This is a genomic window from Brevibacillus sp. JNUCC-41 (assembly GCF_014844095.1).
In the GTDB taxonomy this organism is placed as follows: domain Bacteria; phylum Bacillota; class Bacilli; order Bacillales; family DSM-1321; genus Peribacillus; species Peribacillus aracenensis.
Genome location: NZ_CP062163.1, coordinates 4,598,334 through 4,829,019 on the forward strand (window position 1 = coordinate 4,598,334; position 230,686 = coordinate 4,829,019).

Annotated in this window: 205 protein-coding genes, 4 pseudogenes and 2 riboswitches (1 of these 211 running past the window's edge); of the genes and pseudogenes, 38 read left to right on the forward strand and 171 right to left on the reverse strand. The window is 38.5% G+C overall.

The window, feature by feature from the left end; all coding sequences use genetic code 11:
- Positions 1–284: 284 nt before the first annotated feature.
- From JNUCC41_RS22290 to JNUCC41_RS22325, 9 genes are all read right to left on the reverse strand, one after another.
- Positions 285–512, reverse strand: coding sequence for a hypothetical protein (locus JNUCC41_RS22290; RefSeq protein ID WP_192208352.1), 228 nt, complete (start codon positions 510–512; stop codon positions 285–287).
- A gap of 811 nt (positions 513–1,323) precedes the next feature.
- Positions 1,324–2,337 (reverse strand): bifunctional metallophosphatase/5'-nucleotidase, encoded by a 1,014-nt coding sequence (locus JNUCC41_RS22295; RefSeq protein WP_192204890.1) that lies wholly within the window; start codon positions 2,335–2,337, stop codon positions 1,324–1,326.
- A gap of 48 nt (positions 2,338–2,385) precedes the next feature.
- Positions 2,386–2,613, reverse strand: a complete 228-nt coding sequence (gene tatA, locus JNUCC41_RS22300) for a twin-arginine translocase TatA/TatE family subunit (RefSeq protein ID WP_192204891.1) — start codon at positions 2,611–2,613, stop codon at positions 2,386–2,388.
- 57 nt (positions 2,614–2,670) lie between these two features.
- Entirely contained in the window at positions 2,671–4,116 is a 1,446-nt protein-coding gene (locus JNUCC41_RS22305; protein ID WP_192204892.1) for an alkaline phosphatase PhoX, read from the reverse strand.
- Between the two features lie 666 nt (positions 4,117–4,782).
- Entirely contained in the window at positions 4,783–5,466 is a 684-nt protein-coding gene (locus tag JNUCC41_RS22310) for a C40 family peptidase (RefSeq protein WP_192204893.1), read from the reverse strand.
- Between the two features lie 287 nt (positions 5,467–5,753).
- Positions 5,754–6,152 (reverse strand): hypothetical protein, encoded by a 399-nt coding sequence (locus tag JNUCC41_RS22315; protein WP_192204894.1) that lies wholly within the window; start codon positions 6,150–6,152, stop codon positions 5,754–5,756.
- Positions 6,153–6,366: 214 nt separating this feature from the next.
- On the reverse strand, positions 6,367–6,498 hold the full coding sequence (locus JNUCC41_RS26915; protein ID WP_228467419.1) for a DUF6254 family protein: 132 nt from the start codon (positions 6,496–6,498) through the stop codon (positions 6,367–6,369).
- A gap of 112 nt (positions 6,499–6,610) precedes the next feature.
- On the reverse strand, positions 6,611–6,793 hold the full coding sequence (locus tag JNUCC41_RS22320; RefSeq protein WP_192204895.1) for a hypothetical protein: 183 nt from the start codon (positions 6,791–6,793) through the stop codon (positions 6,611–6,613).
- A gap of 321 nt (positions 6,794–7,114) precedes the next feature.
- Positions 7,115–7,345, reverse strand: coding sequence for a hypothetical protein (locus JNUCC41_RS22325; RefSeq protein WP_192204896.1), 231 nt, complete (start codon positions 7,343–7,345; stop codon positions 7,115–7,117).
- Positions 7,346–7,438: 93 nt separating this feature from the next.
- Between JNUCC41_RS22325 and JNUCC41_RS22330 the strand changes: the two genes are divergently transcribed.
- Positions 7,439–8,629: an MFS transporter gene (locus JNUCC41_RS22330; RefSeq protein ID WP_192204897.1), complete on the forward strand. Its 1,191-nt coding sequence runs from the start codon at positions 7,439–7,441 to the stop codon at positions 8,627–8,629.
- 910 nt (positions 8,630–9,539) lie between these two features.
- Here JNUCC41_RS22330 and JNUCC41_RS22335 read toward each other — a convergent pair.
- The 11 genes from JNUCC41_RS22335 to JNUCC41_RS22385 form a co-directional block, all read right to left on the reverse strand.
- Positions 9,540–9,992 carry a YoqH family protein gene (locus JNUCC41_RS22335; RefSeq protein ID WP_192204898.1) on the reverse strand — a complete coding sequence of 151 codons (453 nt, stop codon included), beginning with the start codon at positions 9,990–9,992 and terminating at the stop codon, positions 9,540–9,542.
- Between the two features lie 212 nt (positions 9,993–10,204).
- Entirely contained in the window at positions 10,205–10,591 is a 387-nt protein-coding gene (locus JNUCC41_RS22340) for a DUF192 domain-containing protein (protein ID WP_192204899.1), read from the reverse strand.
- A gap of 1,150 nt (positions 10,592–11,741) precedes the next feature.
- Positions 11,742–13,472 (reverse strand): phospho-sugar mutase, encoded by a 1,731-nt coding sequence (locus tag JNUCC41_RS22345; RefSeq protein ID WP_192204900.1) that lies wholly within the window; start codon positions 13,470–13,472, stop codon positions 11,742–11,744.
- Between the two features lie 585 nt (positions 13,473–14,057).
- The gene (locus JNUCC41_RS22350; protein ID WP_192204901.1) at positions 14,058–15,428 is read right to left on the reverse strand and encodes a glycosyltransferase; all 1,371 of its coding nucleotides are present in this window, start codon (positions 15,426–15,428) and stop codon (positions 14,058–14,060) included.
- Positions 15,397–15,753 carry a hypothetical protein gene (locus JNUCC41_RS22355; RefSeq protein ID WP_192204902.1) on the reverse strand — a complete coding sequence of 119 codons (357 nt, stop codon included), beginning with the start codon at positions 15,751–15,753 and terminating at the stop codon, positions 15,397–15,399. The genes JNUCC41_RS22350 and JNUCC41_RS22355 overlap by 32 nt, the downstream gene beginning before the upstream one ends.
- A 505-nt stretch (positions 15,754–16,258) precedes the next feature.
- Positions 16,259–17,263 carry an NAD-dependent epimerase gene (locus JNUCC41_RS22360; RefSeq protein WP_192204903.1) on the reverse strand — a complete coding sequence of 335 codons (1,005 nt, stop codon included), beginning with the start codon at positions 17,261–17,263 and terminating at the stop codon, positions 16,259–16,261.
- Between the two features lie 407 nt (positions 17,264–17,670).
- Positions 17,671–18,852: a hypothetical protein gene (locus tag JNUCC41_RS22365; protein ID WP_192204904.1), complete on the reverse strand. Its 1,182-nt coding sequence runs from the start codon at positions 18,850–18,852 to the stop codon at positions 17,671–17,673.
- On the reverse strand, positions 18,839–20,350 hold the full coding sequence (locus JNUCC41_RS22370; protein WP_192204905.1) for a glycosyltransferase: 1,512 nt from the start codon (positions 20,348–20,350) through the stop codon (positions 18,839–18,841). The genes JNUCC41_RS22365 and JNUCC41_RS22370 overlap by 14 nt, the downstream gene beginning before the upstream one ends.
- A 325-nt stretch (positions 20,351–20,675) precedes the next feature.
- Complete coding sequence (locus JNUCC41_RS22375) at positions 20,676–21,995, reverse strand: UDP-glucose dehydrogenase family protein (RefSeq protein ID WP_192204906.1); 1,320 nt, start codon at positions 21,993–21,995, stop codon at positions 20,676–20,678.
- A gap of 1 nt (position 21,996) precedes the next feature.
- Complete coding sequence (gene galU, locus JNUCC41_RS22380) at positions 21,997–22,902, reverse strand: UTP--glucose-1-phosphate uridylyltransferase GalU (RefSeq protein ID WP_192204907.1); 906 nt, start codon at positions 22,900–22,902, stop codon at positions 21,997–21,999.
- Between the two features lie 1,821 nt (positions 22,903–24,723).
- Positions 24,724–25,320 carry a serine/threonine protein kinase gene (locus JNUCC41_RS22385; RefSeq protein ID WP_192204908.1) on the reverse strand — a complete coding sequence of 199 codons (597 nt, stop codon included), beginning with the start codon at positions 25,318–25,320 and terminating at the stop codon, positions 24,724–24,726.
- 352 nt (positions 25,321–25,672) lie between these two features.
- On the opposite strand from JNUCC41_RS22385, the gene JNUCC41_RS22390 reads away from it, so the two are divergent.
- From JNUCC41_RS22390 to JNUCC41_RS22405, 4 genes are all read left to right on the forward strand, one after another.
- Positions 25,673–26,146, forward strand: a complete 474-nt coding sequence (locus JNUCC41_RS22390) for an NUDIX hydrolase (protein ID WP_192204909.1) — start codon at positions 25,673–25,675, stop codon at positions 26,144–26,146.
- The gene (locus JNUCC41_RS22395) at positions 26,146–27,234 is read left to right on the forward strand and encodes a glycosyltransferase (protein ID WP_192204910.1); all 1,089 of its coding nucleotides are present in this window, start codon (positions 26,146–26,148) and stop codon (positions 27,232–27,234) included. The genes JNUCC41_RS22390 and JNUCC41_RS22395 overlap by 1 nt, the downstream gene beginning before the upstream one ends.
- A 554-nt stretch (positions 27,235–27,788) precedes the next feature.
- Positions 27,789–28,577: a HipA family kinase gene (locus tag JNUCC41_RS22400; protein WP_192204911.1), complete on the forward strand. Its 789-nt coding sequence runs from the start codon at positions 27,789–27,791 to the stop codon at positions 28,575–28,577.
- A gap of 1,076 nt (positions 28,578–29,653) precedes the next feature.
- The gene (locus tag JNUCC41_RS22405; protein WP_192204912.1) at positions 29,654–30,298 is read left to right on the forward strand and encodes a 2OG-Fe(II) oxygenase; all 645 of its coding nucleotides are present in this window, start codon (positions 29,654–29,656) and stop codon (positions 30,296–30,298) included.
- A gap of 178 nt (positions 30,299–30,476) precedes the next feature.
- Here the strand turns inward: JNUCC41_RS22405 and JNUCC41_RS22410 are convergent, their stop codons facing one another.
- The 8 genes from JNUCC41_RS22410 to JNUCC41_RS22445 all read right to left on the reverse strand — a co-directional run bounded on the left by JNUCC41_RS22410 (position 30,477) and on the right by JNUCC41_RS22445 (position 36,462).
- A complete protein-coding gene (locus JNUCC41_RS22410; protein ID WP_192204913.1) occupies positions 30,477–31,256 on the reverse strand; it encodes a hypothetical protein in 780 nt (259 codons plus the stop codon).
- A gap of 627 nt (positions 31,257–31,883) precedes the next feature.
- Positions 31,884–32,309: a VOC family protein gene (locus tag JNUCC41_RS22415; RefSeq protein ID WP_192204914.1), complete on the reverse strand. Its 426-nt coding sequence runs from the start codon at positions 32,307–32,309 to the stop codon at positions 31,884–31,886.
- Positions 32,310–32,746: 437 nt separating this feature from the next.
- Entirely contained in the window at positions 32,747–33,175 is a 429-nt protein-coding gene (locus JNUCC41_RS22420; RefSeq protein WP_192204915.1) for a DoxX family protein, read from the reverse strand.
- Between the two features lie 69 nt (positions 33,176–33,244).
- Complete coding sequence (locus JNUCC41_RS22425) at positions 33,245–34,099, reverse strand: M56 family metallopeptidase (protein ID WP_192204916.1); 855 nt, start codon at positions 34,097–34,099, stop codon at positions 33,245–33,247.
- Positions 34,099–34,515, reverse strand: a complete 417-nt coding sequence (locus JNUCC41_RS22430; protein ID WP_192204917.1) for a BlaI/MecI/CopY family transcriptional regulator — start codon at positions 34,513–34,515, stop codon at positions 34,099–34,101. The genes JNUCC41_RS22425 and JNUCC41_RS22430 overlap by 1 nt, the downstream gene beginning before the upstream one ends.
- A 248-nt stretch (positions 34,516–34,763) precedes the next feature.
- Complete coding sequence (locus JNUCC41_RS22435) at positions 34,764–35,444, reverse strand: NAD(P)H-binding protein (RefSeq protein ID WP_192204918.1); 681 nt, start codon at positions 35,442–35,444, stop codon at positions 34,764–34,766.
- Between the two features lie 73 nt (positions 35,445–35,517).
- Entirely contained in the window at positions 35,518–36,087 is a 570-nt protein-coding gene (locus JNUCC41_RS22440; protein ID WP_192208288.1) for a histidine phosphatase family protein, read from the reverse strand.
- Between the two features lie 27 nt (positions 36,088–36,114).
- On the reverse strand, positions 36,115–36,462 hold the full coding sequence (locus tag JNUCC41_RS22445) for an avidin-fold protein (RefSeq protein ID WP_370662545.1): 348 nt from the start codon (positions 36,460–36,462) through the stop codon (positions 36,115–36,117).
- Between the two features lie 242 nt (positions 36,463–36,704).
- Between JNUCC41_RS22445 and JNUCC41_RS22450 the strand changes: the two genes are divergently transcribed.
- Positions 36,705–37,226, forward strand: a complete 522-nt coding sequence (locus JNUCC41_RS22450) for a DUF2179 domain-containing protein (protein ID WP_034306915.1) — start codon at positions 36,705–36,707, stop codon at positions 37,224–37,226.
- A gap of 41 nt (positions 37,227–37,267) precedes the next feature.
- Here JNUCC41_RS22450 and JNUCC41_RS22455 read toward each other — a convergent pair whose 3' ends face one another.
- The 27 genes from JNUCC41_RS22455 to pdxS all read right to left on the reverse strand — a co-directional run bounded on the left by JNUCC41_RS22455 (position 37,268) and on the right by pdxS (position 62,971).
- Positions 37,268–37,546 carry an HNH nuclease-like protein HlpB gene (locus tag JNUCC41_RS22455; protein WP_192204919.1) on the reverse strand — a complete coding sequence of 93 codons (279 nt, stop codon included), beginning with the start codon at positions 37,544–37,546 and terminating at the stop codon, positions 37,268–37,270.
- Positions 37,547–37,561: 15 nt separating this feature from the next.
- Positions 37,562–37,966 carry a cytosolic protein gene (locus tag JNUCC41_RS22460; protein ID WP_192204920.1) on the reverse strand — a complete coding sequence of 135 codons (405 nt, stop codon included), beginning with the start codon at positions 37,964–37,966 and terminating at the stop codon, positions 37,562–37,564.
- A 63-nt stretch (positions 37,967–38,029) separates the two neighbouring features.
- On the reverse strand, positions 38,030–38,785 hold the full coding sequence (locus JNUCC41_RS22465) for an exodeoxyribonuclease III (protein WP_192204921.1): 756 nt from the start codon (positions 38,783–38,785) through the stop codon (positions 38,030–38,032).
- 75 nt (positions 38,786–38,860) lie between these two features.
- Positions 38,861–40,366: a cardiolipin synthase gene (gene cls, locus JNUCC41_RS22470; RefSeq protein ID WP_192204922.1), complete on the reverse strand. Its 1,506-nt coding sequence runs from the start codon at positions 40,364–40,366 to the stop codon at positions 38,861–38,863.
- A gap of 129 nt (positions 40,367–40,495) precedes the next feature.
- A complete protein-coding gene (gene glgA / locus JNUCC41_RS22475; RefSeq protein ID WP_192204923.1) occupies positions 40,496–41,932 on the reverse strand; it encodes a glycogen synthase GlgA in 1,437 nt (478 codons plus the stop codon).
- 16 nt (positions 41,933–41,948) lie between these two features.
- On the reverse strand, positions 41,949–43,055 hold the full coding sequence (gene glgD, locus JNUCC41_RS22480; protein ID WP_192204924.1) for a glucose-1-phosphate adenylyltransferase subunit GlgD: 1,107 nt from the start codon (positions 43,053–43,055) through the stop codon (positions 41,949–41,951).
- Positions 43,056–43,072: 17 nt separating this feature from the next.
- Positions 43,073–44,239, reverse strand: coding sequence for a glucose-1-phosphate adenylyltransferase (locus tag JNUCC41_RS22485; RefSeq protein ID WP_286182190.1), 1,167 nt, complete (start codon positions 44,237–44,239; stop codon positions 43,073–43,075).
- Positions 44,239–46,179, reverse strand: coding sequence for a 1,4-alpha-glucan branching protein GlgB (gene glgB / locus JNUCC41_RS22490; protein ID WP_192204925.1), 1,941 nt, complete (start codon positions 46,177–46,179; stop codon positions 44,239–44,241). The genes JNUCC41_RS22485 and glgB overlap by 1 nt, the downstream gene beginning before the upstream one ends.
- 248 nt (positions 46,180–46,427) lie before the next feature.
- Positions 46,428–47,441, reverse strand: coding sequence for a glycoside hydrolase family 15 protein (locus JNUCC41_RS22495; protein ID WP_192204926.1), 1,014 nt, complete (start codon positions 47,439–47,441; stop codon positions 46,428–46,430).
- Positions 47,442–47,768: 327 nt separating this feature from the next.
- Positions 47,769–48,095 (reverse strand): AzlD domain-containing protein, encoded by a 327-nt coding sequence (locus JNUCC41_RS22500; protein ID WP_192204927.1) that lies wholly within the window; start codon positions 48,093–48,095, stop codon positions 47,769–47,771.
- Positions 48,086–48,826, reverse strand: a complete 741-nt coding sequence (locus JNUCC41_RS22505) for an AzlC family ABC transporter permease (protein WP_192204928.1) — start codon at positions 48,824–48,826, stop codon at positions 48,086–48,088. Before JNUCC41_RS22505 ends, JNUCC41_RS22500 begins: the two co-directional genes overlap by 10 nt.
- A 21-nt stretch (positions 48,827–48,847) precedes the next feature.
- Entirely contained in the window at positions 48,848–49,366 is a 519-nt protein-coding gene (locus JNUCC41_RS22510; RefSeq protein ID WP_192204929.1) for a mismatch-specific DNA-glycosylase, read from the reverse strand.
- 1,197 nt (positions 49,367–50,563) lie between these two features.
- Positions 50,564–51,463, reverse strand: a complete 900-nt coding sequence (locus JNUCC41_RS22515; protein WP_192204930.1) for a sulfite exporter TauE/SafE family protein — start codon at positions 51,461–51,463, stop codon at positions 50,564–50,566.
- Between the two features lie 154 nt (positions 51,464–51,617).
- Positions 51,618–52,250: an NAD(P)-binding protein gene (locus tag JNUCC41_RS22520; protein ID WP_192204931.1), complete on the reverse strand. Its 633-nt coding sequence runs from the start codon at positions 52,248–52,250 to the stop codon at positions 51,618–51,620.
- On the reverse strand, positions 52,231–52,992 hold the full coding sequence (locus JNUCC41_RS22525; protein ID WP_192204932.1) for a sirohydrochlorin chelatase: 762 nt from the start codon (positions 52,990–52,992) through the stop codon (positions 52,231–52,233). The genes JNUCC41_RS22520 and JNUCC41_RS22525 overlap by 20 nt, the downstream gene beginning before the upstream one ends.
- Positions 52,992–53,768, reverse strand: coding sequence for a uroporphyrinogen-III C-methyltransferase (cobA, locus tag JNUCC41_RS22530; RefSeq protein ID WP_192204933.1), 777 nt, complete (start codon positions 53,766–53,768; stop codon positions 52,992–52,994). The genes JNUCC41_RS22525 and cobA overlap by 1 nt, the downstream gene beginning before the upstream one ends.
- 19 nt (positions 53,769–53,787) lie before the next feature.
- Entirely contained in the window at positions 53,788–54,003 is a 216-nt protein-coding gene (locus JNUCC41_RS22535) for a DUF3906 family protein (protein ID WP_192204934.1), read from the reverse strand.
- Positions 54,004–54,023: 20 nt separating this feature from the next.
- Positions 54,024–55,649, reverse strand: a complete 1,626-nt coding sequence (locus JNUCC41_RS22540) for a nitrite/sulfite reductase (protein WP_192204935.1) — start codon at positions 55,647–55,649, stop codon at positions 54,024–54,026.
- 16 nt (positions 55,650–55,665) lie between these two features.
- Positions 55,666–56,265, reverse strand: coding sequence for an adenylyl-sulfate kinase (gene cysC / locus JNUCC41_RS22545; protein ID WP_192204936.1), 600 nt, complete (start codon positions 56,263–56,265; stop codon positions 55,666–55,668).
- A 43-nt stretch (positions 56,266–56,308) separates the two neighbouring features.
- Complete coding sequence (gene sat / locus JNUCC41_RS22550; protein ID WP_192204937.1) at positions 56,309–57,457, reverse strand: sulfate adenylyltransferase; 1,149 nt, start codon at positions 57,455–57,457, stop codon at positions 56,309–56,311.
- A gap of 29 nt (positions 57,458–57,486) precedes the next feature.
- On the reverse strand, positions 57,487–58,191 hold the full coding sequence (locus JNUCC41_RS22555; RefSeq protein ID WP_228467693.1) for a phosphoadenylyl-sulfate reductase: 705 nt from the start codon (positions 58,189–58,191) through the stop codon (positions 57,487–57,489).
- 180 nt (positions 58,192–58,371) lie between these two features.
- Positions 58,372–58,515, reverse strand: coding sequence for a YezD family protein (locus JNUCC41_RS22560; RefSeq protein WP_072273036.1), 144 nt, complete (start codon positions 58,513–58,515; stop codon positions 58,372–58,374).
- A 170-nt stretch (positions 58,516–58,685) separates the two neighbouring features.
- Positions 58,686–58,794, reverse strand: a riboswitch (SAM riboswitch).
- A 279-nt stretch (positions 58,795–59,073) separates the two neighbouring features.
- On the reverse strand, positions 59,074–59,607 hold the full coding sequence (gene ssuE / locus JNUCC41_RS22565) for an NADPH-dependent FMN reductase (protein WP_192204939.1): 534 nt from the start codon (positions 59,605–59,607) through the stop codon (positions 59,074–59,076).
- Positions 59,608–59,818: 211 nt separating this feature from the next.
- Positions 59,819–60,406 (reverse strand): TetR/AcrR family transcriptional regulator, encoded by a 588-nt coding sequence (locus tag JNUCC41_RS22570; RefSeq protein WP_192204940.1) that lies wholly within the window; start codon positions 60,404–60,406, stop codon positions 59,819–59,821.
- Between the two features lie 174 nt (positions 60,407–60,580).
- Complete coding sequence (locus JNUCC41_RS22575) at positions 60,581–61,327, reverse strand: SDR family NAD(P)-dependent oxidoreductase (RefSeq protein ID WP_192204941.1); 747 nt, start codon at positions 61,325–61,327, stop codon at positions 60,581–60,583.
- 155 nt (positions 61,328–61,482) lie between these two features.
- Positions 61,483–62,082: a pyridoxal 5'-phosphate synthase glutaminase subunit PdxT gene (pdxT, locus tag JNUCC41_RS22580; RefSeq protein WP_192208291.1), complete on the reverse strand. Its 600-nt coding sequence runs from the start codon at positions 62,080–62,082 to the stop codon at positions 61,483–61,485.
- Position 62,083: 1 nt separating this feature from the next.
- A complete protein-coding gene (gene pdxS / locus JNUCC41_RS22585; RefSeq protein WP_192204942.1) occupies positions 62,084–62,971 on the reverse strand; it encodes a pyridoxal 5'-phosphate synthase lyase subunit PdxS in 888 nt (295 codons plus the stop codon).
- Between the two features lie 134 nt (positions 62,972–63,105).
- Here pdxS and JNUCC41_RS22590 point away from each other — a divergent pair, with 134 nt between their 5' ends.
- Positions 63,106–64,500, forward strand: a complete 1,395-nt coding sequence (locus JNUCC41_RS22590) for a MocR-like pyridoxine biosynthesis transcription factor PdxR (RefSeq protein WP_192204943.1) — start codon at positions 63,106–63,108, stop codon at positions 64,498–64,500.
- Positions 64,501–64,639: 139 nt separating this feature from the next.
- Here the strand turns inward: JNUCC41_RS22590 and JNUCC41_RS22595 are convergent, their stop codons facing one another.
- From JNUCC41_RS22595 to JNUCC41_RS22630, 8 genes are all read right to left on the reverse strand, one after another.
- Positions 64,640–65,998, reverse strand: a complete 1,359-nt coding sequence (locus JNUCC41_RS22595) for an IS1182 family transposase (protein WP_192204944.1) — start codon at positions 65,996–65,998, stop codon at positions 64,640–64,642.
- A 551-nt stretch (positions 65,999–66,549) separates the two neighbouring features.
- Positions 66,550–68,298, reverse strand: a complete 1,749-nt coding sequence (pabB, locus tag JNUCC41_RS22600; RefSeq protein WP_192204945.1) for an aminodeoxychorismate synthase component I — start codon at positions 68,296–68,298, stop codon at positions 66,550–66,552.
- A gap of 92 nt (positions 68,299–68,390) precedes the next feature.
- Positions 68,391–69,413, reverse strand: coding sequence for an LLM class flavin-dependent oxidoreductase (locus JNUCC41_RS22605; RefSeq protein ID WP_192204946.1), 1,023 nt, complete (start codon positions 69,411–69,413; stop codon positions 68,391–68,393).
- Positions 69,414–69,502: 89 nt separating this feature from the next.
- Entirely contained in the window at positions 69,503–70,501 is a 999-nt protein-coding gene (locus JNUCC41_RS22610; RefSeq protein ID WP_192204947.1) for an LLM class flavin-dependent oxidoreductase, read from the reverse strand.
- Between the two features lie 293 nt (positions 70,502–70,794).
- Positions 70,795–73,041: an AAA domain-containing protein gene (locus tag JNUCC41_RS22615; RefSeq protein WP_192204948.1), complete on the reverse strand. Its 2,247-nt coding sequence runs from the start codon at positions 73,039–73,041 to the stop codon at positions 70,795–70,797.
- A 232-nt stretch (positions 73,042–73,273) separates the two neighbouring features.
- The gene (gene pepF, locus JNUCC41_RS22620) at positions 73,274–75,070 is read right to left on the reverse strand and encodes an oligoendopeptidase F (RefSeq protein ID WP_192204949.1); all 1,797 of its coding nucleotides are present in this window, start codon (positions 75,068–75,070) and stop codon (positions 73,274–73,276) included.
- A 117-nt stretch (positions 75,071–75,187) separates the two neighbouring features.
- A complete protein-coding gene (locus JNUCC41_RS22625) occupies positions 75,188–75,814 on the reverse strand; it encodes an FMN-dependent NADH-azoreductase (RefSeq protein WP_192204950.1) in 627 nt (208 codons plus the stop codon).
- 233 nt (positions 75,815–76,047) lie between these two features.
- Entirely contained in the window at positions 76,048–76,782 is a 735-nt protein-coding gene (locus JNUCC41_RS22630; RefSeq protein ID WP_192204951.1) for a YqcI/YcgG family protein, read from the reverse strand.
- 228 nt (positions 76,783–77,010) lie between these two features.
- Here JNUCC41_RS22630 and JNUCC41_RS22635 point away from each other — a divergent pair, with 228 nt between their 5' ends.
- Positions 77,011–77,265: an alpha/beta-type small acid-soluble spore protein gene (locus JNUCC41_RS22635; RefSeq protein ID WP_076369546.1), complete on the forward strand. Its 255-nt coding sequence runs from the start codon at positions 77,011–77,013 to the stop codon at positions 77,263–77,265.
- A 143-nt stretch (positions 77,266–77,408) separates the two neighbouring features.
- Here the strand turns inward: JNUCC41_RS22635 and JNUCC41_RS22640 are convergent, their stop codons facing one another.
- Both JNUCC41_RS22640 and JNUCC41_RS22645 read right to left on the reverse strand, forming a co-directional pair.
- A complete protein-coding gene (locus tag JNUCC41_RS22640) occupies positions 77,409–78,620 on the reverse strand; it encodes an iron-containing alcohol dehydrogenase (protein WP_192204952.1) in 1,212 nt (403 codons plus the stop codon).
- 126 nt (positions 78,621–78,746) lie between these two features.
- Positions 78,747–79,634 (reverse strand): R2-like ligand-binding oxidase, encoded by an 888-nt coding sequence (locus JNUCC41_RS22645; protein WP_192204953.1) that lies wholly within the window; start codon positions 79,632–79,634, stop codon positions 78,747–78,749.
- Between the two features lie 137 nt (positions 79,635–79,771).
- Between JNUCC41_RS22645 and JNUCC41_RS22650 the strand changes: the two genes are divergently transcribed.
- Complete coding sequence (locus tag JNUCC41_RS22650; protein ID WP_192204954.1) at positions 79,772–80,458, forward strand: response regulator transcription factor; 687 nt, start codon at positions 79,772–79,774, stop codon at positions 80,456–80,458.
- 41 nt (positions 80,459–80,499) lie between these two features.
- Here JNUCC41_RS22650 and JNUCC41_RS22655 read toward each other — a convergent pair whose 3' ends face one another.
- Positions 80,500–81,588: a branched-chain amino acid aminotransferase gene (locus JNUCC41_RS22655; RefSeq protein WP_141994439.1), complete on the reverse strand. Its 1,089-nt coding sequence runs from the start codon at positions 81,586–81,588 to the stop codon at positions 80,500–80,502.
- Positions 81,589–82,260: 672 nt separating this feature from the next.
- Between JNUCC41_RS22655 and JNUCC41_RS22660 the strand changes: the two genes are divergently transcribed.
- Entirely contained in the window at positions 82,261–83,529 is a 1,269-nt protein-coding gene (locus JNUCC41_RS22660; protein WP_192204955.1) for an L-lactate MFS transporter, read from the forward strand.
- A 553-nt stretch (positions 83,530–84,082) separates the two neighbouring features.
- Complete coding sequence (locus JNUCC41_RS22665) at positions 84,083–85,150, forward strand: AI-2E family transporter (protein ID WP_192204956.1); 1,068 nt, start codon at positions 84,083–84,085, stop codon at positions 85,148–85,150.
- A gap of 448 nt (positions 85,151–85,598) precedes the next feature.
- On the opposite strand, the gene JNUCC41_RS22670 is transcribed toward JNUCC41_RS22665, so the two are convergent.
- Positions 85,599–86,051: a YueI family protein gene (locus JNUCC41_RS22670; protein WP_228467420.1), complete on the reverse strand. Its 453-nt coding sequence runs from the start codon at positions 86,049–86,051 to the stop codon at positions 85,599–85,601.
- Positions 86,052–86,273: 222 nt separating this feature from the next.
- Between JNUCC41_RS22670 and JNUCC41_RS22675 the strand changes: the two genes are divergently transcribed.
- Positions 86,274–87,017 carry a L,D-transpeptidase family protein gene (locus JNUCC41_RS22675; RefSeq protein ID WP_192204957.1) on the forward strand — a complete coding sequence of 248 codons (744 nt, stop codon included), beginning with the start codon at positions 86,274–86,276 and terminating at the stop codon, positions 87,015–87,017.
- A 393-nt stretch (positions 87,018–87,410) separates the two neighbouring features.
- On the opposite strand, the gene JNUCC41_RS27170 is transcribed toward JNUCC41_RS22675, so the two are convergent.
- From JNUCC41_RS27170 to JNUCC41_RS22725, 11 genes are all read right to left on the reverse strand, one after another.
- A complete protein-coding gene (locus JNUCC41_RS27170; RefSeq protein WP_260398137.1) occupies positions 87,411–87,539 on the reverse strand; it encodes a hypothetical protein in 129 nt (42 codons plus the stop codon).
- Between the two features lie 110 nt (positions 87,540–87,649).
- Positions 87,650–88,099, reverse strand: a complete 450-nt coding sequence (locus JNUCC41_RS22680) for a nucleoside 2-deoxyribosyltransferase (protein ID WP_342615839.1) — start codon at positions 88,097–88,099, stop codon at positions 87,650–87,652.
- A 291-nt stretch (positions 88,100–88,390) separates the two neighbouring features.
- A complete protein-coding gene (locus tag JNUCC41_RS22685) occupies positions 88,391–88,711 on the reverse strand; it encodes a type II toxin-antitoxin system HicB family antitoxin (RefSeq protein ID WP_076369562.1) in 321 nt (106 codons plus the stop codon).
- A 110-nt stretch (positions 88,712–88,821) separates the two neighbouring features.
- Complete coding sequence (locus tag JNUCC41_RS22690; RefSeq protein WP_192204959.1) at positions 88,822–89,103, reverse strand: DUF4190 domain-containing protein; 282 nt, start codon at positions 89,101–89,103, stop codon at positions 88,822–88,824.
- A complete protein-coding gene (locus tag JNUCC41_RS22695) occupies positions 89,085–89,396 on the reverse strand; it encodes a hypothetical protein (RefSeq protein WP_192204960.1) in 312 nt (103 codons plus the stop codon). Before JNUCC41_RS22695 ends, JNUCC41_RS22690 begins: the two co-directional genes overlap by 19 nt.
- Before the next feature lie 55 nt (positions 89,397–89,451).
- Positions 89,452–90,102, reverse strand: a complete 651-nt coding sequence (locus tag JNUCC41_RS22700) for an amino acid ABC transporter permease (RefSeq protein WP_192204961.1) — start codon at positions 90,100–90,102, stop codon at positions 89,452–89,454.
- Positions 90,103–90,116: 14 nt separating this feature from the next.
- Positions 90,117–90,755, reverse strand: a complete 639-nt coding sequence (locus JNUCC41_RS22705; RefSeq protein ID WP_076369568.1) for an amino acid ABC transporter permease — start codon at positions 90,753–90,755, stop codon at positions 90,117–90,119.
- 106 nt (positions 90,756–90,861) lie between these two features.
- Positions 90,862–91,689 (reverse strand): transporter substrate-binding domain-containing protein, encoded by an 828-nt coding sequence (locus tag JNUCC41_RS22710; protein WP_192204962.1) that lies wholly within the window; start codon positions 91,687–91,689, stop codon positions 90,862–90,864.
- A 22-nt stretch (positions 91,690–91,711) separates the two neighbouring features.
- Entirely contained in the window at positions 91,712–92,440 is a 729-nt protein-coding gene (locus tag JNUCC41_RS22715; protein ID WP_192204963.1) for an amino acid ABC transporter ATP-binding protein, read from the reverse strand.
- Positions 92,441–92,882: 442 nt separating this feature from the next.
- A complete protein-coding gene (locus JNUCC41_RS22720; RefSeq protein ID WP_192204964.1) occupies positions 92,883–93,293 on the reverse strand; it encodes a hypothetical protein in 411 nt (136 codons plus the stop codon).
- A gap of 269 nt (positions 93,294–93,562) precedes the next feature.
- Positions 93,563–94,465: an AEC family transporter gene (locus tag JNUCC41_RS22725; protein ID WP_192204965.1), complete on the reverse strand. Its 903-nt coding sequence runs from the start codon at positions 94,463–94,465 to the stop codon at positions 93,563–93,565.
- A gap of 260 nt (positions 94,466–94,725) precedes the next feature.
- On the opposite strand from JNUCC41_RS22725, the gene JNUCC41_RS22730 reads away from it, so the two are divergent.
- The 3 genes from JNUCC41_RS22730 to JNUCC41_RS22740 all read left to right on the forward strand — a co-directional run bounded on the left by JNUCC41_RS22730 (position 94,726) and on the right by JNUCC41_RS22740 (position 98,173).
- Positions 94,726–95,178, forward strand: coding sequence for a nucleoside deaminase (locus JNUCC41_RS22730; RefSeq protein ID WP_192208293.1), 453 nt, complete (start codon positions 94,726–94,728; stop codon positions 95,176–95,178).
- A 32-nt stretch (positions 95,179–95,210) separates the two neighbouring features.
- Positions 95,211–96,968 (forward strand): adenine deaminase, encoded by a 1,758-nt coding sequence (gene ade / locus JNUCC41_RS22735; RefSeq protein ID WP_192204966.1) that lies wholly within the window; start codon positions 95,211–95,213, stop codon positions 96,966–96,968.
- Between the two features lie 146 nt (positions 96,969–97,114).
- The gene (locus JNUCC41_RS22740; protein WP_192204967.1) at positions 97,115–98,173 is read left to right on the forward strand and encodes a lactonase family protein; all 1,059 of its coding nucleotides are present in this window, start codon (positions 97,115–97,117) and stop codon (positions 98,171–98,173) included.
- Between the two features lie 58 nt (positions 98,174–98,231).
- Here JNUCC41_RS22740 and JNUCC41_RS22745 read toward each other — a convergent pair whose 3' ends face one another.
- The 5 genes from JNUCC41_RS22745 to JNUCC41_RS22765 all read right to left on the reverse strand — a co-directional run bounded on the left by JNUCC41_RS22745 (position 98,232) and on the right by JNUCC41_RS22765 (position 103,696).
- On the reverse strand, positions 98,232–99,029 hold the full coding sequence (locus JNUCC41_RS22745; protein WP_192204968.1) for an endonuclease I family protein: 798 nt from the start codon (positions 99,027–99,029) through the stop codon (positions 98,232–98,234).
- Positions 99,030–99,122: 93 nt separating this feature from the next.
- Positions 99,123–99,737: an NUDIX hydrolase gene (locus JNUCC41_RS22750; protein ID WP_192204969.1), complete on the reverse strand. Its 615-nt coding sequence runs from the start codon at positions 99,735–99,737 to the stop codon at positions 99,123–99,125.
- Positions 99,738–100,057: 320 nt separating this feature from the next.
- Positions 100,058–101,398, reverse strand: coding sequence for an aspartate aminotransferase family protein (locus JNUCC41_RS22755; RefSeq protein WP_192204970.1), 1,341 nt, complete (start codon positions 101,396–101,398; stop codon positions 100,058–100,060).
- A 71-nt stretch (positions 101,399–101,469) separates the two neighbouring features.
- Complete coding sequence (locus JNUCC41_RS22760; RefSeq protein ID WP_192204971.1) at positions 101,470–102,927, reverse strand: CoA-acylating methylmalonate-semialdehyde dehydrogenase; 1,458 nt, start codon at positions 102,925–102,927, stop codon at positions 101,470–101,472.
- A gap of 220 nt (positions 102,928–103,147) precedes the next feature.
- Positions 103,148–103,696 (reverse strand): GNAT family N-acetyltransferase, encoded by a 549-nt coding sequence (locus JNUCC41_RS22765; RefSeq protein ID WP_192204972.1) that lies wholly within the window; start codon positions 103,694–103,696, stop codon positions 103,148–103,150.
- Positions 103,697–104,253: 557 nt separating this feature from the next.
- Here JNUCC41_RS22765 and JNUCC41_RS22770 point away from each other — a divergent pair.
- Entirely contained in the window at positions 104,254–104,454 is a 201-nt protein-coding gene (locus JNUCC41_RS22770; protein WP_029714163.1) for a cold-shock protein, read from the forward strand.
- Between the two features lie 219 nt (positions 104,455–104,673).
- Here JNUCC41_RS22770 and JNUCC41_RS22775 read toward each other — a convergent pair whose 3' ends face one another.
- From JNUCC41_RS22775 to JNUCC41_RS22815, 9 genes are all read right to left on the reverse strand, one after another.
- Positions 104,674–105,528 carry a crotonase/enoyl-CoA hydratase family protein gene (locus JNUCC41_RS22775; protein WP_228467421.1) on the reverse strand — a complete coding sequence of 285 codons (855 nt, stop codon included), beginning with the start codon at positions 105,526–105,528 and terminating at the stop codon, positions 104,674–104,676.
- A gap of 205 nt (positions 105,529–105,733) precedes the next feature.
- Complete coding sequence (locus tag JNUCC41_RS22780) at positions 105,734–106,726, reverse strand: ABC transporter ATP-binding protein (protein WP_048679436.1); 993 nt, start codon at positions 106,724–106,726, stop codon at positions 105,734–105,736.
- A 13-nt stretch (positions 106,727–106,739) separates the two neighbouring features.
- A complete protein-coding gene (locus tag JNUCC41_RS22785; protein ID WP_192204973.1) occupies positions 106,740–107,753 on the reverse strand; it encodes an ABC transporter ATP-binding protein in 1,014 nt (337 codons plus the stop codon).
- A gap of 49 nt (positions 107,754–107,802) precedes the next feature.
- Positions 107,803–108,732 (reverse strand): ABC transporter permease, encoded by a 930-nt coding sequence (locus tag JNUCC41_RS22790; protein WP_192204974.1) that lies wholly within the window; start codon positions 108,730–108,732, stop codon positions 107,803–107,805.
- A complete protein-coding gene (locus JNUCC41_RS22795) occupies positions 108,732–109,661 on the reverse strand; it encodes an ABC transporter permease (RefSeq protein WP_063235007.1) in 930 nt (309 codons plus the stop codon). The genes JNUCC41_RS22790 and JNUCC41_RS22795 overlap by 1 nt, the downstream gene beginning before the upstream one ends.
- Before the next feature lie 133 nt (positions 109,662–109,794).
- Complete coding sequence (locus tag JNUCC41_RS22800; RefSeq protein ID WP_228467422.1) at positions 109,795–111,429, reverse strand: peptide ABC transporter substrate-binding protein; 1,635 nt, start codon at positions 111,427–111,429, stop codon at positions 109,795–109,797.
- A 702-nt stretch (positions 111,430–112,131) separates the two neighbouring features.
- Positions 112,132–112,566, reverse strand: coding sequence for a DMT family transporter (locus JNUCC41_RS22805; RefSeq protein WP_192204975.1), 435 nt, complete (start codon positions 112,564–112,566; stop codon positions 112,132–112,134).
- Between the two features lie 173 nt (positions 112,567–112,739).
- Positions 112,740–113,318, reverse strand: coding sequence for a GNAT family N-acetyltransferase (locus tag JNUCC41_RS22810; RefSeq protein ID WP_192204976.1), 579 nt, complete (start codon positions 113,316–113,318; stop codon positions 112,740–112,742).
- Positions 113,319–113,383: 65 nt separating this feature from the next.
- The gene (locus tag JNUCC41_RS22815; protein ID WP_192204977.1) at positions 113,384–114,616 is read right to left on the reverse strand and encodes an NAD(P)/FAD-dependent oxidoreductase; all 1,233 of its coding nucleotides are present in this window, start codon (positions 114,614–114,616) and stop codon (positions 113,384–113,386) included.
- 321 nt (positions 114,617–114,937) lie between these two features.
- On the opposite strand from JNUCC41_RS22815, the gene JNUCC41_RS22820 reads away from it, so the two are divergent.
- From JNUCC41_RS22820 to JNUCC41_RS22830, 3 genes are all read left to right on the forward strand, one after another.
- Positions 114,938–115,564: a CAP domain-containing protein gene (locus tag JNUCC41_RS22820; RefSeq protein ID WP_192204978.1), complete on the forward strand. Its 627-nt coding sequence runs from the start codon at positions 114,938–114,940 to the stop codon at positions 115,562–115,564.
- Between the two features lie 270 nt (positions 115,565–115,834).
- A complete protein-coding gene (locus JNUCC41_RS22825; RefSeq protein WP_192204979.1) occupies positions 115,835–116,716 on the forward strand; it encodes a helix-turn-helix domain-containing protein in 882 nt (293 codons plus the stop codon).
- Positions 116,717–116,902: 186 nt separating this feature from the next.
- A complete protein-coding gene (locus JNUCC41_RS22830) occupies positions 116,903–117,502 on the forward strand; it encodes an exonuclease domain-containing protein (protein ID WP_192204980.1) in 600 nt (199 codons plus the stop codon).
- A 12-nt stretch (positions 117,503–117,514) separates the two neighbouring features.
- Here the strand turns inward: JNUCC41_RS22830 and JNUCC41_RS22835 are convergent, their stop codons facing one another.
- On the reverse strand, positions 117,515–117,769 hold the full coding sequence (locus JNUCC41_RS22835; RefSeq protein ID WP_192204981.1) for a hypothetical protein: 255 nt from the start codon (positions 117,767–117,769) through the stop codon (positions 117,515–117,517).
- Between the two features lie 196 nt (positions 117,770–117,965).
- On the opposite strand from JNUCC41_RS22835, the gene JNUCC41_RS22840 reads away from it, so the two are divergent.
- A complete protein-coding gene (locus JNUCC41_RS22840) occupies positions 117,966–119,324 on the forward strand; it encodes an IS1182 family transposase (RefSeq protein ID WP_192204982.1) in 1,359 nt (452 codons plus the stop codon).
- A gap of 145 nt (positions 119,325–119,469) precedes the next feature.
- On the opposite strand, the gene JNUCC41_RS22845 is transcribed toward JNUCC41_RS22840, so the two are convergent.
- The 8 genes from JNUCC41_RS22845 to JNUCC41_RS22880 all read right to left on the reverse strand — a co-directional run bounded on the left by JNUCC41_RS22845 (position 119,470) and on the right by JNUCC41_RS22880 (position 132,024).
- On the reverse strand, positions 119,470–121,863 hold the full coding sequence (locus tag JNUCC41_RS22845; RefSeq protein ID WP_192204983.1) for a YhgE/Pip domain-containing protein: 2,394 nt from the start codon (positions 121,861–121,863) through the stop codon (positions 119,470–119,472).
- Positions 121,864–122,286: 423 nt separating this feature from the next.
- Positions 122,287–123,285: an NAD(P)H-dependent flavin oxidoreductase gene (locus tag JNUCC41_RS22850; protein ID WP_192204984.1), complete on the reverse strand. Its 999-nt coding sequence runs from the start codon at positions 123,283–123,285 to the stop codon at positions 122,287–122,289.
- 170 nt (positions 123,286–123,455) lie between these two features.
- Positions 123,456–124,199 (reverse strand): Cof-type HAD-IIB family hydrolase, encoded by a 744-nt coding sequence (locus JNUCC41_RS22855; protein ID WP_192204985.1) that lies wholly within the window; start codon positions 124,197–124,199, stop codon positions 123,456–123,458.
- A gap of 177 nt (positions 124,200–124,376) precedes the next feature.
- Positions 124,377–125,372 carry a cation diffusion facilitator family transporter gene (locus JNUCC41_RS22860; protein ID WP_192204986.1) on the reverse strand — a complete coding sequence of 332 codons (996 nt, stop codon included), beginning with the start codon at positions 125,370–125,372 and terminating at the stop codon, positions 124,377–124,379.
- Positions 125,373–125,644: 272 nt separating this feature from the next.
- Positions 125,645–126,397 (reverse strand): hypothetical protein, encoded by a 753-nt coding sequence (locus JNUCC41_RS22865; RefSeq protein ID WP_192204987.1) that lies wholly within the window; start codon positions 126,395–126,397, stop codon positions 125,645–125,647.
- 238 nt (positions 126,398–126,635) lie between these two features.
- A complete protein-coding gene (locus JNUCC41_RS22870; protein WP_228467698.1) occupies positions 126,636–128,054 on the reverse strand; it encodes an amino acid permease in 1,419 nt (472 codons plus the stop codon).
- 739 nt (positions 128,055–128,793) lie between these two features.
- Complete coding sequence (locus JNUCC41_RS22875; RefSeq protein ID WP_192204989.1) at positions 128,794–129,939, reverse strand: histidine kinase N-terminal domain-containing protein; 1,146 nt, start codon at positions 129,937–129,939, stop codon at positions 128,794–128,796.
- A gap of 252 nt (positions 129,940–130,191) precedes the next feature.
- The gene (locus JNUCC41_RS22880; RefSeq protein WP_192204990.1) at positions 130,192–132,024 is read right to left on the reverse strand and encodes a sigma-54-dependent Fis family transcriptional regulator; all 1,833 of its coding nucleotides are present in this window, start codon (positions 132,022–132,024) and stop codon (positions 130,192–130,194) included.
- Positions 132,025–132,526: 502 nt separating this feature from the next.
- Here JNUCC41_RS22880 and JNUCC41_RS22885 point away from each other — a divergent pair.
- Positions 132,527–134,008, forward strand: a complete 1,482-nt coding sequence (locus JNUCC41_RS22885; protein ID WP_192204991.1) for an aldehyde dehydrogenase family protein — start codon at positions 132,527–132,529, stop codon at positions 134,006–134,008.
- Between the two features lie 201 nt (positions 134,009–134,209).
- Here the strand turns inward: JNUCC41_RS22885 and JNUCC41_RS22890 are convergent, their stop codons facing one another.
- From JNUCC41_RS22890 to JNUCC41_RS22905, 4 genes are all read right to left on the reverse strand, one after another.
- A complete protein-coding gene (locus JNUCC41_RS22890; RefSeq protein ID WP_192204992.1) occupies positions 134,210–134,914 on the reverse strand; it encodes a TerC family protein in 705 nt (234 codons plus the stop codon).
- Positions 134,915–135,228: 314 nt separating this feature from the next.
- Positions 135,229–136,716, reverse strand: coding sequence for a tagaturonate reductase (locus JNUCC41_RS22895; protein WP_192204993.1), 1,488 nt, complete (start codon positions 136,714–136,716; stop codon positions 135,229–135,231).
- A gap of 82 nt (positions 136,717–136,798) precedes the next feature.
- Positions 136,799–137,812 carry a zinc-binding alcohol dehydrogenase family protein gene (locus JNUCC41_RS22900; RefSeq protein WP_192204994.1) on the reverse strand — a complete coding sequence of 338 codons (1,014 nt, stop codon included), beginning with the start codon at positions 137,810–137,812 and terminating at the stop codon, positions 136,799–136,801.
- Between the two features lie 45 nt (positions 137,813–137,857).
- The gene (locus JNUCC41_RS22905) at positions 137,858–139,363 is read right to left on the reverse strand and encodes a UxaA family hydrolase (RefSeq protein WP_192204995.1); all 1,506 of its coding nucleotides are present in this window, start codon (positions 139,361–139,363) and stop codon (positions 137,858–137,860) included.
- A 191-nt stretch (positions 139,364–139,554) separates the two neighbouring features.
- Between JNUCC41_RS22905 and JNUCC41_RS22910 the strand changes: the two genes are divergently transcribed.
- The gene (locus JNUCC41_RS22910) at positions 139,555–140,424 is read left to right on the forward strand and encodes an AraC family transcriptional regulator (protein ID WP_192204996.1); all 870 of its coding nucleotides are present in this window, start codon (positions 139,555–139,557) and stop codon (positions 140,422–140,424) included.
- 96 nt (positions 140,425–140,520) lie between these two features.
- On the opposite strand, the gene JNUCC41_RS22915 is transcribed toward JNUCC41_RS22910, so the two are convergent.
- From JNUCC41_RS22915 to JNUCC41_RS22950, 8 genes are all read right to left on the reverse strand, one after another.
- Positions 140,521–141,762, reverse strand: a complete 1,242-nt coding sequence (locus JNUCC41_RS22915; protein ID WP_192204997.1) for an MFS transporter — start codon at positions 141,760–141,762, stop codon at positions 140,521–140,523.
- Between the two features lie 158 nt (positions 141,763–141,920).
- Entirely contained in the window at positions 141,921–142,922 is a 1,002-nt protein-coding gene (locus JNUCC41_RS22920) for a LacI family DNA-binding transcriptional regulator (RefSeq protein ID WP_192204998.1), read from the reverse strand.
- A 185-nt stretch (positions 142,923–143,107) separates the two neighbouring features.
- A complete protein-coding gene (locus JNUCC41_RS22925; RefSeq protein ID WP_192204999.1) occupies positions 143,108–143,944 on the reverse strand; it encodes an SDR family oxidoreductase in 837 nt (278 codons plus the stop codon).
- Positions 143,941–145,017 (reverse strand): mannonate dehydratase, encoded by a 1,077-nt coding sequence (uxuA, locus tag JNUCC41_RS22930; protein ID WP_192205000.1) that lies wholly within the window; start codon positions 145,015–145,017, stop codon positions 143,941–143,943. The genes JNUCC41_RS22925 and uxuA overlap by 4 nt, the downstream gene beginning before the upstream one ends.
- Positions 145,018–145,029: 12 nt before the next feature.
- A complete protein-coding gene (locus tag JNUCC41_RS22935; RefSeq protein WP_192205001.1) occupies positions 145,030–145,650 on the reverse strand; it encodes a bifunctional 2-keto-4-hydroxyglutarate aldolase/2-keto-3-deoxy-6-phosphogluconate aldolase in 621 nt (206 codons plus the stop codon).
- A 13-nt stretch (positions 145,651–145,663) separates the two neighbouring features.
- The gene (locus tag JNUCC41_RS22940; protein WP_192205002.1) at positions 145,664–146,683 is read right to left on the reverse strand and encodes a zinc-binding alcohol dehydrogenase family protein; all 1,020 of its coding nucleotides are present in this window, start codon (positions 146,681–146,683) and stop codon (positions 145,664–145,666) included.
- 8 nt (positions 146,684–146,691) lie between these two features.
- Complete coding sequence (gene allD / locus JNUCC41_RS22945) at positions 146,692–147,702, reverse strand: ureidoglycolate dehydrogenase (RefSeq protein ID WP_192205003.1); 1,011 nt, start codon at positions 147,700–147,702, stop codon at positions 146,692–146,694.
- A gap of 26 nt (positions 147,703–147,728) precedes the next feature.
- The gene (locus JNUCC41_RS22950) at positions 147,729–148,685 is read right to left on the reverse strand and encodes a sugar kinase (RefSeq protein WP_192205004.1); all 957 of its coding nucleotides are present in this window, start codon (positions 148,683–148,685) and stop codon (positions 147,729–147,731) included.
- Between the two features lie 379 nt (positions 148,686–149,064).
- Between JNUCC41_RS22950 and JNUCC41_RS22955 the strand changes: the two genes are divergently transcribed.
- Positions 149,065–149,982, forward strand: a complete 918-nt coding sequence (locus tag JNUCC41_RS22955) for a DMT family transporter (protein ID WP_192205005.1) — start codon at positions 149,065–149,067, stop codon at positions 149,980–149,982.
- Positions 149,983–150,315: 333 nt separating this feature from the next.
- Here the strand turns inward: JNUCC41_RS22955 and JNUCC41_RS22960 are convergent, their stop codons facing one another.
- The 23 genes from JNUCC41_RS22960 to JNUCC41_RS23070 form a co-directional block, all read right to left on the reverse strand.
- Positions 150,316–150,954 (reverse strand): urease accessory protein UreH, encoded by a 639-nt coding sequence (locus JNUCC41_RS22960; RefSeq protein ID WP_192205006.1) that lies wholly within the window; start codon positions 150,952–150,954, stop codon positions 150,316–150,318.
- A complete protein-coding gene (larC, locus tag JNUCC41_RS27175) occupies positions 150,951–151,427 on the reverse strand; it encodes a nickel pincer cofactor biosynthesis protein LarC2 (RefSeq protein ID WP_286182195.1) in 477 nt (158 codons plus the stop codon). Before larC (JNUCC41_RS27175) ends, JNUCC41_RS22960 begins: the two co-directional genes overlap by 4 nt.
- Positions 151,424–152,260, reverse strand: a complete 837-nt coding sequence (larC, locus tag JNUCC41_RS27180) for a nickel pincer cofactor biosynthesis protein LarC (RefSeq protein ID WP_192205007.1) — start codon at positions 152,258–152,260, stop codon at positions 151,424–151,426. The genes larC (JNUCC41_RS27175) and larC (JNUCC41_RS27180) overlap by 4 nt, the downstream gene beginning before the upstream one ends.
- Positions 152,241–153,011: a nickel pincer cofactor biosynthesis protein LarB gene (larB, locus tag JNUCC41_RS22975; protein ID WP_192205008.1), complete on the reverse strand. Its 771-nt coding sequence runs from the start codon at positions 153,009–153,011 to the stop codon at positions 152,241–152,243. The genes larC (JNUCC41_RS27180) and larB overlap by 20 nt, the downstream gene beginning before the upstream one ends.
- Positions 153,008–153,823 carry an ATP-dependent sacrificial sulfur transferase LarE gene (gene larE / locus JNUCC41_RS22980; RefSeq protein ID WP_192205009.1) on the reverse strand — a complete coding sequence of 272 codons (816 nt, stop codon included), beginning with the start codon at positions 153,821–153,823 and terminating at the stop codon, positions 153,008–153,010. The genes larB and larE overlap by 4 nt, the downstream gene beginning before the upstream one ends.
- A gap of 178 nt (positions 153,824–154,001) precedes the next feature.
- A complete protein-coding gene (locus JNUCC41_RS22985; protein WP_192205010.1) occupies positions 154,002–154,634 on the reverse strand; it encodes a bifunctional 4-hydroxy-2-oxoglutarate aldolase/2-dehydro-3-deoxy-phosphogluconate aldolase in 633 nt (210 codons plus the stop codon).
- Between the two features lie 13 nt (positions 154,635–154,647).
- Positions 154,648–155,604, reverse strand: a complete 957-nt coding sequence (locus JNUCC41_RS22990) for a sugar kinase (protein ID WP_192205011.1) — start codon at positions 155,602–155,604, stop codon at positions 154,648–154,650.
- A 21-nt stretch (positions 155,605–155,625) separates the two neighbouring features.
- Positions 155,626–156,489, reverse strand: coding sequence for a fumarylacetoacetate hydrolase family protein (locus tag JNUCC41_RS22995; protein ID WP_192205012.1), 864 nt, complete (start codon positions 156,487–156,489; stop codon positions 155,626–155,628).
- A 15-nt stretch (positions 156,490–156,504) separates the two neighbouring features.
- Positions 156,505–157,464, reverse strand: a complete 960-nt coding sequence (locus JNUCC41_RS23000) for a C-terminal binding protein (RefSeq protein ID WP_192205013.1) — start codon at positions 157,462–157,464, stop codon at positions 156,505–156,507.
- A gap of 66 nt (positions 157,465–157,530) precedes the next feature.
- A complete protein-coding gene (locus JNUCC41_RS23005) occupies positions 157,531–158,478 on the reverse strand; it encodes a U32 family peptidase (protein ID WP_192205014.1) in 948 nt (315 codons plus the stop codon).
- Complete coding sequence (locus JNUCC41_RS23010; protein WP_192205015.1) at positions 158,475–159,386, reverse strand: dihydrodipicolinate synthase family protein; 912 nt, start codon at positions 159,384–159,386, stop codon at positions 158,475–158,477. Before JNUCC41_RS23010 ends, JNUCC41_RS23005 begins: the two co-directional genes overlap by 4 nt.
- Positions 159,387–159,403: 17 nt before the next feature.
- Positions 159,404–160,552: a galactonate dehydratase gene (gene dgoD / locus JNUCC41_RS23015; RefSeq protein ID WP_192205016.1), complete on the reverse strand. Its 1,149-nt coding sequence runs from the start codon at positions 160,550–160,552 to the stop codon at positions 159,404–159,406.
- Between the two features lie 68 nt (positions 160,553–160,620).
- Positions 160,621–162,090: an alpha-ketoglutaric semialdehyde dehydrogenase GucD gene (gene gucD / locus JNUCC41_RS23020; RefSeq protein ID WP_192205017.1), complete on the reverse strand. Its 1,470-nt coding sequence runs from the start codon at positions 162,088–162,090 to the stop codon at positions 160,621–160,623.
- A 22-nt stretch (positions 162,091–162,112) separates the two neighbouring features.
- Positions 162,113–163,270: a UxaA family hydrolase gene (locus tag JNUCC41_RS23025; protein WP_192208297.1), complete on the reverse strand. Its 1,158-nt coding sequence runs from the start codon at positions 163,268–163,270 to the stop codon at positions 162,113–162,115.
- A 4-nt stretch (positions 163,271–163,274) separates the two neighbouring features.
- On the reverse strand, positions 163,275–163,574 hold the full coding sequence (locus JNUCC41_RS23030; RefSeq protein ID WP_192205018.1) for a UxaA family hydrolase: 300 nt from the start codon (positions 163,572–163,574) through the stop codon (positions 163,275–163,277).
- Between the two features lie 10 nt (positions 163,575–163,584).
- Complete coding sequence (locus tag JNUCC41_RS23035) at positions 163,585–164,472, reverse strand: fumarylacetoacetate hydrolase family protein (RefSeq protein WP_192205019.1); 888 nt, start codon at positions 164,470–164,472, stop codon at positions 163,585–163,587.
- Positions 164,473–164,503: 31 nt separating this feature from the next.
- Complete coding sequence (locus JNUCC41_RS23040) at positions 164,504–165,271, reverse strand: IclR family transcriptional regulator (protein WP_192205020.1); 768 nt, start codon at positions 165,269–165,271, stop codon at positions 164,504–164,506.
- A gap of 62 nt (positions 165,272–165,333) precedes the next feature.
- Entirely contained in the window at positions 165,334–167,538 is a 2,205-nt protein-coding gene (locus JNUCC41_RS23045; protein WP_192205021.1) for a dihydroxy-acid dehydratase domain-containing protein, read from the reverse strand.
- 21 nt (positions 167,539–167,559) lie between these two features.
- Entirely contained in the window at positions 167,560–168,828 is a 1,269-nt protein-coding gene (locus JNUCC41_RS23050; protein ID WP_192205022.1) for a nickel pincer cofactor-dependent isomerase, group 22, read from the reverse strand.
- Positions 168,829–168,852: 24 nt separating this feature from the next.
- Entirely contained in the window at positions 168,853–169,899 is a 1,047-nt protein-coding gene (locus JNUCC41_RS23055) for a TRAP transporter substrate-binding protein (protein WP_192205023.1), read from the reverse strand.
- Positions 169,900–169,957: 58 nt separating this feature from the next.
- On the reverse strand, positions 169,958–171,235 hold the full coding sequence (locus JNUCC41_RS23060) for a TRAP transporter large permease (protein ID WP_192205024.1): 1,278 nt from the start codon (positions 171,233–171,235) through the stop codon (positions 169,958–169,960).
- Complete coding sequence (locus JNUCC41_RS23065; protein WP_192205025.1) at positions 171,232–171,804, reverse strand: TRAP transporter small permease; 573 nt, start codon at positions 171,802–171,804, stop codon at positions 171,232–171,234. Before JNUCC41_RS23065 ends, JNUCC41_RS23060 begins: the two co-directional genes overlap by 4 nt.
- Positions 171,805–171,840: 36 nt before the next feature.
- Positions 171,841–172,869: a TRAP transporter substrate-binding protein gene (locus JNUCC41_RS23070; protein WP_228467423.1), complete on the reverse strand. Its 1,029-nt coding sequence runs from the start codon at positions 172,867–172,869 to the stop codon at positions 171,841–171,843.
- A gap of 723 nt (positions 172,870–173,592) precedes the next feature.
- On the opposite strand from JNUCC41_RS23070, the gene JNUCC41_RS23075 reads away from it, so the two are divergent.
- Positions 173,593–175,329 carry a methyl-accepting chemotaxis protein gene (locus JNUCC41_RS23075; RefSeq protein WP_192205026.1) on the forward strand — a complete coding sequence of 579 codons (1,737 nt, stop codon included), beginning with the start codon at positions 173,593–173,595 and terminating at the stop codon, positions 175,327–175,329.
- Between the two features lie 71 nt (positions 175,330–175,400).
- Here the strand turns inward: JNUCC41_RS23075 and JNUCC41_RS27185 are convergent.
- A pseudogene (locus tag JNUCC41_RS27185) lies at positions 175,401–176,114 on the reverse strand (DUF4822 domain-containing protein); the annotation flags it as partial.
- A 662-nt stretch (positions 176,115–176,776) separates the two neighbouring features.
- Complete coding sequence (locus tag JNUCC41_RS23085; RefSeq protein WP_192205027.1) at positions 176,777–179,038, reverse strand: metallophosphoesterase; 2,262 nt, start codon at positions 179,036–179,038, stop codon at positions 176,777–176,779.
- Positions 179,039–179,341: 303 nt separating this feature from the next.
- Here JNUCC41_RS23085 and JNUCC41_RS26935 point away from each other — a divergent pair.
- Both JNUCC41_RS26935 and dapA read left to right on the forward strand, forming a co-directional pair.
- A pseudogene (locus tag JNUCC41_RS26935) lies at positions 179,342–179,657 on the forward strand (MFS transporter); the annotation flags it as partial.
- Positions 179,658–180,051: 394 nt separating this feature from the next.
- Positions 180,052–180,230: riboswitch (Lysine riboswitch) on the forward strand.
- A 134-nt stretch (positions 180,231–180,364) separates the two neighbouring features.
- Entirely contained in the window at positions 180,365–181,261 is an 897-nt protein-coding gene (gene dapA / locus JNUCC41_RS23090) for a 4-hydroxy-tetrahydrodipicolinate synthase (protein WP_192205028.1), read from the forward strand.
- 623 nt (positions 181,262–181,884) lie between these two features.
- On the opposite strand, the gene JNUCC41_RS23095 is transcribed toward dapA, so the two are convergent.
- On the reverse strand, positions 181,885–182,355 hold the full coding sequence (locus tag JNUCC41_RS23095) for an Lrp/AsnC family transcriptional regulator (RefSeq protein WP_192205029.1): 471 nt from the start codon (positions 182,353–182,355) through the stop codon (positions 181,885–181,887).
- A gap of 253 nt (positions 182,356–182,608) precedes the next feature.
- Between JNUCC41_RS23095 and JNUCC41_RS23100 the strand changes: the two genes are divergently transcribed.
- Positions 182,609–183,523 carry a DMT family transporter gene (locus JNUCC41_RS23100; RefSeq protein ID WP_192205030.1) on the forward strand — a complete coding sequence of 305 codons (915 nt, stop codon included), beginning with the start codon at positions 182,609–182,611 and terminating at the stop codon, positions 183,521–183,523.
- A 110-nt stretch (positions 183,524–183,633) separates the two neighbouring features.
- Here JNUCC41_RS23100 and JNUCC41_RS23105 read toward each other — a convergent pair.
- The 5 genes and pseudogenes from JNUCC41_RS23105 to JNUCC41_RS23120 all read right to left on the reverse strand — a co-directional run.
- A pseudogene (locus JNUCC41_RS23105) lies at positions 183,634–183,924 on the reverse strand (DNA alkylation repair protein); the annotation flags it as partial.
- A 284-nt stretch (positions 183,925–184,208) separates the two neighbouring features.
- Complete coding sequence (locus JNUCC41_RS23110) at positions 184,209–184,772, reverse strand: HPP family protein (RefSeq protein WP_228467425.1); 564 nt, start codon at positions 184,770–184,772, stop codon at positions 184,209–184,211.
- A gap of 163 nt (positions 184,773–184,935) precedes the next feature.
- Positions 184,936–185,472 carry a GNAT family N-acetyltransferase gene (locus JNUCC41_RS23115; RefSeq protein WP_192205031.1) on the reverse strand — a complete coding sequence of 179 codons (537 nt, stop codon included), beginning with the start codon at positions 185,470–185,472 and terminating at the stop codon, positions 184,936–184,938.
- 33 nt (positions 185,473–185,505) lie between these two features.
- Positions 185,506–185,819 (reverse strand): annotated as a pseudogene (locus tag JNUCC41_RS26940) (NAD(P)-dependent alcohol dehydrogenase); the annotation flags it as partial.
- Positions 185,820–186,069: 250 nt separating this feature from the next.
- Positions 186,070–186,408, reverse strand: a complete 339-nt coding sequence (locus tag JNUCC41_RS23120; RefSeq protein ID WP_192205032.1) for a DUF1360 domain-containing protein — start codon at positions 186,406–186,408, stop codon at positions 186,070–186,072.
- A 178-nt stretch (positions 186,409–186,586) separates the two neighbouring features.
- Here JNUCC41_RS23120 and JNUCC41_RS23125 point away from each other — a divergent pair, with 178 nt between their 5' ends.
- The 3 genes from JNUCC41_RS23125 (at position 186,587) to JNUCC41_RS23135 (ending at position 188,475) form a co-directional block, all read left to right on the forward strand.
- Positions 186,587–187,717, forward strand: coding sequence for a BMQ_0737 family morphogenetic spore coat protein (locus JNUCC41_RS23125; protein ID WP_192205033.1), 1,131 nt, complete (start codon positions 186,587–186,589; stop codon positions 187,715–187,717).
- Positions 187,718–187,910: 193 nt separating this feature from the next.
- Entirely contained in the window at positions 187,911–188,057 is a 147-nt protein-coding gene (locus JNUCC41_RS23130) for a hypothetical protein (RefSeq protein WP_192205034.1), read from the forward strand.
- Positions 188,041–188,475 (forward strand): M67 family metallopeptidase, encoded by a 435-nt coding sequence (locus tag JNUCC41_RS23135; protein WP_192205035.1) that lies wholly within the window; start codon positions 188,041–188,043, stop codon positions 188,473–188,475. The genes JNUCC41_RS23130 and JNUCC41_RS23135 overlap by 17 nt, the downstream gene beginning before the upstream one ends.
- 104 nt (positions 188,476–188,579) lie before the next feature.
- Here JNUCC41_RS23135 and JNUCC41_RS23140 read toward each other — a convergent pair whose 3' ends face one another.
- Together JNUCC41_RS23140 and JNUCC41_RS23145 are read right to left on the reverse strand one after the other, a co-directional pair.
- Positions 188,580–189,308: a GT-D fold domain-containing protein gene (locus JNUCC41_RS23140; protein ID WP_192205036.1), complete on the reverse strand. Its 729-nt coding sequence runs from the start codon at positions 189,306–189,308 to the stop codon at positions 188,580–188,582.
- Between the two features lie 43 nt (positions 189,309–189,351).
- Positions 189,352–190,593 carry a hypothetical protein gene (locus JNUCC41_RS23145; RefSeq protein ID WP_192205037.1) on the reverse strand — a complete coding sequence of 414 codons (1,242 nt, stop codon included), beginning with the start codon at positions 190,591–190,593 and terminating at the stop codon, positions 189,352–189,354.
- A 595-nt stretch (positions 190,594–191,188) separates the two neighbouring features.
- Here JNUCC41_RS23145 and JNUCC41_RS23150 point away from each other — a divergent pair.
- Positions 191,189–195,739: a coiled-coil domain-containing protein gene (locus tag JNUCC41_RS23150; RefSeq protein ID WP_192205038.1), complete on the forward strand. Its 4,551-nt coding sequence runs from the start codon at positions 191,189–191,191 to the stop codon at positions 195,737–195,739.
- A 166-nt stretch (positions 195,740–195,905) separates the two neighbouring features.
- The gene (locus JNUCC41_RS23155; RefSeq protein WP_428834133.1) at positions 195,906–196,793 is read left to right on the forward strand and encodes a glycosyltransferase family 2 protein; all 888 of its coding nucleotides are present in this window, start codon (positions 195,906–195,908) and stop codon (positions 196,791–196,793) included.
- A 174-nt stretch (positions 196,794–196,967) separates the two neighbouring features.
- Here the strand turns inward: JNUCC41_RS23155 and JNUCC41_RS23160 are convergent, their stop codons facing one another.
- Positions 196,968–197,684: a glycosyltransferase family 2 protein gene (locus JNUCC41_RS23160; protein ID WP_192205040.1), complete on the reverse strand. Its 717-nt coding sequence runs from the start codon at positions 197,682–197,684 to the stop codon at positions 196,968–196,970.
- Positions 197,685–198,031: 347 nt separating this feature from the next.
- Between JNUCC41_RS23160 and JNUCC41_RS27400 the strand changes: the two genes are divergently transcribed.
- Both JNUCC41_RS27400 and JNUCC41_RS23170 read left to right on the forward strand, forming a co-directional pair.
- Entirely contained in the window at positions 198,032–199,837 is a 1,806-nt protein-coding gene (locus tag JNUCC41_RS27400; RefSeq protein WP_192205041.1) for a glycosyltransferase, read from the forward strand.
- A gap of 1,508 nt (positions 199,838–201,345) precedes the next feature.
- Positions 201,346–201,789 (forward strand): hypothetical protein, encoded by a 444-nt coding sequence (locus tag JNUCC41_RS23170; RefSeq protein ID WP_192205042.1) that lies wholly within the window; start codon positions 201,346–201,348, stop codon positions 201,787–201,789.
- Positions 201,790–201,996: 207 nt separating this feature from the next.
- Here the strand turns inward: JNUCC41_RS23170 and wecB (JNUCC41_RS23175) are convergent, their stop codons facing one another.
- The 7 genes from wecB (JNUCC41_RS23175) to JNUCC41_RS23205 all read right to left on the reverse strand — a co-directional run bounded on the left by wecB (JNUCC41_RS23175) (position 201,997) and on the right by JNUCC41_RS23205 (position 210,529).
- On the reverse strand, positions 201,997–203,106 hold the full coding sequence (gene wecB / locus JNUCC41_RS23175; RefSeq protein ID WP_228467427.1) for a non-hydrolyzing UDP-N-acetylglucosamine 2-epimerase: 1,110 nt from the start codon (positions 203,104–203,106) through the stop codon (positions 201,997–201,999).
- Positions 203,103–204,614 (reverse strand): glycosyltransferase family 2 protein, encoded by a 1,512-nt coding sequence (locus tag JNUCC41_RS23180; RefSeq protein ID WP_192205043.1) that lies wholly within the window; start codon positions 204,612–204,614, stop codon positions 203,103–203,105. Before JNUCC41_RS23180 ends, wecB (JNUCC41_RS23175) begins: the two co-directional genes overlap by 4 nt.
- Before the next feature lie 184 nt (positions 204,615–204,798).
- Positions 204,799–205,710: an NAD-dependent epimerase/dehydratase family protein gene (locus JNUCC41_RS23185; RefSeq protein ID WP_228467428.1), complete on the reverse strand. Its 912-nt coding sequence runs from the start codon at positions 205,708–205,710 to the stop codon at positions 204,799–204,801.
- Positions 205,695–206,519 carry a dTDP-4-dehydrorhamnose reductase family protein gene (locus JNUCC41_RS23190; protein ID WP_192205044.1) on the reverse strand — a complete coding sequence of 275 codons (825 nt, stop codon included), beginning with the start codon at positions 206,517–206,519 and terminating at the stop codon, positions 205,695–205,697. Before JNUCC41_RS23190 ends, JNUCC41_RS23185 begins: the two co-directional genes overlap by 16 nt.
- A 1-nt stretch (position 206,520) precedes the next feature.
- Entirely contained in the window at positions 206,521–207,507 is a 987-nt protein-coding gene (locus JNUCC41_RS23195; protein WP_192205045.1) for a polysaccharide biosynthesis protein, read from the reverse strand.
- A complete protein-coding gene (gene wecB / locus JNUCC41_RS23200) occupies positions 207,500–208,591 on the reverse strand; it encodes a non-hydrolyzing UDP-N-acetylglucosamine 2-epimerase (protein WP_192205046.1) in 1,092 nt (363 codons plus the stop codon). Before wecB (JNUCC41_RS23200) ends, JNUCC41_RS23195 begins: the two co-directional genes overlap by 8 nt.
- 219 nt (positions 208,592–208,810) lie before the next feature.
- On the reverse strand, positions 208,811–210,529 hold the full coding sequence (locus JNUCC41_RS23205) for an ABC transporter ATP-binding protein (protein ID WP_192205047.1): 1,719 nt from the start codon (positions 210,527–210,529) through the stop codon (positions 208,811–208,813).
- Positions 210,530–210,748: 219 nt separating this feature from the next.
- On the opposite strand from JNUCC41_RS23205, the gene JNUCC41_RS23210 reads away from it, so the two are divergent.
- Entirely contained in the window at positions 210,749–211,990 is a 1,242-nt protein-coding gene (locus JNUCC41_RS23210) for an MFS transporter (protein ID WP_192205048.1), read from the forward strand.
- Between the two features lie 199 nt (positions 211,991–212,189).
- Here JNUCC41_RS23210 and JNUCC41_RS23215 read toward each other — a convergent pair whose 3' ends face one another.
- The 8 genes from JNUCC41_RS23215 to JNUCC41_RS23250 all read right to left on the reverse strand — a co-directional run bounded on the left by JNUCC41_RS23215 (position 212,190) and on the right by JNUCC41_RS23250 (position 221,479).
- Positions 212,190–213,452 (reverse strand): LysM peptidoglycan-binding domain-containing protein, encoded by a 1,263-nt coding sequence (locus JNUCC41_RS23215; RefSeq protein ID WP_192205049.1) that lies wholly within the window; start codon positions 213,450–213,452, stop codon positions 212,190–212,192.
- A 204-nt stretch (positions 213,453–213,656) separates the two neighbouring features.
- Positions 213,657–214,406 carry a (S)-benzoin forming benzil reductase gene (locus tag JNUCC41_RS23220; protein ID WP_192205050.1) on the reverse strand — a complete coding sequence of 250 codons (750 nt, stop codon included), beginning with the start codon at positions 214,404–214,406 and terminating at the stop codon, positions 213,657–213,659.
- Between the two features lie 377 nt (positions 214,407–214,783).
- Positions 214,784–216,241 (reverse strand): cardiolipin synthase, encoded by a 1,458-nt coding sequence (gene cls / locus JNUCC41_RS23225; RefSeq protein ID WP_192205051.1) that lies wholly within the window; start codon positions 216,239–216,241, stop codon positions 214,784–214,786.
- Positions 216,242–216,473: 232 nt separating this feature from the next.
- Positions 216,474–216,737, reverse strand: coding sequence for a metal-sensitive transcriptional regulator (locus JNUCC41_RS23230; protein ID WP_192205052.1), 264 nt, complete (start codon positions 216,735–216,737; stop codon positions 216,474–216,476).
- A gap of 171 nt (positions 216,738–216,908) precedes the next feature.
- Positions 216,909–217,352 (reverse strand): SRPBCC family protein, encoded by a 444-nt coding sequence (locus JNUCC41_RS23235; RefSeq protein WP_192205053.1) that lies wholly within the window; start codon positions 217,350–217,352, stop codon positions 216,909–216,911.
- Positions 217,353–217,538: 186 nt separating this feature from the next.
- Positions 217,539–218,066 (reverse strand): DUF4309 domain-containing protein, encoded by a 528-nt coding sequence (locus JNUCC41_RS23240; protein WP_228467702.1) that lies wholly within the window; start codon positions 218,064–218,066, stop codon positions 217,539–217,541.
- A gap of 969 nt (positions 218,067–219,035) precedes the next feature.
- On the reverse strand, positions 219,036–220,466 hold the full coding sequence (gene aspA, locus JNUCC41_RS23245) for an aspartate ammonia-lyase (protein ID WP_192205055.1): 1,431 nt from the start codon (positions 220,464–220,466) through the stop codon (positions 219,036–219,038).
- 23 nt (positions 220,467–220,489) lie between these two features.
- A complete protein-coding gene (locus JNUCC41_RS23250) occupies positions 220,490–221,479 on the reverse strand; it encodes an asparaginase (RefSeq protein WP_192205056.1) in 990 nt (329 codons plus the stop codon).
- A 228-nt stretch (positions 221,480–221,707) separates the two neighbouring features.
- Between JNUCC41_RS23250 and JNUCC41_RS23255 the strand changes: the two genes are divergently transcribed.
- Positions 221,708–222,082, forward strand: coding sequence for a helix-turn-helix domain-containing protein (locus JNUCC41_RS23255; protein WP_192205057.1), 375 nt, complete (start codon positions 221,708–221,710; stop codon positions 222,080–222,082).
- A gap of 546 nt (positions 222,083–222,628) precedes the next feature.
- Here the strand turns inward: JNUCC41_RS23255 and JNUCC41_RS23260 are convergent.
- The 5 genes from JNUCC41_RS23260 to JNUCC41_RS23280 all read right to left on the reverse strand — a co-directional run bounded on the left by JNUCC41_RS23260 (position 222,629) and on the right by JNUCC41_RS23280 (position 226,240).
- Positions 222,629–222,796, reverse strand: a complete 168-nt coding sequence (locus JNUCC41_RS23260) for a hypothetical protein (RefSeq protein ID WP_192205058.1) — start codon at positions 222,794–222,796, stop codon at positions 222,629–222,631.
- A 259-nt stretch (positions 222,797–223,055) separates the two neighbouring features.
- Complete coding sequence (locus tag JNUCC41_RS23265) at positions 223,056–223,664, reverse strand: flavin reductase family protein (RefSeq protein ID WP_192205059.1); 609 nt, start codon at positions 223,662–223,664, stop codon at positions 223,056–223,058.
- Positions 223,665–223,682: 18 nt separating this feature from the next.
- Complete coding sequence (locus JNUCC41_RS23270) at positions 223,683–224,291, reverse strand: alpha/beta hydrolase (protein WP_192205060.1); 609 nt, start codon at positions 224,289–224,291, stop codon at positions 223,683–223,685.
- Positions 224,291–225,238, reverse strand: coding sequence for a ring-cleaving dioxygenase (locus JNUCC41_RS23275; RefSeq protein WP_192205061.1), 948 nt, complete (start codon positions 225,236–225,238; stop codon positions 224,291–224,293). Before JNUCC41_RS23275 ends, JNUCC41_RS23270 begins: the two co-directional genes overlap by 1 nt.
- 24 nt (positions 225,239–225,262) lie before the next feature.
- Positions 225,263–226,240, reverse strand: a complete 978-nt coding sequence (locus JNUCC41_RS23280) for a ring-cleaving dioxygenase (protein WP_192205062.1) — start codon at positions 226,238–226,240, stop codon at positions 225,263–225,265.
- Positions 226,241–226,485: 245 nt separating this feature from the next.
- Between JNUCC41_RS23280 and JNUCC41_RS23285 the strand changes: the two genes are divergently transcribed.
- Positions 226,486–227,085 carry a nitroreductase family protein gene (locus tag JNUCC41_RS23285; RefSeq protein WP_192205063.1) on the forward strand — a complete coding sequence of 200 codons (600 nt, stop codon included), beginning with the start codon at positions 226,486–226,488 and terminating at the stop codon, positions 227,083–227,085.
- 182 nt (positions 227,086–227,267) lie between these two features.
- Here JNUCC41_RS23285 and JNUCC41_RS23290 read toward each other — a convergent pair whose 3' ends face one another.
- From JNUCC41_RS23290 to JNUCC41_RS23300, 3 genes are read right to left on the reverse strand one after another with little or no spacing between them, the layout of a single operon-like run.
- Entirely contained in the window at positions 227,268–228,320 is a 1,053-nt protein-coding gene (locus JNUCC41_RS23290; RefSeq protein ID WP_228467429.1) for an alpha/beta fold hydrolase, read from the reverse strand.
- Positions 228,313–228,810: a hypothetical protein gene (locus tag JNUCC41_RS23295; RefSeq protein ID WP_192205064.1), complete on the reverse strand. Its 498-nt coding sequence runs from the start codon at positions 228,808–228,810 to the stop codon at positions 228,313–228,315. Before JNUCC41_RS23295 ends, JNUCC41_RS23290 begins: the two co-directional genes overlap by 8 nt.
- A 24-nt stretch (positions 228,811–228,834) precedes the next feature.
- Positions 228,835–229,596 (reverse strand): SDR family oxidoreductase, encoded by a 762-nt coding sequence (locus tag JNUCC41_RS23300; protein ID WP_192208304.1) that lies wholly within the window; start codon positions 229,594–229,596, stop codon positions 228,835–228,837.
- A gap of 343 nt (positions 229,597–229,939) precedes the next feature.
- On the opposite strand from JNUCC41_RS23300, the gene JNUCC41_RS23305 reads away from it, so the two are divergent.
- Positions 229,940–230,395 (forward strand): OsmC family protein, encoded by a 456-nt coding sequence (locus JNUCC41_RS23305; protein ID WP_192205065.1) that lies wholly within the window; start codon positions 229,940–229,942, stop codon positions 230,393–230,395.
- A 46-nt stretch (positions 230,396–230,441) separates the two neighbouring features.
- Here the strand turns inward: JNUCC41_RS23305 and JNUCC41_RS23310 are convergent, their stop codons facing one another.
- A protein-coding gene (locus tag JNUCC41_RS23310; RefSeq protein WP_192205066.1) for a YkuS family protein crosses the window boundary here: on the reverse strand, positions 230,442–230,686 show its 3' portion. The gene runs 7 nt beyond the window's last position; 245 of the gene's 252 nt are visible here — the last part of the coding sequence; its start codon lies beyond the right edge, outside the window — the gene reads right to left on this strand; its stop codon occupies positions 230,442–230,444.

The following is a 230,686-nucleotide window of genomic DNA, read 5'->3' on the forward strand; positions in this document are numbered from 1 at the left end:
ACTCTGGAGTATATCTCATCCCAGAGTATTTTTTAACGCTGTACTACTTTTTCTTTAAACCGCATCTTTACCTTACCAAGTGTTTAAAAGCAGTAAACTTTTGGAGCAGTAATTTGTAATTCTTTCCCTGTATGTGGGTTTCAAATACGATTTGCTCGGCCATAGATCTCAAATGCACCAAATCTAATCAAATTAGTGCTCATAAAGGGCTCTTGAAAGCTTTCCATGCACCAATTACTGTGATCCGACCGCTATATATATATTCTCTATTCCTTCACAAATTTTTAATCTTGGACTTTTCCATTAATGACAACACACTTCCCATTTGTAGGTTGCTTTATCATCTTTCCATCCTTGATGTATACAGTGTAAGTATTATTGACTTTAGCATCTAATCTTGCTAGGTCTCCCGTTATTGCTATGATATTTTTGACCGCTTCCTTCTTCAGGTTATCCATGACTTTCTTTTTCCATTGTTCCCGTTTGATTTTTTGCTTATTTTCATCAACCATCAGGATCCCATCCTTTTTGTTTGATTTAGGTCTTCTCCGATAATAGTGTATTATATTTTTATCATCTTGTTACCTTTATGCTTTTCCTTATTGGGTTCTTTTTTTACTTTATAACGTAACAAGTAAGTAAATAGGATTTAATTAAAATGCTCACGCTAGTGATATCAAGAAAAGAACACACATAAAAACAGGATGCAACTGAAAGTTGCACCCTGTCTGAAAAAGGGGTTTGCTTCATTTCGAATCAGCATAAATTCTCTGCGATAAACACCTCATCTACAATAGAGTAAATACAGGTATCTGACTAGAGTTTACCATCCAAAGCAACCATCCCCTATATCTTAAAAGTTTTATCAACTTTCAATGCATAATTGACAATTATTGAATGAGTTTTCTGCTTTTACGTGCAAGCGAACCATCTCCTTGCTCGAAACGATTTTTAATGAAGCTTCCAGTAGTTAAGTTAAACGTCTTTAACTGACACCTCATTTACTGTATGATATGAATCACTCGTAAATCACTAGCCCCTTATTCTTTATTTATAATGACCATCAGCGGGCAAAATATTATTGGTTATTTATGGATATCAATAAAATACTCATCGTAGTTTAAGTACAAAAAAAGGAGCGGAATTAAGCTAAACGACTCAGATAAAATCTAAACTAAGTTCGACGTTCTCCGTGGAAAGAGCGGTAATGCGCAAAAAAAGGCTGGCAGTCGTTAGTTTTCACCGACTTTCTGCACAACCTCTTGCATTCATACTGCATAATTAATAAAGAAACGATAAAGCATTATGAAGACTTCATTTGGATTATCGTGCATTCAACTCTGAACGATATTCATCTATGATCTCTTGTATCTCCTTATCGGCTCGGACATTTGTGACGTCGTAGAGGAATCCATCGGATTCAACCAACGTCATTTTCCCGTCTACTACTTCAAAAGTCAAATCCAGGCGTCCCAAATAATGTTCTTGTTCTCCGCCGGCTTGAGTAATGGGCACCATCACCTCTCCATTGAATTCGTATTCGGGCGTTTCGATGACCTTGTGTGTATCTGCGCCGATTACCGCTGAAACTCCTGGAACCTGAGCCAACTTGTGGTCTTCAGTGTTTCCGGCATGCGAAAGGACAATATTAATGTCTGACTTTTCACTCACTTCAGGAAGCAACTCATTCAACGCTTCTACCGGTTCGATGAAATCGAGGTCAGCAACATCATTCCAACCGCGAATTTCCGGCTTCATCGAAGTAAGGCCGATCATGCCGACTTTAACGCCATTGAAAGAAAAACTCTTCCAAGGCTTGACATTCTGAATGTACTTTCCTGTTTCCCTGTCAATGACATTACCAGTAAGGATGGGGAAATTCACGTTGCGGTGATAATTCTTTAACTGTTCATAACGGCTTTCCTGTGTGCCCTCTCCGGCAGGGTAAACGCGGAAGTCGTTGTTTCCGAGAACCATTGCATCATAGTCCAAAGCTTTCAAAAGCGACGTCTCCAACTCTCCTAAACCCGCCTGAAACTCGCCGCGCAAGAAGACATCTCCGCCATCGACCAGAAGCAGATTCTCCTCTTCATTGCGAACATTTTCAATGATGGTGGCATACTTCGCAATTGAATTGTGATGAATGCTTCCATCAACCAGCGTGACGATGTCATCCAAATGACCATGAAAGTCATTCGTCTGGAGAATGGTGAGTTCAAACTTTTCTCCCTCCTTGAGCTTTTCCTCCGCAACTGCTGTTACGGGCTTTCCGACAAAAGCAGCAGCCACCGCCAGCGAAAAGCAGCCCGTCAATAACTTCATTCCCATTTTATTCATCCTATTTCCTCCAAGCAATTACTCTATTAAATTGTAGACAAAAGTTATTTAGTTACCAGTCTTTTCGGTTTTATCAAGTGCGACTAGTTTCGTTTTTTCTTCAGAGTTAGTTTTTACTTCTTTGTCATTGCTGATCAAATCATTTGTTGCTTTTTTAAATTCATTTAAAGTTTTCCCGAAAGCACTTCCGATTTCCGGTAATTTAGAAGGACCAAAAATGATTAACGCAATGACTAGAATGAGAATTAGGCCGGGAATGCCGATACTAGATAACAATCTTCTCACCTCCTAAACCATGATGGTTTGTTCATACTCAAAAAATGAGATGATCACTTATAAAATCGGCATACCATGACGCTCTAAAGCAGCTGCTTCCAATATAGACATACCTTGTTCATCTGCAAATGCAGTAAGTTTATCCGAAACAACAGGAGCAAGACTTGCTGGTGGCAGAGCTTGGTTCATAGCTCGTCTACGGGTAGAATTTCTGCGTGCAAATGGTCCCCAAATCGCAAAGGTGATACCGGGTGTTTGCATATTTACAAAGAAAGTATTTCCATCCGGAGAAAATGTAGGGCCTGCAAATTCAGAACCGTTCATCCTATTTTCAGCGAAAGTATAAATATTTCCTTCAGGAGTCAATCCGACAATACGATCATTACCGCCTCCATCTTCGGCGATCCATAGATCTCCCCAAGGAGTGATTGTAATGTTATCTGGAGCTTCTAAATCATTTTTATCCGTAGACTCATAGAATAGTTCTAAAGTGTTTGTCGCTGGTGTGTAGCGATAAACACGGCCAAGGCGTGCTGAACCTGCACTTGTATCATCGAACCATAAGGTACCTTCAGAAAAATAAGCCCCTTCTAAGCGGCTAAACTGAATACAGCCTTTTTCCTTAGCGTCTTGCTGTGCGATTTCAGGATTTAATTTTTTCCAGACGATCCCGAATTTTTGTCTAGCACTAAATTGACTTGCAGCTGCAGCCGGTAATTCATCAATCGCTGCTGCCTCGAGTGTACCGCCCTTTTGCAGAGAACCTAGTTTTTGACTACGGTCATGTGGTGTAAAACGGTACAAGAAGCTTGGACTTGCGTCTTCCGTTAAATACCAAATCCCTGTTGAAGGGTCAACATGCCCAGCTTCATGAGAGAAATAACCCATATCACGGATCGGTGTTCTTGACATTTCATTTTCAGGATCAAGCGGATTTACTTCAAATACAAAGCCATGTCCCATATCACGGGTTTCTTCCATTGTTAACCAGGTACCCCAGGTCGTAGCTCCACCCGCACAGTTACGGATTGTACCTGAACTTGATACATACTGATCAATGACTTTATTATTTTGTCCAACGATTAATGTGGTTGTGCCGCCCGCAGCACCAGAACTCCAAGGTTTTTTTCCATTTACAGGGTAATCAGAATTTGTCCCATTTTCATGGTTTCTTACAAGTATGGTTGTACCCTTCTCTCCTTTATATGCAGCCATTCCATCATGAGCAGAAGGGACAAGGTCACCATTAGGCATGACATCACCAGTTCCTGAAAGCATTGTGTAATGAAATCCCCTTGGCAGATCAAGAATTCCATTTGGATCCTTTACTAGCGGACCATATCCACCAAAACCGCTTGTTGGATTGCTAGATTCCACTGCAAACCCTTTTGTAGTTCCCGCAAGAGAAAATAACCCAGTTGAACCAAGTGTTAATGCTAAAGTGCTCATTCCGCCAACTTTTAAGAAATTACGTCTGTTTAAACCGCTATTGCTAGATATCATGAACATTACCTCCAAAATTTTTTTTGAGGGATGCTATATTCCTTAAAGCAAACTCTCCCCTCAAAATTAACAAACCTTTTTAAATGTTCTGTTAATTGTTTGTGATTTTATATCTTTGCATGAAAAACAAGCTAAAAGTCACGGTAAATACACAAAAAATGGAGGTTATTACCACATATACAACATGCATAAGGAGGAAATTGATGGTATGGATTCATAGTCGGGAAAATAATGGGGATTTTGTCATAAAAAGATCGATGCAGATTATTAAAGCTTTTTAAAAGTTTGTAAATAATCCAAGATAAAAAACTTGTTAACCCGTTTTTTCTAGTAAATAATTGAAAAGAGAAATCGGTTAAAGTCATGATTAACATTAGAACATAAATCAACAGTTTCATAAGGAATGGGTAGGAGAGACAACTCGTCTTTTTATTTTTCACTTTAAGAGGATAGATCCACCCATGATAACAATGAAAAATCTTATTGAACATTTGGAGGACTTGGTCCACATAACTTGAGGCATAGTATGGGTTTGTGGGGTGTAATGCTAGCAGCCTTATTTGATTGATAAAGTTCACATAGGACTTTCGGTATCATAACCTACTGGTAGAGCAATTTAAAAAAATAAAAGCCAGTCTCAAAAAAAGGACTGGCAACTTTCTCTGATTACATTCTTTTTGCTCCTAAATATCTTTTTTTCCAATAGCTATTATCCATGGAGGTAATGCTAATGCCATTTGATGATGAGCTGTGTATGAATTGATTACCCCCTATATAAATACCAGCATGTGAGGCGCCAGTTTTATAAGTCTCGTAAAAGACCAAATCTCCAGCTTGTAGTTTGGAAACCTTTGTCCCCTTTTTATAAATTTCAGATACCGTTCTTGGTAAAGTGACATCTGCGCTTTTTTCGAAAACGTATTTTAGAAATCCGCTGCAATCAAAACCTTTAGGAGTAGTTCCCCCCCATACATACGGTACATTCAAATGTTTTTTTGCTTCTTTCACTATCGCAGAAGATTTATTGGTTCCTTTATTCACATTAGCTACGGTGGATGTCTGCTTTTTTACACCCAATGCTTTATATGTATTCGGACCTACAATACCATCAGCTTTTAAACCTTTATTTTTTTGGAACTTTACAACTGCACTTTTAGTAACCGTGCCAAAATATGTAGTTGTATTCTTACTCTTAAAATATTCTTTTTTCTTTAATATCTCTTGTAATTGTTTTACTTCGGTATGGGTCATACCACTTTTTAACGTCCGATCGCCCAATGCAGCATTACTAACCAACGGATTTGATAGTAACAATCCTGACACTACAAAAGATGCTATAATTTTTTTCATTTTCTCCCCCGATAAAATCCTTTTTTATTGATTTTACCAGCTTTAAGTGACAAACATATTTACCTAATTTTACATTATGATTACAATTTTATGCATAAAGTGTGCAAAAAATACAAAATATCTAAAATACCCCTAGCATTCTTTTTCTTTCTTATTTTGAATTTGATTATTAATCATACTTTCAAAAGGCCAACAAATGACAGCCTTATTATGTCGCAAACACACTTGTTAGTTGCTTAAGACCTATTGAAAGTTGAAACAAACTATGTAATAAACAAGCACTATCCTTATGGTCTGTACCCGTAGCCAAACCCGAATAAAAAAGTAATAAATAAAAAAATGGCAGCTGATGGAATGAAGCTAACAACGACCAATCCTTTAGCTGTTTTGCTTTGTACACTTCTATACCATTTGTAATAAATAAAAAGGAGAATTACTGCCAAAGGCCAGAAATAATATCCAGCCATCGTGTCAACCCAGCCTGAATTTTTATCCCAATATATATCTGGTACAGGGAGGATATTCTCATATTGTCTATCAATTTTGTTTTTAGTTTTTATAAAGATATAAGAAATTACAGAATAATAAGCTACTATTGTAGCTTTTATCCACCAAAATAAAAACCTATTGGCCATTACTATTAAAAAGATAATTGCCAGCATGATGAACATACTTGTGTATTCCAAAACAAAATCACCTCTAAATCATCTTAACCAATTAATATATCAATTACCATAAAATGTTTTATGGTAACCGCTACGAAGAGATTATGTTTTTTGATAAAGATTACATTTTTAAACTAATTTAGGTAACGACAAAAAGAGGGTACCCCCAAGGCAGTGACCCCACTATTATGTGGGACTCTGCCCCATTGGGCCAGCCTCTCATTGTTAAGCAGTTTTACTTAGTTTCAGATTCATTTTTGCCCATGCCTTCAGCTAATTGTTCAAATGATTTAACCTTACCATGTGGATTCTGCGATTGTTTACGATCTTTCCATTGGCGTTCTTCTTGTCGCTTAGATTGAGTCATCTAAATTGCCCCTTTACATAAAGTTCAGTATACCGTTAGAAGTATGAAAAGCCTCCACCAATTGACTCGTGCAGTCATCACTTATCATGAGGTCGAGTCTGGCAAATATTAATTAATGCATGCCTTTCCACTCACCTTGATTTTTAGATGCTTTTTCTTTCTTTGCTTTATCTTTATGTGCTTGATTAGCGTTTGCACTGCCAAATTCTTGAGAGAATTCTGAATCAGTTTTGCTTGAATTGATTCCTTGTTTATTCTTTTGGTCTGCATCATTTTTCTTTGTTCGTTTTGCCATGGATACCCCTCCTTCTTACCTTTAGTATGAGATCAAAAAGAAGAAATATACCTCGCATTAAAGCTGATAGTAACATGAACCTTTCATGTAATTCGGGTAAAAAACAAGGTGAATAATAAGTTCCGGTTTGGTTATTTTATAAGTTACATACCTAATTCCGTTTTTAAAAGGTGTTTGAAATTAACTTAGCACCAGAATTTCTTGAATTGGATTTACCATTATTGACAATACACTTCACATTTAAATGTTGCTTATCATCCTTCCATCCTTGATGTTGAAAGTGAGTATTATTGACTTTAGCATCAAATCTTGCATGGTCCCCTACCATGGTATTTTTGACAGCTTTCCTCTTCTAATTATCTTTAACTTTCTTTTTCCATTTTCCCGTTTGAGTTTCCTGCTTTTTTCAATAGCCATCAAGATCCTTATGATTTTTCCTTTTAATCCGTTTTGGATTATGTTTTGTACTATTACAAAACAGGTTACGGCAAAATCAGTGAATGATTCAGGTACAAGCCTTTTAGCAAGAAATAATAAACGATTACCAAGCAAGGGTTTTCCTCAAAAATATATTTTATGATATGATAGGTAAATTGTTTATCTTCCCTGTGACACATATACATTCATCTAAGAAAAGAGGTATTTATGCACGACACAGAATTATCCAAGCGACATTGGTTACTCATTTTAACACTTACTTTATTAACATTTGTTCTCGGGACAAGCGAATTTGTTATCATCGGGATCTTAACCGATATTTCCTCGAGTCTAAATATTACAAATGCAAAAGCAGGTACACTCGTTTCTGCGTTTGCCATTACGTTTGCCATTGCGACACCACTCGTGATGTCGGCAACAAGCCATTTTCCAAAACGTAAATGGATGTTGTTTTTGATAGGTTCGTTCATTATCCTGAATGCTTTGTGCGTAATATCGACGAGCTTCATAATGCTGCTTGCTCTTCGGATGATGACTGCGATCGTAACAGGAGTTTTAATTTCACTTGCCATGATTGTTGCAAGTGAAACCATGCCAATCGCGAAACGTGGACTAGCTATATCATTTGTTTTCGGTGGTTTTACTCTTGCAAATGTAATTGGAGTACCAATAGGCACTGTCATCGCTGATTGGTACGACTGGAATGCGACCTTTCTTTTAACGACTTTTCTCGGTGGAATTGCGTTTTTGGCATCTTTCTTGATTTTGCCTACTATGCACATTACATTTCGCAGTTCAATGCGTGAGCAATTTTCTTTGTTAACACACCCACGTATCTTAATGGCTTTTTTCATTCCGTCTCTTGGATTTGGTGCAACGTATGCCGTTTATACGTTTCTTGTTCCAATCCTGAAAGGAATGGAAGCACCAAGCAGTTCAATCAGTCTAATCTTGTTTGGCTACGGATTTATTTCCATTTTCAGCAACATTCTTGCTGGTAAAATTGCCAGCCACAATGCTATCGGACGTCTCCGGTTTGTTTTTCTCGTTCAAGCGATTGTTCTGGTCAGTTTATATTGGACCACAAATAACTTAATCTTGGGATTGGTTAATATTAGCTTAATGTCATTAATGGCCATCCTTTTAACAACATCTACCCAGCTTTATTTGATAGATCTAGCTGGCATTTATCAACCAAAAGCTACAGGACTAGCTGCTTCACTGATGCCAGTAGCAAGCAATGTCGGTATCGCATTTGGTTCTGCATTAGGCGGAGTTGTTTATCATCAGGGAAATTTGATGAATGTTACATTGGTAGGTGGGTTGGTTGCTATCTTTGCAAGTCTTCTAACTTTCCTAAGTCATCGCTTAGACCAAAAACAAAAAAAACTAGCATAAGAGAGAAGTTATCTGCGCCTTGGTATGCATCCTCTGGTACGTGCAATGGCATAATAAACGAGAAATGTTATTGTGGTTTTGAAACAAAGTGGCATCAAATTAAAATTAATACAAAAAATCTTGCTAGAGCATGTTTTGAAAAAGGATTGATTCAAAACATGCTCTTAACCGTATTCGAATGAATGATATTTTTTTATAAAAAAGTTTGATCATTTTCCATTCTTCTTATAGGACCAACCAGCTAATAAGATGTCAATATCTTTCTCTAAAATCTTATTTCCCATATGATCTACTATTTTTGGCCATGCCAATAGCCCTCCAAAACCTTTTCGGAAGGGTTTTTCTATGTGTCAGTTAATCGGGCAAAAGTTCCAGGAACATTTTTTCCTCTTTAAAAGTACGTAAATCCAATGAAGCAAATGATTAATGAGGAAAGTTTTTCCTTCTAATTTTCCTGATCCTTTCATTCTATTAGAATTAATTACCTAATCGAAACCCGCTTAATATTAAATCATCCCTTTTATACGCAAGTTAAAATTTGAGGTATTCCCATCCGAAACATCCTTCAAGGTCGGAATATACGTTTCTATTTTACCTTCCATAAGCGAGAATAACTCTATTCTTTCCGGTAGCTGGCCTTTTCCTCATGTGTATCAACTAAATACTTCTTTATGCTGAATGAGCTGTTTGACCATTCTGCCACTTCAAAAGTTAAGGAAAGTTCGGTTCCAACCCCTTAAGTCCCAACTAGCCTCAAACATGTTTCGGTCGACAATTTACTTTAACGGATTAAGTCTTACGCCTCCGTATGTCCTACCCTGTCTACTGATAAAATAGATTCTATTAAAAAAGGTCAATAAGTAATTTTACTGGTTGACCTTAGAATACGAAAGCACCAGCTGGTCCATAGCTACCTACAGTTTTTGATATTACTACTTAATATACTGGGTCCCAATTTTTCAGTATTTGAATTAGAAAGGCGCACCTGCACTTCTACATTTTCCATTTTCGCTGTAATTTCATCAAATCTTCCAGCCCAAGTTGGACTATCTTTTTCTGCAGTAGGATAAAGCCTGAAACGCCAACTAATTTCCTCTGGTATAAAAGCAAAACCTTCATAGCTATCGTAATTCCCATATGAAGATGGTTCTGGAAGGTGTACTCCAAGAATACTTACATTAGTTCGTGCAAAACTTGGTGGGCGCAACTGCACTTTATAAATTAATGCTGTTCCTTTTGAATTTGTAAGCTTTTTATCAATTGGTTCCAATACCATACTACAAGGCATAGTTGTTGCATTTATTTGAATAGGGGAAATGACAAAAGTTAAGATTATAAATATGCCCAAAACAATTTGTTTCAAACTAACACCTCTTACAATCATTTTGGTTTATTTTACCCTTATTATGATCTAAATATAAATAGTCCTCATTCAAGTAACCTGCCTCTCTAATTGTATAAGAAGAGGAGCCGCTGAGCAGCTTCTGGTAATAAAGTAAAGCAACTTTTTTTATTCACTAACATATGTATCCATTTAAAACTAACCTCACAGAACTAAAGGTGAGGTGATATGATTCAACCAAGCAAAACATAATCCCCTACTTTAATATGGTTCTTTTCAAACCATCCAAGATTCACTTCAATTGCATAATGATATGCTATTTCTGGATCATAGGTAGGGCATATATACTCTTTACAAGGCTCCATATCAAGTATTTTTAGAATTTTCCTAGCTGAGTCAAGAAAAGCAATAGATAAAGGAATTAATGTGTTTTTCATCCAAAACCCACCATATACTTCTTCTGAAAACACAAATAACATCCCTTCATTTTCGGGTAATTTCCCAACAAACATTAAGCCCATTTCTCTTTTTCTTTGAGTATCTGCAACTTGAACGGTTAATCTAGTTTCCTTGTTTCCACTAAGTATTTTTATCATTTTTCTTTTTATTATATTTTTCATATTCACTCACCTTCGAATATTTTTATAAGCAGGAAAGAAATTTAAGGTCTTTAAAAAAGTTCATGAGAATGAAATTTTTTTATTCGAAAAAACGTCTATTCCCTAAAAAGGAAGAATGTTGGAGATAAAACGAATAGAAGATGAAAAAAATAATTAACAATGCACCGTTTCACTTCTAATACTTATTCTATGATTTTAAGTTTTATACGCTGTTTTCAATCATCACAGCAACCATATATAAGCACAGCCGTAGTTTTAGAAACCTTTCATGAACTTTATTAATGCTTTCGAAATGGAATTTTTAGTTGTTAACGCTCGGCACATGAAAGGAGTCCCTGATCTAAAAATAGAAGTCTTGGATGCTGGGTGGATTACTATTAAAATTAAAAAGGTACTTGATCAAATATCAAATTAGGCTCCGTAGAGAGTAAAAAGAGCAATGTGCATCACCACTAGGTAAGAAACTTTAGTAATTTAGGCAAGTCTCCAGGAAGGAACCAGTCGGGGTGGTATGCACGCTTAAAATATATCTTTATAACAATAATATGACAGAGTTAAATATGGGGAGTTTCTTTTGTTGGAATGTCGATTTATGTATGATGTTAAATGTTCTAGTTTCATGTTTTATGACTTCTTCTTTAAAGTTTATTTTCTTATTTGACTTATCTCTTCGGGAATGGTCTCACCAAGAGCGCAAATAAGGAACCTTTTTAAAAACCCTCCCCATTTAGCACCTTTCATAAGGCCCATCCTAGGGCCTGTACAACTGTACTACGTAACGTCATACGGTATCAGCAAGGCTACTAAATAGGGGGATTTGGAAAATTGGATTGGAATAGTATATTATATGCTCATTATTCCAATTAGTGTCGAATAGTAATAAATATCAGCATCAGCCCCTTTTAACCTACCATGCACAACCTCAAACCCAACCCATGTTGGGTTATGGACCCTATTCAACGCCGAAAGGCCTAAGGACGGCCTACCGGGAATCTTGATTCCAGTAGGGTAATTATGACTCCAATAGGCTGTGGTACTAGATTTAGAAAGAGTACTAATCTAATGATAGACAAAAAAGGGTCCGCATTTCTTTACTTAATGAATGCGAACCCTAGTTTTTTAAGGAGACCCTCTGAATGAGAGTCCTTCTTTAAAGCATTTTATCGATACTTCTCATAAAGTCTTTCATAACGATGGATAATTTCCCTTTCGCTTCCTTCATCGAGCTTCCTTTAACACCGAAATAAAATTTAATTTTAGGCTCTGTTCCCGAAGGTCGTAAACATACCCATGTGCCATCTTCAAGAAAGTATTTTAATACGTTCGATTTTGGGAGCTTGATTGCCTCTTCCCTATTTGACGCAAACATGTATTTTTTCCTGCTTAGATAATCCTCTCGAACCACTACTTGAAGATCAGAGATTTGATCTGGTGGATTTTCACGGAATTCATTTAGAATCGCTTCAATTTGCCTGGCACCTTCAATTCCTTTTAAAGTCAACGATTGCAAACCTTCCAAGTAATATCCATATTTATCGAAAACATCCATTAAACCTTCGTACATCGTTTTGCCTTGCTTTTTGTAATAGGCACAGACTTCCACTGCCAGAACGGTAGCCTGTATGGCATCCTTATCTCGAGCAAAATCTTTGATTAGGTATCCATAGCTTTCTTCATAACCAAACAGGAAAGAATGTTCTCCACTTGTGTGGTATTCATTGATTTTTTCAGCAATGAATTTAAATCCAGTTAAAACATCTACTGTTTTTAAACCATTTTGCTCTGAAATCGCCCTTCCTATTTCTGAAGTCACGATGGTCTTTAATACGACTCCATTTCCAGCAAGAGTCCCTTTCTTTTGTTTTTGTGAAATTAAATAATCCAAAAAGAGAGCGCCGGTTTGATTGCCTGTTAATACGATATAATCTCCAGCATTATTTTTCACGCTAATTCCGAGCCTATCCGCATCCGGATCGATGGCAATCAATAAATCAGCGTCGACGCGGTTTCCAAGCGCAATGGCCAATTCAAAAGCAGCATGTTCCTCTGGATTAGGGACTTTAACGGTAGGAAAGTTAGCATCGGGCATTTCCTGTTCTTTAACAATATGGACATTTCGATATCCTAGATCATGCAAAGCACGTTTTACTGCTTGATTGGCTGTACCATGAAGCGGTGTAAACACGAGCTTTACATCGATCTCATCTGCTAACTTTGGATTTTCCGGAATAGTGAGCAATTGCTCATTATAAGCAGTATCCAGCTCCTTCCCGATGATTTGAATGAGTCCTCTGTCCTCTAGGATTTCTTCTTCCTCAACTACAATGGAAAGCTCACTTTCAATCGCGTTCACGTAATTAATGACTTGATCCGCCGCTTCAGGAGGTAGCTGTGCCCCGTCTGATCCGTACACTTTATACCCATTATATTCAGGGGGATTATGGCTTGCTGTAATGACGATACCGGCAAATGCACCCAGCTTACGTACGGAAAAAGAGAGCTGGGGGGTAGGCCGTAATTCATCAAATAAATAAGCTTTAATTCCCATTGTTGCCAAAGTCCTGGCTGCTTCCAATGCAAATTCGTGAGACTTATGTCTTGAATCGTAAGCAATTACGACTCCTCTCGATTTTGCCTCGTTTCCAAACGATTGAATATACTCAGCAAGTCCTGCAGTCGCCTTTCGCACTGTATAAATGTTCATCCTATTAGTACCTGGACCCATTTCCCCTCGCATACCACCCGTCCCAAATTCCAAATTTTTATAAAAGGCGTCTTCAAGTACTATTTCATCATCCTTCATTTCTTCAAGCAATAAACGCATTTCATGATTTAAATGGGGGTAACTTGTCCAAATAGTATACGAATGCTTCCAGCTCATTAAAATACAGCTCCTTCCAACTTTGCTTTGTTTGGCATTTCTTTACTCCTTGATCTTAGTACACATTGTAGGAGTCGAATTGAGTATGAAATTTAAAAAGCCATCGTTCCCATAGCACCCATTCCGATATTATTTTTTTATCTTCCTTTAGTACCTCTTTTGCAACGAGTTGTTGAATCTGCAAATCTCCTCCCTCCAAAGATGTTGGTTACGATTTATTCATATTCCCAACCAATACTTTGGAAAGAGGTCATTTATTCTTCTTTACTGCTTTTTAATATGATCGAAAATACGGCTGGTTTAGCAAAAATTCAGTTGCGAAATCTGGAATAATTACAAATTTCTTTTGATATCAGAATCCATATCTTTTGGTGGTAATCTCTATACTTTTGTATCTGTTCGAAATTGTAATGAAATCTGTACAAGTGGATTGAATATTAATACTATTGCCCATATTAAAATCACTTGCATTTCCCTACAAGCTTCGTAAATCCTCAATATAGCCCATGGCACGCCCTTTATCTAACAACTATTGGGTATCCAGCTTGTTTTCTTGTAACTTTTTTTAAGTTTTCCTTCCTTGATTCATTTTTTCTTTTCCTTTTCCTTTTTCTTTTTCTTTTTCTTCTCCTTCTCCTTTTTCTTGTTCTTTTCCGTTTTCCTTTCCTTTTCCTTTTCCGTTTTCCTTTCCTTTTCCTTTTCCGTTTTCCTTTCCTTTTCCGTTTCCGTTTCCTTTTCTTTTTCCTTTTCCTTTTCCTTTTCCTTTTCCTTTTCCTTTTCCTTTTCCTTTTCTTTTTCCTTTTCTTTTTCCTTTTCCTTTTCCTTTTCCGTTTCCTTTTCTTTTTCCTTTTCCTTTTCCTTTTCCTTTTCCGTTTCCTTTTCCGTTGTATTAACGAGTGAATATAATCTTTGTTGCTCCATAATTTGTTTATTGATATCAAATTTTTCTTCAATGACTTTCCGTGCTCTTTCCGTATAATCGTTCCAAACCTCTGGATGTTCTAAAAAGAATTGTATGCCTTTCGCTAACTCAATATCATTTTTTTCTGGAGCCAGGTATCCTGTTTTCTGGTGTTCAATTAATTCAGGGATACCCGCATGTTGAGTAGAAACGACAGGTAACCCGCTAGCCATTGCTTCTTTTAAGGCATTAGGAATGCCTTCAATATCACCATTTTTAGCAGTCTGACTTGCAAGGCAAAAGATATGAGCTTTTTTTAATTCGTTCGAAACTTGTTTTGAATTCATAGCTCCTCTAATAACCACAGCATCTTTAAGGTTAAATTCTGTAATGACCGATTTAATTTTATTCTCATCTTCACCTGCTCCGATAATATGCAGTCTAGCATTTGGATATTGTGAATAAATCCGTTTAAATGCTTTTATAAGAGTGATAAATCCTTTTTTGTCTACAAGTCTACCTACAGACAAAACTCTTATTTCGCCTTCTTTAGGTAGTTTGGGGGTAGAATAGGCGAAAAGATCCAATTCGATACCACCATATAACACATGAATTTTATCGTCCGGAATTCCTAAAGTTCTTAATCCTTGTGCAAGATATTGGCAAACAGGAAAAAAGTGTGCACCATGTTTAATTAATGATGAATATCGCTGGGCATTTTTCTTGAAAATTTCTGGTCTGTCAGAACCATCGCGCCCTCTAATGCTAACGATTAATGGGATATTATATTTTTCACAAACAGGCAAAATTTCTTGTCCATGTTTTCCGTGATGAGCATGAATGGCTATGATTTCTTGTTCTTTGAAGAATTTTTCTAGATCTTTAATCTTGTTTAAATTATAGTAGTTTTTAAAGGGGAATTCTGTATGGTTGGTATCTTCGAATGGGCCGATTACGATTGAGCGATAGTTACTTATTTTTACGATTTGATTATATATAAAACGTTGGTGTGTTTTAATGTTTTCACTTACAAAATAAGCAATGGTTTTCATCATGCCTCAGTCCCTTTAACAAGAAATTCATATTTCTCTTCTCGCGTTCTGCTAAAACCGATAGTTCTTGATAATTATCTATTTTTTTTATCTTTCCTTGTTCTCCAATTTGTTTCACTTGCTTGTGATATTCATGAGTGAAAATGGAATCAGCTTTATAACTGTCTTTGTATGGCAGGTCTTCAGAACAAACTATAAAATTATTTTTAAACAGAGGATTTAATTTGAATAGAGGATTTTTTGTAGAATTGCATGTAAAGGACTTCATGAGAAAATCTATATGCTTCTTAAGAACTTCCAATGGTGTTTTCATATTTTCAGGGTTCAAATTACTTTCTCCTTTTATTAACTTCCAAATTTTTAATTAATCTTTTTGCATGCATATAATTTACCCTTCTCTTTTTTATTAGATTTTGGATTTTTACACAAAATATTTTTATTTATATTGAACTGTATTGCCATGCATACTTTAAATCTCCTTAAACCGAATGTGTCTCCATTTATCGTTTTCACATGGACATTTTTTAATTTTCAGCATTTCATTAATGGCATTCGTTAATTGGCCTTTCATACCAACTCAAGGATTTAAAAAACAAATGGTGTCAATGAAGCTATATTTGAAGGCGGATCGTTTGATGGTTTTCACAATTTTGAAACTTGACCTATTCCGAATTATTTCTTCTCAAGGCCCGACACTATTACCTTATCTTTGTTTTTCTTTTAAGTTGAGGTGTTTGAAATTTTTTATACCTTTTTGACTCCAAACAGAAATTCCATCATTATTTTTTATTCACTAAAACCGCACTTATTAAAATTCACTGCTTCTTTTTTTCTTATTTATTATAATTTTTGTACCAATTCACAAAATGAGTTAAACCTTCTTCTATTGTTGTTGAAGGATAGAACCCCACATCAGCATGCAAATCGGCAATATCAGCATATGTCTCCTTAACATCTCCCAGTTGCATCGGTAAGAATTCTATTTTTGCCTTTTTTCCAATTAGTTTCTCTAATGTGATAATGAAATCCATTAATTTTATCGGCTTATTGTTACCAATATTATAAACTTTGTATGGGGCATAGCTTGAACTTGGGTCAGGGCAAGCTCGATCCCATCCAATATTATAAACCGGCGGCTTATCAAGTAGCCGGATTATTCCTTCAACAATATCATCAATATAAGTAAAGTCTCTTCTCATATCTCCATTATTAAAAACCTTAATTGTTTTCTCTTCAATAATATTTTTAGTAAAAGAATAATAAGCCATATCTGGCCTCCCCCATGGACCATACACAGTAAAGAAACGGAGTCCTGTGGTTGGAATATTATATAAATGACTATAAGTATGAGCCATTAATTCATTCGACTTTTTAGTGGCAGCATATAAACTTACTGGATGATCCACGGGGTCTTTGGTTGAGAAGGGGATTTTTGTATTTGCACCATATACAGAACTGGATGATGCATAAATTAAGTGCTTCACATTATTATGTCGACAGACCTCTAATATATTTACAAATCCAACCAGGTTGGACTTAACATAAGAATCAGGGTTTTCTATGCTATAACGTACTCCCGCTTGAGCTGCTAAGTTGATGACTATATCAATGGTCCTGTCTTTAAATAATTGATTTAATTTTTCTTTATTGGACAAATCCAAATTGTGAAATTTAAAATCAGGGTTTTCTTTTAATATCTTGAGTCGATTGTTTTTTAAAATAACATCATAATAATCATTAATATTGTCTACTCCTATAACTTTGAAACCTAGGCTTAATAAACGTTTTGATAAATGGAAACCGATGAATCCTGCAGCCCCTGTTACTAAAATGTTCATAACAATAATTCCAATCCTTTCTATTACAATAGGATTTTGACACCTTTTCGGATCACTGTGTAAGCATTAATTATATATTTATACTTTTGACCTCGACCCTTTACAGCAACAGAACAAAGTTCATTATGACGGATATTAAGAGGAAGCAAACTCAACATCAACATCTTCATTATGAAGATACCTACGTTTTATTCGTAATTTCGAATGACATGATATCCTTTTTCTCTATATATGACCTATGAGTTTTCCACTCTTATAACCGTTATGAACAAACATTTACGAATGAAAAACCGTTGAAAGGATAATCACCATGGATTTATTAAAATGCTCCTTTTTTGTGATAACTAAAACCTCAACAAAATAGGCGTAATACCCTTTTTCCTTAGCTTCCAGTTACATTACCACGACTATATAAGCGTATTATCATTTTCAGTTAATGGGATTGGTGTTTTTGTCCATTCTGCATACGTATCAGGATCTATCGCCTTCACCTGTTCAAAAAAAGTATCTAAAAAATTTCTTTCTCGAAGGTCTTTAAATAACTCGAGAGGCCTTTTTTGTTCACGTGAAAACGAGTACACATGGTCGACTAATTTAAAACCATTCTTAGTTATGATAATATGCCGTAATGGAGCATCAATTTGTTTGAAACCTGAACTTTCCATTGTTTTTAATATATAGAGTAATCGTCTTGTTATGTCCTCAGAAAGGGCAGATTGTTTTTTTAGAAACGTATTTAAATCTGGTCCTAATAGATATTCCATTAAAATATAATTGGGTCCTGTTTCAAAGACTTTCGGGATAAAAGGCAAGTCTTGACTTGATAAAAGAACCATTTTTTCCTGATCTGCATGTTCAGTTTTCCCGTAAAGTTTAACGCATGCGTTTTCAGACACTCGATAAACAGCACCTTGATGCCCTTTTCCAATAAGTGTTTGTGTAATAGCGCTATCCACTTTCACTCCATTACCTGACCCGCCTGAGAGGACGGGAATGTTTCTAAAGTCCAAATTATTTTGATTGAAATAATCCTTCCACTCATTGAAGGTGTCCGGTTCAAGCTGTTTCACTTGGGCTAAGAACGATTCCTTTAAGAGGATAATATTTAAATCTCTTAATAATTTTAAAGGCACAGGGTGCATCCTTTTAAAGGAATTTACATGGTCAATTACCTTAAGTTCCTCATTACCAACGACAAAAATATGACGTAGGGGGGCATCTATCATGGTGAATTTTGCTTGTTTTAATTCTTTTAATATATAGAGAAGTTTCTTTACTATAGAATCAGGTATATACGTACAATTTCTCAGATATTCTTTTAAGGTTGGTGCATTAAAATATTCCATGACTATATAGTTTGGACCTGTTTCATATACCATTGGCATAAAGGGGAGGTGCTTTCCAGCTTTAAGAGCTTCTTCCTCCATTTCCGCTTGTACGGGGTCTGAATAGATTTTTACACATTTATCTTCTGAAAGTTTAAATACTGCACCTTGAGCTCCCATTCCAATCAGTGTATAGGTAGTCGGATTGTGAATTTCCAAAGATTTTTCACCTTTGGTTACAGTAATGGTTTTATAATCCTCCATGTTCTCCTCCTAACTGCTCATCTTTGGCCATATGTTGAAAATTTTGAATTTTATTAAGGGCTTTTTTGACCTTTTCGGCTTTTTGAGCCTTTTTTGCATTTTTACGAGATGCTATTTTTTCATCATTCCCTTGAGCCTTCAGTTGAACCTTCGCTTTTTTGTCCTTTTTATTAGATGCTACAAGTTCATCTTTGACTTTATCTTTAGTCTGCCGTTTTAGCTTTTGAAACTGTTGTAGCTGCTGTAGCTGTGGAAGTTCTTGAAGCTCTGGAAACTTCTGTAGCTGTTGCATATAAATAAGGGCTTTTTTAGCTAAATCGACTTTTTTTCTAGGCACGATTGTGTTGCCATCATTACCTTGCTGTTGAGGCTGTGGAGTCTCCTTAAAGGTTTTTTTATCAATTCGGCGAGGTGTTACTGCATATTGTTTCCTTACTTTATAAGGGGCTACAAGTTCATCATAAAATTCAGCTTGTTGTCGAAGCTGATTGGCGAGGTTAAAGTTTTGTTCGACTTTTTGACGAGCCGCCATTGTATATGTTTCCCACATCTCTCTGTTAGTTAGCATGAATTCAAGAGCATCTGCCAGTTCATCCACATTGTTTTCTTGTACTAAAACCCCCTCTTTGTTATTGGTTATTAATTCAGGGATGCCGGCATGATTGGTCGAAATCACTGGTACTCCAATCGCCATAGCTTCTTTTAATGTATTAGGTATTCCTTCTACATCGCCATCGGCAGATTCTAAGCTCGCGGCGCAAAATATATCTGCATTGGTCAATTGTTCTCGTACTTGATCTTTAGGGAGATGATTCAATAAACGAAAAGAGTCTCCTAAATTTAGTTGATTTGCCAATGACATGAGATATTCTTCAAGCTCCCCCCTTCCGATAATCGTCAGGGTTGCATTTGGAAATTTACCTCTGATTTTTTGAAATGCTTGCATTAAGATGTGATGTCCTTTTTTTTCCACCAACCTACCGATGGATAAAATGTTTTGAGAGTCACCTTTATGTGGAGTCCGGTATTTGAATTCGTTAAGGTCTACGCCCCCATAGAGCACTCTGATTTTTTCAGAAGGACAACCCCAAGCAATTAGTCTATCTGCTAAATACTGACAAACTGGAAAAAAACGCTCACCTCGATCAAATAGCTTTTTCATGTTATCTAGATAGCCAATAGGCTGATTAGCCAGGGTTGCATCCCTGCCTCTTATACTTGTTACCAACGGAAGGTTTGTTTCCTCTTTAAAAGGAAGTAATAACATCCCTAATTGACCATGGTGAGCATGTAAGAGGGAGATATTATTACTTTTCACATATTCTTTCGGTGAGAAAATTTCATTGAGATAATGAACTTTCTCATTCAAAAGGGAAAGATCTATCATATACTTAGGTTGTCGTACCATGTGGATATAATCATAATCAGGAACTTCTCGAATCTGTGAGATATATTGGGTCGGGTCGACTCTTAAATTCAAATGCATAACTGTGTGCAAATAAATGATCTCCTTTCATGCATAGTAAGCAAATTTCCTGGACCTTTTCAAGTATATTATGCAGGACTCTTTAGGTACGCATGGACTAATAACATAAAGTAAAGCTAAATGGCGGAGAGCCTAATACAAAGGATGGATTGAAGTAAGGGCCATGACACAAGATTATTTGTGCAAACAATGGATCTATGAAGATATTTCATCCATTTAAAGAAAGATAAAAAAGCACCCAAGGACTATCAAAGGTGCTGTATTGCCAATATGACCCGAATATATGTCTTTAAAGAATCATGTTCGGATTAATGAAGTGTTAGTAAATGTTTTCTCTTTATGTCATATCAATAACAATTGCTGGTCTTCCTATTGGATAATATTCAATTTTCTTGCACGCTCTGATTCGATCTTCTTCAAGACAATTTCTGCCATCAAAAACAATCGGTTGTCTCATTCTATTCATCAATGTGTCCACGTCTAATTGTTTAAACTCATTCCATTCGGTAACAATAAATACAGCATCCGCACCCACTGTCGCTTCGCGGACCGAGCTGGCAAATCTAATTGTATCCCCTAATATCTTCTTCGCATTGTCTATTGCCACCGGATCATAAGCTACCACTTCTGCTCCAAGTTTGGTTAAAGAACGTGCAATTTTGATGGATGGAGCTTCCCTCATATCGTCTGTCTCTGGCTTGAAAGCAAGACCAAGCATTGCAACTTTTTTCCCTTTTAAATCCCCAAAGCGATTTATCGCTTTCGTTACAAGAAGTTCTTGCTGAAAATCATTAATCGCTACTGTTTCTTTTAATAGGGAAAAATCTACTCCATTTAACTTTGCAGTATGAAGCAACGCTTTAACATCCTTTGGAAAACAAGATCCGCCATAACCAATACCTGGCTGTAAAAAAGCTTCTCCAATCCTTTTATCTGTTCCCATTCCCTTTGCTACATCTTTAACATCTGCACCTACTACTCCGCATAAATTGGCAACTTCATTGATAAAGCTAATCTTAGTAGCCAAAAAGGCATTAGAAGCATACTTAATCATTTCTGCACTTCTAATACTGGTTAGTATAAATGGTACATTTAACGGACGATACATTTCTTGGACTTTCTTAGCCGCCTCATCATTTTCAGAACCGATGATGATTCTATCTGCCTTCATCGTATCCATAACGGCCGATCCTTGTCTTAAAAATTCAGGATTTGAAACCATATTAAAGGTGACCCTTTCGTTACAGTGTTCTTCCATAATTTTTTTAATATAATCATTCGTACCAACTGGCACAGTACTCTTTATAACGACTACTGAACTCTGCATTAGTTTCGCGGCAATATCCTTCGCGGCTTGCACAATATACGATAAATCTGCTCCCCCATCCTCCATTTGCGGTGTACCTACGGCAATGATGATGATCTCGGCACCATTTAGCGCCTCTCGATGATTTGTTGTAAACAGCAGTCTGCCCGCTGCGGCATTTTGAGTAAGCAAACTCTCAATGCCCGGTTCATATATTGGAGAAATCCCTTGACGTAAACTTTTAATTTTCTGTTCATCTGTATCGATACAAATGACACTATGCCCTATTTCGGACAAACAAACTCCTGTGGAAAGCCCGACATAACCTGTACCCAAAACGGCTATTTTCATATTATTCAAGCTCTCTCTTTATAATCTGAAGGTTTTCTTTCTTATTTACATCCCTTATATGAGAAAGTACCTCATCTCTTATATCATCCCTGCGTAAAGCAAAGTCGATTGTTGCTTTAATGAATCCAACTTTATCACCAATATCATATCGGTTTCCCTCAAAGTTATATGCTAATACGGCCTGCTGCCTATTTAGCTCATTTATGGCATCAGTAAGTTGTAATTCATTACCATGTCCAATCGGAAGCTTTGATAGCGTTTCAAAAATCTCAGGTCTAAAAACATAACGCCCCATTATCGCATATGTGGAAGGAGCCTCTTCCCTTTTCGGTTTTTCCACCATAGAATCAATATGAAAAAGGTTAGGCTCAACCATTGTCCCTTTTGGCTTAATAATTCCATATTTACTGACATCCTTTTCCGGTACACTCTGAACAGCTACGACGGAACTGTTGCAATACTCAAAAACACTGATGATTTGTTTCAGACAGGGTGTATTAGACATAACGATGTCATCTCCTAACAAAACAGCAAAAGGTTCATTTCCAATGAAGCTTTCAGCACAGAGAATTGCGTGCCCTAATCCCATCGGTTCCTTTTGTCGGACAAAATAGATATTTGCCATACTTGATATTTTCTGAACTTCCTCTAAAATATCCAGCTGATTTTTTCTTAAAAGTGCATCTTCCAACTCATAGGATTTATCAAAATGATCCTCTATTGACCTTTTGCCTCTACCGATTATGATAATAATTTCCTCTATACCCGAAGCTACTGCTTCTTCAACAATATATTGAATCGTTGGTTTATCAACAATCGGCAGCATTTCCTTAGCCTGAGCTTTTGTTGCAGGCAAAAATCGGGTTCCAAGGCCTGCGGCCGGAATAATGGCCTTTCGGATTTTCATAAGCTGCCTCCTTTGTCATTCATTAATCCTTTATATGCATCAGGACAACTTCCGGTCTAGTTAGTAGCCCAATTAGTCCATTTTTATTTAACAGGGACCAGTAGGCTATACATGCAAGCATCCCATACTGGCTGTAGCCGGGCGTCACAACCAGTCGGTTTGTGCCAAATTTAAAACTACATTTACACTTTTTATGCAATGGACATAAACAGATTGGATAAACCATTATGTGGGCTTGCGGCATTGACGATTTTCCTTTTTTCTTTCTTTGAAAAACTCCAGCCGTCAGAAACGAAGGCAACAATTTCTTTGATTAATATAATGGGTATCGCAAGTCCCGTTTTAAGTGACTAATTAATATGGGTTTTATACCTTTTAGTTCCACTTTTCATCAATGATGGACTGTATTCACGTTTTTTTAAGGGGGGGAATTTTTACAATTTAATTCTTAATCTAATATTTGATAAAACAATAAAAAGGGGAGGTCTATTCCCCCCCCTACATTCTTAATTAAAATGTTCAGGCTTGATAACTAAGAGTACGAAATATGTTGGAATGGATATACTTTAGACAAATTTATTAACTATCTCCTAGTCAATGAAGGGACAACAATTGATCCACCGTAATCAAAGAAGTCACTAGTTGTTGTGTCCTACAAATTAAAGCTTCTTTCGCCTCAGAATTGTTGCTGGAAGCGAAGTCTAATTCTTCAAGAGTAATAGAAGCCAAAAAGAGCGGTACAGTCTTAGGAGTAATGGGGAAATGGTTGGTGCAATATTAGAGATTTTCGGAAAAAAAATGACCTATCTTTTTATTTAGGAATCCATACATGAGTACTTTGTTGTTCTTCTTGACAGAGATCTTAAATAGATAAACCAGTATTCAACACACCTTTGAATGACTGAGCGTTTGTCATGTATGGCCGTTAAACTTACCCACCTTGTTAAAAAAAAACACTTTATAAAAGGAAAAATCGTTATCCGATTGTAAAAATACAATTTTACTATAATTGTAATTCATCCTAAAACTGTCGTTTTATTCGTTACAGTATATAAGACTTGACTACGGGTTTGGGACATCTTCTACTGACCACACCATAGATTCCAGACGTTAAAACAAAAAACAAAATCTCCGTGACGATGAAGGCAAAATGGAAAAAATTCGCGACATGAATATCGCGAATTTCTTCCTGAAGGTCTATGACTTTATGAAAAACGTATAGAGCCCTATCTCATACCCATTTAAGAAAGCGACATCCCATTTTATCCAGCCCTGGCCTATCAGCAGCTAAATTAGACCGTAGAGTTCGTTGGCGCGGAACATGTCGGCAACCATTACCTTTCGGAAAAAAATAAGCTATTGGTTTTACAAAGCCGCTAAGGATATTGCCATGCTACAACCGATCCTGCATCATTCTCATCCATTTTCACTCTACGCTACATAGATATTACCGAAGAGCAATGCACTAAATACATTTAGCGTTTTTTAAAAAAATAAAACAGGATTCAAAACGTTCGCACTTTTACGAACGTTAACAATTGCTGTTTGGGAGAAACGCCTCCTTTCCGAACGTGTACATTACGAATGGGAGTAACAAGGCATACTGCGCATTTCGCAAATTTTATAGTCTAAGAGAATTCCATCATAATAAGTCGAACTCCATTACGTGAAAGAATCGACTTTATTCCTTTAGCTTTTCCGCCTGTACAACATAATTGGTTTTGTTATGCATTCATCATGAAATTCGTATACCATACTTGCACAGGTTCGAGCCTTTTCGGAAGACAGTTCCCCATATTGTCCTACTATCGGATAGTTTTCCTATATCGCATTGAAATCAATATTTTTCTGCCATTCTTCATATGATTCAGGATCGATTTTCTTTGCTTGTTTCAGGAATGTATCCAATAACCCCAATTTCTTTAGATCACGAAACATCTTCGGATTATATGGATCATTCATTGTGAGGCCATCTGAATGATCGATTGCTTTCAGCACATTTCCCTTTGTTACAACAAAATGTCCGATTGAGGTCTTGATTCTACTAAATCCAACTCTCTTTAGTTCCTTTCGAATCATTATGATTTGTTCTGTAAACGATTCGGGAATATCCTGCTTTCCTTTCAAATAATCTTTTAGATTGGGACCTTTTAAATACTCCATAATTACATAGTTTGGTCCGACTTCATATAACCTCGGAACAACATGAGTTTCCATTGCTGCTTCAAGTGCTTTCCCCTCTTTAGTTGCTGCATTCGGATTGACATAAATTTTCACGCAAAGATCTTCATCAAGTTGAAAAACTGCACCTTGACTTCCTTTCCCAATTAGTTTCAATTTGGTTGGATTATGAATAATAAGTCCCTTTTTACCGTTATTTTCTATTCTCTCAACCTTTATTGATTTAAAATCATCCATTTAATCTTTCACCTCTTATCTTTTATAACCATAATCTATGATATGAAATACTCGATTAGTTGCTTTAGGTTAATAACACTTTTTCACATAATAAGGTCATACCCTCCTTTACTGGGTTTTTATGGACAAGAAGGAGCCTATTAGCAATATGGGCCTAATTCGATTCGCATTATGAACGATTTCCGGGCAATTCTCCAGTATCTTCTGCTCATATACGTATAATTAAAAAGAATTTCACAAAAAAACACTGAAATATATGTTCTTGTCCGTTTCAAATTATTTCATTTTGAATTTAATAAAGAAGAAGAATGACCAGAAAGAAAATGATCAATGATCAGAAAGGGGACTTGAGATGGGATACATTGAAGATTTACGTGCTCTTGTTGGTACCAAAGCTTTGATACTTACTGGGGTTACCGTTTTGGTTATCGATCAAAACAGCCGTTTTCTGATGGTACAATCTGATGAAATATGGAAATTGCCGGGCGGTTTTATCGAATTAGGAGAATCTGCGGAAGAGGCATGCAGACGTGAAATCTTGGAGGAAACGGGAATTAACATCGGTAACCTTCAATTAATTGGTGTCTTTTCAGGGAAGGACTATTTTACGAAGCTGCCTAATGGTGATCAATACTATCCAGTCAACATTGCTTACGTGACCGAAGACATACTCAGCGGAGATTTAAAACCTGATGATATGGAAATACAAAAGGTTCAATTTTTTAAATGGTCCGCCTTTCCGAAAGAATTAACTGAACGAGATCGACAAATATTTCAAAGTTTTATCGAAAACTTGATTTCAATGGGAAGGAAGGGATCGAAGTAATGAAGACCATCGCTTTTTACATTAGAGAACCTATTAAAATAAATCAAGGATTCATGTACAATCAGATCATTATGTTGGATCAATATCGGCCTATTGTAATAGGACCTTACCCAAATAGCGACAATGTTCAATATCAGTTTGAACATTATTTTAATTTAAACGAAATCCAAGACCTTGGATCCTTCCTTAAGGAGCAAAATGTCGTGGCGATTCACGCTCACCAAGGGAAACATTCCACTGATATTTTACCAACAGCTATAGAGTATGATATTCCTTTGATTGTACATTTCCGGGGACGTGATTCATCCACTCAAACCTATAAGAGATTTCGCAAAAATGTCCTCCGATATCAAAATTTAGTAAAACAGGGAGCCGGCTGCTTTGCCGTTTGTCATTTTCTTGCAGATGAACTAAAAAAATTAGGATTTAAAGAAGATAAAATACATGTATTATATGGCGGTCTAGATTTAGATTTATACCCATATGTCCAACGTTCCCTACCTGAAGAAGGTGAAATCCGAATCTTGTCTGTGGCCAGGCTTGTCGAGAAGAAAGGATTTTTTACGCTTTTGAAGGCTTTTCAACGGATTCATCAAGAATACCCAAGAACGACACTGCACATCATTGGGACAGGCAAAGATGAAGAGAAGCTAAGAGTTTTCATTGATGAAAACCATTTAAACGAACATGTTTTTCTTAGGGGACCAATGGATTCCAATCAAATTTCTAAGGAATTAAAAGATTCCCATCTCTTTTGCCTTGCCAGTGAAACAGGCGAAGATGGCGATGTAGAAGGAATCCCAAATGCATTAAAAGAAGCCATGGCAAGCGGTTTACCAGTCATCTCCACCTTTCATGGAGGGATCCCGGAATTGATTGAGCATAAAAAAACAGGATACCTTGTTCCTGAGAAAGATGATATAAAACTGGCTCAAGGTATAAAATATTTCCTGAATCATCCAAGAGTATGGAAGAGGTATACCAGAAGTGCAAGACAGGTTATTGATGAAAACTTTGATTTAAAAAAACAAATCATCGAACAACAAAGGCTATACAGCTTAATGGAAAAAAATAACGGAGTTAATTGACATAGTCAAAGTAAATGATTAGGTGCTCAGTAAATCAGCGATGTTCCTTCCCTCCTTTTGTCCCCCTCGGACTAGTAATTCATAAAAAGTACTCCTGAATCACATTCCAAAAAATACAAATTAGGTTCAGAATGCCAATACGCAAGATCGGACCATAAGCATTTTCGTTGTAGTACGGGAAGGCGGCTATTTTGTCCATTTTATTGATCATGGAACATGTTAGGGAGGATGTCATTGTTCTGATAAAACGCTTACACAGCATCTGAAATATGATATCCCTTACAAATAAAGAAACCGATGGGGCTTCACTATGCTAAATGAAGAGGGTTTTACAATTCCAGAAAAAATTGTGCCCCTTCCATACGAATTAACTGCAAACCATCCCTGTAAAGGGCGGGTTCCCGAAGGAGTAAAGTGAAGCGCTGTACAAATTTCTTTTAGAACAAAAGGTCATATACCGAATCTTATAACCAATTTGATCGAACAATGCAAGAGCTGTAATAAAAAAGACCAGGTAAAAGCTAGACAAATTTTTTTAAAGGAGACAAAGTGATATGACAAAATATCCTGTTCGATATGTACAAACATTAAGGGGCGGAACCGCACATGTCATTCTTTTCAGTGATGGTAAAGAATATGTTGTGAAGTGGTTCGATATTAAGAAAGAAAGAGAAAAAGAAGTGGTCAATGAATACCTGATCGGCAAATTGGCAGAGCTCCTTTCACTTCCCGTTATCCCATTCGATCTAGTATATATACCGGAAGAATTTATCAAGAAAACTCCTGAATTACAATCCACTATATACGATTATAGATCTGGATACCAATATGGCTGTGTTTATATTAAAAACAGTACAGTTTTCGAAAATGTTAGACAGAACCTTCCCACTAAGTCGGATGTTAAAAACCGAGATATGCTAGCCGGTATAACGGTATTCGACCAATGGGTAAATAACTCTGATCGAGGAACGATGAATGTCATATTGGAAAATCTAAGTAATGGCGGCTATTATGTCCATATGATTGATCATGGCAGAGTTTTTCCGGGACGTTACAATTGGTCAGCTAAAACGCTAAGTGAAACACCGGTATATAACTACCATTGGCCTTTTTATAAATGGGCCTTCTCCCTTCTCGATGATCACACAGAACTTACATCGTTTATAGAAAAGATAGTGAAATTGCCGAACAAATCGATTTATCAAGTGATTGAATCCATTCCAAAAGAGTGGAATGTGAGTAAGAAGGATAGAGATGCTCTCTACAAGTTTCTTTTAGACCAGAAAATTAAATTGCCAGATATCGTTGATCGTATCATCCAGCATCATAGCAACCCAAAATAACATTGGTTTTTCCCCTAAAAAAGTAACTCCTTATTAATTTTAATGGGGTTACTTTTTTTATCTATAAATCTTTCCATTCCATATAGAATCGAAATTCATTTCTTTCAACTCTTCCAAAAATAATGGTAATAGACCCAACTTTTTTAAACCTTTGAATATCAACTCTTGCCTGTTTCGAATTCTTGTATAGGAGCTATAATGATCAATTACTTTGAATACCTCATCATTAGTTATAATGTAGCGAAAATCGATTGCCAATCTGGTAAACTTTAAACGCTTCATTTCTTTAAGCAAAGAATTTGCCTTATCAATTTTTCGGATAAGATACCTCCAGACCTAAATATTGGAATAAAGTTGCCCCCTCAAGATATTCCATAATAATATAGTTTTGCCCCAGTGAAATAGTGGAAGACTCTTGTGCTATTTTCAATACATCCACCGTTTTAACGAGATATTCTTGTTTTGCATTTATTTTTACACATTTGTTTGGAGAAATTTTAAAAACAGCCCCTTGCGCCCCCCTTACCAATCAGCGAAGACGAAGTTGGATTTTTTTATTACATCTACTTTTTAATCCCTTCAGTAACACATAGATTTAAATTCCTTCACTTCCTTCACATTTCCTCATCCATTACTTTTTTTCTTTTTCTCTAATTTTCTTGAAGAGCTCATTACGAAAGGAAGCACCTTTTTGAAAAGTCCTTCTATAATGGAAGAAGAATGATAAAACTTGCTCAAAAGTATGTGTAAGTAAGCGTCATTTCATTTTTTTTGAACAGAAGGAAATAAATTCACGTAAGGATTTTTGTAAAAATGCACACATGAATATCTATTCTAAGAGACTTGTGCATATTGTGAGCTTACTATATTTTATATAAAAGATTAGAGCATGATATGGTCAAGCGCCAGTTCACCAGTAATTTTAACCGGTCCACCTCATAATCGGAGCACTGTTAGCAAGAATTAAGAAACAGTTATATAACAAGGCTCGTGGTATAATTAACATAGTAAAATGCTTACAGTAGCAATTCAAACTAATTGTTCGGAAAATTCTTTCTATTGGGAGTCGATGAAAGTTGACAGTGGAAAATAAAATAAGTAAAGAACAAACTATCTTTAATCATATTGGTAATAAAATCAAAACAGAAGATCGAGAAATTAATGTTATTGCTAGATTAGATGAACCACTAATTGTAATATTAGGGAATGTTTTGAGTGACGAAGAATGTGACGGACTTATTGAATTGTCAAAAGACAGAATGAATCGTTCCAAAATTGGATCTAAGCACGAAGTAAATGAGATAAGAACGAGCAGTAGTATGTTTTTTCAAGAAAATGAATATGATATCATTACCAAAATTGAAAAAAGGATTTCAACCATCATGAATATACCCATTGAACATGGAGATGGTATTCAAGTTCTTAAATATACTCCTGGGCAAGAGTATAAAGCTCATTTTGATTTTTTTACATCCCCAAGTATATCAGCAAAAAATAATAGAATTAGCACAATCATCATGTACTTAAATAATGTGGAGCATGGAGGGGAAACTTTTTTTCCTAAACTGAATTTTTCAGTATCCCCGCAAAAGGGAATGGCTGTGTATTTCGAATATTTCTATAACGACCAAAATCTAAACGAACTGACTCTACACGGTGGAGCACCCGTTATCACTGGGGAAAAATGGGTTGCAACACAATGGATGAGGAGACAAAAGTAGTCTGCAGATTGATAATGTGTAAACGGCAGCCTTTAAAAGCCTCAATTTTAGGTGCCTTTGTTCATTAGGCACCTATTTCATTAGGATAATGTTCATTAAAAAACGATGAAATCACAAAAAGAATGATCAATAATACACTGGTTGGTCTCTTTGAACTCAAAATTTCTGAGCACACTATTCATTTACCCTTAGTACTTTTTCTAAAATTATCGTAATCGGTCTTAATGTAATGAAATACCTTCGCGTTGCCATTATGGTCAGGATGGGTTATTTTTAATAACCCTTTATATTCTGCCAATACTTCTTTATTGCTCGCCGTTTTTGAAAGCCCTAATTTTTCACTATAATCATTTGACTGAGTAGTGGACTCAATATTGTAATTGTTTCTGAAATTTTCTTTTAATTTTATCAATTCATTACGTAATTCAATATTTTCTTTTAATAAATCCTTTGTTTCATTTTGTAATTCACTTTTCTCATTCTTTAGAATGGCAACTTCCTTTTTGAACATATCCCTCTGCTGAATCAATATTCTTTTTGCAGTCTCATGAAGTTCTTCAATACCTTCTATATGCTTTTCTTGAGCTTGTATTTTTAATTTTAATCGGTGTATGATTTCGTCCTTATTTTGATCTATGATATCATTTATAGCCAGCTTTGCAGCTGAGTCATCGTTTATGTATCCATTGTTCCTCTTTCCGCTTCCAGAGTATTTAATCTTACCTTCGCGAAGCCAGCGACTTACAGTTTGTACACTATTACTTTCTGTTACTCCTGCATCTTTTAACATTTCAAATGCTTGATCTGTGCCATCCATTATGTATCCAGTATTTCTATTCTTGTTTCCTCCCTCATATTTAATCCTTCCTTCACGAAGCCAGCGTCTAACAGTTTGTATGCTGCTACTTTCTGTTACTCCTGCATCCTTTAACAGGTCGAAAGCTTGATCTGTGTTCACATTGTTCCCCCTTTCCCCTAATTACGCAATGTAATGTTAATCGAATGCTATTAGCCTATTAAAAGGAATGTATTTTACAACGAATGCGACTAATTTGTATGTCAATGTTTTAAATAATAGCATAGCCATTATCTAAACAAAGAACAAATAGATGAAGAATGTATGACGAATATCACAGAGAGATAACGATAAGGTATCAAAATTAAAAGTGCGAAACCAAAAATACATGATCGGTAACCACTAAAGTCATGATATCAATGGTGGAGTTCGGTTATTAATCGCAATATACATTCAGATTGGATCCAGGATCATGTGAAAGTGAGAATGAACGCTACATTATACATAAACATGATGTTATCACATGCTATGCTACCTTGCGGGATGATCTTTGGCTGCATATAAAAAGAGATAAAAAGTCATACCAATAATCTAATAAGGAATACCGCAAGCAAAACGTGGATTTACAGCGTTTAAGGAAGTTCCAATATTAAAAATCCCAATCTCTCATAGATATAAATGAGAAATTGGGATTTATTTATTCATCAATTACGATTTACGATTTAAGTTGCAACTAAAAGACTCTAAAACAGCCGCTTTTCCATGTTGATATGATTTAACAAAAGAAAATTATTGTTGACCCTCTGTATAAATTTGAAAGGTTACACCGAATTTATCTGATACAATCCCATAAGCAGGGCTGAAAAAAGCTTCCTGCAGCGGCATTTTCACTTCTCCACCTTGCGACAAAGTTTCAAAGATTCGTTTTGATTTTTCAATATCATTAATGGAAATACAGATCGTGACTTGATCTCCAGATTGACTGGTTTGACCTGGAAACGTATCGGAAAACATGAGGTCCGTTTCCCCAACTTTTAACATTGCGTGTGCCACAAGATCCTTTGCTTCTTCTGGCAGAGGAAATTCTAGGTTTTCTGGCATTTCCCCAAAAGTTTGATTAAAGACGATTTTTGCATCTAATGCTTTTTCGTAAAATTGGATTGCTTCCTTTGCATTTCCATTCATCATTAAATATGGAGATAATCGCATTGTCATAATTAAATAGCTCCTTTTGCTTTGATTTTTTTACAAAGCTTGAGAAATTTCCAAGCTTCCTATAGAACTGGTCAGTGACAATAACCACTATACCATTATTACCCATGATTGCATTTTATAACAAGGAACATGTGTTCGTCAACGAGAATTTACTGAAAACTATCCATTTTTTTGTTAACGATTGAATTGAAATTTCCAAGGTGTTTGGTCCGGGCTTGCATTATTGTCATTTCGCAAAGTATTTTACGATAATGCAGTCATGGAAAACTACTTTCGATTACCAAAATCTGCTTTGACTTATTATCGGTTTTTCACCATGAACCATTTCAAACAAGAATAAGGTGAAAAGAAAAAGGCATGCCCCCAGTAGATTGCTGGTTTCATGCCTCAAGACTGTTTAAAAAGTGTTTAATTTTTTAGGATATCGTTTGTTTTAATTAAATTGCTATCATTTCTGAATCTTGTCCTTTTTTAAGGTTTGGTAATTTAGAGTCTATAGATAGGAATCGGCTTCCATTCATAACTAGGTGAAGTGCAATAATCATAAGAACGAGATCCAGTTCGTACCCAGTACCTTCTCCATTCCCCATAAAACCTGCTGGGAATTTCACATAAACAATTGCACCAGCCATGATGAAAACAAGGAGGGCAGAAATTATTCTTGTTCCAAGTCCTATAATTAAGGCAATTCCTCCAACCAATTCAATAATACCTACTACATAGCCCATAAATCCTGGAATGCCTATACTTTGAAACCATCCTGCAGTGTTATCCAATCCGCCTTTGAATTTTGACAAACCATGCATGAAGAATGAAGTTCCCAACATAACTCTTAATAAAAAGGTACCGATTTCTTGTTTATTCATGACAAATCTCCTTTTTTTTATTTTACACTACAAAGTGTAGTGTAAAATGGTAAAAAAATCAAGTGAAAGTCATCCGACAATCACTATGGTCATTCCCAGAAGTAAGACTAAAACATAAATAGAAACGAAAATCGTGGTAGTTTCAGCCCTCAAAGGAATTGATTGATGAGGTTCAATTAATTGCTGAAGTCTATAGTTAACTGATTCATTGGAGAAGTGGACAAGGACTGGAGAGGATTTATCAGTGCCACCATGTTTAATTAACTTCAACAAAGCGGTACTTATGCCTAATTCAGTCCCCATTTTATTAATCGCATTTTCATCGGCTGATAATTCACTTATTATTTTATAATTTTTATGACACCATTTTGTCAGTGGGACAAACCATAACCCATCTGAAATCAACTGAAGACCAAAAATTACGAGCGGATCATATTTTTTTTGGTGAAAGGCTTCATGTTCCACTACCGCTTCTAGTTCATCAAAGTCCAATAATCGAATTAAACCAGTACTGAACACAATGAAAGGCCGCCTGAAACCTAGCGTAAACGCAAGAGGCTGTTCAGCGTTCACAACTAAGATATCATTGTTGAAACGATTGAATGTTTCATTTATGGACTTTGTCATATCAACGTTTTTTGAAAGAAAAAGCTTTTGTTTAAATCTTCTGGATAAGAAATATTGCTCTGCAATTGTGAATAATGTGCTTAATATACTATAGGATATTATTATACTGAGCAGGGTGACGACCACAAAGTAGTATACTGAATCTTCCTTAAATAAACTAAAACAAAATTTAAAAAAGTTGGCTTTAATATTCACACCAAAAAATATATGTACTAAAAACGCCCCCATTTGGCACCATACTGCAAAGGCAATTAAAAGACTCAGGCTTATCACAAAATAAGACTTTCTCTTCCACATTATAATTTATCCTTTTTTAACGCTTGGATTTTTTGTTCCAATTTTTCAATCAAGCTTTGGTCAGCGTCTTTCATGGCATCCAGCATATGGCTTATGACCGCCCCACCAAATTCATCCAGCAAATTCTCAGTCAGCTTCTTTGACTGCTCTTCTAAAAACTCCGCTTTGGTCTGCACCGGGCGAAATAATGAAAGTCTCCCCTCAACCCTCTTTTCAAGAATGCCTTTTTCTACTAATCGATTCATGACGGTCATTACTGTGTTGAAATTGATAGGTTTGTCAAGTTCCAATGATTGCTGAACAGATTTAATGCTCTGTTCATCATTATCCCATAAATACTCCATGATATTAGCTTCCAATGGACCAAAGAAACGATTCAGTCCAACTTCATCATATTTAAAATTTTTAATATTCATCCTTTACCACCTCCCACTACAAATTGTAGTGGAAATCCTTGTTACTATCAAGTTTCATCCGGAAGATTACTATCACGGATTTCTATAGATTGACTTTTCAGGTCCCTACAGTTCTTGCTTTACCAAGTCCTCTGGTTCTCCACCTCCACTCCATTCCTTTTCAGCAGCAAATGATCATCCGTTTATTTTTAAAGCAGGGATAAAAATTTGCTAATAAATTAAAAAACCGAGCCTTTTGGAGGCTCGGTTCACTGATAAATAGTTTCACTTTGTGCAAGTTTCTCTATTTCATCAGAATTATAAAAATGATATCCTTTTGCCGTCGTTTGGGCCGCAGCGTACATTGCAGCAGCTACTTTGTTTGCATTTATTGCACGATATGGACGTACAGGACCCACAAAGACATATTTAGCAAAAGTACTTATCAGCCCGGAAATCTTTTCACCTGCCCTGAATTCCTGGCGTTCTCCAAGTAATAAGGAAGGGCGGAATATATGTACAGTATTCAATTCCAGGTATTTTAGTGTTCCTTCTACATCGCCCTTTACACGACTGTAAAAAAACTTTGATTTTGAATTGGCTCCCATTGCTGTTATGACGAGTAATTTTTCAGCATTCGCTGTCTTTGCCATTTTAGCTGCTTCGATAACATAGTCATAATCCACTTTGCGAAAAGCTTCCTTCGATTTAGCCTTTTTGATCGTAGTACCCAAACAAATGAATACATCGCTGACTTTGAACAAATTGTCATACTCGGATAAATTATCTAAATCCACCACATGTCCTATGCACTTGGGATCAGTGAATTTCATTTCGCTTCTAGTCAGCAGATGGATTTCACTATAGATTTTGCTGTTGCCTAGCTCTTTCACCAACTGGGTGCCGACCAAACCTGTAGCCCCTAAAACCAATGCCGTCTTATTAGTCATGATTCCCTTCTTTCTATAATTAGTACCTTACTATCAATCATATCCTTTTTAACTCTAACCAAGCTTAATAGGACTAAGATAAATGATTTACTTGATTGAAATCATCAATTATCCAAGAGTCGACTTCAAATCTAATCGTACTCAAACATGCATTGAACAATCGCATTTCGTTGGATACGATTGACTCGTTTGACATCAAACGTAAAATAAAATGAATGACGGCACCATGTGCAACAAGTATTACTTTCTTCCCAGGATACATCTTCTGAATTTCCTGGAGGCCATTCATCAGCCTTTTTCGTAAAGATTCCCGATTTTCTTGACCAGGATATTCTTTATTCACGAATGCGGACTCCCTTTCAGCTCCCGTCATTCCTTCAGCGACGCCAAAATTCTTTTCAATGAATTCCATTTTTTCAATAACCGGGACTTCAATATGATGCGAAATGATATCTGCCGTTTCCCTTGCCCTTTTTAGAGGGCTTGAAATAATTACATCCCAATCATTTTTTGACAAAAATTCACCACATTGCCGTGCCTGTATCTTTCCGAGTTCATTTAAAGGAATATCAGTCTGCCCCTGCAGTTTCCCTAGTGCATTCCAATCTGTTTGACCATGCCGCACTAAACAAATAGTAGTAATTGTCCTCAAACCCCTCTAGGTAAATTGTTATTTTTTCACTTCTTCAATGATGGAATGTCCTTCAGTCTGTTCGAGATCTGACCATTTCCATTTTTCATGCAAACGTATCCTTCCATCAGGCAACATTTCAGGGGTGGAAAGACAGCTGCCTCCTCTAATTTCCCCTTTTTCATTGATATGATTATACCTGAATTCCAGAGTTCCATCCAGATTGACAAGCCCTATTAATGTCCCTTTAACAATCTCTCCGCCCTGATAACTTGCTGTGAGAATTGAGCCTTCTTGTGAATAGTGGAAGGAAGTACTTTCTGACACTTCTCCATTTTCAGAATTGACTTTAGCTTTGAATATCCGACCATCATAATTAAACATCATCATCATTCCCCCATAAGAATTAATAAGGATAATGATACCAAACTAATTAAAAAAAGAATATTGAAAAATCTTACGGGATTTTATTTCTTTGTCGATGGAAATGACTCAAAAAATACATAATATTCCCCATTGAATTCGACTATTATATTGTGGTTAGATTATGGAAGATGTTACTTATGGAATGAATAATCCCCCAAGTTGAAACGTCTAATTAAACTGGAAGATGTTGGTGAGGTGTTCAAGTGAAAGAAATACTTCTGATTCTACTATTACAACTTATTTATGTACCGATTTATACGTTGCGAACCATTTTCTTAGTAAAAAATATTACCATACTTGCCTCGATACTTGGTATAGCAGAAATGTTAATATACGTTTTTGGTTTATCCCTAGTATTTGGCGGTGACCAAAGCATACTCGCCATGGTTGTATATGCAGTCGGTTTTGGAATCGGAATAATTTTTGGTACGAAAATTGAGCAAAAACTTGCCATCGGTTTTATTAATGTAACCGTTAATACTCAAACCAAAAATGAACATTTGGTAGATACACTAAGGAACAACGGATTCGGTGTAACTCTTTATACGGGCGAGGGCAGGGATAGCAACCGTTATAGAATGGAAATTTTGACAAAACGCAATCGGGAACAAGAACTGATAGCAACCGTTGAAAAGTTTGAACCAAAGGCTTTCATCATTTCATATGAACCACGTTATTTTAAAGGTGGGTTTTTATTGGACCGGTTGAAAAATAAAGCAAGCTGAATGAAATGCAAAAGCCCATCTTTTCAAGATGGGCTTTTGCATTATTTCGTTTTTGATTTTCTAATCTTCACAACCCTCGTTACTGGTTGTTTTTTAATCCACTTTAAGTATTTTTTTAATGCTTCATCATCTTTCAGCAATAACACGGTATTCAGTCGGAAAGCCAGCTCTCGGTTTGAATACAGGGCGTGAATCTGTTTGTGACAAGATTTACAGAGATGGGCAATGGGTAAATGGCTGCCGCCTAATTCTCTAGGTGTTAAATGATGGATGGTCCGTTCTATCTCATCCCTGTCACAAAGCTCACAAGTACCTTTCATTTCTTAACTCGTCCATTATGGCTTTACGGATTTTCCTTCTTCAACAATATGAAACATCAAATGGGCAAGATGGTGGATTGGTCCATACTCTTCATTGTCATCATCTTCTTCATTCTCCACTTCCACTTCATCCATCCCTTGTAAATAAAGTGCCATGAACTCATAAAAATCATTTTTAGTAAAGGAATAACAATCACTTGGATCCTGACTATCTTCTTCATACTGTAAAACTAGATGAGATAAATCACCCTCATCATCTTCAGCATCAAAAAAAACGAAATAGCCGATATTTGTATCCAGTTCAAATAATCTGCGAAAACCGCGTGATGTTGATTTTTCAAACTCAGCCGACGTCAATTTTTGCACTTGCATGCTGTCTACATTATCTTCCTGATGAAAGCCCACGATAAATGTGTTCATAATCTAACCTCCTGTTGAATATGGATAACCATTAGTATCCCCATTTAACCGGATTTATTCGATTTAGAGATTCGCTTCCAAGACAACCGGGCAATGATCGCTGCCCATGACATCGCAGTGAATGTTAGCCTCTATTAAGGAATCTGCCAAACGTTTTGACACAATGAAATAATCGATTCTCCACCCGATATTCCGCTCTCTCACTTTAGCCATATATGACCACCAACTATAGGCACCTTCCCGGTCCGGATAAAAATGGCGAAAAGTATCGATAAACCCTGCATTAAGTAATTCAGTCATCTTTCCACGCTCTTCAATAGTGAAACCGGAATTCCCAATATTGGTTTTTGGGTTTTTTAAATCCAGCTCAGAATGTGCGACATTAAGGTCCCCACAAAAGATAACCGGCTTTACTAAGTCCAGTTCCTTTAGATAATTTATCATCTCATCTTCCCATTCGAGACGGTAATTCAGCCTGGATAAATCCCTTTTTGCATTGGGTGTATAAACATTCACCATATAAAATTTCTCAAATTCCAGTGTTATGATCCTGCCTTCCGGCTCCTCGTTCAGCTCCCCTACGCCATATTTCACGGAAAGCGGTTTTTCCTTCGTGAAAATGGCTGTGCCAGAATATCCTTTTTTCAATGCATAATTCCAATATTGATGGTACCCTTCCAACTCAAGTGAAATCTGCCCTTCTTGTAGCTTAGTTTCTTGAAGGCAAAAAATATCTGCATCCACTTCTTTAAAGTAATCTAAAAATCCTTTTTTTACGCAAGCCCTTATTCCATTCACATTCCAGGAAACCAATTTCATATTTTCTTTAATTCTCCTTATGGCCAATTAATTTCTTTACATTTCAACTATACTATTAATCTGTTTTTTTTCCCATTAGAGTACATTCGAAAACAATCTGGCAAATGATTCTTTTGAACGCTCCAGTAAACCACGCTTGTTATACCCGATGGGATCTAATTTGTCACTATCCATCATATCCTCTTTGTAATGAATGATGAGATCTTCAATGGAATGGCTGCCCATAAGAAAGACATTGACTTCAAAATTCAGATGAAAACTTCTCATATCCATATTTGCCGTTCCTATGGAAGCCATATCACCATCAACGATAATCAGTTTCTGATGTAGAAAACCCTTTTTATACAAGTATACCTCTACACCGAATTGAAGCAGCTCCCCGAAATAGGAGCGACTCCCATATTGGGTTAAAAACCCATCATTTACTGCCGGAACCATAACCCTAACTTGTATCCCCTTAATTGCCGCATGTTTTATGGCTGCCTTAATCGCTTGATTTGGTACGAAGTATGGACTTGCAATCCAGATTGATTCAGTCGCGTTTGTGATAAGTGAAAAGTAATAATCACTCATGATTCCCTGTTGTGTATCAGGTCCGCTTGCTACCACCTGAACGGCTCCATCCCCTTGGTCCCCTTTATTCTTGAAATCTGGACGTTCTTGCAATACATCTTCCCCGCTGACATATTCCCAATCCAAAAGGAAAACAGTATGAAGCATAAATACCGCTTCACCTTTAAGTACCATATGTGTATCTCTCCAAAAACCAATGTTTTTATTTCGTCCTAAATATTCCTCCCCTACGTTTAAACCTCCAACAAAGCCAACTTCCCCATCTATGATGATGATTTTACGGTGATTCCTAAAATTAAACTTTTGATTGAAAAATCCGTGTTTCAGTGGCGAAAATGGATATGCTTTTATCCCGGCATTTTGCATCCTTTTAACTTCATTGTTTGAAAGGCTTAAACTTCCGGCAGCATCAAAAATGAATAAAACTTCCACACCATTTTTTGCTTTTTCAATAAGTATATCTATAATTTCAGTACCAAGCCTGTCGGACCGAAAAATATAATATTCAATATGGATGAATTTCTCAGCTTTTTTTAACTGTTTTATGATTTCTGTAAACGTTTCGTTACCATTTTTCAATACTTCCGTTTGCGATGAAGTACTAATGATGGTCTCAGAAGCATTTTTGGCAAAAGCCGCGAATGATTGCTGATGATTATTCAAGAATGATAAATCTGGAGATGATACCTGTGAGACAAGGCTCTTCCATTCTTCACGATCTTTTTTCCTTTTACTTCGAAATAAATACCCCTTTAAATAGAGCTGACCTGAGAATAAATAAAATACATAGCCAAATACAGGAAAAAACAAAAGCACATACATCCACAAAAGGGTCTCGTGGGCAAATCTATTTTCAAGCATGAGTGAAAATATGGTAATAAACATGACCAAAATATATAATCCAATAAAAAATAGCTTCACGTCGAAGCTTACTTGAGTGAACAGGATCATATAGATTGAAGCAATTAAAATAAATAAAAATACAAATTCCATTCTTCTTCTTTTCATCTTTTCATTCTCCTACACAGCAATATTATATATATATATCTATACATATACCCATATTTGATGGTAAAAGAAACAAAACACTTACGAAAACATTATTCGCAAGTGCTTTGTGTATTACCTATCCAATTATCACTTCAAGACAGGAATCAAACTTTCATACAGCTCAATATACTTTAAGGAAGATGATTTCCAACTGAAGTCTAACTTCATTGCATTTTCGGCCATTTTCCGCCACCTTTTCGGCTGGAATTTGTACAGACCAACAGATTGCTCAATTGTATGCAGCATATCGTGTGCATTATAATTCGTAAAACTGAAGCCATTGCCTTCACCAGTAAATTGATTATACGGTATGACAGTATCCCGAAGTCCACCAGTTTCCCTCACTAGAGGCAGTGTACCATAACGCAACGCCAAAAGCTGGCCGATACCACATGGTTCGAATTGTGACGGCATCAGGAATAAATCAGAACCTGCATATATCCGTCTTGCTAAACCCTCATCAAAGTATGTATTGACTGAAACCTGATTTGGATATTGGTCAGCTAAATGGCGAAATGCCGATTCATATTGCTCATCACCCGTACCTAAGAGAATGAATTGAACTCCTTGGTTCATCATTTCATGAAAAACATGGAGAATAAGATCAATTCCTTTTTGATCAACAAGCCTGGTTACCATCGATATAACCGGGACCCCCTCATTTACAGGAAGGCCTAACGATTCCTGTAGCAGACGCTTATTCTCCATCTTACCCTCATAGGAATCGAATGGAACAGCAATATGTTCATCTGCCGCCGGATTATATTCTTCATAATCGATTCCGTTGATAATCCCTTTAAGGTCACCATTTCTCTTACGTAAAAAACCATCGAGATTTTCTCCGAAATAAGGACTTTGAATTTCTTCCGCATAACTTGGGCTTACAGTTGTGACAATGTTAGAAAAAGCTAGGCCGCCTTTCAAATAACTTACATTTCCATGAAATTCAAGACCATCGATATTAAAATATAACTCACTCAAATCGAGTAATTCAGCTAAAACAACTTTAGGATAAACTCCTTGATAGCGTAAATTATGTATAGTAAATATCGTTTTAATATCTTGATAGAATGGATGGTTACTATAATGAGCTTTCAGCAAAACGCTGACAAGGGCCGTTTGCCAATCATGACAGTGTATGACATCCGGCTTTTCTCCTAAATAGGGTAAAGCCTCTAAAATTGCACGGGAAAAGAAGGCGAACCTCTCGCCATCATCAAAGAAACCATAACTACCATGTCTTTTGAAATAATATTCATTATCCAGGAAATAATATGTAATTCCATTAGCAACAAGTTTTTCGATGCCGCAGAATTGCTGGCGCCAACCAACAGGAACTTCAATACTCGTCATATGTTCCAATTCCTGTTTGAATTGGTCAGGAAGATCCCCATATTTAGGAAGAATGACACTTACATGGACTCCCTGTTTTTTCAGCGCTTTCGGGAGCGCTCCTATAACGTCTCCGAGCCCTCCCGTTTTTATAAAAGGGGCGCATTCTGAAGCAGCAAATACAACATTCATTGCCGCACCTCCTCTATTAAATTACTTCCGCTTTTTTTATTACAGTAGGCTGTTTTAAACCAATAACTGATTTTTCACTAGTAATTCTCACTTCTTTATCAGTTATGACATTTTCAACGATGGCTCCTTCTTCAATCACGCCTTTTTGCATAATGATGCTATTTCTTATAATCGCACCCTTTTTCACCTTTACCCCCCGGAAGAGTATACTGTTTTCGACAGTCCCTTCAATATCACAACCATTGGCTATTAATGAATTGGCAACCTTCGAAGAACTTGAATATTTGGTTGGTGCCTCATGTTTGATTTTTGTATAAACATCCCAAGTATCCCCGAAGAAAGAACGGATTACTGAAGGGTTCAGGAAATTCATATTACTGGAATGAAAGCTTTCAATGGAATGGATGAATGGCATATCTCCAGTAAAATTATAGCCTTTGACTGTAAAGCGATGAAGGTTTGCTTTCACAGCGTCTTTCAAAAAGTCGTATTCCCCACTGGCAACACAGCTTTTGATTAAGTTCACCAATAGCGCTTTACTTATGACGAAGGTTTCTAGACAAACATGGTCACCAGGTCTAGGGATGGTATAAAAGCTAATGTCCGTAATGTCTTCATCCTTATTTACCGAGCATGTGTGATAGATTGGTTTTTCAATCAATTCCCCTACATAATCCTTATATACGACCGTGATATCCGCTTTTTGTTTTTTGTGATAATCAAGCACTTCATTAAAATCCAATTTGCATACATGGCTTCCAGGAGAAATGATGACAGTATCTGCCACTGCACGTTCGAAAAAGCTGAGATGATCATGAAATTGTTTCATATCACCCGTTACCGTTTCATCCGGATGGATAGGGGGCAAGATGTATAAGCCTCCTGAACGCCGAGCCAAGTTCCATTCTTTACCTGAGCCAAGATGATCCATAACAGAAAGATACTTTTCTTTTGGGAAAACGGCTACTTTTGATACATCTGCATTAATGAGATTCGACATCGTAAAGTCAATCAAACGGTAGCGTCCACCAAATGGCACAGATGCTACATTTCGGTGAGCAGTCAGATCTTTTAAATGTTGTCTTTCATTGATTAAGTTAATAATACCCAACACATTTTCCATAGCATCTTCCCCTTTTTCTAATTAAGAGTGATCTTTTTTTTGTTTGGATTGATAATGGTTTGATTTTCACCAATTAAGGTAATATCGGATGTAATCGCTGAATTGCCAACTACGGCACCATCTTCTATAACACAATTTGAGGCTATGATGCTTCTTTCTATATGAACGTTTTCACCAATCGTGACATTAGGCATGATGACTGAATCTTTTATGGTTGACCCATAGCCTACCTGTACATTATAGGATAAAACCGAATGTTCAATTTTCCCGTGTATCATGCACCCTTCATTGATAAGCGACTGACTGGCCTCGGCATCCGGTGATATATACTGCGGCGGATGATTCGCATTGCGGGCAAAAATTTTCCATTGCTGATCATCCAACTGGAAATTTGGCGTATCCTCCAATAAGTCCATATGTGCCTGCCAAAGGCTTTCGACCGTTCCGACATCTTTCCAATAATCATTGAAACGATAGGCATATAGCTTTTTTCGGTCTTCAAGCATCTTTGGAATGATGTTGCTGCCGAAATCATTGGAGGAATTTTCATCCTTTTCATCATTTATTAAATACCTTCTTAGGGTTTTCCACTTGAAAAGGTAAACTCCCATTGAAGCGAGATTACTTTTTGGATACTTTGGTTTTTCATCGAATTGAGTGACTTTATCATCATCATTGGTATTCATGATTCCGAAACGACTTGCTTCCTGCCACGGTACTTGAATGACAGCTATGGTTGCCTCTGCATTTTTTTCGATGTGATAATCCAGCATCTTACTGTAATCCATCTTATAAATATGGTCACCCGAGAGAATCAGTACATGTTCCGGATCATAGTTATCAATATATTGGATATTTTGATAAACAGCATTTGCCGTCCCTTTATACCATTCCCCGCCTTCTTTCCCTTGATAAGGGGGAAGTACGGAAACTCCGCCAACATCCAGATCAAGGTCCCAAGCTTTGCCATTACCAACATAATCATTTAGAATCAATGGCTGGTATTGGGTTAGTACCCCAACCGTATCAATACCAGAATGAGTGCAGTTACTTAATGGAAAATCGATGATTCTATATTTACCGCCAAAGGGAACAGCTGGTTTTGCCAAACCGATTGTCAATTCACCTAACCTTGAACCCTGGCCTCCTGCCAATAACATTGCTATCCATTTTTTCGCTCCCATTATTCGTTCACTCTCCCCCGCCTTTTTTTTGTTTGCTTCATAAAAATGGAAATGCCTAATGGAGGTACTGTTATTTCCATGCTGAATGGTTGATTATGGTATGGTTCCTTTTTGACATTAATGGGTTCCTCATTGATCTGACCCGATCCTCCGAAAGCTGCTGAATCACTGCTGAAAACCTCTATATATTTACCCTGTGATGGTACGCCTATTTGATATTGAGCATGGGCCTGTGCAGAAAAATTACAGACAACAATGCAATAATCGCCTTTGCGTTTACCCTTTCTCATAAAGGTAATGATACTCTGTTTACTATTGTTCGGATCTATCCACTCAAATCCTTCCTGGACATGATCAAGTCGCCAAAGGGAGGATGATTGCCTATAAAAATCCTGTAGGGTGCGGAAGTAATAGGCGAGCTTTTCGTGTGATTCATATTCCAAAAGAAGCCAATCCAATTGTTCCTCATCTTTCCATTCTATGAACTGGCCAAACTCACTGCCCATAAATAGAAGCTTCTTTCCGGGATGTGTCATGAAATACCCAAAGAGTAACCGTAGATTAGCGAATTTCTGCCAATAGTCGCCTGGCATCTTATTCAATAAAGACTTCTTGCCATGAACCACTTCATCATGTGAAAAGGGCAAGACGAAATTTTCTGAAAAAGCATAGAAAAAAGAAAATGTTAAGAGACTATGATGATTTGGCCTTTCCCCCGTTTCAAGTTTCATATAACGAAGGATATCGTTAGTCCATCCCATATTCCATTTGTAATTAAAGCCCAGGCCGCCTATATCGGTAGGAGAAGTTATAAGTGGTCGGTCTGTTGCTTCTTCAGCCATCATTAATGCATTCGGATATTTCTCGAAAACCACTTCGTTAAGCTTTTGCAAAAATTGTATGGCCTCCAGGTTTTCCTCACCGCCAAACTGGTTTTTTAGCTTGATCGGCAATGGATTATCATGATTTAAGTAAACCATTGACGATACCGCATCGACACGGATTCCATCAATATGGTATACATCCATCCAAAACATTACATTTGATATAAGGAAACTGATTACTTCAGGTTTGGTAAAATCAAAGTTGTATGTCCCCCATAACGGGCGATCTGCTCTAGTATGATCAATTGGTTCATAGAGAGGCGTACCATCGAAACGGGATAGTCCATGCGCGTCTTTACAAAAATGGGCGGGAACCCAGTCAAGAATTACACCTATGCCCTTTTGGTGGCAAAGGTTAATTAAATATTTAAAATCTTCCGGCGAGCCGTAACGACTGGTTACAGAATAATAGCCCGTGACCTGGTATCCCCACGATTTATCAAATGGGTGTTCCATTATGGCCATGATTTCAATATGTGTAAAACCATTTTCAATCACATAATCAATCAATCTATCAGCCAATTCACGGTACGAATAAAACTCGCCATCTTCTTTCTGTTTCCATGTTCCTGGGTGCACTTCATAAATGGACATGGGTTTATGATAAATATTTTCCTTTTTCCTATTAGCTATCCACTTCGAATCTTGCCATTCAAAATTATCCAGCCTTTTAATGACCGAGGCTGTATTTGGTCTGACTTCCGAATAAAAGGCATATGGATCGGCTTTTAGGATTCGTTTACTTCCAGGTGTATGTATTTCGTATTTATAGAGTTCCCCTTCTTGTAGTCCTGGTACGAACAACACCCAGATACCTGATCGCTCGATCCGTTTCATCACATGATCTTTTCCGTCCCAATTATTAAAATTACCGACTACTGAAACTTGCTTGGCATGGGGGGCCCAAACGGCGAAGCGTACTCCTTCTTTACCTAATGATGTTACAATGTGTGCCCCAAGCATTTTATAGCTTTCATAAAGGGTCCCTTCATGAAACAAATACAAATCGAAATCGCTTGGATAAATCTCTTGTAGCTGGTCAATAATTGCACTCAATAAAACCCCTCCATCAGTATTGAATCGATAGTATTTTAACCATCCTTCCCCAGTTATTATATATATTCGATGTAAATGATATTAATCCTTCAAATGGAGGTGAAGATATTGTTATAAATAGCCGTTTTTTTGTAAATTCAAACATTTTTCAATAAAAATATACATTAATTGTAAAAAAATATTATTATACCAATAAAAGCTCTCCCCATTTTTTTGGAAAGAGCTTTAAGGTATCATGTATGAATGCTTCATGTTATTTGTTCAGTTCGATTCATGGAAGTCTTCGTCAAAAATAAATAGGATAATGATACTGACCATGCCAAAGGAGTATTCTTGTTTGGAATATTCCTGCCCCCTATATATAATTCGGGTACTTCCCAATTTTCCGGTATGATCATTTTCGTTTTATCTATATATTCCTTAACTTTGTTCATCATTCCAAGTTCAAGATAGCATAAGCCCAACCACGGAAGCCCGAAACACCATTCCGCCTCTTGACCGTCATTATAATAAACGTCCTTTTCATATCTTATACAACCATTTGTTCTTTCAAGGCGCTCCGTGACATTCTTCAATATTTTAAGTGCTATTTCACGGTCTACCAGCCGATAAGGATAAATTAAGGATAAAAGGGCTAAATCCGTCTCTTTTGAATAACTTTCCCTTGGAAGTAAGAAACGAAGAGTTTCTTCTCCCTTTTTAATCAGTTCTTCCTTGACGTTGACCAGCATTTTGACTGAATTCAAACCAGCCACACATGCACCTATGCTAGAAGCGTGGATTTCTATATTTTCTTCCCACATCCCGTTATCTTCCGATTGCCAATATTGCAGGCATTCCAAGTAATTGACCAACTTTTGAACAATTTGTAAATCCCGTTGATTTCTCATCACCTTTTTACCATGCCTATACCCTTCACCGACACCCCATAAAAAGGCACCTATCGCATCATTCTGGGCATGCCCCCACTCATCGGGCAGTTCTTTAAGCTCAGTGGAATACCTTGCATGGATATGTTCAAATAAAAACTTGGGTTTCTGTTCCGTATGAATATCTATCTTCCACTCATAGGATTGAAATAAGTCGAATAAAGCATGATATGCTTTCTCGTAACGATTGGATGGATCATTTATAAAAGGGATTACTGTATAAACGACATCCCTTATCCAGACATAATTATAATCATCGGAAACGCTTGCAGTATATGCGCCATTAGGAAGCCGCATGCGATCAAGAACCTCTAGTGCACCTTTCACATTCATTAATTGAACACCTCCATAGTAATTTGCCTATTCCCATTGTTGACAGGCTCACATTTTCTAAACGTTTGTTGTTTCATTTTCAATTAGAAGCGCTTTCAATTCAGCTAACCAAAACAATTTTTCAGAAGTACATTCACCTTAGTTTATGTAATCACTGCCCTTTTTGATAATCAAGCTTCCAATGTTCATTAAAAAGCGTCATTTGCCTAACCGAAACGAACTAAAAAAAGCTGCCTGTCATGAAATAAGTTCTTTGGAAAATAAAAACCCAGTAATGGCAATCCATTACTGGTTATATCGGCCTATCATTTAAATGTTTAGTATATATTAAAAGAAAAATCGTAATATCATCAATGAAAGCACGCCAATCATAACCGTACCCAATAGACTTCTCGTAAAAATGGCAACCAGGAAAGCCGGTAAAGCTGCGGCCAAATTCAACGCATTATCCTTAATTGAAAAGACCTGTTCCGATAATAGAAGTTCTTGAGCCAACAACGCCGCCATTACAGCCACTGGCACATGCTTTAGCCAATCGATGCCCCACTTTGGAATCTCCACTTTACTAAGCAGTGCCAAAGGAACGACTCTAGGTATGAAAGTTACAATCGAAATCCCTACAATCACAGCAAGGATATATCCGCTTATTTCCACCTGCCAATCACCATCCCTATCGTTGCAGCTACAACAGTTGCCACTATGACGCCAGTACTGCCAGGAAAGCAGAAACTTACTGCAACAACAATTAATATGCTGCTAAAAGCGACTGCAAGATCTATAAAAAAGTCCTTTTTACTTAATATTTGCAGAACTAAAAGGCCGATAAACATCGCTGGCAGGGCGAAGTCCATCCCATATTTTTCGGGATTTGGAATCCATTGGCCAAAGAAGCCGCCGGCCATATTTGCAATGAACCAATTTAAATAGGCTGCAAGATTCAGTCCAAGCATCCATTGAAAATCAAGTTGTTTCCTCTTCTGTGCCGCCGTGACGGCCACTCCAAAGGTTTCATCAGTTAATAAGGCTCCGGTTATCAGGTTTTGTTTCAAACTTTGCTGCTTGAAATATGGAGCCAATGCAGCACTAAGTAATAGATGGCGACTGTTCACAAAAAAAATCGTAAAAATTATGGCCGATACTGGATGACTTGCAGCTATCATCCCCGCAGCTATGAATTGACCAGACCCTGCATAGAGTAAAAGCGACATAAGTGCCACTTCAATCATACTTAATCCAGACGTTTTTTCGACGACCCCTGCAGCAAAACCGATACTTAGGTATCCCAATAATGTAGGAATGCAATCCTTTACTCCTTGCCAAAAGCCCTCCCCGTCATTAACCTCGGTAAATCCATCGCTTTTCCATTCAGCACTGTCCTGACTCATAAAAATCCACCCTTGTTTTTATCAATTGCTTTTCAGCTTGCCAAGCAGAATTGGCAACTCCCTATATATTTCGATGATTTGTTCTATCGGCATTCTTACTAAACCGCTGGAAGAAGGGGCAACGAATTCAATGGTCTCATTCAATGAAGGTTCTTCTTGAAGCCCCCAAGAGATTTTTCGTAATTGACGATATTCCTGATAGACACCCTTGCCTACAAAACAGACTAATTTAGGTTTATACTTTTCAATTTTCCTTTTTAATTGCTTCCTTCCTTTTATGTACTCTTCTTTAGTGATTTCGTCCGCACCTTTTGTAGGCCTTGAAACGATATTGGTAAAACCATAACCTAGTTCCAGTAAAGACGAGTCTTCCGTTGGTTCATATTTCCTTGGTGTCAACCCCGACTCGAAGAGGATTCTCCAAAAGCGATTGTTTGGATTCGCATAATGATGGCCAGTCTGGCCTGAACGAATGCTTGGATTGAAACCTACGAACAATATATCCAAATCTTCCTTTAAGTGATCAGAGATGCGCTCCATATTAAAACTCCTTTTAAAATTTGCTATTTACTATTTAATCATTGTACAAAACTGAAAAATATTTAACTACCTTTTCCGCCATTTTCACGACTTATATTAAAAACTAAGGCTCTTTTCGTTAAGATTGTTGTTTTTAAAACGAGACTATTTAAGGTTGATTGGAGTGAAAGTGCGAGACTCCCGCGGGAGCAGCGGGACAGGTGAGACCCCACAGGCGTTTACGCCGAGGAGGCTCACTGCCCACCCCGCGGAAAACGAGCATCTGGAGGAGAAAAATCACACTGTTTTACTTGGTTTGTTGCAGTTAGTGAACCGGTAAAAAACAAATACAAAATTACTTTCCAAAGAATACTTCAGTAAATGCAATGGATTTGATAACCGATCTCTCCCCATTCCCCTTCATTGGAATTATGAAGAAAAGTGAATATCCTTTGAGTGCCCAATTTTATACTCACCAAGACAACCCGGCAAAAAGCAAAAACGTGCATACTTTTAAACAAAGCTTTCAGGGATTCAAAATTAGAGGATGCAACCATTCTTCATGTAATCATCGTCGAAAACGACATCCAGCTAATGGACATTAAAGCATGTAGCTGATAGCATCCAATTTTCATGTAAGAAAGAGTTCATTCATTTCACTGGGTACAAAAGCATGTGAAAGTGGACATGCTGACCAATTGTAATTACGGGCCTGGTTTCTTTGGAAACAAAGGCATGCGAAAGATCCTTTTATTTTTTATGAAAATCTCGGATATTTTGGGACGGTGAATTAGCCTCCCCATCAACTAAATCCCGATGTTCAAACAGGCAGGGGTATAAAATCGATAATAAAAAATATTATAACGCTTATTATATTATATGAAAGTACAATTAAATCATTTGAACTATATGCAAGGCCATAAATTAATGGTTCTGCTGCTTTTCTAAAATTATTAAATCTCTCACTATAGCTGACTTTTTTAAAGGGGATACTATTGATTAATCTGTTAGGAGAATAAACCGGGGGCTTCAATCTCTCGATAATTAAGACAGTTAAATCTATTTCACATGATCAAGAACCTTTATTAAACAGCAACAACTTTAAAGGGGTAATCCATGGCAAATTACTTTACTCGTAGGCATTTATGTACCTACGAGTTTTTAAGTTACGTTTCTGAATACGCTTTTGTGTATATTCGCTTCTTTCAAGCTCGGAAATCAGGAAACATTTTGCCGTTGTTCGATATGATCATGTTTTCTAGCATTGGACATCTTATTGATTGTAAGAAGAATTCCAGAAAGCCATATAATCACGATGCCTGTATAGATATATATATGAGCTTCAATCGGAATCCATGTAGCTAATAATGTTCTTACATTGATTAAGATAATGAAACCACCCACTAAAACACCCATTAATTGAGCAGGAAGCATCCTGACGAGCCAGGCTGCAATCGGTGCGGCAACCACACCACCAATTATCAATGCTACGACCCAAAGCCAATTGACAGCTTCCCATCCAAGCGAAATGATAAAACCAAGACTTCCGAAGAAAGCAATGGCAAATTCACTCGTATCTACAGTCCCTACGGCTTTCCTCGCCGTCATGCCTTTTTTTGACAATAAAACGGGCGTTGCAATCGGTCCCCAACCGCCTCCGCCTGTTGCATCACAAAAGCCTGCAAAAAGGCCTAACGGAATGGAATGTTTTGCGGTCAATGGCTTTACGATTTCAGTTTCCTTCGACGGTTTAAAAATAAATAAAAAACGGAATAAAACGTATACACCCAGGCCAAATAAAAATATGGCAATATACGGTTTTGCTAATTCGGCTGGCAGGTTGCTCAGGAAACATGCACCTACAAATGCACCAACAGAACCTGGAATGATCAAGCGATAGACCATATTTCTATCCACGTTCCCAAACTTTATATGCGAAGCTCCGGATACTGCTGTGGTCACTACTTCCGATAAATGAACGGATGCGGATGCTACTGCAGGGGCAATCCCGAATGTCAGCAATAAGGAAGTGGAACTCACTCCATACCCCATTCCAAGCGAACCATCGATTAATTGGGCAAAAAAACCGATAAAGGCTAACACGATTAACTTTTTCATGACATTCCCCTTTTTTTTACAAAAATAGAACCTAAATAACACCGACCCGATGGTACCGTTTACTGTATAAATCATTTAGATTTCCGTTAAGACACAAAGAGGCACCTAACCAAAATGAAATGACATGTTGGTTAGGTGCCTTCAGTTTTTCTGATCAGCCCAATGATATATTTTCTTCAGCTTCTACTGGTAAAAGCCTAGCTAAAAAACGATATCTTTCTTTTAGGGAATATTTATAAATATCCTCTATTGAATCTTTCAATAACTTGGATTTTTCCTCTTTTGAAAATGAACCATTCTTTATTATCATCCTTGCTTCAAAAAGGAATTCAAGATATTCTTCATATGATTCATCATATACTTTACCTAAGTCATTCCGAATTTTTTTTGCGAGCGTTGGACTTGCTCCATTGGTGGAAACACTTATGGAAAGCATGCCTCTATTCAATGTCGCCGGTATATGAAAATTTCCCAGCTCATGATTACTGATTACGTTCACCAACTGACTTTCGGATGCATTTTCGTACACTCGTTCATTAACTTCAGTAGAGTTTGTTGCAACAATGATTAAAAACGCATCTTTATAGTCTGTTTCTTCCACTTCTTTAAGTAAAACTCGAATCTTACCTTCTTTCTCCAACAATTGAAAACCTGTGCATATCTCGGGGCTTACGACTGTCACATCAGCACCGGCTTCCAATAATGGACCCGCTTTAAAGAAACCAATTTTTCCACCGCCGATGATGACACACTTTCTTTTCTCAATATTAAGCGTAATTGGATACATAAGCTCCCTCCCCACTCACTTCATGAATTCGTTCCGATATGGCTTTTTCAATCTTTGGGTGATAACCTAGGTATCGGCAAAGTATGAATTTCTGCTTCCCCTTTTTTTGGATCATTTTTATACTATTTTCGATGGACTGCATTAAGAGACCGGTAAACAATAGGTAAGGAATGATAAATACTTGGTTTGATCGAGATTCCTGTGCAAATTCCAATGCTTCTCCTAAGCTCGGTGTGGCAGCTGTCAAATAACACTCTTGCACACGGATTTTTTGAAACCTATTCCTTAGCAAATCGGCCAACCGAGACAAATCCCTTTTAACGTCGGGATCACTGCTTCCCCTTCCAACCAATAAAACCAAGGAATCCTCTGTAACCTTTACATTTGTTTCCTCCAACCGTTCCACTAAAATGTCAACCATTTTATCACTGACACCGATCGGCCTTCCGTATTTCAAGTCCACGGCAGGGTACCGTTCTTTCATTTTGTTCAATATGAATGGAATATCATGTTTTGCATGTACAGCTGTTAGCAATAGAACTGGAATGGCAATGATTCTCGTCGCACCCTTTTGAACGCACCGTTCGTATACTTCTTCAATCGTAGGAGTTTCCAACTCCAAGAAGCAATACTCTTGAATGGAATTGGGCTGTGCTTGCATACAAACTTTAATAAAATCAATGGCTTGGGCTGAAGCTTCTTTAACACGGCTTCCATGGCAAATATATAAAATGGCTTCCATTAAAAGGCCTCATTCGCCAACAAATTTTCGGTTTGTTTTCCTTCAAACCATTTAATTTTTTCTCGTAAATTAACGACATCGCCCACGACTATCATGCAAGGATTCGAAATCTGTTCGTTATTGGCGGTTTCCACTACATTAGCCAATGTACTGACAGCTGTTTTTTGCGTTTTTAATGTCCCCCAATGAATAAGGGCTACCGGAGTCTCAGGACTTTTTCCATGTTCCAATAGTTTTCCTTGAATATATGGCAGGTTTTTAACGCCCATGTAAATGGCCAATGTATCGATTCCTTTTGCAAGGGATTCCCACTTGATATTATCCTCTTCATCCTTTTTCCGATGACCGGTAACAATTGCAAATGATGAAGCGTGGTCCCTATGTGTAACTGGAATTCCCGCATAAGCTGTAGCGGCGATTCCAGCCGTAATTCCTGGTACGACCTCATAGCTCACGCCACTTTTGGCAAGGGCTTCCGCTTCCTCCCCGCCTCTCCCAAAGACGAAAGGATCTCCGCCTTTCAAGCGGGTGACTATTTTCCCCTTTTTTGCATATTTGACCAGGAACCGATTGATGGTATCCTGCTGCAATAAATGATAATCCGGCAGTTTACCGCAATTAATCAGCTCTACACCGGCTTTTGCATGATTCAATAGTTCTTTATTCACAAGTCGATCATATAAAATGACATCAGCTTCTTGAATGCATTTTAATCCTTTTAATGTAATTAAATCTGGATCTCCGGGACCGGCTCCTACTAGATATACTTTCCCCATTTTTGCAACCTGCCTTCCCTTAGAGAATTGTTTCGAATTCCGATAAAACGAAACCTGCTCCATTTTTAATTTTCCTTTTTTCATATAATGAGATGTCATCCACTTCAGGCAATTTCAAATAATGCTTTTCCAGTTCGATATCAACAAGTTCAAACGCCTTTTCATCTGAATCTGTAACAATGATGACATGGATTGGTTTTTCCTTGATAGTGACTTCAAAACGGTATAGATTCATGGAATGCTTACCTTCCCCTATTAAACGGAAACTCCCGCTAATATATCATCAAGTTTAATTTGTAACTCGTCTACCCCTATCCTTTCCACAAAATCGAGAAAGGTTTCTGATAGAAGTTTTGTTTCTTTGAAAAATAGGATCAATTCTTTCAAAACATGATAGAGCTGATCAGCTTCCACTTTTCCTTTAAGTTTTTCATTGAACTTCCCGCCTTCGTCCAGCGTTCCTCCAACGTATATTTCAAAAGCCTCGACCATCTTTTTGTCCTGGTTTTTCATTTTTATGCCTTGCAGCCCTATTTCGGCGATGGCTCTTTGACCGCAATTATTCGGACAACCGACCATATGCATCCTTACAGGTACATCGAGATCTATTTCCTTGTCCAGTGATTCAGAAATGGTCCTCATTCGATTTTTAGTTTCAACAAGGGCCAGGTTGCAATACTCGATGCCTGTACAAGAAACGGAATAACCAATGAACTTCTTTGGTTGAAATGGAAATCTTTCAAAGATGGTTTCCTGCTTTAATTCCTCAAGATTTGCATCCGGCACATTAGGAATGATTAGATTTTGGGAATTACAGTTGCGGATTTCACCATTTCCATATTTTTTCGCAAGTTCGGCAAACTCGATCACTTCGTCCGGATTTAGACGACCCACTGGTATATTGACTCCAACATAGTTAAGACCATCTTGCTTTTGTTTATGGATGCCGTAGAAATAACCTGCATTCCATCCCTTCACCGCACTTTCTCCCTTTTCAGGAAGCGGACCGGTGTATTCCAGCAATTTTTCCTTGAATTGTTCAGGACCCCAGTCAGCAACAAGGAATTTCAAGCGCGAGCGATGACGCTTTTCACGGTACCCAAAGTCACGGAATATCGTCGTGATGGCGGCTGCTACTTCCACTGTTTTTTCAGGTAAAATAAATAAATCGAGTTCTTCTGCCAGCATCGGAACGGAGGAAAGCCCCCCGCCTACTTTCACGTGAAAACCAACTTCCGTCACCCCATCGATTTCTTTAGTGGCTGGATTGAATGAAACACAGTTGATTTCAGCATTCGAAGCATTATGGATATTAGCACTGATGGACATTTTATATTTCCTCGGAAGGTTCGAATAGTCTTCGTTAAGCCGGAAATACTCAAATACATCATAAAGGACCTCACGTGTATCAAAAAGTTCATCGGGATCGATGCCTGCCAATGCATTCCCGATGATATTACGTGTGATATCACCACAAGCACCAGCCGTAGTCATTCCAACCTTTTCCAAACGATTTAAGATATCCGGGACATGTTCGATAGTTAGCCAGTGGAATTGAATGGCTTGACGGGTTGTAATATCATATACACCCCTCCCGTAATCTTTAGCGATGTTAGCTAAAGTTATTTGTTGATCATACGTCAGGATACCTCCGGGAATAACGACACGCATCATCCAGTAACCAGCTTCTTTTGGCCGTTGCAGGTATAGACCTGCCCACTTGAACATATCCCAATTCTCTTTAGGGATGGAATCAAAACCATTTGCTGCGTAATGTGGAATATCATCAAATATCTTCAATCCGTCTTTTTCCAATTTCCAGATTTCCGTTTTATTTTTAGCGATTAGTGGATTTTCCGACCAAAATTTTTCGTAAACCATTACATTTCCTCCTTGATTAAATCGCTTTCTTTGCTGTCAAATAGCCGATTACCTGTTCAACGCACTCTTCAATGCTGTATTGGTCGGATTCTAAAGTGATTTCCGGTTGTTCTGGTTCTTCGTACGGAGAGTCGATTCCGGTAAAATCTTTAATGATTCCTTTACGTGCCTTGTCATATAGACCCTTAGGATCACGCACTTCACACTCTTCGATCGGACACTTTATGTATACTTCAATAAACTCCCCTTCTTCGAGTAAATCACGTACAATCTGCCGATCTGCCCTGAATGGAGATATGAAGGCAGTCAATACGAACTGCCCACTATCCACGAATAACTTGGAAACCTCACCGATCCGCCTTATATTCTCAGTTCGATCCTCTTCAGAAAAACCTAAATCTTTATTTAAACCGTGGCGGATATTATCACCATCCAATACATAACTTCGAATATTCCGATTATATAATTCTTTTGCGACCGCGTTGGCAATCGTTGATTTTCCGGAACCCGAGAGTCCTGTAAACCATAGAACTGTGCTTTCATGCCCGTTTTGCTTCCGGCGGAGCTCCTTGGTCAATGACGTTTCATGCCAAGTAACATTCGTACTTTTACTCATATAATAATCCCCCTCTTCATATGATCCTTCAATTTATGTCCAATCAGTTATAAACTTCATTCTTTTTCAGACCTTCGATCAACACCTCGATGACCTCTTTACGGCTAAAGGTAGCTGGAGGAATTTCTCCATTACGCAACATTTCCCTTACCTTCGTTCCAGACAGGATGACATGATCTTCCCTGCCGTGCGGACAAGTTTTAGCGGAAGCCATATTGCCGCATGCTTTACAGTAAAAACTATGTTCAAAGAATAATAACGTGATCCCTAACTCATCGGCGTTAAAATTCCCAAAGATTTTTTGGGCATCATATGTGCCATAATAATCGCCCACACCCGCATGATCACGTCCGACGATAAAATGGGTGCATCCATAATTTTTACGGACCATTGCATGGAAAATGGCTTCTCTAGGTCCTGCATAACGCATGGCAGCAGGGAAAACTGCAAGGGAGACACGATCCTTGGGATAATATTTCTCAAGCAGCACTTTGTAACTTTCCATTCTTACATCTGCCGGAATGTCATCGGATTTAGTGGCACCTACGAGAGGATTTAAGAATAAGCCGTCGACAATCTCCAATGCTGTCTTTTGAATATATTCATGTGCACGGTGAACAGGGTTCCTCGTTTGGAAACCGACAACCGTTTTCCACCCTTTTTCAGCAAAAGCTTTCCTTGTCTCGACAGGGTCCAGATAATTAGCTTGGAATAACGGACGCTCTATTCTCTTAATCAACTTTATTTCCCCGCCGACATATACATCCCCGCGGTTAAATAAATTTTTCACTCCGGGATGCTTCTCATCATCCGTTTGATATACTAATGTCGCTTCCAATTGCTTATCTGGAGTGTAAATATCGGAAACGGTGAGAACCCCGTATGTTTCACCCTCATGAGTCAGCGTTACTTCTTCACCTATAGTAAGGGTTTCTGCAATTTCTTCGGTCAAAGGCAGCGTAATCGGGATGCTCCATACATGTCCGCTGCTAAGCCTCATATCCCTGACCACTGTCTCATAGTCACTTTTTGTAAAGAATCCCTTAATCGGACTGTAGGCACCAGTGCCTATCAATTCAAGATCACTTAAAGCGATTTCATCGATTTCGATTGACTTTGTTATTTTACTAAAATCATATTTTGGTTCCCAAAGATCGATTAATGTTCCTCCGTGCGGTAGACTGATTGTCATGCTAATTTCCCCCTATGGTTTCTATTTATTTAAGATAAATGCAATCCGCATTCCGTTTTTTGTGCTCCTTGCCAACGGCCTGAGCGTAAATCATCTGCATTGAATGCAGGTGCTGTACACGTTTTACATCCAATGCTAGGATATCCATTATCATGCAGGATATTATATGGAAGTCCGTTTTTGTGGGCGTAGCGCCAAACATCTTTCCATGTCCAATGTATGAGTGGACATATTTTAACCGACTTGAACTTATTATCCTTATTGATATACTCGGTTTTAGCCCTTGTTTCGGATTGCTCCCTCCGCAGTCCCGAAAGCCAGGCTGTTGCCGTTGAAAGCACATCGGTAAGCGGAATGATCTTACGGATGTTACAGCACTTATTGGAATCACTAAGCCATAATTCATCCCCATATTCCGCTGCTTGTTCTTCAAGCGTCAAGGCAGGTTTCTTCATTTCAATTGAAAGTTTTGGATAGCGCTTCTTCACTTGCTCGATCAATTGGTAAGTCTCTTCAAAATGAACATCTGTATCAAGGAAAACAATTTTTGCCGAAGGGTTGACCTTCGCCAATAAATCAGTAAGCGCGATGCCTTCAATACCAAAACTGCAAGCATAAATCAGTTTGTTTCCATAATGGTCATTCGCCCATTGCAGAACTTCCAAAGCTCCTTTTGTGTCACTGTCTTCAGGAAATACAGGGAATTCCCCTGAATTGAAATTTTCATAGTTTATTAATCCAGCCAACTTTTGTAGCCCCCTCTAAAAACTTGCTGTATCAGGTTAGAGTAACTGTTGATCAATACCCGTTAATCTTCCCCAGTTTATTTGATTCTAGGAAAAAGAGACGAATCTAACCAATACTCTCTATATATCAGTTAAACCCGCCTCTAGTTTTTCTAGTCAGCAGATACCTTATTTAATTCTTAATTTTTCATTTCTTTCCATTTGAATGATTTTACCATCCTGGACTATAAGTGTAATGGATCCATATTTCATTGAATTAAGCATTTCTTGAAGTCGTTCAAATATTTCTTCAAGCTGATTCTCTTTATCCAAACCAGTTCCTCCTTTAAGAAAATCCGCGAATATTTTATTTTCGACGCTGATTAAATGAATTTCTTAGTTTTATATAATTCCATACAACCTTACATTGTTATGGTTTACCTGAAATTTTTCCAAAAACAAAAATCTTTCCATGATGGAAAGATCCCAAGGTAAATATCATTACCTTATCTTCCAAAATGATCAACATTTTGTTGGAGGTAGCACCTTGCATCCATCATGCAGGTTGCTGGACTTCAAAGGGCCAATTCCCTCCGTCGCTCTGGATAAGTTTTATTATTTTAAATATTAACATATATTTAATCCTTGTCAATGGAGTTTTCTTATAAAATAACTTGGTTTAATATTATGGATGAACTGTTATTTTTATACACACTATTCAATTTATGATTTTATGTTCATTTAAATACGAAAATAGACTCATTTTTTTAGATAAAGTCTCCAAAAAAAATGAGTCTATTTTCATTAATAAACCTATTATGGACGGCTGTAATTACGTTAAGAAATACGTTTGAATGCCAGTCCTTTTGTTAAAGGGATTACTTGAATTCATTAATTTCTTAACTGTATCGCTTCTACAAATTCTTGAACTTGACTCTGGACACGATCAATTAAATGTGAATCATTAATCGGATTTTCAGAATTCTGTTTATCTATTTCCTTATCAACAAAATAAATGCCCTGAAGCGGCTCTCCTTTTAATATTGAGATTAATGGTTTAAGCGCATAGTCAATCGCCAATAGATGCCTGTTACTTCCACCAATCATGATTGGCAGAACTGGCTTACCCTTAAAAGCGCCTTCTGGCAGCAAATCAATCAAGGCTTTTAATACACCTGTATAAGAAGCCTTATAAACCGGTGAACCAATGATTATTCCTCTGGCTGCTTGAATTCTCTCTGAAAGTTTTAAGATATCTTCGCTATTATATTTCCCTTGGAATAAATCATCTGCTGAGAAATCCGTTATTGAGAAATAAGCTGTGGTAAATCCTTCTTTTTCGACCAATGATTGAATATGTTTTAGTGAAATGTCCGTTCTTGATGGAATAGCCGGACTTCCTGATAAAATTACGATATCGCTCATTTAATACCCCTCCATTGTTACATGATTTCCAGATAAAATCTTATTAAAGCATTTCGTGCAGTATGCATTTATCGTAATAGTCTGAAAAATATAAGTCAAATCTTACACTCTGGTTTAATGGATTCACAAATTTGACTGCGTCGTTTCTGAATGCATATAAAACGGTCATATTTGCGGCTTGATGCACATGCCTTTAAATATGACCGTTTCATTATGTATGATTTTGTTTACCATGAATACCATATACCAAAAGTTGTGCAATGTTCTTAATTCGTTCAGAAGTAAAATACGGCTCCTTTTTTTGTTGATGGATCTCATAATGTGTAGATAATGCCAATGTAAAAGAAATGATCCCTACATTAAATAGGATAATGTCAGAGATATATTGTATCTCTCCGCTATCTATTCTCTTTTGTATTTCAATATGCTTGGCATTTGGCTTGAAAATCTGATCTATATATTGCTTTGAAATATCTTGATCGAATTGTGTTTCCCTAAATAATATTGAAAACTGTTCTTTATTCTCAAGTATTTTTTTTATCATGGTGCAAACATGATTCTCCACTAGTTCATCCGTGGCTAGATGGCTAGTCACATCTTCGGATTCCTCGTTTTCATCAGGGGTGATTGTAGCCAAAAGCAAATCTTTTTTGCTGTCAAAGTATTTGTAAATAGTAGCTTCGGAAACATTGCATGCAGAGGCAATTTCATTCGTTCTTGTCATATCAAAACCTTTAGTGGCAAAAAGAGTCCGGGCTACATTTATGATTCGTTCTTTGGTTTGCTGCCCTTTTTTCAAAAATATCAACCTTCTTTTATAAAGATAAGACCGGTTTCACCAATCTATTTCTATGATATCTCGGTGGTAGCAATCGGTCAATATTACCTTTGATTTGTTAGAATTAATATTCCCATATATCATAAATAGAAAACATCGTCTGATTGGGACGATGTTTTCTTTTTTTTTTGAAAATCACTTAAAAGATGCATAGCCATCATCAACCATGACTACACTTCCATTAATCGCATCCGCTTCCTCTAACGATAATAGATAGACGGCATTTGCAATGGCTTCTGGCTTGATTAATTTACCGCGCATTTGACTTGCATTCAATTTATCGATGATTCCCATATCTTTATAGCCTTGTATGATAGGAGTGTCAACCCCGCCTGGCGCAATGCCCACTACGCGTATGCCATAAACACCCAATTCCAAAGCAGCTGTCTGAGTCATCATTCTTACAGCGCCTTTAGTTGCCTGATAGGCAAAAGTCCCATGGGAAGCTAAGTAGCCAAACACGGAAGCAGTATTTATAATGACCCCCTTGTTATCTAGCTCCTTCATTTTCCGTCCTGCTGCCATGATTCCAAAAGCAACTCCGTGCTGGTTCACTCCAATCGTTTTGAAGTAACCCTCCATATCTTGTTCGAGAATCATACCGCCTCCACCAATGCCGGCATTATTAAACATGATATCGATCCTTCCGTATGTTTGCACTGCTTTATTGATTAACGATTCAACATCTTCCTGCTTAGAAACATCCGTTTTAACAAAGATGGCCTCTCCACCATCCACTTTTATCTGTTCAACAGTTTCCTGTCCCATTTCCTCATTAAAATCCGCAACGACGACCTTGTCCCCCTTTGCTGCGAATTTCAAGCATGTTGCTCGGCCAATTCCGCTTGCTCCTCCTGTAATAACTGCAACTCTTGCTGTCATTTCCATTCCCCTCTCGCCAATAAAAAGTATGTAAGTGATTACTTACTTTTCCCATTATAAAAGTAAAGGACAATGAATTCAAGCAAATTGTATTTTTATAGTGTTAGGAGCATTCAAAATTGAAGCTGCCCTATTAATAGGACAGCTTCATTTGTTTAGCAGGTTTTCAATTCGACCTTACTTACGGAGGTCTTCACCATTTCAATGAAGAGTTGCAGAAAACGATCATCACCTGTTAATTCTGGATGAAACGCACTGACAAGGACATGGTCCTGTCTTGCAGCCACTACATTCTCTTCATAAACAGCCAATACTTCTACACCTTCTCCAATTCCATCAGCAAACGGCGCCCGGATGAATACAGCCTTATAAGGATCTTCCATTCCTTTAATTGTCAGTTCAGCCTCGAAACTATCCCGTTGACGTCCAAATCCGTTCCGTTTCACGGAAATGTCCATTAGTCCAAGATAGGCCTTCTCATCGCCAGCCAATTCATTGGCCGCCAATACCATCCCTGCACATGTACCGAAAATAGGTTTTTTACCCTCGAAGAAAGTTTTGATCGGTTCCATAAATCCATAACGATCCATTAGCTTCCTCATCGTAGTGCTTTCTCCGCCTGGAATGATCAAGCCGTCGATTTCCAGCAACTGTTCCGGTTTTTTTACTATAATTGCTTGTTCGCCGGCAGCTTTGATTTGGTTCAAGTGTTCTTCAACTGCTCCCTGTAATCCCAAAACACCAATAGTTATCATATTACCATCCACGTTCCTGCATCCGTTCTGCCGGAGCTAGTTTGGAAATATCAATTCCTTTCATTGCACTGCCCAACTCTTTGGATAACCGGCCAATCAATTCATAATCGGTGAAATATGTAGTAGCTTGAACGATTGCCGATGCGAATTTTTCTGGATTTTCAGATTTAAAAATACCAGAACCCACGAAAACGCCATCTGCTCCCAATTCCATCATCAGTGCTGCATCAGCTGGAGTGGCAATTCCGCCAGCTGCAAAGTTAACTACAGGCAATTTACCTGTGCGTTTGATTTCTCTTAAAATTTCATAAGGGGCTCCAATATTTTTTGCCTCTGTCATTAATTCATCATCACTCATGATGCTCACTTTACGAATTTGTGACTGTACCTTTCTCATATGACGCACAGCTTCCACAATATTACCAGTACCTGGTTCTCCTTTTGTACGAAGCATTGATGCTCCTTCACCAATACGGCGTGCAGCTTCGCCTAAATCACGGCATCCACAAACGAAAGGTACGGTGAAATCACTTTTTAGAATATGGTATTCTTCATCAGCAGGAGTCAGCACTTCACTTTCATCGATATAATCCACTCCCATGGATTCAAGTACCCTTGATTCAACAATATGGCCAATCCTTGCTTTAGCCATGACCGGGATTGACACTGCATTCATTACTTCCTCGACAATTCGCGGATCTGCCATTCTAGCTACCCCGCCAGCCGCACGGATGTCGGAAGGAACCCTTTCCAATGCCATGACAGCGACAGCACCTGATGCTTCTGCGATTTTTGCTTGTTCAGCGTTAATGACGTCCATGATTACGCCACCCTTTTGCATTTGTGCCATTCCTCTTTTTACTGTTTCAGTTCCTAATAATTTTTCCATTTCTCTTCCCCCTAATATTTGCATTTTTTAGATTTGTTAGACTTAGTATAAAAAATAGTTGACCGCATTGAAAGTATCAGTTTTAATAAACTTAATGGAGTCAGCATAAAATTATTATAAAAGGTGGAAACAAAATGAATATGCTTTCTTGTGATTTAAATAGGTTAAGTGAAATACCTTTGTACGAACAATTATATTCACATATTAAAAAAGAAATCATTGATGGCCGTCTTCTTTACGGTACAAAGTTGCCATCCAAACGGAAATTGGCAGAGTTCCTTCAAATAAGTCAAAATACTGTCGAGACGGCATATGAACAATTGACTGCAGAAGGATACGTTGAAGTCATACCTAGAAAAGGGTACTATATTCAAACATTCGAGGATTTAGAATATACACAAACGAACCAAGTATCCTTGGAAAAAAACAATCATAAAAAAGGGGAATTACTGTATCATTTTCATCCCAGCCAAATTGACACGGAACACTTCCCATTTGAAAAATGGAGAAAATACACGAAAAGCAAAATCGATGAATCACATCAAGATCTTCTTTTACTGGGGGATTCTCAAGGGGAATATGAACTACGATGTGAAATTGCCCATTATTTGTATCATGCACGTGGTGTACAATGTGTTCCCGAACAGATCATCATTGGTGCAGGAATGGAAATTTTATTGCAGCAGCTTGTCCTCCTATTCGGTAAAAATGCCATCTATGGTGTTGAAGATCCTGGGTATCACTTGATTCACCGGATTTTGCGCAGCTACCCAAATGAAGTCCACCCCCTGCAAATTGATGAAGAAGGCGTAAAGGTTAACCAAATTGAAGATTCAAAGATCGACGTCGTGTATGTCACTCCCTCACATCACTTCCCAAATGGAACGATCCTATCCGTTAACAGACGGACGCGATTGTTGAACTGGTCCCAAGGGGCAACAAACCGTTATATTATCGAAGACGATTATGATAGTGAATTTCGTTATAGTGGAAAAACAATTCCTTCCTTACAAAGTATGGATGCTGGTGATAAGGTAATTTATTTAGGGTCGTTTTCCAAATCATTGATGCCATCGATTCGGATCAGTTATATGGTTCTTCCGGCTCCATTGTTACAAATTCATCAACAGGAATTATCTTTTTACCATTCCACCGTTTCCCGGATTGATCAGCATGTGTTGACACAGTTCATGAAGGAAGGGGATTTCGAAAAGCATTTGAATCGAATGAGGAAAGTTTACCGTCGTAAGTTGGATAAAGTGATCGATTTGTTTAAACCACATAAGCAAATAAAGATCATTGGTGAACGGTCAGGATTGCATATCGTCCTCATCGTTAAGAACGGCATGGATGAAGAGACACTTATTCAAAAGGCAAACGAAAATCATATTAAAATTTATGGACTATCGACATATTCTATTGAAAAAGTTGACGATGCCCCTCCAAAAATCATATTGGGCTTTGCAGGGATCCCTGAATCCGAATTGGAAAAGGCCATCCACCTTTTATTGATCTCATGGGGTTTATAAAGAAAAAGAAGTTCACTGTCGTGAACTTCTCAGTTTGTCGACAAAAGGGGTTCGGAATGTATTAATTCCGAACCCCTTTTGATATTTTCTTGGAATTTTGCTCAAGATTAAGAGCTTGGGTCTCTACGAGCCCACTATGTTAGGCCATTTTTGGACCTTGCCATGTCCAATTGGCCATCTTCTTTAAATTCATGGAAGCGAAAGTAAGCATCGCCTGCATCGACAATTTTTTAAGTCCCCTTAATGTAGTCCAACGCATACCATGCTTTTCTTTTGCATCTGCGAATACACGCTCAATCGTTTCCTTGCGTTTCGCATAGATAGGTTTTACATCTTGATGATGACGCAGGTGATCTGCTTCTTCCATATTTTCTTGCCAGATATGGCGCGTCACCACTTTTTGATGGTCTTTGCTTTCTGTACACTGTGATAAAAATGAACATGTCTCACAAATGTGTTTGGGAGATTTGTACTCGCGATATCCTTCTTTATTTGTTGTTGAGTACTTTAAAATCTCTCCCGATGGGCAAAGGTAACAGTCAAAATGTTCATCGTAAACATACTCATGTTTGCGGAAGATTCCTTCTTTTGTTCGAGGCCGTGTATAGGGTATAGCCGGTGTGATTTCTTTGTCAAAGAGGTAACTTGTAATGGCTGGTGTTTTATAAGCTGCATCTGCGGCAACGGCTTCAGGCTTTCCAACTTTCTCAATCACTTGTTCAACCAGTGGCTCTAACATATGGCTATCATGCGTATTTCCAGGTGTTACAATCGTCCCTAGCACAAAACCATTGCGGTCTGCAGCCGTGTGAAATGAATAGGCAAACTGTTTTGTCCGTTCATCTTTCACATAGTAACCACTCTCAGGATCTGTTGTACTTTCTTTAATCTCTTTGGTTTCTTCCTTATCAAATTTATCTGGTGGAAAAGGTTTCTTTCCATGGTTTTCACGATCTTGATTTATTTCTTCTTGAAGGCGTTCTTGATACGCTCGTGTTTCCTTGCGAACGACTTTCTTTGCGAACTTTCGCTTATTTGCACTGGCTTTCACATGAGTGGAATAAACGAATACATGCTCAGCACTTATTAACTTTCTTTCGGAAGCTGTCATTAAGATGCGATAGAAAATCTGTTCAAACAGGTCAGTATCTTTAAAGCGTCGCTCGTAATTTTTCCCGAACGTTGAGAAGTGAGGCACTTTATCATGGAAACCGTAACCTAAAAACCAACGGTAAGCCATATTCGTTTCAACTTCTTCAATTGTTTTACGCATCGAACGAATACCGAAGGTATATTGAATGAATGTCAATTTAACTAAAATAACTGAATCAATACTTGGGCGCCCTTTCTCTGAATACATATCTTTCACCAAGTCATAAATGAAAGTGAAGTCAATGGCCGCCTCCATTTTACGAACCAAATGGTTCGCTGGCACCAGTTGATCCAAAGTAATCATTTCAAGTTGATCTCGCTGAATAGAATCATGTTTCGAAAGCATCGTCATCACCTCAAGTTTTAAACTCCTATTTTAAAACAAAAAAGACTGTAGGCAAAAGCGGTTATATCTAATTGTTAAAACAAAGTTGATTGGAGCGGGTGTGCGAGACTCCTGCGGGAAAAGCGCGTCCAAGGGAGACCCCACAGGCGCAAAGGCGCCGAGGAGGCTCCCGGACCGCCCGCGGAAAGCGAGTGCCTGGAGTGGAAATCAACGTTCGAATTTTTAAAACCCCAAAAAAAACTGTAGACAAACTCGATTTTCATCGAGTTTGTCTACAGTCTGAGAAGTTCACTGTCGTGAACTTCTTTGATCTTGTCTAATAAAATGAGGTTTGGAATGCTCTCATCCCGATTCCCTTTCATGATTTTAATACAAGACTTTTATTTATGATGAAACCGTTGAAGAAATTTGCGACACTCCGGCCGAATGTTATTCCAATACTCATTCCTTAATTTCCGGTTTAATCGTCAGCATTTGAATATTTTTTCACTCGCAAGCATTACATAAACTGCAATAAAGATTTCAATTTTCACTTTTTACGAATATTCAGCTTAGAAAGTTAAATTGACTTTTAATTTCCCTCGCACGCTATTAATAAACCAAATTTCATCTGCGTTATTTAGGTCATCCTTTGAAATGGTTTTTTCTTTGATTTCCTTCTTCCTGATCAAGTCTTGACGAAATGTTCCAGCAAGGAGACCTGAGTCCACCGGAGGGGTATAGAGTTCACCATTTATCTTCACCACTACATTTCCATTCGTGAATTCGGTGATGAATCCTTCTTCATTCCAAAGCAGAACATCCTGGAAGTCGGGATTACTCATTTGAAAGCCTTCATATACATCACGATTGGTGGTCTTATGAAATAGAAATGGATTTGCACTTGATATTGGAGTTTCAGCCAAGATGGCCGTAAATTCTGAATCAAGGGGCTTGATTGCTTGTCCGGAGACTTCAATTTCACCATTTTCATTAAGTAGTACCCTTACCTTTTGCAACGTCCCATGGTTTAATTCCGCATACTTTTGGAGTCGATCTCTTACATACAATTCAGAGAATCGGTAATCGAAGTAATCAGCGGATTGTTTCATCCGATCGATATGATCATTCAACAAATAATATTCGCCATCCTTGAGTTTAATCGATTCCAATAGTTTGTAAGCAGGCCTTTCCACCGTCAATAATTTGGCTTTTAAAAAGGCTTCGTCATATTCTTCCGATAACTCGGAATCCCAGGTGATTCCCCCGCCTACCCCATACTCAGCTTTTCCTGTTGCCTCATCGATCACGACTGTACGAATCGGTACATTAAAAACGGCTTCGGATTCAGGGGTGATAAACCCGATTGCACCGCAATAAACTTCACGTGGCGAATTCTCGATATCAGCGATGACCTCCATCGTTTTTATTTTAGGTGCACCTGTTATCGATCCACATGGAAAAAGTGCCTTGAATATATCAATGATTGTTGTTTCGGGATTCGTATCGGCTGTAATCGTGGATGTCATTTGCCAAACGGTCGGATATTTTTCAATTGCCTTAAGCTGTGGAACCTTGACGCTTCCAGGTTCAGCAATCACTCCCAAATCATTTCTCAGTAAGTCCACAATCATGTAATTTTCAGCTTGATTCTTTTCCGAGGCTGCTAACCAGTCTGCATTGAGCTTATCCATTTTCAGTGTCGTTCCCCGTTTTACCGTTCCTTTCATTGGACGAGTAATCAGCTGACCATCTTCCCAACGGAAAAACAACTCGGGTGAAGCCGATAGGATTCGATGTGTCCCCACATTCAAATATGCACTATAGTTCGAGCGTTGGGCTCTCTTCAAGCGATTAAAGAAAGCGAAGTCATCTCCTTCGAACTGGGATTGCAAACGCATCGTATAATTGACTTGATACGTATTGCCTTTCTCGATTTCGGATTTTATTCTTTGAAATCCGGAATGATACGTATTTGAATCCGTTTCTGATTGCCACTCAGCTAGATTAAAAGCCCCGGTCATTTTTTCAGGTGATTCTTCTTCCGGTTGATCAAAAATCCCGAACCATAATAATGGCATTTTGGCCCCATCTTTTACTTTAAAAGACTTTTCAAAAGCAGGTGCCGCTTCATAGGAAACATATCCCGCTGCATAATACCCCTGTTGAATCGCTTCCTGGACTTTTTGGAATTGGGGAAGGACATCCTCAATTGAATGGGCGGTGAACACTTTTTTCGGGTTCGTAAAATAAAGAGGCCGGCTGTCACCTTGTTTATCTGTGAAGTGAAATATTAAGGATAAAGGATCTTCTCGTTTCATTCTTCTCTCCTAACTATGTTTATGAAGACAATCGGTATGTATTTTATAAAAAAGCTTGCAGACACGTAATCTGCAAGCTCATTCTTTGACACTTATTTCATTCCAGTAACTTCTGCAATGATTTCATAAGAACGAAGGCGTGCTTCCTGATCATAAATGGCAGAGTTTATAATCATTTCATCCGCCTGTGTTTCATTTAAAAATGCCTGCAACTGCTCTTTAACCTCTTTTGGATTTCCTATAATGGAAGCGTTCAGCTGCTTCATGACAATGGCCTTTTCATATTCTGTCCAAAGGCCCTCCATCGTATCAACTGGAGGAGCAAGTTGACCAGGCGTGTTCCGTATCAAATTCAAGAACTGCTGTTGATAAGATGTAGCGACCCTTTGCGCTTCTTCCGTAGTATCAGCTGCAAATACATTGATACCAACCATGACATAAGGTTTATCGAGAACATCGGATGGTTGGAAATTATTGCGGTAACGAGCTAAAGCTGGTTGAGTGTTTTCAGGGGAAAAATGGCTTGCAAATGAAAATGGCAATCCCAGCTGTGCTGATAATGCTGCACTGAATCCGCTTGAACCAAGCAGCCAAATCGGGATATCCTGTCCTTCGCCAGGGATGGCACGAACACGATTATGTTTAGAGTCCGCATCTAGATAGCTACGGAGCTGTGCCAATTGTTCAGGAAAATCCTGACCGTTATTACGTACATCACCCCGGAGTGCCATGGCTGTAAATTGGTCGCTTCCCGGAGCGCGTCCCAGTCCTAAATCTATTCTACCAGGATACATTGCTTCCAATGTTCCAAATTGTTCTGCGATAACCAGCGGTGCATGATTCGGTAGCATTATGCCTCCAGAACCTACACGAATTCTTTCCGTCCTACCTGCAACATAGCCTATAAGCACTGACGTTGCAGAGCTTGCAATCCCAGGCATGCTATGGTGTTCTGCAACCCAGAAACGGTTGTAATTCCATTGCTCCACATGTTTAGCTAATTCTACTGTATTTTTAAAAGCTCCCGAAACTGTACCACCCTCAACGATTGAAGCCAGATCCAGAACGGAAAAAGAAATGTCGCTAAGTTTTTTAACTTGTTGATCAGCATTCATATCTTCATCTTCTTTCTTTCAATTATGATTAATTGGACGCAAAGCCATCATATAGAAAATGCACACAAAATGCACATAAAATGCTCGGATTAACTGTTAAGAATTTCCCTGGCAATCAAACGAAACGAATTAAGCCGATCCTCCAACTTATGAGTGATGGTAATCAGCATGATTTCATCAGCTTGATATTTCTCCTGAATCTCCAAAAGCCGATTCTTCACTTGTAAAGGGGTACCAAAAATCAGTTTTTTATCCAAGGTTTCCATCAATGCTTTTTCTTTTTCAGTCCAAACATGGTTCCTTACCTCTTCAATACTTGGAACCTGCGTTCTTTCCCCTTGACCACTTTGAATTTTCCATAGAATGTTGCTAAGAGCGATTTCTTTTGCATGTTCCTCGGTTTCTGCGCATATGGCCGAAACCGTAACAATCGTTTTAGGTGCTTTAAGTAACCCTTTTGTTTGAAAGTCCTCACGGTACTGGTGAAAACTCTGCACGCCATCATTTTCACTCATGAATTCACCAAACGCGTATGCAATGCCATTCTCAGCGGCAAGTTTTGCACTTTTCCCACTTGTCCCCAATATCCATGGTTCAGGCGGTTCCATTGGGATAGGAGCAGCAGAGAGATTTGAAAAAGGATGTTCTTTTGGAAATTCATCTCTTAGAAAATACAACAGTTCTTGAACAAGTTCTGGCATTTTGTAAACATTCTGAAGGAAATTATCGGATAATGCCATCGTTGCTTCGGCAGAGCCACCAGGAGCACGCCCCAGTCCCATATCAATCCGTCCTGGAAAAAGTGTTGCAAGCATATTATAAGTCTCTGCTATCCTATATGGCTTATAATGCGGAAGCAGCACTGCCCCTGATCCAATCCGGATATTTTTTGTTTGTGCACCAATGTAGCTTATCAAAACCTCTGGAACGGAACAGGCCAATCCCGGCAGATCATGATGTTCAGTTAACCAGATTCTGCTATAACCCAGTCTATCCCCTTCTTGTGCTAGTTGTAATGATGCCTGCAATGCTTCTTGTGCTGACTGTCCGGATGCAATTGGGGATTGATCCAAAATGCTCAGTTTCATTTTTTGTTACCGCCTTTCTTGGCTTTCGTAACTTAATGGTAAATCATAATTAGTCGAAAGTCGCTTGAAACGCTTGCTTTGTTATTTTAGTTTGCAGCCTTTAACGGATATTATGAGGGGCTGAAACTAAATCGGGGAGTAGAAGCGGATGATATATTCTAGCGAGGTATTTGGTTTAATACATTAATTGCGCAGGTGCTGGCTTAAGGAGTCATTTTTTCACTTATTCTATCGAGGTTTTTTTTGGAAGAAATGCATATAAAGAAAAGCCCTTTTTAAGGGCCTTTTCGAAGTTATTCACTTTTTTTGAATTGAGATAGTAATTCATCCGCCATTATTTGCGAATCCAAACGAGCCGCTATAAATGGGGGCTGGACCCGATTATTGGACTCGACGGGCAAACCTAGCCAGACAACTCTTTTATCAAAGATGATAAAGGAAAAGGAAACAGGTAAACAAATAAAATGATCAGCGTTGATATCAGGGTTTCTTTTTGCAGAAATGGTCGTCAATTTCACTGTAGGGTTTCGTTTCATCAAATATTGCTGCCATTCTTCTGACAAACTGTTCAAATCTGGAACAGCAATAACCATCTCTTGTTTTGTTGATTCAATATCTTCCTGAAAGTCCCCCAATTTACGGGCATGCATCCATTGCAATTTCGGGTGCTGGTGTTTAACCCATTTTCCAATGTCTTTCTTTGATACAATCTGATCATTTTGAATTTGATGATCGACAAGCTGACGAAGTGTTTTGCTGCGATAAACGTGTTTGTTGACAAATGAAGTGTCACATACATGTACGAACTTACCCTTAGTCCTTGTTATGGCCACGTTAATGAGCCTTTCACTTTCTCTCCCTGTCAATAACATTCCAGCCCTGTTTTGCGGATAACTATCAACTGTGTCAAAGATCATCATCTCACGTTCACTTCCCTGGAAACGATGTACAGTTGCAGCGATGATATCCGCCGTTTTCCGTTCTTTCCCATATAAGTCATCCAATAGTTTTTCCATCAAGTCTGCCTGAGCACGATAAGGGGCAACATAACCAATGGACCTTGATCCGCCCATATAAGCTTCATGAATCAGTTGAAAAGATAAAAGCAATTGCCATACATTCATTCTCGAATGGGATGTCCGTTCAGTAATGCAATATTCCCCTGCTAAGCTAGTATCGAGAAGTGCTGTTGCCTTATTGGCAAACGGTTCCGACAGCATTATGCCTTCCCTGCTAGTCGAAACACTTTTATGATCGCCAACAAAATTGTTATATACGACACGATTAGTGAATGCTGAAATATCCGGATGCATGCGGCGCTGTTCCTTTAATAGGAATAAATGAGGATGGAGTTCTCCTTCTTCAACAGACTGGGCAACACCGGACCGATGAAATATGTCTTCCTTCAGCCAAAGTTTCACGAGGGAATCGCGAGCCGAAGCTATGGGTGGCAATTGTTTGAAATCACCACAAACGATAATATGCTTGGCTAACGCTGCAGCAAAAGCTACCTGAGGTACGTAAGCCATACTCGCTTCGTCCAAAATAACCAGGTCATACTCTTTTTGATAAACCGTTTCATCATTTGCGGCTTTAGCTAAGGTCGTTCCGATGACTTTTGCTTCTTTTACGAATTGAACCTCTTTTTGGCGGATTTTCTCCAAGACTTTGGCCAGCTTTTTCTCTATCTCAATTAATTGATCTGTATCCCTTTTACTGAATGACCCTGCCAAGTCATACTTTAATAGACGTTTTTCTTCGCCAAGCTCTTCTTTTTCTTTAACTAATGTCGGTTCATGTTTCCCTAATAATTGCCCTGTAACAATATCTTCATGGTTGGCTAGTGATTCACCGGTTTGAGATCCATAGCGAAGCACATCGCCTTCTTTGAAACGATCTTTCTTTTTAATGAATGATGAAATTTCAGCCATCATAACATCGACAGCCTGGTTGCTATGGGACAAAACCAGAATTTTTTTATCTTGTAAATAATGATTGGCTACTGTACGAGCCAAGGTATAGGTTTTTCCTGTACCAGGGGGTCCCCAAACAAAAGTGACAGGATTGAACTTCGAGCGCGCATATAATTCTTTCACACTACTTTGTTTTTCATTTAATGGATGTTTTTGCGGCATGGACGGATCCATCAGGCGCTTGATCCGAAGCCTTTTCCTTTTGCTTCTCTTGATTTCATCCAAGCGCATAATCAATTGTTCCAGCAATTCCCAGGGATCATGGTATAAAAAGGCTTCACCTATCATATCGCCTAAAGAACGATCAAAAACAACGATTATACTTTTCCCCTCTGATGAAAGGATTCTTCCATCCTGTTTAATCCCTCCCCATTCCAGTCGAACGAGGGAACCGACAGGGATTTTTATTGATGAACCTGTTTCAAAATAATAATTGAAAGAACCGTCACTTGTAAGCAGATGGCCGTTTGAAACCAGGTATTTTGTGCTGCCATACTTTTTCAAATGCAGGATCTCAAGTTGTAGTGCCTGCTGCCATTCTTTTATATAATTAACTGTCGAATTCATTTTTCACTTTCCTCACAAAATATGCCATTGAAGTACAAAGAAACTGGCCCATTGGCTAGGCTCCGATGTTTAAAATAACGCTGTCACCATGACTTTTTTCGCGAATAACCTGTTTCTTCAGCATATAAAATAAGGCCCAATCTATTGATTGGGCCTTTCCTACGCCAATGTTTTAACTATACCATTTTTTATAACATCACACCATGGGCTCTTTTGGAAGAAATGGTTTAGATTAACCTTCGGACAAATCAGTGAATTGATCGACCAGATCGCTGAAAATCTTCATTGCATTTTCGATAGGATCAGGTTTAGTTAAATCTACGCCTGTTTTCTTTAGCAGCTCCAATGGGAAATCGGAACTCCCGCTTTTTAAGAATGTCAAATAGCTTTCAAGTGTTTTTTTGTCCCCAGAAAGGATCTTATCGGCGATAGTAATGGCCGAAACGTAACCAGTAGCATATTTGTAGACATAAAACGGACGATAAAAGTGTGGGATGCGTGACCAGCCATACTTCACTTCTTCATCGAAAATTATTTCATCTCCATTATAAGCACGAAATATCGATTCATAGGCTGTATTAAAAACCTCGGCATTTAGAGGTTCATCATTTTCAGCTTTTTCATGTACGATCTTTTCGAACTCCGCAAACATCACCTGTGTGAAGAATGTACCTTTAAAACTATCTATGAAATGGTTAAGTAAGTGTTTTTTCTTCTGTACATCTTTTGTAGTCTTAATTAAATGGCGAATCAAAAGGATTTCATTCACAGTGGAAGCAACTTCCGCGACAAAAATGGAATACCCAGCACTTATTTGCGGTTGGTATTTTGAGCTATAGTATGAATGCATACCATGTCCAGATTCATGAGCAAGTGTAAATACACTATCTAAGTCATCACGGTGATTTAATAAGATGAAAGGGTGAACGCCATAAAGTCCTAAATTGTAAGCACCTGAACGTTTTCCAGGTGTTTCCCTGACGTCGATATATCTTTTTTCCTTAAAGGTTTTCAGGATTGTGATATACTCTTCGCCAAGAGGTTTCAGGGCCTCCACCATCAAAGAAAAACCATCATCGTAGGAAATCTCCTCTTTAGCGCCTTCGACTAATGGTACACTTAAATCATAGGCACGCAATTCTTCTACACCCAACAATTTTTTTCTTAAATGAATGTATTTATGCATGGGTCCGATATTTTGCTTAGTAGACATAATCAAATTATCATAAACTTCTTTTGGAACTTGATCTCCAAATAATGATTTTTCCAAGGCAGATGGATAATTTCTTAGTTTTGACAGATTCACATTATTCTTGATTGCTGTGGAAAGTGTGGAAGCGATTGTATTCTTCAATTGTACATATGGCTGATAATAGGCGAAATAGGCCTCTTTTCTTATATCGCGATCATCGTCTTCAATCAATTTGGAATACATTCCACGCGTCAGCTCTACCCTCTCGCCGTCTACATTCGTAACTTCACCAAATTTAATATCAGCATTGTTTATCATCCCGAACGTTTTTTGAGGTGCTGAAAAGGCTTCGCCTATTTGGGAAAGCACCTCTTCTTGTTCTTTCGTTAACACATGGGCTTTATAGCGGAAGGAATCCAGTAGATCCTCCTCAAAATATTTCAAACCCTCGATTTCATTTATGTACCCTTTTAATGTGCGTTCTTCCAGGCTCAAAAGAAAAGGCATGAAAAATGCAGATGCATTGCTTATTTTCTGCCCTAACTTACCAGCCCGATCCAGTAATGCTTGTGATGAGGTTACCCGTGTATCCAAATCCGCTTGAAGCATGGCAAAAACATATAGCTTGTTATAAATGTACCCAAGTTCCTCACTTAATCGTAAATACTCGAACAAATCTTGAGCTGACTGAATATGTCCATCGTAAGTTTTTAATTTCTCTGTCATCTTCAGGACTTCTTGATAATCTTTTTCCCAATTAGACTCATCATCGTAAATATCTTTTAAATTCCATGTTTCTTCCACTTTTATTTCGTCACGTGATTTAAAAGTTTTCATATTGTCTGCACTTCCTTTCATGCTTATAGGCTTACCCTTTATTATAATCGACTTTCAGAAAAATCTGCATAGAAAAACCAGTATGCTAAAAATACATACTGGTTTCCCCTTTTATAATTAGAATTTTGCTGCAGTTTCAGCCACTTTCGCCAATCCTTCTGCAACGATATCCTGTGAGCGATCTGGGTATTGATTATGTCCCTCAATTACGACTGTTTCTGGGTTTGTTATACCCCATAAGTTCAAATTCATCGTTACGTATTTCTCTGCCATTTCGCCAGCATCCATTCCAGGCAATGCATAATCGGATCCGCGTGCATTAAGTAATGCCACTTTTTTACCTCCAACTAAGCCGACTGGGCCTTCAGCTGTATATTTGAATGTTGTTCCCGCTTGAGCAAGATAAGAAATATAAGTTACCAATGGTGCTGGAACCGTTGCATTCCATAGTGGGAAGGCAAATACTACTTTATCGGCAGCAAGGAATTGATTCAAGTATTGTTGCACGATATCGGCAATTTTCACTTCTTCTTCAGTCAATTCCATACCTTGGCTGCGTTTATATAGAGCAGTTATTGCTGTATTTCCGTAGTAAGGTAAGTTCAGGTTAAATAAATCCAATTCAGTTATTTCATCGTTACTATTTGCTTCCTTATATGTGTTCAGAAACGTTTCATACATTTTGACACTAATAGCTTGATCCGCTGGGCGGTCATTTGATTTAACAAATAATACTTTAGACATTTTTGTTCCCCCAATTGTTAATTTTGTATGTTATTAAAAAAATAGCATTTAATCCATATATCTCGAATTAACTGCAATTGCTACTTTCACATTATAAAACCGAAAATCCAATAAGGCAAGAAATTTGTTTTTTATTTTCAAATGTCCATTTTCATGAATTTTCACGGATTGACTTTTTATCCCCAATGCCTTCCAAGTAAGATACGAAAAAACCGAGAGCAATTTGCTCTCGGTTAAGTTAACTCTTTATGATGGAAGGGGCACTTACCTTTTATCGGTTCTATATCATCCCCTATGAAAAATTGTTTCCATTCATTATGATTTACATCTCCAAAGTGACTGATATCAGGATGTTTAGGAAGGTTATCCCATTTCTCCACTCGTTCCCGAACCTTTTCACGCGACATGATTCCGCCTTTTTCCGTTCCTTCCAGGCCTTCAAAGATCATCCTGGGTTGGAATCCAAGTACAAGACTATTTCCTAAATCTCGGGTTTTGCGCTGTTTATAAGCAGGTGCATTACCAAAGACGAAGATTGGTTCCCCTGCAAAATGATAGTCCCATAAATAATGCTCGGGATCTTTCGGCGTTTCGATTGGCCAAGGTTTTTCATCTGCTTTATGCAGGTATTGCAGGATATCCCAAAACCTTTTACGGTAAAATTCTATATCACCCTCTATCGATTCAGGCTCCATAAAGACAAAAAGACCATGCCTGATATATGGTGGTTCCTGAAATAAATCAAGAAAGCTTTCCACTGCTTTTGGGAGATTGGACCAATCTTCTTGGGTGATATAAGCATAACGAAGTTCCCCTTTATTTTCAGCTTTCATACCAAAATAACAAGGAAAGGTTTTATCGGTCACTGTATTATGGAATGTTTGATATTCTTTAATTAACCATTGCGGCACCCGATCGGGATTTGTCATATCTTCTTTTGTTAACAAACTTGAATTAGCAGTCAGCATTATTTTTCTCCTTACATCATTTTATTATATGTTACCCGCTTTGAATAAACTAAAACTTCTTCTGACTGGAATAAACTCAATCAATCGTATCCTATATAATTACTTCATTAGTTAAGAGATTATGACTGCATCCCAATTCATCGGAATTCAATTAAAAACTTTCGATCTGCCTATTAATCATTTTCTTTACATTGGGATAACCTAAGAAAAAAATAGGAGTGATGCAAATTGGCAAGGAGAAGGAAAATTCTAGTTTCTGAAGCACGAAAAGGACTCGATGATCTAAAAGCCAAAGTTGCTGGTACAAAGAATCCCGAAGAAGCAAAGTTTGAAGTAGCAAAAGAAATGGGCGTACCGCTGAAAAAGGATTATAACGGAGAACTGACCTCCAAGCAGAATGGAAAAATAGGCGGAAAGTTAGGCGGAGGCATGGTCAAGGAACTTATAAAGATGGCACAGGAAAACTTAGGAAAAAAACATTAAAAGAGCCGATCTCGGTTGGGGTTGCTCATTCAAAAGATCATATATTAAACGAACTGAATGAACGAAAAATTTCGGGACTTAATACATGGCAATCATTACTCAACGCAAAAGAGCCAACCTTTATAGGCTGGCTTTTTTTAGTATTAATTAATTCTCACGGGTGAAACTCTTGAAGCTATTGACATAATTAATTCCTCCGACATCGGGTAATTAGTGGCAGCTGGATCCGTCATTACTGCTTTAAGAATTCTTCCCATATCTGAATGGTCAATTCCATAGGCGCCGAAGTCGGAAGGCAGCCCAAGATCAGATAGGAAAACACGGAGCTTTTCTACCACTTTCGCTAAGATCCCTTTTGAATCTTCATCATGTATTTTCACATTAAAAGCTTCGGCCATAAAATGGGCCTTTGGAAGATATAAATCCGGATTTGTTTCCATGACGACCGGTAATAATACGGCATTAGCCAAACCATGCGGAATACGGAATAACGCCCCATATGCGTGGGCAAAGTTATGAACTGGAATCGCATTCAGTGCACTGCAAAATGCAGTGATTCCCATCATGCTTCCATGAAGCATCTCCATTCTGGCCTCAATATTCGTTCCGTCCTTTACGGCCCTCGGTAAGTTTCTTTCAATAACTCGAATGGCCTGATAAGCATACGCATCGGTTATTGTTGTCGCTGCAGGTGAAACGATCGCTTCAATTGCATATGTCAATGCATCTGCACCAGTAAACGCCGTAATGTCAGATGGCAGCCCGACTGTTAATTCGGGATCTAGAATGGCAACATCCGAACTTAAAAAAACATTGTATATATTCATTTTGACTTTTTTACGTTCATTATATATGACTGCGATCGGGGATACTTCAGAACCGGTCCCTGCTGTTGTGGCTACGGAAATATGCGGGATATTCATGGATTGCGCTTTTGGAAAACCCTCATACAGATAACCGCTTGGTATCGAATCATTTATATCCGTAATTCCTTTATATAATCCGAATTTCAATGCCTTTGCTGTATCGATGACACTCCCTCCACCAATGGCAAGTATGGCATCGGCATTCACTTCGCGTGCATATTTCAATGCTTCGTTTACACATTCACTAGCTGCGTCTTGTGTAACATCCAGAAACTGTCCAACTATTTCAGCTTTGGCACCTAATTTCTGTTGCTCAAAAGTTTCGGCAACTTTTTTAACTACACCTGCATTTTCCAAGCCGGCATCACTCACGAGAAGAATCCTTTTGGCCCCGAAACCATTGAATAGGGCCGGAATGAGTGAACGAGTGTTAGTGCCACTGTAAACTGAAGACCTTAACCAAAAATTCGAATGAGCGTTTACCTTCATAAAATTTCACCTCAGATATACTAGTTTATAATCGCAATTAAGAATTGTACATGCCCGGCTATCAAGTTTCTAATGGCCAGTCATTTTGAAATGTAAAATGGACACTAAGCTTGTCTCTTTTATCCTTTATATAACCCCATATTCCTTTTCGTTAGTTTGATAGATCTCTTCAATCCCCTTTCCTTTTGCCCTGGCTAAAATCTCCATCCGTACTGTTAATTGTTTCATGGTAAAATTCAATATAGCTTGTTGGTCATTATCAAATGGATTTCCTAACAGATCATATCCCTCAGTATTTAACGCGATGGCCAGTGGTGAAAGTTCCTCCATTCGCTTTTCAACCTGTTTAAAGATATGCGGATGTTCACTGATGATTCTCTGTAGAAGGAAGGTCCCGTAAGCAATATGGCGTGATTCATCCTTCTTCAAAAGACCCACACCTTTTAATAAACCCGGCATCATTTTATTTGCTTCGAGGGTCTGATAAAACCCAAAATACCCAGTTTCTGCAAGCACACCCTCTGTAAACATATTATAAACAGTGGCTGCTTCTGCCAATGCTTCAGGGGATTGATCGGATAAAAGTTTTTCCATGGCTTCAGGCAATATTTCATAAAAAATCGATTTATAAGTGTCTGAGTGATAAACCGTCAAATCACCCGTTTCACCTATTTGATCTAATGTATAACGAAAGAACTCCATATGCTTCGCTTCCTCGAACAGAAAAGTCGTTAAGTACATTTCTTCTTCAATCCTGCCTTCCTTGGCAATCGTCATAATTAAGGGAAGCAAATCCAAAGTCACCGCTTCTTCTCCCCCCTGAAAAAGGGAAATGATCCTTAATAACACTTGCCTTTCAATATCAGTAAATGACTTCCAATCTTCTTTATCCTGGTTGAAATCAATGTCACGAGGATTCCATATACCGAATTTCTTTGCCTTTTGATAAAGTTTAAATGGCAGGGAATCTTCTTTAAAACTCCGGCTGGTGGTCGTTAAATTCATTCTTTTCATGGTAATGCCTCCTTGAAATTATGAACTTTGAACTTTTGAATCTCTGGATTTTTTAAATTTGTAAGAGTTTTCATTATATTGTAAGATATTAGTAGCGTTTATCCTAGCACTGAAAATGTAGGGAGGAATAAAGTCGAATGCTTGAGGAAACTCTGTTGAATCATGTAAAAAAGATATCCCAACAAAAAGATATGGCAAATAAATCACAAATGATCGTAAAGGGCTGTGTGGATTTTTTTTCATTTCAACGAGCATCTTTATTCAGTTATTCATGTTTAACGGGAATGGGTGAAGGAATTTGTGCATGTACAAGTGAAGATACCTTTTCATTACATAATGTTAGAGAAAATATTCATGATATATACCCCATCCACCAAGCAGTCATCCATAACAAACCCATGTACTTAACCATCCAGCATGCAAAATCCTCCATCCCTGCAAAATACGTTAAAAGATTTTCCATCTCATCATTGGCAATCATTCCGATAATTGTGAATGACTTGGCCATCGGTTTAGTTTTGGTCGACCCCATTCACGCTAACGAGCGAATTACCAAGAATGATTTAAATAAGCTTTCCCATTATTTAAAACTGGCTGTCGGTTCAACAATGGATTCCGCCCCTCCCACTTACCTTCTAAGCAAACGTGAAGTGGAGGTCCTTCAATATTTAGCCAATGGAATGGGATTAAAGCAAATGGCACCAAAAATGAGCGTTAGTGAATTTACCGTCAGAGATCATATTTCTTCTGCTATCAGGAAATTGGGAGTGAATCATCGGACAGAGGCCGTCGCGGTTGCCATAAGAAACAAAATGATTATGTGAAAACAAAAAAAACCTTCAAAGAAGGTTTTTTTGTTTAAGTATTATTGAGTCACTTTTTCTTCTACTTTCGCAGTCCAGTTCAACTCGTCTGCGACTTTACCTGTTTGCACACCTGTCAGTGTATCATAAAGCTTTCTAGAAAGTTCTCCAGTTTCCCCGCTTTGAACAATCATTTCTTCACCATTCCACAAAAATTCACCAATTGGTGAAATGACCGCGGCCGTACCCGTTCCAAAGGCCTCTTCCAATTGACCTAATTTATAGGCTTCATGGACTTCCTCCATCGAAATGCGTCTTTCCGACACAGGAAGGCCCCAATGTTTCAGCAATTCGATAATGGAATCACGAGTAATACCCGGAAGGATACTTCCATTTAAAGCAGGAGTGATAATTTCACCATTTATTTTGAAGAAAACATTCATGCTTCCAACTTCTTCAATATACTTTTTCTCTACTCCGTCTAACCAAAGAACTTGGGCATAGCCCATCTTTTCGGATACTTCTTGGGCTTTCAGGCTCGAGGCATAATTACCGCCCGTTTTGGCTTCACCCGTACCTCCATTAACGGCACGTGTGAAGGCTGACTCCACTGCAATTTTAACTGGATGAATACCTTCTTTATAATACGAGCCCACTGGTGACATGATGATGATGAACTGATATTTATCCGATGGAGAAACTCCTAGATATGGTTCAGTAGCTATAATGAATGGCCTGATATATAAGGATGTCCCTTCTGCCTGGGGAACCCAATCCTTATCAACGCTAATTAAAGTCTTTAAGGCCTTCAACGCAAAATCAACGTCGATATCCGGTATGCATAATCGGCTATTTGAACTATTTAAGCGTTGGAAATTCTTTTCCGGACGGAATAAAATAATTTCATCCTCAGGTGTTGCATATGCTTTCAATCCTTCAAAAACGGATTGACCATAGTGAAAAATCATAGCTGACGGCTCTAATGAGAGCGGTTGATAAGGAACAATTCTTGGATCATGCCACCCTTGCCCTTGTGTATAATCCATTATAAACATATGATCGGTAAACTGCTTACCGAACTCAAGCTGGTCCGCCTGTGGCTTTTCTTTCTTTGTTGTACTAAGCGTGATTTGCATGTCATGTTCCTTCATTACCAAAACCCCTTGTTGATTAAATTTACAAGATTTCACTTCCATAAAATCTATCTTTAATTAGTTTACTCCTATCATGAATCATAGTTCAAGCCTTCAAGACGAAATTTTCGGAATTTTTTCAAAATAAATGGAATTTTTTTGATTTCCAGACTATGATTCCTGAAAAAAGGATGAATTATTCCTGAAATCTCTCAAAAAATATCAATTCCGATGGTTCGCTAAGGTGTCCTGAAATAGTGAATATTAGATTAATTTTACCAAAATAATTAAAATAAATCCAATGAGAATAATTCTAGTTATTTCACCATGGCACCTTTAGTAAATTCATTCGTTTTCCTTTTTGCAAACATAAATAAAAAGATATGCAGCAAGTCCGTGATTACAGGTGCTCTAAAAACACTTAAAGCTGATACCTACAAACGTATATATATTATATAACACCTCAGAAAATATAACTTTTTTAGATTTATAAAGTGGCTTTTTCGTGCCATTCCCAATTTTAATCAAATGGAATAAAGAGGGAAATTTCGCAAAATTCAATTTAGTAGTTTACTACTAAATAATAATCTTATATACTTATCCCACAAGATAGATAAAACGCATGCAAATTGAGATATTATAGATAAAACGCATGCAACTTTCTTATTTTTGACGAAAAGGGGTAACAACATGACAAAAAACAGATGGTTAATCGCTGTATCAGCTATCGCCATTCACCTTTCCATTGGTGGTGCGTACGCCTATAGCGTATACAAAAAACCGTTAGTTGAGACTATGGGGTGGTCAGAAACTGAAGTAACGTTAGCATTCACAATAATGATGGCGCTTGCAGGAACTTCTGCAGCCTTCTTTGGCAAATTCGTGGAAAAAAATGGTCCGAGAAAGTCAGCTATGGTCGCAGCTGTATTATTCGGTTTAGGACAAGCCGGTTCCGGTTTAGCAGTAATGGTCGATTCACTTCCGCTATACCTATTGACATATGGGGTGTTAAGTGGACTTGGCATGGGCATCGGGTACATTTCACCAGTATCCACTTTAGTCAAATGGTTCCCAGATCGCCGGGGATTGGCAACAGGAATGGCAGTATTAGGATTCGGTGCCGGAGCTCTCATTACAGCCCCAGTAGCTGCAAGCCTTATGGAATCCGTTGGCATTTATACTACCTATTATATTTTAGGAGCAGGCTATTTCATACTGATGTTCTTAGGTGCATCCTATATTGCACCTCCAAAGGCCAACTGGCTACCTGAAGGAATGAAGAAAGATATTGAATCCGGTAAGAAAGAACTAAAGAAAGACCTAAGACAATTAACTGCAAAAGAAGCGGTTAAAACGAAACACTTCTGGATGTTATGGTCCATGAAATTGATAAATACAAGTGCAGGAATCATGATGATTTCTGTAGCTTCACCTATGGCTCAAGACGTTGTTGGTCTGTCTGTAGCAGGTGCAGCAACATTAGTCGGCATTATGGGAATCTTCAATGGCGGAGGAAGACTTGGCTGGGCAGCAGCATCTGATTATATTGGCCGTCCAAATGTTTTTGTCATTTTCTTCATCATTCAAATCGGAGCGTTCCTGTTACTTCCAACGACTACAAATACACTATTGTTCCAAGGACTCATCTTGCTGGTCGTTAGTTGTTATGGTGGAGGCTTTTCAAATCTCCCTGCGTTTGCCGGGGATTTATTTGGTACTAAGGAAATTGGGGCCATCCACGGTTATCTTTTAACTACGTGGTCTCTAGGCGGGGTTTGCGGACCAATGTTGGTTACTGCAATCAGGGAAAGTACGAACAGCTACATCCCGGTATTCTACGTTTTCGCAGTATTAATAGCGATAGCATTCGTCATCTCCATCTGGCTGCGTCTCGACATTAAAAAAATGCAAAGAGCACAGAATCAAGGAGTAACGAACACATTAAGTCAAATATCCTAATTTAAAAACTTGCAAAAAGGCATTATCAAGTAAACTTCCCTAAACGGAATTTACCTTTGATGATGCCTTTTTTGTTTGTTTATGGTTATTACGGTGTATCTTTTTGAACTGTAACACAACCGAAGATTTTATGGAATATGCCATCACCCCGGAATGTTTGCTCGTACAGTTGTGATCATTTCTAATGCAGTAGCCTTGGGAAATGCAGTTAGCTGTGCAATCCTTATAGGCGGACTTTATTGAGGACTTATGCACGTAAAGGCAGGAAAACGAAAAAGTAATGATGAACGTTTATCATTCATCTTTAATTCGATTGGAATGTTTCACTTTTGAATCTAATCACCTGATTTAAAAAGCTGGAATTCGTATTTCTTATACTTTTTTGGAATTCCGATAGCTAAAGCAGCAACCAAACGAAGCTGTTGGAATTGAATACAAGACTTTCACTGTGAATGATGGTTAATTTTCAAAAAAATATCGGTGCCGGTTTATAAAGTTTAACATTAAGCTAAATCAGGGAATCAAGTAAGAGATGGATTTAGGGGGGATTGTCTTGTGGATCAATAAACCGTTTTTCAAATATGCATGCGCGACCATTTTGATCATTTTAATTATTTTTTTACTAGGTAAGATTGATTACGTTCTGCTGCCGCTACAAAAAATCATTGCTGCCATGTTTTTCCCTATTATTGTGGCTGGGCTTTTATACTATATATTACGGCCGGTAGTTAACTTATTAACTGAATTTATCCCGAGGTCAATTAGCATCTTCACCGTGTTTTTGATTATATTTAGCATGATTGGGATGGTAAGTTACTTTGGAAGTCCTGTAATCGTGGACCAATTTCAAAAATTATCTGAAACCCTTCCAAGCAAAGTCAAGGAATTCTCTAAAGAATCTGAAGTGATGATTGAGAAAAATGATTTTGGCATGGTTAATATGGAAGATCTAAAAGAAAAAACGGTCACGCATTTGAAAGATTACTCGGAAAAACTAATAGTGAATGTCAATACCATTTTTTCCACGATCACGAGTGTATTAACAGTATTGGTCATTACACCATTCATTTTATTCTATTTCTTGAAGGATGGAGATAAATTAAGACCATTTCTATTAAAATATATACCGAACGATGTTGAATCAGAGGGAAACACGATATTAAAAGATGTCGATAAAGCCCTTTCAACTTATATTATCGGTCAATTCATCATATCAATCGTCATTGGGACTTTGATGTATATCGGCTACTTGATTATCGGTCTCGATTATGCACTCGTATTAGCCATATTCGCCATGGTTTTTACCGTTGTACCATTCCTTGGTCCCTTAATAAGCATCATCCCTGCCCTTTTCATTGCCTTACAGCAAGACATTGGGTTGGCAGTGAAAGTACTCATTGTCCTTACCGTTGTTCAACAGGTCGAAGGGCACTTGGTTACACCGAATATTATGGGAAAACGGCTTAACATTCACCCGCTTACCATTATCTTATTGCTGCTTGCTGCTGGATCAATTTACGGTTTCATTGGCATTTTAATCGCTATCCCCACTTATTCTGTAGTAAAAACGATTATAGGGAATTTTAGGAAATTTTATAGATTACGAAAAGGGGTTACTTAATTAAGGAGCTATATCCTTAGTAATCCTAATTAGAAGTATTTTTTAAAAAAAGGACATCTTATCAACGCTTCAGATAGTAGGTATAGTAACCTCTATGAGAAGCGGGTTGGCTTTAGTTTTTTTCATGAAAAGTGTTCAGTTGAATCCAATAAGTTTACCTCGAACTTTAAAAAAACATTCCAGTTGATTGGAACGGAAGGCGCGAGACTCCTGCCGGAAACGCGCCAAGGGAGACCCCATAGGCGTTAAGAGCGCTGTGGAGGCTCCCGGACCGCCCGCGGAAAGCGAGTGCCTGGAGTGGAAATGAAAGTTCAATTTCACAAACCTCCAAAAAGTTCCTGTTGATTTCAAACGGTAACAAGAAGGATAACCTATTTTTGTTTTAAAATCATGGTTCGGGTGAGACCATCCCCCTTTTGTACACAAAATAAAAACGTTGATAATTCTATCAACGTTTGTTTAATAATTTTTTAACAATGCTTTTAAAAAAGGCTTTGTAACTTTTCTTTTTGACAACTTGCTGGATATGATATTTCTTCTCGATATAAATTTCCTCTTTATTTATGGCATTATGTTCTGCTAATACCAGACCCAAGTCGGAGTTATGATCTTTATTCAGGACAATTTTGTATGGGATATTATGACTCATTGCCAATTTTATATATTTCCCTAAATATTGATAGTCCATCTGACCATTTAAAAATAAATTTGAACGGGGATGCTGCTTCATCATTTGCTCTATCTCCGGATATACATTCGTTTCAAAGACTTGGCTTTTTTTTAGGACGATGACGACGCGCTCCCGTAATGTGCCCAGAAATTCCCTGCGTTCCCCAGGCTTGATTTCTTTTGGACCATGGATGCCTTGTTCTAGATAGTCCTCCACCTTTAGGCGTGACAATTCTTCCCCACCTCCGCTTTCACATCAATAATGTATGTAATATGGCCAAAAATAGTGCCCATCATTTCTACGTTTGCCAAAAAAGCAGAAAGTTGCCCTTATTTTAATATTACATATTTTTAGTCTACCCCCACTTTAAAAAATTGTCACTTTAGCTCCACTTCATGCATAGGATAGTGTATGTGTAAATGTAGGTTGCTTAAATGAGGGACGGGGAAAAACATGAAGAAATTGATGGTATTTATATTAATATTCGCTTTTAGTTTTGTTGGGTTCAGTAATACTTCAGATGCGGCAGCAAGGCAACTGATTATCATCAATAAAGCCAATAATCAGCTTGCCTATTACGAAAATGATAATTTGGTGAGGGTTTTCAGCGTGGCGACAGGAAAGAAAGCCTCCTACACCCCTGAAGGAAAGTTCAAGGTAGTGACAAAGATTGTGAATCGTCCCTATTATAAAGGCAACATTAGAGGCGGAGACCCAAAAAACCCTCTAGGTAAAAGATGGCTGGGGATCAATGCAAGGAATACACCAGGAAATACCTACGCAATACACGGAAATAATGATCCTGCCACCATTGGGAAATATATAAGTGCCGGTTGTATTCGTATGTATAACAATGATGTTCAATGGCTGTACGAAAGGGTGAAAATGAACACTGTAGTGTTGATTGCCAGTTCGAATAAATCATTTGCCACCATAGCTGCCACGAATGGCTATAAAGTGAGCGGATCTGTAAGCCTACCCGTAAATACCAGCCCTTCCCTGAAGAAAGGAAGCAGTGGCCCCCAAGTAATTGAACTGCAAAAAAGATTAACTAAACTTGGATACAGCACTAAAGGAGTAGATGGGTCATTTGGAAAAAACACTGAAATTGCTGTAAAGAATTTCCAAAAATCCAAAAAGCTCACTTCAGATGGAGTCGTCGGACCAAAAACGAAAAAAGCGCTTGGACTTAAATAATATCCAATACCGATATCCACTTTTTAGAGGATATCTTTTTTTATGTTTTAATTGTACAACCTATACATTATTACCCATATCGTCTTTATTTTCCCACCATCGGTTATTGACTTTATGTTATAATTTATACATCAACAGCTAATCATAATCGCACTGTCATTACATACAAGGAGGTAATACAAATGTACGATGAAATTCTCTTAACATCCATTAAAGCAATTTTTGTAATAGGCACCATCGCGATGTTTGTGATTTTAGGATTCGTAAAAGGACGCCGTTTTTAAATTTATCTAAAATATCCTCACCTGCCTGATTACATGTATAATTTTATACCGGTAATCAGGTTATTTTTCACTCAAAAAAAAAGCATATCCTCTCTGGGCATGCTTTTCCTTACCAATTCCAATAATCCGTTTTATCTAAAAGTTGATCGATGTCAAATGTATCAAGATGGAATGGAACTGACTCTTCCGCAATCGCTTCAGTGGCTGACAATAATTGGTCTATATCAATAATGGCCAAAACAGTCCTCTCCTTTTTTTAATGGTATTTACCCTCATTTTCATTACATTAAACACTTCGTTCAAAAGAAATTTTATTTGAGGGTATCCTTTAAATTTTACATTTGACATTCATTTTAGATGCAGTGAATCTTTTTCAGATCCTTCCTGAGAAAGCGTATGTATCAATTTAACCAGCTTATAAAAAGTCCCGCTGCAGATTGTAACCTCGGGCAGATTATGAAATATTGATTTTTTATTAATATGATAATTGTCTTTCTCGGGTGAATACACTATAATTTTCTTATTTAAAGATAAAGCATATCCAAGCTCATATAGATTACCTTTACCTGCTGTTAGGAAGATCAGCATGAAATCGGCTTCCTCAATCCCTTTTTTTTCATATTCTCCAATGCCGTCCTTTATTTGGTTTTTTTCATCATTCGTAATTAAATTCAAGTCATTCACACAAGTAAACCCTTTTGAAGTCAATTTCTTGATCAATGACCTTACTTGCTTCAAATTTTTTTCGTCTGATGCTATATAATATTTCACACATACACCTCCAAAATAAATAACTATTGATACTTTTTACCTATGTTACCTATACTATACATATTCGTTATAAAGAACGCAATATCCTTTCCCCAAAAATAAAAAATATTTAAAGGGGTTCAAGCGAACCAAAAAACCATCATTCCTTTTTCAGGCAATGATGGTTTATCAAATATGCAGTGGAATCATTTTCACCGTCGACTTCAGCTTACTCAAAAAATAATAAACTATGTACAAAATTTGGTTTGACATTCAAATGTTCATTGAATGTAAAGAAATACAAAATAAAAACCTTGTCCCCTAATCGACAAGGTTTTTTTATTTTTCATATGTGATATTTTCTATTTCAATCCTGAAGGGGGCAGCCTCACAAATATTAATTCCCCTATCCAGATTCACCTTTTCCATTTCACTTGCATCCGGGATTGTTTTTTTATCGTGAATAAAATGTTCGACCATGGCTTCCAACAGTTCTTGAGCACAGGCTAAGGCATCTACCCGATTCCTACCGCTAACGGAAGAAATAATTCCTTCTCGCCTAAAATCCGGGAAGCAAACTTGAACGGAAAAAGAATCGATAATCAACGGGTGCTTTTCATAATAGAATACGGCTGGATACTCAAAGATTTGAATGGTCAAAATATCATCCCTTCATACTATATTTAGGTTTTTAAGTTAATTATAACATGAATTTCCATTTTAAATATGTTTAATTTACTTTTCTTAGTTTTTTAGGTTAATACTTAGATTTAAAAGGTTGTTATGTCCGTACTTACTGTGAAATAAAAAAACATCAGGAAAATCAGGATCAAGATGACATTCCATATTATCCCAATGATACTGCACACTTTTCCAGCTGTCACTAATCCCTTTCCAGATTCACCAGTAAGCTTAATTTCTTGTTTACTCTTCGAAGCAAATATTAAACCTAGAATACCTAATATGATGCCTATGAATGGAATTAACAGGGATAATACCCCCATGATCAATGATACTATAGCTTTGCTATTGGTTAGTTTGATTTCCGACATATATTCCACCTTCTTTCTTCCTTTATATATACGGTTAGTAAAAGGAAAAGATTCGTTTTTTGTGTACTTATACTTCTATTATTCCTGATGATTTCAGAAATCCGCTTCCTTTCCGCAACTGTCTGCCAATCCTTCTCGCCGAATGCATCTAGCGGTGTCTCAGCTTGCCGGTTATTCGGCAGTTGTGTCGCAAATTCTTCTAGCTGGTTAGGGACTCTTCCCTGATTAAAAATGTAAAAATACATGAGCCTATCCAAGTTTTCTTTTATAACGATGGCCCGAAGTGAGAGCAATCCGATCCCTCCTTTTGTAGACAAGTAGAAAACGACTCATTCCTGAGTCGTTTTTTTAGGTTCGTTTCAATTCAAGTCTTTGGGCTACCATAGAAAGACAATAATTAACAATGAAATACATGAAAGCCACAAGGATCAAAATTGGGATTAAGTACTTTTGACTTTGTCCATATATGATTTGACCATGATGAGTCAGCTCCGGTAAAGAGATGACAACAGCTAAAGAGGTATCCTTTAATAATGAAATGAATTGGCTGACAATAGGAGGAACCATGCGGCGCAGCGCTTGGGGAAGAATAATATGTATCAACGCCTGTGTATAGCTCAAGCCTGATGAACGGGCAGCTTCCATTTGGCCTTTATCAATCGATTTAAGTCCACTTCGAATGACTTCAGAAAGCATGGCAGACTCGAAAATTGTCAAGGCAACAATGGCCGCTGGAATGATTTCCAGTTTAATCCTCACCTCCGGCAAAGCAAAATACGTAAAAAATATTATTAATAGCAGCGGTAAATTCCTTATCGTTTCTACAATCAAAGCTAATATTTGTGATAACACCGGCACCTTTGCGTAACGGATAATACCAACAAGCCCGCCAATAATGAAACTTAGAATGATGGATATAAAAGCTACCTGGAGCGTTACCCAAAATCCTTCTAATAAAAACTTAAGATTATCTGGTGTATAGGCACCTGCAAAATCCATATCATATACCTCCTTCAATTACTCTTAGCCAGACGTTTTTCCAAATAACCAACGCCAAAACTTAAAGGAATGGTAAGTATTAAGTAAAAGGCTGCAACGAAAATGTACACATCAAACACGACAAATGTCCTTGAAGAAATCAAATCCCCGTGGTACATAAGATCGAGGCCTGCAACGACGGCTAAAATGGAAGAATTCTTAACTAGATTGATAAATTGGTTCCCTAAAGGAGGTATGACTATTTTAACGGCTTGTGGCAATATGACGAGCCTCATTGCCTGCCCATATGTCAGGCCTGAAGAACGGGCAGCTTCCATTTGACCCTTTGGCACGGAAAGTATGCCCGCTCGAATTGCCTCAGCTATGAAAGATGAAGTGTAAATGGTCAAGGCCAATGTCCCTGCGTAAAGACCGCTAAGTTTAAGACCGAGAAAGAAGAAAAAGGTTATGATCAATAACGGTATATTCCGAATGAACTCGACATAGGCGGTACCCAGCCAGTTTAGTGGCTTTATCGGCGCAATCCGCATGATAGCAATAAGCACACCAAGAATCAAACTCGCTACCAACGCGATCAAACTCGACATGATCGTATTTCTAAAGCCTAATAAATACATATCCAGGTTCTCTGTTAAAATGGAGAAATCAAGCACGGCGTACACTCCTTTAACTAGTAAGGATGAGCAAAACGCTCATCCCCACAGACAAATGTTCAAATGTTATTTAAGGCCAGCTTCCCTTATACATTTGCTAAAATGTTTAATGTTTAATCCATTTATCATGGATTTCATCGTACTTGCCTGAATCTTTAAGTGACTTAAGAGCTTTATTCAACTCGCCAACAAAGTCAGCATTTCCTTTTTTCACGGCAATTCCATAAGGCTCTTCCGTAAATGTACCGCCAACAAGTTCATAACTTGGATCTTCATCCGCCATTCCATAAAGGATGGAATCATCCGTGGTCAAGGCATCCCCTTGTCCGGATTTAAGTGCGGCGAACGCTTCGGAATAGTTTTCAAATTCAAGCACTTGTGCTTCAGGAGCTTTTTCACGGATATTTATGGAAGAAGTAGAGCCCTTGACGGCCAATACCTTTTTCCCTTTTAAGCTATCAATACCCTTAATATCACTGCCCTTTTTGACTAACAAAGATTGTCCGGCATCGAAGTAAACATCAGTGAAGTCAACTTCTTTTTTACGATCTTCCGTGATTGTCATGGTCGCTACAATCGCATCGATATCACCATTATTCAATAATGCCATCCTTGTCTTAGATGTCACTTCTTTAAATTCAACTTTATTCTCATCACCAAGGATTTCTGCTGCAAGAGCTTTGGCGATATCAATATCAAAGCCTTCTACATCTCCAGTCTTAGGATTTTTCAGTCCGAATAGCCTTGTATCATTTTTCACCCCGAAAACGATTTTATCCTTTTCCTTCACTTGTGCGAGAACATCTTTTGCTTTGTCTTTACCTCCACCCTCATCAGCTTTGTCTGATTCCTTGCCCCCGCCGCATCCAGCTAATAAGATGACAGCCAGTAATGATAGCAAAGATAATTTTAACCATTTCTTTTTCTTAAACATGAAATTCACCCCTGTTTTTTATTTAATGATTTAATATACGGCTAAGGAATAAACGAGCCCTCTCTTCACGAGGATTGACGTAAAACTCAGCCGGTGATGCCTCTTCCAAAACCCTGCCTTCGTCCATGAATACGATTCGATCCGCTACTTCACGGGCAAATCCCATTTCGTGCGTAACCACCACCATCGTCATGCCTTCATGGGCAAGGGCCTTCATTACATCCAGTACCTCGCCGATCATTTCTGGATCCAAGGCTGAGGTAGGTTCATCAAATAGCATGATTTCGGGACCCATTGCCAAACCTCTGGCAATCGCTACCCGTTGTTGCTGTCCACCTGAAAGCTGGGAAGGAAATGAATTCGCTTTATCTCCAATCCCCACCTTATCCAAATACTTTAGTGCAATCTTTTTCGCTTCCTCTTCGGATTGGCCTAAAACCTTCCTGGGGGCAAGCATGATATTCTCTAGCACGGTTTTATGAGGATACAAGTGAAAATGCTGGAAAACCATACCGATATTCCGACGGAGTTTGTTTATGTCCGTTTTTTTATCCGCTACATTTGAACCATTTATGGATAGGGAACCTTCCGAAATGGTCTCTAGACGATTAATGCATCGAAGCAGTGTACTTTTCCCTGATCCGGACGGTCCGATGACCACGACCACTTCCCCCTTCTTAATCGTAAGATTAATCTCTTTCAATACATGGAAATCGCCATAAAACTTATTCACTCGGTCAAAAACTATCATAATTAGCCCTCCGCCCCTAATCAATCTCAAGAAACTGAAAATTTATAATAATCAGAATTATGTAAGCGTAATATAGCATTCTCCTAACTCGAATCAAATTTTATGTATAATCCTTTCTCCCACTATTATTTCCCAATATTTCGAGAGTAATAGTGAAACGACCATTTTTATTGTTATTTTAAACTAGTAATTCAAATAATATATTCAATATTCACACTTTTTATTATATAAAATCTTTCTTAAAATTACCATATAAACTTTAATTTGTTAAAAGTGATATCATATTTCGTGATATTATTGCTATATTTCATAAAACGGAAAAGTATAAACTGTTAATTCCCGAATCATTCCCTCTTCTTGTAAAAAACCATTTATTTCCCATCAGCACAAAGAGCTTTTATAAATCAGCACGAAAAAAAGACAGCATTTGCTGTCTTTTTCATCATTCCTTTAATGCATCTTCAAATGGCGCTGAATATAAACCTCTTGGCGCCAGCATATCCGTATCCGATTCACGGATTTCCCCACCGAGAGTATATGGACCTGCTGGAAAATAATCATACATTTCACTTTCCTTATGTATGATCAAGAAATAATCGAATAAATCATCCATAAGTTCTTGATGTTCATCTATTTTGATGATTTCGCCACATTCATCAATTTCAAAGTTTTCATTAATCGCATCTTGAAGTTCCTCATTATTTGAATACGCGATATAAAAATCGACATCCCCGCACTCCATGCATAGCAAGAGTTTTTCTTCTAGTGCTTCTTCATAGGTCTTCAGGACGATTTCCTTTAAAATGGCATCAATCTTTCCAGTATTAATCAGTTTAATTTTAGTCTGGAACACAAAACCCCTCCAATCAAATACAGCATTTAAAAAAGTAAACGCCAGTTAAACAAGCTCACCCTTAAATAGGAAATTGTTGAAGATCATTCTCAATCATCACATAAATCAAAGTCGCTAAGTTCGTTTATTAACAGCCATGGGAACCTATCCCAAGACTTGGTCATCAAGGGCAAAACAGGCAATTTCTAAGATCCCGTTTTTGAATTAGATAAGAATCTCCCACTTCGTGCATATAATAAGTTTGCCCACATAATTAGAATCATAATCTTCTATAATACAAAGAAAAAGATGATTGGAAGCGTAATCAGGCTTAATGAAGTACTTATGAAAGTAGCACTTGATACGAATTCAGGCTCTGTGTTGAATTGGAGCGCATACATCGTAGTGTTGGCCGCCGTTGGCATGGCAGCTACGATGATCATGATATGCCTGACCATTTCACCCACTGGTAAGGCGAGTGATAGCAGGAAGGCAATGGCTGGTGAAACGGCAAGCTTAAGCAACAGCGAAACTGATAGTTTTCGATAGGCAATCTTTTTCAGGGAAATGTTGGCCAGCTGCATTCCCAGTGTAATCATGATTGTTGGGATTGCTGCATTTGCTACAAGGTTAATAGCTTCCATAACCGAATTGCTTAAAGGTATGTTCCCGAACTGAAATACTGTACCCGCAATGGCTCCATAAACAATTGGCATCCGACATACTGCTTTAATCGCTGTTTGAACTCCGTTACCTTCCGGGCTGCCCTTTGCTGCGAAATAAATGCCTATCGTGCACATCACTAACTGCTGTCCCACCATAAGGATGATTGCATAATCGAGTCCTGCGGCTCCGAATAACAGGAAAATGACAGGTGTTCCGTAATTCCCGTTATTCATGAATGCCGATGCCAATATCATGCCGCTTGTTTCAGTGACTGTATAATTGCGAAAAAAAGATATGATGTAGACTACCAGAATGAGAGAAAGACAAAGTACTACCGTGAATAAGAACAGGTAAACATAACTAATCGTAAATTCAGCGGAATAAAAAGTTCGGAATACAAGAAAAGGTGACATTAAATATAATGCCATCGTTGAAATCGATTTTGTATCAAGTTTAAACTTTTTCTGACCGATGAAACCTAAAACAAATATACCAAATATCGGTAAAAGAACTCCCAAAAACCCCATGCATATCACCTTCATAATTCTAATGATTTTCTTCTAACCATATCAGTTTTATAATTATTTGTAAAAAATCTTTTAAACCACTTTTGATTGCACCTCTTATATATTACCGCAAAATGAATTTTCTTTATTTTCTGAAAAAAATAATCCATTTCCCAAAGCGTATGGTATATTGTTTATTATATTTACGTTCATAAACGTAACATCAACACTTTTTGGTTATTAATATATGAAGGGGTGTTTTTTTAGTGGATGTAAAATACATGGAGATGGCAGTTCGGCTTGCATATGAAAATGTTATGGCAAAGAACGGGGGACCTTTTGGTGCAATAATCGTTAAAGATGGCAAAGTCATAGGCAGAGGATGTAATAATGTAACAACGGCCAACGACCCTACAGCTCACGCCGAAGTACAGGCGATTCGCGATGCATGCAGGAATCTCGACAGCTTCCAACTTACTGATTGTGAAATTTACACTAGCTGCGAACCTTGCCCCATGTGCATCGGTGCTATTTATTGGGCACGACCTAAAGCCATTTATTACGCATGTACTAAAGAAGACGCTGCACTTATTGGCTTTGATGATCACTTTATATACAAGGAACTTGCCCTGCCAATGGAAAAACGGACGATAAAAATGGAACAACTTTCTTTTAATGACCACGAATTACCATTCCGAACATGGGAAACCAATACTGATAAAGTGAAATATTAACCGGTTATACTTTTGTCAAAGGGGTTACGCATATGAAAAAAAACTTGCTTAAAAGGAGAATAGACGTTGCTGCTGGGAGAACGCCTGCGGATTGCGTCATAAAGAACGGGCAAATCATAGATGTTTTCAATGGTGATATCTATAAAGGTGACATTGCTGTCGTCGATGGTTTTTTTGCTGGAATTGGGCGTTATGAGGGTGTTTCAGAAATCGATGCAGCAGGAAAATTCGTATGCCCTACATTCATTGATGGCCATGTCCATATTGAATCTTCGATGGTAAGGCCATCGGAACTCGCAAAAATCCTCCTTTTACATGGTGTGACGAGCATCATTGCAGACCCTCATGAAATTGCCAATGTTTCTGGCAAAATGGGCATGGAATATATGATTGATCAATCCGCTCAACTCCCTTTCGACTTTTACTTCATGATGCCTTCTTGTGTACCTGCTACGGAGTTTGAACACTCTGGTGCTGTCCTAAAAAGTGAAGATTTAATTCCGTTTTATCAAAACCCGAGAGTGCTCGGTTTAGCTGAAGTCATGAATTTCCCGGCCGTTTCACTTACGGAGGAGGATATGCTGCAAAAAATATACGATGCTAATAAATTAGGCAAAAGCATCGATGGCCATGCAGCAGGCTTATCCGAACAACAGCTCAATGTTTATATGTGTGCAAGCATTAAAACGGATCATGAATGCACTACAGCGGAAGAGGCAAAAGAAAGACTGCGTAAAGGAATGTATCTTATGATCAGGGAAGGCACCGTTGCCAAAGACTTAAAAAACCTGATTCCAGTTATAAATGAGAAGAACTCCCGACGTTGTTTATTCGTCACCGACGACCGGCACCTTGACGATATTGTATCTGAAGGGAGTATCGATCACAACGTCCGACTTTCCATAAAAACAGGTGTCCCGCCAATTACCGCCATTCAAATGGCGACCATTAATGCAGCAGAATGTTTTGGCTTAAAGGAAACTGGTGCGATAGCACCTGGATACAAGGCGGACTTCCTTATATTGGATGACCTTGATTCAGTCATCATTCACTCCGTCTTTAAAGAGGGAAAGCTTATCGTTCAAAATAATCGTTTACTTAACTTTCCACCTGAAAAGGATCATGCCATTGACGCCGGGTTGAAGCACTCCGTTCAATTTCATGAATTAACGGAAGGTGATTTGGCGATACCTTTTAAAAATAAGTTCGCTAATATTATTGAGATAACTCCAAACAGCTTGATTACAAAGCATTCGATTGAACCGGTTACACTTAATCAGGATGGGCTATTCCGGTTCTCCGAACTTGTTGATCATATAAAACTTGCTGTTATTGAACGGCATCATATGACCAAACAAGTAGGTCTAGGCATCGTCAAAGGGCTCGGTTTGAATTCAGGCGCAATTGCCACGACAGTAGCCCATGATTCACATAATTTGATCATTGCCGGGACGAATGATCAAGATATGCTTTTGGCAGCAAATGAAATAAAAAAAATGCAGGGCGGATTGGCCGTAATCCAAAATGGGGAAATACTCGCTTCACTTCCCCTTCCGATAGCCGGATTGATGAGCGAATGGAATTATATCGATGTAGTCCATTCGTTGAAAAAAATCGATGGAGCCCTATTGAAACTGGGTGCCAACAGGCATTTCAACCCTTTCCTTACACTTGCATTCTTGGCGTTGCCTGTCATCCCCGAAATTAAACTGACGGATAAGGGTTTATTTTCAGTTTCTGAGTTTAGGCATATTCCTATCGAAGCATCAAAGCCAGTCGATAAAATTTGACCCCCTAGTCGGGGTTTTTTTCTTCTTACCCCAGTAATTTCTAAATGAATCAGGTTCCAACTCGACTTAAACCGGGAAAAGGATATAATGGGTATCATCTATGTTAAAATAAAATTAAACACAAATCTTTCTTGGGGGAGATAAATATGGAAAAACATGATAAACGAACCATAATTGGATACATAGGCACTTACACAAAAGAAAATAGTAAAGGTATTTACCGCTTCACTTTAGATACAGCAGAAGGAAAACTCAGTACACCGGTTCTTGCAGCAGAATTAACCGATCCGACTTATGTCGCCATCAGCCAGGACAAGAAGAATCTCTACGCCATTTTAAAAGAAGCGGGCAGCGGTGGAGTTTCAGCCTATTCGATCAATGAAGAGTCAGGTAAGCTTACCTTCTTGGGCAAACAACTGACACCAAATGGTTCTTCCTGCCATATAAGTGTCGACAGCAAGAAACAGGTCTTGATCACTTCCAGTTATGGAGAAGGTGTGATTGAATCCTATCCGCTTCATGGCGATGCGACCCCTTTGCCCGTATCATCCACTGTTCAGCATGAGGGTCAAGGACCGAATGAAGAACGTCAGGAAAAAGCGCACACTCACTTCGCCGGGTTCACACCGGATGAAAGGTTCATTGCCGTAGTAGACCTTGGAATAGATAAAGTAATAACCTATAAAATAGATAATGGGGTTTTGGAAGAAGTAAACAGCTTAACTGTTTCTCCCGGCAGCGGACCACGGCACTTGACCTTCCACCCAAACGGAAAATTTGCGTATGTTATGGCAGAACTTGTACCAGAAGTCATTGTTTTAAGCTTCGATAGTCAAACCGGAAGCTTTTCTGAATTACAAACGGTTCGATCCGTCCCGGAAGATTTCAAGGAAAATAACCAAGGAAGCGCCATTCACATTTCAGATGACGGGCAATTCATATATGCTGCAAACCGCGGACATGATAGTATTGCCGTTTACCAAATCAATCAAGAAACAGGCAAACTGGCATTCGTGGAACTGGTTTCTACCGAAGGAAATTGGCCACGTGATTTTTCATTGGATCCTAGCGGAAAATTTCTGATTGCTTCTAATGAACAATCAGGAAACCTGACACTATTTGCCCGAAATGAACTTGACGGAAAGTTAACATTACTGCAAAAAGATGTTCAAGTTCCCTTCCCTGTTTGCGTAAAATTCTTATAATCGATAATAAAAAGGATTGAAGCTACAGCAGCTTCAATCCTTTTTTTGTTATCCTTCTTTAATTCCATTTCTCCGCCATTTCGGGAAAATCTATATATGGGTTACGATTACCCTGCATTTCATGTATAGCCTGGTTTCTATGTTTTTCATAAGTGCTGACCGGAAAAAGCCGATGCCATTCCATAAGCAGCTCCAGGTCAATATTGCCGCTATCGATGATGCCCTCATATCTGAGTAAAAAGTATAAAGTAGCCCTCGCCACGATGCCTTTTCCGTATTCAGGCTCGAATTTACCCTCATCTGATTTCCCGCAACCCGCTTTTATACCGGCAGCCGATTTTTCAGGGATATAATCCTTAAAATCATGGTATGGATAGTTACTCCGGCTACTGTTACACGTTGGTTCACAGGCGAACAGATGATGCAAATCCCCCCTCATCGGTTCTTTTTTATCGAACCATGATTGAGGTACGACATGTTCACAATTAACGAGAATGTTCTCCGTATTTGTTGATTCTATGCCTCTTGACACCACTTCAAGTATACGGATATCTTCCTCAATGACTCGTACAGGGTCCATCCCTTTACCGGAATACAGGCTTTTCAACTGGCCATTTTCCTGTAAGTCCACCCAAGGGTAAACATGACGATGTGGTGAGTAGTTCAGCTGGTTTTTATGGGTTGCCACAAGTAGGTCCTTCAATCCTTCCCGGTCCAAAGAACCATCTTTATAGTATGCCAGCTTAAGTTCCTGATCCTTGGTTTCATCATAGTATTCGCGGTTTTCATTGAAGTTCACAAGTGCAGCCATTGCCATTTCCCGTTCTTTTTCAAGTACTTCAAAACTATACTTCATCCACTCATCCCCCCGCTTCTATTAAAACCTAACTTTTACCATAATTTAAGTTTAATAGAAATCCATCTAGAAAAAAAGGTGCTTTAGAAGGGGCTAACGAAGAATTTCAATAAAATGGGTAAGGATTTTCGCCGTCATCCCCCAAATTACTCGTTCATTATATATATAAAAATATTCTTCCATCTGTTTTGGCTGCCATTTATAATTCTCCCCGCCAACTACTAAATCATGAGGGAAGTTGTCATGCGGTTCCACCTTATATTTCACATGATAAATCTCTGGAGGTTTTTCCATGAAAAAGGATAGGGGGACCGTAAAAACGGTTTCTACCTCAGCTGGATTAGGTATGATCCGTTGATGGTTACGAACAAATCCTGCATATGGATAGACAATCATCCCAAATGGAGATACCAAATAATCGATTGGAAAGACATTTTCAATATCTTCTTTTCTCAAATTAAGTTCCTCATATGTTTCCCTTAGGGCAGCATCCTGTTCATCACGGTCCAGCTTGTCTATTTTCCCGCCCGGAAAACATATATCCCCCGGCTGCCTTCTCAGTTTGTGTGAACGCTCTTCGAAAAGAACATGAATTCCATCTTCTTTCTCTATAAGCGGTACCAATACCGCATACTTTGAAAAATTCCCACTCCCTAAAATTTCAGGGATATGCAGTGTCAGTTTTTTTGTTATATCTTCATTATTCATGTCCCTCACCTCTTCTGCCAGATAGTATTGATTTTCTGCCACTCCTTATCATTCCATTTTCGAACATCCGCTATAACTTAGCAAGGAAAACGATTCCAAAATGCCCCCTCAGTTCGCATTAGAATCCTTTCCGCTCCCTCTTCCTAAATCATTGCCAAAAGCACCGTTCAAAGTTCTGAACGGTGCTAAAATTAAACAGCAGTCTCATTTAATAAGCAAAGTATGGATGCAATCTTTCTTAAATAAATAATGAGTATCAATAAGTACATACAGAAACTCAATAATATGCTGAATTTTCAGTTTTTTTCATCACCTTATTTTCATAGTTCAGCTAGCGTTCGCTTTACAGTCGTTATGATGAATGAAAAATCCTCTTCAGTTATACTAAGCGGGGGAGCAAGGGTCAGGACATTATTGAAACCTGCTACTGTATCACCATTTTTACCTATGATCAGACCCTTTTCTTTGCATGATGCAATTACTTTATTGATTTTGGTAAGTTCAATCGGTTGTTTTGTCAGTTTATCTTCTACTAGTTCAATGCCTACCAACAAACCTTTGCCACGTACATCCCCGACATTCGGATGAGATTTGATTTCTTCAAACTCTTGCAGAAAGCGTAGACCTAGCTCCTTAGACCGTTCTATAAGTTTTTCATTTTCATATATTTCAATATTCTTCAAAGCAAGGGCACAGGCAGCCGGATTGCCGCCAAATGTATTTACATGTCGAAAGCGGTCATAAACGTCTGAGCCAATATACGCTTCATAAATTTCACGTTTGACTGCTGTAGCGGATAATGGCAAGTAAGCGCTCGTGATTCCTTTAGCCATTGTTACGATGTCTGGTTTTACATCATAGTTCATAAATCCGAACTTCTTACCGGTACGGCCAAACCCGCAAATGACCTCATCCGAAATGAGAAGGACACCATTTTTCTCACAAATTTCCTTGACACGTTTCATATAACCATCAGGCGGCATCAAAATTCCGCCCCCAGTGATGATTGGTTCCATGATGACCGCAGCCACCGTTTCGCTCAACTCCCATGTAATGGTCCGTTCAATTTCCGCTGCACTTTTTTCACCGCTTTCACCCTCTGGATTTCGGTAAGAATCTGGCGGTGATACATGAAGAAATCCTGGGGCGAGTGGTTCATATTTATATTTTCGCTGTGCCTGCCCGGTGGCTGACAGGGCGCCCATTGAATTTCCATGATAGCCGCGATAACGGGAAATGAATTTATAACGTCCATGTTCACCTTTTTGCTGATGATACTGCCGCGCAATTTTAAAAGCAGTCTCATTCGCTTCCGAACCGCTGTTAGAGAAGAAAATCACATAATCCCCACCAAGCCATTCATTTAATTTCTCTGCTAGCTTAATGGCCGGGATGTGGCTATTCGTTAAAGGGGCATAAGGAAGTTCCTTCAGCTGCTCGTAAGCCGCTTCAGCCAGTTCCGTGCGGCCATACCCAACGTTGACACACCATAAGCCTGACATCCCATCCAGGAAACGATTCCCATCAACATCCGTTATCCATGCTCCTTGCCCGTTTTTGATCACCATTGCTCCAGGGCTGGATTCAGCCCCTTTCATATGATGCCATACATATTTACCATCCATCGCTTTAAGATCCTGACCATGTTTTTCAACTTGCATAAGGTACACTCCTCCTAAAATAATTTATAAATGAAGGCCGACCACAATTTGTGTCGACCCCCAATTTCCTATCAGTATCTTGCCGTTAACATTTTCTTTCTAGTGTAAAATTCAACGCCGTCTTTCCCATTGGCATGAAGATCTCCATAAAATGAACTTTTATAGCCGGAAAATGGAAAGAATGCCATTGGCGCGGGTACCCCAAGGTTAATACCAAGCATACCTGCATCAATTTCTTCGCGAAATTCCCGGATGGCTTTTGCACTATCCGTATAGAGGCAGGCACCGTTGGCAAATTCGGATTGATTGGTCAATTCGATTGCTTCTTCAAGGGTATTAACCCGTACTATGGATAAGACAGGGGCAAAAATTTCATCCTTCCATATTTTCATATTTGTTTTCACATGATCAAATAAAGTCGGTCCAACGTAATAGCCATTTTCCTGATCGCCTTCATTCCTGCCATCACGAAGGAGGACAGCTCCTTCTTTTTCCCCGATTTCAATATATTGTTCAGTTCTCTTTTTATGAGTATCACGGATCACTGGTCCCAGGAAAACGTCCTTATCCATTCCATTTCCAATCTTGATATCATCCGCTGCAGCCTTTAATCTCTCAACGAGCGAATCTCCCACTTCCCCCACCGCAACAACCACTGATGCAGCCATGCAGCGCTCGCCTGCAGAACCGAAAGCGGCATTCGTTATGTTCGTTACAGCATTATCCAAATTCGCATCAGGCATGACGATGGAATGATTTTTCGCTCCTGATAAAGCCTGGACACGTTTTTTATTGGCAGCTGCCGTTTTGTATACATACTCTGCGACAGGCTGGGATCCCACAAATGATACCGCTTTAATGTCTTCATGTTCCAAAATCCCATTCACGACATCGTGGGCACCATGGACAATATTGACAACACCATCCGGAACTCCGGCTTCTGTCAATAATTCCACAAGACGGTTGGCTAAAAGCGGTGTCCGTTCTGAAGGTTTTAAGATAAACGTATTTCCACAAGCTATTGCCAGCGGGAACATCCAACATGGCACCATCATCGGGAAATTAAACGGTGTAATCCCGGCAACGACACCCATTGGATACCGATACATGCCGGATTCAATGCCTGGGGAAATATCAGGTAGCTGACTTCCCATCATCAATGTAGGCGCACCTGCTGCGAACTCTACGCATTCAATCCCCCGCTGAACCTCACCATATGCTTCTGTATAGCTTTTTCCGTTTTCGATAGTGACCAGCTTTGCAAGCTCATCCCAATGTTCTATCAATAATTGCTGGTAACGGAATAAGAAGCGAGCTCTTTTTGGAACGGCCACCTTTTTCCATTCTTTAAAAGCCTTTTTAGCAACTTGCACCGCTTGGTCTACATCTTCCTTTGTTGAAAGGGGAACGATTGCCAATGCTTCCCCTGTTGCCGGATTAGGCACTTGTTCATGTTTCGAAGTTGTGGACTCCACCCATTTGCCACCGATATAATTTTTCAACGTTTCTACATCATTGATAACTGCCATTAATATACCCTCCATTTCAACACGATTTCATAGTTTCATTATATTTTTCAAATCGACTTTTTTCATTAGACGTTTTGTATAGTTTTTTATTCAATATTTGCACATATTGTTTGTTTTTGATATTCCCATATTCATAGTAATCTTGAAAGAAATTCAGGCTTTCAAAGCCGATGTATATTTCCTTAATTATTATCTCTTTGATCAGCTGACTTCACAGCCATCATTTTATGATGGAATATAGCTTTAGGTCTTGATGCTTTCCCTTAACAAACATTCCTTTTCTTATGATTCCTTCAAAAGACATGCCAGACTTTTGCATGACTCGCTCTGAACCCAAATTTTCAACGAAGCACCGTGCTTGTATTCGAACTAGGTTCATATTTTCAAAGCCAAAGGCGATTATCTTTTGAGCTGCCTCCGTCATCAAGCCACTCACCCAATATTCGGGTGCAAGCACATATCCGATTTCTGCACTATGATGATCAACCTGCCATGTAACAAAATCAATCGTACCAATCAACTTACCACTTTGCTTGTGTTCTATGCCCCATGGAGCAATTTTCTTATCCTCATAATTTTGTAGGATAAACCGGATAAAATCTTTTGTATCACTTAGGGAACGATGAGCTTCCCATGTGACATAACGGGAAACTTCACTGTTGGATGCATAAGCGAACATGTCTTCGGCATCATTCATGGTGACTTTCCTCATTACCAAGCGTTTTGATTCCATAGTAGGCAGCTGTCCATATATGTCTTTCACGTTCATGAATACACCCCATTCCATTGATTACTAGTATTATAGCAAGCTTGTTAAGCACTCGCTGTCCCATTTAAAATATTATCGAAACTTACGAATGATTCGGAAAAGAATGATTCAGGGCGTGAAAACCCATAATAAACCAAAATTTGAATGAGTTCTTTTCTGGAAAAATCGGACAGGAAACCTCAAAAATTGCCAAGTCCTTTGGGATGACAGTATTAGGAATGCATCATAAATCGGAAAAATTTGTAGATGAGATGTCCACAATTACAATTTGCGATTGATTAACTTGAATTCTTTTTTTCGAACATATTCCATGTTTCTGGGGTCAATGTAATGTCACGGCAATCACACCCAGGAGGAAAATCATGGGTATCAAGAATTATTCATGGCCTGTGCACATAAATAATCTTCCATTGTTAGCTTGCAGACTCCGACATTATCTGTTATATTTAAAAAGAATTATTTTTGTTCGGGAAGATTGATAAGTGAAAAACTTTTCGTCTAATGATTGAGCAAGGGTAGTAACACAATGTGTGGATTCACACTAGGAGGCAACAACAATGGAACAAGGTAAAGTAAAATGGTTTAACGCAGAAAAAGGATTTGGCTTCATCGAACGCGAAAACGGAGACGATGTATTCGTACATTTCTCAGCTATCCAAAGCGAAGGATTCAAATCATTAGACGAAGGTCAAGAAGTTACTTTTGAAGTTGAGCAAGGTCAACGTGGACCCCAAGCTACTAACGTTCAAAAAGCGTAATTTTAAATACAATATATAACGGACCCTACTTGTAGGGTCTGTTTTTTTGATTGAAAAAGCAATCAAAAAAAACCCTATTCACATGGAATAGGGAACATGAAACAAGTTTAGTAAATGGTAAACTCAGTATAACACACTAGGAATAGAAACCCTAATTTATCCGAAAAGTAAAAATTATCACGCACTTACGAAGCCCTGGATTCCCTGATATTACCCCATTCATTTCTTCTCCACTTCATAGGTTCGGTCCGTTCCCCATGGATAAAACGGTGGCATATCAGTGCTGCTTTTCATTTTGAAATCGGCTTTCCTTTTTTCGAGAAAAGCTTCGATTCCTTCTAGTGCATCAGCTTGTTTTCCGGTCCAATGAATCATTTTCGATTCTATTTTGTGTGATTCAACCGGATGGTTAGCACCGAGCATTGACCACATTAACTGCCGGGATAGCGTCACAGAGACGGAAGATGTATTTTCCGCAATGTCTGTCGCAATCTCCATTGCTGCAGACATCAATTCGTCTGGCTCGACAATCTTGTTTACCAGCCTTCCCTCATATGCTTCACTGGCCGTAATCATCCTGCCGGTAAAAATCCATTCGGAAGCTTTGCCCATTCCGACAAGTCTAGGCAAGAACCAACCGCTGCATGCCTCCATCGTTATCCCCCGCCTTGCAAATACAAAACCCATCTTTGCATCTGTTGAAGCGATTCTAATGTCCATGGGCAAAGTCATTGTTATCCCAATCCCGACTGCCGCTCCATTAATGGCTGCTATCATAGGTTTCTTCATCTCAAAAATCCGTAATGACAACATTCCCCCTGCATCGCGATATTCAACCAAAGGAGTGTGATCCATAAAGGTTTCTGCACCTTTTTCCAAATCCATCCCAGCACAAAAAGCATCTCCAGCGCCAGTTAATATGACGGCTCGTACGTCATCATTTTCATCCGCTTCATTAAAAGCGTGAATCATCTCTTCACACATTTTTTCATTGAAAGCATTCATTCTCTCTGGACGATTAAGAGTAACAATCATGACACGATCGACGATTTCACTAGTTATCGTGGAATACACTAACAATCCCTCCTTCTCTCACAAATTGAAACATTCAACAGAATTTTATATTTACATATAATTACATTTTATATGTTTTATTTTCAGATTCCTAGTTTTTTATTTTGACATGCTGATAAATAATTTGATAATTGTTTCCATTCCAAAAATATTTTACATAAATGTGTAAAAAAAGACCAGTCGCAAATGCAACTGGTTTTTTTGTTTACCAATATAAATGACAAGCGACGAAATGCCCTGGTTTTTGTTCTTTCCATTCAGGTACAGCACTTGAGCATATCTCCATCGCCTTAGGGCAGCGCGTCCGAAATACACAGCCGCTCGGCGGATTGATCGGACTTGGTACATCGCCTTTAAGGACGATCCTTTCCCGTTTAATAGTCGGGTCTGGTATCGGTACTGCGGATAGCAAGGCCTGTGTGTATGGATGTAGCGGATCTTTCGTTAAAGAATCACTATCCGAAAGTTCCATCATTCTTCCAAGGTACATGACTAAAATGCGATCTGAAATATACTTGACCATCGATAAATCATGCGCGATGAATAAATAAGTCAATCCCATTTCTTTTTGCAGTTCTTTTAATAAGTTGACCACTTGGGCCTGTATCGAAACATCCAAGGCAGAGATTGGTTCATCACAAACGATGAATTTAGGATTTAAAGCCAAGGCCCTTGCAATTCCAATACGCTGGCGTTGTCCGCCACTGAATTCATGCGGAAAACGAGTGATATGCTCCGGACTTAAACCAACCAGCTTTAACAGGTCTTCCACCCGTTTTCTTCGCTCTTTACCTTTTGATATCCCATGAATGGCAAGTGGTTCCCCAATCAATTCCTCCACCTTCATCCTTGGGTTCAAGGATGCGTAAGGATCTTGGAAAATCATTTGTATTTCACGGCGGATATGTGACATTTCCCCAGGTTTGTAATCGAAAATATTTTTCCCCTGAAAAAGAACTTCTCCATCTGTCGGTTCATATAATCGAGTGATTGTACGACCTGCAGTCGACTTACCGCAACCGCTTTCCCCAACAAGACCGACAGTTTCCCCTGGATAGATTTTGAGATCCAAACCGTCTACTGCTTTAAGCGATTGAGAACCGATTGGAAAATGCTTTTTCAGATTCTTTATTTCAACAAGAGGAGAATTTTCGTTGTATGTCTTTTCTTTTACAGCCTTATTTTTCAGTGAAACCATTGGTTCTCCTCCTTTACACATTAGTCGGTGCTTGTACTTGTGCTGCCTTTGCCATCGGGTGGTGCAGCCAGCATGCGGCTGTCTGACCTTCTTCCACTACTTCAAGCTCCGGATCATGGTCTTTGCACACTTTCATTGCTGATTCACATCTTGGGTAAAATGGGCATCCTTTTGGCGGATCCAATAAATCCGGTGGTGATCCGATAATCGGAACCAACGGAGCCGTTTTTTCCATATCGAGCCTTGGCACCGTTTTAAGCAGACCTCTTGTATAAGGATGCTGCGGGTTTGAAAATATAGCCTCTACCGTACCCGTCTCCACAACCTTGCCTGCATACATGACGACTACCCGTTCACAAGTTTCCGCAACCACACCTAAATCATGAGTGATTAAAATGATGGAAGTATCCATTCTTCGTTGGATATCTTTCATCAGCTCCAAAATTTGCGCTTGTATCGTTACATCCAATGCTGTTGTAGGTTCATCGGCAATCAGTAATTTCGGTTCACAAGCAAGGGCCATCGCAATCATTGCCCTTTGGCGCATACCACCTGAAAACTCATGCGGATATTGCTGCATCCTTTTTTCCGGCTGAGGTATACCTACCAGTTTGAGCGTTTCCAACGCCCGTTCATATGCATCATTTCGGGGCATGTTTTTATTATGCTTTAAAATACCTTCCATGATCTGGCTGCCGATTTTTGTCGTTGGATTGAGCGAAGTCATCGGATCTTGGAAAATCATGCTGATTTCATTCCCGCGAATCCTCTGCATTTCCTTTTCACTCATTTTAAGAAGGTCTTTACCGCCAAAGTTTATCGACCCTTTTCCATACTCTGCCGGGGGTGTTTCCAATAATCTCATGATAGATTTCGCTGTAACACTTTTGCCGCATCCGGACTCCCCAACAATCGCAACGGCTTCCCCCTTTTTCACGCCAAAGTTCACACCGCGAACCGCTTGCACTTTACCTGCATAAGTATGGAAGGTGATTTGTAAATCGTTGACTTCTAATAGGTTCTCCATCATCGTCCCTCCTATTCTAGTAATATCAAATCATTATGTTAGGACTCATTTATTTCCGTAGTTTTGGATCTAAGGCATCCTGCAATCCGTCACCAACCACATTGAACGCGAACATCGTTAAGGAAATCAATATTGCAGGAATTAAAAGTTGATAGAAATTCCCTACCAGAATGCTTCCCAGTGCATCACTTGTCAATGTTCCCCAGCTTGCCTGAGGTGCCGGAACTCCCAATCCCAAAAAGCTAAGTGTAGCTTCGGCAAAAATGGCAGTAGGTACAGTCAGCGTTAAATTGACAAGGATCGGTCCCATTGTATTTGGAATCATGTGTTTTCTTAAAGTCCAGCTCGTATTGGCTCCAGAGATTGTTGCAGCATGGATATATTCATTCTCTTTCAGTTGTAAAACTTGTCCACGTACAAGTCGCGCCATCGGAATCCACCCCGTAATCGACATCGCAATGATGATCGGCAGAATACCAGGTTTTAATACGACCATCATTAAGATAACCATCAATAGGTATGGAATCGCATAGATCACCTCAGCGAAACGCATCATGATATTATCCGTGCGTCCACCGCGAATGGCAGAAATCCCGCCATAAAGGACACCAATTAAAAAGTCGATCAGCGCTGCCATCAATCCAATGAACAAGGATATCCTTGCACCGTACCAAGCTCGCGTAAATAGATCCCTTCCTGATGAATCCGTTCCAAACCAATGTTCGCTATTTGGGCTAAGATTCTTTTTCTCGAAATCTTGTCCATAATAAGTATATCCGTTAATATACGGACCAAAAATCGCCATCAAGACCAAGAGGATTATTAGAATAAACCCCGTCATCGCCAGCTTATTTTCCTTAAATCGACGCCAGACGTCAGACCAATATGAAACTGTAGGTCTTGCTATTTTTTCAGCTTCCTTAAAGTTGCCTTCGGCGGGTTGGAACATATCTTCGGTTAAATGCACTTTTTCTGCCATTATTTCTTCTCCCCCGTCACTTTAATTCTAGGATCAATCAACGTATAGGCTATATCAACGATGAATATCAATAGGATAAGCACCGCACTATACACAATTGTGGAACCAAGAATGACCGGGTAGTCCCTGTTGGATATTCCCTTTACGAACATATCTCCCATGCCCGGAATACCAAAAATACGTTCAATGATGAAGCTTCCTGTCACGATATTAGCCGTAAGGATGCCCAGAATCGTGATAATCGGCAATAACGCATTCCGAATCGCATGTTTGATTATGACACCGCTCCGTTTCAGTCCTTTGGCTTTTGCTGTCAAAATGTAATCCTGACCCATTACTTCAAGCATGCTTGTCCGCATCAGTCTCGCGATGAAAGCAAGCGGCATCATCGAAAGGGCAATGGATGGTAAAATGGTATGCTGCCATGTCGCCCATGTAGCAACAGGGAATATATTCCATTTAATTGCGAAATAATTAATTAAAATAGTCGCCAGGATAAAGTTAGGAACGGAAATCCCTACGATGGCAATGATCATTGATAAATAGTCGGGCCATTTATTTCTTTTCAGTGATGCCACGACACCCAAAATGAGGCCAAAGAAGATGGCAATCACCAAAGCTTGTGCCCCTAAGTGCAATGACACTGGAAACCCCTTCAAAATGTAATCATTCACGGAAATGGAAGAAGATTTCAATGAAGGACCAAAATCAAATTGAACGACTTCCAATAAATAATTCCCATATTGGGTCAACAACGGCTTGTCCAATCCATAGTGGACTTGAAGGTTTTCATAAACAGCAGGAGGCATGGCTCCTTCTTTTGCAAATGGATTTCCCGGAATCGTATGCATTATGATGAACGTTAATGTAATAACAGCCCATAAAGTAATAATCGCCCATTTAAAACGGTTTAATGTATATCTCAACATGGTAATCACCCCAATCATCGATTTTCTAAGAAGTTGAAAACGGAAATGAATGCATGAAATATTCAAATTCGCAATTGAAAAATGGGGTATGTCCTTAATCGGACATACCTCCCATTTCACTATTATCCTTCTATTATTTTTTATCCGCGTAAATAAAGTTCGGATAAGCGTTAATTGGAGCAAAAACTCCAGTAACATTCGATTTAACCATATATGGTTTTGTATAGAAGTAAACCGGAAGGATCGGCATTTCGTCAATCATGACTTTCTCTGCTTTATGCAAAGCAGCCATGCGTTCTTTTGGATCCATTGTAGATTTTGCTTCTTTTAATAAATTATCATATTCTTTGTTTGACCAACCTGCATCATTATAGGCGCCGTCCGTTTCCCAAAGCATGAATGTCATAGGGTCAACATAGTCACCAACCCATCCTGCACGGGAAATTTCAAAGTCACCAGCTTTTTCACGGTCAAGCTTAACTTGGAATTCTGCATTTTCAAGTGTCACTTCAACACCCAGGTTATCACGCCACATTCCTTGAACCGCTTCAGCAATTTTCTTGTGTGAATCTAAAGTGTTATACAAAATTGAAAACTCAGGTAATTCTTTCATGCCTTCTTCAGCAAGTCCTTCTTTTAACAATTTCTTAGCTTCGGTAACATCTTCCTTAAATAGGTTACCTGTATTTTCCTGGAAATCTCCAGATGCATCAGGAATACCCGGAGGGACTACGCCGAAAGCAGGCTTTTGTCCGCCTTGAGCAACATTTTCGGTGATTTTTTGACGCTCGATAGCCATCGAAAGCGCTTTCCTTACTTTAGCATTATTGAAAGGTTTCACTTCTGTATTAAAGTTGTAATAGTAAACGGCAAGTTCTTTGCCCATTTTGAATTCTTTATCATCAGAATTGACCATTTGACCTTGAATATCCACTGGCAGTGGATAAGCGATGTCCAATTCGCCACTCTGATACATTTGCCATGCTGTATTTTCATCTTCAATTAGAGCAAAGTTAACTGCATCCAATTTGATTTTATCTTTATCGTAGTAATTTTCATTCTTTTCGATTTTCAGGCTTTCTTTATGTTTCCATTCCGTTAATTTGAACGGACCGTTCGAAACGTGTGTTTTTGCATCCAAAGCCCATTTTGGATTTTCTTCCTGCACCTTTTTATTGATTGGATAGAAAGTATAGAAAGAAGTCAAGTCAAGGAAGTATGGTGTAGGCTGTTCCAAAGTGACCACTAACGTATGTTCGTCTGTCGCTTTAACTCCTACGTCCTCTTCCTTCCCTTTCTTACTGTTGTATGCTTCCCCGCCTTTAAGATAATAAAGTTGGTAAGCATAATCAGCAGCTGTTTCCGGTTTCAAAGCATATTTCCAAGCATATTCGAAGTCAGTCGCTGTAAGCGGATCTCCATTTGACCATTTCAAACCATCTTTCAATTTGAATGTCCAAGTTAATCCATCTTCACTGATTTCCCATGATTCCGCAGAACCAGGAACGATTTTGCCCTCTTCTGTTTTCTTCGTCAGTCCCTCAAACGTATGTTCAAGGATCCATGATTCATGAGTACCTTGTGCATTGGCAGGGTGAAGCGAACCAGGTTCACTTGAGTTGTTTACGTTTAATACTTTTGGTCCGGATGATTCACCCGAGCCGCCTTCCTTTTCATTCGAAGTTTCCTTCGAACCGCCGTTGCATGCAGCAAGCATTAGCATGATGGCCATAAGAAGAGCAAGCACTGAAAATTTAGACTTTTTCAAAAAATATTCCCCCTATCTTTATTCTTTCTTAGAATATTCCCATTTAAGAGATTATCCTTCTAGCACCTATTAATCTTCCGTATAGTACATATAATGTCCGCGAGGAAAGTAAGAAGCATTCATGGCAGGGATCCCACCAAAACAACTAGCGAACCGTTTGCATAAATCCATATTTCTCCCTAATAAAGCATTAATGCAGTTTACTAGTGAAAAAATCAGCCTCTTTTCAACCTCGCCAAGGGTACTATACCTCGAATTAAAGATGTTGAATTTTAAGTATATTACGAATAAATCAAAAAATCAATAAACCGATGAGTACTTTTTCACAAGATAGTATTTATTTGCTAATCAATTCGATCTAGATACTAGGTAAAAAGGAATAATTACCTTTTTAATGTAAAATGACTCCCGACTTGCAGTGTTTTTTCAAACACATTTATACCAGTATTCATATAAGTTCGCTCACCCACTTTTTTCTAAATATTCTAATAATTCAAGCCAGGTCGGTTGCTAAGGCCACGTTCCTAGCAAACCATTTACTAACAAACATTAAACTTTAGTAGAATAACATTTTTTCTCCATATAATATTCAGGTCTTTTCAATTACCCCCCAAATAATGGATAATAACTATGTAGGAATAGTGATATTCCTTCAATTCCTCACCTTAAGTAAGCGTCAAATCCAATGATAATGACCCTTCTTCATTTATGATTAAATAAATATAATGACACGAAAAGCAAACAAATGCCTGTCACCTTTTTCACATCCAATGGGATCCGTACGCCTCCAAATAAACCGAAATGGTCAATGACTGCCCCAATCAGTATCTGGCCTGCGATAACCCCGGCCAATGCTGGTGCCACTCCAATCTGAGGGACGACCAATACCATCACAATGACATAAATAGCCCCTAAGAGTCCGCCTATCAATTGCCATTTTGGAACAGACGCGATGGCAGATATGTTTCCATTTCCCGCGAACAAAACAATAAATAATAAAGCGAGTGTCCCGATTCCAAAAGATATGAAAGAGGCTTCAATAACTCCCACTTTTTTCCCTAGCCCACCATTGATTTGACCTTGTATGGCAATGGTGATTCCGCCTAGGACCGCAAGCAAAGGAAATAATATCTTCACAATGATTTTGCTCCTTTTTATGTCCATCCGGACTGATTAATGAATCCTTATTCTAATTTTAACATGAAAAATATGTATATTGTCCTTTAGTGATATAAATTGATCCTAACGGGAGAGAAATCCCACAAATAAAAACTGGCCCTATTGGCCAGCTGCAATGTTCTAATACTAAACTATAATCTATTTGATTCCTGAATAATTTGTTGTCTTAACTGGCAATACTCTGAAATTAACAAGGAAAATACCAGTGCATCATGCGATTGATCCCGAAGAAATAGATAACTTCGAAGGGTGCCTTCCTCTTTAAATCCAAATTTCTTCAATAGGTTTCTGGATGCAATATTATCCGTGAAAGTTAATGCTGCAATTCTGCTTAGTCCCAATTCTTCAAAGCAATAGCGCAATACTTCGTTAACGGCTTCAGACGTAAAATGATTCCTCCAATATTCGGGATGGATTTCATAACCTATTTCGGCCCGTTTGTTCGCAAGGCTCAATTGGTTCAGGCCAACAGTACCGATGAATTTGCCTGAATCCTTTAAAATGACTCCCCACCGCAGCCCACGTTTGTTTATATAAGCACTTTTAAACGAGTCGATTAAGCGGCGGGCATCTTCAACTCGGGTTAAACTTTCTATACCATCATATTTGGTCACTTCATCTTTAGAGAGAATTTCAAACAGACTCTCAGCATGATGGTGACCTATTTCGATTAAACGCAGCCTTTCTGTTTCCAATTCCTTTAACCACATCGAAGTATCCCCCCGGTATATTCTGCTGTCTACTTTATTCTATTCTTGAAGAAGAGATACCTGTCTCAGTGGACAATACTTTTTGAAAAATTCCTTTCCTTAACATACAATGCCGAGTCTTCATGTCCTCCCTTTGTAATCAAATCCCTGATGATTTGGGAGAGGATAACACTGTAAACCGTCCCATTACCGCCATAACCTAATAAGAAATAACAATTAGGATGGTTAGGATATATTCCTATTGTCGGTAAACCATCATGGGTCTCACCAAAAAAAGCTCCCCAATAATAATCAGCCCTGACCCGATTCTCTAATTCTGGAAACAAATTGATAAGCTGCTTCAATAATTTATCTCTTTTGTTCAAAATCATTGAATCCCTCTTCTCCAGATAATTGATAGATTCATCAAGACCACCAATGATAATTCGATTGTCAGGAGTTTTTCTTGCATATAAATAAGGCCGTGCCGTTTCCCAGATCATCATATTATCATGCCATTTAGCTTGATCGGCTATTTGATTTGTTGTGATGGCATATGAACTGAGGATCACTGCATTTTTATCCTTCACTTCTTCTTGGGCTTCATACCCAGTTGCGAAGATGACTGCCTGTGCATGTATCGTGTGTCCGGTTTCGGTAAATAACCGGGTTTGATTCTCTTTTAATATCTTCCCATTGATTTTCGTTTTTGAATAGACACGTACGCCTTTCGAAAATGCCTTTTCAATCAATAAATGTGCATGTTTATAAGGATTGATTTCAGCATCATTACCTGTAACCAGCGCTCCTTCTTTTGAAAACGAAAATTTTCGGCCAAGCTCTTTTTCAGTATAATATTCAACAGGAAAATTACGGGATTTAAGATTACTATATTCTTCTTTAAGCTTGGAAACATCCTCTGGATTGGATGCATAGTACAAACTTTTTCTAATTTTAAAATCCGGATTTTCCTTTAAATTTGGAACAACCTCTTTCTCAAGGGTCCGAATGGCGTCCAAACAAAGCTGAACATGTCGTGTCCCAGCTTCTTCTCCAAAACTATGGATGAGGGAAGTTAATGTTTTATCATTTGAATACTGTAAAAGTCCAGTATTCGCAAGCGTACTTCCTTCACTTATATCCCGTTTATCGATAAGGACGACATTCAGACCCGTCTCTGCCAAAAAATAGGCACAGTGCGCCCCCGATGAACCACTCCCTATTATACAAACATCACATGAAAGATCCTCTTCCAAAATTGGATATTTTCTAGCTTCAAATGTATCTTTCCAAAACATTTTCCCTGCCTTTAAATCCATACAAGCTCCACCCTTAGGATAATTTATTAGTTCCATATAACTATATCGTTTTGCTGCTTTATTATTTACCCTGACAAACATGGCCTTCAAACGTAAAATGATTCTTTTTCTACATGAAATAATTCTTCCAATTTATCAAAAAGCCCTATGATTTTGGTTATCCTTAACACACTTCCAGGTTATATGGACCCTTAACATCAGCTTCCCATTCGATACCTTTTCCCCATTCCAGTAAGGAATGTTAATGAGCTAATTTTACACAAAACTATTTTTATAGCATACTATACTTCCAATCCAGATATTCTACTAGGAGGAATCAAAATGAAGAAAATCATCCTTTTATCAGCACTGTCGCTATCCCTATTAGCTCCAAAAATTGCTCTAGGAGCCAATACTTACGAGGTGGCAAAAGGAGATACCTTAACGAAAATCGCTACTGAATATGATGTCAGCATTGACGAATTACTTAAAACGAACTCTGCTATAAACGATGCAAACCAAATTCGAATCGGACAAATCATAAATCTTCCCGCTTCCAACACCACAGTTAATCGAGAAGAAAGTCAATCAGTTGAACAACAGGTCCTTAGTTTAGTGAACGAAGAACGGTCAAAACGGGACCTCCCTTCCCTTAAAATGGATACAGCCATTTCTCAAGTAGCAATTCTGAAATCGGAGGATATGCGAGATAGTAATTATTTCAATCATACAAGCCCGAGTTATGGATCGCCTTTCGAAATGATGAAATCCTTTGGGATCAGTTACAAGTACGCAGGGGAAAATATCGCAGCAGGTCAACCTAGTGCGGATTCTGTCATGAAATCATGGATGAACAGCCCTGGACATAAGGCAAACATTCTGAACAAGAACTATACACATATTGGAATTGGGCATGTGACAGGAGGGAAATACACCCACTATTGGACCCAGCAATTCATTGGAAATTAAAAACGTTAGAGGCGGCAGATTGCCGCCTCCTTTTTTTATCCTTATATTCCAAATCTAAAGCTTGCTATTATCCTTTATTAGAAACTCCAAGCAAAATATGCGGGAACCTTTCACTTTATTTAGAAAAATGCAGTTTCCACTTCAAAAAAAATGTCATTCCAGAACATAGATAAAGTAGTTATATCATACTATCTTTCAATTATCGTACTTATAAAAATAAAATTATGTTAAAATAGAATTCACAGACATAGGTACAAAGGGGCAATTGTAATGAAAATAGAGGTTGGCTCTGTTATCAACGAATTACGAATAAAACAAAATCTTACAAGAGAAGAACTGGCTAAGGATATATGTGAACCTAATGCCCTGTCGGATTATGCAAGAAGCATTACTTCTCCAACCATTGATGAATTGGCACTTTTTGCGGTTAGACTTAAAGTTGACCTGCCGTATTTCTTCACCACCAAAAATGAACCGATTTATAATTACATAGAAACCATTAAACTTTTGATTAACAAATACAAACGCACACGTAATTTTGAAGCAATTTATGAAATCGTCCAAAAAGAAATGGCAACTGCACCGGAAAAATCGATATCGTTTTATCAATTCTTGAAATGGCATGAAGGTATCTCTTTTTTTTATTTGTACAATGACAAACAAAGGGCTATAGAATTATTGAATGAAGCCATTCAGATTACCATGGGTAAACGGGTCATTCTTCATCAACAGGAGATAGAAGTTTTAAATAGTATCGGAATTATCCATTTTAAAACGAAGAATTATGAAGAGGCCATCAACATTTTCAATGAAGCACTGGAGTTTATCGAGAATATTCCCCATGTGAATCAAGAAGGCACCATTATCTTGAAGATCATTCATGGATTGGCACAAACATTGAATGAACTTCATTATTATCAGGAATCATTGAATTATACCCTTAAAGGGATCAACATTTGTAATTCGATAGAATCATTATATTTATATGCGGAACTCCATCTTTTAACTGGTAAGAATCTTGTTCATCTTCAACAACCTGAAAAAGGACTGCACTATATAGAACAATCCAAGAACCTTTTCAGTCTTCAAAAAAACGAAGAATTCATACGAATTGCCGAACATGAATTGGAAAGCATTTTGCAATGCTTATGAACTTCTATGGATAAAAAAAGATAGAGATTGCTTTGAAAAAAGCAATGCTCTATCTTTTTTTATCATTGTTTGTCCTCACTTACTCTACCAATTTTCAGAATGCTACTTTAAAACAATCATTACACTTTCAATAGCTATCCTAATTCAGCTATAATAAAAGAATGTAACCCAACTGGAGGAAAAAAAATGTCTAATAGATTAGGTTTAGTGCTTGACGTAGAAACAACCGGTTTACGTCCCTCTTCAGATGAAATTATCGAGCTTGCTCTTATACTCTTTACATACAGCAGTGAAACAGGGGAAATTATTAATCTTATTGATCAGGAATCATTTTTAAGGGAGCCCCTCTCCTATGGAGCAAGAAGGAATTATGATCAAGCCTATAGAATTCATGGAATTCCATACAGCTCCGTAGAAGGAAAAAGTTTTCATGATGAAAAAGTTAAATCCTTCATTTCCCGTACCGATTCGATTTTCGCACATAATGCTTCTTTCGATAGAAGTTTCCTTTACCAAATGTATCCGGAAATCAATGATCAGAAATGGTTCTGTACGATGCGGAATGTACCTTGGAAGCAATACGGATTTGAGAATGGTAAACTCTTAACATTATTGCAGGCACATAATATCACAAATTTCCAAACACATAGGGCTATGGACGATATATCTTACCTAATGGAACTCATGAGAAAGCCAGGACCTTCTGGCCATCCTTATTTAAAGGAAGTCATTGCAAAAAATCCAATGAAGAAATATGCACCTGCTTCTCAAAAGACAAGGGTATAGCTGATTGCATAATTACTTCATTGTACAGGCTGCACCAAACAAAAAAACCGTTTTATTGCAAATTGCCCATTCCACGAGAACAGGAATGCATATCTTTACGATGGGTGTTATTTTAGGGGCACTTTTATTTCCCTGCATTTCACTTATTACCTGATATTTATCAAAAAACAGCGACCCATGACGGGTCGCTGCAGACTGTAGACAAACTCGATGAAAATCGAGTTTGTCTATTTTTATGGCTTGTACAATTTGGACCTTGATTTCCACTCCAGGCACTCGCTTTCCGCGGGCGGTCGGGGAGCCTCCTCGGCTTTCGCCTGCGGGGTCTCTCCTAGACGCGCATTTCCCGCAGGAGTCTCGTACCTTCCGTTCCAATCAACTTTGTCTTACCTTTTAGATAGAACCTTTTGCCTGGAGTCATTTTTGTTTTAAAATAGAAGTATTAAAACTTGAGGTGATGAGGATGCTTTCTAAACATGATTCTATTCAGCGAGATCAACTTGAAATGATTACGTTAGATCAACTGGTGCCACCGAACCATTTGGTTCGTAAAATAGAGGCTGCCATTGACTTCACTTTCATTTATGACTTGGTGAAAGATATGTATTCAGAGATAGGACGCCCAAGTATTGATCCCGTTATTTTAGTTAAACTGACTTTCATTCAATATACCTTCGGTATTCGTTCCATGCGTAAAACGATTGAAGAAGTTGAAACCAATATGGCTTACCGTGGGTTCTTAGGCTATGGTTTCCATGAAAAAGTACCTCATTTCTCTACATTTGGGAAAAATTATGAACGACGCTTTAAAGATACAGACCTGTTTGAGCAGATTTTCTATCGCATTTTAATGACAGCTGCTAATAAAAAGTTAATAAGTGCTGAACACGTTTTCGTGGATTCCACACATGTGAAGGCCAGTGCGAATAAACGGAAATTTGAAAAGAAAATCGTTCGTAAAGAAACACGAGCGTATCAAGGACGTCTTCAAGAAGAAATCAATCAAGATCGTGAAAACCATGGAAAAAAGCCTTTTCCACCAGATAAATTTGATAAAGAAGAGACCAAAGAGATTAAAGAAAGTACAACGGATTCTGAGAGTGGCTACTATGTGAAAGATGAACGAACAAAACAGTTTGCCTATTCATTCCACGCGGCCGCAGATCGCAACGGTTTTGTATTGGGAACGATTGTAACACCTGGAAATATACATGACAGCCAGATCTTAGAGCCACTAGTTGAACAAGTGATTGAGAAAGTTGGAAAACCGGAAGCCGTTGCCGCAGATGCAGCTTATAAAACACCAGCGGTTACAAGCTACCTATTTAACAAAGAAATCATACCGGCTTTACCTTATACACGTCCTCGCACTAAAGAAGGATTTTTCCGCAAACAGGACTATGTATACGATGAACATTTTGATTGTTACCTTTGCCCTTCGGGCGAGCTATTAAAGTACTCAACAACAAATAAAGAGGGCTATCGCGAGTATAAATCCCCCAAACACATCTGTGAAACGTGCTCATTTTTATCTCGGTGTACAGAAAGCAAAGACTGTCAAAAAGTGGTGACACGGCATATCTGGCAAACACATGTGGAAGAAGCAGATCATCTGCGTCATCATCAAGATGTAAAACCTATAAATGCGAAGCGTAAAGAAACGATTGAGCGTGTATTCGCAGATGCAAAAGAAAAGCATGGTATGCGTTGGACTACTTTAAGGGGACTTAAAAAATTGTCGATGCAGGCGATGCTTACTTTCGCTGCCATAAATTTAAAGAAGATGGCCAATTGGACATGGCGAGGTCCAAAAATGGCATAACATAGTGGGTTCGAAGAGCCCAATCTCTTAACTTTAGGCGAAAATTTAAATGAAATTTCAAAAGGGGTTCAGAATTTTTTAATTCCGAACCCCTATTGTCTACAAACTGCAGTGACCCATGACGGGTCGCTGTTTTTTTTGACCATTATACAGTTGCTTCTTCCTGTTTTTCATTTAATGCACCGTTCAATTTCTTATACCGATAAATAAAGTAAAGAAGTGATAATATTAATGCCACAACGAGGAATATGGCCAATATGCCAAGATTATGCCACATGAAGCTATAATCTCCTGTTGAGATGACTGCACGGAAAGCATTAATAGAATATGTCATCGGTAAGAACGGTGTGAATCCTTGCAGGAAGCCAGGAACTAATTCATTCGGGAATGTTCCGCCACTGCTGGTCAGTTGAAGAATCAAAATCAATAATGCTATGAACCGGCCAGGATTGTCAAAGGCCGAACCCAGGAACTGAATGATTGCCATGAATGTACAGCTAGCAAGAATGCTTACTGCAAAAAATAGCGGCAGGCTCGTAACATTGATTCCAAGACCTAAAATTAAAATCGAGTCCACCAATATGGCTTGACAGATTCCTATGAGTGCCATGACGCTGTATTTACTAATAAACCAGCTAAATCCACTCGCGGGTTTTACAGCAGGATCTTTTAACGGGAAAATGATCGTCAGAACGATAGCCCCGATAAATAAACTTAATGAAATTAAATATGGGGCAAAACTAGTGCCATAGTTCGGGACATCATTAATTGGTAATTTATCCACTTTAACTGGGCTTGCAAACATGTCAAATACTTCATCATTGGACTTTATCTTGCCTGCTTCGTCTGCCCCATCACTTAATTCGTCATGTAATTCTGCAGATCCATCTGAAAGTTTGGCGATTCCATCTTGTAACTTAATGGCTCCATTCGCCAGTTCTCCCATTCCGCTAGTAAGGCTGGATGAACCTTCCTTCAACTTATCCGTTCCTGTAACCAGACCTTTCGAACCTTCGGAAAGCTGTGAGGTTCCACTTGATAATTGCTTGGAGCCATCTTCAAGCTGATCAAGCCCGCTTACCAAGTTATTGCTGCCTTCGGTTAACTGTCCAAGCCCACTTTGTGCAGAATCTATACTATCACCAAATGTTGTCAAGCCAGATACCAATTGACCTTGACCATTTTTCAGTTCATTCGCCCCATTGGCGAGTTTATCCTGAGCTTGCTTCAATTGAGTGAAACCGCCGCTTATTGCACTTGTGCCTTCACCTAACTGATTAGCTCCAGCACTAAGACTATTTGAGCCCTTAGCAATTTCAGTTGCACTTGCCGATAGTTTACCTACTCCTTCAGATACTCCTTTACTACCTTCACTGATGCGGGTTAGAGAAGTGATCACTCCCTCCAAACGCGCTTTCTCTGCAGGATCATCCGTAGCTTCTGATTGTTGTTTCAATCCGGAAATAACCTCATCCAAACCTGCCGAAACTTCAGATGCCCCAGCTTTTGCTTCGTTCGATGCTGCACTCCATTCAGACAATGAACCTGAAAGTTGGGAAGCCCCAGCAGCTACACCATTTGCTCCCTCTGTCAAAGCGGGCAGCTTTTCTTCGATTTGATTGAAGCCCTCTAAAGACTGTTGCAGTCCAGAGGCCAATCCACCAGTACCCGCTTCAGATTTCTTGGCTCCTTTCAAAAGCTCGGATTGCCCATCTTTCATCTGTCCAACACCAGAGCTAAACTGTTGTAACCCTTGATTGAGTTCTTTTGATCCTGCGGCTGCCGAACCGACCCCATTCGAAAAGGTCAATGATTTTTCAGCTAATTTTTCCAGGTTTTCATGGATTTCGACAGAACCTGAATGAAGGGAATCAATTCCTTCATCGACTTTTTTGGAACCTTCTTTAGCAGAGTTAATTCCTTCACCAAGTTCATTTGATCCGTTCTTCACTGTATCTGTTCCATCTTTCAATTCTCCAGCTCCATCACTGGCACTTTTGAGTCCGTCAGCCATTTCGTTCAAATTATCGAACATTGACTCCGCATAGGTTTTCGTAACGGCTGACGAAACCTCCCCTTTAATTTTCTCCGAAGCTGCGTCACCTATTTTTGTGGATATATAGTTGAACCCTTCATTGGACGTATAAATTAAATCAAGTTTTTCCGGATTGTCCTCCTGTAAGGTCGTTGCATTTTTGGAGAAGTTCTTCGGAATTTCTATTTTCATGTAATAATCTTGTTTTTCCAGGCCTTCATTTGCTTCTTTTTGATTGACAAAATGCCAATCGAAATCCTTCTTTTCCTTTAACTCCTTGACTAAATCTTTTCCTATTGTAAGTTCCGATTCATTGAACTCCGCACCCTCATCCATGTTGACAATGGCAACAGGCAATTGGTCCACCTTCCCATATGGATCCCAAAATGCCCACAGGAAAGTGCCGCTGTATAATAAGGGAATCAGTATGATCCCTATTATGGAAATGAGTATCATAGGATGTTTTATTATGGCTAAAAATTCACCCTTTAAAGATTTTAACACGCCTACCAAGCCCTCCTATACGACGAATATGCCGTTTATTTAATCTATCTCGGTGAAAAACGGATTGAAAAATACATATTTAACTCATTTGCTTCTGCAATATATATTTAAAATTAACTATCTTAATCTTTAATATATATTTACTTTTCACGCAAATAATAACTAATGACTATATTGTTCATTCGGTCATTATCACGAAAATAATATAACATTTTTCCATTCTTTTATCAATATTTTTTCACTGTCTTACATCCTATATCTACTATTTATCCCTTTATATCCTGTTTAAATTGCCTCTTAACTGATTAAGACCTTAGCATCGGCTGATAAAATCCCCTCTATTTTTCACGGCAAAAAAGGGCATCCATTTTGGATACCCTTTTAATAAGGTATATAAGCATAATTAAATGAAGCGCTTACAAATCATTTTGTTATAATGCCTTTTAATTTTTCCGCCTGTCCGTTCAGTTTCTTTAAGGATTGCTGATATTCTTTTTCTAATTGTTTAATGATGCCTGCGGCGGTATCTATTTTTTTAATCGCCCCCACACCATGACCCGCTGACCAAATATCACGCCACGCTTTAGATTCAGATGATTTGGACATGCTGTCAAAATCGACTTTTTCTTTTTTGGCTAATTGTTCCGGGTCCAATCCTTCCTTTCTGATGCTCGGTTTCAGCATATTACAATTAACTCCTGAAAATGCATCAGTCAAGATGATGTCATCATGATCAGAATCGACAAGCATTTCACGATAATCATCATTGGCCCTGCTCTCTTTCGCCACGATAAAACGAGTACCCATATATGCAAGATCCGCTCCTGCAGCCTGAGCTGCCAAGATACTGTGACCAGTACTGATGGATCCGGCAAGCAAAATGATTCCGTCCCAGAATGTTCTTACGCTGTCCACGAAAGCAAAGCTATTTATTTCACCAGCATGACCACCGGCTCCCGCAGCAACCAAGATCAATCCGTCCACACCTGACTCCGCAGCTTTTTTTGCAAAATCCACGGAGCTGACATCCGAAAAGACCAACCCGCCATAGCTATGTACGACATCAACCACATGTTTTGGTGAACCTAATGATGTAATGACGATGGGAGGCTGATGTTTTTTGACCAATTCCAACTCTTCTTCAAGACGGCTATATGTACGGTGGACAACCATATTCATTGCCCATGGAGCAATCTTTGAGCCAGGTTCTTTATCCTTTGCTGCAATCAATGTATCGTTTATATCACTCATCCATTGATCCAACACCTCAATCGGCCGCGCATTCGGTGCTGGAAAAGAGCCAATTACCCCATTCAAGCAGCATTCTTTCACTAACTCAGGACCCGATATTAAAAACATAGGTGCTGAGATAACTGGTAAAGATAATTGATTCCACCATTGTTCAGGCAAACTTCTTGTCATCTATGAAACCTCCCATTTTAGTATATTACCAAAATATAACACTGCAAGATTATCATACTTCTAAAATACACAATTTTCAAGAAATTAATTCAGCAGCTGAATTAACTTGTCATGAAACGCCATCTCAATAAAAAAACTGTATATGGATACATCCCATATACAGTTTCGATTCAATTTGAAAGCGCCCATTTACGAATGGCCTTGGCCACACCATCTTCATCGTTTGTTGCTGTAACCCAATCTGCCTTTTCTTTCACAATTTCTTGGGCGTTTCCCATGGCCACACCCACTTTTGCATCAGAAATCATTGCAAGGTCGTTAAGGCTGTCACCTACAGCCATAACATTATCCATCGTAATATCGAGCAATGAACATACGAGCTTGATCGCTTTCGCTTTATTAACGCCCATGGCATTCACTTCAATATTCGTTGGGCTAGAATTGCTTATTTCAAAGTTTCCTTTTGATGCCAGTTCATCCATGATGATTTGGCGGATGTCATCATCAGCTGTATCAAAACCGAATTTAAGCCATTGCGAATCATGGATTTTTTCAGGCATTTCAGCCCTGTAAATATTATCGCAACTAATCGCCCAAAAATGTGTACCGTGTTTTTGGCTTAATTCCCACATCCATTGTATGGATTCACTATCGACGACATTCCTTTCCACCAGTTTTCCTTGATTATCGTATATTTCGCTTCCGTTTACGGTAATGAGGTATGATTGGAGTTCCATTGACTTTGCAAAATCACTGCAGGTCGCGTAGGATCTCCCTGTGCTCAATACAACAAAAATCCCTTGATTTTCTGCTTCTTTTATCGCTCTCCGATTTTCTTTTGATATCTCTCCATCCTTATTGAGAAGCGTGCCATCCATATCAAGTGCAACCAGCTTAATATCTTGTTCCTTCATTCTTATTCACCCTTCCATAATCCTTCTTTATGTAACTAAGTCCATGATAGCTTATAATGCATACGTTAGGAAAGTACGTGAATAATTGAACAGGCATTGCCATTTGTTTTCATGATTTTTATAATCCACCAAATATCTTTATCCGGCCACTTTATATTCTGCCAATCTAAACATCCTCTACTCCCTTTCTTTTTTCATTTCATTCAATTCTTTTTTTAGCTGACCTTCCCATTTTGGGATACCATCATTTTCATCAAATTCTATAATGACATCCGTTACTCCTCTTTCCTTGAATATCTCATTAAACAACCGATCTTTAATGTCATCCGCTTGGGCGATTGAAATATGGGGATCGAGTTCAACTTCAAGTTCAACATGAAAGTCTTCTCCTTCTTTTATTACGGCAAGTTTCTGTATATCCCTTACGTCTGGATCATCCATGACCATAGTTCCAATTTTTTGTCGCATTTCAATATCGGCTTCCCCAAGAGCACCTGCAGCATTATCAAGAAATACCCTACCAACCACATAGAACATCCCGAGACCGATCATGACGGAAGCAACGCCTTCAGCTTGGATGAAGGGCGTGAAGTTTGCTAATAAAATGGCAATTATCGCTAGTACCCCACCACCGGTTGCTACCATATCTTCCATGAATACTAATTTCGTCGCCGGTTTTGCTCTTTTTAAACCAGCGAAGCTCTTAAATATGATGGCTGCTCCTTTAGCTTCGATTCCAGTCTCATGCACCACTTCTTTCATCGCTTTAAATAATACATATGATTCCAACACAACCGCTAACGAAAGGACCGACAAGTTAATAAGGATACCAGTTGATTCTACAGGGTGCAAAATGTGATGGAATCCTTCTTTAATCGTTTCATAAGACATGATCCCGACAACCAACACTGCCCCTAATAATACGAGGTTAACCAAACGTCCAAAACCATCTGGGAATCGATCAGTTGGTGACTTTTTACTTAGTGCGGATCCAATAAATACGAAAAACTGATTCGCAGCATCGCCCAAAGTATGTAAAGTTTCAGCAAACATGGCTACATTGCCTGTCATGAAATAAGCAACCCCTTTTAGCACAGCGATGATACTATTCACACAGGCAGCAATGAACGCCGATTTATTACCTTGTTTTAATAACCGAAATAACTCTTTCATATAAAAACCCCCCTTATATTATTATAAATCCATTATCATAATGTATTATCCCCAACACTGGAAAATATGAAACCACATAAGCCAAACCGTTATCTATACGATTGGTAATGGTCATAAGTTGTAACTCCCACAAACCAATATATTCCAGGAACGGACCCTTCTATCCTAATAAGTTCACATGAATGCATTCATTCCTATTGAAAACTGATTAATACACAAAAAAGGGAGTAAGCGGCGGCTTACTCCCTTTCGCAAGAACTTCTACGTTAAGCTTACATCTCTTGTTTCACTAACTTAGATGGATTATTAACTTTATATCGTATTTCTTTATCGTATTTTTTGTCGACCACTTTTCCATCAAACTCGATTGCGTCCCCTTCTTCGAGCTCAGCTTTTTTTAATGTCTTGCTATATCCACACCAAGCATCGCCGATAGTCAATGCAGGCTCCGTTGTCACTTTGACATTCTCCAAGAGTATGACTTCATCTTCTTCACCAGTGAAATGGTTCATTTTCGCCGTAAACTCCTTGACTGTTGCGGTGAAATGCACTTTTTCCCCAGGTAAGTCCAATTTAGGTTTTGCAGTCGACTTTTTAGTTTTGGTTTTTGCTTTTTTTGGTTCTGCACTTAGCGGATCGGAGTTTTCCGTAATTGGTGCTTCCATCACCTGCTCAGTTTCACTTGAATCTGCGGATGTTTCTGAAACCGGCCCACTCAACAATTCTTTTCCGAAACTGTTGCTTTGCATTTCCTTTAAATAGGAAGGGTGAATGCAACTAAGCTTACCATTTCCAAATTCAACAACTACAGTGTCAAGGCCATTTCCATATTGTTCATAACCTGCCAATTTAACTTTAGCTTGAAAACTACCGCTTTTATATAATAGTTCTCTTTTTACCGAACGGGCAGTGAATAATTTCCATTCCAATCCTTTAGCGATATAGTCCGTATCATCTAAAAAAGGGATATACTCTCCTTTTGGTGCAATATAATGAATCAAATCTTCAGCTGGAGTTTCAGCCACAGTCACCACTCCTAATCTTTTCTATAGATTATATTCTAGCAAAGGATTTCAAAGTTGCAAATGAATGAGTATCATGATGGGTTGATAGCAGTCAAAAATACGAACACACTTAATTATCCCCCGTTAAATGAATGCAATCAATTTTGGAACCAGAAAAAAAGCTGCCCACTAAGAGCAGCCTTTTTATTTGAATAGTCAATCATTTCTTTCTACAATCGAACGAAAAGGGCTACATAACTTACCCTTCCTTAACTTGAATTTTTTTTAGTTTTCCTTCTTGGTCAGTAGAAATTACATTTTTCTTATGATAAAACAGAAAGTATGACCCAATTACTAGAATCGTGAGAAGGGTTGTAAGGAAGAATTGCAATCTCATGGAATCAATAAACGCCTGAGCAACGAATATAATAAATAATAAGGCAATCGTCGCGTAGGTTAAATAAGGGAATAGCCACATTTTCACTTTGAGTGTCCCAGGATTTTCTTTTTCCGACTTTTTCCGCAAATACAGATGGGAAAAGGCAATAAAGATATACATGATCATCGTGACTCCTCCCGAGCTGTTAGCGAGAAAAGCAAACAATTTATCAGGGGAAACAAATTTAAATGTCGTGCACACATAAGCAAAGAAAACACTTGCCATTAACGCCCAAATCGGGATTCCCCGCTTATTCACTCGAGAAAGGATTTTCGGTGCATCACCTTTCTTTGATAAAGAATATAACATACGAGAGCTTGTATATAGCCCTGAATTCAAAACCGAAAGCAATGAAATGAAGATTACGATATTCATTACTTGACCCGCTGCCGGAAGGCCTGCCATATCAAATACGCTGGCATAGGGGGTTTTTAGTAAATCTTCAGCCCCCTGGGGAATTACGAGAACCAACACAGCCACTGACCCAACAAAGAAAAGAAGGAGACGCCATACAACACTGTTTATGGCTCTAATAATATTTTTTTCGGGATTTTCAGACTCCCCTGCAGCAATGGCAGCTACTTCACTTCCAGATAATGAGAAGGTAATGAATATCACACTAAGTAGGACAGGCAGAAACCCATTTGGCAAAAAGCTTCCATCTCCAGTAATGTTAGAGAGTCCTGGTGAATCGAATCCTGGAACAAATCCGAAAATCATGGCAGCACCCAGGAAAAGGAATATTACAATGGCAGCCACTTTCATGAAAGCTAACCAGTATTCAAATTCCCCATAAGCTTTGACTGAATAGATATTCGTTACCGTCATTAATATAGGGAAAGATAGACTGGCAGCCCACATAGGTATGCCAGGGAACCAATCATGAATCATAGTACCCAATAGCGTAGTTTCAATGGCAATGATGATAACCCAATTGAACCAGTATAACCATCCTATCGTGTATCCGGCCCAGGGACCAAATGCTTGATGTGCATATGTTGAAAAGGATCCGCTATCAGGATTCACCACAGCCATTTCACCCAGCATACGCATTATAAGCACAATCATCAATCCTGCGATTATATACGATAATATAGCACCAGGTCCTGCTGAATCAATTATTGTTCCGCTTCCGATAAATAGTCCTGCCCCAATTACCCCGCCAATAGAAATCATTGTGACATGCCTGGTCTTGAGACCATGTTTCAATTCATTTGTTTGAAGTGCCACTATTGTCACCATCCTTTAAAACTGTCAATTTACCGTTTTGTAAGCAGTAAATCACTGCTCATGGGTACCCTAGTAGAAATCTTTCATTCAAAAACAATGATTACATTCATATTCCCGTTTGGATCAATAATTTTAATGAGGCCTAATTCACAATCGGTATATGTATATTGCACAGCAAAAACTCTATTAACCGTAAGTGCTTTTCTATATATACTCCTTTTTACTACCATCAGCCCCTCAACGAAATACACGGAAAGTACAATGATCTTTGTTGATTTTGGACTTTTCGCTTTTTGTTGAGTGAAGTCCTTTTATGTAAAATTATAGTTACCCAGCTCTATTATTTCTTACCTCAATCTTCACCCTCTTTCATTAAAATTTTATACATATATAAATAACAGCAATATCCATGCCAAGAAAAGGATAGTTATTTTATTGGGGTTTAACGCTATTTTAAATTTAAAATGATTCATTATTGAATCGTTAACCTAAATTATGATTCATATATTAATTATTAATCCTTTTTGATCCACAATCGATTCAAAATGACAATTTTATTATTTTATTTTAAAATTTCGACACACATTTTGAAAAATAACAGAAAAAAAGATGCCAAAATCCAAATTATTATTTCTTGGCATCTTCCAAATAGATTTATTTTCACTCAGAATGATTTTGATTAATGTACAGTCCCGAAAAATATCGATAAGTATATAACGCTCTATGTAATGTCCCAATATGATATGTATTAAACCCTTATAAATTCGTTCTTAACTGCGGGGAAATGGATACTGAATGTAGTTAAACTTTCATTGGAGACACAATTCATATATCCATCATTGCTTTCAATGATTTTTTTACAGACGTATAATCCAATTCCCGTTCCTAACTCTTTCGTTGTGACAAAGGGCTCAAAAATAGATTCGATCAATTCATTGTCAATGGCCGGTCCATTATTTGAAATTTTAATTATTCTTTCATTCGCCTCAATTAAAGAGGTTATCCTCAAAATTCTTGGATGTTCCTTATCCTTTAAGGCGTCAATGGAATTTATAAAAAGATTCAAGAACACTTGTTTTAATCCATCCTTACTCGCTGTCATGACGAAGTTTGGATAAATATCTATTTCCACATTAACACTGGCATCCACAATATTTGCATAAGTCAGTTCTTGAATTTCTTCAATTAACTTCAACACGGAAATTTCCTCTCTTTGTTCCTCATTAAAATCTGATTTAGAGGTATGGAGGAATTGGGTTATCCTGAAATTCAACTGATTTAACTCATAATCAATGATATCTAAATATTTCAAGCCTGGGTTCTCCCTTTTCAGTAATTTATTGAACCCCATAATAGCTGTAAGAGGGTTTCGGAATTCATGTACAAAGCTTGATGATATCTGACCCAGTACCGCTAATTTATCTTTGTGGTTTTCACTAATATAAGACTTTTTCTCCTCTATCACTTCATTTTTAAGATTCGTATATCTCGTTACTGCATGGTAGCTGAACGTATCAAAGTGCAAGTTGATATCATTAATGAATTTCTGCATATAATTAATTGGGATATTGACCCCAAAAAGATTTCTGATTATGATATTTCTCCCCAAATTGATATTATATAGAAAATCCCCAATGTTGATATTTGCTTCAAGTCGCTCTTTTGCAACCTGGTAAGCCAATTTTATCAGCTTATCTTCAGACAATACATCCTTGAACGTTTGGATGACCAATGAGTACATCCCATAACCATTTTCTTTAATCTTATCTTTGTAGGGGTCAATTTCATTGATCTTAATAGTCTCGTTCCATTCATTTAAAAACACAGATTCTTTTTCTTCCAAATATTGAATCAATACATTTTTATACTTCTTATGTTCAGATGAAAACTCCATACTATTGACCACACATCCCCTTACGGAATTTTAGATACTCTATCAATAACATCATTCTATATGAGATTTTGATTACCTGCACTTCATTATTCATAGTCTTTAAGGTGAAATATAGCTTATATGGAGAAAAGGTATGCTGTTCCGCATATGTTTACTCGCGATACCAAAGAACCGACCAAATCAGGTCGGGAATCTGAGATTTTCATAAAATGGAAACTCATCATTCATGTTTTTAAATATACTAGGAAACTCTTACTTTAGAAATTTGATTCCGTATTTTTTCATTTTTCTATAAAGCGTATTTCGGCCGATATCGAGTTGCTTCGCGGCGTTACTGATATTTCCATTTGTCCGTTCCAACGCATTTCTGATCAGCTGGGTTTCTTGTTCTTGAAAGTTTCTTGGTCCTTGATCGGCATTTGCCCCTTCCTCATGTGTAATGGAAGAAACAGGACAAAGCGCCACAAGCAAGTCCCTTGTAATCGGTCCATTTTCAGCTAGGAATGCAGCCTGTCCCAGCACGTTTTGCAATTCACGGAAATTTCCTGGCCATGAATATTCCAAAATGAATGTTTTAGCTTCGTCAGTTAATTCGGTATGTTCACTCTTATAAGGTAAATCCGCTAAAATGTATTCTGCTAACAGCAATAAATCCTTCCGACTTCTAAGATTTGGAATTTTTAAAGATAATCCACAAAGGCGGAAAAATAGATCTGCACGGAATTCTCCAGCTTCAATTTCTTTTTGTAAGTCTTTGTTGGTGGCGGCTATGACCCTTACATCGATTGGAATGGAAGCATGTCCGCCGACACGCGTCACACAACGTTCCTGAAGCACGCGAAGCAGGGTCGCTTGAGCTTGAAGCGGCATGTCACCGATCTCATCCAAAAAAAGGGTTCCGCCATCCGCAGCTTCAAACTTCCCCTTATGCCCGCCGCTTTTTGCGCCAGTAAAGGCACCCTTCTCATACCCAAATAACTCACTTTCCAATAAATTTTCGGGAATTGCGCTGCAATTGATGGCGATGAATGGCTTATCACTTCTTAAACTAACCCCATGAATGGATTGTGCGAATAGTTCTTTTCCCGTTCCGCTTTCTCCAGTAATTAGCAAGCTGATATCAAGTGCTGCAGCTCTTTTAGCAATGGATATGGTTTGATTCATTTGCGGATCGTTACTTAATATATCTGAAAATTGATAACGATTAGTTGTTAAACCATCAATCAATTTTTGTTTTTTTAACCGAACGATCACGGATGATTGATGTTCCATATTTTTGCCAAGGGTTTGCACCATAAATTCCTGGTCTTTAATTGAAACCCTCTGTTCCAAAACAAGTGGGTCTGTTCCTGATATTATATTCGATACCGGTTTTTTCAATGTGCCGATAACTTGTGACGCCGCTAAATTGAGATCTGTAACTTTCCCCTCTTTATCAAGGGTAATTAACGGATCAGGGTAAGAATCATATATAAAATAAAGGTTTTTCTCCCTTTTTTGTGTATGGGACAATAAAAGTGCTTGTTTGATGCTATCAGCCACCCTTTGAACTAAGCTTACGGAAAAAGGATGATAATTCTGTTGATGACTGCTTAAGTTCAAAACACCTAGCAGATGCCCATCAGGGTGATAAATGGGCGATGCGGCACAAGTGAGGAAATGGTTATCCTGATGAAAGTGTTGACTGCCATGAATCAATACAGGGTTTTTCTCTACAATGGCCGTTCCTATTGCATTTGTTCCTTTTGATTCCTCTAACCAATTGGCCCCTTTCCTAAGGGATACATTATCTGCATGGCGAATGAAAGCTGGATCCCCAACTGTTTCGATGATATATCCTTCAGGAGCAGCAAGTAATAAAATGGACTCCAAACCATTAATCGAGCGATAAACTTCTTCTAAAATGGGGGAAGAATGATACAGGAGTTCAGCATATCGATCGTGGTATTCGGCCAACTCAAATGCACCAAGCATATCATCCTTATCCATCATGCTTGGCTGAAGTCCCTTCGAAATGCACCGCTGCCATGATTCTTGAATAAATGCCGGTATGGTTCCTTTATCCGCGCTTATATTAACAGACATTGAATAATCCTCCCGTATGTATAATCGAGTAAATCGGCTACTGTTTTTTATTCAATTTCATAAATGAAACTCTATGTAATTCAAAGTTTCAGGCCATTCAGGATTCGTTCATACAGTTTAATTATAACAGAAAATTCAGATACTCACCAAAATGAATACGGCATTATGCGAACTGCTAAACTTTTTTGTTCCATATTGGAACACCATCCTGTTCCAATATGGAACAGGATGACATCTTCCGATATCGCTCTACCATCTTTTAATTGGTTTCATCGTTTTTTTGTTTTGGCATAGGTCTTGCATAATTACATGTCGAGAAATTGATTCCTATTGATAAGGGGGGAAAGAATCAGTAAGTTTTTAAAAATATTCTGACTTGCTGCATGGCAGCCAAAGAGAATTGTATCAAACACATAAGATCATATCTGATCCTTTACTTAGAGGAAAGCCATTGTCCGAACAAATATGTAACTTAAAATCTAAATGAAAAGGGGTATTATACATGGAACAAACTATTAAACTTAATCCACGTGTGCAAGAATTCTTGAAGGGCACTAAAAAGCTTTTGATTAATGGGGAATTGGTGGAAGCGGCTTCAGGAAAAACTTTTGAGACTCTCGATCCTTCTAACGGCAAGGTTTTAGCGGTTGTGAGTGAAGCAGGTCCGGAAGATGTAGATAAAGCAGTCAAAGCAGCCCGTAAGGCCTTCGACAACGGTCCTTGGAAAAAAATGAGTGCATCGGAACGCAGCCGCCTCATTTATAAATTAGCGGACCTCATGGAAGAACATAAAGAGGCTTTAGCACAATTGGATACCTTGGATAATGGCAAGCCAATTGGGGAAACCACTAATGCCGATGTCCCCCTTGCAATCGATCACTTCCGTTATTATGCTGGGTGGGCAACTAAGATAGTAGGACAAACAATACCTGTTGCTGGGAATTACTTCAATTATACCCGTCATGAAGCAGTTGGAGTGGTAGGACAAATCATCCCTTGGAATTTCCCTCTCCTTATGGCTGCATGGAAATTAGGCGCAGCCCTTGCAACCGGATGTACGATCGTTTTAAAACCAGCGGAGCAAACGCCGCTTTCAGCATTATATTTAGGTCAATTAGCGCTTGAAGCAGGTTTTCCTCCGGGCGTCCTCAATGTCATCCCTGGATTTGGGGAAACAGCAGGGTCACCGCTTGTAGACCATCCAGATGTCGATAAAATTGCCTTTACCGGTTCAACCTCAGTAGGGAAAATGATCATGCGCCAAGCTTCGGGAACTGTGAAAAAAATCTCGTTGGAGTTAGGCGGGAAATCGCCTAATATCATTCTACCAGATGCAGATATGAGTAAAGCCATTCCTGGTGCTTTAATGGGCATCATGTTTAATCAAGGACAAGTTTGCTGTGCCGGTTCCCGCCTGTACATTCAAAAGAAATCCTATGACAACGTGGTAGCCGACTTAGTGTCTCATGCAAAAAACATTAAACAAGGGGCCGGTCTTGATCCTTCTACACAGATAGGGCCATTGGTTTCCAGTGAACAATTGGAACGAGTGGGCAGTTATATTGAAAAAGGAAAGTCTGAAGGAGCTGAAGTGGTTACCGGGGGCAATTATGGGCAAGGAGAGGGCTATTTTGTAACACCTACGATATTTGCAGGCGTTGAAGATGAAATGACGATCGCTAAAGAAGAAATCTTCGGCCCTGTTGTAGCTGCAATGCCTTTTGATGATTTGGATGATGTGATAAGCCGTGCAAATAACTCAGAATATGGATTGGCTGCAGGTTTATGGACACAAGACGTAAAAAAAGCCCATTATGTGGCCAATGAATTAAAAGCTGGTACAGTTTGGGTAAACTGCTATAACGCCTTTGATGCCGCTTCTCCATTTGGCGGTTATAAACAAAGTGGAATTGGTCGGGAAATGGGCAGTTATGCTTTGGAAAATTATACGGAAGTCAAAAGTGTATGGATTAACTTAAACTAAATAAAAGAGTGAACGCTCCATATGATCATTCGGCTCAGATATCATGATTGAAATGCAGGTTATCTTTTCCTTTAATATTTGCAAAAGGCTGTACCAAAGTGTGGACTTCGGTACAGCCTTTATCTTGTTATTTAACTTATATCATTCAGGCAAAGAGAAAAAGAAGAGACTTTTCATTTTTGAAAAGTCTCTTTGTACCCATTATCCATTACGTTCGATTTGCATTTTTTCTCTGTTTGCTTTTTCTTTTTCAATAGTTTTCTGTCTTGAAGTCCCGGCTACCAGGATTCCAATCACCACTATCGCTTCAAATCCATATTTAATGAAGGGATTTGCAAAGTAGTCGAGCATGAAAGGTTCAGCTACAATCATTTTAGCAGCTGTCCAGCCTAGTATTCCCGCACCAATTATAATGATGAATGGGAACCGTTCTATCAGTTTCAGGATTAAAGTGCTTCCATACATCACTACTGGGATGGAAACAAGTAGACCGATCACCACTAAAGTGAAGTTACCATGTGATGCACCTGCAACTGCCAGGACATTATCCAATCCCATCAAAGCATCTGCAATAATGATCGTTTTTATGGCAGCCCACATCGAGTCTGCAGGCTTCACATCATGTTCTTCTTCATCAATTAGAAGTTTATAAGCGATCCATACAAGAAGTAATCCGCCTATTAAATGCAGTCCAGGCACTTCTAAGAGTACGACAACCAGCAGCGTTGCAATGATCCTTATAACTATTGCCCCGACCGCTCCCCAAATTATCACCTTTTTTTGCTGATCTTTTGGAAGCTTTCTTGCAGCCAATCCAATAAGGATCGCATTATCACCGGCTAGAACCAAATCTATCATAATGATCGCTAAAAGTCCTGAAATGAATTCACCTGATAAAAAATCCAACACCATTTCCTCCTTTATACAAAAATAAAGAGACCTCTGCCATAAATGGCAAAGGTCTCGCTAAGCACTAAATGAATTAGGCCAATAAAGCCGGTGGGATCCCCACGTAATGACGACTTTATTTCAGGTTATCCCTGACGCTACTCCCCTTCACGGGAATAAAAAATATGTAACTCTTTTACTATCTTTCCATTAGGAAACTACCAAGAAAAAATATCACTAATTCAGTATACCAAAAATACAAATAAAATAAAGAAAAAAATAGAGATAGGCAGGAGATACTTAACTAGTTCATATCCTTTCAAGGGATAATTTCAGTCAATCATCCCTTCTAGATATTGGCATATTTCGTTTCCTAGGTTAGGGATATGGCTCAAATCCTTCCCCCATAAATATTGATTACTTAAGGTGGCCTCTATCAATTGTCTAAGCGGGATTTCTTGCTTATCATAACGAAGCCATTGTTCCTTGAAAAATTCAATGGTCTTTATATCATCTTTAACGACATAGGCTTTACCCGCAAAGCTTTTACCAATATAACGTCCTTTCACTTCGTGAACCTTATAAAATCGGATCAAGCCTGAAAAACCCCGTACGATACAGTGAGGAAGCCCGCCTTGCGTCTTATGATATTCTTCTAAGGTAGGCAGGAGACGGACCTTGAACTTCGAAATGCTATTCAGCGAAATATCGGCCAGGAGGTGTTGTACAAAAGGATTCTTAAATCGCTCAAGAACACTTTCCCCATATAACAACATTTCGTTTTGATCAAAAGGTAATGAAGGAATTATTTCCTTTTCGATGGCATTGCTCAGAAATTGGTTGAATTCTGGATGATCGATTGCCTGTTTTACTTCTTCCATTCCAGATAAAATGCCTAAAGGAGCCATCAAGGTATGAGAACCATTAAGAATCCGTACCTTCCTCATTTGATAAGGTGTTAAATCTTTTACCCAACGCACATTTAAGCCTGCTTGTTGTAAAGGAAGACGTTGATCAATACAAGGGTCACCTTCTATAGCCCATAAATGGTATGGTTCTGCCGTATTTAGCAGCGTATCCTTATATCCCCATTCCGTAAATAGTTTTTCCGACTCATTGGCTGGGAACCCTGTAACGATACGGTCTACAAGCGAGTTTAGGAATAGGTTGTCCCGGTCCACCCACTCCATGAATGGCTTTGGTAAATCCCAATCCCTGCTATGCTTAAGAACGCATTGCTTCAATGAATCACCATTTCTCTCTAAAAGTTCACATGGCAGCATGATCAGTCCTTTTTTCGCATCTCCGTTGAAATGGAGATAACGATGATGCAAAAAAGCAGTCAGTTTTCCTGGAAAAGATTCCATTGGCTTTCCTTCTTCCAAAGGAATCGGCTGGTATTTGAGCCCTGCTTCAGTCGTGTTGGAAACTACAAATTCCAATTCAGGATTTTCTGATAATGCTAAGAATCCCTCCCATTCTTCATATGGATCAATTACCTTCGAAAAAACGGAAATAATCTCTGTTCGCTCCACTTTCTCCCCTTGGTGAAAACCACGTAACATTAATGTATACAGTCCATCTTGCCGCTTCACCTCCTCTATTTTCCTTTTTCCGGCGAGGCGAGGCTGGGTAACTGCAATACTTCCCATGAAATGACCTTGTTTATTACATTCATGAATCATCCAATCAAAGAAGCCTCGAAGAAAATTCCCCTCCCCAATCTGCAATACTTTGATGGGAAAATCCATCATATGTGAATATTGGACAGCTTTTGTCTCTTTACTCAGACCGTTTAGTTGACCTTTCTTTATTTTCATGATCAAAGAACCCCTTTTCTCATTGAAATATACAATTCAGAGTGCGTTTTATGAGGTCGCCCTTACGAAGCATACCTAATGCTCATATTTCGACAATAGCCTTGATCACTTTAGCTTCAGGAGTTAACCACCCTTCAAACTGATTGATCATTTCATCCAAATGTGTGCGGTGTGTAATATACTGGCCCATATCCAGCTTGTCATTCTTCAGCGTATTCACAACATAATCAAAGTCATCCCTTGTTGCATTGCGGCTTCCCATTAATGTAAGCTCTTTACTGTGGAATTCAGGATCATTAAAGGTAATATCCGCTTTAACTAAACCAACATAAATCAGCCTTCCGCCGTGAGCAGGATATTTGAATGCATCCATCATTGACTTAGCATTACCTGTCGCATCAAATACCACGCTTGGCATATCTCCATTCGTCAATTGGGCTAATTTCTCCATTGGATTCTCCAAAACGTTCAAAGTATAATCGACATTTGCCCATTTGCCAGCAAACGCAAGGCGTTCATCATTTACATCCATTGCGATCACCTTCGCACCCTGTTCTTTAGCGAATGCCATGACTCCCAAGCCAATTGGACCGGCACCAATTACCAGTGCAAATTCCCCTTTATGAATAGCGGCGCGCCTAACTGCGTGTGCCCCTATACTTAAAGGCTCTATCATTGCGGATTGGTCAAGTGTAAGACCTTCCGTTCTCACCAAATGATTATAAGGCACCGTCATCCACTCACTCATGCCGCCTTCAGCATGTACACCCAAAACTTTCATATCCGTACAGCAGTTCGTTTTTCCACTCCTGCAAGCCAGGCATTTTCCACATTCCATATAGGGGATGATCGATACTTGATCCCCGACATTCAACCCTGATTCATTCTCCGGTATGGATTCAATATAACCGGATAATTCATGTCCAAGTATTCGAGGATAGCTAAAAAAGGGTTGATTACCACCATAGGCATGAATATCCGTACCGCATATTCCTATGCGGCGCACACGAATCAAAGCTTCTCCTGAGTTTGGAACCGGTTTTTCCGACTCGATCATCTTAAATTCAAAAGGTCGTTCACAAACAATACTTTTCACTGAATAACACTCCTTTTTAATAACTTAATAAATATGTATCACCTGTTAGAGAATGACGCCTTCTTTAAAAATGCTTATCTCCCTAAAACCGAATTTTTCATTATTCGTTTTCTTTTTACCAGATGAAAGTTCAAGAATGTATTGGAATAAATCGTCCTTCAATTCCTCGATCTTTCGACCTTCAATTAACTGCCCTGCATTATAATCAATCCAGTGTTTTTTACGATTGGCTAAATCTGAATTCGTTGCTATTTTCACAGTTGGCACCGGTCCGCCAAATGGTGTACCCCTTCCCGTTGTGAACAGGACGATATGTGCTCCCGCTGCTGCCAAAGCCGTCACCGAAATCAGGTCATTTCCAGGAGAATTGATTAAATTCAAACCATGCTTCACTACCCGTTCACCATATGGGCTAACATCCACTACAGTGGCATGGCCGCCTTTTTGCGTGCACCCAAGTGATTTTTCCTCCAGCGTACTTATGCCGCCTTCCTTGTTTCCAGGTGAAGGGTTTTCATAAATTTCCTGATCATGGCGAATGAAATACTGTTTGAAATCATTAATAAGCCCAACGATTTTATTAAAGGTTTCTTCATCTCTTGCCCTGTTCATCAATATCGTTTCCGCTCCAAACATCTCAGGAACCTCTGTCAATATCGTGATCCCTCCATTTTCTACAATAAGGTCGGAAACAGCACCAACCAATGGATTAGCGGTAATGCCTGAAAAACCGTCGGAACCTCCGCATTTCAAACCTATTTTCAACTTTGAAAGCGGTACTGGCTTGCGTACGAACCCTTCGGCATATTCCACTAATTCTCCCATTAAACGCAAGCCGCTCTCCAATTCATCTTGAACCTCCTGGGCTTTTAAAAATTTAATGCGATCGGGAGGAAATTCACCAATGACATCTTTAAATGCTTCGATTTGATTGTTCTCACATCCTAATCCTACAACTAAAACCCCTGCTGCATTTGGATGTTGAGCCAAGGCAGCTAAAAGTTTCTGTGTATGTGTCAAATCATCACCCAATTGAGAACAGCCGTATGGGTGGGAAAAGTGATGAATCCCATCGATTTGCCGATCTTTAAACTGCTCATTTCCCATTTTAGCGAGAACTTCACATGTTTTATTGATGCAACCAACCGTGTTGATGATCCAGATTTCATTCCGGATACCCACTTCCCCATTTTCACGGATATATCCTTCGAAGGTATGACTTTGACTTAGCTCTTTGGTTTTTTGACTGCTAGGTTGATAGGAATAATCCAATATACCATGCAAACCGGATGCTAGATTATGGGTATGAACCCAATCGCCGATGGAAATATCTTCTTTTGCTTTTCCGATCGAGTAGCCGAATTTGATTACATCTTCCCCTCGGTTTACCGGTTTCACTAACATTTTATGCCCTTTGGGAATGTCATCACTTGCCTTTACATTGATCATTCCCCTGTCCTCCGTTTGAATTTGGAGGCTCTGTCCTTTATGAATTTTCTCCAAGGAAATAACAACATCATCATTTGAATGCAATTGAACAAATTTATTCATTTTGTCCCCTCCTTATCACGAGTGAAGACGTTCAAAACCAAACGTCAATCCATTCAGAAAGCCCTTTCATTTTTCGCGTGAACTTTTTTAAATCTATTTTAATTTTAACATCAATTTTTGAAATATAAATTGCGTATTTTGCTATAAATATACTCATTCTTGTTGTATTATACTTTCAGGAGATGAACGAAATGAAAAAAATTCATAATGCATTAAATCATGATTTACTCTTCCCATTTTCTTTTGTCTATCAAGATACGAAAAGTCCCCAGAATGAATTGTCCGATCATATGCATGACTACTATGAAATTGTTTATGTTTATAATGGTAAGGGGACCTTTTTTATCGGTGATGTGTTTTATGATATGCAGCAAGGGGATGTATTCCTGATCCCTAATAATACGATTCATAGGGCTTTACCCAATAAGGACGATCCCGTTACCTCCACCATTATCTTTTTCAGTCCCACATTGATATATAAAGATATGGTTGATGATTCTTTTTCATATTTACATTTGTTTGACCTGACAAAAAAGAGTAAGAATTATAAAATATCATTGCCGCAAAAGAAACAAGAAAAGATGGAGGAACAGCTACAACTCATCCTGCAAGAAACATCTAGCGAATCAATTGGCTCGAGGCATGCTTGTTTGCTGACCGTTCATCAAATCATACTCGATTTATACCGCACTCGGATAAATGGCAAAGAAGATTTACCAGAGGGCAATAGCTATAGTTCAGAATGGATCAAAGATATTTTAATCTATATCAATGAACATATCGATGAAGCATTGACTTTGACGACTCTTGCACAAAAAGCTTTGGTCAGTCCCGCTCATTTCAGCAGAGTTTTTAAGGAAACGACTGGAATTGGCTTAATAGTATATTTAAATACGAAAAGAATCATCAAGGCAAAAGAACTTTTACTGGAAACGAATCACACCATTGCCCATATTGCTGAAATGTGTGGTTTTGTAAGCATGCCCCAATTTTTTCGTAGCTTTAAAAAATACAATGAAAAGACGCCAGCAACATTTCGAAAAGAAAATCGGATGCGCTAAGCATGCCTAATAAATATGAAAAATATTAATTCTTTAAAAATGGAAGTGTCATCCCTTGATATTTCCTTTGGGAGACACTTCCATTCTGATAATCTATTAAACAGGCTTTACTATCGGTCTTACAAAACGGATGACTGCAAGCGATGCAACGATGGCCAATCCACCTGCAAGCAAGAATGCAACTGTGTATGTGCCTGAGGTATCGACAATATATCCTGTTAACGTCGGTCCGATGATACCTGCTGTATTTGCCAAGAAATGCATAAAACCTCCAACAGATCCAACATTACCAGGATCGACAACATCGTTGACGATTGCCCAGTAAATGGCACCAGTCAAATAAAGGAAGAAGACGGAAAGTGCGACAAGCGTAACCGCACTGACCGTTGTGGATACCAGTCCGGCAAAACCGATACATACCGCCGATAAGAACAAACATGTTACAAGAACGAGCTTACGTGAGAATAAAACACCTTTTTGAGCGAATTTTTTAAAGAAGAAATCCGACACGAAACCACCTAAAGCAAGTCCGATGAATCCAAAAATCCAAGGAATCACAGTGATGATGCTCATATTTTCTACACTTAGGCCGCGTGCATCCACCAAATAGCTTGGGAACCAAGTTAAGAAAAAGAAGAGAATATAGTTGTAAGAAAAAAAGGCGAGAGCAGTAAATAAAACCGTTTTTTGTTTTAAATAAAAGGTGAATTTCAACTTCCCTTCCGATGTTGCCGCCACATATGATTTCCCCGTATGTTTCTGTTCTTTTGAATCTTCTGGTTTTTCTTTAACGAATTTCCACCAGCAAATCGCCCATATAAGACCAATCACCATTATGGCAATGAAAGAAACTCTCCATCCATATGAGATGGCAATAAATCCAACAATCGGACCTGCTATGGCGCCACCAAGCGGGGTACCGCTATTCGTCAAACCAACGACAGATGCCCGTTGATTCGCTGGGAACCAGTTATTCACCATCTTATTGATGGTTGCCGAAAGAGGGCCTTCGCCCATTCCAAACAAGATGCGAATGACGATTATACTGGCAAAACCGACAGCCAGTACAAGAGCACCACTGAATAAAGACCAAACGATCATCGCCACGAAAAGCGTAAGCTTTGCACCCCATCTATCGGACGCCATTCCACCAAGGAAATTAAATATGGCATAACCAACTGAAAAGCTACTAAAAATAATCCCCATCTGTGTCGCTGTTAAGGATAAATCATCTTGGATGAACGGAGCTGCAATGGATAGTGCAGATCGGTCCAGATAATTTATCACCCCTGCCAAGAACAAGAAAACAATAACCATTCCTCTACCATTTGAAAACATAAAGTACCCCCCTATACGTTTCTATAAATGCAGCAGCATTTTTGGAAACGTTTCCATTTAATAACCAAGAGTAAAGCCTATATGACCTTTAACTAAATCGGTTTAGAATCCCCGTATAAAAAACGTTTCTTTTTCACTAGGAATTCTTACAAACGGTTCTAGCAAGAATTCCTTGAAAGCAATGTCGGTTTCAAGCGATGTACGCTTGTATCCTCTTTTCCTGTTTTATTGATTTGACTAAGCAGTAACTCTGCTGCCAAGTTGGCCATTTGAATGGCAGGCTGATTAACCGTAGTGATGGTCGGTGTATAGAAACTGGCATAGGGTACATCATCGATCCCTATGACCGCCATGTCATCAGGTATATTTATTTCGTGCTGTTTCATATAACGCAACACTTCATTAAGTACGATATCATTTCCTGCCAATATGGCTTGAGGCGGCTTTTCCAATTCAAAAAATTCTGAAAGTGCAACCAGAATTTCATCTGCGTTCACTGTTTTAATATAGTCTGAATTGAATGGAATCCCATGTGACGCGAGGGAATCCTTGTACCCTTGGATCCGTTCGATACGAGGACTGATATCGCGTATGATTGAAGTGGTTATGATTGCAATGGTTTCATAACCCTTTTCAATAAACCTGTCGATCGCTAACTTGGAAGCAAGATGATTATCGAGCATGACAGTTGCAATATCCAATTCTTCGATCGTCCTATCCATGAAAACAATCGGGAAATGATCACTCTTCATACGTTGATATAAATCCAGATTGTCCCCTGTGGGGAAAATGATGATCCCATCCACTTGTTTAGCTCTTAGCATTTCAATATAATTCTTTTCCTTTTCAGGATTGTCATCTGCATTGCATACGATAATATGGAACCCTTGTTCATAAAAGTAGTTTTCAATAGCTCTAATAACTTGCGTTGAAAACGTATGAAGGATATTGGCAACCACTACCCCGACGGTAAAAGTGGATTTTTGTTTTAAACTGCGTGCTATTATATTAGGCTGATAGTTTAACTCTTCTATTGTTGCTTCAATCTTTTTCCTGGTTTTTTCACTCATATATTCGTAACGTTTGTTAAGGTATTGGGAAACTGTGCTTTTTGATACTTTAGCGTGATTGGCGACATCAGTAATTGTAATGGTTTTCATTTCATTCATTCCTGTCGTATGGTTTCAAATCTCTAATACCAAAATGGCTTAGATATATAAGGAATATTCTATTATAATTAGGAACGCTTTACAATCACCTTCTGATGCAGTAAAAAAGTCAATTTCCCATACCGTGGAACTAATTTAATCACGGTCACTTGTTTGCCTTTTTATTGGACCTGAATTCAGACACCTGAGTATGCCATGAAGCCGCCATCAACTGGTACCGTAATACCTGTGACAAAGCCCGAATAGGATTCATCAACGAGCCAAAGCAATGTACCAAGTAAATCTTCGGGCTGCCCAAAGCGCTTCATGGGTGTTGATGTAATGATTTTATTAGATCTTGCCGTCAGGCTGCCATCTTCATTAAGCAGAAGATCCCGATTTTGCTTCGTCAAAAAGAATCCTGGAGCAATGGCATTCACCCGTAAACCTTCCTCGGCAAAATGAACAGCCATCCACATCGTAAAATTATTTATCGATGCTTTGGCAGCACTATATGCTGGTACTTTAGTCATTGGAGCGTAGGCGCTCATGGATGATACATTTACGATAACAGGTGCTTCCACTTGCAATAACTCTTTCCCAAAAACCTGACTCGCCAAAAATGTACCGGTGAAATTACTGGCAAAAACCTGGGAGAAACCCTTTTCATCCAAATCAAAGAAGGATTTTCCTTCTGCTTCTTCCCCATATTTCTCTGGAGCGGTAATGGCATCAGGATGATTGCCTCCCGCTCCATTTATTAATAGATCCACTCTTCCTAACGATTCTATTATTTTCCCTTTTGCATTTTCCAATGAGGCCCTATCCAAAACGTCTGCCGCGATGGATATCGCAGTCCCCCCAGTTTGTTCAATGAGTTCGACCACTTCTTGCCCTTTTTCCGCCGTTCTGTTCAATATAGCTATCTTGACACCATGGCGGGCCAATTCCACCGCCATTTTGGAACATAAAACACCGCTGCCTCCAGTGATCACTGCCACCCTGTTGGATAAGTTTTCATGAATGGGAATCATGATTTTTCACCTAATTTAGTAGCTTCATATGCATCCCATAATCCGAGCAAATACATGATTCCTAATGCTCGGTCATATAAACCGTAACCTGGGCGGCAAACTTCACCCCATATATGGCGGCCATGATCCGGTCTGACATAACCAGTATAATTTTGCTTATTCAATTCTTCCACAACGCCCTGTATATTGATCGATCCATCCTGAGTATGATGGGATGTTTCCACAAAGTCACCGTTTTCATAGATCTTCACATTGCGTATATGGGAGAAAGGGGAACGGTTAGCATACTTTTTAGCCACCTGGACCATATCATTTTCAGGGTTTGCCCCCATCGATCCTGTACACAAGGTAAACGCATTCGCTGGTGAATCAGAAATCGAAATCAGTTTTTCATAGCTCGACTCTCCGGTGATGATTCTTGGCAGGCCAAAAATGGACCATGGCGGATCATCCGGGTGTATTGCCATTTTTATACCGCAAGCCTCGGCAACAGGTAATATTTCTTTTAGGAATATTTCAAGATTCGCCCATAGTTGCTCTTCGTCCACAGTTTTGTAAGATTCGAACAATTCAGAAATTCGATCCATCTTTTCTGGTTCCCAACCGGGTAAAGTTAAATCTGAAGCTTCCGTTACAGTACGTATTAAATCTTGCGGATCTAACGTATCCACTTTCGCCTTTTCATAAAACAGGGCAGTTGAGCCATCTTCCAAAGGATGGAACATTTCCGTCCGAGTCCAATCAAAGATCGGCATGAAGTTATAACAAATGACTTTCACTCCAGCTTCCGAAAGATTCCGGATCGTCTCTTTGTATTTCTCTATATAAATCATGCGGTCTTCGTTACCCAATTTAATCGATTCATGGACATTTACACTTTCTACGACATCTGTGTGAAAACCAAATGATTGGATAAACTCAATTTCTGCTTGGATTTCTTCCTTTTCCCAAACCTCACCAACAGGTTTTTGGTGAAGTGCCCAAACAATCCCTTTCACTCCAGGAATCTGTTTAATGTGCTCCAACGTAACCGTATCATTGTCTTTCCCGTACCATCTAAATGTAATGTTCATCATGCACCTCCATTATTCTGCAATTTTTTGCATGTATTTTCGGCTTAATTCCACTGCGGCTTCATAGCCGCCATTTTGATAGGCTTTGTTCAAGTCACTGCCGATTCCGATTGCTACCGCGCCTGCATTCAGCCAGTCCTTCATGTTATCCAAATTAATTCCGCCGGTTGGCATGATCCTTACTTTGGGCAATGGACCATTAACCGACTTGATGAAAGAAGGTTCAAAATGGTTTGCCGGAAATAACTTCAAAACATCACAACCGGCTTCCAATGATGTAGCCATTTCTCTAATTGTCATGCATCCAGGTATATAGGGAATACCGTATCGATTACAAAGTTCGGCTACGCCATTGACAAAATAGGGGCTGACGATAAAATTGGCGCCAGCTAAAATCGCATGCCGAGCCGTTTCAGAATCTAGTACAGAGCCTGCTCCTAATAGTGCATCCGTATTTTGCAATTCTTTGAAAGCTTCTTCAATTCCCGGTGTTGTATAAGTCAATTCAATTGCCTGAATACCGCCTTCCACAGCTGCTTTAGAAAGTTGTGCCGCCTCCTTTGCATCCTGTCCCCGGATAACAGCTACAACTTTCGTTTCCGTTATTCGATGTATGATTGAATGTTTATCCATATCTCCTACCCCCTTAATTAAAAACGATGATCGCTTTTCGAACTTGTTCGGGATGATTTTCAACAAAATTAAATGCTTCCTGGATATCATCGAGCGAAAATGTATGGGTAACTAAACCTTCATGTCTGAGTTTTCCTTCATTCAAAAGTTTTACCACTTTTGGGAACTGATCGGTTTGCAATCTAGACCCCTTCACCGATACTTCCTTTTTTGTGATCGGTAGCTGGGAAACCGATGAAGGACGTTCATCAAAACCGAGTACGACAATCCGCCCCGCCGTTGACACGGCATCGAAGGACAATTCAAATGTCATCGGCAAGCATACTGCATCAATGACGACGTTGGCCCCTTCGCCATTCGTCCATTCTTCCACTCGTTTTTGAACATCTTCTTTACCAGCATGGACGGTGATATCGGCGCCGCTTTCTTTAGCGAATTCCAAACGCTCATCACTTAAATCCGTGATCATCACTGATGCTCCTTGAAGCTTTGCCATCTTTAATATGCAAATGCCAATAGGCCCAGCTCCCTGGATAAGCACTGTTTCCCCTTCCTCCACTTCGCCTCTCCATACGGCCTGTGCGCCGATAGTGTATGGCTCAGCCAATACTATTTCTTCCCACGCTAAAGCGGGATCCACGACATGTAATTGTTTCTCCGGAAGGACGAACCATTCCCTCATTCCACCGTCTTCATGCACGCCAAAAACGGACAGTTTTTCACAAACATTTTGGCGGCCTTTGCGGCAGGCATAACATTCCCCGCAATAACTGATGGGCTCAATAACAACGTGGTCCCCCACTTTTATGCCCGCGACATCTTGACCTATCTCCACAACTTCTCCCGCTACTTCATGTCCAACGACTCGCGGCAGTGTAGCAAGTGGATTCGTACCATGATAAATATGCATATCCGATCCGCAAATCCCGACTCTTTTTACTTTCACAAGGACATCCGTCGAGTTTGAAATCCGAGGTTTTTCCACTTCTTGAATGATCAGTTCATGAGCTTTCCGTACTTGAACCGCTTTCATTTCCCCACCTACTTTGTAAGAAATTCATAAACACTTGATGCTATCGTAATACCTTGTTTCAGGTTTTTTTCCTCATTGATTTGTTCAAGCTCACCCGGTACATATACGCGATCGAATCCTGGAGCAGGTTCAACCTGTCGAAGCTCTTCGATCATTTGATCCATTTGCTCTAAAAATATATCAGTATCCGTAAAGAACGAAGGATTAATTACACAAAAATAATGTCCCAGCTTCCGTTTCTTATCAAGGTCGCCATACATTTTCCCAATGTGCGGGCCAAATGCCGCACCGGCCAATAATCCAGAAAACACATCCACAATTACGGATAGGCCATAGCCTTTCGGACCTCCGAAAGTGGAAAGGGAAACGACTTTATTCGGGTCTGTCACATTAGCTCCATTTTCATCCACTCCCCATCCTTCAGGGATTTCCTTTCCTTCTTCGCGTGCCTGGAGGATTTTACCCAGCGCAACATTGGATGTTGCCATATCAAGAATAAATGGTTTCTTCGTTTTGGCAGGAACTCCGTAAGCGATTGGATTGGTACCAAGAAATGATGCTTTTCCTCCGAACGGGACCACAATTTTATCGGTATGTGACATCGCGATGCCAATCAACTTTGCATCAGCGGCTTTTTGAACGAAATAGCTTAGTGCTCCGCAATGACTGCTATTAAAAACTGTCACCATGCCAACGCCATTTTCTCTAGCCATATCGATTGCATGGTCCATGGCCACGTCGCTAATCACATGCCCAAAACCATCATCTCCATCAACCACACCGGTAACTGGCCCTGTCTTTTGGAAGGAAATCCGGGCATCGGGATTTATGCCTCCTGCCTGTAAACGGTTCACATAATGCTCTGTTCGCAAAACACCATGGGAATTGACGTTTCTGAGATCCGCATGAACCAATACTTCCGCGATTTTTCCGGCATTTTCTTCATTTAAACCCACTTTGGTCAGCTGTTGTATGACTAATCGTTTTGCTTCCTCTGCTTGTATAGTTACTGTTGCCATTTTCTCCCCCCATTTCTTTCAATCATCTATCTTTCTATAACAGCCTCATTCTGTATGAAAGGCATCACTTCATCCAAATAAGGTAAGCCTTCATTGTCGCCTGCAACAGTTGTGACAAGAGCTCCTACACCGTTTGCGAATGTCAACCTTTCATCAATTGGTAAGCCATGAAGATATCCGTAAATATAACCTGCATCATAACCATCTCCCGCACCAACAGTATCAACAGGTATAACCGGGAATGCTTCTTTTTCATGCCATTCACTTTTGGTATATAGTTTTGAACCATGTTTCCCGTCCTTAATGACAAGCTGATCAATATCATTCACCATTGCGAATTCCGCCAAAGATTCTTTAGAGTCCGTTCCGATGATCAATCTTATTTCATCCAAACCTGTAAGCAAAATATCAACATATGGAAAAATATCACTATATACGGATCTTGCTTCCTCGATGGACCATAGCTTTAATCGGATATTCGGATCAAAAGAAACAGGTATATTTTTTTGTTTTGCAATATCCATTACCCTCTTGGCAATATCCACATTTTTGGGATCTATGGCCAAAAACACGCCAGTAAGGTGGACTATATCAACCTCTTCAAACATCTTCTCTGTTATATCTCCCGGATTTAAAGTTAAAATGGGAGATTGATGGCGGTAATAAAATGTCTTTCCGGAACCATCTTCCCGGATTTCTTTAAAGTTAAGAGATGTTGGATATCCATTTACATAGGCAACATCACTCATGTCCACGCCTTCCCCACGAGCGAAATTATAGATAACTTTTCCGAATTCATCTTTGCCCAATCGGCTTATCCATTTTGCCCGCATTCCAAGCCTTGCACAACCAATCGCAAAATTCAGTTCAGCGCCTCCTACTTTTCGCTCAAAACGGTTTACGAATCTTAGAGGTCCTGTCTCTTCCGGATTTAGCGTAATCATGCCGTCGCCAAGCGTTAAAACACCATATTTTGATGACAATACAGTACCTCCTTCTTTCGAACAATCACAAATGAAAACAAAAAACATTTGATCATATCATATTTAGCTAAATCGATTTAGTAAAGTACTAAACCGGTTTGGTAAATCATAAGGAAATTGTAAATGAAAACCCTATCAAAAACAATAGAAAAGTTTGATAATTTTTAATTTTATTTTTATTCGCAGTTTTCCCATTTTATTTTTTGGTAAAATTTATTATTGCGGTAAAGTGGAAGGAATTATTCCTTCCCTCTTTTTAATGATTAAGAGTTTCTGATTTTTCATCCTCGGGCTTTCCATTAAATTTACTCTTTGCTATTAATTTGGAGAAAGTTGTATAATATATCAATTGTTAAATAAGTTTGAAAGGTTGTTTGGAATGAGTCTTTTGAGAATATACATCTTACTTACCGGAATAATGATTACATGGGGGTTAAATGTCTCGGTTATTAAAATTTTAGTTGCGAATACACAGCCCGTAACAATAACCTCTTTGAGAATTTTTACTGCTTCCCTTATAGTCATTCTTATCCTTTTCTTCTTTGGACTAATACGCCTTCCTAAAAAAAGTGAACTTTTTTACGTTTTTGGAGGCGCACTTTTGAGTGTCGTTTTTCATCATTATTTTTTAGCTGAGGGATTGACGAAGACTTCTGCATCGAATGCTGGACTGATTTTGGGCATGGGGCCAATTTTGACAGTCATCTTGACCATGATATTCTTTCGTAAAAAGCCCACTTTAATCAGGCTTTTGGGCTTTATATGCGGTGCCATGGGTGTGAGTTTTACCGTTATGGCAGGAAGTGGAGGACTTCATTCTATTAATCTGGGGGATGTGGATATTTTACTTTCCATACTTTCACAGGCATTAAGTTTCATACTTATCAATAAAGCCTCAAAAACAATGGACCCACGATTACTAACCGGCTACATGATGCTGATTGGATCTTTTATTCTTTTTGCCATCAGCTTATGGAAGGAACCAGAGGGCTTATCTTCACTGGCAACTGCACCGTCCTCCATCTGGGGAGCTTTCATTTTCTCCGCCATTTTCGCCACTGCCCTCGGGCACATGAGCTATAATTATGCCATTGGTAAGGTAGGTGCAGCCGAATCATCCATTTTTCTTAACTTAAACACCTTATTCTCTTTGTTAGGGGCAGCATTTTTCCTTAATGAAGCCATTGTACCTGCACATTTCATTGGACTTATCTTCATTGTTTCGGGGGTATTGCTTGGCTCAGGTGCAATTGAAATATGGATTCTTCAAAGGAAAAATAAACGTATTTCTGCCTAGCGGCAACGGCAGCCCCTAGATTCAGGTACCTTTCTTCATACCAGAATAGTAGACCCTATGACACTACCATCCCAATGGCTTAGCAGTGTCATAGGGTCTTATTATATATTGTCCATCCTCTCCTCCATCTACAGATAAAGCCTTTCAAACAAACTTTCAGTATAATAATTGGAGATTCATATCAGTTACAATATATCCCTATATTCACATGGACATATCCATTGAAGTATGCCCATTATGACAAGCTTGATTGTTTGTTGAATTAATGAATATAAAAGAGACTGTCTACGGATTACAGACAGCCTGAGATTCCAGTCACGCTTATAAAATAAATCAATTAGCCCAGATTGCAAACAAGCCTTCTGTTACACCCAATTTGTATATATAGTAAAGTCCGAATGCAAAACTTAAAGCTCCCGCCATTTTGATGAAGATTCGGTTTAAAACGATGTCCTTACCATTCAAAGCAAAAGGTATGCCTAGTAAAGTTGTAAAGCACAGCATGCCAATAATCGTCCCTGCGCCAAATATAATGATATAGATGGCTCCTTCACCTATTCCGCTTACGGTCGACATCGTTAGAATGACCATTGCGGCACTGCCCGCGAGACCATGGACGAACCCAATCAAAGCAGACACCAAAAAAGGGCGAAATCTATCTTTGTCGTTCGTGATATTAGGGCAAGCTTTAAATAAACTTTTCGCCCCTAGCATAACAAGCATGATACCAACGCCGAATTCCAGCGTCATGCTTAACGACTCTGGAATTTCCCCTTTCATCCAAATGAATAGCATACCTATAAAAAACAGCGTACATGTATGGCCTATTCCCCAATACACCCCCGTTAGAGTGGACCGCGATAATTTTTTCGTTTTTCCTGCAGTGGTTGCTACGGCAATAACATGATCCGGCTCTAACGAATGCTTTATTCCCAATAGGAACCCTAATGAAAGAATCGACACCAAGCTCATTTCTCTATCACTTCCCCGAGACACTTCCATACTTCTTCATAAACCCTTTTAAGGGGTATATTGTACAGAACGGCAATTTTACGGCAATCTTCATATTCAGGTGCCTGCTGTATGGGTTGGCCCTCATGGAAACCTCTCTTTATCGTCACTTGCCCCCATTGCGTGTCTACATATAATAATGATCGTTCGAGTCTGTGCACGGTAAGAGGATAGTAGCGTATACCGAGAGTCGTCGTTTCAGCAAATAATATCTTCTTGATTTTCGAAATCACCTGCTGTGAACAGAGAAGTTGCAATAACACCCCTGGTCGATTTTTTTTCATGAAGATAGGCGTATAAAATACATCATTTGCTCCTGATTCAAACAACAAATCCATTACATGACCAAGCCATTCACCGGAAATATCATCTAGATTCACTTCCATTTTTACCATTTGTCCATCAAGATGCTCATGATCAGGTGGGCGCTTCATTGGATCTCCCCTATAATAATGCGAAGGACGTTCGGATGATTTTCAAATGTTTTTGTCCCCGCACCATAGCCAATCGATTCGACAGTCATGGCTGGAAGCGAACCAAATTTTTCAGCTAAAACCGCAGCGATGGCAGCACCGGTTGGCGTTGCTAATTCAGAACGAATAGCGTTTGAGGCAATCGGTACCCCCTTTAATATTTCAAGTGTGGCAGGTGCAGGAACCGGGTATATGCCGTGATCAATATGTATATGTCCAGATCCCGTTGGAATGGCTGATGACTGAACTGATTCAATACCTAGCTGTTCGATTAAAATTGCAGCCCCGATTATATCTATTATCGAATCTACAGCTCCTACCTCATGAAAGTGAACTTTATCAAGCGGAAGCCCGTGTATGTGCCCTTCCGCTTCACCAATCTTCTTAAATATGGCGAGTGACATGTTTGTTACCGATTCATTAAGGTTCGCCTCATTGATAGCTTCTACAATTTGTTTGTAGGTGCGGCTGCCATGATGATTGTGAAGTGCATGGCTATGGTTGTGTTCATGTTCATGACTGTGGCTGTGATCACCATTATGGCTGTGCTTATGTCCATGACTGTGGCTGTGTTCATGTGGTTGCTCTGATTTACTGGTAAGAATGACATCAAATTTAGTACTCGTAATGCCATTTTTGACGACTTTCCCCCATGACAGAGTATATTCTTCATCTATATTCAGCTTTTTTAACTCTTCTTCCATTTGTAAAGGGTCTGCACCCGCATCGATCAACGCACCAATAACCATATCTCCGCTTATGCCGGAAAAGCAGTCAAAATATAATGTCCTCATCATCATTGGCCTCCTTTTTATGTACAAGTTTGTATATAATCGCTGCATTGTAGGCTGCACCAAATCCATTATCGATGTTCACCACACTTACACCCGATGCGCATGAATTAAGCATGGATAAAAGGGCCGATAAACCGTTAAAATTGGCACCATAACCGATACTTGTCGGTACAGCAATAATTGGATTCGTGACAAGGCCTCCTAACACACTTGGGAGAGCCCCTTCCATCCCCGCTACACAAACTGATACGGTGGCTCCTCGTATCTCATCTATATTATCAAGGAGGCGGTGCAGCCCAGCAACACCAACATCGTATATACGCCTGACTGGAATACCTAGTGTTTCGGCCGTCACGGCTGCTTCTTCAGCAACGGATAAATCTGATGTCCCGGCGCACACAATTGCAATATATGAACCAACGGATTTGGGTTTTTCTTTAACCCAAGCAAGTGTCCGGGCCATATCGTTATACTCAAATTCACTACATTCTTTTTGTACAAAAACTGCTTTTTCCCGAGAAATTCGAGTCACAAGCACAGAATCATTCCTTGTCCGCAGGGATTGTACAATCGTTAAAATTTGCTCAGCCGTTTTCCCTTCTCCAAATACAATTTCGGGAAAGCCTTGTCTCCTTTTTCGATGATGATCAATTTTTACAAACCCTAAATTCTCATATGATGCAAGTTTTTCCTTTGCTTCCGCTGCTGTCAATGAACCATTTTGAACCTGCTCTAAAATATTGTCGATCATAACATTTCTTCCTTTTTTAGCGCTATATTCATACTTCCGCTTGTATAGCCCGTTAGATCCAATGATACATACTTATAACCAAATTGCTTCAGTCGTTTCGTGATCGCCACATGGTATTGGAGAACTCGCGGCATATCAACGGGTTCAACTTCAATTCGGGCAGTATCCTCATGCGTCCTGACTCTTACCTGATGAATATCCAATGATTTTAAGTAAGCTTCTGATTTATCCACTTTCGTCAACTTTTCCTTCGTAATGATATCGCCATATGCTATGCGTGAAGATAGGCAGGCGAATGATGGTTTATCCCATGTTGGCAAACCGGCTTGCTTGGACAATTCTCTTATTTCTTCTTTGTATAAACCGGCTTCCAGAAGAGGTCCCCTGATTCCTTTTTCTTTAGCTGCTTTCATGCCTGGACGAAATTCGTTAGCATCATCAGCGATGACACCATAAATTATATTTTTAAACTCATATTCTTCAAGAATAGGAAGCAGGTGATCAAATAAACTACTTTTACAAAAGTAACAGCGATTCTGATTATTTTCTGAATATCCAGGAATGGCCAACTCCGAAGTTTGAATGACTCGATGGTTGGCACCTATCCATTTTGATAGCATAATGGCTTCTTTCAACTCACTCGACGGATAGGTTTCCGAATCTGCTGTAATGGCTAACACATTATCATAACCCAAAGTCTCAATCGCAACATTTAGCAAAAAAGTGCTGTCCACCCCTCCTGAAAAAGCGACCACTACCGACTCCATTTTTTGGAGAATCCCCTGCAGATTTCTATACTTTTCTAGTAACATAGCACTTTTCCCCTTTCTGGTTTGTCTAATTTATCCACTCTCCGCCATAATACTCTTGATGGACTACTATAAGATTAAACGAGATACATCAAATTGGCAGGAAAGGAGGAAATGAACACAGTCATACTATCATTACCAGTGCCTATTGGACCAAAATTCATATAAGCTACGTATTGCTTTAGTTTTTTTGTACGATGGCTGCGAATTTTTTTGCCATTTCTGTCAACCTGGTATAATCCTCACCCGTAGTCAATTTCGCAGGAGTGATCAATGAACCACCAAGTCCTGCCGCGATGGCACCTGCCTTAAAAAAAGATGCAAGGTTGTCAAGGTTGACACCGCCAGTTGGCATAAGGGGAATGTGAGGAAACGGTCCTTTAAGATTTTTAAAGTAGCTAACACCCAGTGTATCTGCCGGAAAAACTTTGACAATGTCAGCTCCATGCTCATAAGCAGTCAATATTTCGGTTGGTGTGAGCGCACCGGGGATACTAATAACGCCATAGCGCTTTGCCATTTTAATCGTTTTGACATTGACGATGGGAGAAAAGATAAATTCCGCCCCTGCCATGATGACCGCACGGGCCGTTTCAGGATCCAATACCGTGCCGGCACCCGCTATGATATCATCACCGAACTCCTCTTTCACTCTTTCAATTAAATGGCACACTTGGGGAGTTTCCACCGTTATTTCAAGTGTTCTGATGCCTCCCTCTTTCAGGGCCCGGGCGATTGGTATAATTTGGTCTGGGCGTGCACCCCGAATGACGGCGACCAGCTTCCCATGTTTAAGCTCTTCAAGTTTAGTCATTTTTTCCACCTTTCTACCTCGTCACATCGTCAGTGCCGCCACTCATGAACAAAGCGAGGTCGGCACGGACCGGTAAACCCTCAACATCACCATTTACCATCGTTGCCATTGCCCCCATGGCATTTCCGCGCCTTGCAGCCTCATATAGAGGCAGTCCATCAAGTAGGCCGGAAAGTACACCAGATGCAAAAGCATCACCAGCACCGATGGGATCCACGACCCGTTCCACATGGAATCCAGGTACGTATGTTTTCGGTACAGACGGGGCTGAAATTAAAGAGCCCTCTTTGCCCAATTTAAGTAAAACTGTTTCAACACCGAGTTCATGAAAATGATCGGCTAACATCTCCGGAGTATGGGAACCGAATAAAAATTCAGCTTCCGCCACCCCAGGCATGACGATATCACTTTTCGAGGCGTACTTTGTTATGATGTGACGCGCTTCATTTTCATCCGACCATATTTTCAAGCGAATATTCGGATCGAAGACGATTTTTGTTCCGTTTTCTTTAGCAATGCGGATCGCTTTATCCAAGAGCGACTGACACGCATTCCCTAGTGCGGGGGTAATTCCGGTAATATGGAGATAAGCTGCGTCTTGGATGGCGAGATCAGTTAGTAATTCCGCCGTCATTTTGCTAGCTGCCGAATCTTTCCGGTAATAATAAACTCTGGTATCATTCAGCCGTCTGTATTCTTTAAAAAAGACTCCGGTAGGCGCATCAGGATCTCTTGTTACATAAGAGATATCAACACCTTCTCCGCGAATGAACGATTGCATGGCATCGCCAAATTCATCCTCGCCGAGACGGCTTATCCAGCGTGTCCTATGACCGAGTCGGCTTAGCCCGATCGCGACATTGGATTCCGCACCGCCGAACTTCATTGAAAAAGATCGGGCGTGGCGAAGTGGACCTTCTTCATTCGGGGTAAACACTGTCATTGTTTCTCCGATGGTTACAACATCCATGTCATCACCTTCTTCCTCTTGTCATGCTATTACGTGATTAGAAAGCGTGCCGATCTTCTCAATGCTGACGTTCATCCGGTCACCGTTTTTCAACCAGATTTTCGGATTCCGCCCCATTCCAACGCCAGGTGGCGTACCAGTTGCAATCAAATCACCCGGCATCAGTGTCATGGACTGTGATAAAAATGATATGATTTTCGGAACCGTAAAAATTAGGTTGCTTGTATTTGAATCCTGCATAATTTCACCATTTAATTCAAGCGAAATCTCTAGATTGTGGGGGTCTCCCACTTCATCTTGCGTCACGATAAAAGGACCAAATGGCGCAAATGTGTCCGCCGTTTTGCCTCTCGACCACTGGCCATCCTGAAATTGCAAGTCTCGGGCGCTAATATCATTCATAATTGTATAGCCAAAGATGTAATCATTCGCCTCTTCTTCAGATACATGTTTCGCTTCTCTCCCAATGACAAACGCAAGCTCTGCTTCAAAGTCGACCTCGGTTGAATTAATTGGAATTTCAATCGCATCATTATGGCCGGCAATGGCATTTGCATATTTGGTAAAAATGACCGGTGATTCAGGAGGCTCCATCCCCGTTTCCTTGCAATGATCAAAATAGTTAAGTCCTACGCAAATGATTTTATCCGGCTTTGCGATTGGCGGCAGGATCTTTACTTCTGACAGCTTGAATATTGCATCGTCATTAACTCGTTGCTCAATTAACTGTTCAGCACGTATTCTAAATTCTCTGCTGCGTTGTATGAATTTTTTCATGCAAGTTGGAAATTCTTCTGGACCAAGAGCCGTTAAACTAATGATTTGATCATTTTTAACAAGACCGATGTGTTGTTCGGTTTGTATGGAAAAAGTCGCTAATTTCATATTTTTTCCCCTTTCCTAAGTCAAAGCGTATGGTGTTATTTCTCCGTTTAAGACCTGAACGATATTTCTCGCTGCCTTTTGACGAAGTTCAACCATTGCTTCCTCTGAATACCAGGCACTGTGCGGCGTAATGATGACATTGTCCATTGTGAGTAGCGGGCTATCGGTGCTGACCGGCTCTTTCTCTGTCACATCAAGTGCTGCACCTGCAATTACCCCTTTTTCAAGTGCATCAGAAAGTGCTTTTTCATCGATTATCGGTCCCCGTGCCGTGTTAATGATAACCGCATTTCTCTTCATTTGTTTAAGGCGCTCCTCATTGATCAGATGGTATGTATCATCAATTAAGGGCACATGGATCGACAAATAATCAGCTTCTGCCATAATTTCGTCGAGCTCCATTTTTTGAACCCCAATCGCAGCCATGTCTGCCGCCGATACGAAAGGATCGTATGCAGCAGTTTTAAAGCCGAGCGGTTTCACCTTTTCAATGAAACGGCGCGGAATCCGACCAAAGCCTAGAACCCCAACAGTTTGCTCGTTAAATCGATGAATCGGGACACACACCTTAAAATCCCAGTTACCTTTTTTCACTTCATTGTTTAACAGTGTCACTTTCCGCGCGGAAGAAAGTAAAAGTGCCAATGCATGATTCGATACTTCTTCCATGCCATAATCCGGTACATTGGCGACAGTGATCCCCTTTTCCTTAGCCGCATTGAGATCAATTGTATTGACGCCAACACCGTAGCGGGAAATGATTTTGGTGTTTTCAAGCGAATCAATAACTCGGCGTGAGATAGGAGCATATTGATTCAAAATTGCATCCACTTCTTTTGCCTGCCCCATTACTTCTTCTTCAGTTTTGCATTGCGCTTTGATGAATTCGATTTCCAGACCGCTTTCTTGAAAAATCTCTTCTTCATATTTCAAATGTTCAAATTCGTAATCCGTTATTAATATTTTAAATGACATTTGGGCTCAACTCCCTTTTAGTAATAAATACATGAATATCAGAGGGGATCCCTCACGTTAATATCATTATTTAACTGCTGCCTTTTCAATTTTCGCAATTCCGAGTCCTTTTGCACCGAGTTTTGATGTTTTTGCTTCTGGATAGTATCGTTCGATCATTTGAATACCAATTGCGGCACGGCGTACACGTTCCTTTGTGAGTGAGATGTTCGTACTTTCCCATTGTTTTCCTGATGGATATACATCTGGGTGATTACGAAGACCGAATTTGATGTAGACAGGCGCCAATACACGGATTATTTCCGGTATTTCATAATAGCGAAGAAATCCTCCGAAAGTGTCCGGAACTTCAACGTATAAATCAATTGGAATGTCTATTGATTGTCGGATCGCTGCAAGTTTAGACAGCGTTAATGCAGGTGGCACGTTGTAGGTATCCGCACCGATGTCTTCCATTAATTTGACGGATACTGGATTGGCTGACCCCATTTGAACCGATACTTTAACAACAAAGTCTTCCGGAAGCTGTCCGTATTTTTTCATTTCTTTCGTTAAAAGAAGGAGTCCTTCATCCGCAACTAACGCACCGCGAAGACCTAGTGCAGCCCCTCTTTTCAGGTCTTCCATGGCATAAACAAGCTGATCGGAGCCCTCATGGCGAATTCCCTGAGATTTGCCTCCTGTCGTAAGTGGTCCCGCACTGACATCCCATGATCCCCTGGGACCGACAAACAAACTCAGCTCCATGCCACGCTCTGCTGTCATTTTACACATTTCTATAATTTCTTCATCGGTTTGAAGCATGATGCCGCTGCCTTGAGATATTCGGTGAATAGTCAAACCGAGCCGGTCAATTTCTTTCAATGTTTCTTTCAGTGCTATCGGACCTTCTACGCTTGGGAGTTCAATGCGGTATTGAGCACCGTCTGGAAATGTTTTCGTTGATGTAGGAAGTTCTTTTAAATCAGTTGATGGATATCCTAATTGTTCGAGCAAGTCTCGTGATTCTTTCATTTTTGGACGCCTTCTTTCATATTTATATTTTTTAAAAGAACAGCTACTTTGTCACTCAAATCAGCAGGGTATACATCGCAAGGTGCACGGTGTCCAGCCGCAACGTCAAACCAGCGTTGATGAACCGCTTCTTTCATGGCAGTAAAAAATGTCGGACCGTAATTGTATACATCCATCAGTTTTGAAATCACTTGATGATTTTTCTGTGCTTCAGCAAGGTCACCTTTATGATACGATTGATATAAATCAACGGAAATTTCCGGTGCAAAGACAGCGCTTCCATTAATGCTTCCCGCTGCACCAATCATTTGAGCCGGAAGCAAGTGCTCGTCAAAAGCCGAGAAGACTCGGAAATCACTGCGAACTTTCTTCACTTCCGCCAGCACTTGACGAAGGTGCCCGAAATCACTGACCGTCTCTTTAATACCAGCAATGTTTGAATGATCTTCAGCTAATTTTTTAATCAATTCGATTGATAAATTTTGACCTGTCAGAAGCGGGATATTATAAATGAAAACTTGCAGATTAGTATGATTCGCTACACTGGAAAAATGACGGTATAATTGGTCGTCAGACAGCTTCCAGTAATACGGGTTGACTACGAGAACACCGTTCGCTCCATGCTCTTCTGCATAAAAAGTCAGTTCTTGCACCTCTTTTAATGCGGTATGCCCGACTCCAACCATGACAGGCACTCGTCCGTTAATATGCTTGATCATTTCGCGTACATATAATTTTCTTTCTTCCGTAGTAAGCGACGAGAACTCACCTGAACTTCCCATCAATAAAATACCGTCTATATTCCGTGAGATTAATAGGTCGATATAACTTCTGTTCAGCGCCATATCCAAGTTCCCCGATTCATCAAATAAGGTGACTACCGGTGGAATGATGCCGTGAAAGTCCATTGTTTTTCCTCCTTTTATTACCATTCAGCGATGCTCCCGTCTTCATTACGCCAAATTGGGTTTTTCCAATCATGTCCGGTTTCTGCTGCCTGCTTCACTTTTTCCTCATCAATTTCCACCCCAAGACCCGGTTTATCCGGAATGTTCACATAACCATTTTCATAGTCGAATAATTCTGGATTTTTCATATAATCGAGAATGTCCATGCCTTCGTTGTAATGAATACCAAGGCTTTGTTCTTGAATTATGAAATTCGGTGTCGTTGCGTCCAGATGAATGGATGAAGCGAGAGTCATCGGACCTAGCGGGCAGTGCGGAGCGATCGCTACATCATACGCTTCTGCCATTGCGGCAATTTTTTTCCCTTCTAAAATACCACCTGTGTGGGACAGATCCGGCTGAATTATATCGACATAACCATCTTGAAGTAGCTGCTTAAAGCCCCAGCGTGTATACATCCTTTCTCCCGTCGCAATCGGACAAGTAGTATGCCAGGCAATCTCACGAAGTGCTTCATTGTTTTCCGGCAGCACCGGCTCTTCAATGAACATTGGACGGTATGGTTCGAGTTCTTTCACAATCACCTTTGCCATCGTTTTATGAATCCTCCCGTGAAAATCCACACCGATCCCAAAGTCTTTGCCAACCGCTTCCCTAATTGAAGCAACGCGTTCGATGACCGCCTCTACTTTCGAAAAACTATCAATGTAATTCATTTCTTCTGATGCGTTCATTTTGACAGCAAGGAAGCCCTCTTTCTGTTTTTCGATGGCAGCTGCAACGACATCCACTGGCCGATCTCCTCCGACCCATGAGTACACTTTAATTTTTTCACGTGCTTTGCCGCCGAGCATTTGGTATACAGGAATATTGAAGTATTTTCCTTTAATATCCCATAGTGCCTGCTCAATGCCAGAAATGGCACTCATTAAAATTGGCCCCCCACGGTAAAATCCACCTCGATAAAGCGTTTGCCAGATGTCTTCAATGTCGTTCGGATTTCTCCCGATCAAATAATCGGTCAATTCGTTAACTGCTGCTTTAACCGTTTCCGCACGCCCTTCCACGACAGGCTCTCCCCAGCCGGAAATGCCTTCATCTGTATCGATTTTTAAAAACAGCCAGCGGGGCGGAACTTTGTATAAAGAAATTTTATTGATTTTCATCAAGCACCTCGCATTGTTTTTTTGGAGGAAAGAGAGGTTTTCAAACATGGAAACCTCTCTTTCTCTTATTAAGAACCTTTAATGAAAACCGTTTTTATGGCTGTATAAAATTCTTTCGCCGCCTCACCTTGCTCTCGCGAACCCGTGCTCGATGCTTTCATGCCTCCGAATGGGGCTTGCAACTCAACGCCTGCGCTTTCTGCGTTAATACGGACAAGCCCTGCCTCAATTTCATCGATGAAATCTAGAATCGAGCTAATATTTGATGTGAAGATTGATGCACTCAATCCGTATTTCGTATTATTTGCCATGTCAATCGCCTCGGCAAGATCGGTTGCTTTCATAAGCGCGATAACCGGTCCAAAAATTTCTTCCTGTGCTATCACCATATCCGTCGTCACGCCTTCAAAAATCGCAGGTGTAATGAAAAAGCCCCCATCATAGTCTCCGCCAGTTAATATCTCCCCCCCATGAATGAGTTTTGCACCCTCCTGCTTCCCTTTTTCAATGTATTCTTTCACCGTATTGAACTGGCTTTCGCTTGCACATGGTCCCATCCAAATTCCCTCTTGAAGGCCGTTGCCAACCTTTATTTTCGCTGTTGCTTCTACCAGTTTTTGTTTAAATACATCATAGACCGGGGATTCAACAACAACACGGCTTGAAGCTGTGCATTTTTGGCCGGAGGAACGAAATCCACCGCTGATGACTGCCTCGACTGCTTGGTCGATGTTTGCATCTTTCGTCACGATGACTGGATTTTTGCCTCCCATTTCAAGCTGATATTTTATCCCGCGGGCGGAAGCTGATTTCGCGACGCTCTGACCGACACTTTCAGAACCGGTAAATGTGATTGCATTTAAAAGCGGATGATCGATGAGCCCTTGGCCAATAATCGATCCTTTACCGGTTATAAAATTCACAACACCCTCAGGGAAGCCTGCTTTCGTAAAGCATTCCATGACTTTCGCTGCTGTAACGGCGCCTTCCGTAGCGGGTTTCCATACGATTGTATTGCCATATACAAGAGCTGGAGCCATTTTCCAGATGGGAATGGCAACCGGGAAGTTCCATGGCGTGATTATCCCGACTACACCAAGTGGTGAGCGTTTTGTAAACATCAGGGCATCTTTATCAGAAGATGGAATAACATCGCCGTCTTTCCGCATCCCTTCCCCAGCATAGTAACGGAGGATTGCAACGCCTCGTGCAGTTTCGCCTTTTGCTTCAGGTAACGTTTTACCCATTTCGCGAGTCATGGTTTCGGCAATTTCATCTAGATTTTCTTCCAATATATTGGCCGCTTTGAAAAGGATTTGTCCACGTACAGACTGCCCGATCCTGCGCCAATCCCTCTTTGCCTTATGTGCAGATGCCACAGCTTCGTTCAAGTCATCTTCTGTTGAGCTTTGTACGTAGCCAACCGGTTCTTTGTCCGCAGGATTAATGCTTTCGATTGTATTTCCAGAAGATGCATTCACCCACTCATTATTAATGAAATTCTTATATGTTTTCGTTGCGAATGTAGTTGATATCATAATCTTCAGCTCCTTTTTCGTTTTAGAATGTCGGTCCAATTCTCCAAATACCAAAGTCATGCTGCTTTAAGATCTCCGCTTTTGTTAGTTTTCCGTTTGAAACATGCTGAATTTCTTCCATGATGCGCCTTCCCACTTCATCGACGGTTTCTAAACCATCAACAATCGTACCGGCATTTAAATCCATATTTTCATTCATCCTGTCAAACATTGGTGTATTAGTTGAGATTTTTATGACAGGTGTTATAGGAGAACCCGTTGGCGTGCCTCTTCCACTTGTAAAGAGAACGATTTGGGCGCCGCCTGCGACCATTCCCGTCAATTGCTCAATGTCGTGGCCAGGCGTATCCATCCAGACGAGTCCTTTTTTTGTGGGAACCTGGGCATAATCAATGACTTCTTCCAGCCTGGTTGTGCCCGATTTTGTCGCTGCCCCCAATGATTTTTCTTCGAGTGAGCTGAGACCTCCCTCAATATTTCCCGGACTTGGATTTCCGGTGCGGATATCTACGCCCATTTGCATCGAGCGGTCTTCCATCATTTTAATAACCGCATAAGCTTTTTTGGCTACCTGGTCGTTTGCCGCACGGTTTGCGATCAAATGCTCTGCACCGATGAGTTCAGTCGTTTCCGCTAATATTGCGGTTCCCCCCTGCTGAACAACCAAATCGCTTGTACGTCCGACAGCCGGGTTTGCCGATAAGCCGGAGCATGCATCAGACCCACCGCATTCCGTGCCGACAATCAGCTCGCTGAAATCACATAATTCCCGTTGCACCATCGAGGCATCCTGGACCATTTTAACCGCAATTTTAGCTACTTCGGCAATGGTTTGAAGAGTGCCTCCATGTTCCTGAATCGATACAGTTTCCACTGGTTTACCGCATTTAGCAATTTCATCTCCAATACGGTGCGCCTGATGTGTTTCACAGCCAAGGCCGAGTACTATGACACCATATACATTTGGATTCATCCCCATTCCCGCATAGGTTCTGGCCGTTTGATCAAAATCAGAGCCCACTTGCGCACAGCCATGCTGATGAATGAATGTGACGGTTCCGCTCACCAATTCTGTGACGCGCTGTGCAGTTTGGGTTGCGCATGTTATCGTTGGCAAAATCAGTACATGATTCCGGACTCCGACGCGGTCATCCGGACGGCGATAGCCCCAAAACTGCATTTTTTCATTCAGCAATTTTGTCACCCCTTCCTCTTTTACCTTCCAAATTGTGTACATGAACATGTGCACCAGCTGGAATAAAAGTTGAGGCTGCCCCTATGACTTCCCCATATTTAATTATGTCTGCTCCTTGTTCGATGGCTTTGACTGCGAACTTATGTCCAAAACGAATCGGTTCAAGAATGGGTACGACAAGTTCTTCAAGGTCTGCCTTCACAATGACTGATGTGTTTGCAGGGATTTCGGATAAAGCGACAGCTACACTATCTTTCGTACTTAAGTAAAGTGTTTTATACTCACCCATTTTGTCCCCCCTAAATTGTTTGAACTGCTTTACTTTGGATAACCGGGTTGTTTAATACTCCAATCCCTGGTATTTCGATTTCGATTCGATCATCGCCCTTCAATGTAAATTCATTTGGCGGAACCACGCATGTCCCTGTAAGTAACACTGATCCGTCAAAAATAGTGTTATCTAAGACTAAATAGTCGACAAGCTCTTCCAATTTTCGTTTCAGTTGGTTTACTTTCGCTTCACCTTCAAATACTTTTTCTTCATTTCGATAAATACGGCACATGATTTTAAGCTCATATGGATCCGGAACAGCCTCTTTTAACAAGATGGCCGGTCCAATGGAGCAAGAGTTTTTCCATACTTTTGCTTGCGGAAGATAAAGCGGATTTTCACCTTCAATATCACGGCAGCTCATGTCATTACCTGCGATATATCCAAGTACCGTTCCCTCTTTATCTATGACAAGACCAAGCTCCGGCTCCGGAATTTGCCATTTTGAATCAGAACGCAAGTAAACCGGATCATTCGGGCCCACGGTTCTTGCTGCAGTCGATTTAAAGAAAATCTCAGGACGCACTGCATCATAAACTTTGTCATAGAAAGTTTGTCGGTCCAGCTTTCCTTGTGTCGCTTCGTAGTTACGTGCTTCCTTGCTTTTTTTATATGTAACGCCAGATGCCCATACTTCCGGCGCATCGATTGGCGTTGTTAATTCAAGACCTTCCAATGGTCGCTTTTCCCCTTTGGCGATAATTTGTTTTACAATATCAAACGGTGTTCTGTTATCATGACGTGCCGTTGTAATCAACGACATAAAATCCGTAAATGGAAGGTCCACCACATTGTTTTCGTTTGTCACGGCAGCAAGTTGTTTCTTATTGTCTTTTACATAGCGAATAATTCTCATTTTCTAATTCCTCCTAAATGGCAGGCCTCATTTATATTTTTTGATATTCATAACCGAGCTCCTGCGAAATTTTACTGCTGCATTCCTTTAATAGACGTACATAATACTCATGTGTTTCTTCATTTACTTTCGAAGCAGGCATCGATACACTCATTGCAGCGATTACCTTTCCTGAATAATCTTTTATCGGGACGGCAAGACAGCAAATGCCCGGTTCGTTTTCTTCATTATCCATTGAATAGCCATTAATGCGTGCTTTTTCGATTTCCGCTAAAAACTGCTCCTTGGATCTAATCGATCTTTCGGTCGGTCCCGTATAATCATAGCCGTCCAAGAGCAAATCCAGTTCACTATCCGTTTTCGTCGCAACAAGGGATTTGCCAACTGCACTCGTATGAATCGGAACACGTCGGCCAATACGGGAGTAGAGGACCGTTACCCCAGTGCCCTCCACTTTATCGACATAAACACCTTCCTGCCCGTCTAATATGACAAGGTGCAGAGTTAAATTCGTTGTTGCTGAAAGCCATTCAAGATGTTTTCTTGCTACGTTGCGCAAATCGAGATGGGTCACAACAACGCTTCCCCTCTCCAATAGCTTTAATCCTAACGAGTATTTTCCATTTTCTTCGCCTTGTGAAATATAGTGATGCTCCTGTAAGGTTTTTAATAGTGAATGAACCGTACTTTTATGTAAATTCATTCGCTTGCTTATCTCTGTGATAGTTAGTTCACGCTCACGCTCATCAAATAAATCCAAAATTTTTAAGGCACGCTCCACCGATTGGATGATAGGCATCGTTCCTCACTCCTTTTATAATCTGTCTACCTTTATCTTATCGGATTTATGACGAGCATTCCTCACTTTATTTCAACTTTTTTTCCTTGGAGTAAGACATCCTGTTCATAATCAAGGACCGCATCCTCAATGACAGCGATTGGAACAACACCATTTGCAGCATCTGTATGTCCAAACATCCTGTTGCTGGCCGCAACCATTTTTTGTCTAACTTTCATCCGCTGCTTGCGTTCAGTTGCCAATGATTGTCTTTCTTCTATAAAATGATCCGCAAAATCATGAACAACCTTTCCTGAATGAAGTTGAGTAGCATCTACAAAATCAATCCGTCGATCACGAAGCTGAAGGTGGATTACATCCCCTGAATTTAGTAAACCAATGCCTCCGCCTTCATATGATTCCGGTGTCATATGTCCTATAGCAGCACCATATGTGACTCCTGAATAGCGGCCGTCGCTAATGATTGTAGCGATCTTTTTCATAACGCGATTAGCATTGATGTGTTGCATTGGTGTAAACATTTCCGGCATTCCGAATGCTACTGGCCCCTGCCCTGAGATAATGACCGCAATTTTCAATGTGCCTTCTTCAACCATCCTGTCAAATAACTCCCCATAGGAAGCATTTTTTAGAAGAGACCATTCCGCCTCATTGTTGTATTTAAGAGACTCGAGCAATAGATTATGTCCGAAAAGCTTTTGCTCTTTTATTTTTGAAAGCAGATTTGAATCAAGCAGGCTTTTATTTGCATCATCCTCGTTTTCGTAATAAAGGACAAATGCCAGCTTATCATCGAATTGGTCAAGCTGTGGTGTCGGCATTCCGCTGATTTTTACAACGGCGCTTTCAAAGAAGTTTCCTTTTAATACATCAACACCGCTGAATCCACGGCGTGGATTGGATAAAATGACCTGATTTTGCTTTACATTAACCGCTTTTAGGCTACTTGTAATCGCAAGACGTTCTTTCCAGGTTTTTGCTGCAACAGTCGGCGCATCCTGATCCATTGGTACACCATTCTCGATAAGTTCATAAAAAAGTGTTTCCATCCCCCTGCTTGTCCCACTGCAACATTGCATCGCAAGTGAATAAATGTCCCTTCCCTCTGTCAAACTGTAATCAAATAAGTCAGGAATTGGATGGGAATGATGAATGCGGTCAAGGTCCCATAAGCTGAATTTGAATCCTGCATAAAGCATGCCGGCGACAATATGCATCATTAAGTTAGTAGAACCACCCGAAGCGCTGTGAATACGGATTGCATTTTTTATGTTCGCAGCGACAATGTTGGCCACGCCGTAACGCTCTTCGTTTATCATGCCTGCAAAGCTATCAAGCACCGAGTTAATCTGGCGTTGTGTTGGTGGATCGGTTAACAGCTCCACGGCTGGATGAACAAGACCCATGCCTGCCACTAAATGACGTGAACTATTCCCCGTTCCATTGAAGGCACATACACCTCCCTGCCCGTCGCATGTTGCGACAGCAAGTCTCATTTCAAAATATTTATGCTGTTCCTTCGTCAATATTCCTCGTTCATACGCCCGTTCAAACACACCCTGGAATGCAGTATTCGATGAACATTGCAATATATATGCCATCGTATCTCGTAAATCAACCGCTACATCAGTAGCTCCTTTACTTTCCGCTTTTTTCGCAAGAGTTTCCAATTCCTCAATCACGTCAGCTGGAATCGAACCGCCTTCTAATACGTGAGCAGGTGCGAATGTTGCGAAAAAGGGAGCTTCACCACGGTTTCGGCGAACACGATCAACATGTGCGAGTGCACTTACAACACCAAGAGGCTGCTTATCACACCCTTGAATGACGAATGCACCATGATAACTGTGAGCTTCTAGCTGGTTGACAACCATTTGTGCAACCGCGTTTCGGCTCTGGAGAGAGTAACTCATTCCTTGATTGTTTTGCGCAGTTCCATCACACATTACCGGAGTCGAGAAATGAAACGGCACGCCGCCGTTTTGCCAGATGCGGATTGCTGCCCGTGCCGACGTTTGGTAATCCATTATATGGGCCGGATGATCGGACGAACCACCGATAATTGCGATACGCGGGGCATTCCTCTCTAGCCGCATATAAATTTCCTCAAGCGTCCAATCAGGCTTCCCCCCTTCATATGTGGAGCCAAGCGTCAACTTCGAACGGTCCAACAGACCCGCAACCGTAATGGGTTCATTTGCTTTTCCCTGTACATTATCGCGGTAAGGGTTAATTTCGTTATCGATTAGTGGATATAGGTGTGTCATTTGAGCACTCCTTTTCTGATTTCAAATGAATTCTTCCAATCTGTCTAGTGCCAATTCCTCTGGTTCTGAAAGAATCTCTATATTTTTGTTTTTTAAAGCTTCTTCCATCATGCTTTCAGAAATCCAAATTTCACCGATTTCAAGCGTGTTTTGTATTCTTACTACTCTCACTTTATTCAGATCGAAGGCATTGCACGTTTTGATAGCGGCTTTAACAGCCAATTCCTGCGTATCTAAAAACATCGGGAGCTTTACTACATCTGTCACTGTGCTTGTGAGTGCATTGGCGTAGCCTTTTTCCCACTCAATTTCATTCATGACGGCCTTCGTCGTCATATCAGCCATGCCGATGCCGTTTGCATTACCGTGAGTTTTTTCAGTAAGTCCAAGTACAACGGTCCGTTTAACGTCTGGCCCCCCGGTAGCATATGGAGTGGCGAAGTTACCCGTAATATTCGGATCCATTCCATCCCCCGAAATGTCCTTTCCGAGTTCATTTACAATAAGTACGTCGATCGAATCGAAATGTAATTTTGGCATCAATGATTTTGCTTCAAGCAATAGTCCGGGTTCCACTTCCTCCAGTTCCTCTGCAGGGACTGCGACGATTTTCGCTGGTTTATCATAGGCATTTTCAATTGTCGCAAGACCAAATATGATAGGAGCTTTTGTTAAGGAAATCTTCGCCATCTCAGGGACATGTTCCGCCATATACTTAAAGCTATATGCATGTGCAGCTTCGGCTCCCTTTTGCTTGCCTAAACCGATTGTAATCATTTTCATTAGTCCGCTTTCAACCGGCCCACGAAATGCCGTATGTGGTTTTATCCGATTAATGACTATGATTTTATCCGATTCATATGCAAGCTTATCAATATAGACAGGGAGCCCATTTGGCAATTCATCCAGTTGAATAACTTCCATCGATGAAAGTATTGGCGCTCCAACCGATTCCTCTGAAATACCCAGCTGAAGCAACACATCGATTTGCCCTTCCGCTGTAGCACCCCCATGGCTTCCCATTGCAGGGACGATAAAAGGATTGCCGCCAGCCCCTTTGACGGCCGCTACCGTTTCTCTTACTAATATAGGAAGGTCCGCTACCCCTCTGCTTCCTACTGCAATTGCCACCCTGTCATCTTCATTTATTCTTGATAAGACACCTGCTTCTTTTATCGACTTCTTCACCTCACCGGCTACATCAGTGATTTGAGGTGTATTAAATTTCTGCCTCACTTTGACCATTTTCGGTAATTGGATTTCACGTAATAGTTCAGAGATAATATCCATTTTCTTTCCTCCAAACAGTCTGAGTTATTTACCGCGTACTTTTTCAACTTCGCTCATCATTTCCTCTACAAGATCCGGCCCGAATTTTTGGGCATATTCGTCCGTCACTGGCTGGATGGCTTTCTTCATTTTTTCCACTTCTTCCGGCTCTACTTCATTGATTTTCATTCCTTCATCTTTTAGATACTTAAGTGCTTTTTCATTTTCTTTTTGGTTAACTTCCCGTTGATACTTTCCAGCCTCTTGTGCGGCCTCACTCATGATTTCTTGCTCTTGTTCTGATAAATCATCCCAGAACTTTTTACTTACCAGGAATACAAATGGAGTATAAACATGATTCGTAAGACTTAAGTATTCTTGCACTTCATTATATTTTTGCGTTTGAATTGTTGCGAGTGGGTTCTCTTGCCCATCAACAGTACCAGTTTCCAACGCAGTAAATACTTCAGAGAAGGCCATCGGCGATGGGTTCGCCCCTAACTTTGAAAATGCATCTAAATGCACTTCATTTTGCATGGTACGGAGTTTCAGACCTTTGAAATCATCAGCCGTTTTAATCGGATGTTTACTATTGGTTAAGTTTCGGAAGCCGTTTTCCCAGTATCCCAAACCAACTAAATCATGTTCCGGCAATTTATCCAAAAGTTTTTTGCCTACTGCACCATCAAGTACTGTATAAGCTTCCTCTTCATTATTAAAAACAAATGGGAAGTCATAAATTCCAAATTCCTTAATCATCCCCACAAGTGGTGAGGTTGAAGGTACAGTTACTTCCTGTAAACCGCCTTGAAGTGCTTCTGTCATTTTCTGATCATCTCCGAGGGTGGCATCAAAAAAGTTTTGGACTTTCATTTTCCCCCCGCTTTTTTCTTCAACCAGTTCTTTAAATTTCTCCATTCCTTTTCCTTGTGGATGCATTTTACTATTTCCGATTCCTGCTTTGATTGTTCTTTTCTGAATACCGTCGGCTGAAGCGCTTTCATTTTGTCCGCTTCCGCAAGCACTTAATAGTAGTAATGAAGGCAGTAAAACTCCAACCGCCAAACGTTTGAACAAATTATTCATTTTCATTTTCCTCCTAATAAATAAGATGAATATCAGCATACAGACCAATTACTTGATAAATCCCTTAGGAAGTAAACCATTCTAGAGGAACCAGCACTAAGGAAGGAAACAAAATCAATAAGATCAATACAATCACTTCAACGAGCAAGAAAGGCCAAATCCCCTTCATGATATCTTCCATACTGATCTTACTTATGCCGCACATGACATTTAAAACGGTTCCGACAGGTGGTGTAAGTAAACCGATGGCGTTATTCAGGATAAACAGGACACCAAAGTAAACTGGATCAATACCTGCAGCGACCACCAATGGCATCAAGACAGGTGTTAGAATAAGGATTGTCGGAGTCATATCCATAGCAGTTCCAACTACGATAACCAATAGGTTTATCATGATTAATAGAAGGAATGGATGATCCATAAATGGCTCCAGCAATCCAATTACCTGACCAGGTAAATCGGCTACAGTTATCAGCCAGGATGACACGAGTGCAGCAGCGACCAGAAACATGACAACACTCGTCATTTTTCCTGCATGGACAAAGACATCATACAAATCTTTCACTTTCATTTCGCGATAGATTACTAGACCGACAAATATTGCATAGACTGCAGCCACCACTGCCGCTTCAGTCGGTGTAAATAAACCGAATTTCAATCCACCAATGATTATGACGGGCAGGAATAGAGCCCAAATGCCTTGACGAAGAGATGTAAGTATTTCTTTTGCTGAAGCTCGGGGGTTAACGGCGACTTTATCTTTTCGTGCAACAATGGCCCAGGTAACCGTAAGTCCAACGGCTAGTAAAATACCTGGAACGATTCCTGCCATGAACAACTTTGTAATGGACACACCACTCGCGACACCGAAAATGATAAAGCCAATACTTGGCGGAATGATCGGGGCAATGATGCCACCTGATGCAATCAACCCACTTGACCGGTTCACATCATAACCGGACTTCACCATCATTGGAATTAATATAGCCCCAAGCGCTGCCGTATCGGCAACAGCAGATCCCGATAAACTCGCAAACAACACACTCGCAATGATCGCAACATAGCCAAGGCCTCCCTTGATATGGCCAACCAATTTCATTGCCATCTCAACGATACGCCGAGATAAACCGCCCCGATTCATCGCCTCTCCTGCCAGCATAAAGAACGGTATGGCCATTAGAGGAAAGTTATCCGCGCCACTGATTAGGTTTTGTGCGATAATTTGACTATCAAAAATACCAAGAAAGTACATAAGCACTACGCTACTAACAAGTAAGGCAAATGCAATAGGAATTCCAAGTCCCATGGCTCCCAGTAAAGATCCGACAAATACACCTATCATCCCTGCTTCTCCTCCTTAATTATCCTAATATCTGATTCAAATTCATCAGCATGGAGGGAAATTAGCTCTTCTGACTCACTTATCATAACTAATTCTTTGTCTTTAATTTTATTGAAGAAAATCCGATACAAGTTGAATATGATCATGCTGCCCATTGAAACACTTACAAGAATACCTGTCCCATATACAAATGCCAGTGGCATTCCAGTGGCCGGTGCAGCACTATCAATGTTTATCATGGTCATTTTCCAGCTTCCATCCAAGATTAAGAGAAGAACGAATAACATCATCAAATCACTAATAACCAGTACCACTTTTTTCATCTTATTCGGGAGCCGTTTAATGACCATGTCGACACCTAAGTGTTCTTTGTTTTTGAAAGCTCCGATGGCGCCGAGGAACGTCAACCAAATAAAGAGATACCTTGACATTTCTTCTGACCAAGTAATCCCTGAATTAAAGAAATAACGAAGAACTACATTACCAAACACGAGTACGACCATTATTGCTAAAGCAGCTGCCATAATAATGTTTAACGAATTTTCCAAGATTCTGGATATTTTATTCACCTATACATCTCCCCCTTCCTATCTGGAGCGCCTGCTTCATTCTGCTTTTATTTTTCCAATGAGCTCCTCCGCCCAGTCATTTTTCTCAAAGACTTCATCATAAACAGGTTGAGATGCTTTTAACATTTTTTCTGAAAAGTCTTCGTCAGGCGTAGTGAATTTGATTCCATTATCTTCAAGATATGCTTTGTCATCTTCATAACTTTTTTCCATCAATTCAAACTCATATGCTGCCGACTCTTTTGCGGCTTTTAGAATGATTTTTTGTTGCTCCTTTGTTAGCCCTTTATAGAATTTGCTATTGATAATGTAAATATTGGGGCTGAACATATGCTTGGATTCCAGTACATCACTTTGAACTTCATTCCACCCCGAGGATCTCAGCGTGGCAATAGGATTATCTTGTGCATCAACTACCTTTTGTTCAAGTGCGGTGAAAACTTCTGAAATAGGTAATGGGCTAACGTTCGCCCCCAATGATTCACCTAGTTTTATGTAATTCGGGATGTTCGGCATTCTGAGTCGAAGTCCATCAAAGTCTTTCATACTCTTAATTGGACGATTACTCGAAAACATCCTAAATCCGTTTGCACTCCATGCAAGTGGTGTCACGCCATGTTTTGGATCAAGCTCTTTTGTCAATTCCTCTCCTATAGGTCCATTCAATACCTTCTTTACATGACCGTAATCCCTAAATAGGAAGGGCCATTCAGGAACACCCATTTTAGGAATGTCCGACTGCATAATTAGTCCTGGAACACCCATTTCGATCGTTCCATTTCTGACTCCGTCGTAAAATTCTTTTTCTGCACCTAATGTACTGTTCGCATAAATCCGCACCTCTAGTTCACCATTACTCTCCTTTTCAACGATTTTTTTGAATTTTTCTTTCAGGGCAATGTTTTGAGGATGATTTTCAGCAAAATAATGCGCCACTTTAATCGTTTTCTTTTCAACTCCAGATCCACTGGTTTTTTCTCCCTCTCCTCCGCCACATCCTGATAAAAGGAATGCCATTGCTAGAGTTAAGCTTGTGGAAAATACAAAAAGCTTTCTTTTTTTCAATAAAAACCCTCCCCGAAGTTTTTTGTAAGCGTTATCATTTATCACTGATCTTATAACTTCTCCTCACCCTTGTATAAGCCAAAATAAAATTGTTTTATATTATAAAACTCCGTTTTTGTTTTATTCGGAGTAAGGAAAACACTTTAATTCTAAATACGTTTTTCAAGTGGATTCGACTTTTTAAATGATTACGTTTAATAAAATGAAGGGTTAATTTGTTCTATAATATAAAACTCTGTTTTTGTATTTGAAATCTTACGTTGATTATAAGCTTCCATTTTTACTAATGTCAAACCATTTTTTGAATTTTACAACAACTTAACAAATCTCTATTTCACTAATTAATATTTATAGATCCAGAACGTAAAAGTTGAAATGTATTTTTTCTATACTAGGATAGAAAATCATACGAAATCAGATCTCTTACTCTTCTTTAATTGTATTTCCTTCTGAAAAGGCAGTCTTTAAGAGTTTATTTTTCTTCTTTGATTTAAGTTTTTCCCCCTTCCATTCCTACAAAAGGTATATTCCATTTTTAAAGGTTTATATTTTCTTTTGAAAAATTAGAATCCATATTTAATGTTGCCTCTCATACAACAGGTTAAAGATGAAAGGTATAAAAACTCCACCCGAAGGTTTTAAAAAGGTCTCATTAAATATATTTAATTATTACCGATATATTAAACATGGTTAATATATAACACGGGGAAGGAATAAACAAAGATGAATAAACTCAGTACGAAAATAGGTTTTGTTCTTTTAACAGGCATGATCATCACATTAATTGGAAGTTTACTATTGATGTATAAAAGTACAAATGATACGGTCGAGAAAACAATCGCTATGAGCAGTTTAGACATAGCTAGCAACATCTCTCAAGGAATAAATCCAACATCTTATGCTGACTTTTTAAGTAATCAATCCGAAACCTCTACATATTGGGAGATACGCGAACAGTTAGACGATTATAGACAAAAAACTGGAGCATTGTATGTATATACATTGGGGATTAACGAAAGTAGCGAAAAAGTCCATATTCTTATAGATGGAACGGGTAAGGGAGATAAAAAAGCAGCTCCCATTTCAACACCCACAACCGCAACTTCATATCAGGATGTAGAAAGCGTCATGAAGGGTAAGGTTTCTACCACTTCCATCGTTCATGATCCTGAATATGGTGACTATTTATCCGTTTTTGTTCCCATCAAGAAAGGGGACGAGGTCATAGGAATACTAGGGGTGGATATTGATGCCAGCAAAGTCGACACTACGGCCAGCAAGGTTTTGGGTGGCATCCTTCCCCTGACCATAATAATCAATGTAATCTTAATGGCGATCGTAGTCGGTGCCTTAATATGGTTCTTGACTAGAAAGTTAAGCCCCCTTCTCAAGGTCAGCTTGGCTGCAAAGGAAATCTCAAATGGAGATTTATTAACAGCCAATAAACTGATAAGCAACATAAAAGTAAACGGGAACGACGAAATCAAGGTTTTAGTGAAATCCTTTGAAGAAATGATTACCAATACAATTATGATTGTCAACTCCATGAAAAGCTCATCTTTCCAGATTTTGGAGTCATCAAGTGATATCGAACACAAAATCAAAGAAATGGATACTTCCACACAATATATAGTTAATGGCATTCAGCAAGTCGCAGGAGCTGCGGAAGTACAATTGCACAGAAGTGAAGAATCATCGAGGGTCATCGAGGAAATGACCATAGGAATACAAAGAATTGCAGAAGCTTCTTCAGAAGTCAGCGAACAGACTAATCATGTTTCAGCTAGAATGTCCATTGGAAATAAAGATATAAATGAACTCTCAAGTCAAATTCTGCAAGTAAAAGATGTGATGCTACAAACAAGTTCAAAGATAAAGAAATTGGATGAACAAGCAAATGAGATTGTGAATATTGTACATTTAATTACCGGAATTGCCGAGCAAACAAACCTGCTATCACTAAATGCGGCAATTGAAGCTGCCAGGGCCGGTGAACAGGGTAAAGGTTTTGCGGTGGTATCGAACGAGGTACGGAAATTGGCAGTGGGTACGAAGGAATCTGCTATCAATATACAAGAGTCCCTCCTACATTTTAAATCCATCATAAATGAGTCAGTGAAAATGATGGAAACTGGAACTAAAGAGGTAGAGGAAGGGACAAAATTTGTCCTGAATACAAGAGAAACTTTTAAACAGACCATAGAATCTTTTAAGCGTGTTAGTGATCAGATTCAAGAAATATCAGCCATTACAGAACAAATGGCAGCAAGTTCCCAGGAAATCAATGCTTCGATAGAAGATTTTGCGGGATTAACAAGGGAAACTGCAGTGGCTTCAAAACAAGTGGCACAATCAACAGATCAACAAGCTAAATCCATGGAGGATATATCCTTCTCGACCTCCTCGATGGTAAAGCTAGCTAATGACCTGGAAACATCTGTTGAACAGTTTAACGCGTAAATATCTTGAACCACTATTCTATTACTATATTAAGAAAGGGATTTTGCTATTTATGCAAAATCCCTTTCTTTTTATTTAGTTGATTTTAGTTTCAAATTACCTTCATATGGTATATGTTCAACCGTTATCGTTATATCTTTTCCTTCTTTATCTTTACCGATTCGTTTACAAGTGAATTTATTTTCATTAAGCTCTGTAAGTTCAAGAACTGCACCATACTTATTTTCCCCTTGTGAAGCAAGGGCTCTTATCTTATTTCCATGAACAACATCGTAATAGCCGTAATCTCCACGGCTTTCACCGGTTTTAGCATCAAAAAATTCATACTTATTTGTTTTATCATCATATTTTGCCAGTCCTAAATAATTCGAGTTATAGCTTGATACATCATTTCCCTTTTCATCCAACGCCACTGTTCCTTGCAATGTGGTGCTGGATAAAATTCTGTCTCCATCAACGTCTGTATCTACTTCCCCAGTGTAAGTTTCCAAAGTTTTATCTGGATCACTAAAAGAAAGTTCTGTTTCAGTATAAGGAATATGATCAACAAACACTTCTACATCATTACCATTAGCATCTTTACCCATTCTTTTATAGGTAAACATATCCTCATTCAGTTCTGTTATTTCAACAACGGCTTGGTAACCCATTGATTCTGAGATTAACACTCGCATCTTTTCATTTGTGATAAAGAAAGTTTCATTATCACCACGACTTTTTTTAGTATTTTTATCAAAAAATTCATATCTCGATGATTCATCATCATATTTCGCTAGACCAATAAAATAAGATTTTTTGTATAAATGCTCTATCGATTTTATATCACCTGTTATTGCAAAAATCCAGCTGCTAAAAATAAGGTGATGGAAATAAGAATTACGCCAACGTAGGACAATAGAAATCTCATTTTAATTGACAAATATTTTCACCCCAAATCGTTTATAGAAAAAAGTTCACCGTTCATCTGCTGTTCTTGCCTGAAAAAAGTTTCCCACGGTAATCTTTCTTAGAACTTAAAAAAACATATCACACAAATCTTAAAATTTTCTAAAATACATAGAAAAAAATCCTATTTAATTGTCGGACAACAGTTAAAAACGTTCCTGTTGTTTTCAGAAATCCGCTCCCTTTCCGCGGACTTTCTGCCAAGCCTCCTCGACGCAAGCTTCTCTGGGGTCTCGGCTAGCTAGTTTTTTGTTAAAATAGTGGTTTTTCACCCTACCTTTTATAATAATGGAATGGTTTATAAATTATCCAAGAGTTAAATAAAGTTGCACTTCCATGCTATTTTAATTAATAACTATACCTTCATGTTGATGTATTATCTTGACAAAGATACGAAATAAATGAGTGATAAACCATTATAAATAAAAAAAAGCGAACTTACCCCTTAAGGAAAGTCCGCTTTTTACTAATACAAGTTTCAAGAAAAGTTCACCTCTTCTTCTCATTCATTTGGTGAAACGATCATTTGGTCATCCAATCTAATATCGTCAATCGACCAAAACCAATTATTTTTCGCATTATGCATTCTCCATTGTACTTTCATCGAAGAAGCATCTTCAGGAACCTTAATCGATTTAACCTCATACTTATTCAAAACATGTCCATTTTTATTATCGGAAGCATCTTTATTGTCATAAACGAGAACTTGTTGTTTTTCACCATTATCAAAGACAGCAGTTACTTCTGCTGTTTGCGTTCCTTCTTGTTTATAATGGGATGCAAATCCTAAGTATAGATCTTTTGTACCATCAACTTTTACAGAAGGTGAAGTTAATGTACTATCAAAAAAGCCTTTTGATGATGGTGAACCGGTATCATCCCATTCATCAGGATCCGCTACAGCTATTACATCTTGACCCAGCTCAAATTTGCTACGATCTTGGTCTTCTGCTTTTGTCCAAAAGTCCTTTGTTGTGAAACTCCAACCTTGCCACTCCATTGTACCGGCTGGCATATTTGAGCTATTAGTAACCGACCAGCCGTTAGGAGCTGCATGGCTCCAACCGAGAATAGAACTTGGAATGTTTTCATTCACTGCCGGCTTTAATGCAGACTCTAATTGGTCAAAACTTTCTCCAAGTAACATGTTTACGAATACATTTATATTTTTGGAGCCAATTTTTTGGCCGCCCTCGTAAGCAGTAATCGTGAATTGTGATGAACCGGAACTTTCCTTACTAGGTGTAGCTTTTATTGGCAACGTTTTTTCTTCAGTTCCTGAAAGCTCATACTCAAGTTCATTGTGCTCCACACTCCAGCCTTCAGGTGCATCAACTTTAATTTTCCCTTTCACATTACCATTTCCGTAATTTTTCATCTTTACTTGTAGTGTAGTCGATTCACCTACCGCTACTAAAGAAGGGGAAGCTTGTGCTGAGACCATTTCCAGAGCTTTTGTCTGACCTTCAGCCAGTAACGACTTTTTACTGCTATTGTTAAATGAATCTAGTGCTTGTACCTTAATTTCATAATCCGTACCTGGCTTAAGACCAGCTACAGGGAATTCTAAATTCTTTGGAACAGGATCAATATAGAATTCAGAAAATGCGATGAAGTCTGCGTCCAGCTCTCCTGTTTCCTTATTTTTCGCTGTAATGTGATAAGAATGTACGAGCATGTTATCGTTTGCCTGTGGAAATGTAATATTCAAACTTTTTAGTGTCGATTTTTCTTTTACAATCGAAGCCTTGTCTTTACCTGCAAAAACCGGTGGTAACTGATCTCGATCTTCTGTATATGTAAAGTTATTTTTTTTAGAAGGGTGTTTGATTACCCATGGTTTTCCTGCCCAATCGTCTTTATGAAAATCACGTTTTTTAAGGACAACTTCATTATTATAAACTTCTACAATCATACCTTGACTAATATCCCGATATCCTTCAGGATGAAACCCTTGAAGTTTGCCCGGCTCTAATTCTAAATAACTTACAGAAGACGTGCCAACAGACGTAAAGTCTTTTTGATGAATCGTTCTAGGGTCTTCAAGTGGATAATGAGAATGGCCTGAAAATGTAATTACCTGTGGATGTTTCTTTAATGTATCATATAAAAGTTCTTTATTTTCCTGAGTTCCCCATAAGTCACTTCCATACACAGTGTCTTTAATGTGTTGATGAAGAAAAACAAAGATTGGTTGGCCCGGATTCTCTTTTTCTGCTGCAGCTAACTTTTCGCCGAGCCAGTTAATTTGATGAACAGAATATAAACCATGCGTATTACCATTTTCCGGACTTAACGTAATAAAATCATATCCATTTACTTTTTTATGATAGTAAAGAGAATCCATTCCTGTTTTTTCGAGAAAACGATCTTGTGCTTTTTCTACTGAAAGTCCATTCCAATAATCATGGTTTCCCATAGTGAACATGGATTGAACATCGCCTTGTTTCTTCTCATTATAAATGGAGAAGAACTTATCATATTCAGTAGCGTAGCCATAGTCCGTTAAATCCCCAACGACAACAAAAGCATCCTGTTTAGGCGCAGCTTTGTTTAATTGATCCATCGCTGTTCTAAACTTGTTCATATCAGCAGTTGATCCATCATTTATATGTACATCACTGATAACAGGAAAAACGAGCTCGGGTTTACGTTTATTATCTGAATTTGAAGATTCCGAGAATGCTTGTACATTTGATAAAGATGTTGTTAATCCCACCGTCACAATTGTCAACATTGCAGCAAATTTATTTTTCGCTTTCAAAATCATTTTCCTCCTATATATCGTTTAGCCGTTATGATTATGTAAGTATTTCCCAAGAAGTAAAATATCCTCCTTATTTTTTAATTTTTATATGGTTTACCAATTAAATAGTAACTTTACATTATTAATAAAATATAGGTTCAGTGTAATTTAAATATTAATAAATCAAATAATACCTATGGCCAATAGTCCTTCCGTTCACTTAAATTGTTTCTGAGGAAGACTCAAGATAATTTTTCGCTTGTAGTAATGATTTGCCTTTGCTTGATGTAATGGGGGAACTACCCCTAAACTACGTAGTTATCCCCACGAATCTTAATGGCTTTTATCATTCCATCTCATGGATTTGTAGATAGGTATTCTGTTATACGTATCTCGTTCCAATCCTGAAAGGAATGAAAGCAACAAGAGTTCAATCCGTTTGATCTTGTTTGGCTGTGGATTTATATCCATTTTCAGCAACATACTCGCTGGTATTATTGCCAGCTATAATGCTATCGAACATCTTCGGTTTGTTTTCCTCTTGCATGCAATTGTTCTGACCAGTTTTTATCGGACCACAGATAATTTTGTCTTTGGTTTGGTTAACATTAGCTTGATGTTATCAATGGCCATCCTTTTCAATTTTTTGATAGTGTAATTGAATCAATGGAGTCCTACTTACATGGAAGCGATCCGTTTTCTCGCTTGCTAAACGACACTGATTTTCATATCTTTTCTGCCCTTTGTTAAATTTGTATCATGTCGTACTCCCCACCTTGATCATCATTCTAAGTATTCATAAGATACATATCAATTTTCATAAGCTTTATAAATTGTAAAACTGACTATAAAAGATTGAAACTTTTCATACAGTTTGTTTAATAAAAACTATAAATGTTGAGATTACATAATATTAAAAAAGGTGAATCCATGTATTCTAAAAAAACATTTCTAAATTGTCCTTGCAATAAAGAGGATTCCTTGTTATATTACAGTCAATTAAATATTTTCTTACTTCATACTTTTTTTGAAGTGAGGATAGAGGAGCAAAGACCATTAGTACACATTTTGAGGAGAATGAGATCCCATGACTATTGTGGAAAGGGGAATTTGCCGAAGCGGAAAGAATCTCATGTTCTTGAAGCTGGTTCTGCTATTGAATAAATGCAGGACTGTCATATAGGAAACTATATGGAGGGCTATCTTATGCGCGGAAACATTTTTTTGATAAATATTGTTTCTACTGCAGCAGCGAATCCTCGTTGTTGCTTTTTTGCGTTTATTCCTGAATGGCCCTAACCACCTCTGAATTTTTATAAAAATTATACAAAAGGGTGTGAAGTTATGAATTTTGGCCAAGTTTTAACCGCAATGGTTACCCCGTTTAATCATAATGATGAGGTTGATTTTAATGCTACGAGAACTTTAGTAAATTATTTAATTACTAATGGTTCTGATGGATTAGTAATAGCTGGTACAACTGGAGAGTCTCCCACATTAACTGCAGAAGAGAAAGTGGATTTATTCAAAATGGTTGTAGAAATTGTTGATGGAAGAGTTCCAGTCATAGCTGGAACTGGCTCAAATAACACGAAGGCCTCCATCAGCTTAACCAAACAAGCAGAGGCAGCAGGAGTCGACGGAATCATGCTCGTTACCCCATACTATAACAAGCCGTCTCAAGAAGGATTATTCCAGCACTTTAGTGCTATTGCCCATTCAACATCATTACCGGTAATGCTTTATAATATCCCAGGACGAAGTGTCGTGAACATGTCCGTTGAGACGATTGTTAGCCTCTCAAAAATCAACAATATTGTGGCAGTAAAAGAAGCAAGTGGTGACTTAGATGCCATGGCACAAATCATCAGCAAAACAACTAGTCATTTTACATTGTACAGCGGCGATGATGGGTTAACATTACCGGTTTTTGCCATCGGAGGAACAGGCATTGTTTCGGTTGCTTCCCACATAATTGGCAATGAAATGCAAGAAATGATCAATAGCTTTAAAAATGGGGATGTCCAAGGTGCTGCCACTGCACATCGCAACCTTCTTCCAATTATGAAAGCATTATTTGCTGCACCAAGCCCAGCACCGGTAAAATCAGCATTAAATATGCGGGGGTTAAATGTTGGAGGTGTCCGCTTACCATTGGTCCCTTTAAACGATGAAGAAAAAAGAGCACTGCAAATAGCTCTACAACCGAGTAACGCAGAAGGAATTTTGTTAAGTAAATAAACTTAATGATTCATTAATCGAGTCTTCAATACTGATTTTCTGATTAAAACCCATAATAACCGGGCGAAATTAAAAAAGCAGTACAAACTTTGAATGAAGTGTACTGCTTTTTAATCGCTGCATGGCTCAATGCTTAATCTAGTTGAGCAATATAATGATTTTATAGGATTAAGGGCAAAAGGAGAATTTACATTTTCAAGAAAAATATATGGTGTATCCAGTAGGAATTGTAAATGTCGAATTTTCTATAGCGATGATTACGGGGATTGATCATAAGCTTATTATTTCTAGTGATGTTGATATGTAATTATTAATACAGAGTCGTTCCTTCAATCTATAATGGCTCCTTAACAAATTCAAAAGAAATAAAGTAATTATAGCTTTGACGTTCAAAATTTTGAACGAACATTATTATAGTTCAACTTAGAAATGGATTGATATCAACTTATAATATGATAATGAATAATAGCCTATTTTCTCTTTTATAAAGGCTATTTTTTTGACGAGTTTTTTTATCCAACCCCTTTTATCTCATGGCCTGAAGTCGCTTTCTACTACTTTTCTCTCTCTTGTTCTATCAAAAAACGTTCGTAAAAGTGACTTTTACGAACGGGACTTTTTTTCTATATGGGTAAAACTGTTGAATATTTAATTTCTCTGAGAGCTAGGCTAGTTTGAATTCTTGTTATACCTAGTTTATTTAACTTTCTAATAAATATTTCCAATTCCTTCCGATCTTTGTTAGCCACTTTTAAAAGATAATCATACTCACCTGTTAAACAATGGCACTCTAATACTTCTGACATAGAAGCTAATGCCTTCTCCAAAACTTCCAGTTTTTCAGCTTGATGTATATTCGTACTCATAAAAATAAAACATAATAAATCAAAACCTAGCTTCTCCTGGTTTAAAATTGCTACTTGTCCATTAATAAATCCTTCATTTTCCAAACGTTTTATCCTTGAATGTATAGCTGGTGGAGATAACTTGACACGCTTTGCAAGCTCAGTATTGCTTATTTGTGCATCCTTTTGCAGTAAATCTAAAATTTGAATATCAACATTATCAAGAACCTTGCTTACGATAGATTCCACTTATAGTCACTCCTTTTACAATTGTTCCAAAAACGGTTTCATCCCAATAGCAAAACTTAATTTAATTCTGCATATCAGTAATTTTTTAAAATAATATTTTAAGTTTATTCTATTATACAAAATAATATATAAAGAACTGAACTATAATGTTAAAATTAGTAGTAATTAATTATGAAAATTGAAATGTCATTGTGCACAATGGCTTCGATCTTTTTTCACTTAAACTGTGAAAGATGAAAAGGAGCAAAAAGATATGCAATATTATTATTTTTCGTTATTACTTTTAACAAGTTTATTATGGGGTGGAAACTTTGTCGTAGGAAAATCGCTTGTCGGTCATGCTTCTCCGATGACGTTGACGAGTTTAAGGTGGATCATTGCCATTAGTTGTCTTTTGCCAATTGTATGGTGGAAAGAGAGAAAGATATTTCCCCCTCGAAGTGCAATCATTCCTTTATTTTTGATGGGAATTACTGGTGTGGTTCTATTTAATCTATTACAATTTGCAGCATTAGAGAAAACTACCGCCACTAATGTTGGATTAATATCAACATTAAACATGATTTCAATTGCTATTTTTTCATTTTTCTTTTTAAAAGAAAGAATTAATATTCTCCAAATGTTTTCGATGTTTCTTTCGCTTATTGGCGTAATACTGGTACTTTCAAAAGGAAATATTGATCTATTCCTTTCATTACGATTTAATTCAGGTGATTTATATATGATGGCTGCTGTATGCGTTTGGGGAATATATTCCGTTTGTAGCAAATGGGCAATGATAACAACAACACCCATGATGTCTACATTATATTCTGGTATATTTGGACTTATAGTTCTTCTTCCGTTTAATTTTTCTAATTTTACAGTGTCTAATATAAATACTTCTTTTATACAATCTATTTTATATACAGGCGTTATCTCAACTGTAGCATGTATGGTACTTTGGAATATTGGTGTACAAAAATTAGGTACAACAACATCAGGTATTTTCTTGAATTTTAATCCTATTTTCACTGCAATTTTAGCCTTTCTATTATTAGGTGAAAAAATGACGTGGGTACAAGGAATTGGTAGTGGCATTGTGATTATAGGCTGTTATTTGTTCTCACATTTTAAAGCGAAAATGATTTTTAAAAAGAATCCTAGACAATCGCAGATTCAAGCATGATTTTTTTAAAAGTCTATAAACGTAATTTCCCTTGTGATTAATTTTCTATATATACATAAAAGCCTGTTCCAAGGTGGATACAGGCTCTTGCGTTTAAACCCAAGCCTTTCTTAATTGACTTCTTTTTGGATCTTTTCGTAAACATTTAGAAAACTGCTTTTTTCTTGTCCCTTCTACAATTCCAATTGCCTTTGCAGTCCCGACACCTTTTCTTGGTGTGGCAAATATGTAATCCCCACTGTGAATAGAAAATTACTCATAGCGGATTTCGTTCGTTCCGGCGAATCGTGAATCGTATTTTTCACACTATCAAGCATATTGGAAATCTTGCTTTCTGAAAATTCAACGTCAAGCCGATTCCCTAAAAGCCGGCAGTAGTAAATCCAGCCCGCTGACATTCGTCCTTTCACCCAGGCTAATAACACAACTGTTGAGCATAATGGAAAAACCATCATGTAAAATAAACACCCTTTCTCAAAATTGGCTTCAGTTTAGACAAAAGGCATTCGGAACGAATTAATTCCGAATGCCTTTTATGAATTTAATCGCATACATGCTTTTTTGCATTCTGCGAAAATATGGTCGCGAGAATAATGGATAATTTTCAGGAAACTAATTCTCGTCAATAACCTGAATCTCTCTTTTTAATAATGAGTCACATATAAAAGTTTATGAAATAGTTTTTTCATAACCAGTGTTTTGGATACTGTCTTGTTTGAAATAAATTATTATAAATCATCGATACAAAAACTAATAATAAGGTACCTATTACAATCGGAATCAGGAATCCCCAACCAACTTGAGAATTGATCGAAACAAGGGCACTTGCTGCTGCGGGAGGGTGAACGGTTTTTGTAAAAGTCATTATAATTAATACAATAGCCAGTACCAGACCAATAATGAATAGGCTCTTACCAAAAATGCTCCAAATGATAAGGGCTGATGTTGTAGAGATTATATGTCCACCAACAACATTACGGGGTTGTGACAAGAGACTTTTATGCGCACCAAAAACAATAACGCAGCTCGCCCCAAGAGGAGCTAATGCCATAGGATATCCTAAATAGACAGCTATAAAACTAATAATGATAATGGCAATGAGTCCACCTATGGCTGAAACAAAGGAATCCATATAATCAATTCTGTCTTTTTCTCTAGCTTCGCCCTTCATTTTCTTTAAATATGCTGTTAAACCTGCATTTTGTTGATTGCTCAAACTTTTTTCAAGACTTTTTTCGAATTCCATCATTTATGTTTTCCTCACGTTTTCTAAGTAAGTCGACAAGTCGACATGGTTTTTACATATTGATATCTTACAGGAAAACAATGAATTTTTAAATATATAGATTTGAATATTCATTGTTTGTTTCCCATAAAACAGTAATCCCCCCCTATGTCTGTAGTTTGTTATTTTATTGAGGATTTGCCGTTATTAAAGAGTATAGATTAGTATCAAATGAAACATCATTTTGGTACATATAATTTCTCAATATCCCTTCTTTTTTGAACCCTAAATTTGTCAACAACTTATTGGATGCTTTATTTTCAATAAAAACAACTGCTCCGATACGAGTTAGGTCAAGCTCTTTAAAGCCATAAGAAATCACCTTACTGACAGCTTCCGTTGCATAACCGTTTCCCCATTCATTTGGGAAAAGTGCATAGCTCAGTTCTGCTCTCTTATGTTCATGAGACCATTCTTGTAATCCAATTGTCCCAATGATGCCATCCTTCCCTTTCAATTCAATTCCCCATTTAATACCGCGTTTTTCATCGAAATTCTTTGAAAACTTCCTAATGATTTGCTTCACCTGAACTGTATTTGTTAATGGAGTTTGCCCATAATATCGTAATACCTCTGGATTGGAAAAGCATTTTAATATATCCACTGCATCATCTTCCACCAATTCCCTCAAGATCAACCGTTCAGTTTCTAATATAGGAAACATTATTTCACTCCCTTTGCTTAAAACTTTTTACCGCTTCAAAATAACGTCATAGGTCTCACCATCTTTGGAAAAATCCTCAGAAGTGTAATATGACCTTATCGGTGCTAGAGATTTTACCAATTCTACATTCGCGGTACGGCAAAATTCTGTAACTTTTGCTCCGATATACTTGGCAATTTGTACTGCATAACTTCCGACACTTCCTGAAGCACCATAGACAAGAATCTTTTGACCACTCTGAATGTTAGCTTTTCTCAGATAAAATAAAGCTGTACGTGCCCCAATTGGAACGGCTGGGCTTCCTCAAAAGGTAAATTATTTGCTTTAATGGAAACTGGCCCGCCTTCAATTCCTATTATTATAAGAAAAAAATCCATTCGTATCGAATGGATTTTAATCAATCGTTTGCTTCCCTGATGCTCAATAATAAAATTTAATGCCCCTTTTGTAATTGCTATCAATCTACAACAGCGTTTTAGTTTGATTTTAATCTAAAACCCAGCCTATCTGTCTATGAAGCAATTTTATGATGTTCAACATATAATTTTAGTCTGGATATCAAATTACATAAAATTCTCCTCCTACACGATTATACTTTCATGATTTAGATTCAATAAAGGCGGCAGCTCCCGCAACAGCAAAGACCAATAGGATTGGAAAAGCAGCAGGAAAATAATAATAAGTAAGTACAGTAATAAGGGAGCACCAAAACCCTACACACCAATAACAACTTAAAAGCGAACCTATGAAATAACGAAGTCCTGATCCCTTTATTTCAATGATTTCCTCCAGTTGTCCAGAGGCATTTTCTTGGATGGTGGCAGTCAAGAAAGGTTTTCTGATGAATGATGTGATTTCATCAAATACAATTAAATGAGTTAACCGGAAGGTAGCCAATATTAAAATAAGAAAATCAAGCCATTCAATAGTAAACACATATTCACCTCCTAATCTTCTTTAATATTTTATGATTTGAGTTTAGATTATATAAATATCCATTTATAAATTCATAAAATATTATTAGCCCATTTTCTAAGAAAAATGTACCCATAAAATGATATCCCCATAGTATGTTAATGTGTTCAAAACCTGATACTGAAGGGAAAGATGTTTGATGAAAAAAAGGAACGTCAAATCTATTCAGGGCCGACAAGTGGTACCGAACCCCATCGGACCTGAATGTATTCGTGTTACAAAAGTATATGACTGGGTTGTTCTAACAAATCGTGATCGCAATAAAGTTCAAATACCTGAGGAATGTTTTGCAGCAATTGAAGATGCACGCCATGAGGGCAACACTATAACAGCTACTTGTTCGGAAGTAGCTGGTACACGAAGCTGTGATTTTATCGGAGCAACTCCAGCTAACATTCCTACTGTTCCAGGTGCCCAAATTGTCTCCCTTGCCTTTCATGTCCATATCCGCGTTCAATTCTTTTGCAATGGAGCACCACTACCAGGGTGTAATTTCGTAGTACCTGTTAGTTTCATGGATGAAGTAATCCTATGTTTCCCAGAGGGAACAGAAATCAACTGTAATATTTTCGATGTTCAATGTACAGTTGTTTTAAATCAAATGCTTGGTGATATGGTTGTACTTGATGTGACCATGTGTAAAGATGTTCAAGTCGAGGCTGAGGTGAAGCTGGAGGTAGAGGCTAAGTTCTGTGGACCACGTCCTGTCATTCCAATTCAAGAAGAAGGATTCGTGTGCCCAACACCACGATTCCCGCAACAATGCCCGACCTTCTTCCCGACATTGTCGTGCGACTGCCAAGGTGCAGCAGAATACAATGGCGAAGCATCCATCCTAGTAAGTGAAGGCGGTCTAGGTGGTGCTACAACCGGAAACTTAGATTTGACTGCGCTAATTTGTGACCAAGGTACCCTTTCTGGCAGCAGGATTCAAGTTACCTATATCGATACATTAGGACCTACTCCTATTGGAACACCGGAAGATTCTGAACTTGACCAAAGCTTCACGTTTACAGCCAATGACTTTAACCAGCCTACATGCACTACCGATGCTGCTGGAGTAGTAACTGGGCTTACTGCAACTGGCACGGGTGTTATAACACCAGCCGGAGGTGCAGCAGAAAATGCGACATTCACACTTATTCTAGCTGATGTTGATCCTTTAGGAGATACTGCTACACTTATAATAACTGGCACATCTTCAACCGCTACTATTGCTCTGACAGCTGTAGCTAACCCTGGATTAGAGGTTGAAGCAGCAGATGCTTAATACTAAAAACCCGAGGGATATTAATCTCTCGGTTTTTTTTGTAAAGAAACTTGGGTAAGTCTAATTCCATTATTTACTTCAACACTTAGTAAATGTATCCCGCATTTTAGGCCACCCATTTATTAATTATAAGGTTACATAAGGATTCATGTTTTCATATTTATAGAGCATACCTATAAAAGGAGAGAAAAAAATGGCATCTGATAAGCTAAGACGTAAAGTAAGAAGAAAATTAGGAATGCCTAACCCGCAGCCAGCCCAATTACATCAACAAATCACTCCCTCTGCCCTGCAGGTTCGGCCAGTACGAGCAAAAGGTTGCTGTGGAAAAAACAAATGATCCAGGTTTAACATTCGGTACTTTTCACATGACGAATCATGTTAAGCAAATAATGATTGCCCATTGCAAACGAGAACTTCCTAATGAAGCATGTGGACTGGTTTCAGGGGAAAATGGGATCGCAGAAACAATTTGGCCAATGGAAAATGTCAATAGGAGCTCCTTTTCCTACTCGATGGATTTAGATCAAATTCGTCATGTATTTGAACTTATTGATAAGAGGAATGAAGATTTTATGGGCATCTACCATTCTCACCCAACGGATTGTGCTTATCCGTCAGAAGGAGATATTACTTTAAATAACTACCCAGAGGTAAGTCACATTATTATTTCGTTTGCAAACTCGACCCCTGAATTAAAATGTTTCCAACTAACAGGAAAAAACGTCTTTCCGATACAATTAAAATTCGTAAACTGAATTTAGCGCAAATAGATACTCGCACCTCTTCCTTATGAATTCAAGGTTGAATCTGCGAGTATTTTTATATTTATTTCCATACATTTAGAGTTTTTGTTTCCTATTTAGGAAAACTGATCATTCCACTTTTTTACTAGATCAGAATGTTTGTATTCTTTTCCATCAAGAATCATATCAAGGGCATGCCCGAAATCGATGGCAACCTTCTGGGTCAATTTAGCAATTCTTGGAGCTAAAATGGTTGCCGGAATCCCGGCGGAAATTAACGCCATTTCCCATTCCTGATTAGACTGGAGCTCATTTTGTACTCGATTTAACTCTTCATACCCATTTAAACCTATACTGCCAGTAATTTGTACGCCTTGTTCTTTAAAAACGATTTCGGCTTCTTTTGAACGGCGGCCAACAAGAAATACCTTCTTATTACTCAGCCATGGCCATAATGTCCCCTCGTCCAAGAGGCTCTGCATGATCCAAGCACAACAGGCTTTCAAAGGCATGAACTTCAGTTGTTTAAGTACATTTCGAGTTTGTTTAGCCCAAGGATCCAGTCTCCAAGGAGTTATCAAACCAGCAATGTCTGTATCCCGCAATGCCCTGACCAATTCCCTCCTAATTAACTCTGGTGAATTGGATACGCCCGCATAAGATTCATACCGTTTAAACTCTTGAACTAATAATCCATTGGCTGGCCAGCTTAAATAGCTTATTTCACCTATTCCAAAACGAGCAAGAGAAAAGCCTTTATTCTGTTTTATCGCTTGGTCCAATAATTTTATCACCTTCATATTATCTAATAAGTATTTCTCAAAGTGATAATTTCCTTCAACCAACCCACTTCCACCCCCGATATGCTCTGCCATTTACCCTTTTATATTATTTTTTCTTCGTTAATAATAAGGAAATTTGATTACTTGAATTGATTTCCAAATCTTGTTCTTTAAAAAACACAAAAGCTTCTACACGAATATTGCTGTTTTCTTCAGGTTTAAGGACGCTTATTTGTAAGTTAGTTAAAGATTCTGTTTGCCTAGGGGCTATATTTTTAGATTGAATTGGACATATCCAGGTTTCTCCCTTCTCCATTTCTTCAAACCATTCATCATTCATATATTTCCACCCTTTTGTTTCTTCATTTTTCATGACCCCCAAAGTATCGGCAACATTCGGCGGCAATATTTGCCCGGATATTTTTATACTTTCTGAAGGGGTGGAACGCAGACAGATAACTGGATTCCGCAAAACTTCCGTACCTATATTTTTAATATGAAGATTTCCAATAAGCTTGATTTTGTTACGATCTTCAAGTTCTTCAATAAAAATATGATAATCTAAAAACACTTCGGCTTCCTTTCTTTTATTAATAGTTGGTTTCTTTAATAAAAACTTTTTCTTTTCCGGTAACCTTTTTTCTTTTTGCAAGGCAGGATCTAAAATTAACTCAGTATTTTGAGAATGAACAAACATGTTTGAGAAAATTTCAATTGGAACTAATGACAAAACAGATAAAGGCGAACTTCCATGGAATCTGGCTAATATTCCTATTGTTATGGACATTGCATATTTTTCACCAAATTTTTTCCAAAAATCTTCTTCAGTTATAATAGGATACATTATCTGTATATTAATAAACGGGTTATTTGCTCCTCTAACTACTTCATTAGATTTAAATTTTGTTCCAGTTCTTGTACATTCGTAATGAAAAATATCCAATAACTTTTTATTGGATATTTTTGAATTATGAATCAATTCAAGAGTGGGCTCTTTTATTACTGGTACTTCAAAGAGTGATAGGTATACATGAAAATCAGCACTTTCTGATTCCTTCTTTTCATCTATAAGAATTACCTTTGCCCCGCATGCAGAAAGGAATGTTTGAACATACTCCAGCACCTTCCTTTCTAGAAGGTGCTTTCTAAAGGTGTTACGTTTAACATCATAATCGGAAGAAATTACAATTTTTTTACCATGTAATGCAGAACATAATTGCACTTTCTGATTTCCATTATCTGGCTTAACATCGAAACCCAATTCCCTAAAAAGATAAGTAAATGCCGGGAGAGACTCATAAGGTATGGTTCCTGCCTCCTTATCTCCCACTTTTACTCTAAAATCCATTTATGTATCCCCCTTTATGTTAATCCTGTTACAGATTTGGTTTTCGAAAGGATAAAATAACACCGTGCTACTTGTTTCATCACAACCCTTATTTCACTCAATATTAATGATATGTAGGAGTAATGAAGAAATGATAAAGAATAAACATAGCAGTCTTTAATTGTTTGTGAACTTGTGAGGGAATTAAAAAGTAATAAATATAATCACCATTTGAAATACGGTACATATAACTATTATGGAATCATTTATAAAGGGATCGGTGTTTGATTAAAACACGTCAAATGAATATTGAAAAAAATCAAGATTTTCGGTCAAGATGATAATTTATGAGGAGGAATTTACTTTTGTCTACTAAGCACCTGCAATGATACCGGTGTCGCTGTGTTCCTTAACACGAACCAGCACCTATACTCTCACGAACGAGTGCTCCATATAAAGTTACCACACCCATAAAAATCTTGATAAACATCTCCGCATAGGAACTTCTTGGTCATTTACAGTAGCTGAATCACATCCTGTCTAATTGATTCCTTATTGGTAATGGCAGGAGATTGCAGACTGTTAACACGTGATCAAAAATAAGGAGTGGTTATTTTTGTATATAGATGATGAAAAAGCTAATGAAATACAAAAAAGTAAATTGAATAAAATAACTCCAATACAACTTCAGCAAATGATCATTCACCTTAGATCTGAACTTTCCCTATACAAATCAAAAGTTAATGAATACGAAGTGGATTATAGTAGAAAGAAAATAAGAAAAATAATAAAACACAATGAAGAAATGATAAATGAACAAAGAACATATCAAGAACTAATCAATCGGAAGGAACATGAAAAAAAGAGTGCAGAAACCAAGGTTCATAAATTAGAAGAAGAAATAAAGAAATATAAGACCGAACTACAGTACGTTAAAGGAACCAAAACAAACGACGAAAAGAACAAAAATGAAATAAAAACACTTGTAGATAAGAATAAAATATTACAACGGGAAATTGCTTCTCTTCAAAAGAAAATTCAAGATTATGAGTCCGCCCAAAAGCAAAATGTAAACGATGAGGAATTCAAAAAGTTCGGCGATGAAGATTTTAAAAAAATGGCGGATGGGCTTTCAGAGGTGAAATCACTTCTTGCACCAGTAAATAAAAAAATAACTAAATTAGATATACAAAGCATTAATTTAGAAATTGAGAAATTAATTGAAAAAGTCATGTTTTATTTTCAAGAGCAAAATACTTTCAAAAACGAAATTCAAGAGTTAAAAGCAACCATTATTTCTCTCAACGAAAAAGAAATGAATTATAAAAATGAAATGAATCAACTTACTAAAACCATTGATCTTTTATACGATCAAGAAAAGCAATATAAAGTGGAGATTAATAATTTAGAAAAAACTGTTTCAGATAAGGAAAAGCATCATAAACAAGATATTAAAAAATATAAACATGAAATTGAAAAGTATACTCAAACGATTGGCCACCTATCTGAACAGGAAAGTCAATATAAGATGGACATTGAAAGTTTAGAAAAAGCCATAATCGATTTTTCCGAAAAGGAAGAGCAGCAGAAACAAGTTATCGATAACTTTAAACATGAAATGGAAAATTATGTTCAGACAATCGACACCCTATCAGAACAGCAAAGTCAATATAAGGCCGACATTGAAAATTTAAAACAGATGATTTTGGATCAAAAGGAAAATGAAAACCTTCATCAACAAGAAATCGATCAGTTAAATCAAACGATTAGCATTGTATCTGAACAAGAAAATAGATATATACTGAAGATTGAAAATTTAGAAAAATCCACGATCGAACTTTCAGAGAAGGAAGAGCAGCAGAAACAAGTTATCGAAGACTTTAAACATGAAATTGAAAATTTTGTTCAGACAATCGACCACTTATCCGAACAGGAAAATCAATATAAAGCGGAGATTGAAAATTTAAAACAGATGATTATGGATCAAAAGGAAAATGAAAACTTTAAACAACAAGAAATCGATCAGTTAAATCACACGATTAGCATTGTATCTGAACAAGAAAATAAATATATATTAGAGATTGAAAGTTTAGAAAAAGCCATGATTGAACTTTCCCAAAAGGAAGAGCAGCAGAAACAAGTTATCGAAAACTTCAAACATGTAATGGAAAATTATGTTCAGAAAATCGATCACCTATCCGAACAAGAAAGACAATATAAGATGGAAATTAGTAACTTAGAAGAAGCTATTAGCCAACTTACCGAAAAAGAAGACCAATACAAGCTAGAAAATGATCATTTACATCAATCCAACGTACTTGTTTCGGAGCAAGAAAATAAATATAAAGTGGAGATTGAAAGTTTAGAAAAAGCCATGATCGAACTTTCCGAAAAGGAAGAGCAGCAGAAACAAGTTATCGAAAACTTTAAACATGAAATGGAAAATTATGTTCAGACAATTGACCAGCTATCGGAACAGGAAGGTCAATATAAGGCGGACATTGCAAATTTGGAACAGACGATTAACAATTTAAAGGAAGATAAAAACTACCATCAGCAAGAAATCGATCAGTTAAGTCAATCGATTAGAGTTGTATCTGAACAAGAAAATAAATATAAAGCGGAGATTGAAAATTTAGAAAAAGCCATGATCGAACTTTCCGAAAAGGAAAATTATCATACACAAGTTATCGAAAACTTTAAACATGAAATGGAAAATTATACTGAAACGATCGATAACCTATCGAAACAGGAAAGTCAATATAAAGCGAACATTGAGAATTTGGAACAGATGATTACCGATCTAAAGGAAAAAGAGAACCTCCATCAGCAAGAAATCGATCAGTTAAATCACACGGTTACCGTTGTATCTGAACAAGAAAATAAATATAAAGCCGAGATTTTAAGTTTAGAAAAAGCCATGATCGAACTTTCCGAAAAGGAAGAGCATCATAAACATGTTATCGAAAACTTTGAACATGAAATTAAAAATTATACTCAAATGATCGGACACCTATCGGAACAGGAAAGTCAATATAAGGTGGACATTGCAGATTTAGAACAGATGATTTTAGATTTAAAGGAAAAAGAGATCTACCATCAGCAAGAAATCGATCAGTTGAATCAATCGATTACCGTTGTATCTGAACAAGAAAATAAATACAAAGTGGAGATTGATAACTTAGAAAGAGCCAAGATTGAACTTTCCGAAAAGGAAAATCATCATAAACAAATTATCGAAAACTTTAACCATGAAATGGAACAATATACTCAAACAATCGACCAACTATCGAAACAGGAAAATCAATATAAAGTGAACATTGAGAATTTGGAACAGATGATTACCGATCTAAAGGAAAAAGAGAACTATCATCAACAAGAAATCGATCAGTTAAATCACACGATTACCATTGTATCTGAACAAGAAAATAAATATAAAGTGGAGATCGATAATTTAGAAAAAGCCATGATCGAACTTTCCAAAAAAGAAGAGCAACAGAAACAAGTTATCAAAAACTTTAATCATGAAATTGAAAATTTCAATGATATGATCGGCCACTTATCGGAACGGGAAAGTCAATATAAGGTGGACATTGCAAATTTAGAACAGATGATTTTAGAATTAAAGGAAAAAGAGACTTACCATCAGCAAGAAATCGATCAGTTAAATCACACGATTAGCGTTGTATCTGAACAAGAAAATAAATATAAAGTGGAGATTGAAGGTTTAGAAAAAGCCATGACTGAACTTTCCGAAAAGGAAAATCATCATATACAAGTTATCGAAAGCTTTAAACATGAAATTAAAAATTATGTTCAGACAATCGATCACCTATCGGAAAAGGAAAGTCAATATAAAGTGGACATTGGTAACTTAGAAAAAGCTAATAAACGACTTTCCGAAAAAGAAGACAACTATAAGCAAGAAATTGATAATCTACGTCAATCCATCGGTCTTGTTTCGGAGCAAGAAAATCAATATAAAGCTAAGATTGATAACCTGGAGCAAATGATTATTACTTTTAAGGAAAATGAAAATCACCATCAACAAGAAATCGATCAGTTAAATCACACGATTGCTCTTGTTTCGGAGCAAGAAAATCAATATAAAGCCGAGGTTAAAAATCTGGAGCAAATGATTATTACTTTTAAGGAAAATGAAAATCACCATCAACAAGAAATCGATCAGTTAAATCACACGATTGCTCTTGTTTCGGAGCAAGAAAATCAATATAAAGCCGAGATTAAAAATCTGGAGCAAATGATTATTACTTTTAAGGAAAAAGAAAATCACCATCAACAAGAAATCGGTCAGTTAAATCATACGATTGCTCTTATTTCGGAGCAAGAAGATCAATATAAAGTGGAGATTGTTAATTTAGAAAAAACGATTATAAATCTAAAGGAAAACGAAAATCAACGTCAACAAGAAATCGATCAGTTAAACCATGCGATTGCTCTTGTTTCGGAGCAAGAAAATCAATATAAAGCAGAAATTGATCATTTAGAACAGAAGATTATCAATTTAAAGGAAAATGCAAATCAACACCAACAGGAAATTAAGAACTTAACCGCATCCATAACGGATTTTACAGAAAAAGAATTTAATTATATCAAAAAAATAGAAACCATAAATAAAATGGTAGAGGATCATAAAGAAAAAGAAATACGTTATAAAGATGAACTGGCAAAATATATTCAAGAACAAGAGAAAAATTATTTGCAACCAAAAAGAAAAATGGAAAAACCTTTTAATAATAATGGAATACAACAGCAAGTTGAAAATACACGTGTAAATATGGGGAATTTCAATTCGCCAAATAGCAATGAAGTAATTAATCAACCAAATGCGTTTCGATTCTCGAAAGATACAATCCAACAAAAAACTGCAATCAAAAATTTTAATACGCAAACATCACATTGTCAATCAATCTTCCCCCCAAATAAACCGAGTTACACAAAAAATGATAGTACTCAACAAAATTACAATTCCGGGATAATGTCATCGTATCAGAAAAAAGATTACCCAGATTCTAAATTTAAAAACACTCATACAGATTCATTTTCATTAGATATGTTTTATAAAAACCATCCTTTATATAACTTACATTCTGGAGCGCAAAAAACAGCGATAGATCCCTTTAAGAATTTTAGAAAACATCAATAACTTTTATTTATAGTATATGTACTCCCAATTTAACTCAACAACAAACAAAAACTTACCTACTGCTTGCAATCGAAGATCAAGGATTGTGATAATCCCCCTCTTACCATCTATTTCACAGTCCTTGATATATTTTCTTGATAATGAAAAATTCGTTATAAAAGGAGAGATAAACGAAGTGAAAACTCATCCTTTAATTTCAATAATTTTCCCAGCCAAAAATGAAGGCGAAAATGTGAGAAACACTCTTGATTCATTATTTTCTGTTGATACACATTATTCCTTCGAAGTGATCATTATAAACGATGGATCTTCAGATGATTGCTGTGATTTCCTTAATACCTATATTCACGCAAACCAGGTTAAACTTTTTGAAACAGAAGGAATAGGTGCTGCAAACGCACGAAATTTAGGGGCAACAAAAGCTTCTGGTGAATTCCTGATTTTTTGCGACGCTCATTTACAGTTTGAAGATTTGTGGATCGATCATATTGTAGAGCCCCTCCTCTCTGGAAAATCAGATGCAGTAACCCCAGCAATCGCTTCGTTTGGCAATTCCGTTTTCATCGGCTATGGTCAGACCTTAAAGTCAAACCTTAGAATCAAATGGAATTCTAAACAAAATGGCCTCTTTGAAACTGCCGTATTACCCGGAGGATGTTTTATTATCTCCAAAAAAGTGTTTGAAGATGTGGGTGGATTTGAAACGAGATTTAAAACTTGGGGACATGAAGATGTAGAGCTATCTATTAAGCTATGGCTGTTTGGATTTCGCTGCCACGTTCTGCCTGATGTAAAAATAATCCATTTATTCAGAAAAACTCACCCCTACGAAGTTAGCTATGATGAAGTATATTATAATTTATTAAGAATGGCCTACTCTCACTTTAATACTCATCGCATACAAAAATGCAAAAAACTCATGATCCATGTAAAAGCAAACCCTATTGAATCCCAAGTTCTCCTAGATGGAGTCAAAAAGCAGAGACGGGCCTACTTTCAAAAACGAAAATATGATGATGATTGGTACTTTGCCAAATTTAATATAGATTTCTAAGGTAAAGCACTGTATCAAGGGCTTTAAAAACCCCTTGACAGACTGAATTTCACAACTTTAAAATAACGCTAAATAAAAAATCCATTAATTACAATAGGAAAAGCCCTTGTTTAAACACAAGGACTTACAAATTTTTTTAGAGAAACCAGCAAGTTGCACATTCAGTTAGAATAATCATTGTTTTCTGAGTTGCCTAAATATTAATTGTCTCATTTTAGCTTGGTGTCGATTAACAACGAGTCTAGTTTCTTTTTTGATACTAACTGCATGCTTGTTCGAGCCCATTTGTGGATGAACCCTATAAAGTAATAACGGTTGAGACAAAAAATGTATGTCAAATTTTTGTACTATCCTTAACCATAAGTCATAATCGTGAGTATATGGAAGTGTTTCATCAAACACTCCAATTAGATCAAATATCTTCCTATTCATCATTACAGTGCAGCCATTAATAATATTTCCCTTGCTCATTGCTTTAATTAATTCTAATTTATTAGGCAATTGTATACCCATCCTAGGAGTGGTAATTTCCCCATTTTCATTTATACAATAATAAGAAGTATAACTAAATAACGCTCGATTTTTATTCATAAAGTCTAATTGAACTTCTGTTTTCTCAGGGTAAAAGATGTCATCTGAACTGAGCCAGCAAAAATAGTCCCCTGTCGCATTTTTTATGCCCATATTTAGTGCGCTCGCTGTTCCACCGTTTCCCTTTTCGATGTATATAATTCTATCTAGATACGGAGTGATTTTATCAGAATATTTTGTTGAGCCATCATTCACAACGATAATTTCTATATTTTTATATGTTTGGTTCATCAAACTTTCCAATGCTTCATCAATGTAGGGGCAATTATAAAACGGAACAACAATTGATACTTTCTTCACATTAACCCTCCTTCAAAGAACAATGAAATCTAAAACTCGTTAAAAAGAAGCAAATCTATACTCGTAATATATGAAAATGGATTAATAATGGTATAGGCTAAAGGGTTTTCTAAAAAATCACCTATTTTCGAGTAAGCCAATATTACAGATTTTACGTTTAATAACTTCTTAATTACCTTCAGTCTCCTTTCTGTTAAATATTCCAAAAGTCGGATAAAGCACATATGTGATTAGGCATTTCCACCATTTATTGCGAGCAAAGCACTAGATTATATGTATATCAACTAGTTCAAATACATATACATACATTTGATTCTTTTTAAAAAATTGCTGGAGGTTTTTTAATTATGCTATACAACACTTTTCTTACATTCCATGGGAATAGCACCATAACGACTCAAAAACAACTATTCACTGAAATTAAAAATACATTCACAATAGAATTTTGGGCAAAACCAGAAGTTCCTCATGAGTTGAAAAAAGAATCATCAAGGGGTATTTCCAAAATCATTAACGAACGATTCGTTATTGTACCTGTATTTGGAGCATTTGGGGATGGAGATGGTTCTCGGGCAGGTGTTGGGGTATCGGTAGGAACAAATGGGATCTCTATATACGAGCACACAATTGACCATTTACCTGCGACTTTAGTTTATGATGCGCCAATAAATGGTTGGACACATATTGCAGTTGTATACGTTAATAAAAAACCTACATTATATATAAATGGGAAATTTACAAAAACGGGAAAAGTCAGTAGAAAAAAAACAGTAGTTCCTTCGGGAGTTTTTGGGGGAATGAAGGATTTAAGCTTTTATAAAGGTGGCATTAACGAAATACGGATATGGAACACAGCAAGAATGCACCATGAAATCCAAAAAAATATGAGCCGGACTCTTACCGGAAATGAACGTTCCCTTTTGGGCTATTGGAAATTAAATGAAGGTTCCGGAATAATTGCTCACGATTCTACCATGTATAAAAATGACGGAAATATTGAAGGGGCAGAATGGAGCTTTCGCTCCCTTAAAAATATTCATTCCCTTAAAAATACAAGAACACAAAAAAAAGACATGAATATCTTGTTTACTTTTTTTGTTCCAAGCGGGGGAATTGAAACATTAAATAGACAACGCTTTAATGCGCTTGCACAAAGGCAAATAAACTGTCACTTTTTATATTTACAAAATGGATCGGGACTACAAAACAAAATTAATACTTCAATTTTTGTGACAAATAGCAATGATGAGATTAAATCAATTATCTTACAAGGGAATTATGATGCTATTGTTGTTGCTTCCGATCTCCGTCTATTACAAACAATTAAGAATTTTGGGTACCAAGGAATATTAATTTATGAAAATCAAGGATTAGGTTACAACAAAGCACATGCTTATAACTATTTACAAAGTCACAAAACCATTATTGACAAATACTGTGACGCTATTTTATACCCTAAAACACCTCACCTCATTCAAGCTTTTGAGACTTATTTTCCAGGTAAGAAAAAATATTGTTTTCATAATTGCTTTAATACAGATGATTTTAAATACCAAATACACCCTAAGAAGGATAACCCGATTATTGGCTGGGTAGGAAGGCTAGAGGAAAATAAAAACTGGAGAGATTTCCTGATTATTGGGTCTAAATTAATCCATAAGAACCCTTCTATCCAACTTTGGATGTTTGAAGATAACACATTATCAAATCAAGAAGAAAGGTTAGCCTTTGAACGAAGAATTGATGAATTAAATTTGAGAAACCACCTTACCATGTATGCAAATCAACCACATAGTAAAATGGCTGAATATTTTTCTATCATTGGTGACTCCGGTGGCTTTTTATGTTCTACATCAAAAGTAGAAGGTTTTGGTTATGCGGTTCTTGAAGCAATGGTTTGCCGATGCCCTGTCCTATCAACTGATTCTGATGGAGTGAGCAGTTTTATTAAACATAATATAACTGGAAAGTTTTTCGATTTGGGAAATATCGATCAGGCGGTGCTAGAAGGTTATGAGTTATTGTCAAACATTCCTTTAAGAGAAGAAATTAGACGAAAGGCTGTCGAACATATAGAAACACACTTCTCACCTGTTAAATATTCTGCAAACTTCATAAATATGTTATACACTCTTAAAAATGAAAAGTATTGAACTCAAGCACTCTAAAACTCTATCTTTGAAATTTTTTCATTAATAATGAAATCAAAATGTCAATTTGAGTGTCACTTCCCTTTGGAATATTTAACATAATAATCGTACTAATTTAAATGTAATACTGAAATTCATACAAGTTAGCAGTGCTTCCTGAACCAGTAATACTTTTTTAGAAAATAACCTAATGGAAAGATAAAGTTATTTCACCTATGATAATAACTCCTATCTTTCCGAAAGACTGAAGTATTTTACTTAATGAACGGTAGAATTCTGTTTAACACCTTATCTGAAATCACAACTTCATTTCTTATGTAAGGGCAAGCAATATTCCAAAAACTACTGCCTGTGCAATATCAAGTATCTGATAAAAAGTTAATCAATACCTTCGTTATTTCAACCAATTTGATTCTTTGGAGTGACAGCCGATAAACACCGAAACCCATAAAACACCAGTAAAAAAGTAATCAAAACTCCGCTTTCTTCTTCCCCATAAATGCGTAGCCATGTATACTACTAAAGGTCTATACCCAAAAATGAACTCGAGATACCTACCAAATTATATTTTAATCAGGCAATGTAGTGATAAGAACTGATGGCTGATAATCAATTACGAGAATAATCTCAGTCCACTCCTCATAGAAAAAAGCTGAGAATTATTAATAGTAAATGTGATTGTAATTATTAGTAAGAAAGGCTTAATTATTTACGAAACATGGACAAGTAGGTCTTCCCGGCTTGAGCCAAAATATAAATCTGCTCTTTTATTTGACTATTGAAACTTTACTGAGTAGCAGCGTATTAAAAATTAGACAGCCGCTGTTCCACTTACCACTCCAGAATTTTTCGTATTCTAATTAAATTAATAACTTTCCTACAATTTCCTTAAAACGCTTCTTAACCCCATTAACAAATATCATTACGCAAACTTCCTATTTTACCTCTCCTAAAGTTGCGGATCATTTGGGATTGATATTGCTAATCATCAAAAATACTACTTTATTGATCGCTAATGATTGCTGTGAGAAACTAGCTCTTCATATGTGATAGAAAATAAATTTGGGCAGTTTTTCCATTCGGAAGGGCCTATATTTTTGCTTTTGAGAGGTTATTATCTTTGCGTAAAGAGACATTGAATCTTCAGTAATTTTATCAAGATAATAGGCATAAGACACAACAATGTCCTTTTGGATCCCTACTTATCACCACATTCATTAGAATGATATAATTTTGATTATTGTGTAATCCGTCTAATAGAGCAAATTGTTGCTTAATTTGATGATCTCTGCCCTCAAAAAACAATTAACATAAATGATTTCTGTTATTCCTCTTGATAGTATGAAAATATCAACTTTACTTTACATTAGATAGACTTGGTTTGTATATACACGCTTTAAAAAATATATAAATTCATTAATTCAATAGTGGAAAATTTGCAGATATACAAGCAAAAATTAATTATTTGAATATATTAAATTGAAATTCACTTTTGAAAGGATGATTTAACGATGTCACAATTTCTTGATTTAAGAACTACACAGAATGCTAGTTATGCTAACTCCATATCTATTCCTATTTCCGGAACTGGCACGCCTCAATTTATTGGACAAGTTGGTTTGGACGTTAGTGGTGCAACTGGTACCATCCGTGTTGGACTATATGGAACGGTTGCAGTTCAACTACCTCTCCTACCGGTAACCTCTTCTATTACTCTTACAGTTGTTGAAGGTACCAATGTCACTCCAGAACAAGGAATCGTTTACTCTGCATCACAGGTCTTAGAAGCCAATATATTAGGCCCAACTGTCCTCACGTTTAATGGAACACGTTTTAATGCACCAGTCCCACCAGCAGGTCAAGTACTCGCATACTCATTATTTATCTCTACTAATGCATTAGGGCTTGTAAGAGTAGGGCCCGAGAGCTTTAGCGCAATCGCAGTTTCAGATTAATAGGCCGAGCAAGTAATCCTTTAACTAGTTGGAAAAACCCAATGACAATTCTTTTTGATTGTCATTGGGTTTGTTCTATTTTCAACACATACTGGATTAATCGATTTATATGAGGTTCTATTATGGAAGTTAACCCATGGGAAGTATTATATAGACATCTGTTAGGGCACCAGAACAAAATATTTTATTCGAAGAAAGTGATACGTTCTAACTCTCCCAAGAACCCGCTTCATTCTTAATAAATTCAACAATTTTCTTAGCTGCAGTACCATCCCCATATGGATTTGGGATATTGGCAATCATTTTATATTCCGATGGATTCAATATTAAGCGTGATACTTCATTGTATATGCTCTCTTTAGAAAGCCCCACTAATTTTAGGATTCCAGCTTTGACACCCTCAGGTCGTTCGGTGGAAACCCTTGCTACAAGTACAGGCACTTTAAGCGAGACCGCTTCTTCTTGTATTCCACCTGAATCTGTAATAACCAAAAATGCTTTCTTTAACAGGTGCGCAAATACTTCATAATCGATTGAACTAACAACGGATAATCTTTCATGTGGTTTTAAATATCTGTCAATTTGCTTTCGGACGTTTGGATTCTTATGCACAGGAAAAATGACATGAACATCCTTGTGATTTTGTAATATTTCATTGATTGCGAAGTATACGTTTTTTAATTCATTAAAGTTTTCCCTTCTATGTGTTGTTACAATGATGTTTTTCTTATCATTTTTCAAGAGTTCTGACACCGGTTGAGGTACAGGTTTTGAAGTAACGTCTAGGAGCGCATCAATAACGGTATTTCCTACAACTTTTATTTGATCATCAAGTATATTTTCTTTCAGCAAGTTCAGCCTGTTATCTTGGGTAGGGGCAAAGTGATAAGTCGCCATTCGACTGACCAGCTGACGATACATCTCTTCAGGAAAAGGGGAATACATTTGATTTGTCCGTAAACCAGCTTCCACATGTCCGACAGGGATTTGTTGTAAAAAGGCCGCATATGCCCCCGCAAAAGTAGTAGCTGTATCACCGAGTACCAACACAAGCTGTGGCTTTTCATCTGCAAGAATGGCCGATATCCTAGTAATCATTTTAGCAGTAATATCCTGAAGCTTTTGGTCTTGGCTCATGATATTAAGGTCATATTCTGGAACTATCGAAAAAATTTCTAAAACTTGATCCAGCATGCCTCGATGCTGTGCAGAATTTAAACAGACACAGTTTAAATTCGTTTCGTTTCTTAATTCTTTAATGATGGGTGCCATCTTGATTCCCTCAGGCCTAGTTCCAAAAATAGCGACAATTTTCATGATAATCCCCTCGGTCTCAAGTCTACTTTTACTAAACTTCCTTCATTAAAAATGAATTCAGGAATATATTCATTACCCCATTCTTTTATCTTTGCATGTACGATTTTTTGTATTTCTGAACTAATTTCTTCTTGCTGTATAAGAGTGATATTTTTTTCATGTCTTCTTTGATGATATAAAGCGCCATTAATCCAATGAAAGTCATATTTCTCAGCAAGATCTAAAAACATTAAGAAATCATCTAGAATGGCCGGTTGACCATCGATAAATCTTTTCCATCCCCCAATACTTTTTAGTGCTGATTTTCTATAAAGCCTTGGACAATGAGTTTGTAAGTTAGATAATACATCATACTTATCCCCATAATTTAATCCTGGTATTATAGGGCCTTCAATAAGTTTCTCTCCAACTTGGTTCCATAATTTACGATTTGCATATGTGAGGCCGACATTTGGTGGCTGTTTATCCATTTCCCTTACCATGATGTCCAAAGCCTGAGGATCGAGCCAATCATCGCCATCCAGTTCAAGAACATATTCTCCTAAGCAGAACTCAAGGCCTGCGTTCAATGCATGAGCCTTTCCACGGTGATTAAGGAAAAGCCCGATGAGTCTGGAATCTTTTTTTTGATAGATGATCTCTTGAGTTCCATCGGTGGAACCATCATCTACAGCAATAAGATGGAAATTGGTAAACGTTTGATTAAGGACACTTTCAATAGCATGGTCGATATATTTACACTGATTATAAGAAGTTAACAATACTGATACCTTTGGAATGTCTTGTATCGTTTTCCGATTATCAATGCTGCTTCTCATACTTTCTAGTATCAGATCCTCAGACGGTGTCAAAGTGGTAAGTGAATATTTTCCATTCACTCGGTATTCCATTAAATATTTCTCCAGAAAATAAATATCGCCATGCTGTAGAATCCTCATCCAAAAGTCATGGTCCTGCGCGATGGGAAATTTATTTCGGTATCCACCTGCCTTTTCAAATGCCTGCCTCCTAAATAAGAAAGAGGCCCCTAAAAAACAAACGGAATATATTTGTTCTTTTGGACGTCTCATTAATGAAGTCATAAATTGATGCATCTCTTCAGAATTTGATACATTGATGCCTTTCTCATTTATTCGATGATATAAAGAATAAACGAGAACTATTTCTTTTGGTGTAGAGTCCATTGTTTTGACTAATGCCTGCAAGAATTCGGGATAATGCCTGTTATCACTGGATACCCAAGTAAGATAGGGACAATCAGTAAGATAAGAGAATCCCTCATTTAAGGTATACGCAATGCCTTGGTTTTCTGTTCTGTTAATAATTTGAAAGGGTATCGTTAACACTTGTGATGCTTCATAAACTGCATTAACCGTCTCTACATTAGCCCCATCTATCACAATTGCCAGTTTGAACTGTCGAAAAGTCTGATTTTGAAGGGATTGTATGCATTCAAAAATGTATTGTGGTTCTTGATTAAAAACCGGAAGCACTACTCCTACTTTCATTACGTTCCTCCTAATGATAATTATATAAGTTTATAAACCTTTATTTCTGATAGCACCCATATATACAAATCAATCATTCTTTTTCTCGTATTTATGGTACAGTCCTTTTATCAAAAAATTCTTATTAGAATAATTTTTTTTAGAATTATTAATCAACATTCAGTAACAGCTGATTTATATTTGATCATTTATTCATACGGTAGAAATTAAGAATATCTAAAATAGATTTTTCTAAATTAATAATAGGTTCCCATCCTAATTTCTTAATTTTATCCAAATTAATTTCATTATGAACTTCGCTTGCAAAGTTATTGTTTGTTTTCGTTATAAATTCCACATTTGTGAATGATTTAAAATGATTTATGATGTTTTCTAATGAATGATTCTTCCCTGAAGCAATATCATAAATTTCTCCTGATTTCCCCTGGGTTAAAAGAATTTCATAAGATTTTACTACATCTCTTACATCTACAAAATCACGTTTTGCTTGCAGATTATTTACTTCAAGTAATTTTTCTGCATTATTTTCTTCCATATCGACTATTTTTTTCGCAAAAATGGAACAAACACCATTTGATAATCCGGGACCTATCAAATTTGTTGGCTTAGCGATTATTATGTGCATGCCGTAAAGCTCTCCCCATGATTGAGCAATTAAAACTTGAACAGTTTTGCTTAAACTATAAGGGTGGGTTAAAGTTGTAATATTTTTAGGGTCAAATTGCAGGGCTGAACCGACTATAACTACTTTACAGGCTGGATTTTCTTGCCGAAGTGCTTCTATTAAATATAGAGTTGACATTGCATTTGCTTCCAGAGAAGAAACAGGATCAATCCATGATTGTCCAACATGGCTTTGACCAGCTAAATGAAGAAGATACTCCGGTTTCACCTTCTTTATTAACTTTCCTACACTCTCCTTATTTGTTAGATCACACAGCTCTGTCTGTACTTGATCATTTACGAAATTCTTTTTAGTCACAGCAGTAACAGCAAAACCTGCGTTTACAAAGTGATTACACGCATGCTGGCCAGTGAATCCGCTTGCCCCCGTAATTAACAATTTAGGCATCTGGCTCATTACTTTTCCATCCAACTTTTTAAATCCCTCAGCATATATTCATAAGTAGGAATTTGATAATAAAAATCATTTCTTGTGCTTTTTATCGTACGATCCAGTACGATATTTGAGTCTGGTATAATCTCAACATCTGTTTTATTAAAGCTTTCCTTGATTATTTTCAATAGAGTATATTTTGACAACTTATCCTCTGAACCTAAATGATATAAGCCAGTAACGTTATTCTTAATCATTGCTTCAATCGCTTTAGCTAATTCCAGCGTTGTTACGCCATTCCAAAGCACTTTTTCAAAACCTTTTATTTCTCCTTTTTGTTTCATAAACCAAAGAAATAAACCAATTCCATCTTCTTTTAGTTCCGGGCCTATTATGGAGGTCCTTATAGTCAAATGTTTTTCGGTTTTAATTTCTCCTAAGTGTTTAGACTGGCCATAAATCGTCGTACTGTCAGGAATATCCGCTTCTGTGTAATCACCTTTTGTTCCTGAAAAAACGCAATCTGTACTAATATGGATTAATTTACCCCCATAGCGTTCAGTTAATTTGACAAGCTGATGTGGAAAAACGCTATTTACCTGAAAAGCCAGCTTCGTATTATTGCTGGCATGTTCATTTAAAATACCGATGCAGTTGATCGTAATATCCGGTTTTATGGAGTCTATAATTTCTTCCAACTTTGTTAAATCGGTTACATCCAGATATAAACTCTTTTTATCATTTAAATCCCTTGATGTATAGAAAACCTGATACTGTGGTTTTTGTATAAAGTATGCTTTTAACATATGTCCTGCCATCCCTTGTCCACCAAGGATTAATAACTTCATGTTATATGAAGCCACCTTTCTTTAACATTTCCTTGATCTGGGCTTTATCCATTAGTCCTGTTCCAGAGTTATAGTCTTCTAAACTAACCGGCTGGCAGTTAGAGTAATGTTCTTTTATCCCATCTATATGAATGGATGGAAGTATTACATAATATTCATCGTCATAGGCAATCGCCGTTGTGCTCTCATATTCTGAAAGCAGGATTTCATGGATTTTTTCTCCTGGTCTTATCCCTAGAATTTCCACCTCTACATTTTCTTTCTTAGAAGCATCCATTAATACTTGGGCAAGATCAATAATTTTACAGGACGGCATTTTCATTACGAAAATTTCTCCGCCAATGCTTTCAAAGGTTGCCTTAAATACCAATTTAATCGCTTCTTCAATGGTTAAAAAGAATCTCGTCATTTTTAAGTCGGTTATCCCGATTTTTCCCTTTTCTTCAATTTGCTTTTTAAAAACGTGTATGACACTTCCATTTGTGCCAAGCACGTTTCCCCCCCTGATACATACAAATCTTGTTCTCGTGTTTAATGTATTAGCGTGTATGATCAGTCTTTCGGCCATTGCCTTTGATAGACCATAAAAGTTGGATGGATTCGATGCCTTGTCTGTAGAAATGTTTACAACTGAATGTACATTACAGCTTATAGCGGCTTCTATAACATTCTGTGTTCCAATTACGTTCGTCTTTAAAGCTTCAATAGGTTGATCTTCACATACAGGAACATGCTTTAACGCTGCCAAGTGGAAAATATAATCAACACCTTGGCAAGCTTCCAATAAAGCTTCCTTCTCTTTTACATCTCCGATTATGAATTGTAATTTCGGATTATTATCAAACTCTTGCTTCATTGTAAATTGATAGGACTCATTTCTTGAAAAAATCCGTATTTCACTCGGTTCAAAATCCAATAACTGCTTAACCAATTCATATCCCCATGAGCCTGTACCGCCTGTTACCAAGATTGTTCGATCTTTAATCAATTTCATGGCCTCCCAGTATTATTTTAAGTACTTTATCTGAAACGTTTTTATGGTCGTAACCTTCTGGAAAAGTCCAGTCTTTATGCTGATTAACCATAACCTTCACACAATTGACGATTTGTTTAGCGTTAATTCCTGATAACATATTGCTGCCCGACTCAATGGTTTCTGGCCTTTCCGTAGTTTTTCGTATCGTAACTGTCGGTACATGGAACAAACAACATTCCTCTTGAACCGTTCCACTATCGGTCAGCACACAAAAAGCGTTCTTTTCAAGTTTTACAAAATCAAAGAAACCAAATGGTTCATGAAATTCAATTAATGGATGCACTTCTAATTTGGGACTGAGTTCAATGCGGGATTTTGTCCGGGGATGTAAACTGCATATGATTCTTTTTTGATAGGTCTCGGCAACTAAATTAATGCCCTTCATTATCTCCAGCAAACGGTCTTCATGGTCAACATTTTCGGCACGATGAATGGTAACGAGGAAATAATCTTCCTTATCCAAATTCCTTTTGTCCAAGATTAAACTTTTCTCGATTTCATTATCGTAATGGTTCAAGACCTCGTAAATGGGGTTTCCCGATAAATATATTTTGTTACTCGGGATACCTTCCTTCAAGAGATTTTCTTTACTTTGAGGAGTATATGGTAAATTAAAGCTTGAAACAGCATCAATAATACGACGATTTTTTTCCTCAGGCACCTCCAAGTCAAAACAACGGTTCCCTGCCTCCATATGGATAACCGGTATGCCCATTCTTTCTGCTAAGATAGAGCTGAGTCCGGAGTTTGTATCCCCCAACACTAATATTTTGTCGGGCTTTTCCGTTAATAGGATGGCCTCTAATTTTTTAAATATGGCCGCTAACTGTTCACCAAGTGTTTGCTGTTGATTCAACAAGACATAATCAGGGGTTCGTACCTTTAGCTGTTGGAAGAATATTTCACTTAAGGATGCGGTGAAATTTTGTCCAGTGTGCACTAGAATATGTGAATCGGCATATTGATCCAGTTTCTTTATAATTAGACTTAATCTGATAATTTCAGGTCGAGTCCCTAAAATAGTCATTACTTTCACTATTTACACTCCTTAATCTTTTCTGGTTTATGGCCTCACCGTCTACCCTTATTGTATGCACAGCCAATCCTATTGTTATAGGCCATCCTATTAGATTTCGCCTCATTTGTTCATAGAAATATTAAATGAAAATTATGTTTTTATAGAGACCCTTATTGATTGAACTTCACCCCATTCTATTAAAAAAGCTATATGTCCTTGTGAGGACATATAGCTTTTTTATCTTTTTTGAAATTGTAATTGATGCAGATTGGCAAAAAGGCCCCCCTGCTTAAGTAAGTCATCATGACCGCCCTCTTCAGCAATTCCTTCCTCCGTAACTACCACGATCTTGTCAGCGTTTCGTATGGTTGCCAAACGGTGTGCGATGATTAGCGTAGTTCTGTTTTCAGCCAGTTCAGTAAGAGCCTGCTGTATTATTCTTTCCGTTTCAGTATCGAGTGCAGAGGTTGCTTCATCGAGAATTAGTATGGGCGGATTTTTTAAAAACATCCTTGCTATTGCAATCCGTTGTTTTTGTCCACCCGATAATTTCAAGCCGCGTTCACCTATTTGAGTCTCATAGCCTTCCGGAAGTCCTTCAATGAAAGTCTCCAAATGGGCTTTCCTTGCGGCTTCTTTAATCTGTTCATCCGATGCGTCAAGCATTCCGTACGCAATGTTCTCTTTTATAGTTCCTGTAAAAAGAAACACATCTTGCTGGACTATGCCAATTTGTGAGCGCAATGACTTTTTCGTCATCTCACGAATATCAATTCCATCAATGGAAATCGAGCCGGCATTAACATCATAAAATCGTGGGATCAATGAACATATAGTCGTTTTCCCGGCTCCTGAAGGCCCGACAAAGGCAATGGTTTCACCCGCTTTAACTGTTAGATCAATACCTTTTAAAACGGGCTTTTTATCTTCATAGTTAAAAGAAACGTCTTTAAAGGAAATATCGCCCAAAAGGGTGGTCACTTCTATTGCATCCTTTTTATCCACGACATCAGGCGCGACATCCAAAAGTTCCGTAAAACGCTTAAAGCCGGCCATCCCTTTTGGATAAAGTTCCATCAACGCACTGATTTTGTCGATCGGTTTAAATAATACGTTAACGTATAAGACGAATGCAACCAATTCACCATAAGAGAGCTGCCCATGAAATGTTAGCCAAGCTCCTATCACCAACACGGCAAGGGTCATAAACCTCGTCATCATGTAAATGCCTGATAAGCTAAAGGACATTACCTTATAGCCAAGAAGTTTCGCTTTACGGAATCTGCGATTATTAGTAGAAAATCTTTTCATTTCATATGTTTCATTAGTAAAGGATTGGACAACCCTCACCCCTGAGACGCTATCTTCCACACGGGCATTTACATCTGCAACTTCTGTATACATTTTCTTCCAGGCTTTATTCATCTTTAAGTTACTTATGACAATTAATAAAACGAGGAACGGTAAAATACAAACCGATATGAGTGCCAATTTCACATTGATCGTCAACATAATCCAAAATGCACCTATAAAAGTCATGAAGGCAATGAATAAATCTTCGGGACCATGGTGAGCAAGTTCACCAATATCGAACAGATCATTAGTTATGCGGCTCATGATATGGCCGGTTTTCGTGTTATCAAAAAAACGAAAAGATTGTTTTTGCACATGCTCAAATAATTCCTCACGCATATCAGTCTCAATATTAATACCCAATTTGTGACCCCAATACCCTACGATGAACTGTAAGAAGGTACTAATGATATAAAGGAGGAACAATCCGGCACTTACCGAAACAATTGCAGACCAATCGTCGCCAGGCAGCAGTGTATCTATAAACCACTGAACGGCTAGCGGAAATGCAAGTTCAAGTACAGCCACAACCACTGCACTGAAGAAATCAATAATGAATAACCGCTTATGCGGAAGGTAATATGAAGCAAAACGTCGAATCATCAAATTTTTCTCCTTTTTTACATATATTAAGGAGTATAAATCCATATTCAAGATTCAGCAAGCATTTCATAACCCCCATTTTCATATTATGGTAAAATAATCTATATAAAACTGCCCAACCCGGCTCATACAATCTATTAAATTTGGGAGTGAATCCAGTGTAAAAAAATAACCATTTTAAATATCCATGATCTTTATTTTCTTAAAAGGATGGTATTCATGAAAAATACATCGTTTCGATGCCTTTGGATAGGTCAGGCGTTTGCAAATCTAGGGGATATATTTTATGTAGTCGGGTTGATTTCACTATTATATAGCTTGACGGGATCTGCTTTTTATTTGAGTTTGCTTCCGTTCACTACAACGATTTTTAGGTTTTTCAGCAGTTTACTTGCCCCCCTTGTCATCGACAGGTTTCCTTTAAAAAGAATTCTTGTACAATCTCAATGGTGGAAAACTATCTTACTCGTTTGCCTAGGAATCTATATAACAATTTTCAATCATGGTTTTTCTGTTGCCGTCATTTTCTTCATCGCCTTGATTTCATTATTGGATGGAGTCGCAGCACCGGTCAGCGCAGCTTTGGTTCCTCAATTAGTTCCAAAAGATGAACGGATGAAAGCGAATGGTTTCTTGAATGTGATCACCCAGACCATCTTTGTAGCAGGATGGCCACTAGGGTCCGTTCTATTGATAAGCACCAACAGCAGCTTCATCATTTGGCTTGCTGTTATGCTTTTTTCCGTTTCAACGATCTATACAGTTAGAATCGAAATCTCTGGGCAAACGACGGATTCTGTCGCTCCGACAAATTGGGGTTCCATTAAATCCGGATGGGTTGCGATTCACCAAATCCCAACTATCCGTACACTCATTTCCATTGATTTTATAACTACTTTAGCTTCAAGTGTGTGGGTGGCTGCCATTATTTATTTATATGTAGAACAGAACCTGCAACTTGGTGAGGAGTGGTGGGGATACATCAACACAAGCTACTTTGTCGGCATGATTTTCAGTGGATTGATCGTCATCCGTTTTGCCAAGTTACTAGAAAAATATATTGGATTCTTCATCATTCTCGGGCTATTTTTAAGTTCACTGCTGATTTTGCTTTTTGGAACTACCAGTATTCCAGCTTTGGCTTTGCTGCTGGCATGCCTGTACGGTCTCCCGGAACAAATCCGGGAAGTGATTTACACCAAGCTATTCCAAGACCATGCAACTGAAAAGACTCTTGCAAAAATTCATGCCGTTTGGGGAGCGGTCATCAATCTTACATTTGCCGGCTCTGTCTTACTATTAGGCTATATAACGGAAACATACAGTGTCAAAACAACGTTCCAATTTTCTTCCACCCTGATATTCCTTGCCTTTCTTTATGCAACGTTTAAAAGGAAGGAACTACAAGGGAAAAAATGTGATCAATCACTATCAAGTCAGCCTTCTAACATTCCTAGATGATGCTTTTCTTTCGATTTAACATAAAAAAGGAACCTTGGTTTTTCCATGGCTCCTTTTTTATGTTTCAAGACTCCTCGAACCATATTGTCTCACTTTAAAATCTTGCTCGATGAGATTGGCTTGCCGCTGATAAAGCTGCACAACCAAACAAGGAAAAAAATATATAAAACTTCCTTTCATTACCTGGCACCCATTCATTCTACTTGATAATCCAGATATTCTTATCTATAAACTCCCAATTTTGCGGAAATTCCAAACCGATTTGCCAATAAGTAGCACCTATCAGTTCATATGCATCAATCATTTCATATTTTGCGCTTATTGATCGAATATCTTCAAACCAAACGACATGGTTCGAATTCTCTCTTCGATAAGAATAGGTAGGGGAAGCCGCTGAAGTGTCAAAAGTTATTTCAGAGCCAGTTGCAATGGCAAGATTTTGGGCATTTTGAGCTGATAAAGCCTTAGTCTCGTGGCTTGGTATTATCCAATCGTAGCCATACATAGGAAATGCCGACTGCAGTTTATACTCAGGTATAGTCGACAAAGCATAACGAAGAACCTCGCCCATCCACCAAAGTGGGGAAATGGGCTCAGGCGGGCCAGTTGGATACCCATAGTCAATGGTCATCACGGCAACAAGGTCAGCTGCCTCTCCGATCCCCCGATAATCATGCCCGCCTACAATTCGATTATCAGGATTATCCGCTGTTTTTGCATGTACGTTCACATGCAGGATCAGTTCGTTCAACCCCTCCTTTAATTCTTTTAAAAAAAGCACATAATCGGAACGCCTGGCAGGTGGGATGAATTCGATGTCCATACTGACACCCCCATAGCCTTTCTCCCTAACGAAATTAAGCATACTATTGATTAAATTCGCTCTGTATACTGAACTAGCAAGGACTTCACCAGCCAAATCAGCATCAAAATCACCACCTTGGAAGTTCCGGATCATCAGTAGCGGCTTCACCCCTGTCTGCTCGCATTTCGCAATAAGGGGGAGATCATCACCATCAACGTATGCATTTCCTTCCCTTGTAAACGAATAAGCTACAATGGCTAAATAGGATAATTTATCACCATTCTGCTCAAGTGTTTTAAACACTACCCCACCTGAAGTCGGGAAGGCAAAACCCAGCGTAATCAATTGATTTTTGTAAGGAGACGGAATTATAATCTCCGTACCGACTTTTAGCGAGTTTGCAACGATTCCTGGATTTGCCGCCATGATTTCCGCTGCACTCGTACCAAAACGACTGCCAATTTTAGTAAGGGTATCCTGACTTTTAATTAGATACCTCCTATTCACCGTTTTTTCATTAGGTATATACAATGCCAGGCCAGGGACCAAAGTTGTTGATTCCAATCCGTTTACTTCAATTATTCTCGATAGGTCAACTTTATTTTTCGTGGCAATTCCCCAAAGACTGTCACCTTTTTTCACAATAATGATCGTCATTAAAAGCCCTCCAAACCCCTTCAAAAAAAGTTTATGTCATTCAGGCAATTGGATAGAACGCATTATCACATTTCCTAATGATGAAATCCTGGTTTTTTAGACTTTATTTTAATTGGAATAAAGATCACAAAAATGAGGCTGTCCAAAGGGACAGCCCCACAATATAAGCAATCAGTTGATTTTCGTTTCACATTCTCCCATACATCAAAGTAAATTCTTAATATCGTAGAACTTCCCATTCTCCAAATCTTCTGCCTCAAGAAGCTGCAAAAGTTTATCTGCCACAAATTCGGGACTTCTTAACATGCCATTCTCTTTATATTCATGAAATTTGTCTCGATCGGAAAAGTCCCGTTCGTCTGCTGACCGGATTGTCCCTTGCATTTCCGTATCCATTACACCTGGTGAAAAAGAAATGAGAGACGCAGGGAAAGATGTTTTATCCTGTTCCAACCCTGCAACCCGTGTAAACATTTCTAGCCCTGCCTTCGTGCTGCAATAGGCTGACCAGCCATGATAAGGGTTTTTTGCTGCTCCTGAAGATATGTTGACCATTACCTTCTTTCTGTTCCAGTCCTTTGTCTGTTTAACGAATTCATCAGCCAGTACGATGGGTGCCAAGAAATTCACCCGCATGCTCATTTCCAAATTTACTCTACCAAGGTTTCCTACCGGCTTTATCGGTTCAATGACACCTGCATTATTAATGATATAAATGTCACTTGTTTCATCTACAGCAGCAAGAATCTCATTGACTAAGGAAGGTAACTTTTCAGTTTCATTCAAGTCTAGCGAAATAAATGTAAGTTTCTTCCCGGATCTGTCAGCCATCTGCTGCATTTCAGGATGTGCTGTACGGGAAACTAAGATGCAATGATCACTCGTCTGCAAACAGCCTTTGGCGATGGCAGCCCCTAAACCTTTTGAAGCTCCTGTGATTATAAACGTTTTCACGGCATTTCCCCCTTTTATGGATATAAACTATTGTACCAAAATGGAGTCCGAATGGTCTCCTGCCGAATCCCTTTCACTATTCTTACCGAGGATGATTACTATAATTTTTAAACCGTATTAGCTATACTCCATGATTTTTTCAATTATATGAAATAAATCCTCGTTGGATTGAAGAAATTTGCGAACCTGCCGAAAATTTGCTAGCCGAGACCCCTGTGAAACGCTTGCTTTGATGAGGCCTGGCAGACAGTCGGCGGAAAGGAACAGATTTGTGAAATTATGAACGTTGATCAAAGAAAAAAACTGCAGGCAAACCCGCTTTTACGAATTTGTCTACAGTCTGAGCGGTTCATATAGTAATGGACCGTAATTAAAAATTATAATATGGGTGATACCAGCCTTGCAATGGACTCTTTAAAACGAATCCATTTTGAACGCTTTTCAAAGTCTTCAATTGTAAGCTGCCTACAGACTTCAACATCCTTATAAAAAATCCTTGTCAGTGTTTCGGCCATTCCTTCATCATAAATGAAGGCATTGACTTCAAAATTCAATTTAAAACTACGGACATCAATGTTTGCTGTCCCCACCGAGGAGACCTCTTCGTCCACCACGATCATCTTCGCATGAATAAAGCCGTTATCATAGATGTATACCTTAGCTCCCGCTCTTAATAACTGCCCTGCGTTGAAAGTTGTTGCCCAATAAACGAAAAGGTGATCAGGTTTATTCGGAATCATGATTTTTACATCTAACCCTGATAAGCTGGCAATCCTGAGTGCATCCAATAAACTTGCATCCGGTATGAAGTAAGGTGTTTGAATGAGAATCGATTTCTTTGCTGAAGATATTAATTTAATATAGCCATTTTTAATTTGTTCCCATTCAGAATCTGGCCCACTTGTCACTATTTGCAAATCTATATTGCCTTGAGGCTTTAAAACAGGGAAATAATGAGGCTGATAAGTTATATCATGGTGCTTTGATGCCTGATTCCAATCCAGGATAAAACGGGTTTGAATGGCTTTGACAGCTGAACCCTTTATTCGAAGGTGTGTATCACGCCAGAAACCGAATTTTGGATTAAGCCCTAAATATTCATCACCAACATTAAAGCCACCAACATACCCTACTTTTCCATCAATGATGACTAGCTTTCGATGGTTACGGAAATTCAGCCGTAAATTTATAAATTTTAATTTGGATGGAAAGAATGCCTCCACTCGCCCTCCTGCCTGCCTAAATTCCCTGAAGAAACTTTTAGTCATCCCTCTGGAACCGAGCTCGTCATAAAGCAGCCGAACTTTGACGCCTTCATTCGCTTTTTTAGTCAAAGCTTCAATGAATCGTTTACCCAGGCCGTCCCTTTGAATGATGTAGTATTGTATGTGTATATGATTTTCTGCCGCTTCGATATCTTTAAAAAGCTGGTCAAACTTATTTTTTCCTTCCGTAAAAATATCGACTTGATTATCTTCAGTAAGCACGGCATCATTGTTCCGGAGATGCATATAAATCAAATCACGGTAATTACTTGAAGAAGCATTTCGAAAAGGAAAATGATTCGTTGAAAGCTCTTCCATCTGTTTATCAAGGATTTCTTCAATCCCGATTTTCTTCTTGTCCTCCCATTGGAATAAATGGGCGTGCCTTAAACTCGTTCCAAAAAGGAGATATAAAATAAAACCGACTACAGGGAGAAAATATAACACCAATAACCAAGCCCAGGTGGTGCTCGCTTCCCTTCTTTCAAAAAATATGACAATCGTGGCAAATAAAATATTTAGAATGATGACGAGGCCGAGCAAAACCGATGTAACATGCGTAAATTCCATAGTATTCCCTCACTCAATTTTTATCCCTTTAAGGATACCATGCAAATTCTTTATATCAAAGGATTTGCTTATCAGAAGTGAAAACAGAGAATTCAAAAAAAGGACCTCTTCCTGTAGAGGCCCCTTTTAAAAAAATCCCACCCTGGAAATTTAGAATTTCTCAGATTGGTCAGATTGTTTTTAATTATTGTCTTAAACATTCCAATTCAACAATAACAATAAATATAATTGCTTATCGGCTTTTCACTAATAAATTCACAGCTTCTTTCACTAGCTCTTCGGGATTTTTTTCTCCGGATTCATTAGCCTCCCGGACGCATTCTACAAGATTTGAACTTACTATTACCCCGATTGTCCTATCGATTGCAGATCTAGTGGCAGATAACTGCGTTACTACTTCTCTGCAATCTTTGTTTTCCTCCATCATTTTCAATATCCCACGAAGCTGACCTTCTATTCGCTTCACTCTATTTTTAACCTGATTGTCATATTCCATGTGAGGCCTCCTACCTTGCCTATTACTTATGAATCCTATCCAGACATCCATCATAAACAAATTCAGTTGAAATGAAGGATTGATAAAAAATCTTACAATTTATAATACATACCACTTAGGTATAATTGTCAAGTGCCAAAATTCAATAATGATAGCTCCAATATGTAATTTCTATTTTTGTACTAGGAGACTTTGTGCAACTGCCTCAGAAAACTCAATCGTCATTTGTGGAACGTAGGTTTTTAACAAAGCATTGACGATAGGGGCTTTGGCTCCTTTTGCCGTAATCGCCAGGCAGCCAGTCATTTTAGTCTGGCCAACTCCGCACTGTTCTGCTAAAAAATAGCCATGCCCATCAAATTTTTCATTTAATCCCTTAAGTTTAAATGTTACCTTTTCGGGTTCAATCCATTCCAATATATTCACTTCAAGTTTTATTTTCTTCTTCATTAATCCCAAATCGCTTTTAAACTCCCAGATGAGTGTCCACTCATTCATCATCTCATGATTGATATATCCTGGGACAAGAGGTGCCCAACGATCTATGCTACTTACAAATCCCCAAACCGTTTTTATTGAAACAGGTAAAATGATACTGTGCACACCTTCTGACAAAGCAGTTCCCCCTTAATCATTCTATTTACATCTTTTTAATGTATGGCTGAATATTATTGAATAGAACGGTAAGCTCAGATTCTTAAACAAAATTCTCCCTGTGGTAAGGAAACCATTTAAAGATACTAACAGTAAAGAATCGCCCTTATGCAATATAGGGACGATTCTTTTTTGTTTTGTTCCTTATCAATCTGACGCAATTTCAACCGTATACATACTCAATCTTGGATCAGGGTTGATCCAGGCGCTTTCAAACACGAATACCACTTTATAATTTGCGTAATCGGTATAAGTGACATAGTACATCCCTTCTTGCTCCACTTCACTTACAGGTTCACCAATCAATCCCTTCAACATGGATAAATGGATGGTTTGCAATCGCGGATCAAAATCATCAATGGCGGTAATCGTTTTTCTTCCTGTTGAACCGTCATAGAGGAAACGGATATTATGGGACCAATAATTGGCCGCGACGGTACTTAAATCTTCCGGTGCACCCCAGGCTTTTCCCACTTTCTTCAATGAATCACCTACAGAAAATGGGCCACTGCTAATGGTTTGCTGGGATTCATAGGCCAAACCCATGATCTGCCGAATCAAAAGGTCCGGCGTGGATTGTGATGATAGTGAATTTGATGAAGCAAAAGCAGCCTGACCACTAAACATGAGAAATGCGAGCATTAGAAATGTAACACTTTTGATAAAACGATTCACTTGTTTCAAAGGTATCCTCCCTTTCCACCTGGAAGTGACTAAGTACATTATTTTAAATATCTAAAAAAAATGAAAAATGCTTATGTCATTCCAGTTGGTTTTACCTTTACCATTAATATTCATTGGAACTTTGGACACATACCATTCGTTTTTAAAAAAACTTAGCATGAAATATTAGTCTATTTAACTTGACGAAAATGGCACCTCATTTGTCCGAGTGGGCACAAAAAAATGCTCACACCGTTTTCTTATGATGATAGTTAATTCATACAAGCTAACGATGGTGGAGATTTTGAGAACTCATGCTTAAATAGGATCTTTAAGGTTGCTAATTAAGCATGAGTTTTTATTTGTGTCATCATCAATACTTAATTCAATTAGGTTCAAAAATATCATATTAAGGAGGAATTGGATGCTCAAATTACTTTAGCCAGTTTTACCAGTTGAGAGATTACCTAAAGGAAAGATAGATTCCGAAAATAAGAAACTCAGTTTACAAGTTTTCCTCGGAAACTTCATTGGATATGCAGCGTATTATTCAATTCGTAAAAACTTTTCCATCAGGCATTCCGGTCACTTTATTATGCGGTTATATCTCGGATAAAGTTTATAAAGAACATCGGGGGTTGTCTTTATGCCTGGTGCTTTAATCGAAGTCCTTGTTTACTGGTTTAACCCTGCTGGCAACCTAATGATTGATCTAACTGCGATTGGATAGCGGCTGATGTTATTAAATATATTCTAAAGCGGATGGATTTTTTATGAATAGTTAAACACCCTCCATGATTAGATCGACGGCAAACAATATCTGTATATTCAGATAATAACCGAGAAGCTGTTGCCGGACGGTTTGGGTAACATTTCATAATGGAATACATAAAAATAAATGACTATGCCTTTACACCAACGGTCCTAAAGGCATAGTCATTACATCAAAATCATATAGATTGTTTTCTACTAATTTACTGGTTATTGCCGGTCAAAAAGTGAAGCTCCCGCTATACCGGGTTTTGTCATCTCATAAGGATTTAGAATTAGATCCAATTCTTCTTCTGTCAACACATCATATTGTAAACAAAGTTCGCGAACTGATTTGCCTTTTAATATCGCTTCACGCGCAATACGTGAAACCACTTCGTACCCAAGGTGCGGATTGACTGCTGTAATCACACCAACACTTTGTTCGACATAATCTTTTAAATGTTGCTCATTAGCTTCAATGCCTTCTAAGCAATAATCTGTAAAGACATTGAAAGCATTGTTCATGATGCTAATTGATTGCAATAAATTGAATACAAGGACTGGTTCCATTACGTTCAACTCTAGTTGTCCTGCTTCTGATGCTAAGCAAATTGTATTATCGTTCCCGATCACTTGGAAAGCGACTTGATTAATTAATTCTGGCATTACTGGATTTACTTTTCCTGGCATGATGGATGAACCTGGTTGACGTGCTGGAAGAGTGATTTCCGCTAATCCCGCTCTCGGTCCTGAAGCCATCAAACGTAAATCATTAGCAATTTTAGACATATTCATCATACATACTTTCAATGAAGCTGACACTTCAGTATATGCATCCGTATTTTGGGTTGCATCCACTAAATGTTCTGCACCTACAAGCGGCAAGTTACTGATTTCAGCTAAATATTTAACAACATTTTCAATGTAACGGGGATCTGCGTTCAATCCCGTTCCCACTGCTGTTGCCCCCATATTCACTTCATATAAATGTTGGCGTGATTGACTGATTCGTTTTATATCCCGATCCAACACGCGACTGTATGCCTCAAATTCTTGACCGAGTCGAATTGGCACTGCGTCTTGAAGATGTGTGCGTCCCATTTTGATAACATGATCAAATTGTTTTGCTTTATTCTTTAAAACCGTGCTCATCTTGGTCATTGTTTGTAACAATTGCTCTAAAAGTCTTAATGTTGATAAATGAATGGCAGTTGGGAATACGTCATTGGTTGATTGCGACATGTTAACATGGCTATTTGGACTTACTTGTACATACTCCCCTTTATTGTGTCCCATGAGTTCTAACGCACGGTTGGCAACGATTTCATTAATGTTCATATTCATCGATGTACCTGCGCCGCCTTGAATTGGGTCAACGATGAAATATTCATGCCACTTTCCATCGATCACTTCATCAGAAGCTTTGACGATAGCGCTTCCAATACCATCATATAACCGTTTGGTATCCATATTTGCTAAAGCGGCTGCTTTTTTAATCATAGCTAGTGCACGAATCATTTCTTCATTGACTTTGTAACCGGTAATCGGAAAATTCTCTACAGCGCGTAAAGTTTGTATTCCATAATAAACATCAGCTGGAATTTCCTTTTCCCCAAGAAAGTCTTTCTCGATGCGGTATGTTCTCTCTTCTGTCAACATTTCCTCTTGCCCCTTTGTCTGTTCTATAATGTAATGTCCTCTGCAATCGGTGTTTCCATCATTTCCTTCACTTTTTTGGGATCCTGTGTCTTGGCTAAAATCCACATCAACTTAGGAACGATGGCTTCTGTATTCATATTTCTGGAACGAATGATGACATTCTTATCCACTTTTCGTCCCACTTCGTAAATATCCATATCTTCCCCTTCTTCTAAACATTGGGTAGTAATGACTACGGATATTCCACACTGTACTAACTCATTCAATTTTTCTAAAATATTTCTTCTTTGAAATGGAATACCACCGCTTCCATAACTTTCAATTACGATTCCCCTACATTGATTTTTCAGAGAATCAAAGAATTCAGGTTTAATACCGGGATGCAGCTTAACTAAAGCAACATCAGTACATAGGGAAGCATCTAACTTAGCTTCCTTTTTCTTTGGTGAATGAACTGGCTTTAGATACTCAATTTTATCTTTGAATATGGTAGCGATATATGGATAGTTAATACTTTCAAACGAATCATAGCTTTTAGTTCTCAATTTAATGGCCCTAGTACCCTGGATGACTCTACCATCAAATACAACATATACTCCTCCAATATCTTCACAAGCAAACCGGATCGCATCAGAGATATTTCTTTTGGCATCTGTCTTTTTATAGGCAATTGGGATTTGAGAACCTGTAATGATAATTGGTTTCCTTAAATCTTGTAACATATATGAGAGTGCAGCTGAAGTGTAAGCCATTGTATCTGTTCCATGGGTAATCACAAAGCCATCGTAATCATGGTAGTGCTCATGGATGGATTGTGCCATTTCTGTCCAATCTTCCGGCTGCATATTTGTACTATCAATATTCATCAAAGGCTTACTATCAATCTGATAAAGTAAATCCAATCCCGGCAGGTGTCCTAAAAATTCGTCAGCTTTCATATCTGGAACCAGTCCATTTTCCCCTTCTAACGATGCAATTGTACCACCTGTAGTAATTAACATCAACTTCTTCATTTTTGACTTCAACTTCCCCAATAAACTACCCCCTATAAAGCCTCCCTGTTTTACAATCATTCATCATCTTAGAAAAGGATGTTTTTGCTGGTTATATACATGTTACGCGTACATCACATGTTATTATAGTCATGTTCCAGAGTGAAATCAAGCTAAAAACATTCATTACGCGTACGCTTATTCCAATTTGATGTTATAATCGATTTATATAAAAGGAGAGTAATAAGAATGATCGTAAATAGATTAACTACATTAAGGAAGGCCAAAAGGTGGTCTTTGCAATATACCGCTGACAGACTCGGAATAGCCAAGAGTACCTATGCAGGTTACGAATCGGGCCATCGCCGTCCTTCATTGGAAACGATAAATTTATTAGCAGGCTTATATGATACATCCACTGATTACATTCTAGGTCGAGTGGATTATCCATCTAAAGATATTACCACAGAGTCACCTCGAGCCATGGAATTGACGGATTCACCAAATATGAAGCTTGCTGTCGATGGAATCTCTCTTTCTGAAGAGGAAACGATTCAATTCATCGCTTTTATTAGAGCTAAACGAGAAGTGGAAATAATTCGCCATAAACAAAAAGAAACATAGCAGACATTGAGCTTAAGACGTTATGGGGAATGAACCGCACTTCACCAAGTACTTATAATATTCACGATGCAACTGGAATGACTGTAAAATCCCATGGCTTTAAACAGTTAGGATATGACGGTTATGATTAATCGTTGACGCTACATGTAATTATTCCTGGATGACAGCTTAAACTTACTAACAGGTCTTTGTAGCTTTTTGAATAGTACCCGAGTTTAGAAAATTAAGTTTTATTAATTATAATAGAAGAAAGTCGGCTAATTAAATGCATCCATCATCATTATTCTGTTATCTTCTTTAACTTACTTCAAGGGAAGATGAGTATTCCGCTGTTTCTCGCTACCATCTATGCTTATTTAAGTAATCTCCGACTTTCCCTCTTGATTTATTTGCAATCAAAGAAAAACCACAGCAAAGCTTATGGTTTTCCTCGGTATATAAATAGAAATTGCTGTCTCATCTTTAAAGCTGAAAGCGAAATTTAAAAATCGCTCAATATCTTGGTATGTTTAAAACTTCCTCATTTGATATACTGTTTGTCAAAAATCAAGGCATCTCGTCATCTTTTTCCCGATTTTTGAAAGCTTCATGTGTGACAATATCCTCGATTTGTTCATATTGCCGGCTATGTTCCTTCTCTTCGCTAATCCTATTATCGGGTAGATTTCCTGGATGCCCTTTTTCTTTGTGATTAAAACTTTTACCACGACTCATACTCATTCTCTCCTTTCTAATCATTGTTTGTTTAGTTTTCCCAAGCTATCATAAAATATGATTTAATTTCCCTTTTTCCTGTTTTTGCAGCAGGCTTGGATACACCTGCAACGCCGGGCGGCATAATTATGAAATGGTTGCTCAATTTCGAACAGTCGCTTACCGCATTAAAATTGCAGCTAAAGCTAACTGGGATAATTTTGATCTAAAAAAATGACGCCATCTTAAAAAGATGACGCCATTTTTTCTTTCTTATAACTTAAGGACGTTCTAATTCAAATAATTCCCCTAGTTTTGTATAAGTATGACCCGCTAATCTTGCTACAGGTTTTAGCCCATTCTGGTCAATTCGACCGTTATGGTAAATATCTTGCACGATATGATAGCAGACTATTTTCCCTATCAATAAATCGCAACCTGGTTTATCCTTGGAACCCGCCATAGGTATCGCATGCTCTAATGTACATTCAAAGCGTACCTTCGCTTCTTGCAATCCTGGTACGGATACCTTATCACTAACAGTTGTCGTGAAATGGGTCAGACTCAATTCACTTTCGTCAGACGGGAGTTCCTTCGCTGTTCGATTTGCATCAGCTACATTATTCTCATCAGTGATATGAACAACGAATTCACCTGTTTGAATTGCATTTCGGGCAGTGTCCTTTGAAACCCCTTCTTTCCGTTGGACAGAAACGGAAATCATCGGAGGATTTGAACTGACTATGTTAAAAAAGCTGAACGGCGCTATATTGACTGTACCTGTTTCGGATTTTGTCGTAACCAAGGCTATAGGTCTCGGTATGATGCTTCCAGTCAAAAACTTATAATTATCCCGTTCAGTCAGACTTTCAGGATTAACAGAAATCATCTTCATTCCCTCCCATTCTTATAAAAAGTTCTTTTGAAACCATGAACCCGCTGCCTCAACCTCTGACCGTGTTAACTGATGACCGTAATTTTCCCACTGAACATCCACTATAGCACCCGCTTGCAGCAAAAGGTTATTAAGCTCGTCAGTTTCTGCTGCCGGGCAAATCGGATCGTTTTTACCTGCAGCAATAAATACAGGTATATCCGAAAGGGAAGGCAATGCAATCCCTCGTCTAGGCACCATTGGATGATGAAGACTCGCTCCTAGTAATGCCCCTTCGAAATGGAACAGCAAACTTGCCGCTATATTTGCACCATTGGAATAACCTAATGCTACCACTCTTTCACGGTCGAAGTCATACTTTTTGGACGCTGATTCCAAGAAGTCATTAAGCTCCTTCGTACGAAAGATCAAATCTTCTTCATCAAAAACCCCTTCTGATAATCGGCGAAAAAAACGAGGCATTCCGTTTTCAAGCACATTTCCCCTTACGCTCAATACGGATGATCCTGGTGAAACCATTTCCGCTAATGGCAAGAGATCTGTTTCCGTTCCTCCAGTGCCATGTAGAAGCAAAAGCAATGGCGCTTCTGGATTACTTCCTTTTTGAAAAATATGCTTCATCATTTATCCTCCTCAAGTACTCTCGGCACTGCCGGCAGTAACGTTTTCTCCATGATCGCCCTTTTTTCTTCCAGCCATGGCGGCAGCATTAAATTACTGCCCATCGTTTCCTTCGTTTCATCATGAGCGAAGCCAGGAGGATCTGTGGCAACTTCAAAAAGTATGCCTCCATCTTCCCTGAAATAAATGGCATCGAAGTATTGGCGGTCTGTAAAGGGTGTCACACCATAGCCATGGTTGGCGATATGCTCCCGCCATTCTTTATGATCTTCATTATCGATTGCACGCCATGCAACATGATGGACAGTTCCCACTCCGATCTTCCCATTTGGCAAAACCGTTTTTTTAACATCTATCAAATTTCCGATGTCCGATGTGGATTTGAAGCGAATGTAATCGCCCTCTTCCCCAATTTTTTGCAGGCCCATCACTTTCTCTAATAGTTCCATCGTTTTGAGCGGTTTTGACGTCAATAATACGGCACCACCGAATCCCTTGACAGCCTTGGCAGCTGGTACACCGCCGAATGACCACTCGCTATTTTTCCCTTCTTTACGCTCAACCAGTTCAAGTTGCAAACCGTGTGGGTCTTGGAATTCCAGATATTCCTCGCCGAAACGTGAAACCTTTTTAAAGTTTATGTTAAATTTACCTAAACGCATTTCCCAGAAACCCATCGATCCTTCCGGAACAGCATATGTTGTAACCCCCACTTGTCCTGAGCCAATTCTCCCCTTGTATGCCCCAGGCCAAGGAAAGAAAGTGATGATAGTTCCCGGAGAACCTGATTCATCACCGAAATACAAATGATAGGTTCCAGGGTCATCAAAATTAACGGTTTTCTTCACCATACGCAGTCCCAATACTCCAGCATAAAAATCCACGTTCTCTTGAGGATTGCCTACAATTGCGGTTATATGATGTATTCCTGCATTTTGCTTTTGCATGCCCAATACTCCCTTTCCCATTGATTAATTTGTTGGTTTTATATTCAGTGGTTTTAAATTCGCTTCAATATCCTTTCTTTTCGATTCTAAAAAAGGTGGGAGGGCAAGGTTCTCACCTAAGTGCTGCTCTGCTTCATCCACTGCAAAACCTGGTCCATCAGTAGCCAATTCAAATAAGATACCATTCGGCTCCCTAAAATAAAGTGAATGAAAATAATAGCGGTCCACATAACCAGAGTTCACGAATTTCGATTCACTAATTTTCTCTATCCATTTTCTCAGTTCCCCTTCATTATCCACCCGGAAGGCAATATGGTGTACTCCCCCCCTCCCCAATCTTTCCCGAGGTATGTCATTCCTTTCTTCAATATGGAGTTCGGCGCCTGTTCCTCCCTCACCTGTCTCGTAAACGACTATCGGATTTTGCCCCCTGATTGAGGATGGGTATGTGCCTGACTGCCTGAAACCCAATACGTCGGTAAGAACACGTTCTGTTTGTACAATATCAGGTACAGTAAGTTTTACTGGCCCTAATCCAAGAATGGAAAACTCTTGCGGCACTAGGCTTCCATCCCACGGTAATCCTCCTTGAACGCCGTTATTATCCTGATCGGAAACCAAAAGAAGCCTCTGCCCTTCAGGGTCTTTAAAAGAAAGCACCTTCCTTTCAAAGCGGCTCGATATTTCATCCTGCTCAACATTGAATTCAACAAACCGTTTTTTCCAATATTCTAGTGCTTCATCATTTCTTACCCTTAAGGAAATTTCTGAAATACTATTATTCCCCTCATGAGTGCGGGCAGCATTGGGAATTTCAAAAAACGTCAATTCCGTACCCGGTGAACCAATTTGATCTCCATAAAATAAGTGATATACACGTACATCATCTTGATTCACCGTTTTTTTAATTAATCGCAACCCTAAGACTTTTGTGTAGAATTCAAAGTTATTTCCCGCTTTAGCTGTAATCGCCGAAACGTGATGTAATCCTTTTAATTCCATCCAAACCACTCCTATCTTTATAAATCTCCCCATACGGAAATGAATTAATCCTAAAATAATATCTCGAATTCAAGGTATTTAACCTTCAAAATACTTTTAATACAAATATCTTGATTTAAAGATAAACGACATAGATAAATTTGTCAACCATTTTCACACAAATAATTTTACCCGTTTTCATTTATCATAAAATATTTAAATCAGGTCAAAATAAATCGGTAGTATAAAGAATGGAGGTGTGATATATGGTTAAAGATTTTTTTAGCGCAATTGAAGATAGACGCTCTTATTATTCCCTTAGCAAGGAACGTGTTGTTCCTAATAAAAGGATTAAAGAAGTTATCGGTCATGCCGTTCAATATTCCCCTTCCGCTTTCAACTCCCAAAGTGCAAGAGTGATTGTATTAACTGGTCAAAACCACGACCAATTATGGGATATCACAAAAAAAACATTAAGAAAAGCAATCGGCGCCAAAGATTTTGAAAAAACTGAAGAAAAAATGAATTCATTTATAAATGGTTATGGTACGGTTTTATTCTTTGAAGATCAGGCTATTATAGATAGGCTTCAAGAACAATTCAAAACGTATGCCGATAACTTTCCGATTTGGTCGGACCAATCATCTGCCATTTTACAATTTGTCGTATGGACTTCCTTGGAAATTGAGGGGTTTGGTGCAAGTCTTCAGCATTATAATCCTTTAATCGATGACGAAGTGAGAAAGACATGGGATATATCACGTGATTGGAAACTCATCGCACAGATGCCCTTTGGAAAACCAACTGCAGAGCCTGATGATAAAGACTTCTCACCACTTGAAGAACGTGTGAAATATTATCATTGAAACAATAGGGGCTGTCTCTGCATAACGAGCCAGCCCTTTCATTTATTTCACTTTAGTAATCCGGAAATGCAGCAAAAAATTTTGAAAATACCAATGACGCAAAGCCTATATAATCTACAACCGGCATGATTTTGATATCCTCAATGGCGTTCAACATGTACATTTCGCATCCCCCTAGTAAACTATTGAATTGGTGAGGAACGCCCTAGTAGCCATTCCTTCAAATAATATGGGAGTTCACCGGAATATTGTTTAGCAGCATGTCCACTTTTCAGTAGGCTATATGTCTTATCCTTACATTTTAAATGCTTCATTACCGGATAAATCATTTCCTGTGGGACCAATCGATCATTCTTATTCGCTATTACTAAAACACTAGCATCAATTTTCGATAGCTTCGCTTTTTTTCCCCTTACCTTAAAACTCCCATTAACCAAGCTGTTATTTATCAAAAGGTCTTTCGTTATTTGTTTCGCGGCTGCTCCGGATAATGGTATATGCCCATTAGCCCAAGCATTGAAGCGGCGCCAATTTTGAACGTATTCATCATCATCCGCTTGATTCAATAAAGATAGATAGGGTGATATATAGATAGGGGATGTCATTAATCGGATTCCATATTTAACTGCACTGGCTGGGATCGTTTGATAAATATCAATCGTATCATTAAAATCCGCGGTGCCTTCCTTTAACGCTACCTGCCATTGATCAAAAAATTCTGAGGCACTGAAATCTACAGGTGTAACGGAAAGGATCAAATTCTTGATTGGCTCGTCTGAAATGGCAGCATATATTGCGGCTATTGTACCGCCGAGGCAAAACCCCATGACGGTAATTTCTGATGCTCCAGAGTGGCGTAATGCACGCTGTACTCCTTTTTGAATATAATCGGCGATATAATCTTCAATCGATATTTCACCATCTTCAAAGCCCGGACTTCCAAAATCAAGCAAATACACATCAAAACCTTCATTTACAAAAGATTCTATTAAACTATTGCCGGGGGACAAATCAAGAATCAAAGGAGTATTGATTAGTGAATATATAAGAAAAACCGGTACATCATATTTTTTTTGTTCTGATGGATAATACCAAAGCGTTGATTTGTTTTTTTTCCACACCGCAATTTTCGGCGTCATTCCCATTTCAGGCATTGGCTGATTGGGAATATCCATAAAACGTTTCCATTTAGGTATTGATTCGGATTGATTTTTCGGCACTTTCCGCTTAGACATTTGAATTTCCCTGTCCATGTAAATCGAACCCAGGTAACTGCGAGCTTAACAATAAGGAGTTATTTATAATATCCGCCAATCTTTTTTTACGCCCTTCCATTTCATTGGATTCCCAACTTGACTTCTTTTTCTTACTGAGCGATGAAGTGCGTTTATTACTAACTGCAGATTTACCTCTGACATTCCCGCCCCTATCCTCTACAAGTGTTGAGATCAGCTCTTCTAAACTATCAATTTTTTCTTCGAGCTGGATGACTAATTTCGCAATACTCGCTACATCTTTTTTTGTTGGATAATTCATGATGATGGACATTCTTTCTGAGGCTTCCTGCATTCTATTTATTTTTGGAATCTGCAATCGGGCATTGTCGCTTACTGCTTCTATTAACTCACGGTTATTTAGCAAATTCTGAATTTTATCATTAAGCTGTTGCTCTTTTTGTGCGCCTAGTAATTTAAGCCCTTTATAAAAATTTGATTTTCCTGTCATATATTTCTTCCTTCCTTTCTCCGTTTACGCTAATGCCGAAACTCCACCGTCAATGATTAAAATATGACCGATCATATAGTCAGAAGCCTGTGAGGCTAAAAATACGGCGGCACCCTTTAAATCATCTTCATTGCCAAACCTGCCAGCCGGAGTATTACCTAATATGTCGTAGTTAGACTGTTCAAGAATATTCTTTGTGATTTTAGTCGGGAAAAATCCAGGTGCAATTGCATTGACTTGGATTCCGAATCTAGCAAGTTTAACTCCTAAATCCTTGGTCATTGTAATGATGGCACCCTTACTGGTGTTATAAGCTATCGTATCCAATACCTCAGGAAGCGACCCGCCAAGACCTGTCACCGATGCAATATTTATGATTTTTCCGGAATTTTGCTGCTTCATGATCTTCGCTACAGCCTGTGAAAATAGGAATGTACCTGTAACGTTAACATTCAATACTTTTTCCCACTTATCCTTGGGAACATCCAAAAGCGGACCTGACCAGGACGTACCGCTATTATTGACAAGAATATCAATCGTGCCGAATTGAGCAACCGTTTCCTTGACGACATGGTCAATGGCACTCTCATCCGTGATATCACATTCAAAGGCAACGGCATTAACACCCATCGATCGCAAGTCTTCACATGCCTCCTTACATAGAGGAAGATTTCGTGAAGCAATGACTATATTTGCACCAGCCTCCCCCAACGCGATGGCGATCTGTTTCCCCAGTCCCCTGCCGCCGCCGGTGATGATAGCCGTTTTATTAGTCAAATCAAACATATCACTCAATGTAGTCAACTTTTCAGCCCTTTCTTTATGAAGAATTTTTTATATAAAACTGTCTATATCATTATAGAAAAGCCTATCCAATATTGTGCTTAAAATAGCCAAATGCCCCTGCCTTTTGTTTCATCAACATGTATCTTTTATATCAATGAGAATGCTTCGGTCAGCTGTCGGAAATTCGACCTACTGGAAACTTAATTTGTCCTGCTGGAAGTAGATCATTCGAACGTTTCGTCACTTTTTTCGACCGATAACTGGATTATTCGACTGAGTGAGCAAAATCGGATACTTAACCTGTTAAATCGTTTACACTATAGAACAGTAAGGAGGTTAAAAAATGACTATACATCACTTTCATTTAACCGCCGAATGGCCCGGCGGCAGAAATGATATCGGCACGATTCATTCAGGGAATCTTCAAACACAAATAAGTATTCCTACTGGAATGGAAGGACCAGGGATCGGGACCAATCCCGATGAAATGCTTCTTGGGGCGGCATCGACCTGCTATATCATTACCTTTGCTGCCATGTTAGAGCGTGCCCATATAGAAAAGGCGAGCTTATCCATGCAATCGGAAGCGTTAGTGGATGTTACGAATGGTGTATTTACCTATAAGAAAATCATTCATCGCCCTGCACTTGTATTAGTATCGGGCACTTCTGAAAAAGTGGTTGAAAAAGCGAGGAAACTTGCTGAAAAAGCTGAAACTTCATGTATGATTTCTAGAGCGATCAAAGGTAATGTAGCGGTGGAACTGAATGCGAAAATTTCCATAGCACAGCAACCTTGAAACAGGAAAAGTGCCTAACCCCATGTTGGTTTAGGCACTTTTTGAACTATTGAATCAAGTTCACTTTATTTTCAACCTCTTGGCACACTTCATCAGCCGTTAAACCATTTGCCTCAATGATGGACGCTTTCAATGAAGTATCGCTTATACCCATCACATTACTTTCCAAACCTGTTACCACACAACAATCCACGTTTTTTGCGTCAGCTTCTTGTTTAATCTCCACAACATCAAAACCTTTTTCGCGAAGTGCTTCCTGAATATTCGTTAAAGATTCTTCAACACCGATTT

Coding starts and splice junctions, on each gene's coding strand:
- JNUCC41_RS22290 (WP_192208352.1), bottom strand. CDS start 512: ATGGTTGATGAAAATAAGCAAAAAATCAAACGGGAACAATGGAAAAAG.
- JNUCC41_RS22295 (WP_192204890.1), bottom strand. CDS start 2,337: ATGAATAAAATGGGAATGAAGTTATTGACGGGCTGCTTTTCGCTGGCG.
- JNUCC41_RS22305 (WP_192204892.1), bottom strand. CDS start 4,116: ATGATATCTAGCAATAGCGGTTTAAACAGACGTAATTTCTTAAAAGTT.
- JNUCC41_RS22310 (WP_192204893.1), bottom strand. CDS start 5,466: ATGAAAAAAATTATAGCATCTTTTGTAGTGTCAGGATTGTTACTATCA.
- JNUCC41_RS26915 (WP_228467419.1), bottom strand. CDS start 6,498: ATGACTCAATCTAAGCGACAAGAAGAACGCCAATGGAAAGATCGTAAA.
- JNUCC41_RS22320 (WP_192204895.1), bottom strand. CDS start 6,793: ATGGCAAAACGAACAAAGAAAAATGATGCAGACCAAAAGAATAAACAA.
- JNUCC41_RS22330 (WP_192204897.1), top strand. CDS start 7,439: ATGCACGACACAGAATTATCCAAGCGACATTGGTTACTCATTTTAACA.
- JNUCC41_RS22340 (WP_192204899.1), bottom strand. CDS start 10,591: ATGAAAAATATAATAAAAAGAAAAATGATAAAAATACTTAGTGGAAAC.
- JNUCC41_RS22345 (WP_192204900.1), bottom strand. CDS start 13,472: ATGAGCTGGAAGCATTCGTATACTATTTGGACAAGTTACCCCCATTTA.
- JNUCC41_RS22350 (WP_192204901.1), bottom strand. CDS start 15,428: ATGATGAAAACCATTGCTTATTTTGTAAGTGAAAACATTAAAACACAC.
- JNUCC41_RS22360 (WP_192204903.1), bottom strand. CDS start 17,263: ATGAACATTTTAGTAACAGGGGCTGCAGGATTCATCGGTTTCCATTTA.
- JNUCC41_RS22365 (WP_192204904.1), bottom strand. CDS start 18,852: ATGGAGGATTATAAAACCATTACTGTAACCAAAGGTGAAAAATCTTTG.
- JNUCC41_RS22375 (WP_192204906.1), bottom strand. CDS start 21,995: ATGAAAATAGCCGTTTTGGGTACAGGTTATGTCGGGCTTTCCACAGGA.
- galU (WP_192204907.1), bottom strand. CDS start 22,902: ATGAAAATCCGAAAGGCCATTATTCCGGCCGCAGGCCTTGGAACCCGA.
- JNUCC41_RS22385 (WP_192204908.1), bottom strand. CDS start 25,320: ATGGATGATTTTAAATCAATAAAGGTTGAGAGAATAGAAAATAACGGT.
- JNUCC41_RS22390 (WP_192204909.1), top strand. CDS start 25,673: ATGGGATACATTGAAGATTTACGTGCTCTTGTTGGTACCAAAGCTTTG.
- JNUCC41_RS22395 (WP_192204910.1), top strand. CDS start 26,146: ATGAAGACCATCGCTTTTTACATTAGAGAACCTATTAAAATAAATCAA.
- JNUCC41_RS22400 (WP_192204911.1), top strand. CDS start 27,789: ATGACAAAATATCCTGTTCGATATGTACAAACATTAAGGGGCGGAACC.
- JNUCC41_RS22415 (WP_192204914.1), bottom strand. CDS start 32,309: ATGACAATGCGATTATCTCCATATTTAATGATGAATGGAAATGCAAAG.
- JNUCC41_RS22420 (WP_192204915.1), bottom strand. CDS start 33,175: ATGAATAAACAAGAAATCGGTACCTTTTTATTAAGAGTTATGTTGGGA.
- JNUCC41_RS22425 (WP_192204916.1), bottom strand. CDS start 34,099: ATGTGGAAGAGAAAGTCTTATTTTGTGATAAGCCTGAGTCTTTTAATT.
- JNUCC41_RS22430 (WP_192204917.1), bottom strand. CDS start 34,515: ATGAATATTAAAAATTTTAAATATGATGAAGTTGGACTGAATCGTTTC.
- JNUCC41_RS22435 (WP_192204918.1), bottom strand. CDS start 35,444: ATGACTAATAAGACGGCATTGGTTTTAGGGGCTACAGGTTTGGTCGGC.
- JNUCC41_RS22445 (WP_370662545.1), bottom strand. CDS start 36,462: ATGATGTTTAATTATGATGGTCGGATATTCAAAGCTAAAGTCAATTCT.
- JNUCC41_RS22455 (WP_192204919.1), bottom strand. CDS start 37,546: ATGAAAGGTACTTGTGAGCTTTGTGACAGGGATGAGATAGAACGGACC.
- JNUCC41_RS22460 (WP_192204920.1), bottom strand. CDS start 37,966: ATGAACACATTTATCGTGGGCTTTCATCAGGAAGATAATGTAGACAGC.
- JNUCC41_RS22465 (WP_192204921.1), bottom strand. CDS start 38,785: ATGAAATTGGTTTCCTGGAATGTGAATGGAATAAGGGCTTGCGTAAAA.
- cls (WP_192204922.1), bottom strand. CDS start 40,366: ATGAAAAGAAGAAGAATGGAATTTGTATTTTTATTTATTTTAATTGCT.
- glgA (WP_192204923.1), bottom strand. CDS start 41,932: ATGAATGTTGTATTTGCTGCTTCAGAATGCGCCCCTTTTATAAAAACG.
- glgD (WP_192204924.1), bottom strand. CDS start 43,055: ATGGAAAATGTGTTGGGTATTATTAACTTAATCAATGAAAGACAACAT.
- JNUCC41_RS22485 (WP_286182190.1), bottom strand. CDS start 44,239: ATGGGAGCGAAAAAATGGATAGCAATGTTATTGGCAGGAGGCCAGGGT.
- JNUCC41_RS22495 (WP_192204926.1), bottom strand. CDS start 47,441: ATGAATGTGAAAGGTGCACTAGAGGTTCTTGATCGCATGCGGCTTCCT.
- JNUCC41_RS22505 (WP_192204928.1), bottom strand. CDS start 48,826: ATGAGTCAGGACAGTGCTGAATGGAAAAGCGATGGATTTACCGAGGTT.
- JNUCC41_RS22510 (WP_192204929.1), bottom strand. CDS start 49,366: ATGGAGCGCATCTCTGATCACTTAAAGGAAGATTTGGATATATTGTTC.
- JNUCC41_RS22515 (WP_192204930.1), bottom strand. CDS start 51,463: ATGAAAAAGTTAATCGTGTTAGCCTTTATCGGTTTTTTTGCCCAATTA.
- JNUCC41_RS22520 (WP_192204931.1), bottom strand. CDS start 52,250: ATGTATCCAATTACGCTTAATATTGAGAAAAGAAAGTGTGTCATCATC.
- JNUCC41_RS22525 (WP_192204932.1), bottom strand. CDS start 52,992: ATGGAAGCCATTTTATATATTTGCCATGGAAGCCGTGTTAAAGAAGCT.
- cobA (WP_192204933.1), bottom strand. CDS start 53,768: ATGGGGAAAGTATATCTAGTAGGAGCCGGTCCCGGAGATCCAGATTTA.
- JNUCC41_RS22535 (WP_192204934.1), bottom strand. CDS start 54,003: ATGAATCTATACCGTTTTGAAGTCACTATCAAGGAAAAACCAATCCAT.
- JNUCC41_RS22540 (WP_192204935.1), bottom strand. CDS start 55,649: ATGGTTTACGAAAAATTTTGGTCGGAAAATCCACTAATCGCTAAAAAT.
- cysC (WP_192204936.1), bottom strand. CDS start 56,265: ATGAGTAAAAGTACGAATGTTACTTGGCATGAAACGTCATTGACCAAG.
- sat (WP_192204937.1), bottom strand. CDS start 57,457: ATGACAATCAGTCTACCGCACGGAGGAACATTAATCGATCTTTGGGAA.
- ssuE (WP_192204939.1), bottom strand. CDS start 59,607: ATGAGCGATATCGTAATTTTATCAGGAAGTCCGGCTATTCCATCAAGA.
- JNUCC41_RS22575 (WP_192204941.1), bottom strand. CDS start 61,327: ATGACAGCAAGAGTTGCAGTTATTACAGGAGGAGCAAGCGGAATTGGC.
- pdxT (WP_192208291.1), bottom strand. CDS start 62,082: ATGATAACTATTGGTGTTTTGGGATTACAGGGAGCAGTTGAAGAACAC.
- pdxS (WP_192204942.1), bottom strand. CDS start 62,971: ATGGAAAAATTATTAGGAACTGAAACAGTAAAAAGAGGAATGGCACAA.
- JNUCC41_RS22590 (WP_192204943.1), top strand. CDS start 63,106: ATGAATATGCTTTCTTGTGATTTAAATAGGTTAAGTGAAATACCTTTG.
- JNUCC41_RS22595 (WP_192204944.1), bottom strand. CDS start 65,998: ATGCTTTCGAAACATGATTCTATTCAGCGAGATCAACTTGAAATGATT.
- pabB (WP_192204945.1), bottom strand. CDS start 68,298: ATGAAACGAGAAGATCCTTTATCCTTAATATTTCACTTCACAGATAAA.
- JNUCC41_RS22605 (WP_192204946.1), bottom strand. CDS start 69,413: ATGAATGCTGATCAACAAGTTAAAAAACTTAGCGACATTTCTTTTTCC.
- JNUCC41_RS22610 (WP_192204947.1), bottom strand. CDS start 70,501: ATGAAACTGAGCATTTTGGATCAATCCCCAATTGCATCCGGACAGTCA.
- JNUCC41_RS22615 (WP_192204948.1), bottom strand. CDS start 73,041: ATGAATTCGACAGTTAATTATATAAAAGAATGGCAGCAGGCACTACAA.
- pepF (WP_192204949.1), bottom strand. CDS start 75,070: ATGAAAACTTTTAAATCACGTGACGAAATAAAAGTGGAAGAAACATGG.
- JNUCC41_RS22625 (WP_192204950.1), bottom strand. CDS start 75,814: ATGTCTAAAGTATTATTTGTTAAATCAAATGACCGCCCAGCGGATCAA.
- JNUCC41_RS22630 (WP_192204951.1), bottom strand. CDS start 76,782: ATGCTGACTGCTAATTCAAGTTTGTTAACAAAAGAAGATATGACAAAT.
- JNUCC41_RS22640 (WP_192204952.1), bottom strand. CDS start 78,620: ATGAAGGTAAACGCTCATTCGAATTTTTGGTTAAGGTCTTCAGTTTAC.
- JNUCC41_RS22645 (WP_192204953.1), bottom strand. CDS start 79,634: ATGAAAAGAATGAATTTAACGACCACCAGCCGGAGTTTTAAAGAAGAT.
- JNUCC41_RS22650 (WP_192204954.1), top strand. CDS start 79,772: ATGCTTGAGGAAACTCTGTTGAATCATGTAAAAAAGATATCCCAACAA.
- JNUCC41_RS22655 (WP_141994439.1), bottom strand. CDS start 81,588: ATGAAGGAACATGACATGCAAATCACGCTTAGTACAACAAAGAAAGAA.
- JNUCC41_RS22660 (WP_192204955.1), top strand. CDS start 82,261: ATGACAAAAAACAGATGGTTAATCGCTGTATCAGCTATCGCCATTCAC.
- JNUCC41_RS22675 (WP_192204957.1), top strand. CDS start 86,274: ATGAAGAAATTGATGGTATTTATATTAATATTCGCTTTTAGTTTTGTT.
- JNUCC41_RS22690 (WP_192204959.1), bottom strand. CDS start 89,103: ATGTCGGAAATCAAACTAACCAATAGCAAAGCTATAGTATCATTGATC.
- JNUCC41_RS22700 (WP_192204961.1), bottom strand. CDS start 90,102: ATGGATTTTGCAGGTGCCTATACACCAGATAATCTTAAGTTTTTATTA.
- JNUCC41_RS22710 (WP_192204962.1), bottom strand. CDS start 91,689: ATGTTTAAGAAAAAGAAATGGTTAAAATTATCTTTGCTATCATTACTG.
- JNUCC41_RS22715 (WP_192204963.1), bottom strand. CDS start 92,440: ATGATAGTTTTTGACCGAGTGAATAAGTTTTATGGCGATTTCCATGTA.
- JNUCC41_RS22725 (WP_192204965.1), bottom strand. CDS start 94,465: ATGGGGTTTTTGGGAGTTCTTTTACCGATATTTGGTATATTTGTTTTA.
- JNUCC41_RS22730 (WP_192208293.1), top strand. CDS start 94,726: ATGGAGATGGCAGTTCGGCTTGCATATGAAAATGTTATGGCAAAGAAC.
- ade (WP_192204966.1), top strand. CDS start 95,211: ATGAAAAAAAACTTGCTTAAAAGGAGAATAGACGTTGCTGCTGGGAGA.
- JNUCC41_RS22740 (WP_192204967.1), top strand. CDS start 97,115: ATGGAAAAACATGATAAACGAACCATAATTGGATACATAGGCACTTAC.
- JNUCC41_RS22745 (WP_192204968.1), bottom strand. CDS start 99,029: ATGAAGTATAGTTTTGAAGTACTTGAAAAAGAACGGGAAATGGCAATG.
- JNUCC41_RS22750 (WP_192204969.1), bottom strand. CDS start 99,737: ATGAATAATGAAGATATAACAAAAAAACTGACACTGCATATCCCTGAA.
- JNUCC41_RS22755 (WP_192204970.1), bottom strand. CDS start 101,398: ATGCAAGTTGAAAAACATGGTCAGGATCTTAAAGCGATGGATGGTAAA.
- JNUCC41_RS22760 (WP_192204971.1), bottom strand. CDS start 102,927: ATGGCAGTTATCAATGATGTAGAAACGTTGAAAAATTATATCGGTGGC.
- JNUCC41_RS22765 (WP_192204972.1), bottom strand. CDS start 103,696: ATGAACGTGAAAGACATATATGGACAGCTGCCTACTATGGAATCAAAA.
- JNUCC41_RS22770 (WP_029714163.1), top strand. CDS start 104,254: ATGGAACAAGGTAAAGTAAAATGGTTTAACGCAGAAAAAGGATTTGGC.
- JNUCC41_RS22780 (WP_048679436.1), bottom strand. CDS start 106,726: ATGGTTTCACTGAAAAATAAGGCTGTAAAAGAAAAGACATACAACGAA.
- JNUCC41_RS22785 (WP_192204973.1), bottom strand. CDS start 107,753: ATGGAGAACCTATTAGAAGTCAACGATTTACAAATCACCTTCCATACT.
- JNUCC41_RS22790 (WP_192204974.1), bottom strand. CDS start 108,732: ATGGCAGAAAAAGTGCATTTAACCGAAGATATGTTCCAACCCGCCGAA.
- JNUCC41_RS22795 (WP_063235007.1), bottom strand. CDS start 109,661: ATGTTGAGATATACATTAAACCGTTTTAAATGGGCGATTATTACTTTA.
- JNUCC41_RS22810 (WP_192204976.1), bottom strand. CDS start 113,318: ATGTGGTTAAAGGAATTGGAAACAGAAAGGCTGCGTTTAATCGAAATA.
- JNUCC41_RS22815 (WP_192204977.1), bottom strand. CDS start 114,616: ATGGATTTAAAGGCAGGGAAAATGTTTTGGAAAGATACATTTGAAGCT.
- JNUCC41_RS22820 (WP_192204978.1), top strand. CDS start 114,938: ATGAAGAAAATCATCCTTTTATCAGCACTGTCGCTATCCCTATTAGCT.
- JNUCC41_RS22825 (WP_192204979.1), top strand. CDS start 115,835: ATGAAAATAGAGGTTGGCTCTGTTATCAACGAATTACGAATAAAACAA.
- JNUCC41_RS22830 (WP_192204980.1), top strand. CDS start 116,903: ATGTCTAATAGATTAGGTTTAGTGCTTGACGTAGAAACAACCGGTTTA.
- JNUCC41_RS22840 (WP_192204982.1), top strand. CDS start 117,966: ATGCTTTCTAAACATGATTCTATTCAGCGAGATCAACTTGAAATGATT.
- JNUCC41_RS22850 (WP_192204984.1), bottom strand. CDS start 123,285: ATGACAAGAAGTTTGCCTGAACAATGGTGGAATCAATTATCTTTACCA.
- JNUCC41_RS22855 (WP_192204985.1), bottom strand. CDS start 124,199: ATGAAGGAACAAGATATTAAGCTGGTTGCACTTGATATGGATGGCACG.
- JNUCC41_RS22860 (WP_192204986.1), bottom strand. CDS start 125,372: ATGAAAGAGTTATTTCGGTTATTAAAACAAGGTAATAAATCGGCGTTC.
- JNUCC41_RS22875 (WP_192204989.1), bottom strand. CDS start 129,939: ATGGAGTTTTCATCTGAACATAAGAAGTATAAAAATGTATTGATTCAA.
- JNUCC41_RS22880 (WP_192204990.1), bottom strand. CDS start 132,024: ATGTCTGTTAATATAAGCGCGGATAAAGGAACCATACCGGCATTTATT.
- JNUCC41_RS22885 (WP_192204991.1), top strand. CDS start 132,527: ATGGAACAAACTATTAAACTTAATCCACGTGTGCAAGAATTCTTGAAG.
- JNUCC41_RS22895 (WP_192204993.1), bottom strand. CDS start 136,716: ATGAAAATAAAGAAAGGTCAACTAAACGGTCTGAGTAAAGAGACAAAA.
- JNUCC41_RS22905 (WP_192204995.1), bottom strand. CDS start 139,363: ATGAATAAATTTGTTCAATTGCATTCAAATGATGATGTTGTTATTTCC.
- JNUCC41_RS22910 (WP_192204996.1), top strand. CDS start 139,555: ATGAAAAAAATTCATAATGCATTAAATCATGATTTACTCTTCCCATTT.
- JNUCC41_RS22915 (WP_192204997.1), bottom strand. CDS start 141,762: ATGTTTTCAAATGGTAGAGGAATGGTTATTGTTTTCTTGTTCTTGGCA.
- JNUCC41_RS22920 (WP_192204998.1), bottom strand. CDS start 142,922: ATGAAAACCATTACAATTACTGATGTCGCCAATCACGCTAAAGTATCA.
- JNUCC41_RS22925 (WP_192204999.1), bottom strand. CDS start 143,944: ATGATTCCCATTCATGAAAACTTATCCAACAGGGTGGCAGTGATCACT.
- uxuA (WP_192205000.1), bottom strand. CDS start 145,017: ATGAACATTACATTTAGATGGTACGGGAAAGACAATGATACGGTTACG.
- JNUCC41_RS22935 (WP_192205001.1), bottom strand. CDS start 145,650: ATGGATAAACATTCAATCATACATCGAATAACGGAAACGAAAGTTGTA.
- JNUCC41_RS22940 (WP_192205002.1), bottom strand. CDS start 146,683: ATGAAAGCGGTTCAAGTACGGAAAGCTCATGAACTGATCATTCAAGAA.
- allD (WP_192205003.1), bottom strand. CDS start 147,702: ATGGCAACAGTAACTATACAAGCAGAGGAAGCAAAACGATTAGTCATA.
- JNUCC41_RS22955 (WP_192205005.1), top strand. CDS start 149,065: ATGAGTCTTTTGAGAATATACATCTTACTTACCGGAATAATGATTACA.
- JNUCC41_RS22960 (WP_192205006.1), bottom strand. CDS start 150,954: ATGAGCTTGGTGTCGATTCTTTCATTAGGGTTCCTATTGGGAATAAAG.
- larC (WP_286182195.1), bottom strand. CDS start 151,427: ATGAAGCGCCCACCTGATCATGAGCATCTTGATGGACAAATGGTAAAA.
- larC (WP_192205007.1), bottom strand. CDS start 152,260: ATGAGGACATTATATTTTGACTGCTTTTCCGGCATAAGCGGAGATATG.
- larB (WP_192205008.1), bottom strand. CDS start 153,011: ATGATCGACAATATTTTAGAGCAGGTTCAAAATGGTTCATTGACAGCA.
- larE (WP_192205009.1), bottom strand. CDS start 153,823: ATGTTACTAGAAAAGTATAGAAATCTGCAGGGGATTCTCCAAAAAATG.
- JNUCC41_RS22985 (WP_192205010.1), bottom strand. CDS start 154,634: ATGACTAAACTTGAAGAGCTTAAACATGGGAAGCTGGTCGCCGTCATT.
- JNUCC41_RS22990 (WP_192205011.1), bottom strand. CDS start 155,604: ATGGATGTTGTAACCATCGGAGAAACAATGACAGTGTTTACCCCGAAT.
- JNUCC41_RS22995 (WP_192205012.1), bottom strand. CDS start 156,489: ATGAAATTAGCGACTTTTTCCATACAAACCGAACAACACATCGGTCTT.
- JNUCC41_RS23000 (WP_192205013.1), bottom strand. CDS start 157,464: ATGTCATTTAAAATATTAATAACGGATTACGAATTTGAACATTTGAAA.
- JNUCC41_RS23005 (WP_192205014.1), bottom strand. CDS start 158,478: ATGAAAGAATCACGAGACTTGCTCGAACAATTAGGATATCCATCAACT.
- JNUCC41_RS23010 (WP_192205015.1), bottom strand. CDS start 159,386: ATGGACTTTCACGGCATCATTCCACCGGTAGTCACCTTATTTGATGAA.
- dgoD (WP_192205016.1), bottom strand. CDS start 160,552: ATGAAAATCAATAAAATTTCTTTATACAAAGTTCCGCCCCGCTGGCTG.
- gucD (WP_192205017.1), bottom strand. CDS start 162,090: ATGATATCAACTACATTCGCAACGAAAACATATAAGAATTTCATTAAT.
- JNUCC41_RS23025 (WP_192208297.1), bottom strand. CDS start 163,270: ATGCAGTTTTGGGGCTATCGCCGTCCGGATGACCGCGTCGGAGTCCGG.
- JNUCC41_RS23030 (WP_192205018.1), bottom strand. CDS start 163,574: ATGGGTGAGTATAAAACACTTTACTTAAGTACGAAAGATAGTGTAGCT.
- JNUCC41_RS23035 (WP_192205019.1), bottom strand. CDS start 164,472: ATGAGAATTATTCGCTATGTAAAAGACAATAAGAAACAACTTGCTGCC.
- JNUCC41_RS23040 (WP_192205020.1), bottom strand. CDS start 165,271: ATGCCTATCATCCAATCGGTGGAGCGTGCCTTAAAAATTTTGGATTTA.
- JNUCC41_RS23045 (WP_192205021.1), bottom strand. CDS start 167,538: ATGACACACCTATATCCACTAATCGATAACGAAATTAACCCTTACCGC.
- JNUCC41_RS23050 (WP_192205022.1), bottom strand. CDS start 168,828: ATGGATATTATCTCTGAACTATTACGTGAAATCCAATTACCGAAAATG.
- JNUCC41_RS23055 (WP_192205023.1), bottom strand. CDS start 169,899: ATGAAAATGAATAATTTGTTCAAACGTTTGGCGGTTGGAGTTTTACTG.
- JNUCC41_RS23060 (WP_192205024.1), bottom strand. CDS start 171,235: ATGATAGGTGTATTTGTCGGATCTTTACTGGGAGCCATGGGACTTGGA.
- JNUCC41_RS23075 (WP_192205026.1), top strand. CDS start 173,593: ATGAATAAACTCAGTACGAAAATAGGTTTTGTTCTTTTAACAGGCATG.
- dapA (WP_192205028.1), top strand. CDS start 180,365: ATGAATTTTGGCCAAGTTTTAACCGCAATGGTTACCCCGTTTAATCAT.
- JNUCC41_RS23100 (WP_192205030.1), top strand. CDS start 182,609: ATGCAATATTATTATTTTTCGTTATTACTTTTAACAAGTTTATTATGG.
- JNUCC41_RS23110 (WP_228467425.1), bottom strand. CDS start 184,772: ATGATGGAATTCGAAAAAAGTCTTGAAAAAAGTTTGAGCAATCAACAA.
- JNUCC41_RS23115 (WP_192205031.1), bottom strand. CDS start 185,472: ATGTTTCCTATATTAGAAACTGAACGGTTGATCTTGAGGGAATTGGTG.
- JNUCC41_RS23125 (WP_192205033.1), top strand. CDS start 186,587: ATGAAAAAAAGGAACGTCAAATCTATTCAGGGCCGACAAGTGGTACCG.
- JNUCC41_RS23130 (WP_192205034.1), top strand. CDS start 187,911: ATGGCATCTGATAAGCTAAGACGTAAAGTAAGAAGAAAATTAGGAATG.
- JNUCC41_RS23145 (WP_192205037.1), bottom strand. CDS start 190,593: ATGGATTTTAGAGTAAAAGTGGGAGATAAGGAGGCAGGAACCATACCT.
- JNUCC41_RS27400 (WP_192205041.1), top strand. CDS start 198,032: ATGCTATACAACACTTTTCTTACATTCCATGGGAATAGCACCATAACG.
- JNUCC41_RS23170 (WP_192205042.1), top strand. CDS start 201,346: ATGTCACAATTTCTTGATTTAAGAACTACACAGAATGCTAGTTATGCT.
- wecB (WP_228467427.1), bottom strand. CDS start 203,106: ATGAAAATTGTCGCTATTTTTGGAACTAGGCCTGAGGGAATCAAGATG.
- JNUCC41_RS23180 (WP_192205043.1), bottom strand. CDS start 204,614: ATGAAAGTAGGAGTAGTGCTTCCGGTTTTTAATCAAGAACCACAATAC.
- JNUCC41_RS23190 (WP_192205044.1), bottom strand. CDS start 206,519: ATGAAGTTATTAATCCTTGGTGGACAAGGGATGGCAGGACATATGTTA.
- JNUCC41_RS23205 (WP_192205047.1), bottom strand. CDS start 210,529: ATGATTCGACGTTTTGCTTCATATTACCTTCCGCATAAGCGGTTATTC.
- JNUCC41_RS23210 (WP_192205048.1), top strand. CDS start 210,749: ATGAAAAATACATCGTTTCGATGCCTTTGGATAGGTCAGGCGTTTGCA.
- JNUCC41_RS23215 (WP_192205049.1), bottom strand. CDS start 213,452: ATGACGATCATTATTGTGAAAAAAGGTGACAGTCTTTGGGGAATTGCC.
- cls (WP_192205051.1), bottom strand. CDS start 216,241: ATGGAATTTACGCATGTTACATCGGTTTTGCTCGGCCTCGTCATCATT.
- JNUCC41_RS23230 (WP_192205052.1), bottom strand. CDS start 216,737: ATGGAATATGACAATCAGGTTAAAAATAGAGTGAAGCGAATAGAAGGT.
- aspA (WP_192205055.1), bottom strand. CDS start 220,466: ATGTTGACAGAAGAGAGAACATACCGCATCGAGAAAGACTTTCTTGGG.
- JNUCC41_RS23250 (WP_192205056.1), bottom strand. CDS start 221,479: ATGAAGAAGTTGATGTTAATTACTACAGGTGGTACAATTGCATCGTTA.
- JNUCC41_RS23255 (WP_192205057.1), top strand. CDS start 221,708: ATGATCGTAAATAGATTAACTACATTAAGGAAGGCCAAAAGGTGGTCT.
- JNUCC41_RS23260 (WP_192205058.1), bottom strand. CDS start 222,796: ATGAGTCGTGGTAAAAGTTTTAATCACAAAGAAAAAGGGCATCCAGGA.
- JNUCC41_RS23265 (WP_192205059.1), bottom strand. CDS start 223,664: ATGATTTCTGTTAATCCTGAAAGTCTGACTGAACGGGATAATTATAAG.
- JNUCC41_RS23270 (WP_192205060.1), bottom strand. CDS start 224,291: ATGAAGCATATTTTTCAAAAAGGAAGTAATCCAGAAGCGCCATTGCTT.
- JNUCC41_RS23275 (WP_192205061.1), bottom strand. CDS start 225,238: ATGCAAAAGCAAAATGCAGGAATACATCATATAACCGCAATTGTAGGC.
- JNUCC41_RS23280 (WP_192205062.1), bottom strand. CDS start 226,240: ATGGAATTAAAAGGATTACATCACGTTTCGGCGATTACAGCTAAAGCG.
- JNUCC41_RS23285 (WP_192205063.1), top strand. CDS start 226,486: ATGGTTAAAGATTTTTTTAGCGCAATTGAAGATAGACGCTCTTATTAT.
- JNUCC41_RS23290 (WP_228467429.1), bottom strand. CDS start 228,320: ATGTCTAAGCGGAAAGTGCCGAAAAATCAATCCGAATCAATACCTAAA.
- JNUCC41_RS23295 (WP_192205064.1), bottom strand. CDS start 228,810: ATGACAGGAAAATCAAATTTTTATAAAGGGCTTAAATTACTAGGCGCA.
- JNUCC41_RS23300 (WP_192208304.1), bottom strand. CDS start 229,596: ATGTTTGATTTGACTAATAAAACGGCTATCATCACCGGCGGCGGCAGG.
- JNUCC41_RS23305 (WP_192205065.1), top strand. CDS start 229,940: ATGACTATACATCACTTTCATTTAACCGCCGAATGGCCCGGCGGCAGA.